This is a genomic window from Bradyrhizobium sp. FW305-F6 (genome assembly GCF_058782905.1).
This window is the reverse complement of record NZ_JBYSYD010000001.1, coordinates 1-224,240: the sequence shown is the minus strand read 5'-3', so window position 1 is coordinate 224,240 and position 224,240 is coordinate 1. Positions and strand designations below refer to the sequence as shown.

Here is a 224,240-nt window from a genome sequence, read left to right as displayed (position 1 = left end):
TGCTCAGGGAATCGTTGCCCCCGCGATCATCTTTTCGAGAAGTGGCACGGCAGCCAGCACCGCCGCCTCGTTGCGACCGGAGACCGCCAGCCTCACGACGTAGGAGTTGCCGTCCTTGTCGCGATCGGCGTAATGCGCGATCACTTCGACCGGCTGGTCCTCCAGTGACGGATCGTCGTAGCGGTTGACGATGACCTTGGGATTGACCGAGGGAAGCTTGGCGATCTTTGCATTCTTGCCGGATGTCGTTGCCCAATCCCGATCACTGGCAGCGACCCATTGAACCAATTTGGTCCGGCCCTCGTTGTAGCGGCCTTCGGCGTAGATGATTGCTTCTGCTTCACCGAAGCTCTTCCCCTTAGGCACGAACATCGACGCGCCGTATTTGAGGCTCGCAGCATCGTCCCTCACCCACCCATCAGGCGCTGTCACGCGTGGCCTGAATTCAGGACACAATCCTCCTTGCCGATCGCAGACATGGATGATCTTGTCGACTTCAGCTCGCGCCGGGAACATTGCGAAGGAAGCGGCAACGAAGGCCAAGCCGAAGATGAAACGGCGCATCGCAGTTGAGCTCCGTGGAATTAGGCAAGAAACAGAATGACAACTAAAACGGGCACGTTCGAGCAATTCACCTCGGAGCCTCCACTCGCCCGATCCGAATGAGCTTGCCGGTCAGGAACCCTCAGCCAGTCCCTTCCCTGTGAATGGCCAATGACGTCAAATACCGCGAGTATCGCTTTAGCGTCGCGCCGCATACGTTAGTTATTGAGTTTCGCCATCGGTTCAATTACTTGGATCGCAAATCCAGACAATTCAGATAGGCTCCAGGCGATTATATGGACAGAGCGCCGCGCATTTCATTCACGTCACTCGGATGCCCCAAGGCATTGGTGGATTCCGAGCGCATCATCACCCGCCTGCGCGCGGAGGGGTACGAGCTCGCCCGCAAGCATGACGGGGCTGACATCGTCATCGTCAACACCTGCGGCTTCCTCGACAGCGCCAAGCAGGAATCGCTCTCGGCGATCGGCGAGGCCATGGCCGAGAACGGCAAGGTGATCGTGACAGGCTGCATGGGCGCGGAACCGGAAGCGATCGAGCAGGCCTATCCGGGCGTGCTCTCCATCACCGGCCCGCAGCAATATGAGAGCGTGCTGGACGCCGTGCACCGCGCGCTGCCGCCGGCGCACAATCCGCATCTCGACCTGGTGCCGCCGCAGGGCATCAAGCTGACGCCGCGCCACTACGCCTATTTGAAGATTTCCGAGGGCTGCAACAACCGCTGCACCTTCTGCATCATCCCGAAGCTGCGCGGCGATCTCGTCTCGCGCCCCGCCAACGACGTGCTGCGCGAGGCCGAGCGCCTGGTCGGCGCCGGCGTCAAGGAATTGCTGGTGATCTCGCAGGACACCTCGGCTTACGGCGTCGACCTCAAATATGCCGAGAGCCCGTGGAAGGATCGCCAAGTCCGCGCCAAATTCCTCGACCTCGCGCGCGAGCTCGGCGAGTTAGGGGCCTGGGTCCGGCTGCAATATGTCTACCCCTACCCGCATGTCGACGAGGTCATCGCGCTGATGAGCGAGGGCAAGGTGCTGCCCTATCTCGACATCCCGTTCCAGCATGCGAGCCCCAACGTGCTCAAGGCGATGAAGCGCCCGGCCGCGCAGGACAAGACGCTGGAGCGGATCAAGCGCTGGCGCGAGCAATGCCCTGATCTCGCCCTGCGCTCGACCTTCATCGTCGGCTTCCCCGGCGAGACCGATTCCGACTTCGCCTATCTGCTCGACTGGCTCGATGAAGCCGAGATCGATCGCCTCGGCTGCTTCAAATACGAGCCGGTTGCCGGCGCCACCTCGAACGCGATCGAGAACCCCGTGCCCGAAGAGGTCAAGCAGGAGCGCTACAACGCCCTGATGGCCCGCCAGCAGAAGATCTCGGCACGACGGCTGAAGCGCAAGGTCGGCACGCGCCAGCAGATCATCATCGACGAGGTCGGGCCCACGGTGGCCAAGGGGCGCTCCAAGGCCGATGCGCCGGAGATCGACGGCGCGGTGTATCTGACGAGCCGCCGCCCCTTGCGCGTAGGCGAGATCGTCACCGCGAAGATCGAGCGCGCGGACGCCTACGACCTGCACGGCAGCGTTGCGGGGTTCTGAGGGCGTTTGCCAACGACCTCAGTCCACTGTCGCCCGATAAACGGCATTCTCGCCGAAGTGATACAAGTGTCTGCCGCGGCCCTGCAATCGGCCGGATGGCCGGCCAGAGCCATCGGGCATCAACAGGCGCGCTCGCCTAACAAGGATAATCCCATCTCGATCCAATCGTCCGATGTAGGCCACGTCGGCTTGATCGTCGTACTGTCCTGAAAACAAAATCTCCGCCTCGGACATTGCGAATGCGTGGCAGCCTCGGAGTTTCGTGCGCTTCGAGGTCAATTGAAAGTCTGCGCCAATCCCGCAGATCTGGAAATGCGGGTAGGCGAAAATGACAGCCTCTGCTCCAGACACGTTGAGTGCATAGCAATCATAGATCGTAGGGCCTGCATCGTTCGGAAATTCCCAGATCTTCTCCCCAAGACCCGAGAAGCAGACCAGCCCGGCCTGCCCAACTGGCGCTGGGCCAGGATGTCCCCATCCATAATTTCCAAAGATACCTTCGTCGAAATACCCCACCCAGATCCGGCCGCGATCATCGATCTGGAGATCGCTAATGCCGTCACCGAAGAGGACTCGGTCCGCTTGCCCAGTATGGGGATCAAGGACGACTCCGTTCAGGTCGTAGTCCGTCGTGCCCCGCCAGTTGCACCTTGTACCGGCCAGCAGGAGGCGTCCATCGGGAAACATGTCCACCTTGGGAAACGCGATATCGAGTGGCGGCAAGTCAATCGATTGGATTGATCCGGAGCTTTCCCTCAGCAGCCGAAATCGCTTCAGACCGTCCATTCTCGCTCGCGGAAACGAGCCGATAGCACCGTGATCGCTCTCGAACACGGCATGACGTGCGGATTCCTCAACGAACAGAAATAGCAGCGACTGATCGCCCGCCACCCCGCTCGCAGCAAGCAGGAAACCGGGAAGCGTCGGCGCCGCGCCAATCTTCTCGAACTGTATTGACCTGATCAACTGAGCCCCTGGTACCAACGAGCTGCCCGAGGCAGCATCACCAAGCACGCGCTGGGCGCAAGCGCAAAGTCGCGATCAGGATGCCGCCAGCCATTTCGGCACCCAGCGCTCCGGCCTTGGTGCGCGGGCGAGATCAGCCTTCGCTTCGGACAGCAGCGCCGGCTCGCCCTCGATGGCCGGACGCACATCGTATTCGAAGCTCGGCATGATGCGGCCGTCGGCATAGAGCCCGAACTTCATCGCATACCAAAGCCCGAGCTCGGGCTGCGCGCGGCGCATCTCCTCGCGCAGGTCGCGCAGCAGGGACTCGATCGAGGCGGCCTCCTCGAACGGCTGCGGCCCGCGCGACAGCACGCGCGCCTCGTATTGCCTGCCGACGATCGCGACCTCGAAATGCGTCCTGTCCCAGGGCTTCTTGCCCTTGGGCAGATGCGCGGCCAGGCGCCAGCCGAGCTCGGCCATCAGGCGATGATTGGCCCAGTAGTCCTCGCGGTCGCGACTCCATTTTTCCACGAAGCCGCGAAAGTCGGGCAGCTGCGATGCGTTGTCGTTCGGCGCCGTCGGCTCGCCATGCAGTCGTCCGGCGAGCCATTGCGCGAGCTCGACCGTCTGGCACTCAACCTCGTCATGCGGCTTGAGATCGCTCCAGGCCTTCTCGAATTGCTGCGACGTCAGTTTGGCAAGGAGGCCACCGAGGCTCGGCGCCAGCAATTCGTAATCGCCCTCCGACCCCAGTCCCACGATCGGCGGATTGTCGCGGTTGAGACCTGCGCCATACCAGCCGCCGACGGCCGAACCATCCGGCAGCCGCATGAACAGCGAAAACCTGTCTCGCAACGGACTGCCGTCGACGATAGGTGCGGAATCGGAGAATTGGCCCTGCAGCGAAAAGCAGCCGACGCTGCCCCACGGCCGCCCGTCGAGCCACGCGGCAAAGCCGACCAGCAGCGGAGGCGCTTCCATGCCAGGCGGAAATGCGCTGCGAATGCTGTCGAGGTCGATTGGATAAGGCGTATCGGACAAGGCTGAAAACTATCTGGTTGGTCCCGTCCCTCTTGGTCTGAGCCGACATGCGTCCGGTTCGAGCCAAGTTGCGTCCTTCGACCACAAACCCGCTCAAGGTGCAATGGTTTCTGGGGCCAAGCGCAGAAACTGGATGAAACAACTGCCATCGTCGGAGGACGGCGCGCACCCACCACCGCTTGATACGCTCTGGCCTGCGCCATCTTCGCGATCGCCGGCAGCACCCTGCACACGCGGACTGCGCACCGAAATGTGACACTATAATGCATTCACGCAGGGGTCACGGACTCGGCCTAACTCTGCCCGCGCTTTCAACGCGAGCGAGGATTTTTGATGAGCCGCCTCTCGGACATGCTGCGCACGCAGCGCTTCGACGATTACCGCTTCTACCACCAGAGCACCGTCAACCAGACGCTGCACCTGATCAGCGCCGTCATCTTCCTGTTCTGCTACGCGTTGCTATTCGTGGACCCCGCGCTGGCCGGCATCGTTGGCTGGCTTGCGATGCTGACGCGGCAGACCGGACATTTCTTCTTCGAGCCGAACGGCTATGACGCCGTCAACGACGTCAGCAACGAGTACAAGGAAGAGATCAAGGTCGGCTACAACCAGACCCGCAAGATCGTGCTGCTGCTGGTCTGGGGCAGTGCGCCGATCGCACTGTACGTGTATCCGGCACTGTTCGGACTTTTCGATCCGCCCGCCGATCGCTTCGACTTTATCCGCCATGTGGGAGCGCTCTGGCTCGGGATCGGAATCGCCGGGGGACTCGCGCGCATGCTGCAGCTGTTCGCCACCCGCGACGTCACGACGGGGCTGGTCTGGGTGTTCAAGTTGCTGACCGACCCCTTCCACAACATCGCCCTGTACTGGAAATCACCGCTCAAGCTGATGCGCGGCGAGCTGATCGACACCGCGATTGCGGACGCCGATTGGGGCGACGAAGACGCCGAGGAAGCCGCTCACCTGACTTGACCGATGCACGCCAGGCGGGTGTTCGGTAAAACGCCCGCTTGACAAGCCCCGCCATTCGCATGTATTGCCGCGCCCCATGATCAACCGGACCCATCAGCGCACCGCAATGCTCCGTCGTCGCTCCCGCGACGATGAGAGGGTGCGCCATGTCCGACGACGCCGCTGAACCACTAAAGTTCAGCCGAGGTTTTCGAGAAGGCCGCACCCGCAAGGTGCGGCCTTCTTGCTTTTTGCGCCCGTTTTCCACCCGCCTCCAGAGGAGTACGACATGACCACGCATCCGTATGACGCGCTGATGGACATCACCGCACGGCCCAAGGCCGTGTTCGTCCGCGGCGCCGGCTCCTACCTCTGGGACGACAGCCGCAAGCGCTATCTCGACTTCGTGCAGGGCTGGGCCGTGAACTGCCTCGGTCACTCCCCACCGGCGGTCGCTGACGCGCTTGGTGCGCAAGCCAGGCGACTGCTGACGCCGAGCCCGGCCTTCTACAACGAGCCGAGCCTCAACCTCGCGCAGGCACTGGTCGCAAACAGCGCGTTCGACCAGGTGTTTTTTGCCAATTCCGGTGGGGAGGCCAATGAAGGCGCGATCAAGCTCGCGCGCAAATTTGGCAGCGTACACAAGGGCGGCGCGTTCGAGATCATCAGCTTCGAGGGCGGCTTCCACGGCCGGACGCTGGCGACGATGTCGGCCTCGGGCAAGAAGGCGTTCGAGCGGCTGTTCGAGCCGAAGGTGTCAGGGTTCAAGAAGGCCAGGCTCAACGACATCACTTCGGTCGAAGCGCTGATCAACGACAACACCGTCGCCGTGATGCTCGAGCCGATCCAGGGTGAATCCGGCGTGTGGCCTGCGACCGATCAGTTCCTGCAGCAGCTGCGCGCGCTCACCGAGGCGCATGGCCTCTTGCTGATCTTCGACGAGATCCAGACCGGCATGGGCCGGACCGGAAAGCTCTTCCATTACGAGCACACCGGAATTGCGCCTGACATCATGACGCTCGGCAAAGGCATCGGCGGCGGGGTCCCGCTCGCCGCCCTGCTCGCGACCGAACGCGCCTCCTGTTTCGAGCACGGCGACCAGGGCGGCACCTTCAACGGCAACCCGATCATGTGCGCGGCAGGCCTCGCTGTGCTCGAGGAGGTCGGCAAGCCGGACTTCCTGAAGGCGGTCACCGAGACAGGCCTTTTGCTCGAAAGCGAGTTGCAGAAAGTCTCGGCGCGGCACGGGCTCGGCGGCGTACGCGGACGTGGGCTCTTGCTCGCGCTCGATCTCAAGCTGCCGATCGCGCCGGGCATCGTTGCACAAGCGTTCGAAGCCGGCGTGCTGCTGAACGCCCCGCAGCTCGACAGCTTGCGCTTCATGCCGGCGCTGAACGTCACGAAGGAGGAGATCGCCGAGATGATCGATTGTCTCGACGGGATCTTGACCAAGGCCGGCGCGGCACGGCGGGTGGCGTAGAGACGCTCTCGTGCCCCGGACGCGGCGCAGCGCTCTCAAGGCGATGCGAAGCATCGTCCGGCGAGCGGTGCGCTGCAGAGCCGGGGCCTATCTCTCCGCAGCGGTCGTGGCAACTGGGTCCCGGCTCGGCGCTGCAATGCTTACGCATTGCAGCTTGTCCGGGATACGAGACGCTACGGCTTCAGGATCGAAGCCCCCGTGGTCTTGCGGCTTTCGAGATCGATGTGCGCCTTGGCGGCGTCTTTCAGCGCGTAGGCGTGATTGATCGGCACGTGCAGCTTACCGCTGATCACGGCGGCGAACAGCGTGTCGGCGCCTTCCAACAGCTCCTTGCGGGTGCCGACATAGTCGTTCAGCTTCGGCCGGGTCGCAAACAGCGAGCCGTGATTGTTGAGCTCGGCGATCGCGAACGGCGGCACCGGACCCGAGGCATTGCCGAACGAGACGAACATGCCGCGCGGCTTCAGGCAGGACAGCGAGCCCGGGAAAGTCGCCTTGCCAACGCCGTCATAGACGACGTCGCACCCCTCGTTGCGGCTGATCTGCTTCACGCGGGCGACGAAATCCTCCTCGTTGTAGAGGATGACGTGATCGCAGCCATTGGCCTCCGCCAGCTCGGCCTTCTCGCGCGAGCCGACGGTGCCGATGACGTGCGCGCCGAGCGCCCTCGCCCATTGGCACGCGAGCAAGCCGATGCCGCCGGCGGCGGCATGGATCAGCACACGATGATGTGGCTCGACCCTGAAGGTCTTGTGCAGCAGGTACCAGACCGTCAGCCCCTTCAGCATCAGCACGGCGCCCTGCTCATAGGTGATGTGGTCGGGCAGCTTGACCAGCTTCTCCCAGGGGATATTGCGCTCGCCGGTATAGGCGCCAAGATTGTGGTAATAGGCGACGCGGTCGCCGGGATGAAAATTGGTGACGCCGGGCCCGACCGCGACCACGTCGCCCGCCGCCTCGTTGCCGGCGATGAAGGGCAGCCCCGGCGCCTTGTAGAGCCCGGTGCGATAATAGACGTCGATGAAGTTGAGGCCCACCGCATGCTGGCGGACGCGCACCTCGCCCGGCCCGGGCGCCGGCACGTCGACGCTCTCATAGACCAGGGCCTCGGGGCCTCCGACCTTGTGCACACGGACGGCTTTGGTCATCAGTCGACCTCCTTGATGCAAAGGGCAGCGAAAGCGATCACGACGGCCTTGTCAACTCGGGCCAGCTGAAACGATTAGCCCCCGGGCTTTTCAGTCTTCCTGCGGTTGCGCCTGGCCAGCACGTTGAAGAGCTCGACAGCCGCCGAGAACGCGATCGCGAAGTAGATGTAGCCGCGCGGAATATGGAACTGGAATCCATCAGCGACCAGCGCGACGCCGATCAGCACCAGGAATGCCAGGGCCAGCATCTTCGTGGTCGGATGCTCCGCGACGAAGCGCGACACCGGTCCTGCCGAAACGTACATGACGGCGCAGGCGATCACGACGGCAGCGATCATGATCCTGATATCTTCGGCCATGCCGATCGCGGTGATGATCGAATCCAGGGAAAACACCAGGTCGATGACGATGATTTGGATGATCACCCAAAAGAAAGCGTTGCCTGCGGATTTCTTCTCGCTCGCATCGTGGGCGGACTCGACCTCGCCGTGAATTTCGTGCGTGGCCTTGGCGATCAGGAAGAGGCCGCCGCCAATCAGGATGAGGTCGCGCCAGGAAAACGAGTATCCCAGCGTCGACAGCACCGGCTCGGTCAGGCCGATCAGCCAGACCAGGAGACTGAGCAGGACGAGGCGGAACACCAGCGCCAGCGCGAGCCCGATCTGCCGGGCGCGGTGCGCCTGCGGCTCGGGAAGGCGCGAGACCAGCACCGAGATGAAGATGACGTTGTCGATGCCGAGCACGATCTCGAGCGCCGTCAGGGTGAGCAGCGCCGCCCACGCTTCGGGGCTGGCCAGAAGCTCCATCATGCGAATGATCTCCCCAGGCGGATCAGGGTGTCGCTGAAGCTGATCCACAGCGCGATGGCGCAGAGCACGATCGTCACGCCGACTCCGACGTGAAAATCCATCCGCAGCGCGTAGAGGGCGAGCACCGCCCAGATCGCGATCAACGACATCGTCAGCCAGCGCAGCCGCACGACGCGCACCGGATGCAGCACGTGGAACGGCACGAAGGTCAGCACGACGAGTGCGGCCACCAGCAGCGTCGACCACAGCGGCGGCCAGTGCAGCAGGAACAGGTAGAACGCCGCCGCATTCCACAGCGCCGGGAAGCCGCGGAAATGATTGTCGTCGGCCTTCATGCGGAGGTCGGCGAAATAGAGCGCGCTGGTGACGATGATGGCAATGCCGAGCAAGGGCGCGGCGACCGGCAGCAGCAGGCCGCTGGCCACGATCGCATAGGCCGGCACGAAGACATAGGTGACGAAGTCGACCACCAGATCGAGCACGTCACCCGACCAGTTCGGCTGCACGTTCTTGACGTCGAGCCGGCGCGCGATCGGCCCGTCGATCGCGTCGATGATCAGGGCGATGCCGAGCCATTGAAACATCGCCGCCCAATGCTCGCGCACGGCCTCCAGCATCGCCAGGAGCGCGAGCGCCGCACCGAACGCCGTGAAGACATGCACCGACAAGGCCGCGGCGCGAATGGCGGTTGTGGGCTTGAGGGAATCCTGCTGGGTATCCATGGCTTCTGCTATCAGAATGGGGGTGATTTGCACATCCGCCATTGCGGCGCTCGGCCGCACAATTGCCCGCGGATCCGGAAAAATAGGTGGGCTTGAATTTGCCGCGGGCCGTGTCAAATGTCATTCCATGACAGACGCATCGACACTCCATGACGCCGCGGTGATCGGCGGCGGACCGGCGGGCCTTGCGGCGGCGATCGCATTGGCGCAAGCGGGTGCACGCACCGCGCTGGTGGCGCGGCGCGTGCCCTACGCGGACAATCGCACCACCGCGCTGCTCGGTGCCTCCATCGACCTCTTGGAGATGCTCGACGTCTGGCCACGCTGCAAGGACAAGGCGGCTGCGCTCGAGGTCATGCGCCTCGTCGACGATACCGGCCGACTGTTCCGTGCGCCGGAGGTCCGCTTCTCCTGTCACGAAATCGGCCTCGACGCCTTCGGCTACAACATCGACAACCGCTCGCTGATGCTGGCTTTGGAAGCGCGCGCGGCCGAGCTGGCCAACCTCGTCCGCTTCGACGACGAGGCTGAAAGCGCCGTCATCGAGGCGGACGACGTCGCGCTGCGCACAGCATCGGGACAGTTCCTCTCGGCCAGGCTCGTGGTTGGCGCCGACGGCCGGCACTCGCTCTGCCGCGAATCCGCCGGCATCGACGTGACGCGGCGCGAGTTGAACCAGAACGCGCTGACCTTCAACGTCGGCCATGCCCGTCCGCATCGCAATGTCTCGACCGAGTTCCACACGCCGCACGGGCCTTGCGTCTTCGTGCCCCTGCCCGGCGACCGATCCAGCATCGTCTGGGTCTCGGCGCCTGCGGACGCCGAGCGACTGCGCGGCCTCAGCGACGAGGAGCTGTCCGCCGCGATCGAAAAGCAATCGCATTCGATCCTGGGACGCATGACGGTCGAGCCCGGTCGCAACCTGTTCCCGCTCGCGATCGAACGTCCCAAATCCTTCGGCCGCCACCGGATCGCGCTGGTCGGGGAAGCGGCCCATGTCGTGCCGCCGATCGGCGCTCAGGGCCTCAATCTCGGCCTGCGCGATGCCGCGGACATCGCAAGGCTCGCGGGCGAAGCTCTCGCCGCCGGCCAGGACCCCGGCTCCGGCGAGGTCCTCAGGCGCTACGACCGCGCGCGGCGTCCGGACATTCTGAGCCGGACCTTCGCGATCGACATCGCCAATCGCTCGCTGCTCAACGACTTCCTCCCGCTCCAGCCGGTCCGCGCCGTCGGCATGCACCTCCTCGGCGCTATCGGCCCGCTCCGACGCTTCGCCATGCGCGAGGGCCTGGCGCCGACCTGGCGGCGCTAAGCCTCGTCACGGAAACGCCAGCCGTCCGGTCTGGATCGCCCACATCACGCTGGTCAGCGTGACCACCGAGGCGAACGTTCCGAGCAGCACCGCGACGGAGGCGGATTCGATCCAGGCCTCGTTCTGGCGGGCGATCACGAACACGTTCAGCGCCGGCGGCAGCGAGGCCATCAGCACGGCGGTCGCGGCCCAGGGCTGCGCGAACGGGCCGAACGCCAGCATCAGGCCGAATGCCATGAGCGGATGGATCAGCAGCTTGACCGCGATCACGGCAGGCACTTCCCACGGCACGCGGTCGAACGGGCGCAGCGCCACGGTCACGCCGAGCACGAACAGCGCGGTCGGAGCGGCGGCGTTCTGCAGGAAGGTGATGGTGCGGTCGAGCGCGACCGGCATCTCGATATGCAGCGCCGCGACCGCCGCGCCGAAGCAGGCGGACATGATCAGCGGATTGAGCACGATCTGCTTCAGCACCAGGCCGAAGGCGTGGACGAGCGAGGGATGGTCGCGGTCGGAGAGCTCGATCAGGAGCGGCACGATCGTGAACAGGAAGATGCTGTCGCAGCAGAAGATCAGCGCGGTCGGCGCCGCCGCCTTCGGCCCGAGCACCGCGAGCGCCAGCCCCGGCCCCATATAGCCGATATTGCCGTAGCCGCCGGAGAGGCCCGCGAGCGTCGCCTCGCGCAGCGTCAGCCGTCCCAGCAGCTTGCCGACCACGAGAGCCAGGGTGAATGCCGCCACCGTCGACAGCGTGGTCGCCACCAGGAACGGCGGGTTGTTCAATTCCGAGAACGGCGTCTTCGACATGATCGCAAACAGCAGCGCCGGCAGCGACACGTAGAGCAGGAAGAAGTTCATCCAGGCGAGGCCCGATTCCGGCAGAGACTTGGTCTTGCCGCACGCAAAACCGACGAAGATCAAGCCGAAATAAGGTAGCGCCAGATTGAGGATATCGACCATTGGTGAAGTGTTTTCTGAAGATCTCGGGGCTATCCGCCACGGAAACGAAGGTTAATTCCCGACAAGCCCACTAGCATCGGCCACAATCCTGGTCTATCGACGGAGAATGATCAAAGCGCGGACCGCCAAATTTCAGATCGGACAGGTCGTTCGCCACCGGATCTTCTCGTTCCGGGGGGTGATCTTCGACATCGATCCGGAATTCAACAACACCGAAGAGTGGTGGCTGTCGATCCCCGAGGAGGTGCGTCCGCACAAGGACCAGCCGTTCTATCACCTGCTCGCGGAGAACGCGGACTCCGAATACGTCGCCTACGTCTCCGAGCAGAATCTCCTGCCCGATGATTCCGGCGAGCCGGTCCGCCACTCCCAGGTCGCCGAGATCTTCATCAAGGACAAGGCCGGCGGCTATCGCCCGCGCAATCCGTCACTGAACTAACCGTCGCGGCTTGCAACCGGAAAGCAAAAAAGGCGCTCGAACCGAGCGCCTTTTTCATGTCGCGGCTCCGGGCCGATTACTTCTGGCCAGCCGGAGGCGTGCCCTGCTGCTGCTCGAGCTTCTTGCGCTGCTCGTCGGCCTTCTTCTGAAGCTCTTCCTGGAGCTTCTTCTGGGTTTCCTCGAACACCTTCGGATCGGTCGGCGGACCGTCATAGGCCTTCTGGAATTCGCCGGCGAGCGGCAGCGGCAGGGTCAGCGGCGCGCCGTTGGCATTGATCGCCTGGACAACGAGATTCTGGCCCTTCTTCATGTTGTTGATGAGCTCGGGCGTAGCCTCGTAATCGGACATGCAACCGTTCTGGAAGCAGATGACATAGGGCTGCTGCAGCGGCGGATTGTTGTCGACGATGATGCGGGTGCCGTGCACGAGCTGCATGCCCAGCGGCAACGTCACGCGCAGGATCTTCTTCGGCTCGCCTTCGGGCTCGATGATCACCGCCGCGATGACCGGCTGACCCGACTCAATGCGGCCGTCCTTGCCGGTGAAGCAGACCTGCTTGGCGTTGGCGTCCTGGCCCTTGAGGCAGAACTTGGTCCAGGGGGCGTAGATCAGCTGGATCTGCTGATCGGCCGGCTGGGCTGCGCCCTGCTGCTGCGCGCCCGGCGCCGGCTGCGCCTGCGGCGACGCGGCGGGTGCGGGAGCCTTGGGGGCGGCGGCTTTCGGAGGAGCCTTGGGAGCCGGAGCCGGGGTCGCCTTGGGCGCGCCAGGCGCCGGTGCGGGAGATTGGGCCTCGGCGGCAAAGGGAACGGCCAACGCCGTCGCCGTCAACAGGGCGAGAAGCCGCCCGCGCGGCCGGACGGACGCGGCCAAGTAACGGAAATTCATTGCGGAAAACCCTTTCTGAACGGGAAGTGCCCGAACCGCTCCGAAGCGCCGAACCTGGCCGCCTTGGGCGCGGCTCTCTTCCCGTCAATTGAGGCGGATAAGTGACGGGCTCGACGCTCTTGCGCGATTGGGTGCCTTCTTAGCGTGGCCGACGAAAAGATCAATGCCGACAAGCGCCTTTGGCCACATCCCTAGCTGCGCTGCGGGAAATTCCCTGTGATAGGATTCCGGCCAGCGGTCCTCGAATCAACGTGTGCCGATGTTCATGTTCCAAGGCCTCGTCGAGGGCCCCCGTCGCCGTCTTGCCCAAGCCGCGGTTGTGGCTCTCGCTCTCGGGCTGTCGGCAGGCGGCAGCGCTAGGGCCGCGGAGGCCCATGCCATTGCCATGCACGGCAGACCGGCGCTGCCCGCCGACTTCACCCATATGCCCTACGCCAATCCGGATGCGCCGAAGGGCGGCCGCATCACCTGGGGCATTCTCGGCACCTTCGACAGTCTCAATCCCTTCATCGTCAGGGGATTGGCGGTGCAGCAGATGCGGGGTTACGTGGTCGAAAGCCTGCTCGCGCGCGGCCAAGACGAGGCGTTCACGCTCTACGGCCTGCTCGCCCGGACCGTCGAAAGCGACGATGACCGCACCTTCGTCACGTTCCACCTCGATCCCCGCGCCCGCTTCTCCGACGGCAAGCCCGTGCTCGCCGAAGACGTGCTGTTCTCCTGGGAGCTGCTGCGCGACCACGGCCGGCCCAACCACCGGCAGTATTACGCCAAGGTCGCGAAGGCCGAGGCACCCGATCCCCTCACCGTCCGTTTCGACCTCACCGGCGCCAACGACCGCGAGCTGCCGCTGATTCTCGGCCTGATGCCGATCCTGCCGAAGCATGCCATCGACGTCGCGACTTTCGAGGAGACGACGCTGACGGCGCCGGTCGGCTCCGGACCCTATCGCGTCACGGCGGTGAAGCCCGGTGCCAGCGTCACCCTCATCCGCAACCCCGACTATTGGGGCCGCGACCTGCCCATCAACCGCGGGCTCTACAATTTCGACGAGATCCGGCTCGATTATTTTCGCGAGGCGAACGGCCAGTTCGAGGCTTTCAAGCGCGGCCTGTACGATTTCCGGATCGAGCACGAGCCGTTGCGATGGCACGACGGCTACGATTTTCCTGCAGTTAAAAGCGGCGAGGTGATCCGCGACAGCGTCAAACCGGGCACGCCGCAGCCGTCCGAATTCCTGGTCTTCAACACCCGCCGCCCGATCTTCGCCGACATCCGCGTGCGGCAGGCGCTGACGCTGCTGTTCGATTTCGAGCTGGTCAACCGCAACTACTTCTTCGGGCTCTACTCGCGCGTTGCAGGCTATTTCGCCGGCTCGGACCTCTCGGCCTATGGGCGGCCTGCGGATGCGCGCGAACGCGAGCTGCTGAAGCCGTTCGCCGCACAGATCCCGCCTGACATCCTCGACGGCCGCTACCGCCTGCCGGCCACCGACGGCTCGGGACGCGACCGCACCACCCTGCGCGCGGCGCTGAAGCTGCTGTCGGAGGCCGGCTACGATCTCGACGGCACCGTGCTGCGCAATCGCGCGACGAAGGCCCCCTTCACCTTCGAGATCATGGTCTCGACCCGCGACCAGGAGCGCATCGCGCTCGCGTTCCAGCGCGACCTCAAGCGCGCCGGCATCGAGCCGACCGTTCGCTCGGTCGATCCCGTGCAGTTCGACCAGCGCCGGCTCGCCTACGAGTTCGACATGATCCAGAACCGCTGGGACCAGTCGCTGTCGCCGGGCAACGAGCAATATTTCTACTGGGGCAGCGCGGCCGCGGACAATCCCGGCACCCGCAATTACATGGGGGCCAGGGATCCCGCCGTCGATGCCATGATCGCCGCCCTGCTCGAAGCCCGTGAACATACGGATTTCGTCCCGGCGGTGCGCGCGCTCGACCGCACCCTGATCGCGGGCTTCTATACAATCCCGCTGTTTAACGTATCGGAGCAATGGATTGCGCGCTGGAATCGGATAGAACGGCCCAAGGTCACCTCGCTCTCGGGCTATTTGCCGGAGACCTGGTGGTCGAAAGGGCAGCCGCAAGCTCATCAAGCAAAGTGACGCCGTGAACCAGCCAGCAGCAATATCGCCGACGCTCGACACGTTGTTTCAGCGCACGCTGATGCGGCAGCCGCACGCCCTCGCGCTGCTCGATCCCCTGAACAAGGCGCGCATCACGGGGCACCAGCCGCGGCGGATGACCTATGCCGAGGCCGACACGGCCATCGAGGCGCTGTCGGCCTTCTTCGTCGAATCGGGCCTGCCGGCCAACTCCGTCATCGCGATTCACTTGCCGAATACCGTCGAGTTCGTGCTTACTGTGCTCGCCGCACATCGTGCCGGCCTCGTCGTCGCCGTGCTGCCGCTGCTCTGGCGCCATGCCGAACTCACCGCCGCCCTCAACCGCACCGCGGCGCGCGCCATCGTCACCATGAGCACGATCGATGGCGTCAGCTACGCCGATCTCGCGATGCATGCGGCCGCCGAAGCCTTCTCGATCCGCCACGTCTGCGGCTTCGGTGGCGACCTGCCCGAGGGCATGGCGGCGCTCGACGACGTCCTGGCTCGCCCGCCGGGCACCACGCGCGCCGTGATCCAGGACGGCCGCAAGGCGGCGATGATCTCCTTCGACGTCACCGCAGAAGGTTTCCGACCGGTGCCGCGGCCGCATTTCAGCCTGATCGCCGGCGGCCTTGCGATGTCGCTCGAAGCCGACATCAAGCAGGGCGCGACCGTGATGGCGGCGTTCACGCCGATGTCGTTCGCAGGACTCGCCTCCTCGCTCGCGGTATGGCTGCTCTCCGGCGGCACGCTGGCGCTGCACCATCCGTTCGAGAACGAGGTGCTGGAGCAGCAGATCAACGAGCATGGGTGCGAGGTTCTGATCGCGCCGGCCCAGCTCGTGCTGCGCCTCGGCGATTCCGACCTCGCGGCGCGAATGCCCGGCTTGCGCAACGTCATCGGCCTGTGGCGCGCGCCCGAGCAGGTCGCCGCGAGCGATGCCTGGATCTCCCCGCATGCGCCGCTGACCGACGTCTATCTGTTCGGCGAGGCCGGCCTGTTCGGCGCCCGTCGCGGCGAGGACGGCATGCCGATGCCTGTGATGCCCGGGCCGCACGGCGCCCCGCGCGAGCAGTCCGGCTCCTCCATTGCCGGCGAGATCCTGCTGACGCCCAAGGGCACGCTCGGCCTGCGCGGCGCGATGGTGCCGATCGCAGCCTATGCCCCGCCGCAACCGGTCGGCGAGACGCTGACCGCGCAGCCGCCGCGCGACTATGTCGATACCGGCTATGCCGCGCGGCTCGACCGCCCCAGCGGGGCGATCTGCATCACTGCGCCCCCCTCGGGCATCATGGCCGTCGGCGGCTACCGCTTCCTCTCCAACGATCTGCAGGAATGGGCCCGCCGGCTCGGCCAGGGCGCCCTCCTCACCGCATTGCCCGATCGCTTGTCCGGCCACAGGCTTGCGGGGCGCGCCCAGGACAATGCCCGCGCTCGCGAGGCGCTCAGCGAACTCGGGCTTAACCCCCTGATGGTCGAGGCCTTTCGCGATCGCGCCGGCCCGATCTAGGCGCAGTTTCGCCACCTCCGTTGACGCAGCATTAAGGCGGCGGAACTAGATTGCGCGACATCTGTTGCGCGATCAGAGTTTGTCGAATGTCCCAGGCGGGCCCGATCCTGTTTGTGTCCGATGCCGAACGCCCCGCTGTCGTGGCGGCGCTGGACGAGGCCAAGCTCTTTCCCGTCGTCGACACCGACTGGGCCAGCGCGGCACGTGCGGTCGCAGAGGTGCAACCAGCCGCGGTCCTCGCTGCGATGCATGGACACGAGCCGCACATGGCTCCGCTCGCGAAGAAGATCGCCAGCCAATCGCCCTACCTGCCCTTCGTGGCCCTGGATGCGGCGGTTATGCTGCCTCACAACGCCCTGCCGTTCTCCTCGCGCGGCAATCCTGATCGCCTGGTCGCGCGGCTCCGTGCTGCGCTCCGCGTCCGCACGCTGCATGCAACGGTTCTGCGCCGGCTGCCGGAAGTGAAGGTCGCGCTGCCGGAAGGCGATCCTGCACGCGATGCCACCGTGCTCCTGATCGGCCGCGGCGCCGCCTATCCCGCGCTCTCCGTCGCGCTCGGCGAGCGCGTCGGCGTGGTCGGCGCGCTCTCGATCGAGGCCGCCGCGAAGCATCTCAACACCCGCGACCTCGATGGCGTCGTGCTCGCCGAAGGCTTCACCGCTCGCGTGACGGATGCCTTCCTCACGGTGCTGGCCGAGGACACCCGCTTCCGCAGCCTGCCCGTGGTCGTCACCGCCCACCAGCTGACGCAGGCCTACGACCTTCCCAATCTCGAGCTGATCCCTGGCGAGCCGGCGAAGGTCGCCGCCAGCGCTCTGCCCTTGATCCGCCAGCACGCCATGGAAGCGCAGTTCAGCCGCACCTTGCGCTCGATCGATGCCGGCGGCTGGCTCGATCCGCGCAGCGGCCTGCTCACGGTGGAAGCCTTCGCCCGCGATTTCGCCAAGGCGGTCGAGCAGACGCTCGCGCGCGGCGGGGGTTTGTCGGTCGCGCGGTTCGCCTTCGACCCCAACAATGCCCGTGCCCAGCTGGACGCTGCGCGCATCCTCAGTCGCCTGATGCGGCAGATGGATTTCGGCACGGCCCAGAAGGACGGCTCGGTCATCGTCGTGTTCTCCGAGACCGACTTCCGCACCGCGCATATGATCGCCCGCCGCTTGTCGGCAGTGATGCGGCATACCTCGAACGGCAAGCACGAGATGCGCAGCGACCCGGTCGTCAGCGTGGATTCACTGTCGCCGTCGGATACGGCACGGTCGCTGCTGGCGCGCCTGTCGGCGGACGCGTCACGGGCGGCGTCGTAGCTGCAACCTCGCTGCTGTAGGGTGGGCAAAGCGAAGCGTGCCCACCTTCTGCATGTGACTGGAGACAATTCGTGGGCACGGCGCAAGAGCGCCTTTGCCCACCCTAGGATATCTCGCCTTTCCTAAGCCGCCTTCTTGCTCTCCGCGAGCTGCGCCAGCTGCCGCATGATCTCCGTGGTGCCGGCGAGGCGCTCCTCCGGCGTTTCCCAGTCCTGCAGGAACACCACCTTCATGTCGGGCCTCACCTTGGCGGCCTGGCCGTAGCTGCGGATGAAGGTCACGAGGCGATCGGGATAGGCGAAGGAATTGTCGCGGAAGACGATGACAGCGCCCTTCGGGCCGGCGTCGATCTTCTCGACATTGGCCCTGCGGCAGAATGCCTTGATCGCGGCGACCTTGAACAGATAGCGCACCTCGTCCGGCAGCACGCCGAAACGGTCGCGCATCTCGGCGCCGAAATTCTCGATCTCCTCCTCGCTGTCGAGATCGGCGAGCCGCCGGTACAGCGACAGCCGCACCGAGAGGTCTCCGACATAGTCCTCCGGAATCAGCACAGGCATGCCGATGGTGATCGACGGCGACCAGCGGTCGGCGGCGGGCTCGGAGACGCCGGCCTTGAGGTTGACGATCGCCTCCTCCAGCATCGACTGATAGAGCTCGAAGCCAACCTCCTTGATGTGGCCGGACTGCTCTTCGCCGAGGAGATTGCCGGCGCCGCGGATGTCGAGGTCGTGCGAGGCGAGCTGGAAGCCGGCGCCCAGCGTCTCCAGCGATTGCAGCACGGTGAGCCGGCGCTCGGCCTGCGCCGTGATCTTCTGCTGCGCCGGCAGCGTGAACAGCGCATAGGCGCGCAGCTTGGAGCGGCCGACGCGGCCGCGCAATTGATAAAGCTGGGCCAGGCCGAACATGTCGGCGCGATGCACGATCAGCGTGTTGGCGTTGGGAATGTCGAGACCGGACTCCACGATCGTGGTCGACAGGAGGATGTCGAACTTGCCGTCGTAGAACGCGGTCATGATGTCCTCGATCACGGCGGGCGGCATCTGGCCGTGCGCGACTGCGACCTTCATCTCCGGCACGTTCTTGTCGAGGAAATCCTTGACCTCGGCGAGATCGTCGATGCGCGGCACCACGTAGAAGGCCTGGCCGCCGCGATAGCGCTCGCGCAAGAGCGCCTCGCGGATCATCAGCGGATCGTGCGGGGCGACGAAGGTGCGCACCGCCAGCCGATCGACCGGAGGCGAAGCGATGATCGAGAGCTCGCGGACGCCGGTCAGCGCCAATTGCAGCGTGCGCGGGATCGGCGTCGCCGACAGCGTCAGCACGTGCACCTCGGCGCGCAACGCCTTCAGCCGCTCCTTATGGCTGACGCCGAAATGCTGCTCCTCGTCGACGATGAGGAGGCCAAGGTCGCGGAACTTGATCGCCTTGCCGAGCAGCGCGTGGGTGCCCACGACGATGTCGACCGAGCCGTCGGTGAGGCCTTTCTTGACCTCGTTGAGCTGCTTGGTCGGGATCAGCCGCGAGGCCTGGGCGACGTTGACCGGGAAGCCCTTGAAGCGCTCGCTGAACGTCCTGTAATGCTGGCGCGCCAGCAGCGTGGTCGGCACCACCACCGCGACCTGCTTGCCGTCCAGCGCCACGGCGAAGGCGGCACGCAGCGCCACCTCGGTCTTGCCGAAGCCGACGTCGCCGCAGATCAGCCGGTCCATCGGCCGCCCCTTTTCGAGGTCCTTCAGCGTGGACTCGATCGCGCCCAGCTGGTCCTCGGTCTCGTCATAGGGGAAGCGCGCGCAGAATTCATCGTAGAGGCCCTGCTGCACCGGCAGCTTCGGCGCCTCGTGCAGCATGCGTTCGGCGGCGATCTTGATCAGCTCGCCCGCGATCTCGCGGATGCGGTTCTTCAGCTTTGCTTTTCGGGTCTGCCAGCCGGAGCCGCCGAGCTTGTCCAGCTCGACCGTCGTTTGGTCGGATCCGTAGCGCGACAGAAGCTCGATGTTCTCGACCGGCAGGAACAGTTTGGTCTCGGCGGCATAATGCAGCTCCAGACAGTCATGCGGCGCGCCGGCAACATCGAGAGTCTGCAGACCGATGAAGCGGCCGATACCGTGGTCGACGTGGACGACGATGTCGCCGGCGGTCAGGCTCGTCACCTCCGAGATGAAATTGTCGAGCTTGCGGCTGGCCTTGCGCGGCCGCACCAGGCGGTCGCCGAGAATATCCTGCTCGCTGATGAGCGCGATCTCGTCGGTCTCGAAGCCGCTTTCGAGGCCGAGTACGGCGAGCATGGTCTCGTTGCGCGGCGTCGCGAGCACGGTGCGCCAGGTGTTGACGCTGGTGGTGTGGGCGAGCTTGTGGTCGCGCAGCATCGAATTCATGCGGTCGCGCGAGCCTTCGGTCCACAGTGCGATCACGACCTTCTTGCGCTGGGCCTGCAAGGCCATCACATGCGCCACGACGGCTTCGAACACGTTGACATTGGTGTCGTTGCGTTCCGGCGCAAAATCGCGGCCCTTGCGCGCACCAGCATCGACGACGCTCGTTCCATCGGTCGGCACCGAGAACGGCGTCAGCCGCGCCAGCGGGACATCGCCGAGCCGCTTGCCCCATTCCTCCTCGGTCAGATAGAGCCGGTCAGGCGGCAGCGGCTTGTAGATGGCGCCCCCGCTGGGATGCTCCATCGCCTCGCGCCGCGCTTCGTAATAGTCGAGGATCTGCTTGAAGCGCTCGCGGACGGCGTCCTCGGCCTGCGGCTCGATTGCGACGGCCGCGCCTTGCAGATAGTCGAACAGCGTGTCCATGCGGTCCTGGAACAGCGGCAGCCAGTGCTCCATGCCCGGATGGCGGCGGCCTTCGCTGACCGCCTCGTACAGCGCATCGTCGCGCTCGGGCGCGCCGAATTCGGCGACATAGCCCATGCGAAAACGGCGGATGGTGTCGGTGACGAGCTGGAACTCGGACACCGGCACGAGGTCGAGCGAACGCATGTCGAGCAGCGTGCGCTGCGTCTCGGCATCGAACGAACGGATCGATTCCAGGCTGTCGCCGAAAAAGTCGAAGCGAACGGGCTGGTCGAGGCCGGCCGGAAACAGGTCGAGGATGCCGCCGCGCACGGCGTATTCGCCGGGCTCGCGCACGGTGGAGGAGCGGTTGTAGCCGTTGTGTTCCAGCCAGGCGACGACGGTGTCCATCGGCACCACGTTGCCGGGGGCGACCGACAGCGCCTGCGCCGCCACGAGTTCGCGCGCGGGCACGCGCTGCACCGCGGCGTTCACCGTCGTCAGCACGATCAGCGGCTTGTCGCTGCCGGTGAGCGAAGCCAGCCGCGCCAGCGTGGTCAGGCGCTGCGCGAGAATGCCCCCATGCGGCGAGACGCGGTCATAGGGCTGGCAATCCCAGGCCGGAAAGGTCAGCACCGGCAGATCGGGCGCGAAGAACCTAAGTGCGCGTTCGAGCGACTGCATGCGCCCGCCGTCGCGGCAGACCACGGCGAGGCTGACCGCCGGCTTCTTCGGCCGCGCCGCGATGGCGCGCGCGAGATCGGAGACCACGAGCCCTTCCGCGCCCTCCGCGACATTGGCAAGCGTCAGCGCGCGGCCGGGCGTGAGCAGCTCCGCCGGCGACTTCATCCCAGGCTTCATAGATTGCCGTCCGTGATCGGAAACGCCTTGATGCGGGCAAACAGCGCGCCGGCGACGTCAGCCGGCAGCACCTTGTCGCCGCTGATGGCGGCATAGAGATCGGGATCGTTGACTTCGAGCAGGCGCTCGAGTTCGTCCAGCTCGGCGTCGGACAGGTTGCCGATCTCGGCATCCGCGAAGCGGCCGAGGATCAAATCCATCTCGCGCGTGCCGCGATGCCAGCAGCGGAACAGAAGCCGCTTGCGGCGGTCGTCCAGCCCTTCGCTCGATCGTGTCGTTCCCGTCATGTCTCAGATCCAGTCAAACGCAGAAAGCCCGGACGTGCCGGGCGGGGCTGATATAGGCCCTGCACCTGCAAATGTCAGCAGCCTTTTGTCGCCGGAAGCACATCGCCTGTGGCTTGCGGCTTCTCGCTTTCGCCGCTATGTGTCTGCCCCGATCCGGCGCCGCTTGGCGCGATCATGAGGGAGAAGGCTCGATGACGTTCATGTCTCGCCGCCCCGTCGAGGGCATCGCCTAAACTGCGCGTGCGTTGGCCGCGCCGTTAGGGAAACCACGCGCCTTGCGCGTGCCGACGACCCCTATCCTCTGAAAGCTTTCAATGGGCACGTTTCCCAACGTGGACGGCCGCGCGCCGATCCACATCTTCGCCTCGTCCAAATCATGGATCGAAGGCAATTCAACACTTCAACTGGAACAGGTCGCCGGCCTCCCCGGCGTCCGCGCGGTCGCCGCCATGCCTGATCTCCATCCAGGCAAATATGGTCCGGTCGGCTGCGCCATACTCTCGGATCGCATTCATCCGCAGCTGGTCGGCTCCGACATCGGCTGCGGCATGGGCCTGTTCGAACTCGACGTCGCCGCCCGCAAGCTGCGGCTCGACCATCTGGCCGAACGCATGCACGCGCTCGACCAGCCCTGGGACGGCAAAGTGGAGAACGCGCTCGCGGACTCAGACCTTGGCACCACCGCCTTTGATGCCGCGCTCGGCAGCATCGGCGGCGGCAACCATTTCTGCGAGCTCCAGGCCATCGACGAGATCCTGGAGCCGGTTGCAGCCGCACGCGCCGGCCTCGAGCGGAACCTGGCCTATGTCCTGGTTCACTCGGGCTCGCGGGGCCTCGGTTTCTCGATCCTGGAGCGGGCCCTGCAGGGCGGACAACCGTCCCTGTCAATCGGCAGCGACGCGGCAAACGCCTACCTGATGGACCACGATCGCGCCGTGAGATGGGCGAAGCTCAATCGCCGCATCATCGCAGAGCGGACCGGAGAAGCCGCACGCGCCGGTGTGCGTCCGGTGAGCGACCTCGCCCACAACATGGTCGAGTGCCGGCCCAGCGCCGCTGGCGATGTGCTGGCGCTGCATCGCAAGGGCGCGGCGGCGGCCGATCGCGGGTTGGTGCCGGTGCCGGGGTCGCGCGGAACACTGTCCTATCTGGTCGAACCTTCGGCGGACATGCAGCCCGAAGCGCTGGCATCGCTCGCGCACGGCGCGGGCCGCAAGTACGACCGAGCGTCCATGCACGGTCGCGTCCGGGTCAAGAAGTCGGACATTGCCAGGCTGGAACGCAACCCGTTCGGCGGTATCGTCGTCTGTGGCGATCGCGGCCTGCTCGCGGAGGAAGCGCCCGACGCCTACAAGAGCATCGAGCGCGTCATCGCCGATCTCGTGGAGTTCGGCCTCGTGCGCGTAGTGGCCACCTTCCGGCCGCTGCTGACCTTCAAGAAGGGTCAGTCGAGCGCCGCGGCGGGCGGCAAGCGCGACAAGAGCTGGCGGGAGGATCGCCGATGATCCGCCTCCTGTTCACCAGCGGACGCGGTCCGGCGGAGTGCCGGATCGCGGTCGCGAATGCCGTTGCAGCGCTCATCGCCGAAGCGACCGCGCTTGGCTTCGATACCGACCATCTCGAAGGCCCCCGCCCCGACAAGCACGGCCCGGCATCGGCGGTCGTCGTCGTCCACGGCGAAGGCGCGGCCGCCTTCGCGCGGCCCTGGATCGGCGCAGTCCAATGGACTGCGCAGAGCCCGCTGAGGCCGCATCACAAGCGCAAGAACTGGTTCATCGGCGTCGTCGAGCTTCCTGCGCTGCCTGAGGCGCCGCAGGCGATCAACGCCGGGGATGTTCGCTTCGAGGCCTTCCGTGCCGGGGGCCCGGGCGGACAGCACCAGAACAAGACCGAAAGCGCCGTGCGGGCGATCCACGTTCCGAGCGGGCTCGCAGTCGTGGCGCGGGAGGAACGATCGCAGCATCGGAACAAGGCGCTGGCATTGCAGCGGCTGGACGCCTTGCTCAGGCTGCAAGGCGAGCTGGCCGCGATCGCCGCCCGCAGCGAGGCGCATGCCGCACACGATCAGTTCGAGCGCGGCCAGCCGGTCAAGCGGTTCAAAGGCACAGCGTTTCGTGCCGCCTAGCGCAAATCGCGGCTGGATCAGCACTCCACCGGTCCAACCGCGCCTCACCGGCCGGACGGAATAAAGCCGTGGACGTCCCGTACAAAACTGGCCATCACGGCAGCGAACGGTTCTAGATTCGAAGAATGCGCCCCAGCCTGCTCAATCCGCTGTTTGCCCCCGTGACCAGCCTGCCCGGCGTTGGTCCGAAGCAGGACAAGCTGCTGCAGTACCTGCTCAGCCGCAGCGACACGCCGCGGCTGGTCGACCTGCTGCTGCATCTGCCGAGCCAGGTCATCGACCGCCGCGCCCGGCCGAAAATCAGCGACGCGGTTCAAGGCACCATGGTGACGCTTGAGGTGACCGTCGACCGTCACCGCCCGCCCCCGCCGCGCAATTCGCGCGCGCCGTATGTGGTCTATGCCAGCGACGACACCGGCGACGTCGTGCTGACCTTCTTCCGCGCCAAGCCGGGCTATGTCGAGAAGCTCCTGCCGGTCGGCGAGAAGCGTTACGTCTCCGGCACGCTGCAGATGTATGACGGCATCCCGCAGATCGTGCATCCCGATCGCGTGCTGGACGAGGAGGCGATTTCGAAGCTGTCGGGCATCGATCCGGTCTATCCGCTGACCGAAGGCCTCGCGCTCGGCTCGCTCCGCCGCGCGATCGCACAGGCGCTGCTGAAGCTACCCGCCTTGCCGGAATGGATCAGCCCGGAGGTGCTGCGTCGCTGCCAGTTCCCGCCAATCGCGGACGCGCTCAATCGCGTGCACCAGCCGGTCGAGCTGACGGACATTCTGCCGGACCAGCCGTTCTGGTCGCGCCTCGCCTTTGACGAGCTGCTGGCCGGCCAGCTCGCGCTCGCCTTGATCCGCGCGCAGCTGCGCCGGCCGGCCGGCGTGCGCAATGCCGGCGACGGACACCTGCGCCACAAGATCATCGACGCCCTTCCGTACGCGCTGACACCGTCCCAGCGCAACGCTGCGGCGGCCATTGCCGAGGACCTGAAGCAGCCGGTGCGCATGCTGCGCCTGCTCCAGGGCGACGTCGGCTCCGGCAAGACCGTGGTCGCGCTGCTGGCTGCCGCGGCGGTGGCCGAAGTCGGCAAGCAGGCCGCGCTGATGGCGCCGACCGAGATCCTGGCGCGCCAGCACATCAAGACCATCGTCCCGCTCGCCGAGCGCGCCGGCATGCGCGTCGCGATCCTCACCGGCCGCGAGAAGGGCAAGGAGCGGCGCGAGATCATCAATCGGCTCGCCGACGGCGAGATTGATCTTCTGGTCGGCACCCATGCGCTGATCCAGGACGATGTGATATTCAAGGATCTGGCGCTCGCCATCGTGGACGAGCAGCATCGCTTCGGCGTGCGCGAACGCCTCGCGCTGACGTCCAAGGGCGAAGCCGTCGACGTGCTGGTGCTCAGCGCCACACCGATCCCGCGCACGCTGGTGCTGACTTACTTCGGCGACATGGACATCTCGGAACTGCGCGAGAAGCCCGCCGGCCGCCAGCCCATCGATACCCGCACGGTGCCGATGAGCCGCATCAGCGAGGTCATGGAAGGTGTCGGCCGCGCGCTCGAAGCCGGCAAGCTGGTCTACTGGATCTGCCCGCTGGTGGATGAATCCGAGGCCGAGGGCACCGAGCACCTCACCAACGCGACCAAGCGTTTCGAGACGCTGCAAAAGCGCTTCGGCCACCGCGTCGGTCTCGTCCACGGCCAGATGAAGGGCACGGAAAAAGATCGCGTCATGGGCGAGTTCGCCGCCCACGAGATCGGGCTGCTGGTGGCGACGACGGTCGTGGAGGTCGGCGTCGACGTGCCCGCCGCCACCATCATGGTGATCGAGAATGCAGAGCGCTTCGGCCTTGCCCAGCTGCATCAGCTGCGCGGCCGCATCGGCCGCGGCTCGGAAGCGTCCACCTGCATCCTGCTCTATGGCGAGCCGCTCGGCGAAATGTCGAAGGCTCGGCTGAAAGTGATCCGCGAGACCGCCGACGGTTTTCGGATCGCCGAGGAAGATCTCAAGCTGCGCGGCGAAGGCGACGTCCTGGGGGTGCGCCAGAGCGGCCTGCCCGGCTACCGCATTGCGCGTCCGGAGGTGCACGGCCAGCTGATCGCCCAGGCCAGAGACGAAGCGCTGCGGATCCTGAAGGACGATCCGAAGCTGAAGGGCGAACGCGGCGAAGCGTTGCGGTGCTTGCTGTATCTTTACGAACGGGACGAAGCGATCCCCTTGATCGGGGCGGGTTAGCCTGCCGCCCGTCGCCGCCCCACTTCGTAAGCCGCCACATGCGCCCGCGCCAGATCCAGCACGGGCGAGTCGATGCCGAGCGCACGGGCGCGGCGGGCCATGTCGCCCAGGATGTGCTCGGATTCGGTGACCGAGCCGCGCTCGATGTCGCGCAGCATCGAGGCCTTCAGCGGCGAATCCAGGGTGGTGAAGAGCTTGCGGTCGAACTCGATGAACGGCGCGCGTGGCTCAAAGCCTGAAGCCGTCGCGACGGCGCAGCACTCAGCAAACAGGCGGAAAATCGACTGCTCGCCCTCGGGCACAGCCAGGATGTCGCCGATGCTCGCGCGCATCAGGCAGGTGATGCCAGCGAGCGTCGAGAGCTGCACGAACTTCTCCCACATGTCCTGCATGATCGCTTCGCTGGCGCGCACGTCGATGCCGGGAACCTGGAGCAGCGCTTCCAGTGCAACGCACGTTCGATCAATTCCCCCTCGATCTCGCCGAAGACGATCGTCTGATTGGCCATGAACTGAACGACACGGCCGTCCGCGTCGAGCCCGGCACTGACATTGGCGAGGCCGCCGAGGACGCGAGCGGCGCCGAACCTGGCGGTGAGAGCGTCGAGATGTTTCAACCCGTTCAGGATCGGCAGGATCATCGTGCCGGGACCGACGGCGGGCGCAAATTGGCTCATTGCGTCGTCGAGCGAGTAGGCCTTCACGCCGACGAGCACGACGTCGAACGGATCCCTGAGATCGCCGGCCAGCAGGATCTTCGGCTGCACCACGAAATCGCCGTGCGGGCTCACGACCTGCAGGTCTTGTTGCCGCAATTGCTTGGCCCGTTTCTCGCGCACCAGAAAGGTCACGTCGCGGTCTGCCCGGACGAGGCAAGCCCCGTAATAGCCTCCGAGCGCCCCTGCGCCGATCACCAGCACTCTCATTCGAACTCCCATGGCATGCGCCGGCCATTCAGCCATTGCCCTCTTGGAACAGCAAGCCGATTGCAAGAGGCCGACAGCTAGACTTTCTTCGTCGCACTCGTTTCTGCGAACGCCTTCATCAGCCCCACATCCACCGCATCCCCCTTGGCATCCTCGGCCAGATGCTCGAACCAGCGCGCAAAGCCCTCGTAGATCTGGCTGGCGGGATGATCGGGCCCGAGGAATCCGGAAATTTCCCGCATCTCCGCAACCCACCGGTAGGCCTTCGGAATCATGTCAGGCAGCGCCACTTCAAGTCGCGCCAGGATCGCGGGCTGGCTCAGCGCGAGCTCGTCGCGGAGCGCATCGGCCGCGCCCGCCTTCGTCGCCGCGATCACCATCGCCGAGCCGATGCCGGCGAGGCCCTTGACGATGCCGGCGTAGGACATTTTCAGCGCGGAGGCCGCGCCGACCGGGCCTTCGACGATCCGCACATCGAGACCGAGCTCCTTCAGCACGGCGACGTTGCTGGCGTGCTCGCCCGACAGGTAGAAGGCCGGGCCCTTGCCGCCCGGCTGCGGCGGAAAGCCGATGATGCCGGCATCGACGAACGGAGCCTGGGCCGAGCCGATGATCTCCTCGATCCGTTGCACCGTGTCGACATTGACCGCGTTGCAATCGACCACGATGGGCTTCTTCGCGCGCTGAACGACCAGCGCCGCCAGCCGCTCGGCGAGCACAACGGCCTCGCCCGGCGGCACGATCGAAAGAATGATGTCGGCGTCCGCGATCGCATCGTCTTCGGCATCGATCATGCCGGCGGCCTCCGCGCGTTTGCGCGTCGCTTCGCTCCTCCCCTGCAGCGACGTCAGCACGCGTGCGCCGTTCTCGGTGAGCCGGCGCGCCACGGCGCTGCCCATCGCTCCGGGCGCGAGGATCGCGACGGTCTTTGACGTCGTTTCGGACATCTTGCACTCCAGGTCGAATTCCGAGCGACGCGCTCGGTCGAGCCGGAGACTAGCAGAGGACGCGAACGCCTGCGTGAAGACGGCCATCCAGCGACGGAATGGCCCTACTCCGCCTTCGCAGGCTCGGGCTTGAGCGTGGAGGCATTGGCGATGCGCGCAGCATTGGCCATGCCCGCAAGCGCGGCCGCCTTCTTCGGATCGGGCGTCGAGCCCGGCTGCACCACGCCCGCCGACATGATCAGCGTCGCAGCCTCCTCGGCGGAAAGATCGACCTCGACGATCTTGCTCTTGGGAACATAGAAGAAGAAGCCTGTCGTCGGGTTGGGCGAGCACGGCAGAAACACCGAGACATGCTCCTCCTGCCCGGGCAGGCTGCGCGCGACGTCCTCGCTCGGCGATTGCGAGATCAGCACGATCGACCACATGCCGGGCGAAGGAAACTCGACCAGGCCGACTTTGCGGAAGCTCGAGCCCTTGCCGGAGAACAGCGTCTCGAACACCTGTTTCAGCCCGCGGTAGATTGCCCGCACGGCGGGGATCCGGCCGAGAAACGTCTCGCCGAGGTCGACCAGCGTCCGGCCAATCAGATTGGCCGCAAGGAATCCGACCAAGGTCAGCGTGAAGAACGCGACAATCAGTCCCCAGCCCGGAATGACGTAGGGCAGATAGGTTTCGGGCCGGTAGGCGAGCGGCACGAACGGCCGCACCACGCCGTCGACCCAGGTGACGAACCACCAGACCAGATAAAGCGTGATCGCAATCGGCCCGGTCACGACGAGGCCGGTCAGGAAATAATTGCGGAAGCGGCCCATCAGGCCGGTATGCGGTTCCGGGACGGGATCAAGAGGCGCAGGCGCGTCGTCGCGGGGGGTCATTCGGGTTCCAGGTCGGTCGCTAGCAACAAGCTAGGGTCTTCTAGCAGGTTTTGGAAGACCACGAAGCGACCGACCGAAGTCCGTTCTGCCTATTCCACGGTCACCGATTTGGCGAGGTTGCGCGGCTGGTCGACGTCGGTGCCCATCACGACAGCGGTGTGATAGGCGAGCAGCTGCACGGGGACGGCGTAGACCATCGGCGTGAACGCCGCCGCCATGTCGGGCATGACGATGGTGACCAGGGACTCGACCGTCGCCTCCGCAGCGCCCTTGGCGTCCGTCATCAGGATGATGTTGCCGCCGCGCGCGGCGACCTCCTGCATGTTGGAGACCGTCTTCTCGAACACGCGGTCGTAGGGCGCGATGACGACGACCGGCATGGTCTCATCGATCAGCGCGATCGGCCCGTGCTTGAGCTCGCCGGCGGCGTAGCCTTCGGCGTGGATGTAGGAGATCTCCTTCAGCTTCAGGGCTCCTTCGAGCGCCAGCGGAAAACTGGTGCCGCGGCCGAGATAGAGCACGTCGCGCGACTTGGCGATGCGGTGCGCGAGCTTCTCGATCTGGGGCTCGATCGTGAGCGCATCCGCCATCAGGCGCGGGACCTCGACGAGACCATGGACCAGCTTGGTCTCGTCCTCGTCCGACAACTCGCTGCGCGCCTTGCCGGCCGCAATTGCAAGGCTCGCCAACACCATGAGCTGGCAGGTGAAAGCCTTGGTCGAGGCGACGCCGATCTCGGGTCCGGCGAGCGTCTGCAGCACGGTCTCGCTCTCGCGCGCGATCGTCGAGGTCGGCACGTTGACGACGGCGATCGTGTGCACGCCTTCCGCCTTGGCGTAGCGCAGCGCCGCCAGCGTGTCGGCGGTCTCGCCGGATTGCGAGATGAAGATGGCCAGGTCGCCCTTGCGCAAGGGCGCCTCGCGGTAGCGGAACTCGGAGGCGACATCCACCTCGACCGGGACGCGCGCAAAGCGCTCGAACCAGTATTTTGCGACGAAGCCGGCATAGCTCGCGGTACCGCACGCCGTGATGTTGATGCGACGGATATCACTGAAGTCGAACGGCAGCTTGACGGGCAGCGAGACCCGCTCCGTCGCCATGTCGACATAGCGCGCCAGCGTGTGGCCGACCACTTCAGGCTGCTCGTGAATCTCCTTGGCCATGAAGTGGCGATAATTGGCCTTGTCGACCAGCGAGGTCGAGGCAGCGTGCCTGATCTTGTCGCGCTGGACGGCGTTTCCGTCCTTGTCGAAGATATCGGCGCTCTTGCGGGTCAGCACGACCCAGTCGCCGTCCTCGAGATAGCTGATCGTGTCGGTGAACGGGCCGAGCGCGATGGCGTCGGACCCGAGATACATCTCGCCGTCGCCGTAGCCGATCGCGAGCGGCGGGCCGTTGCGCGCCCCGATCAGGAGGTCGTCGTCGCCGGCGAAGATGAAGCCGAGCGCGAAGGCGCCGCGCAGGCGGGCCAGCGTCAGCTTGACGGCCTCGACCGGCTTGTTGCCGCGCGCCAGCAGATCGTCGACGAGGTGCAGCACGATCTCGGTGTCGGTCTCGGTGTGGAACACCGTACCCTTCGCCTCGAGTTCCTCGCGCAACTCGCGGAAATTCTCGATGATGCCGTTGTGGACCACGGCGACTCGTTCGGTCGCGTGCGGATGGGCGTTGTTGACGGTCGGTTTGCCGTGGGTGGCCCAGCGCGTGTGACCGATACCGGTAGTGCCCAGAAGCGGCTCGGCTTCCAGCCGCTTCTCCAGATTCTTCAGCTTGCCCTCGGCGCGGCGGCGCTCGAGGCGCGCACCTTCGAGCGTGGCGACGCCCGCGGAATCATAGCCGCGATATTCGAGACGTTTGAGCGAATCCACCAATTGCTCTGCAACCGGCTCGCGCCCGAGAATGCCGACAATCCCGCACATGCGGACCACTATCCCCCAAATCGTCGAAAAATCGCCTAAACGACGCGTTCGGTTTTTAGCGAAATTCGATGGGAACCAGATACTCAATAATTATTGCTGATTGAGACAGCGCTGACTCCCGATCCGAGCTTCGCCTGCGTCGAATTGGCCGATCTTAATCCGCGCGCGTTAACTCGTTGTCAACGGATTTGGCCAACGATTCCGGTCAGGAGAACAAGGCCATGAAAGGCTCTTCCGACCGCAAAGGTCTATCACCGATGTCCGTGCGTGCCAGCGAGACCACGGGCACGCACCTCGCGCATTGGCCGCCGCCCCAGCGCGGCAAGGAAAGCAAGCCCGTCTTCATGAAGCATCCGGAAGGCGAGCCGGTGAAGCGCGCAAAGCCGCGCGGCTGGCGCCTGACCCGCGCGATCTTCTCCGAATTCGCCGACGAATAACAGTGCCGCTCACGTCTGCGGCTTCTTGCCGCCCGTCTTCATCTCGCGATAGCGCGCCGCGCCGCCGTCGCGGATGGTCTGCGGGCTCCGCTCCAGCGCCATCGCGTCGTCGGGCACATCCTTCGTGATTACCGAGCCCGAGCCGATATAGGCGCCGTTGCCGATCGTCACCGGGGCGACCAGCGAGGAATTGGTGCCGACGAAGGCGCCCTGCCCGATCACCGTCTTGTGCTTCTTGAAGCCGTCGTAGTTGCAGGTGATGGTGCCGGCGCCGATGTTGGAATTGGCCCCGACGGTGGCATCGCCGATATAGGAGAGATGGTTGACCTTGACGCCGGCCTCCAGCGTCGCCGCCTTGGTCTCCACGAAATTGCCGATGCGCGCGCCGTCGCCGAGCGAGGTGCCGGGACGCAGCCGCGCATAAGGGCCGATCGAGACCTTCTTGCCGAGCGTGGTCTCGACGATGTGGGAGAACGAGTGGATCACCGCGCCGTCCGCGATCGACACCCCGGGGCCGATCACCACGAACGGCTCGATGGTCACGTCCTTGCCGAACACGGTGTCGGCGGACAGATACACCGTCTCCGGCGCAATCAGCGTCACGCCGGCCTCCATCGCCGCCTTGCGCAAGCGCGCCTGCATCACGCTTTCCGCTTCCGCGAGCTGCGCCTTGGTGTTGATGCCGCGCACCTCGTCCTCGCTGGTCTCGATCACCACCGACTCCCATCCCTGCTTGCGGACGATCTCGACCGCGTCCGTCAGATAATATTCGCCCTTGGAATTCGAATTGCCGATCTTGTCCAGGATCGCAAGCGCACGGCGGCCGTCGATCGCCATCACGCCGGCATTGCACAGGTCGATCTTGCGCTCCGCTTCGCTGGCGTCGGCCTGTTCGCGGATCGCAACCAGGCGGTCGCCTTCGACGATGAAGCGGCCGTAGCCGGTCGGATCGGCCGCGCGGAAGCCGAGCGCCGCGATCGCAGCGCCCTTGGCGAGCGGCGCGCGCAGCCGCGCGAATGTGTCGGCCGAGATCAGCGGCGTGTCGCCGAAGGCAATGAGGAGATCATCCACCCCGCGCGCGATCGCATCGCGCGCGGCGAGCACCGCATGTGCGGTCCCGAGCCGCTCGGATTGCACGAAGGTGAGCGCGTCCGGGCGAATCCGCCGCGCCTCGTCGGCCACGGACTGATGGTCGGGCCCGACGACGACCGCGAGCGAGGTGCCGGCTCCCTTGGGGGACGCCGCCAGCACATGGGCAAGCAGGCTCTGGTGGGCGACCGGATGCAGCACCTTCGGCAGGCTCGATCGCATGCGCGTGCCTTCGCCGGCGGCGAGCACGATCGTGAGGCTGGAACGGGTGGTCATCGAAATCCTGTCAGATGGAGCCGAATCGCGTGGCGCGAGGCGCAGCGCCCCTCGGACGCTACCGCTACCCCCGCAAACGCCCGGAATTCAAGTGCGGTGCGCTTTTCCTGTTAATGTTCCCCGATTGATTCGGGGAAGCCGGACAGGGCTGGGCGCTTAACGTACATGGCAAAGGATTCCGACCCACTGGCGGATGCCTTCGGCACCAAGGAGACCGGCGGGCTGTTCTCCGGACTTTTGGCCGAGGAAGGCACGTTCGACCGGCGCATGATGTGGCGCCTGGGCTCGTGGGGTGTGGCGGCGGTCGGTGCTGTCGTCATTGCGGTGATGGCCAACCAGGCCCAGCTCGGCTGGCGCCGTGACCAGGCCGCGTCCGCTGATCTCGTGCGGCAGGCCGACCGGCTCCAGATGCTGACCAAGGAAAGCCAGAACGAGGCGCGCCGCCTCGCCGCGGCCATCGAGACGCTGAACAGCGACCGCGACCGGCTCTACTCGCGCGTCACCGTGCTGGAGCATGGGCTCGATTCCGTCACCGGCTCCATCGCAAGGCAGACCGCCGCCTCGCTTCAGCCCGCGAAGCCGCAGGACGCAGCGCCGGCGCCTGCAGCTCCCAGCGTCGCGCCGGTCGTCTCGACGCCGGCTCCGCCGAACGAGAAGCCGCGCAGCGAAGCCGCCAAAGAGGCTCAGAAGGACGCTCCGAAGGAAATCTTGAAGGAGGCCCCGAGCCCGCCGCTGCAAACCGCGGCCGCCGCTTCGCTGGTGCAACAGCCGCCGGCGATGAATTCAACGCTGCCGACCATTCCGCTGGTGCCGGCCAAATCTCTGATGGCGCCGCCCGATCCGGCCGCATCGAAGCTGGTTCAACCTGAGTCGGCCGAGAAGAAGGCCGAGCCGCCCGCCGCTGCCGAAATCGTTGCGGCGGCAAAGCCGGCGGACGCAGCCGAGAGCGATTCCCCGGCGATTGCGGTTCAGCAGACGCGCTTTGCGATCGATCTCGGCGGCGCCAACTCCGTGGACGGCCTGCGTGCGCTCTGGCGCGGCCTCGCCAAGTCCAACCCGGAGATCGCAGCGCTGCGCCCGATCATCATGATCAAGGAAGGCACCACGGGCCTTGGCATGCAGCTTCGCCTCGGGGCCGGCCCCCTGGTCAACGCAGCCGCCGCCGCAAAATTCTGCGCGGGCCTCGCCGAGAGCGGCCGCCCCTGCGAGACCACCGTGTTCGACGGCCAGCGCCTCTCGCTGCGTAGCGGTCCGGACAAGGGGCAAGAAAAAACGCAGGACAAGGCGCAAGAGAAAACTCAGGACAGAGTCCCGGAGAAGGGTTCGGAAACGAGCCAAGATTCCGGCCCGCAAGCCGACACTGCGCCCGCGCCGAGCGCGAAGCCCGAGAAGCCGCAGCGCCGCCGCAACACCTCCTCGAAACGCACCAAGCGTGAGGAGCCCGCTCCCGCCGCGCAGCCTGCACCGGCGACGACCGCGAAACCGGAGGCGGCGTCGACGGGATCGACGCTGTCGTCGTTCTTCAGGCGGCAATGACGCCTCGGTCCTGACCGGGCGGGGCCAGCATGCGACCAACGGACGCTTGGACCTCCGCCGCGCCAGGCAGCAAGTTCGCGAATCCATTTCCGACGCGCGCGAAGCGTCGCCCCTCCAGATAAACGCGAGTCTAGATGAACGAACTGGATGATGTGCTGAGGCTCCTGGTCGCGGCCGCAACGGGCCTGCTGATCGGCATCGACCGCGACATGAACGACAAGCCGGTGGGAATGAGGACCCTCGCTTTGGTCTCTCTCGGCTCGGCGCTGGTGTCGATCTCCGTGATCGAGTTCCAGAACATGCGCGACCACCCGGATGCGATCTCGAGGGTCATTCAGGGCGTCGTAACAGGCGTGCTGAGCGGCGTCGGCTTCATCGGTGCTGGCGTCATCCTGCACGACGCCAAGTCGAAGACGGTTCATGGCCTCACCACGGCCGCGACCGTCTGGGTTGCGGCCGGCCTCGGCATCGCCTGCGCATTGGGGGCCTGGCTGCTGGTCGGAGCAGCCATCGGGGTAACGTTGTTCGTGCTGTTCGCCCTGGGCTGGATCGAGCGCCGGCTGGGATTCAAATAGTCCCGCGCCGCAACGACCAAATGATACGATCGAGACCAGCATGAGCCGGCACACTCCGCACCGGACTTGATTCGGAGCGGAGATGACGGACGCAAGGTTTCTGCGGGAGCAACTCGCGTTGGTCCGCGAACTGGCGGACCGGGCGGACCCTTACATCAGGAAGCGGTTGCTCGCACTGGCTGAGAAATACGAGCGGCGGCTCGCGGAGCAGAGCCGAAGTACGCAAGATCGAACCTGATCGTGCAGCAAAGCATCGCGACGGACGGGCAGAAACCTCAGCTGCCCTGTTGCCTGGCCGCGCCATCCCGACCATATTGCCGGCCATGACAAAAAAGCCCTTCCGCCTCACGCCCTACCAGGTGCAGTTCCTGATCGTCGTCGGCTTCGCTACGGTCGGCTATGCGCTCTATCTGCGCTATCTCGCAATCGAACTGTCGCAGACCGCGCTCGCCTGCGACGCCGGCCTTCAGACACTGATCTGCAAGGGACGTTCGGTTGCGACCGTGCTGTTCAAGAATTCGGTGTTCGGCATCGTCGCGCTGGTGGTGGCGACGCTCAATTTGATGCGGCCGTCGATCGTGCTGCTCACCGTCGGCATCGTCGCCGCCGGGCTCGGCATCGTGCTCTACAATGTCGTGCTGTCGGGCCTGGCGATCGGCCTGTTCATCCTGGGCTTTGCTCGGCCCGCGCCCGCCACAGCGTGAGCGCGAACACCAGATAGATCGCGCAGGTCCACAGCGACTGCCAATTGTCGCGGCCCTCGTTGAAGAGCACGAAGACCGCCGACAGCGCCAGCACGCCCGCGAACACCGCTTCGGCGATCGGACGCTGGCCGATCTGCGGCCGGTTCAGCATCAGCAGCGCGAACGGCACCACGGCCATCGTTAGCGAGGCGTAGGGGAAATCCTTGTAGCGGGGGTCGAACACGAAGCCGAGCGCGGTCGCGGAGGCGATCACCGCCGTCACCGCCAGCGTCAGGCCGAGCACCGCAGTGAGCTTCGACCATTTCCGGCCCTCGCGCGGCCCGAGCAGGTCGAGGAAGGTCGGAAGGCTGCGGCCGATCACCATCGCCTGCGCGCAGAAGATCGGCGACAGGATGCCGGCGAGCAGCAGCGCACCCCACAGCAGCCAGCCGCCGATGCCGAAGCTCTCGTAGTACATCTTGTCCGCGCCGATCCCGAGCAGGATGCCGGCCGTCGTCGCCGAGATGCCGACACCGAGCCAGGCCGAGAAGCGCGGCGTCCACGGCCGCCGCCGCAGCGTGATCAGCGCCACGGCGAACACCAGCACGGCCAGGCCCATGCCCGCGCCCATGTACCATTTCCAGTACGGGAAATTGCTGATCGGCTGTCCCGGCGGATATTTCAGGCTGCGGGCAACCGAATCGTACAGGCCCCAATAGCCGCCGACGGTGCCTTCCAGCCGGCGCTTCCACGGCTGGTCGTAGGACTCGATGAGATTGACACGAAACTTCTGCGCCTTCGCAAGACCAAGGATTTCAGAGACGACGCGCGCCTGGTTGGTGCGTGACGGCAGCGCGCCGTCGCGCATGCGGCCCGCGCTCGGCCAGCCGGTTTCGCCGATCAGGATCTCCTTGCCGGGAAACGCCACCGCCATCCGCTCGCGGATCTGCTCGACATGGGCGGCGGCGAATTTCGCCCTGATCGGGACATCCTCCCAATAGGGCAGGATGTGGATCGTGACGAAGTCGACGGCGTCATAGACCTCGCGATTCTTCAGCCAGTATTCCCAGACATCGGCATAGGTCACGGGCACGCTGACCTGCGTCTTCACCAGGCGGATCAGGGCGACGAGATCCGCCGTCGTCATCTCGCCACGCAGCAGCACCTCGTTGCCGACGATGACAGAGGTGATGACGTCAGGGAACTGCTTGATGAGGCGAATGGCGAGCCCGGCCTGCTCGTAATTCTTGGTGCGGTTGCTCGAGAGCCAGATGCCCTGCAGCACCTTCATGCCGCCGACCTTGGCGGCGATCGCCGGCACCTGGTCGAGCCCGTTCTCGAGCGAATAGGTGCGGACGCAGTCGGTGATGTCCCTGAGCTGGCGCAGGTCCTGCTCGATCTGCTCGGCCTCGATATGGGTCCAGGGCTCGAGCGGCGACTGCTCGCCGCGGAACGGAGCGTAGGAGACGCATTGGACCTTGTCGGCGGGATCGATCGGGGCGCGCGCGAGCGTGATCGGCGTGGCAAGCCACCACCACACGGCAGCGATCGCACCCAATGAGACGAGCAGAAGCGCCAGTGGCGTACGAAGAGAAATCGGTTCCATCCTCCGCGAAGGGCCCGTCGAATTACCTGCTCGCACGCCGTCTGCCAAGGGGGTGTCAGGGTGCGGATCGGCGCCCGCCCAAGCGGAACATGGTTGCGGCCGTTCGACCGTCACCTAGCATCGTGACTTTGCTGGACAAAATTCGAAATACAGGTCATGGACTCCGCAAGACTTTTCCGCCGCATTGGAGACCTATTTGGACGCCATCACCGACGCGTCCGCGGGATCCTGACGCGGACGGCCACGAATATATTGGGGAATTCATGCGGCAACGGGTGTTCGAGTCACGAAATGCGGTCCTGCGGCAGTTCGCCGCCACCTTGGCCGTCTCCGCCATGCTCGTCCTGATCGGTGTCGGCGGCGCCTCCGCGCAGAGCGGCGCACCCACCCCCGAGCCGGGCAAGGCGGCCCAGCCCGCCGACGCCGCCAAGGACGCCGCCCAGAACCAGCGCCGCACCGACGAATTCGCCGAAGCCGCCCAGGTCATCGGCGGCCCCGCCGGCAATCCCGAATGCGTCTGGCTCGGCCGCCGCGTGGTGCGCCTGATGTGGCGCGATGACCTCGACACCGCGTTCCGCCATCTCGACCTCTACGACCGATTCGGCTGCCCGGGCGGCCACATCCAGGCCGCGTTCCGCTGCCTGACCCGGTTCGGCGGCCAGATCGACCCCAAGGTGGCCGAGACCCTGGATAGCCGCGTGCACGCGTGCTGGATCAATCCGGCGGCCCAGCCGCAGCAGGCGGCTGCGGCCCAGCCCGCCGCGCCGGCTGCCAACGCTGCACAGCCGCAGCCGGCCGCTAGCCCCTCGCCTGCGGCAAGCCCGTCCCCGGCGCCGCCGAAATAGCCCACGCTTTAACCGCCCGAGATCCTCGACAGCGTTGGCCGTTTCAGCTGCCGTTCAGGAACGATCGGCCATAGACACGGTTGGCACTGCCGCGGGTGGTTCGCGAAGGCCATGCCCTCATTAGGTCATGAGGCCATGACAGTTGAGAAACCGCGCGGCCGAGATATGCTCCCTTTGCCGCGGACTTGGTCGGATCTCGGGGTCGGATCCGCTGCCCTGCCCCCTCAGCCCCTTTTGGTTTAGCCGCGATGCGCGTTGTCGCCGCCGTTCTGTTGCTCGTGTCCGGGCTCCATGCCGGGCTCTGGGGAGTCTTGCGCGACAAGCAACCCGCGCCTGACTTCAAGGGCCTGGTGCCGAGCCTGTCCTATACGCCGTTCGAACCGGGCCATGTCGTCGATCTCAAGGTCGACCCCGAGAAGATTCGCGCGGACATGAAGAAACTCTCGACTCTCACGCGAGCGATCCGGTCCTATTCCGCGACGGAGGGCAACGAGCTGGTGCCACCGATCGCGGCCGAGTTCGGCCTCAAGGTGACGGTCGGCGCGTGGATCGACAAGGACGAGGATCGCAACGAGCGGGAGGTCAAGGCCGCCATCGAGCTCGCCCGCAAGAACAGCAACGTGATCGGTATCGTGGTCGGCAACGAGGTGATCTTCCGCGGCGAGCAGAAGGTCGAGGTCCTCATCGACAAGATCAAGAAGGTCAAGAGCGCGGTCCGCGTTCCCGTGACGACGGGTGAGATCTGGAACATCTGGCGCGATTTTCCGGACCTCGCCTCCAGCGTCGACTTCATCGCCGCGCACGTGCTGCCCTATTGGGAAAACTTCCGTTCGGATCAGGCCGTCGACCAGGCCGTCGACCGCTACAACCTCCTGCGCAATCAGTTCCCGGGCAAGCGCATCGTGATCGCCGAGTTCGGCTGGCCGAGCGCAGGCTACAATTTGCGCAGCGCAGACCCGGGTCCGTTCCAGCAGGCGTTGACCTTGCGCAACTTCGTCGTCCGCGCCGAAGCGCTCGGCATGGACTACAACATCGTCGAAGCCATCGATCAGCCCTGGAAGTTCTTCGAAGGCGGCGTCGGTCCCTATTGGGGCATCCTCAACGCCAGCCGCGAGCCGAAATTCGCCTGGACCGGCCCGGTTGAGAATCCCGATTACTGGAAGCTGATGGGCATCGCACTCTTGGTCGGCGTCCTTCTGTCGCTGCCGATCCTGCGCATCGAGAAAGCGACCGCGAGGCAGGCCTTCCTGCTGTCGGCGACCGCCAATGGCGTCGGCGCCTGGACCGCGACCGTGTTCGCGTTCTGGAACAGCCACTATTTCGTCTTCGGCTCGGCCTTCGCGCTGACGCTCGGCATGATCCTTCTCGTTCCCCTCGTTCTCATTGCGATGGCGCGCATCGAGGAGATCGCCGCGGTCGCCTTCGGCCGGCCGCCGCAGCGGCTTCTCACCAGGAGCAAGCCGGTCGAGAACGTGCCGGAGAGCTATTATCCGAAGGTCTCGATCCACATCCCCGCTTATTTCGAGCCGGTCGACATGCTCAAGCAGACGCTGGATGCGCTGTCGCGGCTGAACTACCCGAACTACGAATGCGTCGTCATCATCAACAACACGCCGGATCCCGCCTTCTGGCAGCCGATCCAGGACCATTGCCGCGCGCTCGGTGAACGCTTCAAGTTCATCAACGCCGAGAAGGTGCAGGGCTTCAAGGCCGGCGCGCTGCGCATCGCGATGGACCGCACCGCCGCCGACGCCGAGATCATCGGCATCCTCGATGCCGACTATGTCGTCGAGCCCGACTGGCTGAAGGACCTCGTGCCGGCCTTCGCCGACCCGCGCGTCGGCCTGGTGCAGGCGCCGCAGGAGCATCGCGACGGCGATCTCTCGATCATGCACTACATCATGAACGGCGAATATGCCGGCTTCTTCGACATCGGCATGGTCCAGCGCAACGAGGCCAACGCCATCATCGTGCACGGCACGATGTGCCTGATCCGCCGCTCCGCGATGGACATGGCCGGCGGCTGGTCATCCGACACCATCTGCGAGGACTCCGATCTCGGCCTCGCGATCCAGGAGCTCGGCTGGACCACCCACTACACCAACACCCGCTACGGCGCCGGGCTCTTGCCCGACACCTACGAGGCCTTCAAGAAGCAGCGGCACCGCTGGGCCTATGGCGGCCTGCAGATCGTCAAGAAGCACTGGCGCCGCTTCTTGCCCGGCGCGAGCCGGCTCACGCCCGACCAGAAGCGCGAATACAGCCTCGGCTGGCTGAACTGGCTGGGCGCCGAGAGCCTCGGCGTCGTCGTGGCGCTGCTCAACCTGATCTGGGTGCCGATCGTCGCCTTCGCCGACATCGCCGTCCCCGACAAGATCCTGACGCTGCCGATCATCGGCGCCTTCATCGTCTCGCTGGTGCACTTCCTGTCGATGTACCGCGCCCGCGTCGCCATCAAGCCCGGCCAGATGCTGGGCGCCATGATCGCCGCGATGAGCGTGCAATGGACGGTGTCGCGCGCGGTGGCGCAGGGCCTGATCACCGAGCACATCGCCTTCGCCCGCACCTCCAAGGGCGGCCTAAGCCGGATGTCGATCGAGTTCCAGGCATTCTGGGAAGCCGTGATCGGCACCCTGCTCCTGGTCGGCGCCGGCGTGCTGATCGCCACCAACAATTACAAGGAGATCACCGAGATCTACATCTTCGCCGGCGTCCTCGTGCTGCAGAGCCTGCCGTTCCTGGCCGCCGTAGCCATCGCCGTCCTCGAGCTCAGCCGCATCAACTCGTTCCAGTTCTGGCGCGACAGCGCCATCCGCACCGCCGAGCTGATCGGCCTCCGCCCGGTCGCACTGCCGCCCGTGGGCGCGCCGCAAGCCGTGCCGAGCGAAGTGCGCCGCGAGGTGAACTGACGGGCGGAGAGCTGGCTGTCCGCGCTTCCTTTGTGACGCCCGCCTGCGGCGGGCTCTGGCGAGGTCGCATCCGCGGCGAGATTAGCGAGACCCTCATGGTGAGGAGCCCGCCAAAGCGGGCGTCTCGAACCATGAAAGGCCCGGCTCTCGCGTAAGGCTCCGCAGTTCGGCGTGGATGGCAAGCCGTCAATCAGGTTGAAAATCCCGACCTAACCAGCGGAATCAGCGGACGAATCGCCGACCCCGCCGCGATCTTCGGCGACCACCCGCACTATTGACCTGCGCAGCCACTCCCCCTACACAGCGCGAGCCGACGGCATGATCCGGAAACAGCCGGTTTTCCCCGCGACGCAAGCTTACAGCGCAGCGGCAAGACATGCTTCTCGAATGTCCGACCAGGATGGCGACCTCTTGTCGTAGCCATCAGCGGCCATGGGAGCGCGTAGCTCAGCCGGTAGAGCACGTGACTTTTAATCACGGGGTCCTGGGTTCGAGCCCCAGCGCGCTCACCAACGAAATCAGTAGGTTAAGTCTTGTTTGCGGTGCCCGACCTAGCGAGGTGGGACGCCGGGGCCACATCGAGGGCCACATCACTCATTAATCGAACCAAAATCAAAATGCGGCATGCTGCGGCAGAATCCGGTATCTGAGACTTATGACCGAGGACACCTTCAGGCTGCGATACGTTGGCGCCCGCTTTCAGAATGCGCGCCTCCCTGTCGATGTGCTGTCCGATCTACCTGCGTTTAGAGACCTGCTCGTGGCCTTCGCGAAAGACGAATGGCGGGACCTCAACTCAGAGCGTCAGCGGGTGCCCAAGGGCTTCGACAAGAGCTTAACTTTCGATTTGGTGGGAATCGCCGATGGAAGTGCAATTCCGGCGTTGAATTGGAACCGCCAAGCAGCACAACAGCTTCTGCCTGGGTTCATCGATGAACTGCAGCTTATCGTGCATTCGTCCTATGACGATATAACAAGACTAATCGATGACGCAGGAGCGGAGAAATACCCAAGGTCGCTGACCTCTGAGCACATTCGGGCGTTAAATCGGTTGGGTACCGGCCTGCGGGATCACGAGCGAATCGAATTTCTCGGCACGAGAGGCGTCGACGGGAATGTCATTTATCTGGACACGATCCGTAGGAAGCGGCTGATCACGCGAGTGAGCGAAACGTATCAAGCTCGTTTCGAGAGCGTCGGATCGCTCGTCTCGAACTCAATTGAAGGCTACGTCATCGTAAGAACTGACGAGCACGGAAACATTCAAATTCCGGTCGACGCCGATCAAATAGTCGAGGAATTCGACGGCAGCCTCGAATCTGATGTGCAGTTTGATCTCCAAGTCGAGTTGGACAACGATGATCGGTTGCGGCGCGTCGTTTCAGTTTACGACATCGCGTTGATTGATGCGCAGATCGGAGCCGAGCTTGTGAAGCGTAGGAACAGGTTATCCGAATTGCGCAGCTTGGAATCGGGTTGGAACGACGGCATGGGTCAAGCAATTTCAGCCGCCGCACTAAGTGCCGCCGAACGCTTTCTTTCGAAGCGACCATCCCTTTGCGCTGTGTACAAAATATTTCCAACGGAAGAAGGTGGCGTACTGTTCGAGTTTGAGAATCGCGATTGGGATTTTTCAATCGAATTCGCAGCCGACGGGTCCGTGGAAATGTATGGCCTTCGGTTGGATCAAAACGAGATCATGGAGCCACGCCAATTTTCCGAAGAAGATGCGTTTATGAAGGAATTTGATTTTCGGGTGGGGCGACAATGACGAAGCGGCTAACCGACGGGAGCGAAGTTCTTCTTCGTCAGATTCATCCAAAGTTTATTGAGAACGGCGAACCATCGAGTGATCGGTTTAGGCCTTCAGCGCAGGACGCTAATATGCTCTCGGTGGATCGTTCTGCGCTGGTCAGCGCCGCAGAAGCGCACGCGAAGTATATCGCAACGGGCAAGCAATCAGCGGCCGTGTTCGGACTCAGTGTGGCTGAATTCGAAAGCGAATCGGTCGCATGTGTTGAAGATCCGATCCCAGCTTCAGAAGACGAACCCGCAAATCCGGCACATTCGCTGGCGGACTATTCACCGCATCCCCTGAAGGATCAGAAACTGATCGGTAAGAAACTCAAGCGGGTTGCTGTAGCTCGCGGGAAGCTGCATCCGCCACCCGAGTAGTCAAATCCGCAGCTCCCACGAACTCGACGTGTGCTGCGGCCCGCTCAGCTCGGTTAGCGCCCACACCAGGGCGTCGACACGATCCGGTGAATAGCCGACCTTGGCGCGATCGAAATCTGACGTGAACGCGCACATCTGATCTTCGAGCACATCAAACCCGCCGACATGATGAACCTTGCGCTGCTCGTATAGCGCCGCGATCGGCTCCGCACGCACCACCTTACCGCGGCTTGCGTGCACCGCCTTGAAGCTCACCCGCGAGTCTAACGCGCGGATCGTCGCCTCGACCATGGCGCCGCCGTTGTTCACTTCGGCGAGGATCCGGTCGGCCTTGTGGCGGCGGAAGGCTGCAATCGCCACCGCTGCCCACTCGTGCGGAGCGAAGCGGCCCGAGCAATCTTCGAGAACGTAGACCATACCATCGCGCCCGACGCCGGCAACGATGATTCCGGTCTCGTCCGAGCCTTCGTTGTTTGACACGGCCGGGTCAATTGCGACGACGATGCGGCGCAGCTCCGGCGTCGCCGTCACGCGATCGCGGTCCAGCCAGTCCAGTTGCCAGAGCGCGCCGGGATTGTCCGACAACAGCTCGGCGTTCAGCTCCTGCCGGCCGAGGCGTGTCCCTTCGTAGCGCTGGCGCACGGCGGCCAGGAACGTAGGCGCCAGGTTGGCTTCGTTCTCGAAGGTCGAGCCGCGCGTCACCACGACGTCCCTGCCCTGACGCGCCAACAGCTCTTTGATCAGCTTGATCGGTCGTGGCGTCGTTGTCACCAGCCAGCGCGGCCGCTTGCCAAGGCGCAGGCCGAACTGCAGCATGTCCCAGGTGCCCTGCACGTCCGTCCACGCTGCCAGCTCGTCGGCCCATGCAGCGTCGTGCTCGGGGCCACGAAGCCGGTCCGCTTCCTCGCTGGAAAATGTCGTCGCGACCGCACCATTCGGCCAGGTGAGCCGGCGCTTGCTGGACTCGTAGATCGGCCTATTCCATGCCGGCGCTGTGGTGAGCAGCCCCGAGACGCCCTCGACCAGCGTATCGCGCGCGTCGGCCGCGGTGGCGGCTACCAGGGCGATGCGGCCCGCCTGCCGGGTCTCGACGAGTTCGTGCACCCACCCTGCCCCGGCTCGAGTCTTGCCCCATCCGCGGCCGGCGAGCGCCAGCCAGCCGTTCCAGTCACCGGGCGGCGGGAGCTGGCTCGGACGGGCCTTGGCGCGCCATCCGCCGTCCTCCAACGCGTCGGCGAGCGCGCCCGCTATGCTGTTCATTGGATGGGCTCCGGAAGCGGTACAGGGCACGGAGACGGAAGCGCTACGGCGTCAATCACCATGGGCGCCCTTCCCGTCTGCCGCTCGTCCGAGCCCTCCGCATCGAGCTTGCGCCAGGCGGCGACCACGGCAGCGCGCGCCTCAGGGAACGGCGCCAGTGCGGCGAGTTGCGCCGCCTGCACCTTGGCAAACTGCGGGCTGTTTACGATCGCGACGTTGTTCTGAATATTGATGGTGCCTTGCGCGATCGTGGCGATCTCGCCTGTGACCTTGCCGATCTTCTCCAGCACACCGACGAGTTGACCGGCTACGATCGCCGCGCCGCGCGCGTCGCCGGCCTCAGTGGTCGCCGCGAGCTGCGACATGAGCATGGTGCGCACCGCTCGGAAATGGTCGAGCACAGAGGCGCCCTCGTCTGCGGCCTTCGCCGCCAGGTCGGCGAGCTGCGCCGGCCCGACGAGATAGGACGTTTTCATTTCGGCGCTGACGTGGTTGTGCCAGTGCCGTCCGATAGCGTCCTTCGACAGGCCGAACTTCGTGGCCAGGCTGTCCAGCGAGGCGCCGCCCGCACGCAACAGTTCGATCCGCCAACGCTCGTCGTGAGCGCAGACGGTGCATTTAGGTCCCGTTTTCATCTGCAAAAATCCGGCGCGAATTGCGCCATGTGGCCCTAGAGTGGCCCCGGAAAGTGAAATTTCCGTATCAGAAGAAATACGTAAGCCAATGCAAGCAGTTGAAAATCAGACCCCGTGACTAAATATCGTGAGCACGAATGAAAGCGGTTGAAACGAAGTGCGACAAGGTCGGAAAGTCAGTGCGGATTGAAGATGGTCCCGCGCGCGCGGCCGGTGAGAATTTCCAGTTCACATCCCAGTTGGCTCGTGTCCTTGGTTCACTGGTTCACCCCTAGGGATATGAGTGAACCGAACCAGACGATGATGGGGCAGAAATGCCCCCCATCGTTTCGTCCTTGGTTCGCACTTTGGTTCGGATGAACCAGATTGAAAACATGAGAGAATTTGACACTCTTGGTTCGGTTTTGGTTCGCCCTTTGGTTCACGCACTAAGCCCCTGGAAAACGCGAGGGCGGAAGCGGTGGTTGGTTCGCCCCTGAACCACGCGAATCCATCGTGTTTAATTCCCGCTGGCCCGCACTGGTCAACGTCCAACCGCTGCGCTCCGACCGGATCAGCTTTTGATGCTCCAGCTTCTGCGCAAGGCGGTACACGCGGCTGTCGTTCATCCCGAGTAGCTTTCCGATGTCGCGCCGGCTCTTGCGCGGGTGCTGATCAATGGTCCGCAGCAACGCGTCCTCATCCCGCTCCGTCGCCCGCTCACGCTCCATTATCCCGACATCCGAGACCGGCCGCGCTACGACGGTCGGAATGGGGCGCCCCTTTGTGTCGCGCAGCCTGGGATGCTGCACAGTGACCAGTTCGAAATGGACCGGCTCGAATGACGGGCCGCGAAACTTGCCGAGCGCTTCGAAGGCGATCACTTGACCGTCCCTGCGCAGGGCGACATTCCCGTCGACTTCGTTGAGGAATGCCCCGCCGCCCTTCGGGATCAGGTCATCGTCGGCCGCGCGCTTGGTTGGATGCGCCAGGGCGAGCACGCACGGTCCGCCGGGGAGTGTTGTCATGGAACGCAGTAATCGGGCGTAATTGCCCATTTGAACGTTGTCATTGTCGTCATCGCCTTCGAAATATGCCGCCACGGTGTCGACCACGATCAGGGAGGGCTTCAGACCCTTGGTTGCGACCTCCGCTTCGATGTTCGCGACATTCTCCGAAATCTTGACCACGCCGTTGATGAAATGCACGTCGATCGTCTGCGGGTCGATGCCCATCTCTTGGGTCACTCCGAGCCAGCGCGCCTGGACGTCGGTCGGGTTCTCGCCGGCCGCATAGATCACCGTACCCTTTTCAACTTGAATGCTCCCGATCGCGCGACCTGTTGCCACGTGCGCAGCCAGGCGCATCGCGGCTGCGGTCTTGCCGCCGCCGGTCTTGGCTGTCATCGAGTAGCAAAAGCGCCGTTGAAAGATCCGGTCGACGACATAGTCAGGTGGCACGAAATCGCGGACGAACTGCGCGGAGGTTTGGATCAGATTTGTGGGCGCAGGTTGCTTCGGAAAAGGAATGACGGGCATCGGGGGAGTCTTCTCCAACAGTTCGCGAAAGCGGCGTTCGGTCCAACGCTCGTATTTGATGCCGTTGATCTCGGGGCGTCCGCCCGCTAGCCATTTCGCGTACCCGGCGTCGTCGAGATCGAAGAACCGATCGAGGCGCTTCAGGCGCCGCGCTTCGCGAGCATCCTCTGCGGCTTTGTTCGCGGCTCGTTTCGCACCAACTTTAGCGGCGAGGTCGTTTAGGATAGCTTCGGTACGTTCCCAGGCGTCGCCGCAGGGCTCGTAGCCGCGTTCTTCTTTTTCATCAGCCAAAACGTCGATGATCAGATGATCCGTCCAATGCTTTTGGCGCTCGTAAGACCCCCACAGTTCGACCAAATACGCCTCGTATCGTTCCGGCGTTGTGGCCTGGCGCGGATCGTGCGGCCCGAGCAGATGTTGTGCGAGCAAAGGCGGCTCGTATGCGAGCATCATGTCTCGCCAGAGCGAGAAACCCTCGTTTGGCCATAAGCGGTGCATGTCCCAGCCAAGACAAAGGGGCGGTGACATTTCCGGTTCGGTGCTGCCGGCCCACCATTCACAAAGATCGTTCAGCGCCTCAAGCGCCAAGGGCGTTGCCAGGCGTTCGGCTTCGTCGAGTTCTAGTAAGCTCACTGGAGACTCCACAATCTGGAGCCCCATGCAACATTTACATTGCGATCATCATCGAAGTATGGTAGCGGTGAACTCGCGACAGTTTTCCGACTACCCTTCGACGCCTCTGCAATGCCCGTTGCAGGGGCGTTTACTTTTTAGACGGTGCGGACGTTCGCCGCTTGCGGTTTACCCGTTCGCGAACTCATCTCAATCTCGAAACCCACGTGCGCGCCGACGTCGAGTGCCTTGGTGCCCAGCGGCAGTGCGCTCACGTGCACGAAGACGTCGTGCCCATCCGTCGCAATGAACCCGAACCCGCGATCCGAATTCCACTTTTTGACTTGTCCGATTTTCATTTCCGTCTTTCCTTCGGTTGTTGCGGCGCTATGCGCAGGCTGTTGAAGGCGACTCGTGCGCGGCCACCCAATCGGCGGCAGCGGCCTCGCTGATACGGGTACACTTCCCGATCTTGAGCACGCGCGGCCCTTTGCCCTCGGTCTGAAGTCGATAGAAGGTTGTGCGGCCGATGCGGTAGCGCTGGCAGAATTCGTCAACAGTCAGCATGTGCACTCCTGTTTTGAACGCAAAAAATCCCGCCGCAGGCAATCAAGCCTTTGGCAGGTTCGTTACGGAGCAGATGATGCGCCGTAATTCCTAAACGTTCGTTACTGTCCGCGGTGGTTCACGAACCGTCCTTGTACAGCCGACGAAAGCCCCACATGTCGAGACGTCCGTGGTCTGGCGTGTTGATGTACTCAATTTCGACGTCGCTTCGTTCAAGGTTTTCGGCCGTTGCAAGGGCCTCTTCGACGGTCTCTTTTTCGACCGTGAAGGACTTCTTATCGTAGTCTCGATAGCGGCAACCGATTGTGAAAGTCATGTATTTCTCTTCCTTGCGATGGTCGCTGGGCGCTACTCTCCCCATACCGCGGACAAGCGAGTGCCGGGGTAACTCGCCAGGACGCGTATCTGATCTGCCGGCACGCCTATCCCGAAAAGAGCGGTCATCAGATCGCTGCGACTGCCGCCGCGGGCGAATGCCTCGATCGCGTCGTCGTATTTATCCATGTCGGCGAGAGTGCGAAGCGCAACGAAGCCAGGCAAGGTAGCGCGGATCGTATCGAGCATGGAGATGCAAGCCCCTGTTGATTCCCAAGGGCATGGAACCACGAATCGATCAAAGACGCAAGCGCTATTTCGGATTTATGGAAATTGTCAACATGCGATGGAGACGTTCGTTGTCCACGCTTGGCTGCAGCCGACGCGAGCGAGTCAACTCTCTTTATCGAGCTTCACCCGATTGACTCAACCGGCGCGGGAAGGTGGAATAGGGCTTTTGCGGGGACCTTTTATGAAGCTAATTTTTTGCCTCGTTGTTGCTCTATTCACACTCACTGCGGAAACGAAAGCCGCGACCCTCTTTCACTACGAAGGAAACGCCTTCACGGACATCTCGGTCCCAGGGTGCTGCGGCACTCGTATCGTCGCGGACGTGTTGTTCAACTTCGACGCTGCCGGAGTTTCCGGTACATTCAGTCCACTCGACGGATCAATCTTGTATTTGTCCTTTGGCGTGGTCAACACCTTGGCCCCTCAGCCCGCTCCCCATTTCTCTAGCCTTCCCGCGCCGGTGCCCCCTTCGGTTTGTTTTTCTTTAGCCGGTTGTCAGCTCAACTTCACGCTGAGCGGCGGCTTAATCGTGGGTTGGAATCTTTCCACAATAGATCCGATCTCCAATCAGATTTGGGGGCTGGTGAGTTACTCGCAAGGGAACACTGCGGAAGATGGTAATGTCTTGTTCAATCCAGCCTGCGATCCCGTCCGTCCATGTAGTGGCGGCCCGTCCGCCACTAACAACAACCTCCCTGGCGCTTGGTCCATCGTGCCTGTGCCCGGCCCCATCGCCGGAGCAGGCCTGCCCGGCTTCGTGATCGCTGTCTTCGCCTTCCTCGGTTGGCGCCGAAAGCGTTCAACCTCCAAAGACGCGTTGACCGCCGCCACTGCCGCCTGACGTGTCCTGCAAGGCAGAAATCCTGACCCCCATCTGATACATCGTCAAAGCCGGACTCTCGGCAGTGAACGCGCCCGAGCTGTTGTTGCGCGTGACCTTGGCAACGGACGGATAAGGCAAGAATGCCCGGTGCGCCGTGTCACCGAAAATGTAGCTGTTCAAGCGGACTTGGCCGGCTCCATCGGCCTTGAACGCGAGCACATAATCAGTGTTTCGCGTGAGTGTAACTTCAGACTCCAACGGGAAGCATTGGAAGGATTGGCCGCTGCTTCCATACAATTGCTCGGCAAGAATGGTGAAGCTCGCCCCCGAGACCGCTGCCGGCGTGCCGGTTGGCGTCGAATACAGCGTCATGGTGAAATCTGCCGTTGCCGCGCTGATGCCGGCATTCGCCCATAGCCCGTCAATCTTGCAGTCCCATGGGACTCGGAAGATGATGCCGCGCTCGTCTGGATTGGTGCTGTCGGAGTAGGCTTCAACCTGGAGCGCCTGAGACAACGGAATCGCCCCGTCGATAATCCCCAGCGTCCCGTCGTCAAACGTAATCACGACATTCGGCTGGCCGATGCTGGAGGTGCGCCAAGCGGACGATTGAAATTCATTGACGACGGGGAATGAGGCAGCAACGTTGCCGCCCAACGTAAGGGCGACACTATCGGAGCCGCCGCGAGCCGTCATGTCCCAAACGACTGCGATAAGGTCGCCGTGCGCAATGCTCTTGGAGCCCGTGCCGCCTGTCATGGCGAACGTTGTCCAGGCGTTCGAATTGATAGTGTCGGTCCCGCCCGTCAGCGTGCGCTTTACGTCGAAAGTCCCATCCGGACGAGCAATGACACCATTCGCCGGATCTACGTCCTGAATACCGAGATCGATCGTCGTGCCAGCATTGGCAAAAGTCACCGTTCCCGTTCGGAACGAGATGGAGCCGCTGCCGGCAGCGCTGATCGTCTTGGCGCTACCGGGCCGCCCATCAATATAGATGCGGCCAATCATCGCCGTTTTGTCTGTCGCCGCGTCCATCGCGGTCCCGTTGGAAGTAGCTTTCGGAACCGTGCCGATATTGTCACATGCAAAGGGGTACAGGAGCCCCGTAGGAATCGAAACAAGCGTCATTGATATTCTTCCTCGTTAACTCAGTGTCTAGCAGCGCCTTCCAGTGGCGCCCCTACCGCATACGCCTTGCGCGCAGCGACCACGTGACCGTAGGCGCCGTGCCGGTGAAGACGGACCGCGCGTTAAGATAAAACGACGTCGTCGAGTTGATGAGCGCCTGTGTGGGTGGAAAAGCAAAATGATCGCTGTGATCCGCAGCCGCGGGCACACGGTGCGTGAACACCATGGGTCCATGGGGGGTTAAGCTTGCCGAGGTCAGCGAGACAGCGCCATTATAGTCTGTGATTGTGGTGCCGCCGCTGGCGTTGAATTGTACGGTAGCGCTAATATCCCAATCCCCGGCCGTCAACGCTATGGAGCCCATTGCAGTAGTCACACCGCTAGACAGCGATCCGGATGTGGCTCCGGCTGTTATGACCTCACCGATCTCCCCTGCCGAAGCCGCTGTGTTGGATGCGATCCCAGGCAAATGCCCATCAGACATGCCGATATTATCGCGCGCCTGCGACTTCTGCGGCGATGTCAGCGATTGCGAACCGCCATAGCGAACCACGCCGAGGTTTGTCGCCGCCGTAGCCACATTCGCTACGTCGGACAGATTGTTCGCACTGGATAGATCGCCGGCCCCAGGCTCGCCGACGACGTTGAAATTCCATGCAGTGCCAGTGCCGCTACCGCTGATCTTGTCACTGGTGATCGTTAGCGACGTGCCGCTATAGGTCACAACGCCTTCGAGCCATCCGGTCGCGCCTGCGGTAGCCGTGGCCCGCACGCGCGCGCCATTGGTGTAGGCGAGACCGGATTGCGTGGTGAACGCCTTCGAGCCTGTGCCAATTGTGAGCGATGTGGTCGACGTGCCGCCGTAAGTCTTGCCGGCCGGAATCGTAAAATCGAGAACCGCAGCAGAAGATGACCCGGAGTTTGCTACTGCCGCAGCACTGCCGCCGGCTCCCGTTGTAACGGTGCCGACTGATATAGTGGCTGCAGCGCCATCTGTTCCCTTGCTCGCCAGCAACTGCCAATAGGTCGTGTTCGGCGGCGTGTGGTTGGTGTGATCCGATACGCAGACGTAGCTCGAACCGCTGAGCGTGACCACGTCGCCGACTGTGTACGCGGTCGCACCGCCCCACGCGCCCGCGAATTTAAGCGCCTTGAAGATACCGAGATAGGTCCAGGTGCCAGCCGACTTGACCCACATCTTGCCGGTCGTCGGCTGCGACGCGTACTGGCCATCGTTGCCGAGCGACGGATCCGGATCGGTCTCGTCAATGTCGACGAAGACGAAAAAGCCGGACGTGTTGAACGCAGCGACAAGTTCGTTCACCGTCGCCATGGCGGTAGCGCCGACAAAGCGCTGCGGAGAGACGTGCCAGATCTTATATGCAACGCCAGTCTGCGCGCCGCCGCCCCACGGCGGGATGGTCAATTCGTCGGTGTCGACAACATCCGAAATGACCGACTGAAAATTGCCGATCTGGAAAATGTCGCCGGGCCGGACATTGACGCCCGACCAGATCGTCCCGGTGCCGGTGACAGTCGTACCGCCCGCCGAGACGGTGGCGGTGCCGGTCGAATAACTTGCAAGTGCGGTCATTTTGTCACCTTGGGCTCGGCCGGCGCAGTCGATTCATCGATCCGCACGTGTTCACCGTTTACCTTCTGCCAAACCTGCACCACATCACTGCCGGCCGGCTTGAAGGTGAAGCCTTCAACGTTGGCTTGCTCCCGCGGAAAATTCTCTTTCGTCATTCTTCACTCCTCACTTGTGGGGTTGCGATCAGGCCACCGCCACGCGCACCATTCGGCATCAGCCTGGTCGAGATCATCAAAATCGGCGTCGATCACATCGCTGGCTAGCGCAGGTGGCACGGGTTTCTCATCGCGCTGTCGGCTCTGCTTTGGCGGGCTCATAGGTCGCGCCTTTTCTTCGCGCTCTGCACGATCCGCACGGTGTCGGCGTAACGAGCGGCGCGATCGCGGGCCAACTCTTCACGGAGCTGCGTCACGGTCTCAGCGGACGCACCTTCTCCGATGCTGATCTGTCGGTTGTCTTGCATGACCACGGCCGGACCGCCGCTGCCGCCCGCTGCCGCCAGGCGCGAGACCAGCCCGTTCGGCGACATGGTGCCGCCGTCGGCGAAGCCGGGGAGGAACGGCTTGGAGATGTGGTTCGGGACGACCGTAACGCCATTGCGGTGGACATTGATCAGTTCGGGGCCACGCTCGCCAACGACGCCCCAGCCGTGGCCGAAGGTGCCACCGTTGGCGGCTGCGAACATCGGGAAAAGCTGGTTGCCGACCTGCATTGTGCCCATGGCGGCGCCGCTACCCGACCCACCGCCACCGAACAGGCTCCCCAGGATGCCGGCGAGACCGCCAGCGCCGCCCGACGAACCGCCGAATGCCGAGGCGAACAGATTGTCGGCTGCCATCTGCATCAGCTTATCGGCGATCCTGGACAACGCGTTCAGGCCGGACTCTTTGAACGCGTCCCAAGCCGACGCACCGCTGCGCAACTGCTGCCCGAACTCGACAAAGAACCCACGGTTGACGTTCATTCCCTCGACCATCAGCGAGTCGAGCTGCTTCCGCGCGTTGCCGGCGTCGTTCAGCGCCTGTTGGAACATGGGTAGCGAAGACCCCGCAACCTTCGCCTGGTCGTTCAGGTCTTCCATTTGCTTCGCTGCAAAGTTCGTCGCCGCGGAGAATTCGTCGAGATTGCTCGGATCGATCAGGCCCCTATCAACTAGCGACTGAAAATTATCGCGCATTGCCTTTGCCGCGTCGGACGTGCGAAAAATGCCAATCTGCGACATGTGTCAGTGCTCCGTCGTGGGCATTCGTTGGCCGATCTGATCTTCCGGCCAGCGGTGAACAATCTGCGTTTCGATGCCGTCGGGGCTCAACGTGGTGATTTCGGCATAACCGCCGACGCGGGAATATCCGTCGTCCGCGGGCACACGGCGCTGCAGCTTGATCAGCTCGCGTAGCCCCTCCACGATTTTCTCGGGCGCGTCGTCAGGCTCCGGCGCAACGAAGGCGGACACCGCGGAAGGATCAGGGCTAATAACCATCGGATTCATTGGGCAAAGAAGATACGGCCGCAGGCCGCCGGCGCTGCTGTCGTTGCCGCCTGGTGTCCGAATGAATAGAATCATTGGGCGTCCGCGGAAGAAGCCGGCCAAGTTCAATTCGAATGGTCGATAAAGCCGGAATTCTTCGACGATCAGCGGCAGTTCGCGCGAAGCGATGCCAACCAGTTCGCCAAAATGTGAAGCGCGGCGGGTCAGCTCGCGCGCTGCCGTGTCCAGACCGCGGGAGTTGCCACGTCCGGTGATCACAGCGGGCCACTCAGGAATGGCGTGGATCTTGGATTTGAACTCGCCGACGAAGCCCGCATTGTCATAGGAAGCTGCGTCCGTCGCAATCCAGATGGAATTGTGCTTTCTCGATGCGATCAGGTTGTTCGCGGTCATTTGCGCGCTGCCTCGATGGCCATGTCCGCCTTAGCTTTGATCTCCAAGACGGCGGCGAAGATCGCTTCGAGCAGTTCGTCGGCGGCGCCTGCCTTCAGCGCGCGCAGCCGGTCGTATGCCTCGTCCGCCGCCCGTTCGATGTCCGACGCGCTGCCGCCGGCCGCCACGGCGCGCAGCACTTCGGTTTCGAAATCGAGGACAATCTTGGCCAGCGCGGTCACCGCACTACTCCGCTGCCGACGCGAGTGAGCCGAGCACGTTCAGCGCCTCGGGCGCCTGGCGCCGGTACAGCTCATCGAAATCGGCGCCAGCATCCACCAGCAGCGGGTCGACCAGGGGCTTTGCCCAAACGCGGAAATCAGTCTCGTGTGCCACTTCCGCGGCCGACCGAATCTCCTTTTCGGCCACGCGGATAAGTTCGTCAGCCAGTTCCATCGCCGCTACGTCCGCGGCGATCTTTGCCAACTCGGCGCCATTTGTCTGCCGAAGCATCGCGTTGACCAGCTCACCGTGAACGCTTTCGGGAACGCCGCTGAGTTCTGCCGGCGCCCTGGCCACGGCTGCGGCGATCTCGGGATGCATACGCTGCGCGCGGTCGCGCTGTTCCTGCGGAAGGCTGCGCACGTAGGCTCTATATTCCTGGTCCTGCAAAACGCCCGCGAGATCGTCCTTTTCGCGTCCCGGCAGCTTCGGCAGCGATGACTTGATTTCCGCCCGCAGCTTTCGCAGCGCAACCCGAGCCTGTGCGTTGGACTGGACGAACGTCGAGATCTCGTCACGCTTTGCGGCTTTCTTGCCGAGATCGTTGAGGTGTTCCCAATTCGATGACTTCGCCGCGCCGGCAGCCTTTTCTTTCGCGCCGTTTTTGATGCCAAGCTGTCCCATCATGATCCCGTGCAACTGCTTCTGCACCGGACGGTTGGTGTCGAGCTGGTTGATGAAGTCGACGAAGAACTTGGACATGTCTTATCCCCTTGAACAGTTGTTGAGCCGTGCGGCGACGCACTTATTCGAAAGCACCGCTCAGAATGAATTCGGCGGAAGCGTCGTCCGAGTTCTTCACCACGAGCACCGAACCGCCCGAATACTGATTGCTGAGCGCGGACGTGCTCGAACGCTTCGTCGCGCCGGATCCCGCGGAAACCGTCACCGTACCCGCGCCCCACATGAGGAATCCGCAGGTGAAGCATTCCGGCAAATCTCGCGGCACTGTGACTGTTACGTTCGAAGCATCATCACAACGCAGTATCTTGCCATTGTCGTCTGCGGACAGCGTGCGGTTGCCAGTAAATGGGATGACGTCGGTGTAGAAGATCGTATAGGTGACATCGCCCGAGACGGCGCGGATGATCGACGAAAGCGTGTCACCGCCGGCAAAGTAGAAGGGCGGATCGTTCGACGTGAGCCGACGTTTGAGTTCGCCGTGTTCGAAAAACGCCTCGCCGTCGGTCGTAACCTTGATCCGTCGCGCATCGGGAATAGCAACCGACGCCGAACTTCCTTGCGTCACCTTCGACATGACTACTACTTCGGCTCGTTCGCGCCAGGCGGAACGATATGAGTCACGCCGTTCACGGTGCTGCTGATGGAAATGGACGGCTGCTCTACCTGCGCGCCGAACGAGCCGGCGGATGTGGAGCGATTCCGCGGCGTCTCGACTTGGTGGCCGAACGAGCCGTCAGAGGTTGAAAGCGGTGTGGACGGAATACGAACAGTAGTCATTTCTGGATTCCTTTCGGTTTGAAGGTGGGGCAGCGGGGCTGGGAGAGTTCAAGGCATCGCCCGCCCCGCGCCACAAACCGCCGATGGCCCACCGGCGGCCGAGCTGGAGATTTCAGGCGGCGATAGGCTGACGACGCGCGGCGATGCGTGCGGCGATCCACTCGTCAATTTCGGATTCGAGCCAGGCAACACGCTGCGCGGAAAGTCTCACGCGCCTGGGAAACTTCCCTGCCCGTTCAAGGCGCCAGATCTGAACTTTGGAGTAGACGATCCCTTTAGGCGAAAGGCCCTCGTAGGCGATCAATTGCTGCGACACGACGTCATCTCCGGACTATCGCTCGCCACAATAAAAAAGGCCGGGCGAGCGCTGTTGCGCTTGTCCCGACCCATCCCGGATCGCTCAGCCCTATTCACTAGCGAGACCATCCCGGTCTCTCGTCGACCATTTAGGTCGGCGATTAAGCTAGTCCCTCGGGCCTAGATGTCATCGAATGCTGACAGACGAAGGTTAACGAAACGTTGCGAATTGCACCGAATTACCCGACCGCTTCAGCGCGCATCGGCACGACGTTGTCCGCGGGCGGGTTCAGAATCATGTCCAGCATGGACGCCAACGCCTCGAACGCCTTCCGCTTCTCGTCCAAATACTCATACCTGTCATAGGTTTCGCGGACGCCGCCGATCACGTGGCCCATGCAGCGCTCCGCGTGGTCAGCATCGACCTTGGCGCGGCTCATTAGGCTGCGGCCTGTGCGACGCAGATCATGAAGCTGCCACTGCTTCATGGGCGCCCTACCCTCCGCCTTGCGGATCTTGGCAACAATCGCGTCCAACTCTTTCTTGGCCTTACTGAACCCGCTGAACGGCTTCGCGCCATCCAACTGGCCGCCCGTTGTAGTGGTCGAGAACACGAACCACGAGTTTCCCTTGCAACCATCAGGCTTCTCGCCGATCAGCTCGTGGAGCGAAGGTGTGATTGGGATGACGTGATCCTGCTTATTCTTGTAACGGGAACCCGGAATGATCCACAGGTCGCTTTCCAGCTCGTCGGTGTGCATCCGCGCGGACTCGTTTCGGCGGGTCATGGCGAGCAACAGAGATTTCACGTAACGCGGATAGCAGGCCGGCTGCTCAATCCGGTCGAGGGCGGCCCAAACGTCCCTGATCTCATCGTCTGCCAGGATACGCTTGCGCGCGCGCTCCTTGGGTTTGGTTTTGGCCATCCCCCGGACGATCGGCGATTTGAAATCGTCGTCTTGGATCATTTGCCAGTTGAAAGCCTTCCGCACGTGCGCGAGCACCCTGTCGGCCATAACCGGCCCGCTCTCGGCTTTGATCTCGTTGAGCATGGCTGTGATGTCGCTGCGCTTCAGCTCGTAAATGGACCTATCGCCAATGCGCGGGCGGACGTGGTTGGCGAAGGCCGCCTTGACCTGATCGCCACTACGAAGCCCCTCGACGTGGTCTTTCTCGAAGGCGTCCAGCACGGCATTGACCGTCGTGGCGCCTTTCCTAATCTGCGCTCGGCGCTGTTCCTCCTCCACGTCAGCCGGGTCCTTGCCCTCGCCGATCAGCTTTAGCCAGTTCCGCGCCTTATCCCGAGCATCGGCCAACTCGATTTCGCCCACCCTGCCGATCTCGCGCCGGCTCGCGTTGGTCTCGCCAGGGTACCGGGTCCGGAGCACAAAGGTTTTCGCCCCTTTGTCGGTCACCCGGACGCCGAAGCCCGGCACGATTGAATCCGCCACCCATAGCCGTCCCGCCGCGGGCGTCTTGAGCCGATCGATCATGGTGACAGTCAGCTCTTTACGGTGCTTCTTGGCAGGCATGGGGCCACTCCGGGGCCACAAGAGTTTGAAATAGCGCGAGCCCCAATGAAATCCATTGTTACGGGATATTCGCCGAAATTGCAATAGTATCAGTTGCTTATGAAACGCATTGAAAGCCGATGCAATCCAATGAAATCCGGAAAACCATAACTTTTAATCACGGGGTCCTGGGTTCGAGCCCCAGCGCGCTCACCAAGTTCTCCCCTTTCCTGAATGGCAAAAGGCCCCCGGGTTTCCGAGGGCCTTCTCATCTCACGCGGGGGTACATCCGCCCCGAATGAAATAATTCCTATCTGGCGCGCAGATATCTCAGTCCTTCGATGGCGAGTTGGTTCTCATCGGTGCTCGGTGAGTCCGAGAGAAATCCCGTGACGTCTGCCCGCAGCGTTTTTTCCTGCGCGAATGTGATGTTCACCATCATGCCGTAAGCCTGCATGACGCGATCGACTACAAATTCCATGAAATCCCTTTGGAGGTGTAACCCTTTCCAGGCATTTTGGTTCCATCACGACGGGGAGAATCGCGGGATATCACCGCCAGCCCCGCCGACAGCTGGGCGACGGCAATCGGTCAGGAATTGAAGCGAGCGCCGCTCGTTGGCATTGATCGCGCCTGCAGTTTTTTCTCACCGCGTGATGCCATGTCGAGCCCCGTCATGAGTCGCAAGAGGAATAGGCAGGCTCAGGATCGATCCTGATCGAACATTGCTGAATCGACGCGAGGCGGTGGAACCACTGCTGCACGTTTTGTGTGTTCATCGTGACCAAACAATCCGAACAACTCCGACAACAAGCGCGGCGAGCCGAGCGCCTCGCCTTGACAGTCAGCAATGATGACGCCGGAAAGGCCCTGAAGGCATTGGCGCGACAGCTTGACGAGGACGCCGACAGGCTCGAAAGGCCCGCCTAGCCTGATCGAGGAAATGAGACCCTGAAAGTCGTCTCGCTCGGCGAGGATTCAGCGGTGATGATGCCGCCATGTGCGCGCGCGATCTCTTGCGAGATATAAAGGCCGAGCCCCAGGCCTTTCTGGTTCGGAAGGACCTCGCCTCGCTGAAACGCCGTGAACAGCAGCGGCAAGGCCTCCTCAGGTATGGGCGCCCCTCGGTTGGTGACACTGATCTCGTAGCCCTCGTCCGTCGTTCTGGCGGCCACGTGAATTGGCTGGGCGGGATCACCGTAGGACGTCGCATTCCCCAGGATGTTGGATAGCAACTGCTCCAGCCGGCCGGCATCCACCTTCACCATCCCCGGCACGTTCACTTGTGAAAGGATCTTCCAGTCCGGATAGACGTTCGCGAACTCCGAGACGACCTGGTTGATGATCGGCTCCAGCTCCGCCTCCCTGAGCTTGAGCTGCATGCCAGCGCCGAGACGCGTACGGGCGAGATCCATGACGTTGTCGATCAGGCCGGCCATGCGATTGACGCTGCCCTGCAGCATCTTGATCCAGCCCTGGCCTTCGGCATCAACCTTCTTGTTCAACAGCCGCAGACCGCCCTGGATCGAGGCCAGCGGATTGCGAAGATCGTGACCCATGACGGCAATGAACTGTTCTCGCAGCTCCGCCTTCTGCTGCTCCAGCAGCAGCTTCGCTTCCGAAATCTCGACCCGGCCCACCGCATCGAGATGCGCCGCAATCAGCTCCGCGAACAACTTGAACATCCCGATGATCTCGGGCGTGCGCAGCTTGCGGGGTTTGGGATCGATCGCGCAGAGCGTACCGAAGAAGGAGCCGTCGGCCAGGATGATGGGAACCGAGATGTAGCTCTGGAAGCCATACATCGCCGGGGTGTGATGAGAGGCGTACGCCACGTCGTCGCTGACGTGGTCGATGATCACCGCTTCGTTCGTCTGCCTAATCTCATGACAAATGGTCGTCTCGACCTTGAGCTCATCCCCTGGCTTCAGGCCGAACGAGAGCTCGTCTCGGGACGCGCATGTGATCCACCTGTCTTCGGTGACCCGAGCGACTGCGGTAAAACCCATGCCGGTCGTCAGGTTGATGACTTCCAGAATGGTGGGAACGGCGGAAATTCCGCCAATTCTCGCGACGTCGCGGTCGATATCCATTACCAAACCTACCCAAGCCCCCTCTCTCCGCTAACAGAAATCCTATCTTCGGGTAAGCGCGTCCTGCGATGCGCTGTCCCGGTTAGCACGTAGCACCGTCGCCCCCAAGCTCGCGCGCCAAATTCCGATAGAGTCCAGTAGTCGCCCCGAGATGAACTCCACGCTTCATGCGCCTAACGTGTGCCCTCCCCCTCCGGCATTTTGGCCATGTTCTGCGCAGCGAAAGACAGCCCGCCCGTTCTGATCTGCTCAAAGTGCCGGCGGCCGATGACGTTCCTGGCAACGCTGCCGGCCATCTTCACGCTTCCCGCGGAGCATGCCTATCAGTGCCGCCCCTGTCTGCGGGTCGCCGCTATCCCGCTGACCTGAAACCGGGGCGGCCGTGACGTTCGACGATTGGAGTTCCATTGCGTCCAATGGCCCGCACTGCCAATGCCTGCGATCTCCGGCCGCTCCAGCAGCCCCCACAAACCCGCTTACATCCCGTCGAAAACGTGTACGCTTTCCCAAAAGCGGAGGAGCGGCATGTTTGAAATCAAGGGTTTCGACACGGCGGGCATCGTCAGCCTGAAGCGGCCTTCACTCGCCGCGGCGCTCAAGAAAGCCAGGGAGCTGGTCGAGGACGGGTGCTGGGACGTTCAGGTCGTTGATCCCGCCGGCCGTATCTACACCTCGTTCGAGGAGGAAGCAGCCTAGATCTCCTGAGAGACGCGGCCGGCCCAACCGCAGACATTACGGATATTGCGGTGGCAGTGCGACGACGTGATGAGGCTCAGGACGTAGGTTAAGTGCACTGTAAGCGTAACGGGTCTTCAACCCTCGCAACAATGAGAGCTACGTCGTTTTGATCGTGGAGCCGCACACTTCGACGCGACGCGAAGATGAACAAAGGGACGTACTAGGACGCGACCCCGATTAGCCAGAAAATTCGTGCCGGCGATTTGATAGAAGTCTCACAGACGAATTGACCGGGTTACAGTGCCGCAGCTCGAAGGATGCTGCAGCTCACGCGAACAGCTTGTCGATGTCGTCCTGGGAAATCGCCACGCCCGGCCGCTTCGGCCCCTCCATCAAGTCCGGTGCACTTGGAACAGCAAGCTCGGCGGCCATCCGCGCCAGCTCCTCCTTTCCCCACATCCGGACCAGCCGGTTGATGTGTTCTTCAATGAACTGCAGCGACTTGACGACCCGCGTGATCCGCTGACCTGTGAGGTCTTGAAACGCGCAGGCCTCGAACACGTTGTTCGTGCTATCGACGATCTCGCCGCATACCGCTGCGACAGTCGGCTCGTCGACGCCCTGCAACTTCGCGACGCTGGCGCTGATCGCCTCCATGCTTTCGAGGATCGCGTTCCCGGCTGCCTCCGTATTCTCGACGATCGCGTCGAGGGTGTCTGCCATCGTCGCGAAACTGCCTTTGCTGTTGCCTTGAAGAGCGGCGAATTCCCGCCGCATGCTGCTAATGTGGCCGAACATCTCGACCAAATGCGTTTTCAGCACCGTCTCTTCTTGCGACGTAATCATCAGAAATCCCCGACGGTGGCGACTTGCCCTTCGTGCGCCACAGCAATCCATGGCGGCTTCGAAAGGAAGCTTCGAATGAGCGGACGCATTTTCGCGCTTTCAACGTTCCTGGACCAGCAAAGCAAGCGATCGTTAAATTAGCGGTAAGGCCGCCCCGTCCGCGAAAGTTCTTCTCGTCTCTGAGGAGCGCCGCGCATCTGGTGCGCCCTAACCACTTGGCAGAGACCTGATCCAGCAGTTAACGGCCTGTTTATGGGCCGATGTTAGTCCTCGGAGCGGACTGACGGGGGCCTCAACAATCTGTCCCGAATGTGCGTTTTCGTTGCGTAGGAGAGCAAGATGGCAGTTGATCTTTCGATGCCTGTCTTGGTGGTGGACGACTACAGCACCATGATCCGTATCATCCGAAATCTCCTCAAGCAGCTCGGTTTCGAGAATGTCGACGACGCCAGCGATGGGTCGGCCGCACTCAACAAGATGCGCGCCAAGAAATACGGCCTGGTCATCTCGGACTGGAACATGGAGCCGATGACCGGCTACGACTTGCTGCGGGAGGTCCGCGCCGACCCCAATCTCGCCACCACGCCGTTCATCATGATCACGGCGGAATCAAAGACTGAGAACGTCATTGCCGCCAAGAAGGCGGGCGTGAACAATTATATCGTCAAGCCGTTCAACGCCGCCACGCTGAAAACCAAGATCGAGGCGGTCTTCCCCGAGATGGCAGGCGCCTAGCACATAGATAGGATGGGCCGAGTTCTTGCGAAACCCATCACTCGCTGCGATCTGCGATTGATTATCGCAACAATCCTCAAGGAATACCGGTGACAAGGAATACGGTGACAGTGCACTTAACTTTTGCCCGGGATGCCTCTGGCCTTCCATCAAAGTACCTCCTGGCTGAGGCCCACCGTCGCCGATTGATTCCCGAATTACGGTGACAGTGCTTGCTGTTCTGACCAGCGCGAGAGCGCCCGAAGCGGCGCAGGGCGTACCAGGATTGCATCGAGTCTGTCGATCAAGACGATCGCCCCATCCCCGCGCCTTCTCTCCTGCGACGCGCTACCGCCGGTTAGCCGGTAGCAACGCTCCTTCCACGCAAGCAAGCCCGCCAAATTCCGATAGAGTCCAGTAGTCGCCCCGAGATGAACTCCACGCGGCCTGCGCCTAATGTGCCCTCTCCCCTCCCGGCAATTTTGGCCATGACTTGCGCAGCGAAGATAGCCCGCCCGTTCTGATCTGCTCCAAGTGCAGGCGGCCGATGACGTTCCTGGCGACGCTGCCGGCCATCTTCACGCTTCCCGCGGAGCATGCCTATCAGTGCCGCCCCTGTCTGCGGGTCGCCGCCATCCCGCTGACCTGAAACCGGGGTGGCCGTGACGTTCGACGATTGAAGTTCCCATGCGTCCAATGGCCCCGCACTGCCAGTGCCTGGCCGCTCCAGGAGCCCCCACAAACCCGCTGACATCCCGTCGAAAACGTGTACGCTTTCCCAAAAGCGGAGGAGCGGCATGTTTGAAATCAAGGGGTTCGACACGGCGGGCATCGTCAGCCTGAAGCGGCCTTCACTCGCCGCGGCGCTCAAGAAAGCCAGGGAGCTGGTCGAGGACGGGTGCTGGGACGTTCAGGTCGTTGATCCCGCCGGCCGGATCTACACCTCGTTCGAGGAGGAAGCAGCCTAGCGCTCCTGTCTTCGACGGGATTAAAGCGCGCCCATGTCCCGACTACCGCGCGACGCGAGGCAGCTCGAAAAAGAGCTGATCGGCCGCAAGGAGCCATGCTCATGCGGCTCGGGCAAGAAGTACAAGAGATGCTGCGAGCTCAACTGAGCAGGCCCGCTATCCTCACCGGATGCCTGCCGTTGTGACCGCCGCGCCGGATGATCGCCTGATCAGCTCTCCGGCGCCGCCGCGGCAGCCGGCACGGTCAACGGCGCCCCCCCGATCGAAACCGGACCCAGGGGCTTCACCGGCCGAACCATCCGCTTGCGCATCGCGGCGGACAGTCCATAGCGGGCATTGGCGCGCCGGACGGAGGACGTGACGTCCGACATCAAGACGTTCTGCGAAAGCGTGTCGACCTTCGCGATCAGCGTGGACAGCTGCGAGGATATCTTCCTGACATCGACCCGCTCCTCGGTGATGCTCTGGCGCAGCGACAGCAGCACCAGCGAATCCTGCTGTAGCAGGGCCGCATTCTGCTGCAAGGCCTGGTTGTTCTCCTGCAGCGAAGCGGTGTGCTGCTGCTGCGCCGACTGGATGTCCTTCAGGGCAGCGACGACGGGATCCGGTTTCGGCGCCGGCGCTTCCCGGCGCGGAAGCAGTTCAGCGAGGCGCGCGACACTGAGCGAAGGCAAGCCGTATGGCAGCGTATAGATCGCCGCCGCGCCGTTGACGGCGATGGCCAGGGCACACGCCGAGAGCAGCACGACTGTTTTGCGGTTTGACCGCTCGACCGGCATTGGAGCGTCGGCGACGGCGGGTTCGTGTGCCCCGGCGGCGGCTGCAAGCGCGACGGCGTCGAGCTCTTCGGCGAAGCTTGGCGTTTCAAAGGACGCGGTCATTTGCACTGACCCCCATGGAGCGAACAAGAGGAAGCCGCCCCCTGGAACGCCTCGCGACGATCCGTTTACGCAGCACCCATACACAACTGCCTAAAATTGTGGGCTTTCTGGATTAATTCCACGTTAGCAGCGCGGCCGGCGGATGGCCCCGCGGATCCCGTTCGACTACGGGCTTCTCCGCGCCGCATTTGTGCGCGACCATTTCGGTCCGCGGCGGCGACATTCACTGCTGCGGATTTTCCGATGATGGCAGAATGCCACTGTTTTGCCCGACGGATCAAAGGGAAATTTGCCGCGAAGGCGAGTCCCGTCGCAGAAGCCCTTGTGCTGCAGGCACTTGGCTACTGTGCATGGGGTTGTTTTCGCAGTTTGCGTTTCGCCACCCTTGCAAGGTCTCGCCCGCCCCTCTCATGTCGGCTCGGCTTCGCATTTGGCGAGCTGGGCCAAGGCGTCGGGCAGGCCCGACATGTCGGCCTGATATTGTCGTCCGGCCACGTCGATGGTCAGCGCGGCCGGGGTCAGCTTCGCGATGAGCTCGGGCGTCTGGCTGCTGTAGGGATCGGCCGAGGCAAACGCGGGACCCGCAACCTGCGTGCGCAGCGTGCCGATGGTTTTCCCCGCCTGGACGAACGACATGTCGCCCGCGCCTGTCGGCGGCTGCGCCTCGTCCACCACCAGCAGCACGTTCTCTGCTCCGCTGCGGACGATGGTCAGTCCGAACGGACGGGGAGCCTGCCCCGCCTTCCCGGTCGAGCAGACCTTGGCGCCGTTCGGATGCACGCGCATCTCGGTGAGCCAGCCGTCCTGCGTTCGCCAGGAATTGACCAGCTGGCCCGCCGCAAGCGCGGGAACGGCGGACAGGGTGATGACTGCGGCCAGAGCCACGGCTCCGCCCGGGACAAGGTTTGGTCTCTTCATGTCAGGAACTCCAATGGAAAGGGATCATCGCACTGCGCCGGCGTCGCGGCGGCGGAAGCCCGCATAGCCGCCATCGGCGTCGTAGAGGACGTCGAAGCCGTTCAGCAGATGGAAGCTGGTGTTGACGAAGGTCCGCTCAGGCGAGACCCTCAGATGAATCTCGTCCGGTGCCAGCGCGGAGCCGCCATCGACGGCGAAGCGGTAGAGCTCGGTGGACGTCTCCGCCGTTCCCACGCGGATGGACACGTTGGTGCCCGCGTCCAGGGACGTCGTCGCGCCGCCCGCCTGTTCGGCCGGCACGGTCATGAACATGACGGACACGCCGGTGTCGACCAGCATGGTGCCGCACGCCGGCGGCGTCCGGCCGTTCAACGAAATGCAGGCTGGTGTCGCCGACCAGTCGGGCCGGTCCTTCTGTCGCACCAGTTTCGTGAAGGAGAACGTCCCGCGGGTATTCGCTGCGGTGAGGCCGACATGCACGCCGTGCGCCGTCAGCACGTAGCCGCGGCGCCGTTCGCCGTGGCCGCCGGTCACACGCAGCAACGGGTTCTTCTCCGGCGTGCTCTGGCTCTGCAGATCGCCCTCGCGCCCGTAACCGATGCCGACCATGGCGATCCCGTGCGGTGCATCCGACGGCGTGCAGTCGCGGGCGTGCTGCAGGCAATCGACGCGCGTCACCGCGAGCACCGGCATCGGCTCGGTCTGCACCGCCGCGCCATCCAGGCCGACCAGAGCAACCGGCGTGACGACCCATTGTCCAACCATGACCCGGCCGGAACTCGAATAGGTCAGCTTGCCCTCGCCCAGCGAAGCGAGCCGGTCGAAATTCGGAATGAAGCTCGCGGCAACCACGATGCCCGTCGAGCCGGAATCCAGCACCGCCCGGATCGGGCGCTCGCCGAACGACAGGCCGATCCGGGGAACCTCGCGCAGGTCGCCCTCCTCGGCATTGAGGTAACGCAGGAACAGGCCTTCGCGGTATCGCGCGTAGTCCGGCGCGCCCTCCTGCGCAGCGGCCGCTGAGGCCAGAGATGCCAGCAGGATGGACAGCAGGGACAAGCGCGCCCGCTTTGGGATGTAAGACTGCATCGTTCGCTTCCGTTGATCGAACGGCAAGCTACGCAGCAGGCGTTACCAAGTCGCTTCAAGATCCGCGCAATTGCAACGTGCTCCGGGTTCCCCGCGGTTTCCTCTGCATCGGCGCACGAGCGAGACCGCGCTTAACCCTCGTCGAGCAACTCGAGCAGCTCCTCCACCCGCTCGAACGGCGCATCGCGCATCGGGCCGTGATGGACGACGCGGTCGCCGTCGCGCTGCAGCGACTTGCCGCGTGACTTGCGCAGGCGTCCCGGCAGGAACGTTGCAGCCGCGGCTTCAGGACCGACATCGAGGCGGATGATGCCCCTGCGCTTGCATTCGATCCTGAGCTTTGCCGCCGCGAAAAAGTCGCGCGCGGCCTTCGGCAAGGGTCCGAAGCGGCGGGCGGTCTCCTCTTCGAGGTCGTCGAGATCGTCTTCGTCATTGCACCGCGCAGCGCGGGCGTACAGTTCGAGCCGCACGGGCTCCGACTGCACATAGCTCTCGGGCAGCATGTCCCCGACCGGCAGGTTGAGGTCGGGCACCCACAGCGCAGCCTGCTGCTCGCCGGTCTTCTCCGAAGCCATCTTCAGGAGGTGGCTGTAGAGAACGGGACCGAACACCTGGACGTGGCCGGATTGCTGTTCCGAGAACAGATCGCCGGCGCCCCTGAGGTCGAGGTCACGCTCGCTGATGGCAAAGCCGGCGCCCGGCCGGCTGAACTCCTCGAGCACGGCGAGGCGCTTCTCGGACTGGCCGGACTCCGTCTCGGTCAGAAGATGGGCGAAGGCGCGGATGCCGCCGCGGCCGACGCGTCCGCGTAGCTGGTGCAATTGGGCGAGGCCGAACTTCTCCGGCCAGCACACCACGATGGTGTTGGCGCGGGGAATGTCGAGGCCGCTCTCGACGATGTTGGTCGCGAGCAGGACGTCGGCGCCGCCTTCGACGAAGCTCATCATGCGGTCGTCGATCGCGTCGGCCGGCAGCTTGCCGTGCAAACAGACGATGCGCAGGTCGGGCGCCACCGCCCGCACCCGCGCCAGCATCGGATCGAGGTCCTGGATGCGCGGGCAGATCAGAAAACTCTGCCCGTGGCGGCGCTGCTCGCGCAGCAGCGCCGAGGCGATCGCGGCATCCGACAGCGGCGCGATCCTTGTCGCCACCGGAAGCCGGTGCACCGGGGGCGAGGCGATCACACTGAGATCGCGGAAGCCGGCAAGGCCGGCGGCCAGTGTCCGCGGGATCGGCGTCGCACTCATCATCAGCACATGCACGTTCTTCGCGAGAGCCGCCAGCTTGGCCTTTTCGGCCGCGCCGAAATGCTGCTCCTCGTCGATGATGACGAGGCCGAGATCCTCGAACCTCACGTCCTTGCCCGTGAGCGCCTGCGTGCCGATCACGACCTTGATCCGGCCGCTGCGTAGTCCTTCCCGCGTCTCCCGCAGCTCCGCACCCGAGGTCGCGCGCGACAAATTACCCACCTCGATGCCGAACGGCGCGAAGCGCTTCTGGAAGGTTGCGACGTGCTGCCGCGCCAGCACCGTCGTCGGCACCGCCACCGCCACCTGCTTGCCGGACAGCACCACCGCAGCCGCCGCCCGCAGCGCGACCTCGGTCTTGCCGAAGCCGACATCGCCGCAGACCACCCGGTCCATGGGATGACCGGAGGCGAGATCGTCCAGCACATCGTCGATCGCCTTGGCCTGATCGCTCGTGGTGAAATAGGGAAAACGCGCGACGAACTTCTCGTAGGCCGACCCCGGCGGCACCAGCTTTTCGCCGCGCCGCCTCCGACGCTGGCTGATGTGCTTGGCGAGCATCCTGCCGGCGGCCTGGATTTCACGCTCGGCCTCGCTGCGGCGTGCCCACCATGTGCTGCCGTCCGCCTTGTCCAGCGCCAGCTTGCCGAGCTCGGCGGCGTAAGGCCACATCATGGCGAGATCGGTCGGCGGCACCAGGACCGCATTGTCGCCGGTGAACTTCAGCCGGATCATCTCGCGCACGGCACCGCCGCCGGTGTTGACCGTCTGCAGGCCGTCGAGCACGGAGAGACCGCGCTGGAGGTGGACCACCACCGTGCCCTGCTCGGGCACGTCGGGATGGTCGAAGGCCGCGCTCCAGGCCCGTGCCATCGGTTGCGGATGATGGGCGCGGCTGCCGAGCACGTCGGACGCCGTCACCACGACCACCGGCTTCTTGCCCGGCACGACGAAGCCGGCATCGAGATCGGCCAGCAGAGCAGCCTCGCTCCGACCGCGCGCGACCTGCTCCCAATCCTCGCACCGCTCCGCCTTGACGCCGCTCATCCGCTCCATCACGCGCAGATCGTCCTCGTGCGCGGCAACCAGGATCAGCCGCGACCCGGCCCGGCGTGTCTCCTCGACGAAGCCGCGCAGCGCCTTCCGGGAGGACGTCAGCTTGGAAAATTCCGGGACGGCCCGGAACGTGGCTGCGCGCGGTAGCACCTTCATGCCCTTGGAGAGCCGCTTCCAGTCACTCCGCCCGAGATATTCGCGCTCCCGCTCGTTGCGAGGGGCGGCTTCCCCGATCGTATCGAACCATCCCTCGGCGTGCGATGGAACGCCGGCATCTGCGATCCATTTGGCGCTGCCGCAATAGTCGAACAGGCTCGCGCGCTTGCTGCCTTTGCCGGAGAGGCCGAGCCGCTCCGACATGGGATCGACGAGCAGCTCCCTGGTCTCGAAGATGATCCTGTGCTCGTTCGGGTCGAACGCCACGATCCGCTCGATCGCACGATCCGAATGCTCGATCCGGAACGGCCCCAGCGCGCCCGCTGGAAAGATCTCGAAGGTCTGGCCGTGAAACAGCGCCCCGCCCGGATAGTCCGGCTCATCGTCGAGATCATAGCCGAGGGATTGCAGGCGCGCCTCGAGCTCCGCCTCGGAGAACGCGCCGCCCACTTTCAAGCTGAGGCTGAGGCGCGCAAGGCTTGCCGGCGGCGGCAGCCGTTCCATCACCGCTTCCGCAGTCGACACCAGAAACACGGGCTTCTTGGATTTTGCGAGACGCCTCAGCACGGATGCTCTGCGTCCCGCGAGCTCGTGTGACGGCTCCAGCTGATCGAACGGCAAAGTGTTCAATCGCGGAAACACCAGCACCTCGCAGGAGGGGTCGAACGCATGAATGACGCTGCCGAGCCGCTCCGCCCTGTTTTCGCTCTCGGCGAGAAAGACGATGCCGCTGCGTCCGGACTGCTTCCATTGCGCAAGCAGATGCAGGGCGAGCACGCCGAGGGGTGACGACGAAGAGATCGCGCCGCGCTGTGCCCCTTTGCTCCTCTTGTTCGAGGTCTTGTTCGGCAACGCCTTCTTCGGCCGCGTCTTGTTCGCGAGCGTCTTGGCCACCCGCGCCTTTTTGGTCTGCCTCACGTGAATCCGTTTCTGGTCGTAAACCGTCGTCAACTGAACGCGCGCCGCCCTCATTCCGATTCGGCGGCGCCGCGCCATGCATATGGGATTTGCCCCGTGAACGCACGCCTGGTGGCAACGTTCGGCGCGGCGCCGCGATCCCGCACCAAGGGCAGTTTGATCGAGCCGTGGATTGGAACTGACGCCGCGCGGGATCTGCGTCTGTCGAAGCGACGCCTGGCGATCATAGACATTCAGCGCGCAAGAAGACACGAAAAAGCCCCAGCGCTTGGAGCCACGCTGGGGCGTTTCGTTCTAAATGAATTGGTCAAGCAATGACGTCTCCATAGCAGGTGTTTCGCCCCGCGTTTGTGAACTGGTTCACACGCCCGGGGGCTTTGGGACGAGCCGAGAGCCAACTCGCTCCACGCGGCGCGCTCCAGCCGCACCGGAACGGGGTACCTCGTCCCATTTGAGCGCGTGCACGCCGCGCGCTAGGATGCGCGTTTTGACGGAGGCTGATTTTGAAACCAATCATTTTCTTTGGCGCCGTCGCGCTGCTTGCGGCCGCTCCTGCCCACGCTCAGGCGCTGGTCGATCCGAACAAGGTTGCGCCCGAATTCCGCGAGGCGGCCGAGAGACGCCGGACCGAGCAGCTGCGCCAGCGGGAATGCGCGCTGAAGGCGGATCTCGCGAAGGTGCTGCCCAGGGATCGCACAGCCTTCCTCAATCAGTGCCTGGAGACGATGGCGGCCAAGCAATAGCGCTGACTGTTCGCGGCCCTGCACGCGATGCAAGAACCAGGTCCACAACGAGATGCGAGAGGACTAGCTCAGCTCGGCCGCCGCTTCCTCGGAAACAGGCGGTCGCGGATGTAGCGCGAGGTCGGCGTCAGGCGGATGCCGCGCGGCTTGTGCCAGGCGGCGCGGTCGATCTCCTTCTTGTCGCCGATCAGCAGCCTGCCCTTGGCGGCCTTGGCAATGAAGATTGCATCGCTCATCCTGCGGCCGGAGCGCTTGTTTATCCCCTTTACTTCCTTCCAGAGGGTGATCCTGCCCAGCTTCAGCTTTGGCAGCTCCTCCTTGATCTCCCGCCGCAGGCAATCCTTGTCCGACTCGCGCGCACGCTTGCGGCCGCCCGGAAACATCCAGAGACCGTCTGACCGGCGTCTGACCAACAAGACCTTGCCGCGCTTGGCGGCGACCAGCTTGGAAGATTTCGCCATCGCTCCCATCGAAAACAGAATCGGCCCGATGGTAACTTGTCTAGTCGAATAGACAAGTTCGCGGCACGCCTTAATCACAGGCCGCGGGTCGTCGCGTCTCGGGCAGCCCGATCGCACCGTTCAAGGTGCCAGCTCAGCCCTTCCCGGCCTCCGCGCGGTCCTCGGTCCTGATCCAGGCCATCATCATTTCCCACGCCACCGACAGGATGATCGGGCCGATGAACAGGCCGACGATGCCGTGGGCCAGCGTGCCGCCGATCACGCCGACGAAGATCACGATGGTCGGGGTGGTCAGGCCGCGCCCCATGACGAGCGGCTTCAGCATGGTGTCGAGGAAGCCGACGATGACGAGAAACACGGTGAGCAGCAGCGCCGTGGTGACGTCCTTGGCGGTCCAGATCCAGATGATGACCGGCAGCAGCACGAGGAAGGCGCCGATCTGCACGATCGACAGCAGCAGCACGATGAAGGCAAGAAGGCCCGCGCTCGGCACCGAAGCGAGCTTGAAGCCGATGCCCGCGAGCAGCGCCTGCACAATCGCGACGCCGATCACGCCCTGCGCCACGGCGCGGATGGTCGCTCCAGCAAGCGAGAGGAAATGCTCGCTCTGCTCCGGCACGATGCGGAACAGGAAGTTGCGGCCGGCGGTGACCAGGCGCGGCCCGTGCGGAAACAGGAAACCGGCCACGAACACGGAGACGAGAAACTGCAGCGTGCCGAGGCCGGCGTCGCCCGCGAGCGAGAGCAGCGGGCCTGCGAGCGGCTGGAGATACGGCGCTACCTCGCGCACAACCGCCCGAATGTTGTTGTAGGCCTGCTCCCAGAGTTCGTAGAGCCATGGCCCGACCAGCGGCCAGGATTTGAGCTGCTCCGGCGCCGATTGCAGCGCCAGGTCACCGGTGCCGAGCTGCTGCGCCAGTTCGCGCACGCCATCCACTGCACTGATGCCGAGCCAGGTCGCCGGGCCGATGACGACGCCGAGCGTGATCAGTGTCAGGATCGCTGCTGCGGTTTTGGGCCGGCCGCCCAGGATCTTCGCGACCCAGCTGAACGCCGGATAGAACGCGACGGCGAGTACGCCGCTCCAGGCCAGGATCGGAACGAACGGGCGGATGATCAGGAAGGTCCAGATGATCAGCAGGGCAAGCAGGCCGAGCCTGATCACGAGCTGGATGACATCGTCTCCCGTCAGGAGCTGGCGGAGGCTTTTCACGGGCACAGCTTTCCTTGCGGCATGAACGCGACCTTCGGCGCTTGCGATGTCCAGCCGTTATTGCCAGCCACGCAACCGGCGTCAAGGCGACTGGAACCGGCGCCCACGCCCGCGAACATGTCGGGCTACGCCGCATTCCGAGGCGGCGCTGTCCGACCGGCATGCGGGGCGGACGACGGCGCTTCATCGCGGCTTGGCTAACGCTCGTTAACCGGATTTCCCCGCGCCGGTTTACGCCGCCGCAAACGCCCCCTGAATAACGTTGAACGAGTCACCCAAAAGCATTGCGTGCAATGGCCAACAGCATCTGGACGATCGAAGAATTCACCTGCACTGGTTGCAGCATGAACTACACGGCCACCCGGGAGGAGCATAGCGAAGCGCATTCCGGCTGCTTCAAGTGCACTATCTGCAGCGGCGTGGTGCACGCCTGGTCCGGCAAGCACCACTTCTTCGGCTGGCAGGCGGTGAAGGCCCGGCCGCCGGTGTTCGGACGGCGCTGGGCCGGCGTCGACGGGTAGGCGGAGGCAAGGGCCCTTCCATCCCGTCATTGCAGCCTGCGTGAACGACGGCTTCAGCTCCTCCGCGGCACCGGTTAGATTGCCCGCCCCCCAGCTGAAGCCGAGAGCCCATGACCGCCCCCTTCGTTCCCCAGATCGCCCTATACCGCAATTGGCTCGCCGAGCAGCGCGATCGCTCCTTCGCCGATTACGAGGAGATGCGGCAATGGTCGGTGGGCGACCTCGACGGTTTCTGGCGCAGCATTTGGGACTATTACGATCTGCAATCGCCGACGCCGTTCCAGGCCGTGCTCACCGAGCGGAAGATGCCCGGCGCGGTCTGGTTTCCGGGCGCGCAAGTCAATTATGCCCGCCAGGTGTTACGGCACGTCGAAGCGGCCGATGCCGCCGGTCTGCCCGCGATCGTCAGCAGCGGCGAGGATGGCAGGATCACCGAGACGAGCTGGCCGGAGCTGCGGCGCAAGACCGCCGCGCTCGCGCTCTATCTCAAGGACCAGGGCGTCAGGCCGGGCGACCGCGTCGCAGCCTATCTTCCCAACGTCGCCGAGACCATCGTCGCATTCCTCGCAAGCGTGAGTATCGGGGCGGTCTGGAGCGTATGTGCCCCCGACATGGCCGCGCCTGCCGTCATCGACCGATTCAAACAGATCGAGCCGAAGGTGCTGATCGCCTGCGACGCCGTCACCTATGCCGGCCGGCGGCACGATCGCAAGGATGTCCTCGCCGAGCTGCGGCGATCGCTGCCGACCGTCGAGCACGTCATCCTGCATAGCGAGGCCGGAACGGGCGCTGCGCCCGATGTCCTGCTCTCGCAGATCACGGCTCGAACCGGCGATGCGGTCGACGCATTCGAGCCGATGTGGCTGCCTTTCGATCATCCGCTCTGGATCGTCTATTCCAGCGGCACCACCGGCCTGCCCAAGCCGATCGTGCACGGCCATGGCGGCATCGTCATCGTGGCGCTGGCGCTGCTCGGACTTCACAACGACGTCGGCTGCTCCTATCACCCCAATTCGTTCGGCGAGCGCTATCACTGGTACTCTTCGACTGGCTGGATCATGTGGAACAGCCAGGTCGGCGGCCTGCTCAGCGGCACCACCTGCTGCATCTTCGATGGCAGCCCCGGCGGTACCAGGGACAAGCCGGACTGGACCACACTGTGGCGCTTCGTCGCGCGCTCGAAGGCGACCTTCTTCGGCGCTGGTGCGGCGTTCTTCGCCAGCTGCGTAAAGGCCGAGGTCGATCTTGCCGCCGCCGGCGATCTGTCACGGCTGCGCTGTCTCGGGTCGACCGGTTCGCCGCTCAGCGCCGACACGCAAGCCTGGTTCAACGACCGCTTCGCGGCGCTGTCGAAGATCAACGGCAGCAAGGCGCAAGCGGACATCTGGTGGGCGAACATTTCCGGCGGCACCGATTTCGCCGGCGCCTTCATCGGCGGCAACCGCGAATTGCCGCAGACGCCCGGCGCAATGCAGTGCCGCTCGCTGGGCGCCGCTGTGGAAGCCTTCGACCAGCAGGGCCGCGCGGTCACGGGCGAGGTCGGCGAACTCGTCTGCACCGAGCCGATGCCCTCGATGCCGCTCTACTTCTGGAACGACAAGGATGGCGCGCGCTATCGCGCCAGCTATTTCGAGACCTATCCGGATAATTTCGACGGCAGCGGCCGCGGGCCGGTGTGGCGGCACGGCGACTGGCTCAAGATCAATCCGGACGGCTCTTGCATCATCTACGGCCGCAGCGATGCCACCATCAACCGGCACGGCCTGCGCATGGGCACCAGCGAGCTCTATTCCGCGATCGAGGCGCTGCCAGAGGTGCTCGATTCCCTCGTCGTCGACCTCGAATATCTCGGTCGCGACAGCTACATGCCGCTGTTCGTGGTGCTCCGCGAGGGCGTAGCGCTCGACGCGGCCATGCAGGCCAGGATCAACAAGGCGATCGAGGCCGGCCTGTCGCGCCGCTTCCTTCCGAATGAGATCTTCGCCGTCGCCGAGATCCCGCGCACGCTGTCGGGCAAGAAGCAGGAGCTGCCGATCAAGAAGCTCCTGCTCGGCCATCCCGTCGAAGAGGTCATCAACAAGGAAGCGATGGCCAACCCGGCCTGCCTCGACTGGTATCTCGCCTTCGCGCGCGACCATTTGGCGCGAAGCGCCGTGTAGCTTCGATCAGCCGCCGCCGAAATTGGAAGGATCGAGATTCCTGTTCTCCGACGGCGGGATCGGCGGCCACCCGGGAAATTTGTACCAGCCGGGCGGCACCGGCGCGTTCTCGGCCGGTTGGACGGCGACGGGATGGGGGTGACGGTGGCGGGCCGGCGCCGCCTCGGCGGCCGCGCCGGCCGACATCAACAGGATCACAATCGTAATAAACCGCATCACATTGGCTCCAGACGTCCACCCGGACCGACATGTGGTGCGGGAACATGCTGGGCCCACCTGAATTCGCCGTCATGACCGCTCACAACGGCGTCACCAACGCGAGGATCGGCCCAATTGCGCCGATGCCGTTTGGAATCCATTCACCGATGGCCGCTAGCTAGATCAGGATAGATCCTCCGCGCCGGATGCCATGGCCGACCTCAACGCCGTCCTGACCAGGCTGAACGACCGTCTGCTCCGCCTCGAGGGAGAGCTGTTCGTGCTGCGCTCGCTGGCGCGCGCGACGCTGACGGCAGGCGACGACCATGCGGCACGCATGCGCAAGCTGGTCGAGGCTGCAAAGGTTGCGCTCGACGACGAGGCGAGACGCCCACTCGACAAGCCGACCCGCAAATATGTCGATGCGGCAACGGCACTGGTGGAGGAGTTGCTGGTCGAGCCGACGCCAGCACGACCGCTGTTCACGGTGATCGACGGCGGCCGGCGCGACTGAGCGGCAAATGCGCCGCCGCGGCGATCGGAGCTGACGCACGTCGTATCGCGCTTCAGGTCGTGGAATTCTCTGCCTTCAGCCGGCTCAGCCCCGCCTCGATGATCGCGATCTCCTCGTCGATCTGGCTGATCGGCAGGCTGAAATCATAGCCGGACTTGCTCTTCAGATCGACCGCGAGCCGCTGCCTGTGCATCATCAGCTCGTCGAGGCCGCGGCGGTTCTTCAGACGCACATAGGCGTCCACGATCTGCTCGATGGCGTTCGGCATGAATATGTTCCGGCGAAAGGGCCCGGCGGCGCCCACGCCGGCGGACGATCTCGGTGTCGCGGTACGCAATACAAATCCGCGACGGACATTTTGATACGCCAATCTGGTTGAGATCGTATTACCGTCCGATGATTTTGTGATGCGGGACATGAATAGGCCGCCGGCGATCACGCCAGCGGCCAAAACCGGGTTCGAAAACGGATGCGGGTTGAAATGTCGCCAGCCCCGGTCAGGCCCACATTATCAGCCCGCCGGAGACATCTCTGTCACAAACGAAACACAGGAACCCGTGACGTGCTCTCGTCGGTGGCGCAGAAATGGCTGCGCGGCCATTTGCCCGGCGCATTGTTGATAACCTCCGCAAACGCTGCGCGGGTGGTGACAGGGCGTCCGAACGTGTTATCGGGGGGATGACGCAGTTGCGAGACGGATCGGACCCCCATGCGCATTACCCTCGTCGGCTCCCGCCATTTCGGCGTGACCACCCTGAATATGCTCCGGGAGCACGGCGTTTCGATCGTCCGGGTCGTGGTGGCCGACGCCGACGACCGCCTTGCCGCAACGGCCAAAGCGGCGGGCATCGAGGTCGTGGTGCAGGCCAATCCCAAGCTGGTCGTGGCCTCCGAGATCGCCCCGGACACCGATCTGATCATTACCGCGCACAGCCATGCCCGGATCGGCAAGGACGCGCTGTCCGCCGCCAGGCTTGGCGGGATCGGCTATCATCCCTCGCTGCTGCCGCGCCACCGCGGCAAGGCCGCGGTGGAATGGACCATCAAGGAAGGCGACCCGATCGCGGGCGGCACCATCTATCATCTCGCCGATCGCATGGACGCCGGCGCGATCGCCGCCCAGGACTGGTGCTTTGTGAAGAAGGGCGAGACCGCGCGCGAGCTTTGGGAGCGCGCGCTGGCGCCGCTCGGGCTCAAGCTGCTGGCCGACGTGATCGACTACGCCAAGGTCCACAAGGCGCTGCCCGCCAAAGCCCAGGACGAGCAGTTCGCAACCTCCGCGCCGAGCTTGTCCTAAGCCCTCACTATTCCTCGACAAGCCACTCATCAGCCACGGCATTCCGGAATCGTCTCCACGTTTACCCTTAACGTGAAGGAGCGTTGATTCCCCTTCGAAAAACGGAACCAAAAACGCGAATAAACCATTGTTCCAGTTTGAACAATATCCGCTTTGGCTGACATCAAATTTCCGTCACATTTCGCCCGAATAAGCTTCGGCATCTCAGACAATTCGAGGACGAATTCATGCGTTTTGGTCGCATTGCGGTGTTTTGTGCCGCGACAGTTTTTGCCGGCACCCTCACTGCTCCCGCCCTTGCCCAGAGCCCGTATGACGGCAATTGGCAGGTCACCATCGTGACCAAGACCGGCTCTTGCGAGCCGACCGCGAGCTCGACGCTGACGGTTGCCGACGGCAAAATCACCGCCCCCGGCGCTAACGTTTCCGGCACCATCGGTAGCGGGGGACTTGTGAAAGTTTCGATCAATGGTGCATATGCCAACGGTCAACTCAACGGCAACGCCGGATCGGGGAAGTGGAATGGAGCATCAGCAGGCATACCGTGCAGCGGGCGGTGGGAAGCATCGCGTCTATAAATCAACGAAGGCTCGCGCCCGGAACCGGCGGCTGCTGATCGCGGCCGCCGTTTTGCTTGCGACTGGAATGGCCGCCTCCGAAAGCAACGCACAATCCGGCCCGTTCGCCCCGATGGCGGGAAGCTGGAGCGGCTCCGGCACCGTCACGCTTGATGACGGCTCGACCGAGCGGATCCGCTGCCGGGCCAAATACGCCCCGATCGGCCCGACCATGGAGATGTCGCTGACCTGCGCCAGCGACGCCTACAAGTTCAACCTCGCAGCCAACGTCAGGGCGGAGGGCAGCGCCATCACCGGCAGCTGGTCCGAGGCCAGCCGCAACATCTCCGGCTCACTCCAGGGCCGCGGCGGCGGCGGGAACTTCGAGGTCGTCGCCTCGACGGCCGGCTTCAACGCCAACATCGGGTTGAGGACGAGCGGCAACAAGCAGACGGTCACGATGCGTGCCGACAGCCAGTTCCGCGGCGCCAACATCTCGATGTCGCGCTAATCTGACCGCAGTCCGGACAAAGCGGCCCGGCGGCTTCGCCGGGTCTTTTTTATGCGCCAGGCACGAATGCCGTGACCTCGATCTCGACCTTGGCCCGGTCATCGACGAGGCCAGCGATATAGAGCAGCGTCGAGGGCGGGAAATTGCGTCCGAGCGTTTCCTTCCAGGCCGCGCCGATGCCGGAACCTGCCGCTTCATACTCACTGCGGCTGGTCAGGTACCAGGTCAGGCGCACGATATGCTCAGGGCCGGCGCCGGCCTCGCCAAGCAGCTTGACGATCCGCTTCAGCGCAGTCGCCACCTGCGCCGCCATTTCCGGCGCGTAATTGCCGGCCTCGTCGCCGCCGGTCTGCCCCGCCAGCACCACCCAGCGGCCCGGCCCCTCGACCACGACGCCGTGAGAAAAGCCGCGCGGTTTCGACCATTCGGCCGGCTGCAGAATACGCATGAGCATCAACTCCCGATGTTCTCGTTGTTCGATCATGGCTTATCACGCCGGGCTGCATCGCTGCATCCACAGATTTGGCCGTTGCAAACCACGGCAATGTCGTCGATACCGGCCGTCCCTTCGGCTTCCCCCTTCAGCAACCCGCCCCGATGAGCACGACACCGTCCAAAACGATGGCTGCACTGTGGATGGCGGGCTGGCTGTCGCTGATGCTGATCATGGCGGTGGCCGGGCGCGAGACCACGCGCGAGCTGAACGTCTTTCAGATCATGGAAGTCAGGTCGCTGGCCGGCTTCGTGCTGCTCGCTCCGTTCATCTATCGCGCCGGCGGCTTCAAGGTGCTCAAGACATCGCGCCTGCCGCAGCATGTCGGGCGCAACCTCGTGCACTACGTTGCGCAGCTCGGCTGGTTCTTTGCGCTGACACTGATCCCGATCGGCCAGGTGGTGGCGATCGAGTTCACCATGCCGATCTGGACCGCCATTCTCGCGGCAAGCTTCTTGTCGGAGCGCATGACGCCATGGAAGATCGCGGCCATCGTGCTCGGCCTCGTCGGGGTAGTCGTCATCGTCCGGCCCGCAACCGGAGAGGTCAATCCGGGGCAGCTGATCGCATTGGGGGCGGCCATGGGATTCGGCGTCTCGATGGCGCTCGTCAAATCGCTGACCCGGACCGAGAGCGCGCTCTCGATCCTGTTCTGGATGTTGGTGGTCCAGTCGGCCGTAGGCTTCGTTCCGACGCTGTTCGTCTGGAGCTGGCCATCGGCCTATGTCTGGGCCTGGGTCGGCGTGATCGCCGTCTGCGGCACGTTCTCACATTATTGCCTCGCCAGCGCGATGCGCTACGCCGATGCGACGATCGTGGTTCCCATGGACTTCCTGAGGGTTCCATTGACCGCGGCGGCAGGCTGGCTGCTGTATTCCGAGCGGCTCGACGCCTGGACGGTGCTCGGCGCGGGTTTGATCCTTTTCGGCAATCTCCTCAATCTGAAGCCCGCGTCACCGGTTCCCGCCCGCGCGCAGTGAACCTGGTGTCGCCTGACGCGACAAAACCAAGTGGCCATGTGATTTGGATCACGTTGGGAAGCACTCCCATCGTGCACATTCGGCCACACAGCAGCGGGTTGAACGCAACGGACCGCCCTTTTGGTGGCGCGAGGTCGGGCACTTCGTGTAGGTTCTTTGCCGATCTGTTGCTGCCTGCAATTCGATTCTGGGGATTTCAGAATGCGCTATCTCACCCTCCTCGCTTCGCTCATGTGCATGGCGCTGTCGGTCAGCGCCGCCAAGGCCGACCGTCGCGTCGCCTTCGTCGTCGGCAACGGCTCCTACAAGAACGTCGCGCAACTGCCGAACCCGCCGATCGACGCGAAGGCGATGGCAGCCACGCTGCGCAATGTCGGCTTCGAGGTGATCGAAGGCTCCAATCTCAGCCGCGACCAGATGACGGAAAAGCTGCTCGATTTCGGCCGCAAGGCGCAGGGCTCCGACATCGCGCTGTTTTATTATGCCGGCCACGGCATCGCCGTCAGCGGCACCAACTATCTTCTCCCGGTCGATGCCGACATCAAGTCGGAGATGGACGTCAAGCTGGGGGCCGCCATCAACATCGACCTGACGCTCGAGCAGACCATGGGCGATGCCAAGGTCAAGCTCGTCTTCCTCGATGCCTGCCGCGACAATCCGTTCGCCGCCAAGATCAAGTCGAACTCGGCGACCCGCAGCGTCAACGTCCAGAGCGGTCTCGCCGAGATGAAGTCCGGCGAAGGCACCCTGATCGCGTTCGCCACCGGTCCCGGCCAGACCGCGCTCGACGGCCAGGAGGGCAACAACAGCCCGTTCACCCGCGCGCTGATCGACAACATCACCAGGCCCGGCATCGAGATCCAGCAGGCGATGACGTCGGTGCGCGCCCAGGTCAATGAAGAGACCCGCAAAGGCCAGCTGCCCTGGGGCCACACCAACCTGACGGGCTCCGTCTATCTCAATCAGGCGCCGATGACCCAGGTCGCCAACGCGGCTCCGACCGCGTCCGGCATCGTGCCGGCGGCGGCCGGCGATGGTGTCGAGCTCGAATATTGGCGCTCGGTCAAGGAGTCCAACAAGCCCGAAGAGCTCAATGCCTACCTCACTGCCTACCCGAACGGCCAGTTCAAGGCGCTGGCGCTGGCACGCCTCGCGGCGATCAAGAGCGGCGCCTCGACCGCGACCCGCACGCTCAACGCCGGCGTCGATCCCGCAACGTTCACCGACGAGGCCAATCTCGTCACCGAGGACCAGATCGGCCTCGACAAGAACAAGCGCCGCGACGTGCAGCGTCGACTGACGGCGCTGGGGTTCGACACCAAGCAGACAGGCGTATTCAACGACGAGACGCGGTCCGTGCTCAAGCGCTGGCAGACCGCGCGCGGCTATCCCTCGTCGGGCTATCTCAACAAGAACCAGCACAAGGCCCTGCTCGCGGAGATCGTCGCTGCCCCGGCGACCGCCAGCGACACCAGCCAGAAGCCGGCCCGGCGCGCCAGCGCTCCGCCTTCCGGCAACGCGCCGGCTCCGCAACACCGCAGCAATCCCGGCGATGCCGCCGGCGCGGCCTTCGTCGGCGGTGTCGTCGGCGGCATGATGGGCGGCATGTTCCGCCGCTGAGCCGAAGCGAGATCGACAATGCAAAAGCCCGGCTCACGCCGGGCTTTTTCGTTGGGGCAACGCGGTCGCTGCATACACCCGTTGTTGCGAGAACTCTTGCGACGGAACAATCCAGGCTGTCACCGAAGAAAGGCTCTGCTTCGCCTTCGCTCGCGGGGGGAGCTTACTTCCCCGCCGCCTTCCGCAAGGCCTCGTTGATGCGCTCCTGCCAGCCGGGACCGCCCTCCTGGAAGAACTCCAGCACGTCCTGGTCGATGCGCAGGGTGACCTGCTCCTTGATGCCGGGAACGGCGCTCGGCTTGGGCGGCGCCGCGGCGACCTTGGCGGTCACCTTCTTGAACGCCGCCTCGGCTTCCGTCCTGGCATCGCCCAGCGTGCGCGGCCGTCTCGGTTGATCCGCCATGGCCTAGATTCCCTCGAACAACGCCGTGGAAAGATACCGCTCGGAGAATGACGGCACGATCGCCAGGATGGTCTTGCCGGCAGCTTCCGGACGCTTGCCGATCTCGAGCGCGGCCGCAATCGCCGCCCCCGAGGAGATGCCGCCCGGAATGCCCTCGTGCCGCGCCAGCGCGCGCGAGGTTTCGATCGCGGTCGTCGAGTTGACCTTCACGATCTCGTCGATCACGGAACGGTCGAGGATGTCGGGGATGAAGCCGGCCCCGATGCCCTGGATCTTGTGCGGCGTATGCTGCCCCCCTGATAGCACCGGGCTCTCCTCCGGCTCGACCGCGACCACCCGCAAGCCTGCTTTGCGCGGCTTCAGCACCTGGCCGACGCCGGTGATGGTGCCGCCGGTGCCGACCCCGGCGACGAAGAAATCGATGCTGCCGCCGGTGTCGTTCCAGATCTCCTCCGCGGTGGTACGGCGATGCACCTCGGGATTTGCCAGGTTCTTGAACTGCTGCGGCATCACCGAGTTCGGCGTCGTTTTCAACAGCTCCTCGGCGGCAGCGATCGCGCCCTTCATGCCTTGCGCCGCCGGCGTCAGCACCAGCTCGGCGCCGAGAAAGGCCAGCATCTTGCGTCGTTCGATCGACATCGACTCCGGCATCACCAGCTTGAGCCGGTAGCCGCGCGAGGCGGCCACGAACGCGAGCGCAATGCCGGTATTGCCGGAGGTCGGCTCGATCAGCACGGTGTCCGGCTTGATGATCCCCGCCTTCTCCATGGCGATGATCATGGCCGCACCGATGCGGTCCTTCACGCTCGCCGCGGGGTTGAAATATTCAAGTTTTGCCAAAATGGTCGCGTCCACGCCGTGCATACCGGGTAACCGGCGCAAGCGCACGACGGGCGTGTTGCCGAAGGTGTCGACGATCGAGTCATAGATCCGGCCGCGGCCGGGTTGGTGCGCTGCACCCGTGGTGGACGATGCGTCCATGATGAACTCCCTGTGACGACGATCTGCACGTGCACTCGCGGCCATTCTCGCAGTTACAGACTGCTTGCCACGACACGCAAGCGACAATGCGGTACATGTTAAATACGCTGCATCGCAAAATCGCGTGAGCTTTAATTAGCAGAAAACCAACGCATTTGTGTTGCGACCTCGTCAAGGTCTTCTGCTTATGTTAGACTTATGTCTCAAAGCAGGGAGGTCACCGCGATGTCAGCATTTGCTGAAGTGTTGCCGACCGTCGCGCCCAGGCGCGATCCGCGTTGCAGCGAGTTGCCCACCTGTCCCGTCTGCGCCGACTCCATGGTCGCTGCTGAAGCCTCCGCCTACGTCTCGGACCACATCATCAGCTATCTCTGGACCTGCGACACTTGCGGCTACGGTTTCGTGACCAAGCACGCCCTCAAGCAGCGGATCGTCTGCAATTGACGTCGCGCAATTGATCAGCGCGGGGCGATGTCGCCCCTCGCCCAATCCTCGCGCGTACGCTGATAGAACTCCTCGAACGTTCCGCCTGCAATCGCGTCCCTGATGCCCTGCATCAGGAACTGGTAGTAAGCGACATTGATCTCCGACAGCAGCATCGCCCCCAGCGTCTCGCCGGCCTTGACGAGATGATGGAGATAGGCGCGCGCGCAGCTGCGCGCGGACGGCCATGAGCTCTCTTCATCGAGCGGACGCGGATCGTCGGCGTGGCGCGCATTGCGCAGATTCACCTGACCGAAGCGCGTGAAGGCGACGCCGTGCCGGCCGTTGCGCGTCGGCATCACGCAGTCGAACATGTCGATGCCGCGCTTCACCGCTTCGAGAATGTCGTCGGGCGTGCCGACGCCCATGAGGTAGCGCGGCCGCTCTCGCGGCAGCAGCGGCGCGGTCTCGTCGATCATCGCCAGCATCACCGCCTGCGGCTCGCCGACGGCAAGGCCGCCGATCGCGTAGCCGTGGAAGCCGATCGCGACCAGACCTTGCGCACTCGCATGACGAAGCTGCGGCACGTCGCCGCCCTGCACGATGCCGAACAGCATGTAGCCGTCCGGAGCGCTGGCGAAAGCGCGCTTGCTTCTCTCGGCCCAGCGAAGCGACAATTGCATCGCGCGCTCGATGTCGGCGCGCTCGGCCGGCAGGCGCACACACTCGTCCATCTGCATCGCGATATCCGAGCCGAGCAGACGCTGCACCTCGATCGAGCGCTCCGGCGACAGCTCGACCTTTGCGCCGTCGATATGCGAGCGGAAAGTGACCGCGTGCTCGCTGACCTTGCGCAAGTCGGCGAGCGACATCACTTGGAAGCCGCCGGAATCTGTCAGCATCGGGCCGTTCCAGCCGGTGAACCGCTGCAGGCCGCCGAGCGCCGCGATCCGCTCGGCGCTCGGGCGAAGCATCAGGTGGTAGGTGTTGCCGAGCACGATGTCAGCGCCGGCATCGCGCACCTCGCGCCAGTGCATGCCCTTCATGGCACCAGCGGTGCCGACCGGCATGAAGGCCGGCGTCCGCACCACGCCGTGCGGCGTGGCCAGCCGTCCGGTGCGCGCCGCCCCATCGGTGGCGAGCAATTCAAAGTGATTGGGTAGGTCATTGTCGGGATTCATAGCGGTGCTTATTGCGTGTCGGAGCAAGCCGATCAACCCGCCCAGACCACGCTGCGGCCGGCGTTGGCTCAGACTGGGACACCCGTCGGTTCCTGCCGGTTCGCCCTTGTTAAACAAAACGATACAGTGTAGTTTTACACTGGGGCTGGACGAGAACGCCGCGGCAGATCTGCCGCCGGCGGGAAAACCTTGATCGCCAGCCATCGCCAATGCCCTTCCCCTCACGATCGACCGCAACGTCCGGCCTCGCGCATGGCCGGACCAGGCGCACAAGCGCCCGCCAGACCGGCATCCTGCTCCTGGCATGCGGCTTGGCGCTCGGCGCCTGCACCTCCCTGCCCCGCACGCCCTACACAGCCGCGGAAGCCAGCGTCTCGCGGGTGCTGAATATCGACGGACTGAGGCGTTACGCCGACGAGCCCGTCACCAAATTCAGCTTCGAGAAGGACACCAGCACCGCGACCAAAAACTATCTGGCGCTCTCGGGCGGCGGGGCTGACGGGGCCTACGGCGTCGGCGTGCTCAACGGCTGGACCGCAGCCCGGACCCGGCCGAGCTTCTCGGTGGTCTCGGGCGTCAGCACCGGCGGCCTGATCGCGCCTTTTGCGTTTCTCGGCTCGCAATATGACGACACCTTGAAGGAGGTCTATACCAGCGGCATCGCAGAGAGCCTTCTGAACGACCCCAGCATCATGCGCGTGTTGTTCGGATCCGGCCTGTTCGGCAACACGCGGCTGCGCGAGCTCGTCGCCCGCTATGTCGGGCCCGAAATCATGGCGCAGGTTGCGCGCGAGCACGTCAAGGGCCGCAAGCTGCTCGTGGTGACCACCGACCTCGACACCCAGCGCACCGCGATCTGGGACATGGGCAAGATCGCCGCAGTGGGGACGCCCGAGGCTCTGAATTTGTTTCGCGACGTAATGGCGGCGTCCGCCAGCATTCCCCTGGTGTTTCCGCCCATCATGATCGATGCCGAAGGCCAGGGCCGCAAGTTCCAGGAGATGCATGTCGACGGCGGCGTCACGGCGCCGGTGCTGACATTGCCGGAAGCCCTGCTGTTCCAGAGCGGCCGCCTGCCCGGTACTGCGAAGATGGACATCTACATCCTCGTCAACAAGAAGATCGAACGCAATTTCGAGCTGGTCTCCAACGGCACCATCGACGTTGCCTCGCGCAGCCTGTCGGCGATCACCCAGTCGCAAACGCGCTCGATCATCTTCTCGACTTACGACTTCGCCAAGCGCAACCGGCTCGGCTTCCATCTCTCCTACATCGCGCGCGACTATCCTGCGCCGCCGTCGGAAGGCTTCGACACCACCTATATGCGAGCGCTGTATCAGTACGGATACGACAAGGCCGCCTCCGGCCAGGCCTGGACCTCGGCGCTGCCGTGATCGCTTCGAGCCGGAACGCAACCTTGCGGAAACCGTTGACGATATGGCCAATTCGGCCAGATTGGCGATGACGCTCCAGCAGCTGCGCGATATAGAGCGAATGATCGATATCGCGACCGCGCAGGAATCATTGGGCATGGGATTGACTGCGACCAAACCGAGACCGGCAGCGCCACGGCGCGGCGTGCCGAAATCGCGCGGCGGCCGGCCGACCAAAACCGCCGCCATCGAGCGCGACCAGCGGCTGATCGAGGTCGCCACCCGCCTGTTCCTCGATCGCGGCTTCGAGGCGACCTCGCTCGACGCCGTTGCGGAAGCCGCCCGGGTCAGCAAGCCCACCGTCTATTCGCGTTATGGCGACAAGCGGGGGCTGTTCGCGGCGGTGCTGAGGCGCGAGATCGCGCGCTGGCTCGCCCCGCTCTCGGCTGCGGCGGAGATGCAGCTCTCCAGCGCCTCCGACATCTCGGTCGAGCAGCGACTTGTCGAGATCGGGCGCGAGATGCTGACCTTCACCTGCGGCCCCGATGCCGTCGCCTTTAGCCGCATGATGACGTCGCAGGCCATCAACTTCCCGGACGTCGCCAAGCTCGGCAAGGAGGAAGGCTGGCTCAAGGCCGTCGCCACCACGGCGCGCTTCTTCGACCATCTGGTGGCGAAAGGCGCGCTCGATGTCGAAGACACCACCATCGCGGCCGAGGTGTTCCTCGACGTCGTGGTCGGCCATACCCACCGGATGGCGACGTTCGGAACGGCGCTGGAGCTGAAGCCTGCCGAAAAGCGCATGCGCGTGGCCATCAAGCTGTTCCTGGCCGGCGCGCTGGGGCCTGCCGACCGGGTCCAGGACGCCTCCAAAGTCACGCCACGGCGCCCCTCCCGCTGACAATTCCGTGAGCTTGTTACCTTTCCCCAGGCGCGCCCGCGCGCCCCGTTGACCGAAATAAAACGATACGGTATGGTTTCATTACAGTTGGTTCGGGCCGCTTTTTCACCAGCCCCAAAGAGGTCTGGACCACTTCGATCGCCGTGGCAGGTTACAGCCTGTCGCGGGCGCTCCGCGGCCGGCCGATGCCCAAGGCCGGCCGCGAATTCTTTACGATCATCCGGCACACTCGCTGGACGAGGTTTCGACATGACCGCATTACGACGACAGTCCCGGACCTTCTTGGCCGCCGCCCTGTCGGCGTTGCTCGTCGCGGCGCCGGCGCAGGCGATCGTCTCGGCAGGAAGCACGCCCACCGCTCTTCACGGCGAGACAGATGGCGACGCGGAGGCCGACCGCCAAGCGGTCAGCCGCGAGATCGAACGATTCCGCAGCTCGTCGATCACAATCAGCCAGGCCATGGCGATCGCGGAAGGACGTCATGCCGGCGCCACAACCGCCGATGTGAGCTTTGACGGAGGCTCAGGTGTCCCGGTCTACCGGGTGAAGACCCTGCACAACGACCGGATCTGGCGCCACATCATCAATGCGTCGACCGGCGAGTTCGTCGGCGGGGAGGCCGCCCTCCCCCTCACCGAGCTCGACCACGAAGATCGCAGCAATCTCGCAGCGTTGGGGGCGATCAGGCTTCGCCTCGCCGACGCCGTGCGCGTCGCCGAGCGTGCGGCCTCGGGCAAGGCCATCAGCGGCGGGCTGGTCCGCGAGCGCGGCCGGCTGAGCTTTTCGATCGTCGTGGTCAGCGGTGACGACCTCAAGGAGGTCACCCTCGAACCGCCGGGTGCCCGAACGAAATAGCGGGTGCCAAATAGCGGCGGGCGCGCCCGGTACCGATCGGGCGAAAAGCCCATTGACGGGTGCAAGACTCTCCCGCATAAGTCGCCGCCATGTTCACGACCACCAAACGCACGACCAAAACCACCACGGCCTCAGGGGCCCGGGGAGGCGTGCGCGCGTAGGTCGTCGACTTCAAACGCATCAGCTCTACGGCAAGCCCCGACCTCGATGGTCCGGGGCTTTTTTGTTGTCTCATTCGCAAATTCAATGGAGGATAAAGTGAGTAACGATCCCGTCGTCGCGATTGTGGGCGTCACCGGTGCGGTGGGCGCCGAATTCATCGCCACCATGGACAAGCGCGGCTTCCGCGTCAGCAAGCTCAAGGCGCTCGCCAGCGCCCGCTCGGCCGGCAAGACGGTGTCGTTCCGCGGCAAGGATGTCGTCATCGAGGAATTGACCGAGCGTTCCTTCGAGGGCGTCGACATCGCCCTGTTCTCCGCCGGCGGGAGCATTTCGAAGAAGTTCGCGCCGATCGCGGTCAGGGCCGGTGCCGTCGTGGTCGACAACTCCTCCGCTTTCCGCATGGACCCGAACGTACCGCTGGTGATCCCCGAGATCAACGCGGGCCGCATCCGCGAGCACAAGGGCATCATCGCCAACCCGAACTGCGCCGCGATCACCGCGCTGGTGCCGCTCTGGCCGATCCACCAGGTGAATCGCATCAAGCGCGTGATCATCTCGACCTACCAGGCGGCCAGCGGCGCGGGCGCCGCCGCGATGGAGGAACTGGTCGAATCCACCCGCGCCAATCTCAACGGGCAGGTCTATACGCCCAAGGTGATGCCGCACCCTTACGCCTTCAACCTGTTCAACCACAACACCGCCATCGACCCCGAGACCGGCTACAACGACGAAGAAACGAAGGTCATCAAGGAGACCCGCAAGATCTTCGAAGACGAGAAGATCGCCGTCGGCGTCACCTGCGTGCGCGTGCCGGTGCTGCGCGCCCATTGCGAGGCCATCACCTTCGAATGCGAGAAGCCGATCAGCGAGGACCAGGTCCGCGCCATCATGGCGCAGGCGCCCGGCGTGAAGGTGGTCGACGACCGCGCCAGGAACTACTTCCCGATGCCGATCGACGCCTCGGGCCAGGACGACGTGCTGGTCGGCCGCATCCGCAAGGACCTCAGCGATCCCACCGGGCACTCGATCTCGATGTTCGTGGCCGCGGATCAACTGCTCAAGGGCGCCGCGCTGAATGCGGTGCAGATCGCGGAGCTGTTGCCGCAGCGGGTGATGGCGTAACAGAGCACGCCTGTCGATCCGTCATCCTGAGGTGCGAACCATGCTGCGCCAGGCGCTGCATGGTGAGCCTCGAAGGATGAGCGGCTGAGACGCAGCAACCGGGCCGTCGCCCTTCGAGGCTCGCCGAAGAGGCAAGCACCTCAGGGTGACGGTGATGCGTTTGCGCGGGTCGCCTACGGCTCCGCCCGAAACAGCAAACACGCATCGCCATACGAATAAAACCGATAGCCGCTGGCGATCGCGTGCGCATAGGCCTGCTTCATCGTCGCCAGCCCGGAGAACGCCGACACCAGCATGAACAGCGTCGACTTCGGCAGATGAAAGTTCGTCATCAACACGTCAACCGCGCGGAAGCGATAGCCGGGGGTGATGAAGATCGAGGTCTCCGCCGCAAAAGGCTGGATCGTGCCGTCCTCACGCGCTGCGCTTTCGAGCAGACGCAATGACGTGGTGCCGACGGCGACGATACGTCCGCCGTTCCTGCGCGCGGCGTTGAGCCGCTCCGCCGTCTCGACCGAGATCGTACCCCACTCGGCATGCATCTTGTGGCCGTCGGTGTCGTCGACCTTCACCGGCAGGAACGTCCCCGCCCCGACATGCAGCGTGACGCGATTGAGGCCGACGCCGCGCGCGCGCAGCGCCTGCTCCAGCGCCGGCGTGAAGTGCAGCCCCGCCGTGGGAGCAGCAACAGCGCCCTCGTTCGCCGCGAACATGGTCTGGTAGTCGGCGAGATCCCGGTCGTCGGGCGTGCGCTTCGAGGCGATGTAGGGCGGCAGCGGCGGGTTGCCGAGATCGGCAATGGCCTGGTCGAGCGCCGGGCCGTGGAACGAGAACGACAGCGTCACCTCGCCCTCGGCGCCCTTGGCCTCGACCTCGGCGTCGAGATGGCCGAGCAGGCAGACCTTGCCCTCGTTGCCGAAGCGGATGCGGTCGCCGGCGGTGAGCTTCTTCGCTGGCTTGACCAACGCCTGCCAGCGCGAGCCGTCGAGCCGCTTGATCAGCGTCGCCTCGATCCTGGGCTCGGTCTCGCGGCCGATGCGGCGCCCCTTCAATTGCGCCGCGATGACCTTGGTGTCGTTGACGACGAGCTGATCGCCAGGCCTCAGCCATTGAGGAAGGTCGGCGATGGTCGCGTCGCGCAGCGCGCCGTTTTCGACGACCAGCATCTTCGCGGAGTCGCGCGGGCTCGCCGGGCGCAACGCGATGCGCTCGGCGGGCAGGTCGAAATCGAAGAGATCGGTGCGCATGAGCGGGCTTGGCGCAACACAGCCAGACCCTCATGGTGAGGAGGCGCGTAGCGCCGTCTCGAACCATGAAGGCCGGGTTGCAGCGGGGCCTTCATCCTTCGAGACGCGCGTTCCGCGCTCCTCAGGATGAGGGTCGGTTGACTATTATTCCTTGTCAGCCGCCATCCGCGCCTTGACGATCTTGTCGGGGTTCTGCACCGGCTCGCCGCGCTTGATCTTGTCGACGTTCTCCATGCCCTCGGTGACCTTGCCCCACACCGTGTACTGGTTGTCGAGGAAGCGGGCGTCGTCGAAGCAGATGAAGAACTGGCTGTCGCCGGAATCGGGACTGGCGGCACGGGCCATCGAAGCGGTACCGCGCACATGCGGCTCCTTGTTGAACTCGGCCTTCAGCTTCTTGCCGGAGCCGCCGGTCCCGGTGCCCTGCGGGCACCCGGTCTGCGCCATGAAGCCCTCGATCACGCGGTGAAAGACGATGCCGTCATAGAAGCCCTCGCGCACGAGCTCCTTAATGCGCGCGACGTGGCCGGGCGCGAGATCCGGCCGCATCTCGATGGTGACGGGGCCCTGCGTGGTCTCGAGGATCAGGGTGTTTTCGGTAACGCTCATGCTCGTCTCTCTTGCGTTAGGGGTGAAGTCTTGTCAGGTGACGTTTTGCGGTTGCGGAACTGGATCGCGAATGGACGTCCCGCGGCGGCGCCGGCCATTGCATCGGTAAATGGCAATGGCGTGCAGCGTTGCAACGCCTCCATCACCGCGATCCGGTATTGCAGCCGGTCATTGTCGGAGGCCTCCGCGGATTCATAAGTAATCCTCGGGTGGCCCAGTATGTTTCCGGCCCGGTTAAAGCTCACGACGACGGTGATGTCGAGTGGGCGCGCCCTGGCCGGGGACGGCGGCCTCCAGCAGGTACGCAAGTGCCGGAAGATGTCCTGGATCGTATTGACCTGCATGTCCTGCGCGGCCGCGCCGGAGGCGCCGAGCACCATCGCGCCAACCAGCAGCAGGCTGCTGCCGCGATGCGCCATCACCCGCGCCTATTTGATGTCGGAGGCGACCTGCACCTTCACCATCTTGTCGGGATCGGTGACGGAGCCGCTGGGCGAGCCGGCAGGCGCCTTCTTCAGCTTGTCGACGACGTCCATGCCCTGCACGACCTCGCCGATGACGGTGTACTGGCCATCGAGGCTGCCGCCGTCGGCGAACATGATGAAGAACTGCGAGTTGGCGCTGTCGACGCTGTCGCCGCGCCGGGCCATGCCGACGATGCCGCGGGCAAAATGCACCTTGGAGAATTCCTGCTTCAGGTTCGGATATTTCGAGCCGCCGGTGCCGTTGCCGTTCTGGCCGTCACCCGTCTGTGCCATGAAGCCGTCCATCACGCGATGAAACGGCACGTTGTTGTAGAAGCCCTCGCGCGCCAGCTGCTTGATGCGCTCGGCATGCTGCGGCGCGATGTCGTTCCTGAGCTTGATGACGATGCGGCCCTTGGTGCTGTCGATGACGATGGCGTTGGCCTTGTCGAGATTGGCCGGCAATGGCTGCGCGATCGCCGGCACCGCGAACAGAACCGCGGCAAGAACTGCGAGAATTCGGATCATGACAACTCCGGTCAGGATGAGAAAGGAAACGGGCCGTTATCCGGCGAATTTAGCCTTGAGCTGTGACGCCACCAGCGGCGGAACAAAGGCCGAGACGTCCCCGCCCATGCCGGCGATCTGGCGCACCAAAGTGGCGGTGATCGGGCGGACCATGGGAGAGGCCGGCAGGAATACCGTATGCACGTCTGGCGCCATCGCCCCGTTCATGCCGGCGAGCTGCATCTCGTAATCGAGGTCGGTGCCGTCACGCAGGCCCCGGATCATGATGGTCGCGCCGTGCTTGCGCGCCGCGGTCACCGAGAGATCATCGAAGGTCACAGCCTCGAGCACGCAGCCGGCCTCGGTCGCGACCGGGCCGCAGACGTCATGAAGCATCTTCAGGCGTTCCTCGGTCGAGAACAGCGGCTTCTTGCCGGGATGGACCCCGATCGCGACCACAAGCCGGTCGCACAGCGACACGCTGTGCCGAACCACGTCCAGATGGCCATTGGTGATGGGGTCGAAGGAACCGGGATAGAAGGCGATGCGCGACATGGTCCCGTCCTACCCCGCCCGGCCCGGTCCGGCAAGCCGGTCGGGTTCCCACCCCGATGCCGGAGGGTCCCCCGGCAACGCCCTCCGATGTCGGTAATGGCGGCTTTGTTTCGTCCTCGGGGCAGCCACGAAACAAAACGAACCGGCAACGAAACCATTTCCGGCTCCGGCGAAGACGTCCGGAAACTGGCCATGGTTACCAATCCAGCCAACGAATGACGGGCCGCTCACGAGGCGCAGGCGGCCGCATCACAGGGGACTGTCATGATCAAGACCATTTCAGCGATCGCTCTGTCTGCGTGTGTTGCCGCAGCCCTCACGCTTTTGCCCGGCTTTGCCCCGACGGTCGAAGCCAGTGTGCCGCAGCCGCTCGCCAAGAGCGACCGCCTCGACATCCGCAGCATCGGCCCCGACTGCTCGCAGCAGGCCTGGCCGAACTTCGAGGCGTCCTGTCTGCGCCGCGCCGGAACCAAGGCCAATGTCCGCGAGGCGCGCCTCGTGACGGCCGACCGGACCCCGTAGTTCGCGGCCGCTCTCGAGGCATGAGCTGAGCGCCAGCCCGTAGACCTGGTCGCTACTCGCCGTTCTCGCCGTTGCCGTTCTCCGCCTCTTCGGTGATGTGCTCGACCGAGACGACGTGCTCGTCCTCGGCGGTATCGAACACGATCACGCCCTGGGTCGAACGGCCGGCGATACGGATGCCCTCGACCGGGCAGCGGATCAGCTGGCCCTTGTCGGTGACCAGCATGATCTGGTCGGCCTCTTCCACCGGGAACGACGCCACGAGGTTCCCGTTGCGATTGTTGACGCTCATGGCGACGATGCCTTTGCCACCGCGGCCCGTGGTGCGGTACTCGTAGGACGAGGTCCGCTTGCCATAGCCGTTGACCGAGACGGTCAGCACGACCTGCTCCTGCGCCGACATCTCGACATAGCGCTCCTGCGGGAGCTGGAAGCTGCCGGAGGTCTCCTCGGCTTCGCCGTCCGCGGCGCTCTCCTCTGTCGCAGCTTCGCCCGCGACCGCACGGCGCATCTTCAAATAGGCCGAGCGCTCGTCCGAGGTGGTGTCGACATGGCGCAGGATCGCCAGCGAGATCACCCGGTCCCCTTCGCTGAGCGCGATGCCGCGCACACCCATCGAGGTTCGCCCGGTGAACACGCGCACGTCGGTGACGGGGAAGCGGATGCACTGGCCGCCGGCGGCCGTCAGCAGAACGTCGTCGCGCTCGGTGCAGATCTGCACGTCGACGATCGCCTCGTTGTCGTCGAGCTTCATCGCGATGATGCCGGAGCGGCGGACATCGACGAAGTCGGACAGCTTGTTGCGCCGGACGTTGCCGCCCGTGGTGGCGAACATCACGTCGAGATTGCCCCAGGTCGATTCGTCCTCCGGCAGCGGCATGATCGTGGTGATGCGCTCGCCCTGCTCGAGGGGGAGGATGTTGATCAGCGCCTTGCCGCGCGCGTTCGGCGCCGCCATCGGCAGCCGCCAGACCTTTTCCTTGTAGACCTGGCCGCGCGAGGAGAAGAACAGCACCGGCGTGTGCGTGGAGGCCACGAACAGGCGCGATACGAAATCCTCGTCGCGGGTCTGCATGCCGGCACGGCCCTTGCCGCCGCGGCGCTGGGCGCGATAGGCCGACAGCGGCACGCGCTTGACGTAGCCGGCGTGGGAGACGGTGACGACCATGTCCTCGCGCTGGATCAGGTCCTCGTCCTCGACCTCGCCTTCCTGCTCCATGATCACGGTGCGGCGCGGCGTGGCAAACTCGGCCTTCACCTCGGCGAGCTCGGTCTTGATGATGTTCAGCACGCGCTCGCGCGAGCGCAGGATGTCGAGATAATCGGCGATCTCGCCGGCGAGCTTGTCGAGCTCATCGCGAATTTCGTCGCGGCCGAGCGCGGTCAGGCGCTGCAGGCGCAGATCGAGAATGGCCCGCGCTTGTTCCATCGACAGCCGGATCGTGCCATCCGCACTGATGCGGTGCCGCGGATCGTCGATCAGCGTCAGCATGTCCTCGACGTCCCGGGCCGGCCAGTCGCGTGACATCAGGGTGTCGCGGGCGGTGGTCGGGTCGGGCGAGTTCCGGATGACGCGGATCATCTCGTCGATATTGGCAACCGCGATCGCAAGACCGACCAAAATATGCGCGCGATCGCGCGCCTTGGCGAGCAGGTATTTGGTGCGCCGCGTGACGACCCGCTCACGGAAGTCGACGAAGATCGCCAGCAGGTCCTTCAGATGCATGATCCGCGGACGGCCGCTGTCGAGCGCTACCATGTTGACGCCGAAGCTGGTCTGCAGCGGCGTGAACCGATACAGCTGGTTCAGCACCACATCCGGCACCGCGTCGCGCTTCAATTCGATGACGACGCGATAGCCCTCGCGGTCGGATTCATCGCGCAGGTCGCCGATACCCTCGATCTTCTTTTCCTTCACCAGCTCGGCGATGCGCTCGACCATCGTCGCCTTGTTCACCTGGTAGGGAATCTCGGTGATGATGAGCGCCTCGCGCTCCTTGCGGATGGTCTCGATCGCGACCTTGCCGCGCATGACGATCGAGCCGCGGCCGAGGTGATAGGCGGAGCGGATGCCCTGACGTCCGAGAATGACGCCGCCGGTCGGGAAATCGGGGCCCGGCACGATGTTGATGAGCTCGTCGATGGTGAGCGCAGGGTTGTCGATCAGCGCGACGCAGGCGTCGATGACCTCGCCGAGATTGTGCGGCGGGATGTTGGTGGCCATGCCGACCGCGATGCCGCCGGCGCCGTTGACGAGAAGGTTCGGGAACTTGGCCGGCAGGACCGACGGCTCGGTCTCGTTGTTGTCGTAGTTCGGCTGGAAGTCGACGGTGTCCTTGTCGATGTCGGCCAGCAGAGCCAGCGCCGCCTTGGTCAGGCGCGCCTCGGTGTAACGATAGGCGGCCGCGGGATCGCCGTCGACCGAGCCGAAATTGCCCTGGCCGTCGATCAGCGGCACCCGCATCGAGAAGTCCTGCGCCATGCGGACCATGGCGTCGTAGATCGACTGGTCGCCGTGCGGGTGATACTTACCGATGACGTCGCCGACCACGCGGGCGGACTTGACGTACTTCTTGTCGGGCGTGTGCCCCTGCTCGTTCATCGAGAACAGGATGCGGCGGTGCACCGGCTTCAGACCGTCCCGGGCATCGGGCAGCGCGCGCGCCACGATCACGCTCATGGCGTAGTCGAGGTACGACTTCTTCATCTCCTCGAAGATGGAGACGGGGCGAATGTCCGAGGGTTGCGCCGGCTGGTCGCCGGGCTTGTCGTCGTCGTCAGCCAAGGGGGAATCCGGTGAGATTTTATCTGGGAATCATATAGCGCATCGCCCCCCTGATAACCACCCTTGCAAGCCCAAGGGAAGCGCTTTTTCCCTTCGTTTTTTCATGGACTTACCGGTTTGCCGGGACGCTCGCATCGACCCCGGTTCCCGACCGCTTTCGCAGCTGTGCGGGAACCGGGATTTGCGTCCTCGCTAGGGGCCGAAAATCACCGCATGCATGATCCGTCCCGGCATGAAGGCAAAGACCCCGGCGATCACGAGCGCACCGAAGAAGACCGAGACCATCGTGATCTTGTGGCGGCGGATATTTTTGGTCCGCGCAGCCATCACGCCCAACACCAGCATCGCCAGCGCGAAAATCGAGAGCAGATGGATCGGGCTCCACGGTCCGACCAGGCGGATCTGGTGGATCCAGAACGAGCTGAGCGCCACGACGAGCATCAGTGCGACCCAGCCCCAGCCCAGAGCCCGGTGGGGCAGCCCGCCTTTGGGAGCTGCGAGCTGAACGATCCCGAGGACGAACGCCGCCATGGCGGCGAAGGCATGCAGCGGGATCGCTGGAGCAGCGTCAATCAGCGGGGCGAGGCTCATAACGCAAAGCTCATCGCGCTAAGGCTCTTTCACTCAGGCAATGCATGAGACAAGCCGAAAAAAACCGAGCTTGCCTTGTCGATTGATAAGGAATCCTGCCGCTTCACGTGAGCACGCAGCTGTGCTGGAGAAGCGCCCCCGGCAAGCCTCAGAACGGGATATCGTCGTCCATGTCGCTGTTGCGTCCCCCGCCGCTGGCAGCCACGGGCCGGCGCGGGGCGCTGCTGACAGGACCGGATGATCCGAAATCGCCGCCCGGCTCATCGCCGAAGCTGCCTCCTCCCGCGCCGCCGCCTCGGCCGTCGAGCATCGTCAGCGTCGAGTTGAATCCCTGCAGCACGACCTCGGTCGAGTACTTCTCGACACCACTCTGGTCGGTCCATTTACGCGTCTGGAGCGCGCCTTCGATGTAAACCTTCGCCCCCTTCTTCAGGTACTGCTCGGCGACCTTGCAGAGCCCTTCGTTGAAGATGACGACGCGGTGCCACTCGGTCTTCTCCTTGCGCTCGCCGGTGTTCTTGTCGCGCCAGGTCTCGGAGGTGGCGATGCTCAAATTCGCGATCGGCCGCCCGTCCTGGGTGCGGCGGATTTCAGGATCCTTGCCGAGATTTCCAACCAGAATGACCTTGTTGACGCTTCCCGCCATCGCCGCTCTCCACTCCGAATGTCACTGAATCTCAAGAGGGCGAGTCCCGCTGCTGCGTTCCTCTGCGCCTCGTCGAGGGGACCCTATACGCTCACGAGCACGGATCGGCCCGTCGCACCGCGTTATCCCCATATATAGCACCAATCCGCCGTGAGTTCTAGTTTTGTTCCGATGCGCACGGGAACAACCAAAAATGGAACTGGAAAAAATTTTGCAATCCGCATGGAACTCGATGGAACTTTCTCGGGTTCCCGTGAAAAGTAAAAACTTGATGAAGATCATCTACTTAGATCAGTCGCGTTGGTGCCGCACTGTTGCATTTGGGAGACGGACTCGCGCGCCAAATCGCGTTAGGGTTGACTCGGACTTGGATCTTATGGGCCTCGCGCCTACCCGCTTCGGGGATATCGCAAGAAGCGGAAAATTTAGGAGGGCAAAGGAAATGAAGAAGAGCTTAGCTATTGCGTTTGGGGCCGCCGCACTGGGCCTCTCGGCTCCGGCAAACGCTGCGGACCTCGCTGCTCGTCCGTACACGAAGGCGCCAATGGCCGCGCCGGCACCGGTCTATACCTGGACTGGTTTCTATGCCGGTATTCAGGGCGGTGGAGGCTGGGGCCGCAGCGACGAGACCTTCTTCGGGGCGGCGAACGCACCAGGCTTCCTTGCGACCCAGGACTACGATACGAGCGGCGGATTCGTCGGCGGCGTGTTCGGCTATAACTGGCAGATGAACAACGTCGTCTTCGGCGTGGAAGGCGACTATCACTGGGCCGACATCAGCGGCCGCTCGGCCGAGATCAATGCCGGCGCTGGCGATTCCTACTTCACCAGGCTGCGCGGCTTCGGCGACATCAAGGGCCGTCTCGGCTGGGCTTCAGGTCCCGCGCTGTTCTTCGTCAGCGGTGGTGCCGCGGTCGGCGACTTCCAGCACCGCTACGATGCAGGCCTGCTGGCGCCGCTCGGTTTCGGAGCTTCGCAGAACGACTGGCGTTGGGGTTGGACCGTCGGTGCCGGTGCAGAGTACATGTTTGCCCCGAACTGGTCGGCCAAGGTCGAGTACAACTATATCGATTTCGGCCGCAGCACGCTCCAGTACAACAATCCGGCTGTCTTCGCGAACCGGTCCGAGTGGAACGACACCATTCACACGGTCAAGGTCGGCTTGAATTATCACTTCAACTGGGCCGGGGTCGCCCCGCGCTACTGAACGCGGCGCATAGCGCATGACGTCTCTGAAAGGCCGGCCTCGCGCCGGCCTTTTTGTTTGTTGCCAAACTCGGGAGGTACTCGGGAGGTAATGGGTCAGTAACCATCACCTTTTGCCCACTGTTGTGGCTTTTCGGAGACACAACTTGCAGCTTTGTTGGTGTAGGGAAAGCGCAGTTGGGCCGTTGCGTCCGCTGCCCTTCCCTCGCGGAAGGCAACAACAGAAACTGGGACTGGGATTAAGTTGAAAATGAAAAAGGTTTTGTTGGCTTCGGCCTGTTTGTTCGCTCTGGCCGCCCCCGCTTCGGCTGCTGATCTGGCGGCTCGGCCGTACACCAAGGCTCCGGTGGCCGTTGCCTCGGTCTACAACTGGACCGGCTTCTATCTCGGTATCGTCGGCGGCGGCGCTTGGGAAGACGCAAATAGCCCCCGTATGCAGGGTGGGTTCGTCGGTGGCACCGCCGGCTACAACTGGCAGACCGGCAACGTCGTATTCGGTATCGAGGCCGATGGTGCCTGGGCTGACGTCAACGCATCGGCGACCGCTCTCGGCATCACCGTGTCGTCCAAGACCGAAGCACTCGGCACCGTTCGCGGCCGCATCGGCTGGGCCGTCAACAACGTGCTGCTGTACGGCACCGGTGGTTACGCCTGGATCGACAACAAGATCAGCGCCACCGCGGCCGGCGTGACCATCTCCGACAGCAAGTGGCACTCCGGCTGGACCGTTGGCGCGGGTGTCGAAGCGTTCATCGCTCCGCAGTGGTCGGTCAAGGGCGAGTATCTCTATCGCAGCCTCGGCGGCGAGACGTACTTCTCGGGCCTCGGCGCTCCCTTCAACACCGGCACGCTCAACTTCCACACCGTGCAGGTCGGCGTGAACTATCACTTCGGCGCCCCGGTCGTCGCGAAGTACTGAGCTCCGTCTCTGGCGCACCCAGCGTTACGAAAGGCCGGCATCGCGCCGGCCTTTTTGTTTTCGCACTTCCCCTCGGCGCGCCGTCTAGGAAGCGTGGGTTGCTGATGCCCATGCCAGCTCGTCGCGGAATTGGGGATAGGACATGAAGATGCGATCGCCGGGCAGCCGAGCGCTGCGGATAGCGGTGCTGGCCGGCACTGGTCTGTTGGCGATCGCGCCCGCCAAGGCTGCCGATCTTCCGCTCTATGGCAAGGCGTCGCCGCTCCCCGTGATCGGCTACGACTGGACCGGCGTCTATGCCGGCATCAACGGTGGTGGTGGCTTCGGTCACACCTGCTGGAGCATCATTCGTGCGCTCGGCGTAGCGGTAGACCCTGCCGTCGGTGAAGGGTGTCACAACGCCGGTGGCGGAACCGTCGGCGGACAAATCGGCTATCGCTGGCAGAAAGCGCGCTGGGTGTTCGGCATCGAGGGCCAGGGCAACTGGGCCGATTTCACAGGAAGCAACGTCAGCCTCGCGCTGGCCCCACAGACCAACCAGACCAGGATCGATGCCTTCGGCTTGTTCACGGGGCAGATGGGCTACGCCGTCAATGGCCTGCTGATTTATGGCAAGGCCGGTACGGGAGTGGCTCGCGCCAGGTACGAGACCTTTGTCCCGGCGAGCCCGCTGGTGTTCAACAGCGTCGAGCGGACCCGCTGGGGCTACACGCTCGGCATCGGTATGGAATGGGGCTTCGCAGAGAACTGGTCTGTTGGCGGTGAGTACAACCACGTGTTCCTTGGCCATCACACCGCGGATTTCGCTACCGTTCCCGCCAACGCGCTGTCGCGCAGCGACCGGATCGGCCAGGACATCGACATGGCACTGATCCGCGTCAACTACCGCTGGGGTGGACCGGTCGTCGTGAAATACTGAGCTTCGCCGATCCGACATTTCGTCACGAAGGCCCGCCTTCGCGTTTTACTCCGGCTTCCGGGGCGGTTCCGAACGCTCCTGCTGCCAGATGCCGCCAGTGCGCCAACAATCCGTTGACGATTCGCAAGTCCCACTGGAAATCCGCCGCCGTTCTTCCTACGTTCGCTGCCATACCCATCGGTGCCGATCCCGGTTCCGGGCGAAGCGCGCCTTGACGTTGGCGCGATCGCGCACCTTTGGGCTTCCTTGAGGGCAACTCGGATGGATGAAGTGATCAAGGCGAAGCGCCAACAACAAAACGCGGCCTCCAGCCTGCGCGCAATTACGATCCGTGGTGCGCGCGAGCACAACCTCAAGAACATCGACGTCGAGATTCCCCGCGACAAGCTTGTGGTGTTCACCGGCCTCTCCGGCTCCGGCAAATCCTCGCTCGCCTTCGACACCATCTACGCCGAGGGCCAGCGCCGCTACGTCGAATCGCTGTCGGCCTATGCCCGCCAGTTCCTGGAGATGATGCAGAAGCCCGACGTCGACCAGATCGACGGCCTGTCGCCGGCGATCTCGATCGAGCAGAAGACGACCTCGAAGAACCCGCGCTCCACCGTCGGCACCGTCACCGAGATCTACGACTACATGCGCCTGCTCTGGGCCCGCGTCGGCGTGCCCTATTCGCCGGCCACGGGCCTGCCGATCGAGAGCCAGACCGTGTCGCAGATGGTTGACCGCGTGCTGGCGCTGCCCGAAGGCACCCGCCTCTATCTGCTCGCCCCGGTCGTGCGCGGCCGCAAGGGCGAGTACCGGAAGGAGCTCGCCGAATGGCTCAAGAAGGGCTTTCAGCGCGTCAAGATCGACGGCACCTTCCATGAGCTCAGCGAGGCGCCGACGCTCGACAAGAAATTCCCGCACGACATCGACGTCGTGGTGGACCGCATCGTGGTGCGCGCCGATATCGGCCAGCGCCTCGCCGAGAGCTTCGAGACCGCCCTGAAGCTCGCCGAAGGCCTTGCCGTCGTCGAGTTCGCCGACGCGCCTGGCGCGGCGCCGGTGGAGGAAAAGAAGAAGACCGCGAAAATTCACGACAAGAGCGGGCCCGAGCGCATCCTGTTCTCGGAGAAGTTCGCCTGCCCGGTGTCCGGCTTCACCATTCCCGAGATCGAGCCGCGGCTGTTCTCGTTCAACAATCCCTATGGGGCCTGCCCCGCCTGCGGTGGCCTCGGCGTCGAACAGCATGTCGACGAGGATCTCGTCATCCCCGAGAAGGACCTGACGCTGCGCAAGGGCGCGATCGCGCCCTGGGCCAAATCGTCGTCGCCCTATTACGTGCAGACGCTGACCGCGCTCGGCAAGCACTACAAGTTCACGCTCGACACCAAGTGGAAGGACCTGCCGAAGAAGACGAGAGACGCACTTCTCTATGGCTCCGGCGAGGACGAGATCAAGTTCTCTTACGAGGACGGTGTCCGCTCCTACGACACCAAGAAGCCGTTCGAGGGCGTCATCACCAACATCAACCGCCGCTATCGCGAGACCGAGAGCGAGTGGGCGCGCGAGGAGCTGGCGAAATACTTCCACGACGTGCCCTGCGAGGCGTGCCACGGCTTTCGCCTCAAGCCCGAGGCTCTCAGCGTCAAGGTCGGCGGCAAGCACATCGGCGAGATCTCGGAGCTCTCGGTCAAGAAGGCCGGCGAATGGTTCGAGACCGTGCCCGATGCGCTGAACAAGCAGCAGAACGAGATCGCCGGCCGTATCCTGAAGGAGATCCGCGAGCGCCTCACCTTCCTGCTCGACGTCGGCCTCAACTATCTCACGCTGTCCCGGTCCTCCGGCACGCTGTCCGGCGGCGAAAGCCAGCGCATCCGCCTGGCCTCGCAGATCGGCTCGGGGCTGACGGGCGTGCTCTACGTTCTGGACGAGCCATCGATCGGCCTGCACCAGCGCGACAACGCCCGCCTGCTGGATACGCTCAAGCGCTTGCGCGACCTCGGCAACACCGTGGTCGTGGTCGAGCATGACGAGGACGCCATCCGCCTCGCCGACTACGTCCTCGACATCGGCCCGGGCGCCGGCATGCATGGCGGCAACATCGTCGCCGAAGGCACCCCCGCCGAGATCATGCGCAACCCGAAATCGCTGACCGGCAAGTACCTCACCGGCGAGCTCGAGGTCGAGGTGCCGGAGCGGCGCCCGCCGAACCATCGCCGCACCATCAAGGTGGTGAACGCGCGCGGCAATAACCTCAAGAGCGTCACGGCGGAGATTCCGCTCGGCCTGTTCACCTGCGTCACCGGCGTCTCCGGCGGCGGCAAGTCGACGCTCTTGATCGACACGCTCTACCGCGCCATCGCCCGCAAGCTGAACAATGCCAGCGAGGGCGCGGCCCCGCACGACCGCATCGAGGGCCTCGAGCACATCGACAAGATCATCGACATCGACCAGTCGCCGATCGGCCGCACCCCGCGCTCGAATCCGGCGACCTACACCGGCGCCTTCACGCCGATCCGCGAATGGTTTGCTGGCCTGCCCGAATCCAAGGCGCGCGGCTACGAGCCGGGCCGCTTCTCCTTCAACGTCAAGGGCGGCCGCTGCGAAGCCTGCCAGGGCGACGGCGTCATCAAGATCGAGATGCACTTCCTGCCCGACGTTTACGTCACCTGCGACGTCTGCAAGGGCAAGCGCTACAACCGCGAAACGCTGGAGGTGCTGTTCAAGGGCAAGAGCATCGCCGACGTGCTCGACATGACCGTCGAGGAAGCCGCCGAGTTCTTCAAGGCGGTGCCGCGCGTGCGCGAGACGTTCCAGACCCTGCACCGCGTCGGCCTCGACTACATCCATGTCGGCCAGCAGGCAACGACGCTCTCGGGCGGCGAAGCCCAGCGCGTGAAGCTGGCCAAGGAATTGTCAAAACGCGCCACCGGCCGCACGCTCTACATCCTGGACGAGCCCACCACCGGTCTTCATTTCCACGACGTCAAGAAGCTCCTGGAGGTGCTGCACGAGCTGGTCGCGCAGGGCAACACCGTCGTCGTGATCGAGCACAATCTCGAAGTCATCAAGACCGCCGACTGGGTCATCGACTTAGGGCCCGAAGGCGGCGACGGCGGCGGCGAGATCGTGGCGTGGGGCCCGCCGGAGGACATCGCGAAGGCGCCGCGGAGCTATACGGGCAAGTTCCTGGCTCCGGTGCTGGAAAAGGCGCGAAAGCCGAAGCGGAGACGGACGAGCGAGGCGGCGGAGTAGGTAACAAAACGCGGTTGGTGTAACTGAACAATGTCGGGAGGCCTGCGCATCGAACAGACCGGGTCCAAGGACACCGGAACTTGCGATTGCTGTGGTCGCACTAGCCGATCGATTTGGGGACTCGTATCGTCCGGGACCGAAGGACTCGCTGCCTACTTCGTACACTGGACACTTGGCCACGTTTCGGACCGAGGTGCAAACATCGACCTCATTACAGGACGATGGGGAAGCGAAACGACGGCAGCAGATCGCTCTGCTGTAGCGTTGGCCTACCGTCTGCTTGATACCGGCCCGGCCATGATGGCTATTGATGCCAGCTCGCGCCCGTTCTCGCGTAGCTCGCTCGTCGGCAGAGTGCTTGACCGTAACGATGTGGTCGGTATCCCTATTGCCCAGCGGGCATTTGCAATTGCGGATGCGGTATTGTCGCAAGATGATCGCGTTGCCGAACTGCTGCTTCCTGAACGATCCGACATCGGCACACATGGGACGGAATGAAGAAGATCAGTCCGCCCTACGCCCTCGCCATCTTCGACCTCGACGGCACCCTCGCCGACAGCTTCCCGTGGTTCCTGCGCACCATCAACGACATCGCCGATCACTTCGATTTTCGCCGCGTCGCGCCTGAGGACATCGAAGAGTTGCGGCATGCCTCGACGCGCGAGATCCTCAGCCACCTCGAGGTGCCCTTGTGGAAGCTGCCGGCGATCGCGCGGCATGCGCGGCGGTTGAAAGCGGAGGCGGCCTCCGAGATATCGCTGTTTGCGGGCGTCGACGCAATGCTGCGGACGCTGACTGATAAAAGCGTGCAGCTCGCGCTGGTGACCTCCGACAGCGAAGCCAATGCCCGCGAGAAGCTGGGAGACGCCGCAGCGCTGTTCTCGCATTTCGACTGCGCGGCGTCGCTGTTCGGCAAGGCCGCGAAATTCCGCCGGGTCGTTCGCCGTGCCGGCGTTGCGCCGACCCAGGTGATTTCGATCGGCGACGAGGTCCGCGACATCGACGCGGCACGGGCCGTCGGGATCGCCTGCGGCGCGGTGTGCTGGGGCTATGCGGCGCCGGCGGCGCTGCGGGCGCTTCGGCCCGACCATGTGTTCGAGCACATCCGCGACATCGCGCCGGCGCTGATCGGCGTCACGGCTCCGATGCAGGCTTAAATCACCGTGCGGCCGTCGGGCTGGTCCATCGGCAGCGCGAGCCGGCCCTCGCTCACTCGCCGGATCGGCCGGCAGCCTTGCGCGAGGACGCCGCTCCGATTTCCCGGTCGAGGCAGGCAAACGCCTCCTTCACGTGGACGGACAGGGGCCGCTTGCCCTGGTCGCGATTCCAATTGTCGATCGCAAGACGCAGCGCTCCGACCGACATCATGGCGACAACGCGCAGCGCCGCCTGCCGTTGCGGCTGCGGCCACATCTGAGAGAGCGCCTCGAACACGGCTGCTTCCTTCTCGACGTACTTTGCCTGCTGCCGGATGCGAAGCGACTCGTTCGCGGACATCAGGCGCTCGATCACCTTGGTTTGCTTGTAATCGACCTGAAAGCGGGCTGTCAGTTCCTGCAAGGCATTCTTGACCGCATCGAGCGGCGACTGCCTGGTCGTTTGCTCGAGCAGGGCGGCACGCAAAGTCTCGTTGAAACCGCCGTCCTGCCACGCCAGGAGGATCTCTTCCTTGGACTTGAAGTAGTAGAAAAACGTCCGCCGCGAGATCCCCGCCGCCTCCGCGATCGCGTCGAGCGTGGTGGCGTCATAGCCCTTGGTCAGAAACAATTTCAGGCCCTGCTCGGCGATACGATGCAACGTTTCGCGACGCTTGCGCTCGCGCAGGCCTTCCTCCTTTCGGGGTAAACTTTTCATGACCCGTTCTGCCATGAAATCGACCAAGTTGCAAAATTACACTAAGTGCAATACGACGATTACACTCGGTGCGAGTTCACGCAAGGGGCCTTCATGGTTTACGGGTTGGGCGGCGACACAGGCGGACCGAAACCCCTGACCCGGCGGCACCTCGGTGCCGCGCTGCTGGCGGTCGCCGTCACGGCCACGCTCGCAGCGCCACCAGCCCGGGCGCAGTCCGCGCCCCCGCCTCCCGCGGTCATCGACTTCGATTGGATCGACGCGGCGCGTTCGCGCCCCGTTCCAGCGCGCCTGCACTGGCCGACGGACGTTGCGCCGGGATCGCGCGTGCCGCTCATCGTGTTCTCCCATGGGCTCGGCGGCTCTCGCCGGGGCTACAGCTATCTCGGGCGATATTGGTCGGCCCGCGGCATCGCCAGCTTGCATGTCCAGCATGCCGGCAGCGATTCCTCGCTCTGGGCGGGCAACCCCCTCGCCGTCGTGGACCGCCTGCAGCGCGCTGGTCACGAGAGCGAGGCGCTGGCGCGCGCCCAGGATCTGCGCTTCGCCCTGGATCGCATGCTGTCGAGTCCCCAAGGCGCCCAGATCGACCGCCGGCGGATCATGGCGGCGGGGCATTCCTATGGGGCGAACACGGCCCTTGTTGCCGTCGGCGCCCGCGTGATGCGCGACGGCAGGTGGGTCGAGGCCCGCGACCCGCGCTTTGGCGCCGCCATCGTCATCTCGGCCCCGCCGTTCTATGGCGAACCCGATCTGGCCGCGGTGTTGAGCAGGATCACCGTTCCAACCCTGCACGTGACGGCGACGAACGACGTCATCCAGATCCCCGGATACTACTCGCCCGCTGCCGACCGGCTAGCGGTCTTCAACGCCATTGCCACACAGCGCAAGCTGCTTGCCGTGTTCGAAGGCGGCTCGCACAGCATCTTCACCGATCGCTCCTTCACAGGTGGTCCGGCGCTCAACCCGAAAGTCAAGCTCGCGACGGCCGAGCTGACCCTAGCCTTTCTCGACCTGGTCTTCGATGGCAACGGCGCAACGCTGGCGCGCTGGAACGTGACCTGGCAGCCCATACTGGCCTCGGCGCCGGGCGCGGCACCTTCTCCCCTGCCCGTCGCACAGTCCCGGCGCGTGGCCCAGGGAGCGGCGACCGGTCTCGTTCCCTCGCCATGAGGTGGCTCGCAGTTGCGGTGTTGAGTTCGATGGCGGCCGGTTGCGCGGCGGCCCCTCTGGAACGCGCGGGATCGCTGGCCTCCTACGACAATCTCACGCCGTCCGATGGTCTCTTGACCAAGTCGCAGCTCCGGATCAGCAAGGCTGATGTTCTCGCCGCGAAGACTGCCCGCATCGAGCCGACGGCGTTCACGGCGACCGCGGCCAGCCAGCCGTTCTCGCCGCAGCAGCGCCGGCTGATCAAGAATGCGGTCAACAGGGCGATGTGCCTGGCGCTCAGCGAGCGCTTCCGGATCGTAGCCCCCACGGAAACCGCGGACTTGAATGTTCGCGCCGTCATCACGCAGATTGCGCCAACGGATGCGGCGGCAGCCGGCGTCTCCAAGGTCGCGAGCGTCGTGCCGTCCATCGTCGCTCCCGGCGTGCCCATTCCCGTGCCGCGTCTTCCGATCGGACTGGGAAGCCTGTCCGTCGAGGCCGAGGCCCGAGACCGCAGCGGCCTCCAACAGGCCGCCATGATCTGGGCGCGCGGAGCGAACTCCTTCACCAGCGCTCCGCGTGTCTCGACCGATGGGGATGCCTATGACCTGGCTGACGCTTTCGGAAGCGATTTCGGAAGGTTTCTCGTGACCGCGGAAAGTCCGTTCGGGAAGGTCCCCGCGCCGCCGTCCGTCGACAGATTGAGCGCCTCTCTCGGTGGTGCGCCCAAGGAAGCGATCTGCGAAACATTCGGCCGGTCGCCGGGATTGGCGGGACTGGCCGGAGAGAGAATCGGCTTGCCGCCGGACTGGACCGACCGAGGTGCGCCGGACAACACGATGTTGGAAACGCAGAACGTCGACTGAGCTCAGGCGGAACGGCCGTTTGCGTTCGGCCTTCCGCCAAGGATCCGCCCCTGATCCGGCAGACTACTCCGTCCTGCGCAGGAACGCCCCGAAAGCCCGTGGGCCGTCGCCGGTTCCGATCTCGCCAATGACCTTGAGCTCGGCCGCATCGATGATGCCAAGCGTGTTGCTCTCCCTGCAGGCGACGATGACGCGCTTGCCGTCTGCGGTCGCCGCGATGCCTTCGGGATAATCGCCGACTTTGATGCGCTTGACCGGCTTCAGGCTCGCAAGGTCGAACACGCTGACGGTGCCGGCATATTGGTCGGTGACGAAACCGCGCCCTTGCGTCAGCGCCACCGCATAGGGCCGCATGCCGACCGGCACGCGGCCGATCTCACGGCCGTCCGCAATGTCTATCACGGAGACGTCGTCGGACCCGACATTGGCGGTGTAGGCGCGCCTGCCGTCGGCATCGATGGTGACGCCGAACGGGCGCGTGCCGACCTTGATGATCGCCCTGCGCTGGCGCGTCGCCGTGTCGACCACCGAGACGCTGTCGTCGTCGCGGTCGGCCGAGAGCAGCAGCCGGCCATCCGGCGTCACTGCAAGACCCGATGGCGAAGCGCCCACCGCGATGCTCGCAGTGACGCTGCGCGAGGCCGCATCGATCACCCGCACCGCGGCGGCGTACCAATCGGCGACATAGACCGTCTTGCCGTCGGGCGCCACGGCAATGCCGAGCGGCCCGCCTCCGACCTCGACACGGCCGACGACCTGCCGGCTCGCGGCATCCACCACCGTCACCGCCTTGGCGTCGGGGCTCGTCACATAGGCAAAGCGGCCGTCGGGACTGACGGCGACGCCGGCCGGCTTGCCGCCGATCGGGATGGTCGCAACCCCGCGCGCGGCGGCGAGGTCCACGACCATCAGATCGTCGCTGAGCTGGTTGGTGACGAAGGCCTCTTCGGCGGCTGCACTGCCGACCGCGAGGCCGCCGACGAGCACCGCCAGAGCCAGCGCGCGCACGATCAGCTGCCGCTCTCGATCTTCTTCTTGAGCGCCTCGAGGCCGGCCTTGTACAGCCCGCTCACCGCAGCCTTCGCAGCCTCGTCGTTCAGCTCCGGCGGTGGATCGTTGTTGGGATAGCCGCGATAGAACGCGCCCGCCCATTCCAGTTTCGCCTTGCCGTCCGGCGCAGGCGACACCGTCAAGGTCGAGGAATAATTGGTCACCGGCAGCACCTTCACGTCGACCTTGGTGATGCGGTACGAATAGCTCTGCATGTCGGGCTCGTATTTGTAGAGCTCCTCCTCCACCGTCGCGCCGCCGGTGAGGGTCAGAATCCGCGTCGCGCCGATCTCGTTGCCCTTCTGGCCTTCCGTCTTGGTGACCGGCGGGAGCCAGCCCATGTCCTGGAAATTGGAGATCGCGGCCCAGACCTTGGCCGGCGGCGCGCTGATCTCGATGGATTCCCGCACCTTCTGCCGGGTCGGCCCGTGGGCCCAGACCGGCTCGACAACGGTCGCCAGAGCCATCCCCGCCAACGCCAGCGCCGCCACACCGGCGAACGCCGTTCCGCTTCTCATCCTCATCTCGTGTTTCCTCATCCTTGAATCTGCGCGGCTTGGGGCGCGCTGGAGATCATCGTAGCGCAATTTTGGACGGTGGGGAGACTTGTTCGTGGCGCGTATGTGGCGGGGACGTCGCCAGTCACCACACAATCCCTTGCGGCGCCCGATGAGCAAAACACCCAGACCGGGGTCAATGCATCGGCCGAAAAACAATTCGCTTTACTAGAATTCGGAATTATCGCATCTTTCGCGCACCCCAACCCGGGCCGAGGGGCGTATCGCGATCGTCACGAACGCGGGTTGGGAAATGTGGTGGACGCAGGCAGCGTCGCGCGCAGGTGAGCTTGCAGGGCGGGTCACTCCGTGAGCAGGCGCCGCGCGCACACGACGGGCGCAGCCTCGCGTACGGCGAAATCGTGTGGTCCTGGCGCCCGGGGTCTGTGCGCCAAGGCTTGCGGTGATGCATAAAGCCCAACCGGGCTCGCGCATCGGTCATCCGCAAGACGACGGGGGCAATAGTGCATCGCTCCCCGGGGAGAGCGCGACATAAGCCGTAAAACCACTGCGCAGGGAAGGCCGGATGTTGAGGCAGCCCTGTATGCCGCTGTGCAGCCTTTTTAAAGAACACGCTTTCGCACAGTGGACCGCGGGTGCCAGCCGGCACCCGGTCTTCCCTGCGCCCTCGGCATCTTTGGGGGCGGCAACGGATGCAAAGCTCGGGCGGAACGCGCCGCGAGGAAGCGAACCTGTGCCAGCCAATCCGACAAAAGGTCTCGTGCCCCGGACGCGGCGCAGCACGAAGTGATGTGCCGCAGAGCCGGGGCCCATGCATCCGCGACATTGCGGCTCGCTGGGTCCCGGCTCTGCGCCGCAACGCTCACGCGTTACGGCTTGTCCGGGACACGAGGGCTGAATGCGTTGGCACCCTCCACTGGGTCCTTGGAAGCGCCGAACAAGCATTCGTTCGACTACTCCCCGAGCGTCGCTTCGACGAACCCGCGCGGGTCATTGCAGAACTCGCGCATCACCCGGTAGTGATCCGTCTCCTCGACCGTCACGGGCTCGAGGCCATACTTCGTCAGCCGCAGCAACCGCGCGTTGGGATACGCCATCAGCATCGGCGAATGGGTTGCCATGATGACCTGGCAATTGCGCGACGAATCCATCCGGTGCAGCAGCTTCAGAAACTCCATCTGCCGTGCCGGCGACAGCGCCGATTCCGGTTCGTCGAAGATGAAGATGCCCTGCTTCTGACATCGCTCCTGGAAGAAGCGGAGGAAGCCCTCACCATGGGAGTACGACAGAAAATCGGGCGGCATGTCCGAAACCTCGTCGAGATATCTTGCGACGGAGAAGAAGGTCTCGGCGCGGAAGAACCAGCCATTCGTGATCTTCGGCACTCAGCCGGCGCGCAGCGCCGACGACAACTCGCCGCCCATGATCTCGCGTGCGTTGGAATGATCAACCGGACGATAGCCCTTGCCCCCACCCGCGTCGTCAAAACCGGCGAGCGCCGCAATACCCTCCAGGATGGTCGATTTCCCGGTGCCGTTCTCGCCGACGATAATGGTAATCGCGTCGTCGAAGCTCAGGTCGAATTCTTCGCGGAAAATCGGAAGACAATAGGGATATGCCTCCCAGTCCGGGACCAGCGCGCGATCGAGCCAGACGCGCCGAAGATAGGGAGCAGGCAGCCTGATGTCGCGCTGTCGCCCTCTCATACCACCACTCCCTCTCCCACCAGAGACCTCGCCTCCAAAGGAACATATCAGGAACGAACATCCCTAGGAAGCGATTTCCCGCGAATGACGCGGTCAGCCCGCATTCTCATCCAGCGCCTCCAGCACCAGCTCCATCGTCATCAGCACGGGATTGTCCCCGCGGACAAGGCGTCCCTCTGCGAGACCTCCGGTGTAGTCGATCAGCGCAACGTCGAGCGCGGCTTCATGGCCCCCGGAAGCTCCCGGCACGATCGTGCCGGCGACTATTGCCAGCTCGGTGGCGAACGGCTCGGTGATCCCGCCATCGGTGAAGCGCGCCCCGATCGTCGAACCGACCCCGCCGTGAATCTTCGCACGCGCAATGCCACGCGTGCGGCAGAACGCTTCGAGGCAAGCTGCAAAGTCCTGGTTCGGCCGCAGCCGCAGCGCGAAGGCACGGCTCGTGGTCCGCGCGCCGGTGCTCTCGGCCGACACAGGCCCGAACAGTTTGAAATTGGTCTCGGGATCCGGCTCGGCCATGAACATCGCGCCGTCGACGCCGAACGCCTCGACCTCGAACGGCTCGGCGACGATGGTCTCGTCCGGCATCATGTGGCCGCCGCTGGCCTTGCCATCCGCCTCCGTCCAAAGCCCGTGGCAGTGAAAGAACGGTGCGCCGTCGCGCATGCCGAGAGTCATGCTGCCGAGCCTCGTGCGAGTCACGCCGGCCGGCCGGAACGTGTCGCTGTAGAACGCGGCGTTGTCGCCGGTCTTCGACAGCGCCGGCATGACATAGGCGAACGGCCCGAGCGCACCCCGGCGAAAATTCAGGACGCCGCCGGCAAAGCCCTCCGCGGCAAAGCCGTGCCGCGCGGCCTCCAGCAACGGCACACCGGCCTGAAGCGTGAACGCGAAGGCACGTCCTCTCGCCTCCACGCATTGAATGCGTTCGGCCGCGGGCGGGCCCGGCTGCTTGATACTCCGCATCTGCCGTGCTCAGCCCGTCCTGGCCTTGTCGAGGTCGAGCAGCCCGCGCGCCTCGAGCTCGTCGCGCACCATACGCTTTGGCACCTTGCCGTAGCCGGATTTCGGCAGCGCATCCCAGAAGAAGAACCGCTTCGGCATCTTGTAGCGCGGCACCTTCGGCGACAGAAACGCCGCCATCTCCGCTTCGCTCACGGCCTTCGCGCCTTCCCGCGCAACGCAGACCGCAACGCCGACCTCGCCCCAGGTCGGATCGGGCACGCCGAGCACGGCGACCTCGCCGATCGCTGGGTGCGTCAGGATCTTCTCCTCGATCTCGCGCGGATAGATGTTGGAGCCGCCGGAGATGAACATGTCGGAGGCCCGTCCGGTGATGTAGACGAAGCCCTCCTCGTCCATGTGGCCGAGATCGCCGGTGCGGAACCAGCCATTGCGAAACGCCTTCGCATTGGCTTCGGGATTGTCGTGATAGCCGGCGAACACGGCTGGCCCGATCACGCAGATCTCGCCGCTCTGGTTGGCTTTGAGCTCGCGGCCCTCGTCATCCTGGATCGAGACCTGCATGCCGGTCCGTTCGAAGCCGCAAGTGCCGATCTTGGCGTGCGGACCGTCCTCGGGATCGTGGAGTGCGGCCGGCAGCACGGTGATGTTGCCGGTGACCTCGCCAAGGCCGAAATACTGCACGATGACCTTGCCGAGCTTCTTCAGCGCCGCCTTCTGGTCCTCGCGGTACATCGGCGCGCCCGCATAGATGACGTGGCGCAGCGACGAGTGATCGTATTTGTCGGCGGCGGGATGCTCGACCATCATCTTCAGGATGGTCGGCACCGTGAAGAGATTGCTGACGCGATGCGCCTCGATCAGGCGGAACGCCTCGTTGATGTCGAACTTCTCGGTCGGCAGCAGCACCGTGCATGCGCCGCGCGCGGTCTGCATCAATTGGTGCACGCCGGCGCCGTGCGACAGCGGCGCCACCACCAGCGAGGCATCCTGCTCCGTCACACCCGGCGTGAGATCGGCAAGGTGATTAGTGACGACAAATCCCATCTGGCCGTGGGTGAGCACGGCCGCCTTGGAACGGCCTGTCGTGCCGGAGGTGAAGAAGAACCAGCAGGGATCGTCGTGCTCGACGGCGACATTCTCCACGGCAGCGCCCGCCTGCGAGGCGATGGCCTCCGCCACCGAGCGTTCGGCGAACGCGGCCTTGCCGTCGATGCTCCAGGTGAATTCCAGCGCGCTGCCCTTCACGGAAGCAGCGTGCTCGGGAAAATCCACGTGGCACAGAAACGCCTTCGCCCCGGAGGCCTCTGCGAGATAGCCGACCTCATCCGGCATCAGGCGGAAATTGGTGGGCACCCAGACCGCGCCGAGGCGGAACGCGGCGAACATCGAGAAGAACATCTCGTCGCCATTCTTGGAATGGACGAGGATGCGGTCGCCCTTCGCAATGCCGCGTGCAGCGAGTGCAGCCGCCAGCGCCGAGACATGCGCATCGATCTCGCGCCAGGTCCAGGACTTGTCACCCCAGACGAAGCCGGGACGCGCGCCATGCCGCCGCGCATTCTGGGTCAGCATATAGGCGAGATTCATGACGCGGCGAGACATGCGCAGGGGCTGCATCGGGCTTCCTCTTCGGCGACGGGCGGCACGCGAGCCGTCCGTTCATTGCGGCCCATTTATCGCCAACGCCAGCGGCCCTGCAAGGCCTGCGGCCGTGGACCTGCCCTACGGCTGCTTGAACGCAAACGGGGTCGCGCTGATGGCCTTGGTCTTCCAGCAGGCTTGCGCACCAAAGCCGCCGCAGAAGCTGCCATGCAGATCGAAGCGAATGGTGCGCGCGGCGCCGCGCTTCACCGGTGGGGCCATGATCCTGTAGCGGAGGACGTAGCCGTCGAACACCTCGCGCACGCTACCATCCGGCAGCGTCACCAGGATCTTCATGACGCATCCGCCGGTTCCGCAATAGGTCGTCTCGCGGTCGCCGCACTTGGTGTCCTGGAAATCGACGATGTAGTCCTCGCGGCCATCGCCGGTCAGGTCGATCCTGCGCACGGTATTGGGAGCGAAGGTCACCTCGCCGCCTTCCTGGCTCTTACATTCCTCATTGGCAAAGCGCACGGCCTTCTGCACGCCGGGCGGATAGTCGGCCGGGTTGAACGGCTTTGCGTCGTCGGCACGCGCGCCGGTCGCGAGCAAGGTCACGAGGAGGATCAGGTATCGCATTGGCGTTGGTCGCAACGACGAGCGCAATCGTTCAGGGAATCTTAAACATGATCGACGCAACCTCGCTCAGTTCTTGCGTATAGAGTGCAGCATCATGGTCAAAGCGCCCGCCCTATTCCTGTTGTCGCTGGCGCTCGCCGGATGTGTCGCTACTCCGCAAGCCCGCCTGGCTCCCGATCCCGCCTTCACGCCGGCGCGCTATGCCTGGGATGGCGCCGGTGAAAATCCCAATCGCCCGCGCGCTGCCTCACAATCGACGCGGACTGCTGCCGGCTCCGAGCGCAGCAGGTCGCAGGCTGGGCTTCAGCCCTATTCAAAGGAATGGTGGCAGGCGCAGGAAGGCACCGAGGCCGAACAGGACGCCAGAGTTAATCGCTCCCTGGTCATTTGCCGGGGATGCCTGCGCCAGCAGCCTCAAGCCGAAGATTCAAGGCTGGCCAGAGCGACTGATTGAAGGTGAATGCACAGGCCCGCCGGGCGAGTTGGCGGACTTGGCGAAATCCACAATCTCTGCGGCTGGCGATCACGACATTCCAAATGTCTTGGCGACCTGCGGCCGCGTTCGGGCGCATGTCATCTCTGGCAGACGGGAACCGAAGTCGCAGCGCGCGCATTTGCGGATATCTCCCCTGCGCCAATCTCCCTCGGTCTCATCTTGGCAAGGGTGGAGTCAGCCTCCTAGATCAGGCGAACTTGCATTGGGAAGGATCTCGCATGGCGGCATCGGTACGCGACAACAAGGACAAGAACCGTTTCGAGCTCGATATCGGCAGCGACATCGCCTTTGCCAATTACCGGCTGACGCCCTCGGCCGTCATCATCACCCACACCGAAACGCCGCCGGCGCTCCGCGGCCGCGGCGTCGGCTCCGAGCTGGTCAAGGGCGCGCTGGATCTGATCCGCCGCGACGGCCGGAAGGTGATCGCCGGCTGCGGCTTCGTTGCCGACTACCTCGACCGGCATCCGGAGGACGCGGATCTGGTCGCCTGAAGCAGAAGGGCCCGCGCGATGGCAGGCCCTTCCGGCACGACTGAGGTTCAGTCAGTGCTTGCGGTCAGTGCTTGATCTCCGGCGGCAGCTTGCCGCCGTTGGCGGCGAGCTTGGACATCACCTGCTTGTGCAGCCAGACGTTCATGCTGGCCGAGTCGTTCATGTCGCCGGTGTAGCCCAGCTCCTTGGCGAGATCCTTACGCGCAGCAAGGCTGGAATCGATGTCGAGCGCTTTCATGAGGTCGACGATCGAGGTGCGCCATTCGAGCTTCTCGCCCTTGTGCGCGGCCACCGCCTTATCGACGATCGCCGCCACGTCGACTGCCGACATGGGCGCGGCGGCCGGCGACGAAGCGCCCGGCGTGCTCCCTGCGGGCGCGCCGGACGAAGTGGCGCCACCCGCAGGCGCGGCGGAGGCCGGCTGGCTGCCGAAGATCGCGCTCATGATTTTCCCGAAAATGCTCATGTCTGCTCCCCGAAAAGGAATCCGTTGGAAGGGCCTTGCGCGGCACTTATAGACGAAGTTGCAGCGTCGCGCCTGCGAAGGTTCTGCGAACGACCAGCAGCATCAGCTTATCTGCGGCGAAATGACGGCCGAATGACATCGTCGTGGTTGCGCCGCGGCATCGAATTTCACCCAAGCGTGAGCGACAGGACGCGGACTTGGGCGTATGCTCGCGGTTCAGCTCGCGATGCCGTCCGAAATTCGCGTCTGGTCAGGATCGCGAAAGTTTCAAGAAGAGCGGCCGCTTGCGCCGTTGCGGGCGCAAAAGCATCCGCGCGCGGCAAGGGAGTTAGCGACCATGGCCACACTCTACCCCGGCAATGTCCCCACAATGGCCCAGCCCTCCGATGCGGCTGGACCGGTGATCCGGACCATCCAGCTGTCCGATCTGCATGACGCGCTCAGGTGCGGCTGGGAAGATTTCAAGGCTGTTCCGAGCCATGCCATCATCCTCTGCGTGATCTATCCGGTGCTCGGCCTCGTGCTCGCCCGCGTCGTCATGGGCTATTCGGTGCTGCCCTTGCTGTTTCCGCTGGCCGCCGGCTTCGCACTGGTCGGGCCCTTCGCGGCGCTTGGACTTTACGAGCTCTCCAGCCGACGCGAGCGCCATGAACCGGCAAGCGCGTGGGATGCCATGGAGGTGGTGCGCTCGCCTTCGTTCGGCGCGATGCTCGGCCTCGGCACGCTACTGCTCGCGCTGTTCGTGACCTGGGTTGCGACCGCGCAGGCGATCTATGTCGCAGCGTTCGGCTACGAGGGCGTGACCGGGCTGTCGGATTTGATGACGCGCGTGCTCACGACCGACCAAGGCCGGTGGCTTGTCGTGGTCGGCTGCGGCACCGGCTTCCTGTTCGCGCTCGCCGCGCTGTGCCTCAGCGTCGTGTCATTCCCCTTGATGCTCGATCGTCATGCCGGCGCGTTCGAGGCGATGAGCACCTCGCTACGCGTTGTCGCCAGAAACCCGGTGCCGATGGCAACCTGGGGCCTGATCGTCTCGGTGCTACTCGCGCTCGGCACGATACCGGCCTTCCTCGGACTCGCGGTAGTGGTCCCCCTGCTCGGACACGCCACTTGGCACCTCTACCGCAAGGTGATCGTGTCCGAGCCCGGAGCACATCCGATGCCACCCGCACCGCATCGTCCGCGCAAGCCGGCCGCCGACTTCCCCGCCAACCTCTTCCCGTGGCGGCATCGGACGGACCTCTGACAATCTCGTGACGTGCGGTCCTGCCCGCGCCGGACAGGGCCGCGCGCCTTGCTTTGGCCGCGGTTACAGCCGAGATTATGCTGCCGGTCAGATCAATTCACAGAATCCATTTCAGCTGATGACTCCGACGATTTCTCGTCTTGCTCTTGCAGCCTTCGCCCTCTCCGCGTTCCTAATCTCAGTCCAGCCGGCTTCCGCCGCGGCCGCCTGCGGCTCTGGCAATTTCGACGCCTGGCTTGCGGATCTCAAAACCGACGCGGCTACCAAAGGTATTTCGCAGCAGGTCATCGCCACCGCGCTCGCCGGCGTGACGCTCGATCCAAACGTGATCAACCGCGACCGCTCCCAGAAAGTCTTCAGCCAGACATTCGAGGAGTTCTCAGGCCGCATGGTGCCGCCGCGCTTGGAGCGTGGCTCGAACCGGATGAAGCAATACGGCTCGGTGCTGTCGCGCATCGAGCAGGCCTATGGCGTTCCCGGCGAAGTGCTGGTCGCGATCTGGGGACTGGAGACCGACTACGGCGTCAACACCGGCAAGTTCGCAACGATCCGCTCGCTGGCGACGCTGGCCTATGACTGCCGTCGATCCGAGCAGTTTCGCGCCGAGCTGCTGGATGCGCTGCGCATCGTCCAGCGCGGAGATCTGGCGCCTGCCGACATGAAGGGCGCCTGGGCCGGCGAGCTCGGCCAGACCCAGTTCATGCCGTCGTCGTGGATGAAGTACGCCGTCGATTTCGACGGCAACGGCAAGCGCGATCTTCTGCATAATGTGCCGGACGTGCTGGCCTCCACCGCCAATTATCTCGCCGGCTATGGCTGGCAGAAGGGTAAGGATTGGCAGCCGGGCAGTCCAAACTTCGACGTGCTCAAGCAGTGGAACAAGAGCGAGGTCTATTCCAAGACCGTGGCCTATTTCGCCACCCAGCTCGCCCGCGCTCCCTAGAGGCCAGCCGGCCGACGACGAATCTTTCACTGTCCCGACGCGCGGCTTCCGACGCAGCACTCTCCTATCCGCGCGGGCATAAAACTGAATTCAAATTCATAAACAAGCATCGGCTCCCATGCGAATCACGCGGGCGTGACTTGGGTTTACAAGCTACTTCTCAAGCTTGCCTACCGTGCTCAGACGAACTATTTCCTAACTAATCGAGGTCAGGCATCGACCTAAACCCGTTATTTTACGGGCGCTTAGCGCTGATCCAAAGCATTCCTGACCAAGCCTTGGGCGGGAGCGCCTACCAGTTAATCGTTCGTTACCTTCGCTATGCGCTCATCGCTTAGCTGCATCGCAACATAGGAACTTTCGCATCGCACCACTCTCATCTATATTCACTTCAACGATGAGGCTCGGGCAAGAGCTGAATCGAACTACAGGAGACTACCAATGCTGCTCTCGCTCATCCGCATGATCCAGGCATTCCGGGACTATCAGCGCAATGTTGCCGAGCTGTCCCAGCTCAGCGATCGCGAACTGGCCGATATCGGCCTCGATCGCTCGGACATCCCGCGCGTTGCCGCCGGCCAGTATCAGGGCTGATATCGCTCAGCCCTAACCGGACGACCCGATAGCGCCCGCCTCGTGCGGGCGTTGTCGTATCCGGTGGCAGAAAACTCGATCTCGGCGATTCCACTCGCCGCAGAAAAGCGCTACCTGTCCGCCCCATGACAGGACCCCAATCCAACATCGTCCACGTTATCGGCGCCGGCCTTGCCGGCTCTGAGGCTGCCTGGCAGGTAGCGAAATCCGGGGTGCCGGTGGTGCTGCACGAGATGCGGCCGACCCGCATGACCGAGGCGCATCGCACCGATGGACTCGCCGAGCTCGTCTGCTCCAATTCGTTCCGCTCGGACGACGCCGCAAACAACGCCGTCGGCCTCCTGCACGCCGAGATGCGGCGGCTCGACTCGCTGATCATGCGCGCCGCCGATGCGAACCAGGTGCCCGCCGGCGGCGCATTGGCTGTCGACCGGGACGGCTTCTCCGCCGCGGTCACCAAGGCGCTCAACGACCATCCCCTGATCGAGATCGCACGCGGCGAGATCGCGGGTCTGCCTCCGGCCGAGTGGGGCAACGTCATCGTTGCCACCGGTCCCCTCACCTCGGCGCCGCTGGCCGATGCCATCCGCGAGCTGACCGACGAGAATGCGCTCGCCTTCTTCGACGCCATCGCTCCAATCGTGCACCGCGAATCCATCGACATGTCGGTGGCCTGGTTCCAGTCGCGCTACGACAAGGTCGGCCCCGGCGGCAACGGTGCCGACTACATCAACTGTCCCATGACCAAGGAGCAGTATGACGGCTTCGTCGCCGCGCTGATGTCAGGCGAGAAGACCGAATTCAAGGAATGGGAGACCAACACTCCCTATTTCGACGGCTGCCTGCCGATCGAGGTGATGGCGGAGCGCGGCCCCGAGACGCTACGCCATGGCCCCATGAAGCCGGTCGGCCTCACCAATCCGCACGATCCCGCCACCAAGGCTTATGCGATCGTGCAGCTCCGCCAGGACAACAAGCTCGGCACGCTCTACAACATCGTCGGCTTCCAGACGAAATTGAAATACGGCGAGCAGCAGCGCATCTTCCGCACCATTCCCGGACTGGAAAAAGCCGAGTTCGCGCGCCTGGGTGGCCTACATCGCAACACCTTCCTGAATTCGCCAAAGCTGCTCGACACCCAATTGCGGCTGCGCGCACAGAAACGGCTGCGCTTTGCCGGCCAGATGACCGGCTGCGAGGGCTACGTGGAATCGGCCAGCGTCGGCCTGATCGCCGGTCTCTATGCCGCGGCCGACGCGCGCGGCGAGGCGCTTGTCAGCCCGCCCAGCACGACCGCGCTCGGATCGCTGCTCGGCCACATCACCGGCGGCCATATCGAGACCATCGAGCCGGGCACGCGCTCGTTCCAGCCCATGAACGTCAACTTCGGCCTGTTCCCGCCGCTCGCGACGGTCCCGACGAAGAAGCCCGACGGCACGCGGCTGCGCGGCAACGAGAAGACGGTGGCCAAGAAGCAGGCGCTGAGCGCGCGGGCGCTCGCCGATCTCGATCGCTGGATCGCAGATCACCTGCGCATTGCCGCCGCCGCATGAGTCTTCGATGAGTCTCCCCAAAGACGACGCCGCAGAGCTGTCGGCGCGCTGGACCGAGGGCGTGCTGCTCAAGCGCGACGTGTTCTCCACCGTCGAGCGCGGTCGCTTCCGCGCCGAGAGCGGCGAGACCGACGCGGTGCTGCGCCGGCTCGACGAAGTGCCCTGGTGGTCGCTTCTGCTGGCACGCCATCTGTTCGCGCGCGAGAAGCACGCGCTGGCGCTTGCCAAGGGTCTCGACGTCGGGCCTGAGCTGCTGTGGGCCGGACGGCGGGCGCTGGTGCGCGGCTTTGTCGATGGCGTCGCGCTGCATCTGGCCAAGCCCCATGGCAATCTCGCCTATTTCCGATCGGCGAAAGCCGTGCTGCGCCGGCTGCGCCGCGCCGGCATCTGCCACAACGATCTGGCCAAGGAACAGAACTGGCTGGTCGGCCGCGACGGCCGCGCCTATGTGACCGACTTCCAGCTCGCGGCCTGCTTCGACCGCCGCGGCCGGCTCTATCGCATCCTGGCCTATGAAGACCTCCGACACCTGCTCAAGCACAAGCGCTCCTACGCGCCGGAGGCCCTGACGCCGCGGGAGCGGAAGATTCTGGCGAAGAAGTCGCTCGCCGCGCGCCTTTGGCTCGCCACCGGCAAGAAGGTCTATCGCGCCATCACCCGCGGGCTGTTCAACTTCACCGACCGCGAGGGCGGCGGCCGCCGGCTCGTCAACGACGCGCCGGTGCTCGCCGAGCTGATCCGCCGCAATCCTGCCGTGCGCGATACCGCCATCGTCGCCTTCGCCGACCGCCGCTCCGGCGTCGGGCTCTATGCCTTCGTCGAAGCCGATCAGGCCGCGCTCGAGGGCCAGCTCCGCAGCGAGCTTGCCGCCGCCAAGGGACCGAAGCCGCCCGAGCACATCCAGGTCGTGCATGCGCTGCCCCGCAATAACAGCGGCGAGCCGCGCACCGAGGTCCTGCAACTGGTCGCCATGAACCAGCTCGATCTGATCGAGCCGATGATGAAGAACGAGCAGGACCGAGCCTTCCTCAAGGACATCCTGGAGCAGCGCAAGAACCTGCGCGACCGCTTCAATTTCGAGGCGGACCTGCCGACGCGCTAGCGCAGAGCCTGTGCCTTGAAGCGTCCACATTGGCGATGGAGAAGCGCTGCGATAACGCAAGGTCGGCACGGATGATGGGCGCTCGGGGGACGGTGATGCATCGTGTGGTTGGCGGCTTGATCGCCGGCCTTCTGCTGTTGGCAGGCGCCCCTGCGCTGGCGGACTCGCCAGCCGAGCTGATCTCGAGCTTCCGTCTCAAGCACGGCGAGCCCCGTGTCGTCCGCGACGCCACGCTCGACCGCATCGCGATGGACCAGGCCCGCGCGATGGCGGCCAAGGACGACCTCAGCCACGACGCACTCGGGCCGTTCAACCGCCGCGTCGCCCCGGCCGGCGCGGGCCGGGCCGCCGAGAACATCGCCTACGGCTACGACAATTTCGAGAAGACACTGGGCCAGTGGATCGACTCCTCCGGGCACCGCAAGAACCTGCTGCTGCGCAACGCTTCCCGCGTCGGCATCGCCAGCGCCAGGAATGCGAGTGGCAAGCGCACCTATTGGGCCATGGTCATCGCCGGCGACTACGCGCCGAAGGGCAAAGGCAAGAAAAACGACAAGGAGCCCGTCGTTGCTGTGAAGCGGGAGGTCGCTCCGGCCAGCAAGCCAAAGTCCAGCAATTGTCACGTCAAGCTGCTGGGGCTTTGCATCTGAGGCGGGCTCATCTTGCTCGCGGTCGGCAACGCGCCTAATTCATGGGTTGCAAGAATGGAGGGCGTCAGTGATCGACCTCGACCGAATACGTGCCGACACGCCAGCGGCCTCCCGGATCGCCTATCTCCACAACGCCGGCGCGGCGCTGATGCCGACCCCCGTCGCCGCTGCCATGAAGCAGCATATCGACCTCGAAAGCGCGATCGGCGGCTATTCCGCCGCCGATCGCGAGGCCGAGCGGCTCGATGCAGTCTATGGCTCAGTCGCGCGTCTGCTCAACGCCGCGCCCGACGAGATCGCGCTGGTTGAGAACGCGACAGTTGCCTGGCAGATGGCGTTCTATTCGCTTCCGTTCCGCAAGGACGATCGGATCCTGACCGCCGAAGCGGAATACGCTGCTAATTATGTTGCGTTTCTTCAGGTCGCGAAACGAACCGGTGCGGTCATCGATGTGGTGCCGAGCGATGCCAGCGGCGAGCTCGATATCGAGGCGCTCGAACGGATGATCGATGACCGGGTGAAGCTGATCGCGATCACCTGGGTGCCGACCAATGGCGGGCTGGTCAATCCAGCCGCGGCGATCGGCAGGATCGCGCGGGCGCATGGCATTCCCTATCTGCTCGACGCCTGCCAAGCGGTCGGGCAGATGGCGGTCGACGTCGAAGCCATCGGCTGCGACATGCTGTCCGCCACGGGCCGCAAGTTCCTGCGCGGCCCGCGCGGCACCGGCTTTCTCTACGTTCGCAGGAACATGCTGCAGCAACTCGAGCCACCGATGATCGACCATTTCGCAGCGCCCTGGGTCTCGCGGGACAGCTATCAATTGCGCGACGATGCCCGCCGCTTCGAGACCTGGGAGAACAACTACGCAGCCCGGTTGGGGTTGGGAGCAGCTGTCGACTACGCCCTTGAAATCGGCATCGCCCCCATCGAACAGCGCTGCCGCATGCTGGCTGGCCGACTTCGCGACGGCCTCGCGGCGCTTCCTGGCATCACCATTTGCGACCTCGGGCGCGCGCCCGGGGCCATCGTCAGCTTCACGATGAAGGGACATGAGGCGGACGCCATCGTTGCCAGCGCCGCTGCAGCCGGGATCACGATCGGCGCGTCCGATCCGTCGAGCACGCGCATCGACGCCGAACGTCGCGCGTTGCCGAATGTGGTGCGGGCATCACCGCATTATTACAACACGGAAGCCGAGGTCGACCGGCTTATCGTGCATCTAAAGGGTCTGCCGTCGCGGTAGTGTCCGCGCCGCTCAGGTGCATCGCGCGCTCAGTCCGGACGCACTGAGCCTGGCCATCACCTGGTCGAGGTGGGCGGCATCGCGGGTCTCGATGACAAGCTGCAGCAGCGTCGCCTTGGCCGGCAGGTCGGAGAAGGTCCGCTGATGCGAGACCTCGATGATGTTCGCACCCGCCTCGGCCAGCAGCGCCGCGACCGCGGCCAGTTGCCCCGGCCGGTCGGGGATATCGAGCGAGAGCTGCGTCAGCCGCCCCTCCCGCGCGAGCTCGCGGGTGAGCACGGAGGCGATCAGCCTGGTATCGATGTTGCCTCCGCTCAGCACCAGGCCGACCTTCTGGCCGGCGAAACGGGACGGATCAGACATCAGCGCGGCGAGGCCCGCGGCGCCGGCCCCCTCGACCACGGTCTTCTCGATCGAGATCAGGGTCGCGACCGCGCGTTCGAGCTCGGCTTCGTTGACGAGCGCTATGTCGTCGACGAGGCTGCGGACGATCTCGGTGGTGATCCGGCCCGGCGATTTCACCGCGATGCCCTCGGCCAGCGTATCGCCGCGCGCCGGCAGATTGCCGCCATGGATGGCGTTGTACATCGAGGGATAGAGCCAGGCCTCGACGCCCAGGATCCGCAGCGACGGCTTGATCGACTTTGCGGCAATGGCAATGCCGCTGATCAGCCCGCCGCCGCCGATCGGGACGACCAGCGTGTCGAGCTCCGGCACCGCCTTGAGCATTTCCAACCCGATCGTGCCCTGCCCCGCGATCACGAGCGGATCGTCGTAAGGGTGGACGAAGATCATGCCGTGCGCTTCGCCGTGGCTCCGCGCAAAGCCGGCCGCCTCTTCCAGTGTCGCGCCCGTGACCACCACCTCGGCGCCGTGATGCCTCGTGTTCTCGATCTTCACCATCGGCGTGCCGATCGGCATCACGATGGTGGCGGGAATGCCGAGCCGCTTGGCGTGGTAGGCGACGCCCTGCGCATGATTGCCCGCGGACATCGCGATCACGCCTCGCGCACGCTCTTCCGGCATCAAAGCGGTGAGCCGGTTGAGCGCGCCGCGCTCCTTGAACGAGGAGGTGAACTGGAGGTTCTCGAATTTGAGCCAGATGTCGCAGCCGCAGATGCCGCTCAGCGTGCGGCTGTAGCTGCAGGGCGTCTGGACGACGGCGCCTTGGATGATCTTGGCGGCCGCGTGAATGTCTTCCGGTGCGACCGGAAAGCCGCTGAGGTCAAGGGACGTGATGTCGGACAAGTCAGCCATGGGACAGCATAGAGCATTGGCCCGGCTCGGGCGATAAGCCAACCGCTATTTGGTAAATTCCCGCGAACGTGAAGCCCGCCACAGTGTCCACAGCGTGCGCAGCCGCGAGGGCGGTTGCGGCGCGAACGGATTGCGCCCGGGCTGCGACAGGCGCTTGAGGTCGGCTCGCGTCTGGCTCAACGACAGAAAGGCAGGACGCACCAATGCCGGCACCTGCGGCAGCAGCGACAGGGCCGTGGTCACGTGCTGCCGCGCCTCGCCGGCAAGCTGCTCCAGGACGGCATGCAGGCTCGGTGTCTCCTCGCCGGCGAAGACGTCCTCCATGCTGCAATCGTGCTTCTCGATCACCTGCTGCGGCAGGAACAATTGCCGGTGTGCGGCATCGCGCGGCAAGTTGGCGATGACCTGCACGATACCCTGCGCCAGGCCGGCATGGCGGGCGAGATGCTCGACCGCCTCCGACCGCGGTCCCAGAACCTGGGCCGCCAGACCGAATAGAGCCGAAGAGGTCGCGGCCAGATAAGCTTCCAGCGCCGCCATGGTCGGCATCGGATCGTTGTAGAGATCGAACTGGTGCTCTTCGGCAAGCAGCGACAGCGGCTCGACCGGCAGGTCGAAATCTCGGATCGCGCGGAGCAGCTCGGCTGCGACCGGATTGCCCTCCGCGCTGCCGTGGACATGGCCCGACAGCATGTCGGTCCACCATTGCAGGCGGATCTCACCGGGCAAGGGCTGGCTCACCTGGTCGCGGACGCGGACGATCTCGACGTTGAAGGCGTACAGCGCCTGCAGTGCGCGCCGCTCGGCGGCCGACACGAACAGGGTCGCGGCGTAGCGGGGAAAGTCATGGCTGCGCACGAGATCGGCGCAGAAGGCGGCGGAGTCGGATGGCGGCGGCGGGCTGCTCATGGCACGGCGATCAGCGCGGCGGCAACCCGCCGCCGCTCGCCGATCATGATGTTGTAGGTGCGCACGGCCGGCCCGGTCTGCATCGTGTCCAGCACGACCCCGACCGCCTTGAGCGCCTGTCGCAGCTCCGGTGGCGGCAGCCACAGCCCGGTGCCGGTGCCGACCAAGAGCGTGTCGATGCTGCTGGCCGCCGTGAACACGCGATCGAGTGAATAGCGGTCGATCTTGTCGGGGGCGGTCACGTCCCAGGCCCAGATCGCGTCGGGCAGGCACAGCAGCGAGCCCCGGTGCGACATGCCGGCGAACGCGAAGCCGCCCTTGCCATAGGCCTCGATCGGCGCCGAGCGCGGGAAATGCGGAGCGTTGGGATCGCCGGCCATGAGCCTCGTCCGAATGGGCTTACTGCCCTCGCAAACGCCTGCGAGGGCATGAGGTTCGGATCATGCCTTGCTTTTCTTCGCCGGCGTCGCCGTATCCGCCGCATCTTCGCGATGCTCGCCGACGCCGAGGTAGATCAGGATCGGCGCCGCGATGAAGATCGAGGTGTAGGTGCCGACCAGCACGACGCCGAACATCATCACCGCCGTGAAGCTGTGGATGGCGTGACCGCCGAACAGCAGCAGCGCCAGCAAGGCCAGCGTCACCGTGACGTGGGTGATGATCGAGCGCGAGAGCGTCGAGTTGATGGACTCGTTGAGCAGCTGCGGCATCGGCATCTTCTTGTAGCGTCGGAGCATTTCGCGGATCCGGTCGTAGATGACGACGGTGTCGTTGAGCGAATAGCCGAGAATCGTCAGCAGCGCCGCGATGCTGGTCAGGTCGAAATCGACCTGGCTGATCGACATGAATCCGATCGTCAGCACGATGTCGTGCACGTTGGCGATCATGGCGCCAAGCGCGAACTGCCATTCGAACCGGAACCAGAGATAGATCAGGATCCCGATGATCGCGAGCATCAGGCCGGCCATGCCCCAACCCAGTAGCTCGCCGGAGACACGCGGACCCACCACCTCGACGCGGCGATACTCGACGGACTCGCCGAGTGCACCGCGGATCTTGTCCACCGCGGCCTGCTGCGCCTTGTCCCCGCCCGGCTGCTCGGCAACACGAAGCAGCACGTCGGCGGGGCCGCCAAATTGCTGCAACTGGACTTCGCCAAGGCCGAGGCCGCCAAGAGTCGTTCGCATCTGCGCAAGATCGGCAGGGCCCGCCTTGGCCCGCACCTCCATCAAGGTGCCGCCCTTGAAGTCGATGCCGAAGTTCAAGCCATGGGTGAAGAACAGCACGATGGCGACGATCGAGAGCGTCGCCGAGATCGGGAACGAGATGCGGCGGAACTGGGTGAAGTCGAAATGCGTATCGTCCGGCACGATGCGCAGCGACGGCAAGAGGCCGAGCACGCTGACAACGGTCAGAACGGCAATCAGGATGCCGAGGGAGATGAGAACGAGTTGAGTAGTGGTCACAGCCGGCCTCGAATTATCAAATCGGCACGGTCTTCGGCCGCTTCCACTGCACCCACCACGCGACGATCAGGCGGGTCATGGTGAAGGCGGTGAACACAGTGGTGATGATGCCGATACCGAGCGTTACAGCGAAGCCGCGCACCGGTCCGGTGCCGATCATGAACAGCACGGCAGCGGCGATGAAGGTGGTGACATTCGAATCGAGAATGGTCGCAAGCGCGCGCTTGAAGCCTGCGTCGATGGCCGAGATCGGGCTTCTCCCGCCGCGCAGCTCCTCGCGGATACGCTCGTAGATCAGCACGTTGGAGTCCACCGCGATGCCGACGGTGAGCACGATGCCGGCGATTCCAGGCAGCGTCAGCGTGGCGCTGAGCAGCGACAACAGGCCGAAGATCATGGCGACGTTGATCGCCACCGCGATGTTGGCGAACACGCCGAACAGCCGATAGGTCAGCAGCATGAAGATGATCACCAAGATCGATCCGACATAGGCCGCAAGCTCGCCCTTGTCGATCGAGTCCTGGCCGAGGCCCGGACCGACGGTGCGTTCCTCGACCACCGTGAGCGGCGCAGGCAGCGCGCCGGCACGCAGCAGGATCGCGAGATCGTTGGCCGATTGCACAGTGAAATTGCCGGAAATCTGGCCTTGGCCGCCGGTGATGGGCTCGCGGATGACGGGCGCCGAGATCACCTTGTTGTCCAGCACGATCGCGAACGGCAGGCCCACATTCTCCTGTGTGGCCTGCGAGAATTTGCGCGCGCCCGAGGTGTTGAACTTGAAGCTGACGACCGGCTCGCCGGTGCGCTGGTCGAAGCTCGCCTGGGCGTCGGTCAGGTCGCCGCCGGCGACCAGCACCTGCTTCTTGACCACGTAGGGCGTGGGCGGCGGCGATGCGCTCATCAGCAGCTCGGAGTCCGGCGGCACCCTGCCCGTTTGCGCCTGATCCGGCGGCACGGAGGTGTCGACCATGCGAAATTCCATCTTCGCGGTCTTGCCGAGCAGCTCCTTCAGGCGCGTCGGATCCTGGAGACCCGGGACCTGCACCAGGATGCGGTCGTTACCCTGACGTTGGATGATAGGCTCGACGGTGCCGAGCTCGTTGACGCGCTTCTCGACGATCTGGATCGACTGCTCGATGGTCTTGCGCAGGCGATCGAGCATCGCGGCCTCAGGGATGGTCAGGCGGATGAGCCCGCCGCCGGCATCGGTCACGTCCAGGTCGCGCTGGCCGCTGGAGCCCATCAGACCGCCCAATGGCTGCGACAGCTCCCGCAGCTTGGATAGCGCAGTTTGCAGATCGGATTCCTTGGTGATGCGTGCCTCGACGGCATCGTTTCGCACAGCAATACCGCCGGTAAATCCGATCCGCGCATCGCGCAGCACCTTCTGTGCATCGCCGCGGATTTGATCGAGCCTCTGCTTCTTCACATAGCCGGCATCGACCTCGAGCTGTAGTGAGGAGCCGCCCTGAAGGTCGAGACCCAACACCAGCCGGCGCTGCGCCCAGGCGGGCCAGGTCTTGACCTGCGACTCCGGGAAGAAGTTCGGGACCGCGCAGAGGCACACGATCAGCGCCGTCAGGATGATCCCGAGCGCCTTCCACCGCGTGAAATACAACATCGACTGGACCTGTCAGATCGGGAGACTTGAGATGCTCGCGGAAGCGCTCACTTCGACGCGGCGTCGTCCTTGGCGGCTTCCTTGCTATCCTTGGATTCCTTGGCCGGCTCACCCTTGGCGCGTACCCCGGAGATCATCTGGCGCATTTGCCGCACGCGCACCCCGTCGGAAATCTCGAACTCGATCTGGTCGTCATCGACGACCTTGGTGACCTTGCCGACGAGGCCGCCCGAGGTCACGACGGTGTCGCCGCGGCGGATGTTCTTCACGAGCTCTGCGTGGTCGCGGACCTTCTTCTGCTGTGGACGCAGAATCAGGAAGTACATGATCACGAAGATCAGGGCGAACGGCAGCAGCGACATCAACATGCTGTTGGTGTCGCCGGCGGCCGCAGCCTGGGCATACGCAGGGGTAATGAACATTCGGACGATCCTCGTGAGAACGGGGGAAAGCCGGTCAGGCCCTCGAAGGCGACCGGTTCGGTCAAATTCGCGCGGACTATAGCGGCCATTGCCCCAATTGCAACGCTGCCAGACCGCCCTTTTGGCCCACCTTGCGGCAGGCCGCGAGGCCCGATAAGGCTGCGTTCTCAGGAACTTCGGACATGCCCAAAAAGCTCAGCAAAAGCCCGGCCGGCAAAGGCCCCCGCACCCCTGCCAGGAAGCTCGCGCGCCTCGCGGCAAAACGCCCCACGGCAGCCTCCAAAGCGATCACCGAGGTCGCCCCGGACCTTGCCCAGGAGCGCATCGTCCGCGCGCTGGAGACCATTGCCGCACACCTCTCCGCCCAGGGCCGCCCAGCCCTTGAGCCCGAATCGTTCGAACGGGCGGATGCTTATGTCTGGCACCCCGACGGCCGCCTTGCTGCGGTGCCGCGGGTCAGCCGCGTCGAACTGTTCCTCCTCAAGGGCGTCGACCGGATGCGCGACATCCTGATGGAGAACACCGAGCGCTTCGCCAATGGCCTGCCCGCCAACAATGCCCTGCTGTGGGGCGCGCGCGGCATGGGCAAGTCGTCGCTGGTAAAGGCCGCGCATGCCAGCATCAATGCCGAGCGCAAGGCCGCCGACAAACTCAAGCTGATCGAGATTCACCGCGAGGACATCGAAACGCTGCCGATGCTGATGGAGAAGCTCCGCGACGCCAGCTTCCGCTTCATCGTGTTCATCGACGACCTCTCCTTCGACGGCAACGACGCGTCCTACAAGTCGCTCAAGGCCGTGCTCGAAGGCGGCATCGAAGGCCGGCCCGACAACGTCATCCTCTACGCGACTTCGAACCGCCGCCATCTGTTGGCGCGGGACATGATCGAGAACGAGCGCTCGACCGCGATCAATCCGGGGGAAGCGGTCGAGGAGAAGGTCTCGCTATCGGATCGCTTCGGCCTCTGGCTCGGCTTCCATCGCTGCAGCCAGGACGAATACCTCGCGATGGTGCGCGGCTATTGCAGCCATTTCGGCATCGAGGTCGACGATGAGGCACTGGAGCGCGAGGCGCTGGAATGGTCGACCACGCGCGGCTCGCGCTCGGGCCGCGTCGCCTGGCAGTTCGTGCAGGAGCTAGCGGGACGGCTCGGCGTGAAGCTGACGGCGAAGTAAGGCGAGCTTTCACCCCACCCACAACCGTCATCGCCCGCGAAGGCGGGCGATTCAGTATTCCAGAGACTGTCGTAATGAATCGAGAGGCCGCGGCGTACTGGGTCGCCCGGTCAAGCCGGGCGACGACAGCTTTCGCGCGGAAGCCCTGTCGGCCTCACGCCCCGTTCAGGAATTGAAGCGGATCAACCGGGCTCGATCCCTTGCGGATCTCGAAGTGGAGCTGCGGCGACGCCACCTCCCCGGATTGACCCGACTTGGCAATGACCTGACCGCGCTTGATGGTATCGCCGCGCTTCACCAACAGCTCACTCGCATGGGCATATGCGGTGACGTAGCCGTTGGAGTGCCGAACCAGGACGAGATTGCCGTAACCCTTCAGCTCGTTGCCGGAATAGGCGACGACACCGTCTTCAGCCGCCTTGACCGGAGTGCCCTCGGGCACCGCCAGATTGATCCCGTCATTGGACTTTCCATTGGTCTTGGCGCCGTAGGTCGTGACCACCTTGCCACGCACCGGCCAACGGAAGGTCGGCAGCGCACCGGTGGCGTCCGCAGCCTTCGCCGGCGTCTCGGCGGGCTTCTCTTCGACATTGGCAGTCGCCTGCGCCAGACGCGCGCTTTGCACCGGCGCGGCGGCAGCCAGTTTGGTGGCGGGCGCGGGAGCGGCCGCGACGGGCTGGAGCGTCGCCACGGGAGCAGCTGCGACCGGAGCCGCTGGCGCCGCGAGGGCAGCGGTCTTGGCACCGGGCACGGTCAGCCTGGTGCCGAGCTTGAGTTTTGCGGACGGATCGATCCCGTTGGCGCGGGCGAGATCAGCTGTCGAGATATGGCTCTTGCGGGCAATACTGGCGAGCGTATCGCCCTTATTGACGAAATGGGTGCTCGCCGGCGCAGCCATGGCCACGACGGGCTTGGCAGCAGGCGCGGCAGCAACGGGAGCCATCGCAGGCGCCGGCACAGCGGCCGTCGCCGCCGACGGGATGATCAACTGCTGGCCGGGCGAGAGCGCCCGCGGGCCCTTGTAGCCATTGGCCGCGAGGATTGCCTGCGGCGTGACGCGGTAACGCTTCGCGAGCACGTCCAGCGTATCGCTGGTGCCGACGATGATCTTGGTACCGCCCGCCGGCTGGGCAGCCGCGACAGAGCGCGGCGGCACCGTGGCCGTGGTCTCCAGGTGCGGCTGCGCCGGCGGCGCATAGGAGCTGACGCCGCGGCCGCCTCCGGATACGCCTCCGCCCGAAGTCACGGGATAGGATTGCGGAGCAGCGACAGCGGGCGGAGGCAGCGGCTGCGACTGGTAATATCCGGGCTGCGTCTGCGGCCGCGCATATTGCGGCAGCTCGCGCGGCTGCTGCGGCGGCGCCTGCTGCACCGAACCGGTTTGTTCGGACGCGAAGGGATTGGAGAAGTTCGACTGGGACAGCCGCGACGACATGTCGGCGCTGCACCCTGCAAAGCTGAAGGAGATCAGCGCCAGCACCGCGACCTGCGGCACGCGGCGCGAGTAAAGCAACTCGGCGACAGCGGACATGGTTACTCACTCGTACGCAACAGAACTGGTGTTTTAAGTAAACACGCGCCGAGTAAATAACGGCTTAACCCTCCGATAAGATGTTGGCCGCACAGCCGATCCGGGATTCTACAATTCCCGCGCCACGCCGGGCAGCGCCGGCACGAAGCGGACCTCGACGAGTTCCCTGCGCTCGAATCCGGTTTCGGTGCGGGTCAGGCGGATCAGCGTCTGTACGCCCTGATGCGGGCCGACGGGGGCGATCAGGATCCCCCCAAGCTCCAGCCGCTCGACCAAGTTCTCCGGGATATGCTCCATCGCGGCGGTGACGATGATGCGATCGAACGGTCGGATATTGGGCGGCAGATCGAGACCGTCGCCGAGCATCACCTCGACATTGTGACAACCAAGCTTCTCGAGCCGGGCGCGTGCCGTGTCGGCGAGCTTGCGATAGCGCTCGACGGTCAGCACCTGGCCGGCGAGCCGCGACAACACGGCGGCCTGGTAGCCCGAACCAGTGCCGATTTCGAGCACCCGGTGCTGCTTCTGGAGCTGGAGTTGCTCGGTCATGTAGGCGACGACGAAGGGCTGGCTGATGGTCTGTCCGCAAGCGATCGGCAGCGCGCTGTCACGATAGGCGCCATCGCGATCGGCCTCCTCCACGAAGAGATCGCGCGGCACCTCCTCCATGGTCCGCAGCACGGCCTGGTCACTGATGCCGCGGCGCCTCAGCGTGAGCTGAAACATCATCTTTTCCGGCGGCGGCTCGTGGGAAGTCATGGCTACTATCGCTCATTTCGTCTGGCGGCTTTGTCTGCACCGCAGGGACCTGAGCTGGGAATCTTGTTCCGGCTCAGGAACTCGTGGTAACCTTTCGACGCGGCATTTGACCACAACAGGCTTTCAAAGCGCTAAGTCATTTGCGAATTTGCCTTCGCTGAAACGCGCATTGCGCCACTTATCGTTATCTGCGAACGTTCGCGAAAATGGGCAAGGACTCACCTATGACTGCGACAGGGCTTTCGGGCCGCTCTGTTTTCCTCGTCGAGGACGAGGTCATGATCAGAATGATGGTCGCGGACATGCTCGAGGAGCTGGGCTACAGGGTTGCCGCCGAGGCCGGCGACATCAATGATGCCATGCGGCTTGCGCAATCGACCGAATTTGACCTCGCCATTCTGGACGTCAACGTCAACGGCAAGGTCATCTCGCCGGTGGCCGATGTCATCATGGCGAAGGGTCGCCCGTTTATTTTCGCTACCGGTTACGGCTCCTCCGGCCTGCCCGAACAGTACCGCGACCGGCCGGCGCTTCAGAAACCGTTCCAGCTCGACGCGCTCAGCAGGACCATCGAGGCCGCGCTTCGCGGCGGCTAGGTCTATTTCAGGGTCGCGCCGAGCTGCTCCGAAAACGCCTCATTGGTGCGGTCCAGCCTGAGCGGGGTGACCGAAACGTAGCGCTCGCGCAGCGCCGCCAGATCGGTGCCGGCGTCCGGCGTGTCGAGCATCGCAGTCCGTTCGAAGCCGATCCAGAAATACGGATTACCGCGGCCGTCCCTGCGCTCATCGATCTTGAGGAAGCCGAGATTGCGCTTGCCCTGCCGCGTGACACGGACGCCCTGCACCTCCTCGGGCGCGCAGGACGGGAAGTTGACGTTGATCACCGTGTCCTTGGGAACGCCGGCGGCAATCACCTTGCGCAGGATGTCGGGCCCGAACTTGCGCGCGGTGTCCCACGGCGGGCGCTCCCGGGTCTCGACGCTGAACTCCTGCGACAATGCAAACGACGGCAGCCCCAGGATGGTCCCCTCCAGCGCGCCGGCAATGGTGCCGGAATAGACCACGTCCTCGGCGACGTTGCGGCCCTTGTTGACGCCGGACAGCACGATGTCAGGCAGCTTGGCACCGAGGATGTGGCGGGCGCCCATGATGACGCAGTCCGTCGGCGTACCGCGCACCGCAAAATGGCGAGGGCCGACTTCGCGCAGGCGCAAGGGGTCGTTCAACGACAGCGAATGCGACACGCCGGACTGGTCGAGCTCGGGCGCCACCACCCAGACGTCATCGGACAAGGCGCGCGCGATCTCCTCCACGACCTTGAGGCCGGGAGCATGAATGCCGTCGTCATTGGTGCAGAGAATGCGCATGCGAAAGGTTCGTTTCCAAAAAAACGGGTCTGAGCCGTCTTATCTGGCCGGGGCCGAACAGGCAAACCGGACGATTGCGGTCGGGCGGCTGGTTCCCGGCCTGATCCCGTTACCCTCGGATGCGCCATTGCGGCAGGAAGCGCGCCAGCCGGCCCTCCGCACGCAGCTTCATCGCCGGCACGGCCGGACTGATGACCGGAGCCTCGATCACGCCGAGCGCTTCCAACTGCGCCACGAGCGGATTCGACTCCGGCGGCTGCGGAAAGCGCTCGCGCGCCACTGCCAGCGCCTTGTCGAAGTCGGCAGCATTGACGCCGGGCTTGGACCGCCGGCTCCGCACGAGATCGTCGTCCCAAAGCCGGGCGATCTCGATGTCTAGCACGCCGCGCAGGCGCTGATCGATGGCCTGGATCCCGGCGCCCGTTACGGCCCATTGTCGGCCGACCCAGAAGATGTCGCGGTGCAAGGCCATGACCGGTGGGTTCGCGTTGGCGGGTGGCCGGCAGGATAGCCGGCCGACCGATCTGCGCAAGCCTACTCGCGGCCGATCACCTTCAGCCCGCCCATATAGGGCTGGAGCACGTCAGGGACCGCGATCGAGCCGTCCTCCTGCTGATAGGTCTCCATCACGGCAATCAGCGCGCGGCCGACGGCGGTGCCGGAGCCGTTCAGCGTGTGCACGAAGCGCGGCTTGCCGTCGGGCCCGCGCGAGCGCGCATCCATGCGGCGGGCCTGGAAGTCGCCGCAGACCGAGCAGCTCGAGATCTCGCGGAACGCCCCGCCCTCGCCCTGCCCGGGCATCCAGACCTCGATGTCATAGGTTTTTTGCGCCGAGAAACCCATATCTCCCGCACAGAGCGTCATCACGCGATAATGCAGGTCGAGCTTCTGCAGCACCTGCTCGGCGCAGGACAGCATCCGTTCCAGTTCGTCCTTGCTCGCTTCCGGCGTCGTGATCGAGACCAGCTCGACCTTGGTGAACTGGTGCTGGCGGATAATCCCGCGCGTGTCGCGGCCCGCGGCGCCCGCCTCGGCACGGAAGCACGGCGTCAGCGCCGTGAGGCGCATCGGCAGCTGCTTCTCATCGAGGATGGATTCGCGCGCGAGATTGGTCAGCGAGACTTCTGCCGTGGGAATCAGGCCGAGGCGCTCGGTCTTCAACCGCTCATGGTCGGGCGAAGCGAGCAGCTCGCCCTTGATCGCCCAGAACTGATCGTCCTCGAATTTCGGCAATTGCCCGGTGCCGAACATCACCTCGTTGCGCACAAGCAGCGGCGGATTGATCTCGGTGTAGCCGTGCTCGGTGGTGTGCAGATCGAGCATGAACTGGCCGATCGCGCGTTCGAGCCGCGCCAGCCCCTTCTTCAACACGACGAAGCGCGCGCCGGAGAGCTTTGCCGCCGCCTCGAAATCCATGTAGCCGAGCGCGGTGCCGAGATCATCATGCAGTTTTGGCGCAAAGCTGTAGTTGCGCTTGTTGCCGTACACGTGGCGCTGCACGTTGCCGTGCTCGTCGACGCCGTCGGGCACGTCGTCGAACGGGATGTTCGGAATTGCCGACAGCTCCTTCGCCAGCTCGTCGTCGGCAGCCTTTGCGGCGGCTTCGAGCTCCGGCATCGAGGTCTTGAGCTCGGCGACTTCCGCCATCAGCTTGGCGGCACGCGCCTCGTCCTTCGCCTTCTTGGCGTCTCCGATTTCCTTCGACGCCGCATTGCGCCGTGCCTGCGCCTGCTCGGAGGCGAGAATCGCCGCACGACGCCTCTCGTCGATCGCCAGCAGCGAGCCCGACATCGGCTTCAAGCCACGCCTCGCGAGGCCGGCATCGAAGGCTTGCGGATTGTCGCGGATCGCTTTGATGTCGTGCATGGCTCTGGTCCTGGCTTGTTGCAAGTCTGCAAATTCTGATTTGCATTCATGCAAATGGCCGCTCCCCCTAGCACAGCTGTCATCATCCGCGAAGGCGGATGATCCAGTATTCCAGAGACGTCAGTGATCCCTTGTGAGGCCGGGGCGTACTGGATTCCCCGCCTTCGCGGGGAATGACAGTGGAGCTAGCCGCCCTACTCCGCCGGATTGGCGGGCGTCGACACGTCGGTGCCGGTCGCGGTCTGCGCGGCTGCCGCCTTCCTCTCCACCATCGCCACCGCGAGGATCGAACCCTCATAGAGTGCCATCAGCGGAAATGCGAGGGAGCACTGGCTGAGCACGTCGGGCGGCGTCAGCACGGCGGCAATCACGAAGGCCAGGACGATGAAATAGCGGCGCTTCTCGCGCAGCATCTTCGAGCTGACGATGCCGATCCGCCCGAGCAGCGTCAGGATCACCGGCAGCTGGAAGGCGATGCCAAAAGCGAAGATCAGCGACATCATCAGCGACAGATATTCGCCGACCTTGGGCAGAAGCTGGATCTGCGCGGTCTCGTCGCCGCCGGCCTGCTGCATGCCGAGCGAGAAGCGCACCAGCATCGGCAGCACGACGAAATAAACCAGCGCGGCGCCCAGCACGAAGAAAAACGGGGTCGCGACCAGATACGGCAGGAAGGCCTGCTTCTCGTGCTTGTAGAGCCCGGGCGCCACGAATTTGTAGATCTGCGTCGCCACGATCGGGAACGAGATGAAGCCGGCCCCGAACAGCGCCAGCTTCAACTGGGTGATGAAATATTCCAGCAGCGCCGTGTAGATGAACTTGGAATTCTCGGGGCCGGCGATCCAGACGAACGGCCAGACCAGCACGTTGTAGATCTGCTTGGCAAAGAAGAAACAGAAGATGAAGGCAATGCCGAAGCCGAGCAACGCCTTGATCAGCCGCGAACGCAGCTCGATCAAATGGTCCATCAGCGGGGCTTTGCTGGCTTCGATGTCGGCGTCGGTCATGACGCTTTGGCGTCCTTGATCGCCTCGGATGGCGCGGTGTCCTGCGCCACGGGTGCCTGCTCGACCTCACGGGTGATCGCGAGCGGCTCGTCGACGGCTGCATGCGCCTCGGCCTCGACGCAGGTTTCCGGTGTCAGCGTTTCCGGAGTCGTGGGTGTGGACGGCGGTTCGACGACGGTCGTCGCCGACGTCTCGGCGGGCTTGTCCAGCGCATCGACGCGGAGCGCGTCGCTGACATCCTTCTGGAGCGAGGTCAGTGGATTGAAGCCGGTCGCGGCTTCCTTGACCTCGTCGAAGCTCTTCTTGAGGTCGGCCATCTCGGCCTCGCGCATCGCTTCCTGGAATTGACCCTGGAATTCGGCGGCCATCTTGCGGGCCTTGCTCATCCATTGCCCGACCATGCGCAGCACGCCCGGCAGCTCTTTCGGGCCGATGGCGATCAGGGCGACGACCCCGACGAGGACCAGTTCACTCCACCCGATGTCGAACATAAAGTCTTCCGTTCACGCCAGCCGGAGCCGGCCCAATCCCTCGCGCGCAGGATCGGGGCCGCTCTACCCGCGTCTCGCGTGCTTCTTCCGGCTCAGACGGCCTTGCTGCCGACGTCGGACCGCGTTGCGGTCGGCGCGCCATTGTGTTCGATGGACTTCGCCGGCTCGGGCTTGTCAGCGGGCTTGTCCTCGTCCTGCATGCCCTTCTTGAACGCCTTGATGCCCTGCGCCACGTCGCCCATCAGATCCGAAATCTTGCCGCGGCCGAACAGCAGCAGGACCACTGCGATCACCAAGATCCAGTGCCAAATGCTGAGTGAACCCATCCTGCAACCCTCCAAACGCGCATGGCCGGGGACCCGGCCGATCTTCACCGAAACCTAGGCTTGGCGGGTGTCAAAAACAAGGACCAAGGCAGCGCCAATTCGCTGCTGGTGCTACGCAATCTTGCTAGTGTTAACCTGTCGCAGGGGCCCAGAGAGACGGTGCCTCAGTCCTCAGCGCCGCCATCGCTGCGACCCTCGCCGCCATTTTCGTGGCCGCCTTCCGGTGCCGCTTCCGCAGTCTCGGGTTCGACCGCAGGCGCGAGCGCAAGATCCAGCTCGTCGCCGGGTTCCAAGGGATCCTCATCCTCCCGCAGGGCCGGGTCATCGGACGGAGTCGGCACGCTGAAGCCGGTCGGCAGGCGCGAATCCAGCAAGCCCGTCCCTTTCAGTTCCTCCAGGCCGGGCAGATCGCCGAGCTGTTCCAGAGTGAACTGCGACAGGAACTCCTCGGTGGTGCCGAAGGTCAGGGGACGGCCGGGCGTCTTGCGCCGGCCACGCGGCTTGATCCAACCGGTCTCCAGCAGAACGTCGAGCGTGCCCTTTGAAGTGACGACGCCGCGGATCTCCTCGATCTCGGCGCGCGTCACCGGCTGGTGATAGGCGATGATCGCCAGCACCTCGATCGCGGCGCGCGACAGGCGGCGGGTCTCGGTGCTCTCGCGCGTCATCAGCCAGGCAAGATCGCCGGCGGTGCGGAAGGTCCATTTGTTGGCAACGCGGACCAGGTTCACGCCGCGCAAGGCGTAGTCGGCCTGGAGCTGCTCGAGCGCGGCCTTGACGTCGACGCCCTCCGGCATGCGCTTGGCGAGCGTCGCGGTATCCAGCGGCTCGCTCGACGCGAACAGCAGCGCTTCCAGCAGCCGCAATTCCTCTGGACGAGCCTGGGTTTCGTTCTCCATCGGCTCGGCCTCTTCTACCCGCATTTCAGCCAGGCTTGCCATGGTAGATTCTCCTTCTTGCACTTAGGCGACCGGCGCATCAGGCGCAGGAGCTGCGTCCGGGACCGGCTTTGGGCGCCCCTTCCGGAAATAGATCGGCGCAAACGCCTCTTTCTGGTTCAGCTCGAGCTGACCTTCCCGCACCAGTTCGAGCGCGGCGGCAAAGCTCGAGGCGAACACCGTTGCGCGCTGCGTCGGATCGGCGACATGTCGGATCAGGAAATCGTCGAGCACGCCCCAATCGTCCTGCTCGTTGAGGCTGCCGACCAGCCGCTCCAGCGTGGCGCGCGCCTCGGCGAGCGACCACACCGTGCGCTTGGCCAGATGCACGCTCGCCAGCACGCGCGACTGGCGCTGGGCGGCATAGGCGGTGAGCAGGTCGTACAGCGTCGCGGTATATTTCGGATGCTTGATCTCGGCTATCTGCTCGGGCTCGCCGCGCGGGAAGATGTCGCGCTGCAATTGCGGCCTGTTCATCAGCCGGTTGGCGGCTTCGCGAATGGCTTCCAGCCGGCGCAGGCGGTTGGCGAGCGCGGTGGCCATCTGCTCGGCGCTCGGGCCTTCCGCACTCGGCGGCTCCGGCAAAAGCAGGCGCGACTTCAGGAAGGCGAGCCACGCCGCCATGACGAGATAGTCGGCGGCCAGCTCCAGCCGGATCTTTCGCGCAGCCTCGATGAAATGGAGATACTGGTCGGCGAGTGCCAGGATCGAGATCTTGGCGAGGTCGACCTTCTGCTGCCGTGCAAGCGCGAGCAAAAGGTCAAGCGGGCCCTCATAGCCCTCGACGTCCACCACCAACGCCGGCTCACCCTCGGCGAGCTCTGCGGGCCGCCCGGTTTCGAACGAAAGGATTTCTGCGGTCATGCCGATGCCGTGTTTGCCCGTGCGATCAATGCGTCCAGTTCCGCGCGCGCGGCCGCGCGGTCGAACGGCTGCGGCGGCTTGCGTGCGGCGAGCGCGGCGTTCGCCCGCTCCAAAGCCCTGCCCGACAATTCAGGCGTCTGGCCGGCGACCTCGCGCATCTCCTCGATGTTGCCGTTGCAATGCAGGGCCACGTCGCAGCCGGCCGCGAAGATGGCGCGGGTCCGCTCGGCGATATTCCCCGACAGCGCGTTCATCGACACGTCATCACTCATTAACAAACCCTGGAACCCGATTGCGCCGCGAATCACGTCAGCGATCATTGTCGCAGATGTCGTCGCCGGATGGGCGGGGTCGAACGCGCTAAACACAACATGTGCAGTCATGGCCATCGGCAGGTGCGCCAGCGGCTTGAACGCGGCGAAGTCGGTGCGTTCCAGCTCGCTCCTCGGCGTATCCACGGTCGGCAGCTTGAAATGGGTGTCCGCGGTGGCCCGGCCGTGGCCGGGGATGTGCTTGAGCACCGGCAGCACCCCGCCCTGCTCGAGGCCCTCGGTGACAGCTCGGGCAATCGCGGCGACCTTGCCCGGCTCGGTGCCGTAGGCCCGGTTCCCGATGACGGCATCGGCGCCCGGCACCGGCACATCGGCGAGCGGCAGGCAATCCACGTTAATGCCGAGATCGGCGAGATCGGCCGCGATGAGGCGGGCGCTCAGGCGGGCCGCGGTGAGCCCGGAAGCCGAATCATTGTCGTACAAGGTCGCGAATACGGCGCCCGGCGGATAGACCGGCCAGTGCGGCGGGCCGAGCCGCTGCACCCGTCCGCCCTCCTGATCGATCAGGACAGGCGCGTCGGGAGCATTGGCGACTGCACGCAATTCCGCAACCAGCGCAGCCACTTGCGCCGGTGTTGCAACATTGCGCTTGAACAGGATGAAGCCCCATGGGCGCTGGTCGCGGATAAACTCCCGCTCGGCGGCGGTCAGTTCCGTTCCGGATACGCCGGTAATGAAGGCCCGCGTGCTCATAACGGCCGATTAACCCTGCCCCGCCGAGGGGTCAAGGAAACGGCCGTTAATTCCTCTGGACGAAGCAGGCGGAGAGGCCTGCGGACTTCAGGCTGTTGCAAGCCTGCGTCGCTTCCTCGGCCGAAGCATAGGGACCAGCGAAGGCGCGGTAGACGATTCCCTTGCCCTTGTCGGTGAGATCGACCCGCTTGATCACCGGCGAACGGGAGCCCAGCACGCTGCCGTACTTGCTCTGAAGCACCCGGTAGGACGCAGCGGCGCTATCCTCGCTCTGCTGCGAGGAGACCTGCACGACGTATCCGCCACCGCTGCTCATGGGCGCAATCTGGGTGGGGTTTGTCGCGGCCATCCGCTGCGGCGGCTCGGCTGTGGGCGCCGATTGCGGCGCGAGCGACATCGGCTGATTGGCGCTGGCATTGGCCGAGGTCGGCGGATTGCGCGGGGCGGCCGGCGCAGCAGGTGCAGCCAGAGGCTTCGGCGCAGCCATGGGCTTGGCGGCAGCGCCTGATTGGGGTGCCGCGCCATCGGTCTGATCGCCCTTCACCGCTACAGTCCTGATCGGGCGCGGCGAGTTGTTCGGCAGCGTGCCGCTGCCCGCCCCCGTGCTCGGCGGCGGCACAGCAGAGGGCGACACGCTCGCCACCGAGGGCGGATTCGCATTCTGGTTCAACGGCGGGAACACCACGCGCGGCCCACCGGTCCTGGCGTTGACGTCGACGGGCGCCTCTTCGCGCGGCACAATTTTTTCCGTGCCGTCGCCGCTGACCATGCGATCTGGCACCTTGGCGGAGGAGTCCGTTGGCGCCGGCACGATCTTGGTCGGCGTGTTGTCGGCCTTGATGATCGGCGGCTCGCCGCTGCGGGGCGAGCCCATGTAGGTCTTGTAAGCGAAGGCAGCACCGGTACCGACTACGGCGAGCGCAAGGATCGCCGCGACCGTCATCATGCCGCCGCGCTTCTTCGGCTCGTCGACTTCTTCCTCGGGATAGTCGCTCTGATAGGCATAGGGGTCGTCAGGGTAGGCCGGTTCGCGCTGATAGTCCTGCTCGCCTGTCTCCAGGCGGCCGTAGAGCGCATCGTCGTAGCGCGCAAGGTCAGGCTGTACGTACGGCTCCTGATACGCCGGCTCGTGGTGAGCCTGGCCGTGCTGCTGGTAGCCCTGTCCGTGATAAGCCTGAGCCTGATAGGACTGATCCTGATCCTGGAAGGCGTGATCCTGATCGACCTGGCCGTGGTCGGCTCGTGGCTGATGAACGACAGGCTCCGGCGCGGCAGGCTTGGCGGAATAGCGGTGCAGCGGATGCACCGGGCTTACGGAAACCGGATAGTCGGGCTCCGGCGCGGGTGCCGGCTGCGGCTGCACGTTGGCGCGCCGCATCCATGAGGGCGGCCCGGGCGGCGTGGCTTGCCCGGCATAATCCTGGTGGCCATCATCGTGGCGGTAGTCGTCTTCCTGATAGCTCGGCGCGGTCGAAGCCGTCCGCCCCTGCCCTGCGAATGGATCGGTCTGTCCGATCAGACGGGCGAGTTCGGCCAAGGGATCGCTATCCGCCTTCCCATGCGGGTCGCTGCCGCGACCATAGTCATCGGAAGGAAACGGTCTGTCCTGATATCGTTCGGCCATCGTGATGATGCGTCCCTTCGGGAAAGCCGCGCGCCCCTCGACCAAGGCGCGGCCTTCGACCCACAAGGCTTTCAACCAAGTCTAAGCGATCCGGCTTCTGCCGGTTACCCCCGAATTCCCCTTAAGTAGTTCGCCCCAAACTACCGCATCTCGTCCGGGGCATGGACGCCGAGGATGGCGAGGCCCGATGCCAAGACTGAGACGACGCCCTGGACCATAGCCAGCCGCGCCTTCGTTAGAACTGCATCATTATTGATAATGAAGCGTAAATAGGGCAAATCCCGCCCCTTCGTCCAAAGTGCATGAAATTCGCTGGCTAAATCATAGAGATAAAAGGCAATTCGGTGCGGCTCGTGGGCCGCGGCGGCAGCCTCCAGCGTGCGCGGATAAATTGCGAGGCGCTTGAGAAGTTCAAGTTCAACGGGGTCGGACAGCCGTTCCAGCGCCGACTCACCGAGCCAGGCGATCCGTTTCCCGGCATCCTCGGGCAGGTCCGGGAACAGTTCGGCCCGTGCGTTCCGGAAGATCGAATGGCCGCGGGCGTGACCGTATTGGACGTAGAACACCGGGTTGTCTCGCGACTGTTCCATGACCTTGGCGAGGTCGAAGTCGAGCACCGCGTCATTCTTCCGGTAGAGCATCATGAAGCGGACGGCGTCCTGGCCGACCTCATCCACAACTTCACGCAAGGTAACGAAGTCCCCGCTCCGCTTGGACATTTTCACCGGCTCGCCGTTGCGCAAGAGCTTCACGAGCTGAACGATCTTGACGTCGAGCGCCCCCTTTCCGGAGGTGGTCGCCTTCACCGCCGCCTGCATCCGCTTGATGTAGCCGCCATGGTCGGCGCCCCAGACGTCGATCATCTCGGCAAAACCACGGTCGAACTTGTTCTTGTGGTAAGCGATGTCGGAGGCGAAGTAGGTGTAGGAACCATCCGACTTGATCAGCGGACGGTCGACGTCGTCGCCGTAGGCGGTCGCCTTGAACAGCAGCTGCTCGCGGTCTTCCCAATCCTCGACCGGCGCGCCCTTCGGCGGCGGCAGGCGGCCTTCGTAGATGTCGCCCTTGGCCTTCAGGAAATCGATGGTCTCGGCGACCTTGTTATTGCCGGTCTCGATCAGCGAGCGCTCGGAGAAGAACACGTCGTGGCGGATGTTGAGGGCGGCGAGATCGTCCTTGATCTCGGCCATCATCATCGCGATCGCCTTGGCGCGCACCGTCGGCAGCCACTCGGCCTCGCTCATCGCGAGCAGCTTCTCGCCTTGTTCCTTTGCGAGCGCCTCGCCGACGGGCTTGAGGTAGTCGCCGGGATAGAGCCCTTCCGGGATCGCGCCGATGTCCTGTCCCAGCGCCTCGCGGTACCGGAGAAACGCGGAGCGTGCGAGCACGTCGACCTGGGCGCCGGCGTCGTTGATGTAATATTCGCGCGTGACGTCGTGGCCAGCGAACTGAAGCAGGCTCGCCAGCGCGTCGCCGAACACCGCGCCGCGGCAATGGCCGACATGCATCGGCCCGGTCGGGTTGGCCGAGACGTATTCGACGTTCACCTTCGAGCCGCCGCTGACACGGCCGTAAGCGGGTCCCTCGCGCAGCACCGTCCGCAGCGCCTCCACCCAGGCGGCCGGCTTGAGCGTCAAATTGATGAAGCCGGGGCCGGCGACATCGACCTTGGCGATCAGCGCGTCGGCGCGCAGCCGCTCGGCGATCTGCTCGGCGAGATCGCGCGGCTTTGCCTTTGCCTCTTTCGCCAGCACCATCGCGGCGTTGGTGGCCATGTCACCGTGGGAGGCATCACGCGGCGGCTCAACCACCACGCGGGAGAAATCGATACCCTCGGGCCAGCTGGACGCCGCCGCAAGCGCGCGGCAGGCGGCGTGCACACGTGCGAGCACATCAGCGAACAGATGCAGCGATGAGGAGGTCTGGGGCATGGCCGCCGCCTAACGCAAATCCGGGGTCGAGTCAAAGAGCCGCTGGTGCTCGGTCAAGGCGAAGCGGTCGGTCATGCCGGCGATGAAATTGCCGATCCGGCGGGCCCGGTCGGCCTCGTCGTCCGCCTCCGCGCCCACGAGCCATTCCGGCGGCAGCTCCGCCGGCACCTGCAGGTATTTCGCGAACAGGTCGAACAGGATCTGCTCGGCTTCCCCCATCACCCGCATCACCCGCTTGTGACGGTACATGTGCTGATACAGAAAGCGCTTGATGGCGGCCTCCTCCTCGGCCACCTCGGCCGGGAACGCGATCAGCGCCCGGTTCTGCTGCCGGACATCCTGGGCCGATTGCGGCTTCACCGCGGCGAGGTTCTTCCGGGCCTCCGCGAACACCGCACCGATCAAGTGCGAGATCAGCTCGCGGACCAGCTCGGCGCCGCGCCTGACGTCTTCGAGATCGGGATAATGCGCCGAGGTCTCGGCGATGATCTCCGCGGTCAGCGGCATCACCTTGAGATCGTCGAGACGGAACAGGCCGGCACGCAGGCCGTCATCGATGTCGTGCGCGTCGTAGGCGATGTCGTCCGCGATGGCGGCGACCTGCGCCTCCAGCGAGGCGAAGCTCCACAATTCGAGGTCGTACGTCTTGATGTAGTCGGCGATCCCAACGGGAATGCCGTGCTCGCGATAGCGCCCGACCGGGGCGCCGGTGCGGTCGGTCAGCGGACCGTTGTGCTTGACGATTCCCTCCAGCGATTCCCAGGTCAGGTTGAGCCCGTCGAACTCGGGATAGCGGTGCTCGAGCGAAGCCACGACACGGAGCGTCTGGGCGTTGTGGTCGAAGCCGCCAAAGTCCTTCAGGCAGGCGTCGAGCGCCCGCTCGCCGGCATGACCGAACGGGGGATGGCCGAGATCATGGGCCAGCGCCAGGGTTTCGGTGAGGTCCTCGTCCAGCCCAAGCTGCCGGGCCAGGGCCCGCGCGATCTGCGCCACCTCCAGCGAATGCGTCAGCCTGGTGCGGTAGTGATCGCCCTCGTGGAACACGAACACCTGGGTCTTGTACTTCAGGCGGCGGAATGCGGTCGAATGAATCACCCGGTCGCAATCCCGCCGGAACGGGCTCCGGGTCCGGCTCGGCGGCTCGGCGACCAGCCGGCCGCGGCTGCGGTCGGGATCGCAGGCATAGGGCGCGCGGGGGGCTGCCATTCCGACGGACACGGCGAATTTAGTCCCTATCCATTTGATTCTGCGTATCCTTGCACTTAACTATGCCGGGCGCGGGATACCAAATGAATTGGATATGACCGCGGGACTATCGGAGACGAGCCATGACGACCGACGTGACCATCAGTGACCGCGCCGCACGCCGTATTGGGGAGATCCTCAAGGGCGAAGGGTCCGGCGCGATGCTGCGCATCTCCGTCGAGGGCGGCGGCTGCTCGGGCTTCCAGTACAAGTTCGATATTGACCGTGCCCGCACTGACGACGATCTCGTGATCGAGCAGGACAATGCGGTGGTGCTGGTCGATTCCGCCTCCCAGCCGTTCCTGGCAGGATCGCAGGTCGATTTCGTCGACGACCTGATCGGCGCCTCGTTCCGCGTCAACAATCCGAATGCCACAGCATCCTGCGGCTGCGGGACCAGCTTCTCGATCTGACGCGCTCACGCGCCGGTCATCTGCCTTTCCTCGTCGGTCCACTCCACGTCGCCGGGCATTAGCCCCGGCTGGAGCGGCGCGTCCTCCGACATCACGTAGCCGTCCAGCGCGCGAAGCAAGGCTCCGATCAGCGCCGGCTTGCGTAGCGGCTTGGCAAGGAAGTCCGACATGCCGGCCTCGCGGCAAGTTCTGACGTCGTCGGGGAAGGCATTGGCGGTGAGCGCGACGATCGGCAAGCTCTCGAAGCGTCCCCCCTGCGCGCGGATCGCGCGGGTCGCGGCGAGCCCGTCGATGTCGGGCATTCGCACGTCCATCAGCACGACATCGTAGTCGACTTCGGAGGCCGCCGCGATCGCCTCGGCGCCGTCGTTGACGACGCGCAGCTCGACGTCAAAGGCTCCCAGCATCTTGCTCACGACCATGCGGTTGACGGCATCATCCTCCGCGACCAGCACCTTGAGCGGCCGATCGAGCCCGGCGATGCGAGCCTTGAGTTCGTCGGCTGCGTCGCGGTCGTCCGCCTGATCGGAAGGCTGCGCCTGGCTCCAGGGCAGCACCAGCGTGAAACGGAAGGTCGAGCCTTCGCCCGGCGTCGAGGTGACGCCGATGGTCCCACCCATCTGCTCGATGATGCGCCTGCTGATCGCAAGGCCAAGACCGGTGCCTCCGAAGCGGCGGCTGATCGAGGCATCGGCCTGGGCGAAGTCGCTGAACAGCTGGCCGAGCTTTTCCGGGGCGATGCCGATGCCGCTGTCGGTCACCGTCCATTCGACGGTCGCCAGCAGATCGCGGCGCGCCTGGCAGGTCGCTGCGATCGTCACCTCGCCCTGATCGGTGAACTTCACCGCGTTGGAGGCGAGATTGAGCAGCACCTGGCGGATGCGAGCGACGTCGCCGCGCAGCGTCGGCGGAAGGTTCGGATCGAGCTCGACCTTGATCGCGAGCCCCCTGCTCCTGGCGCCCGCGCGCACCATGGTCGCAACCGTCTCGACCAGCGCCTGCGGCGCGAAGTCGATCGCCTCGAACTGGAAGCGGCCGGCTTCCAGCTTGGAGAGGTCGAGAATGTCGTTGAGGATGCGCTGGAGATTATCGCCGGACTCGCGGATCGTGGTGACGGCCTCGTGCTGCTCCGGATCGAGCTTCGTCTCAAGCAGCATGCTGGCGAGCCCGAGCACGCCGTTCATGGGCGTGCGGATCTCGTGACTCATCACCGCCAGGAAGTCGGACTTGGCGCGGCTTTCGGCCTCGGCCTTTTCCGCGCGCCAGCGCTCGGTGACGTCGCGGCCGAAGCCGCGATAGCCGAGGAACTGGCCGTCGCGGTCGTAGGCCGGCTTCGCCGTCAGCGACCACAGCCGCGCCTCGCCGCCGGCGACGACCTTGAGGTTCATCTCGTGCAGCGGCTCGGCCTGCTCCATCAGGCCGACGACGTTGTAGGCGGCGCGCTTGTCCTCGGGGCAAAGCATGTCGAGCACGTCGGCGAATTGCGCTCCCTTCAACAGCGGCAGCGGCAATTGCGCGACGTCCGCAAAGCGCTGGGGCACGTCGACCAACTGTCCTTCGGCGTTGGTCTGCCAAAGCCAATCGCTGGCGTTCTCCTGAAAATCCTTCAAGAGCAGCGAGATGATCTCGGTCTGACGCTCGAGCTCGAGCTGGGCCTTAAGATTGCCGAGGAACAGGTTGCCCTGCGAGACGATGTTGCGCGCCATGAAAAACGCGAACAGCAGCAGGAACACTGACGTCGCCAGATAGGGCCCGGTGCCGCACAGCAGCAGCGCGCCGGCGCAGGCGACCGTCATGGTGGCGAGATAGACGAGGCCGGCGCGCGGGAAGGTCGACAGCGTGAACGCGCCGCCCGACATCATGCCGACCATCAGGCAGGCCAGGATCAGCTGGCTGGTCGGCTCGACGCGGCTGAACAGAGCGAGCGGCAGCGCGCCCCAGATCGCGGCGAGGAAAAACGCCTGCCGCAGCATCTGCCGCCCCGCACGGATCGAGGCCTCTTGCGGCGGATTCTGGTGCAACTTGTGCCACGAGCGCACCGCGAGCGAGGCGGTGGCCGCCAGTGTCAGGCCCCAGATCGCGAGGAAGTCGTTCCAGCCCCGGCCCCAGAACAGGATCAGCACGATGGCGACGTTCAGCATCGTCACCGCCATCGTGACCGGGATCAGCCGGGTCACGGCATCGATCTGCTTGGCGCGGATGCGGCGGATCTCCCGCTCGCTGAGATCGGCGATCAGGCCGTCCTCGATCTCGAAGCCGCCGAGCCAATACAGGAACGCGCCGATCACGCCGTCACGCGGCAGAGTTCGCTTCATCGACTTGTCCGGCCATCCCATCTGCGGAACCTTTTGACGATCAATGGCCTGCGGCCCGCTTAAGCCGGGTTAATTTTGTGGGAGATTTTGCCGGCGCCTTGACGGGCGCGTTTGCATTTTGTTCTAACCAAGGCCCCTGCCCGGAGCCTCCCAATGCCCATCAGAGTAGCCACATGGAACGTGAACTCGGTCCGGCAGCGGATCGATTTGCTTCTGACCTGGCTGAAGGAGTGCCAGCCCGACATCGTCTGCCTGCAGGAGATCAAATGCGTCGACGACGCTTTTCCGCGGCTTGAGATCGAGGCGCTGGGCTACAACGTGGTCACGCACGGACAGAAGACATTCAACGGCGTCGCCCTGCTCTCCAAGCTCCGGTTCGACGAGACCAGATCGGGGCTCGCCGGCGATGACGAGGACACCCATGCCCGCTTCCTCGAAGGCGTAGTGACGCTCAAGCGAGGGGTGCTGCGCATCGCCTGCCTCTACCTGCCTAACGGCAATCCCGTCGGGACCGAGAAATATCCCTACAAGCTCAAATGGATGTCGCGGCTTCTTGATTATTCGAGGGAGCGCCTCAAGGAGGAGGTTCCGCTGATCCTTGCAGGCGACTTCAACGTCATCCCGCATGGCCGCGACGTGCACAATCCGGCCGCGTGGACCGAGGACGCCCTGTTCAAGATGGAGACGCGGGAGAGCTTTCAGTCCCTGCTCGGGCTCGGCCTCACCGACGCCTTGCGCGCCGTCACGGACGAAGGCGGGCTCTATACCTTCTGGGACTACCAGGCCGGGGCCTGGCAGAAGAACCAGGGGCTGCGGATCGACCATCTCCTGCTGTCGCCGCAGGCCAGCGACCGGCTCGCCAATGTCGGCATCGACAGCTATGTGCGCGGCTGGGAGAAGCCGTCGGACCACGTGCCGGTATGGGCGGACCTCGATCTCGAGGCGGCGTGAACGGGAGTTGGATGGCGGATTACGCCTTCGGCTAATCCGCCCGACGGGGCCCGCGCCTAATCCCTACGCCCCTGCACCCACTGCTCCAGCATTTGCAGGGCCATGGCGCGGTCGTCGTCGGAGGCCTTGGCGAAGGCGCGGTTGTAGCTTTCCTTGATCCAGACCTCGTCGGCACCGGCGCTGTCCCGCGCCAGCGTCAGCCACATCAGGCCGCGCGCCGCCTGCCGCGGCAGCCGATCGCCGTTGAACAGCATCTGGCCGAGCAGCGCCTGAGCCTGGTGCTGGCCCTTCTGGGCGGCAAGGCCAAGCCAGCGCGCCCCGTAACGGTAGTCCTCGCGCGAGGCGTCCGGGGTCTTCAGATACAGACGGGCGAGATCGTACTGCGCGTCCGCGTTGCCGAAATAGGATGCGGCATAGGAGAACATCTCCCGGGCGCGGTCCGGATCGGCCTTGACCTTCGAGTTCGGAATGCCAGCCAGATAGTAGCGGCCGAGCGCGACGAAGGCGTTGGCCACGATCTGCGCTTGCGGCGCCGAGGGGCTGTCCTCGGCATGGGCGTTGGCGATCCGGCTGAAATATTCGAACGCACGCAGGTCGTCCTGGGCGACGCCGTCGCCATTGGCGTACATGCGGCCGAGCTTCCACTGCGCGATGGGGTGACCGCCCTCGGCGGCATATTGCAGCGCGCTGAGCGAAGTTTCCTGGGTGGCGGCGGCCGGCGGCACCTTGGTGCGGAGCGCCCCCGCAGCACCCGGCAGCGTGGTCACGACCGGAATCGTCGCATCCTTGGGGTTGACCGGCGCGCCGTCGAAGGCGAACGCCGGCGCGGCCAGCGCGGCCGCCCCCAACACAAACGCAACTGTGGCACGCCTAAATGTCCGCATAGCACTGTTTCTCGTGCGCGCCGCCCGGATGGGTCACTGCCCCCCCGACCGCTGGTCCAACCTGCTGAGCATATTTCCAGAGCGCACCCGACGTATGGTTAGTCGCGCGCGCGCTCCATTTGGTTTTGCGCTGGGCGAGCTCGGCGTCGCTCAATTTTACGTTAAGGGTACCGGCGACGGCGTCGATCTCGATGATGTCGCCGTCCTCGAGCAGCCCGATCGGGCCGCCGACCGCCGCCTCCGGCCCGACATGGCCGATGCAGAAGCCACGGGTGGCCCCGGAGAAGCGGCCGTCGGTGATGAGCGCGATCTTGCCGCCCATGCCCTGGCCGGTCAGCGCTGCCGTGGTCTGGAGCATTTCCCGCATGCCGGGACCGCCCTTCGGCCCCTCGTAGCGGATCACGATGACTTCGCCTTCGCGATAGGTGCGCTTCTGGACCGCCTCGAAAGCATCCTCCTCACGGTCGAAGCACCTGGCCGGACCGGTGAACCTGAGGTTGGACATTCCCGCGACTTTCACGATCGCACCTTCTGGCGCCAAATTCCCCTTCAGGCCGACCACACCGCCTGTAACGGTGATGGGCTTGTCTGCCGGGTGCACCACGTCCTGGTGCGGATTCCACTTCACGCTCTTGAGGTTTTCGGCGATCGTGCGGCCCGTGACGGTAAGGCAATCACCGTGCAGGAAGCCGTTGTCGAGCAGCGTCTTCATCAGAAGCGGTATGCCACCTACTTCAAACATGTCTTTGGCGACATAACGGCCACCCGGCTTCAAATCCGCGACATAAGGTGTCTTTTTGAAGATTTCGGCGACGTCGAACAGGTCGAACTTGATGCCGCATTCGTGCGCGATCGCCGGTAGGTGCAGCGCAGCATTGGTCGAGCCGCCGGACGCGGCGACCACGGCCGCCGCATTCTCCAACGCCTTGAGCGTGACGATGTCGCGCGGCCGGATGTTCTGGGCGATCAGGTCCATCACCTTCTCGCCCGCAGTCATGCAGAAGGCGTCGCGGATTTCATACGGTGCAGGGGCACCGGCCGAGTAAGGCAGCGCGAGGCCGATCGCCTCGGACACGGTGGCCATGGTGTTGGCGGTGAACTGCGCACCGCAGGCGCCCGCCGAGGGGCACGCCACGCGCTCGATCTCGTCGAGATCCTCGTCCGACATGGCGCCGACCGAGTGCTTGCCGACGGCCTCGAACATGTCCTGCACCGTGACCTGCTGCCCGCGGAAATTGCCGGGCAGGATCGAGCCGCCATAGATGAAGATCGAGGGCACGTTGAGGCGGACCATCGCCATCATCATGCCCGGCAGCGACTTGTCGCAGCCGGCGAGCCCGACCAACGCGTCATAGGCGTGACCACGCACCGTCAGTTCGACCGAGTCGGCGATGCATTCGCGCGACGGCAGCGACGAGCGCATGCCGTCATGGCCCATGGCGATGCCGTCGGTGACGGTGATGGTGCAGAACTCGCGCGGCGTGCCGCCGGCCGACGCAACGCCCTTCTTCACCGCCTGCGCCTGGCGCATCAGCGCGATGTTGCAGGGAGCGGCTTCATTCCAGCACGAGGCGACGCCGACGAAGGGCTGGTGGATCTGCTCGGTGGTCAGACCCATGGCGTAGAAATAGGACCGGTGCGGCGCGCGCGCAGGGCCTTCCGTCACGTGACGGCTCGGCAGCCTCTGCTTGTCTGTCTTCGCGTCCATCGCAACCAGTTTCCCCGGCCAACCCTTTCAGACCCGAAAAATCAGAGCCAAGATTTGAATCGACCTTGGATTTTCTCGTCGCCTTCGAAGACCGCCGCTGCTCTCAAAACATTAGAGCGATTTTATTCATGGTCGGGTGTGGCTAAAAAGCGGCGGCGACGCGAACCGGCGGTGATAACGGTTAAATCGGCGATAGGTGTTGCGGAGACGGCACAATCGTTACCAGGAAGCCACGCACGGGCTTACCAAGATACCTCACAACCATAACCGTCTACAACTTTTGATTTCACGCCACGGGAGCTGCACCCCGCTGCGGCTCGCACACGGGATGCGCAGGTGAGTCGAGGCGGTGAGTGTATGATGGCGCACGTACAGGACACGCCTTCGCAGCCTCGCGGCGCAATTCGCCCGAGCTTTGCTTCATCCTTCGCCCCTCCAAAACCAAGAGGGCACAGGGAAGGCCGGGTGCTGACAACGCACCCGCGGTCTGCTGCGCAATAGGCACACGCAGGAAAACCGCACAGCAGCATACAGGTGGTGCCGATCACTCGGCCTTCCCTGCGCGATGGTCGGACGGCTTATGCCGCGCTCTCCCGGGAGCCGAGTTCCTTCTGGCCTCCCTCCCCCTCACGGAAGTCACCGTCCCTCACGCCGGTTGACGCGAGAGCCGCCTCCGCAAAAGCTAGACCGTAGCAACGACGGCCAGGACCACACGGTTTTGCCGTACGCACGGCCCGCCATTTCGCCGCAGTTTTCCCTGGCACCGTCGACAGCGCCGGAAACTTACAGACGAGACGAGACCTAGCAGCGCCGTTCGTCCGCGCGCGGCCGCGAGCTCTCCGGGGACTACCCTCCCTGCCCGCACCTTTCGCGCCCGACGCTGCCGCGTCCACCGCAAGCCCGGTTCGCGAACGTGACGACCTCACGATCGCCCCTCAAGAATGAGCCGGGATGGGCGAGACATACGTCAAAACCGAATTTCGGTAAAGCGGAATATTTTCGCGGCGGCAGGTTGACAGAGGGCGAAACAGGCACCGACCAGAGGAGCGTAGCCCGGCCGCTCAGCTCCGCACTCGCGAACGCTGGGCCTGGGCCCAGGCGACGGCGACGTCGCGTGGCGGGACATCGACCCGCCTGACGGGAGTCAACTCGCCGGAGGCCGAGACGATGGCGGTCTCCTCGCGCCGGCAGCGCGTGCAGACGAAGCGGACCTCGTGCGGCGACGGGGACCAGTTCGACCGCTTCACATTGGCCGCCATCGGCCAGGCCTCGCAATGCGAGCACGACACCAGAAATCGACCGGGATCGAGCATACCCATTCCATCGAACTCCGCTTCCTGCCGCTTCCTTCAATAATTAACCCATGTAGATCGTTCCGGTGCCAAGCACCACCGGCCGTCAGCCGCGAACTTTTGGCCGTGGTTTCCTCATGCGCTGTGCAGGCAGCCAAGCTCGTCGAGCTCGGCCTCGGAATGACGGGGATGACTGGATCTCGCGTCCCATGCAAGGCGGAGGCGGTCCCGCTCAGCGGGCGCCCCTCAACGTACAGGAGGTCGTGCAAGTGACCGTCGTGCCGCGGTCGCACGATTTGCAGGCGGCGACGCACTGGTTCATGTCGCGTGGATTGTAGCTGTAGCTGCGCAACGGGCAGGCCGGCATCGTCGAGCCGGTGATGTCCTGCTCCTGGTCGCAGGCCGCCGTCATGAGCGCGAACATGATCACCGCAACGAGGCGCATGGGATTGCCCCTGTCAGGCATGGCAGAACGACTCTCGCGAGACACGCTGCATTGCAGCGAATTCCGGCCTTCCCAGCTGGCGTCGCCGGTCACGACGCCCGCTTGCGCCGAGAATGCGCGCCAAACGTTAAGAACGGATTGTAGTCTAGTTCAGGCCGCAGCCTTGGCCGCGATCGCCTGCCGCATGTCCACGGCCAGCTGACGGTACTCTTCCCCGAGTTTCAGATAAAACTCGCGTTTGCCGCTGTCGGTGGCGAGCTTGGCAATCAGCTCGCATTCGGCGGTGAGCGTCTCGAACCGTTCCAGCCTGTCCTCGAGATGTGTCATCGGCGTGTCCCCATCAGACGCCTCAGGGACGTCGAGCCTAAGCCCGGGAAATAGGTCATGACGAACATCGTTATGGAGTAGAACCACTTTTTCCGTGCCGGGCGGAGAGGCGCGGCTATTTCTGCTCCAGCCGCCAGCCGCCGTCCCAATCGCCAGCCGGCGGATTGGCCTCGAACTCCGCGATGCGGCCAAGCATCGCGCGCGAGGGGCCGTCACCGGGAACCGCTTCCAGCGCCGCGTTGAAGGCGGCGCGGGCTTCGTCGAAGCGCCTTGCGCGATAGGCGGCGAGAGCTTCGGCATAATGCGTACGCAACGTCACTTGCGCATCGCTGAGTGCGCCCGGCCTCGCCATCACCTCGAAGATCGCCTGCGGTGCGCTTTGGCCCGCGACCGCCAGACGATCGACTTCGCGCAGCTCGAGGCCGGATCCAATGGCGTCCGCAGTCGCCTGCGAGACCAGGATGCGGGTGCCGTAGACCTTGTTGACGGCCTCAAGCCGCGAGGCGAGGTTCACCGCATCGCCCATCACGGTGAAACTCATCATCAGCTCGGAGCCGATGCTGCCGGTCAGGACCTCGCCGGTGGCGATGCCGATGCGTAGATCGCAAGGCGCGGGCATGGCGCGAATGCCGAGCAGGTCCGGCAGCTGCTTCTGCAGAGCGGGCACCTGGTCCGCCATTTCGACCGCGGCAAGTCCGGCGAGCAACGCCTGCTCGCCCTCCTCGACGAAAGGCGGGCCCCAATAGGACATGATGGCGTCGCCGATATATTTGTCGATCACGCCACGATTGCGCCTGATCGGCGCGGACATCACGGTGAAATAGTGGTTCATCACCTTGACGAGGCCGCGCGGGGTCATGCCTTCGCTCATCGAGGTGAAACCGCTCATGTCGCAGAACATGATGGTCATCACCCGGCGCTCACCGTCGACGGCGACCTCCGGCCGTTCGATCAGGCCCTGCACCACCTTGGGGTCGATGTAGCGGCCGAAGGTCTCACGGATGCGCTCGTTGGTCCTGAGCTGCTCGATCATGCGGTTGAAGGCCGCCGCGAGTTCGCCGATCTCGTCCTGCGTGGAGACGGTGATGGGCCTGTCGAACCGGCCCGCCTCGACCTCGCGGGTGCCGGCGAGCAGCAGCCGCACCGGGCGCGTGATGCCGCTACTCACCATCAGCGCGAAGACGAACCCGACGATCGCCGCGAGCAGGGTCACGACCCCCGAAACGATGATCGCCTGATGCTGACGGCTGATCACCTGCGCGGTCGAGAAATAGACCTGTGTCAGCATGTCGGCGCGGATCGCGTCGACCTTCTGGTTGAACTGGCTGCGCAAGACGTCGAGATGCTCCAGCGTTCCGCGGGCCTCGGACATCTGCTTGGCCTCGACCTGCTTGAGGAGCTTCACATGCCCTTCGCTCAGGTCGCGGCGCAGCTCGGTGACGGCGGTCTCGATGCGGCTGTCGATCCGCCCCAGCGCGGCGTTGTCGGAATACGTCCTGGGGTCGTCGATGATCAGGTTGATCAGCTTGCGCGCGGCCTCCGCCTCCTCCTCGATCCTGCGGTCCGATGCCTCGAAGTCGCGAAGCCTTGCCGCGTAGGCCTCCTCGTCCGAGGGCGACTCCATCCTGGTCATGACCATCCGCCGCAGCGCCAGCCCCCGCTCCAGCGAACGAATATTGGTACGCGCCAGATGGCTATAGGCCGGGATGTAACGGTTGGTCAGCTCGTCCAGGAGGATGCCGACCTGGCTCGACATCACCATCGACAGGATCGAGGTGACCAGCATGAGGACGATCAGTCCGAGCGCGATCCCTACGATCTTGCGCCGGATCGACTGGTTGAAAATCGGCATAGGTACGGCAAAGGCTGAAGGGATGGAACGGTGGAACTCAATACACGGAATCGACCCTGGGAACACGCGCAATATGGCTGATCTGACGTCCTGGACGGAGTGCGATCGTCGCGCGAGCCCGGATCGTTAACAAACATTGAAGCCGCAGCACTTCGTCGTTTCGGAAGTTCCCCCGTTCCAATCCGCATTTTGCCGCATTGTTGCGGCAGCGTGAGGACGCGACACGATGCCGGTGCATCTCACGGTATTTCGATTCGCAAGCCGCATGTCGCCGCGGACCTTGGTTTGAAGTGGTTTTCGCAGGGGGGACCATCGCATGAACCAGTGCCTACGCTCGCTCGCGTGTGTCGTTGCCGTGGCCGCGATGGCCCTCCTTCCCGCCGAGTTGGCCGCGAAGAGCAGCCACAAATCCTCCGCGCAGAAGAAGACCCATGAGGCGAAAGCCGGCAAGCACCGCCATGCCGCCGCCGGCAAGACGCGGCACGGCAAGCACGTCGAGGCCAAGCGCAAGTCGAAGAAGACGGTCGCCGCGGACAAGCCCGCACCGCCGCCGCTGACCGGCGATTTCGCCGCGCTGAAGGACGTGGTCGATCTCGCGCGCAAAGGCAAGAACGATGATGCGGCCGCCGCACGCGATCGCATCGCCGATCCCGCCGGACAGAAGCTCGCCGACTGGTTCATGCTGCGCCATCCCGACAGCACCGCGAATTTCAAGCGCTACGCTGCCTTCCTCGCCGCCAATCCCGACTGGCCGAGCAGCGCCCTGCTCCGCCGCCGCGCCGAGGCACGGCTGTGGCAGGAGAAGAGCGACGCGGCCACCGTGCATGCATTCACGATGGATCGCCCGACCAGCGCCAAGGGCAAGTTCGCGCTGGCGCGCGTGCTGCTCGCCGAGGGCGATGCCGACCGTGCCGCGCGGCTTGTGCGCGAAGCTTGGCGCACGGAGGAACTGTCCGAACGCAGCGAGCAAGACGCTTACGAGGCGTTCCGCGATCTCCTTGCGGCGGACGATCATCGGGCCCGCATGGACAAGCGCCTCGGCGCCAAGGACTATGCCGGTGCCAGGCGCGCGGCCAAGCGGCTTGGCGAAGACGCGATCGCCATCGTCAAGGCCTGCGCCGCCGTCACCGGCAAGGCGAGCAAGGCCAAGGATCTTCTTGAGGATGTCGTGGCCGAGGAGCGGCGCGATCTCGGCTATGTGCTGTGCCGCGCGCAGTGGCATCTCCAGAACGACCGCATCGACGACGCCGCCGAGGTGATCCTCGCGGCCGCGCCCGAGACCATGGCAGCGCAGGACACCGACGCCTGGTGGCGCGAGCGCCGCATGCTGGCGCGCAAGCTGCTCGATCAGGGCAAGTCCAGGACCGCCTATGACGTGGTGCGCACGGCCGCCGTGCCGGACAAAGAAGTCTATCGCGTCGACTACCATTTCATGTGCGGCTGGATCGCGCTGCGCTTTCTCGACGATCCCAAGACGGCGATGGTGCATTTCGCCTCGATCGATGCCGGTTCGTCCAATCCGATCGCGCTGTCGCGGGCGCATTACTGGCGCGGCCGCGCCGCTGAAGCCATGGGCGCGACGGCCGATGCGCGCATGAGCTACCGGGCGGCGGCGCGCTATCACACCGCCTATTACGGCCAGCTCGCCCGCGCCAGGCTCGGCCTCGAAGGCATCGAGCTGCGGCCGCCCTCGCCCGTGCTGGCCTCGGCCGATGCGCAGCCTGCGGACGAGCGCGTACGCGCCGCCGACATGCTCTACGGCATCGGCGAGCGCGACATGGTGTTCTACTACGCCGAGGATTTCGCCAAGGAGAGCACCGATGCCGCCGCGCTCGAGGCGCTCGCCGAGCTCGCCGGCCGGCGCAACGATGCGCGCGTGATGCTGGTGGTCGGCAAGACCGCGCTGGCGCGCGGGCTCGCGCTCGATCATTACGCCTTCCCGACCATCGGTATTCCCGAGCACAAGCAGGTCGCGCCCGCGATCGAGACCAGTGTGATCTATTCGGTGGCGCGCACCGAAAGCTCGTTCGACCAGCGCGACAAGTCGCACGCCAACGCGGTCGGGCTGATGCAGGTGACGCCGGAAGCGGGACGCGACACCGCAAAACGCTTCGGCCTGACCTACGACTGGGACAGGATGGTGTCCGATCCCGTCTACAACACCCAGATGGGCGCCGCCGAGCTCAGCGCGCTGTTCTCCGAATATCGCGGCAACCAGATCATGACCTTCGCCGGCTACAATGCCGGGCGGGGCCGGGTGCGCGAATGGGTGCAGACGCGCGGCGATCCCCGACATCCCAATGTCGATCCGGTCGACTGGGTCGAACGCATTCCGCTCTCGGAGACGCGCAACTACGTCCAGCGCGTGATGGAGAACGTCCTGGTCTACCGCACGCGATTCGAAGGCAGCGGCGTGATCGCGGGCAAGAGCGATGAGCGTGTCGTGACGAAAGATGCGAGCGCGGCGACGTCGGTGGATTAGGCGCCGGTGGCGGAGCAGCCGTAGGGTGGATTAGGCGCAGCGTAATCCACCAACGTGTTGATCCGCGGATGCGAAGAGGTGGATTACGCTGCGCTAATCCACCCTACCAAGATCAATCCACCTTGATGTTGGCGGCCTTGATCATCGGCCACCATTTCGCGATCTCGGCCTTCTGGCGCGCTCCGAGCGCGTCCGGGGTGAGCTGATCCTTCGGCGTCATCTCCAGGCCCTGGCTTTCGAGCTGCTTCCGCACGGCAGGATCGTTCAGCGCCTCCACGGCTGCGGCATTGAGCTTGGTCACGATCTCCTTCGGCGTGCCCTTCGGCACCCACATGCCCGACCACAGCGTCATGGTGAAGCCTTTCAGGCCGGCCTCTTCCGCGGTCGGGATCTCCGGCGCCGAGGCCAGGCGCTTGTCATCGGTGACGGCGTAGGCGCGGATCGTGCCGGCGCGGACCTGACCGATCGAGTTGGAGGTCTGGTCGACGATGATGTCGATCTGGCCGGCGATCAGGTCGTTCAGCGCCGGCGCGGTGCCGCGATACGGCACGTATTGCAGCTTGATGCCGGAGACGTTCTCGAGATAGACGCCGGCGATGTGGCTTCCCGAGCCGGCGCCGGCGGTGCCTGCGGTCGGCGGCGACGGACGCGATTTCAGCCACTCGAGCAGCTCCTTCAGCGAGGTCGCGGGCACCGCGTTCTTGCTGACGACGATCATCGGATTGCTGGGCAGCAACACCACCGGCTCGAGGTCGGCGACGAGATCGAATTTGAGCTTGTAGACGGCGCCGTTGGCAACGTGGGTGCCGAGATGGCCGAACGAGATGGTGTAGCCGTCCGGCGGCGACTGCACAGCACGGGCAACGCCGATCGAGCCGCCTGCACCGGTGACGTTCTCGACCACGACGGGCTGGCCGAGAGCGGCGCGCATCCGCTCGGCAAGCACGCGTGCCATCGCATCGGACGGTCCGCCGGCGGCGAAGGGCACGATGACGGTGATCGGACGGGTGGGATAGTCATCGGCGCGTGCGGCGCCGACAGCAGCGAGAATAGCAAACAGCGCAGCCCAGACGGCTTTCGTCATTGTTCTCTCCCCAGCGATATCATTGTTGTTTTTTCTTCACCTCGCCCCGCTTGCGGGGAGAGGTCGAATTGCGAATCAATTCTGGTGAGGGGGAGTCTCCGCGAACTCAACTGTCACTGCGTTTGCGGAAACAGCCCCTCACCCCGACCCTCTCCCCGTAAGAACGGGGCGAGGGAGAAGCGAGTTAGAACTGCGAATAGTCGATCGGCTTGTGGCGGTCGAGCGTGCGGGTGACCGGCGGCAGCGGGTACTTCAGGCCGGTCGCGCAGTTGAACAGCATGACGCGGTCGGCCTTCGAGACGCGGCCGTCGGAGAGGCTCTCCTTGTAGGCGGCGTAGGTGGCGGCGCCTTCGGGGCAGAGCAAGAGCCCCTCCTCGCGTGCGACCTCGTTCAGCGCCGATGAAATCTTGTCGTCGTCGACCGCGATCGCAAAGCCCTTGCTCTCGCGCACCGCGCGCAGGATCAGGAAATCGCCGATCGCCTGCGGCACGCGGATCCCCGACGCAATGGTGTGGGCGTCCTCCCAGCGGGTCGCATGCTCGGTACCGGCCTCATAGGCGCGCACCATCGGCGCGCAGCCGGAGGCCTGCACCGCGACCATGCGCGGGCGCTTGCTTCCGATGAAGCCGATCTTCTCGAGCTCGTCGAACGCCTTCCACATGCCGATCAGGCCGGTGCCGCCGCCGGTCGGATAGAAGATTACGTCGGGCACGTCCCAGCCGAGCTGCTCGGCGAGTTCGAGGCCCATCGTCTTCTTGCCTTCGATGCGGTACGGCTCCTTCAGCGTGGAGGTGTCGAACCAGCCGACCTTGGCCTTGCCCTCGCCGACGATCTTGCCGCAATCATCGATATAGCCGTTGACGCGGTAGACGGTCGCGCCCTGCAGCTCGATCTCGCTGACATTCACCTCGGGCGTATCCGCCGGGCAGAAGATCGTGGTCTTGATGCCGCAGCTCGTGGCGTAGGCCGCGAGCGCCGCGCCGGCATTGCCGTTGGTCGGCATCGCCATGTGCTTGATGCCGAGCGCCTTGCCCATCGACACCGCCATCACGAGGCCGCGCGCCTTGAACGAGCCGGTCGGCAGCCGTCCCTCGTCCTTGACGATGATCTCGCCGCCGCCGAGCTTCTTTCCGAGCTTGGGCAGCCGGATCAGCGGCGTCGTGACCTCGCCGAGCGAGACGATGTCCTGGCATTTGCGCACCGGCAGCAGCTCGCGGTAGCGCCACATGTCGCCGGGGCGCTGCGCCAGCGCGTCCTTGGTGAGGGCCTTCTCCACCCCGGCGAGGTCGTAGCGCACCAAGAGCGGCTTGCCGGCCTTGGAGAGGTTGTGGACCTGGTCGGCGGCGTAATGATCGCCCTCCATCGCACACTCGAGATGGGTGACGAAGGTCGGGCGTTCGATGGTGAGGTTGTCGTTGTCGTGCATGGCTCGATTCTTTCTTCTTCCTTGTTGCCAGTTTCTTGCCTCCGTCATTGCCGGGCTTGCCCCGGCAATCCATCTCACGAAGAGCGCTTCGCCAGATGGATGCGCGGGTCAAGCCCGCGCATGACGAGCGGTCAAATATTCAAGACCCTTCCATACGCATCCAGGACGGCTTCCTTCATCATCTCCGACAGGGTCGGATGCGGGAACACCGTGTGCATCAGCTCTTCCTCCGTGGTCTCCAGGTTCATGGCGACGACGTAGCCCTGGATCAGCTCAGTGACCTCGGCACCGACCATGTGGGCCCCGAGCAGCTGGCCGGTCTTCTTGTCGAAGATCACCTTGACCAGACCCTGGTCCTCGCCGAGCGCAATCGCCTTGCCGTTGCCGACGAACGGGAAACGTCCGACGCGGATCTCGCGGCCGCCCTCTTTCGCCTTGGCCTCCGTCAAACCGACCGAGGCGACCTGCGGATGGCAATAGGTGCAGCCCGGGATCAGGTTCTTGTCCATGGGATGCGGATTGAGGCCCTTGATCGCCTCGACGCAGATCACGCCCTCATGCTCGGCCTTGTGCGCGAGCATCGGGGGACCTGCGACATCGCCGATGGCGTAGATGCCGGGGACGTTGGTCTTGCCGTAGCCATCGACCACGATGATGCCGCGGTCGGTCTTCACGCCAAGCTTTTCGAGACCGAGATTCTCGATGTTGCCGACGACGCCGACCGCCGAGATCACGCGCTCGAACTCGGTCGTCACCGGCTTGCCCTTGCCGTCGTCGATGGTGGCGACGACGCTGTCGGCCTTCTTCTCCAGCTTGGTCACCTTGGTCGAGGACATGATCTTGATGCCCTGCTTCTCCAGTCGCTTGCGCGCGAGACCCGCGATCTCGGCATCCTCGACGGGGAGGATCTGCGGCAGCACCTCGACCACGGTGACGTCGCTGCCCATGGTGTGGAAGAACGAGGCGAACTCGATGCCGATCGCGCCGGAGCCGACCACCAGCAGCGACTTCGGCATCCGCTCCGGCACCATCGCCTCGAAATAGGTCCAGACCAGCTTCTTGTCAGGCTCGAGCCCCGGCAGCACGCGCGGCCGCGCGCCAGTTGCGACGATGATGTGCTTGGCCTGATAGGTCCCCTCGCCCAGCGCGCCCTTCGGGCCCTCCACGTCGGACTTCTTCACGGTGACCTTGCCGGGCGCGTCGATCGAGGCCGCGCCCCAGATCACGCTCACCTTGTTCTTCTTCATCAGGAAGCCGACGCCATCGTTGAGGCGCTTGGAGACGCCGCGCGAGCGCTGCACCACGGCCTTCGGATCGAACGAGACCTTCTCCGCCGACAGGCCGTAGTCTTTGGCGTTCTGCATGTAGTGGTAGATCTCGGCCGAGCGCAGCAGCGCCTTGGTCGGGATGCAGCCCCAGTTCAGGCAGATGCCGCCGAGATAGGATTTTTCGACGATCGCGGTCTTGAAGCCGAGCTGCGCGGCGCGGATCGCCGCAACGTAACCGCCCGGGCCGGAGCCGATGATGATGACGTCGATGGATGTGTCGGCCATGGCGGCTCCCGTTCAACTCAAGACGTGATGCCGCGGGCGCGGCGCTTGAAGACAACAAACCTGACCAGCCATTCGATGATCCCGACCAGGACCAGGATGGCCAGCGCGCTCAACACGACCGGCTGAGCGATGTTCCGCGACAGCTGCTCTCCGGAGAAGAAGGCTGACCGAAGAAAATCGAGCCCGATCGGATTGAGCGCGACGACGGCGCCGAGCAGCAGCGATATCCATGGCCAGCGGGTCCGGACCATGCAAGGTTGCCCCCTCTGCCGTCGCGTCAGACCATCATCATCACGGGGTTTTCGATCAGCTGCTTGAACGCGCCGATCAGCTCGGCGCCGAGCGCGCCGTCGATGGCGCGGTGATCGCAGGACAGGGTCACGCTCATCATGTTGGCGACCTCGATCTTGCCGCCGCGCACCACGGGACGCTCCTCGCTGGTGCCGACCGCAAGGATGGTCGCATGCGGCGGGTTGATCACGGCGGTGAAATGGCTGATGCCGTACATGCCGAGGTTGGAAACCGCCGTGGTGCCGCCCTGGTACTCCTCGGGCTTCAATTTGCGGGACCGTGCGCGCGCGGCAAAATCCTTCATCTCGTTGGAGATGGTCGACAGCGTCTTGGTTTCGGCTTTGCGGATGATCGGCGTGATCAGGCCGCCGGGCATCGCGACGGCGACGCCGACGTCGGAATGGTGGTGCTTGACCATGCCGCTTTCGGTCCAGCTGACGTTGCAGTTCGGGATCTTCTGCAGCGCCACCGCCATCGCCTTGATGACGAAGTCGTTGACCGAGATCTTGTAGAGCGGCTTCTTCTCCTTGTCCTTCGGCGCGGCGGCATTGATCTCCTCGCGGGCCGTGAGCAGCTTGCCGATGTCGCAGTCGATGGTGAGGTAGAAGTGCGGGACGTTCTGGATCGAGGCCGTCAGCCGCTGCGCGATGGTGCGGCGCATGCCGTCATGCGGGACGACGTCGTAGGAGCCGGGCTCGAACAGCGACAGGATCTGCTTGTCCGACATGGTCGGCGCGATCGCGGGCGCGCCCGATGGTGCGGCGGTGGGTGCCTTGAGGCCCTTGCCGGATTTGGCCTGCTCGACGTCGCGGGCGACCACGCGGCCGTGCGGACCGGTGCCGGTGACCATCGACACATCGATGCCGGCTTCCTTGGCCAGACGCCGCGCCAGCGGCGACGAGAACACGCGGCCACCATGGCCATTGGCTTGCGCAGCGGGAGCCGCAGCCTGCGGCGCGGGTGCCGCGGCAGGCTGAGCCTTGGGTGCAGCCGATGCAGGCGTTGGAGCCGGCGCAGCGGCGGAAGCCTCGGCGGGCTTCTCTGCTGTCTTCGGCGGTGCGGCCGACGCACTGGGCTTGGCGCTACCAGCCGCCTTCACGTCCTCGCCTTCGCCGGCGAGCACGGCGATCACGTCGTTGACCGGGACGTCCTGCGTGCCCTCCGGCACCAGGATCTTGGCGATCGTGCCCTCGTCGATCGCCTCGACCTCCATGGTCGCCTTGTCGGTCTCGATCTCGGCGATGACGTCGCCGGATTTGACCTTGTCGCCTTCCTTCTTCAGCCACTTGGCGAGGTTGCCCTTCTCCATCGTCGGCGAGAGAGCGGGCATCAGGATGTTGATGGGCATGCTGACCTCAAGACAAACTTTGCAAAACGTCGTCTTTCGACAGCGAAGACGAACGGACCAGGTTTAGTTGCCGATGTCGCCCTGCCACAGGCGCTCATTGGCCGGGATGGAACGCCAATTCTTCATCATCGTGATGGAGCGGTCGTCGGCGAGGTCGATCCAGGGAATGCCGAACTTGTCGAGGATGTCCTTCGAGCCCTCGAAGGTGACGGATTCCCCGATCACCACCAGCTTGACCTTGAACAGCCCGAGCGCACCCGCGCACATCGAGCATGGCGACAGCGTGGTATACATGACGGTGTCGTGAAACGAGATCGCGCCTGCTTCGCGCAGGCAGCTCATCTCGCCGTGCAGGATCGGATTGTTCTCCTGCACGCGGTTGTTGTGGCCGCGCGCGATGATCTTGTTGTCACGCGTCAGCACTGCCCCGATCGGCAGGCCGCCCTGCGCGATCGAGGTTTCCGCCTCGCGGATCGCTTCCAGCATGAAATCGTAGTGATAGGACTCGATCGCCATGGTCAGTGCCCCTTGCCGCGCGGCGTCGTGGTGCCGGTGTCGGTGGGACGCTCGATCTCGGCCTGGAACATCTCGAGGATCCGGTTCAGCGCGTCCTCCTCGGTATATTCGCTCTCGCGCGCATAGGCGCGCGCGGCATGGCGGGCGAGATCGACGAGGAGCAGGCCCCACATGTCGGGCTCCTCGAAGGCGCGCTGGAACGCCATCGACAGCCCGCCGTCCAGCACGAACACGCGCAGGATCTCGACCGCGTCGTCGCGGGCCATGACGTCGGGCGGCAGTGGCTGCTCCTTGGGGCCCGCCATGATCTACCTGTAACAGACGGCTTTGGCGGCCTCGACGACCTCGGCCACCGACGGCAGCGCGAGCTTCTCCAGGTTGGCCGCATAGGGCATCGGCACGTCCTTGCCGGAGACGCGCGTCACCGGCGCGTCCAGATAGTCGAAGGCATTCTCCATGATCCGCGCGGCGATCTCGGCGCCGACGCCGCTCTGGGCCCAGCCCTCTTCCACCGTCACCGCGCGGCCGGTCTTCTTCACCGAGTTGATGATGGTCTCGGTGTCCATCGGGCGCAGCGTACGCAGGTCGATCACTTCGGCCTCGATGCCGTCCTTGGCCAGCTCGTCGGCGGCCTTCAGCGCATAGGTCATGCCGTTCGACCAGGCGACGATGGTGACGTGGCTGCCGGTGCGGACGATACGCGCCTTGCCGATCGGGATGATGAAATCATCCAGCTTGGGGACTTCGCCGGTGTGTCCGTAGAGCACCTCGTTCTCGAGAAAGATCACCGGATTCGGATCGCGGATTGCGGCCTTGAGCAGACCCTTGGCGTCGGCGGCCGAATACGGCGCGACCACCTTCAGGCCAGGAATGTGCGAGTACCAGGACGAGTAGTCCTGGCTGTGCTGGGCGGCGACGCGGGCAGCCGCGCCATTCGGTCCGCGGAACACGATCGAGCAGCCCATCTGGCCGCCGGACATGTAGAGGGTCTTGGCGGCGGAGTTGATGATCTGGTCGATCGCCTGCATGGCGAAGTTGAAGGTCATGAACTCCACGATGGGCTTCAGCCCGGCCATCGCGGCGCCGACCCCGACGCCGGCAAAGCCGTGCTCGGTGATCGGGGTGTCGATCACGCGCTTGGCGCCGAATTCCTGCAGCAGGCCCTGGGTGACCTTGTAGGCGCCCTGATATTCGGCGACCTCCTCGCCCATCACGAACACGTCGGCGTCGCGACGCATCTCTTCGGCCATGGCATCGCGCAACGCTTCGCGGATGGTCTGCGTCACCATCTCGGTGCCGGCAGGCACCTCCGGATCGGGCTCGGCGACCGGCTGCGGCGCCGATGGCGCGGCCTTGGGCTGCGGTGCCTCGGCCTTGGCGGCGTCGGGCTTGGCGGCCGGGGGTGCCGACTCCGCCGCCTTCTCCTGCTTCGCCGGCGCGGACGCCTTGGCGAGATCGGCCGCGCTCTCGCCGTCGGCGAGAATGGTGGCGATCGGCGTGTTCACCGCGACGTCGGCGGTGCCCTCGGGGATCAGGATCTTGCCGAGCGTGCCCTCGTCGGTCGCCTCGACCTCCATGGTCGCCTTGTCGGTCTCGATCTCGGCGATCACGTCACCGGACTTGATCGTCTCGCCCTCTTTCTTCAGCCATTTGGCGAGGTTGCCCTTCTCCATCGTCGGCGACAACGCGGGCATCAGCACTTGAATTGGCATATCTTCTCCAAGGAAAGCTTGCGCGCGTTCAGCGGTAAACGTCGGTCCAGAGCTCGGCGGCATCCGGCTCGGGATCATGCTGGGCGAAATCGGCGGAGGCGTTGACGATGTCGCGCACCTCGGCGTCGATCGCCTTGAGATCGGCCTCGCTGACCTTGGCGGCCAGGAGGCGGTTGCGCACCTGCTCGATCGGATCCTGGTCGTGGCGGACCTTCTCGACCTCCTCGCGTGTGCGATATTTTGCAGGATCGGACATCGAGTGCCCGCGGTAGCGATAGGTCTGCATCTCCAGGATGAAGGGTCCCTTGCCGGCGCGGCACCAGGCCGCCGCCTCCTCACCCGCAGCCTTGACGGCGCGGACGTCCATACCGTCGACCTGCTTGCCGGGGATGTTGAAGGACGCGCCGCGCTTGGAGAAATCCTGCTGCGCCGAGGCGCGCGAGACCGAGGTGCCCATGGCGTAGCGGTTGTTCTCGATGACGTAGATCACCGGCAGCTTCCAGAGCTCCGCCATGTTGAAGCTCTCGTAGACCTGACCCTGGTTGGCCGCGCCGTCGCCGAAATAGGTGACGCTGATATTGTCGTTGCCGCGATAGTGATTGGCAAAGGCGAGACCGGTGCCGAGCGAAACCTGGGCGCCGACGATGCCGTGCCCGCCGTAGAAGTGCTTCTCCTTGCTGAACATGTGCATGGAGCCGCCCTTGCCCTTGGAATAGCCGCCGCGGCGGCCCGTGAGCTCGGCCATGACGCCGTTGGCGTCCATGCCGGTGGCAAGCATGTGGCCGTGATCGCGATAGCCGGTGATGACCTGATCGCCCTGTTTCAAGGCCATCTGCATGCCGACCACGACGGCCTCCTGGCCGATATAGAGGTGGCAGAAGCCGCCGATGGCGCCCATGCCGTAGAGCTGACCGGCCTTTTCCTCGAACCTGCGGATCAGGAGCATGTCGCGGAGCGCCTTGAGCTCCTGCTCCCGGGTGAATTCCGGTGGCGAGCCGCCTTCGGTCTTGTCCTGTGGAGGGCTTGCGGCGGCTTTCTTGGGTGCGGCCATGGGAATTCCGGGTCAGAGAAAACTTTCGCCCTCTCTAACCCAACTCAAACGCCCTTGGAAAGCACCGCGGCGAGATGGCGCGACTTTCATTATGCCGCACTGCAACGTGATCGAAACATTGCAAAATCTTTGGCGCAGATCGGGCAACAAACTTGATCGTGCCTAGCCACCGCATCCTAACGAAGTCTACTACTTCAAGTCGTTTGCTCTGGTAGCCGACGCGACGCCGCCCCGCGGCCGCCCAACAGCCGCGACCACCATGTCGCTTCTCAGACCTTGACCCAAGCGACGTACTCAGCCAACCTTCGCGAGGGGGTAGTAGGCATGCCAGGAAGCAACCTACATAAGCGCGTCCTATTGTTGGGACCAACAGGCGTCGACAAAGCCGCTGCCGTGCAGCGCGTGCTTGGTCGACTCAAGGCAACTCTAGGCCACGAATACCGCTTCATTGATTTCGAGAACGAACATCTGAAGCAGCACCTGAATGTACGAAATTGGACTGTATTTCTCGCACAAGACATTTCCGCTCAAGCAAGCACATGGCGAAAGGGTTGGGAGGAGCTAAGGGCGAGTCTCGATGGAGAAAGCACCATTCTCGCAATGCACGCGACCTACGTGAGCAGTCCTTTAGGACTAAGAAGCCCCATACATATACCGAGCATTTGCGAGGATTTCAAACCAACTCTCATCATCTCTCTGATTGACGACGTCTATCAAATGTGGAGTCGCACCGAAGCAAGGGCGGATGGACAAGAAATCAAAGGGCGCCCCACATTCGAGCAACTACTAGTCGCGCGTCGCGCCGAGCAACTGCTCGGAGACTTAATCTTATCACACACAGGAAATCCAAGAGCTCGACACATTCTCTGCGCCGCGGGCAATAATGTCGATGCGCTCATAAACCTAATGATATTTGATGCTACTGTAACGTACCTTTCGTTTCCAATCAGCGCCCCCAGAGAAATGCTCGACAAGGGTGACAGAACATTCGTCGATGTCATCAACGAGGCCCATCAGCGCGCTGCGACCGAGATGAGCAATAACCGGGAACGCTCATTTATTTCCCCATTGTCGATCGATGAATTGCCACTTGTCTCAAAAATACAATCCGCGGGGGACAATGAATCGATAGAATTTGATTGCGAGAATGATCGGTGGAACTTGAAAGAACTATGGGGAAATGCCGACCTATCAATTCTACCGAGCTTGACTGGCCCGAGGCAATTTCCCAGAAAGCAGCTTGAGGCAGCCTTCGGTACCGTCCGGACAGACGTCGGATGGCGAGATCGGCGGCTTGTGCTGCAATCAAACTCCCTTGCCATCGTGTGTCCCAAGCCACCAAACGAGGACCGAATCACAAGGGGCGTCAACGAAGAAATCCAAACCGCCGTACCGCTTGGGATCATCTGCAACATTTGGCAAAAGCCCGAATGGGATCCTGACGATTTCGTCGGCAAACGTTTTCCGCCGGCCGGATCAATGGGTATTGGACAAACCGAGGCAGCTGTTCAAAAGCTGGAATCTCTCGACGCTCTGATTCGCGCGAAACCATAGAGGCTTTCATGCAACTCGCGGTTACTATTCAGCAGAAGGATCTAAACGAGCTGAAGGGCTTGATCCTCGCGGTGCGAGAAGCCCTAAGCGCGGGGAGTGTGACCGTGCTAGAGGCGCCGGAGGATATGAACTATCCCTACCCGACGCCGATTCTTACAATTCGCGAAGACGCTACTAGGCGGCGTCTTTATGGAACTGAAGCCGTTGAAAAGCTGAAGGACTTGGCTGGCCACCGCTGATTTGAACCGATATTGAAGCACTAACCGTTCCGCGTAGACAGATTGACGAAGGGGGCGGGCCAATATTGCGCCGCCCTCTCCGACCGTCCGATCAGAAGAAGCCGAGCTTCTTCGGGCTATAGCTGACCAGGAGGTTCTTGGTCTGCTGATAGTGATCGAGCATCATCTTGTGGGTCTCGCGCCCGACGCCCGACTGCTTGTAGCCGCCGAAGGCCGCATGCGCGGGATAGGCGTGGTAGCAGTTGGTCCAGACCCGGCCGGCCTGGATCTCCCGGCCGAAGCGGTAGCAGCGGTTGGCATCGCGGCTCCAGACCCCGGCACCCAAGCCGTAAAGCGTGTCGTTGGCGATCTCGAGCGCTTCGTCGTCGGTCTTGAAGGTCGTGACCGAGACCACGGGGCCGAAGATCTCCTCCTGGAAGATCCGCATCTTGTTGTGGCCTTCGAACACGGTCGGCTGCACATAGAAGCCGCCGGCGAGATCGCCGGCGAGTTCGGCACGTCCGCCGCCCGCGAGCACCTTGGCGCCCTCCTGCTTGCCGATGTCGATGTAGGACAGAATCTTCGTCAGCTGCTCGCCAGAGGCCTGAGCTCCGATCATGGTGGTGGCGTCGCGCGGGTCGCCCTGCTTGATCGCCGCGACGCGCTGCAGCGCCCTCTCCATGAAGCGGTCATAGATATCCGCGTGGACCAGCGCCCGGCTCGGACAGGTGCAGACCTCGCCCTGGTTCAGCGCGAACATGACGAAGCCTTCGATTGCCTTGTCGAAGAAATCGTCGTCCTCGGCGGCGACGTCCTTGAAGAAGATGTTCGGCGACTTGCCGCCGAGCTCCAGCGTGACGGGAATGAGGTTCTGGCTGGCGTACTGCATGATCAGCCGGCCTGTCGAAGTCTCGCCGGTGAAGGCGATCTTGGCGATGCGCGGGCTGGAGGCCAGCGGCTTGCCGGCTTCCAGACCGAAGCCGTTGACGATGTTGAGCACGCCCGGCGGCAGGATGTCGGCGATGACCTCGGCCCAGACCATGATCGAGGCCGGAGTCTGCTCGGCGGGCTTGAGCACCACGCAATTGCCGGCGGCCAACGCGGGTGCCAGCTTCCAGCAGGCCATCAGCAGCGGAAAGTTCCAGGGGATGATCTGGCCGACAACGCCGAGGGGCTCGTGGAAATGATAGGCGATGGTGTCGTGGTCGATCTCGCCGATCGAGCCTTCCTGGGCGCGGACGACGCCGGCAAAGTAACGGAAGTGATCGATCGCGAGCGGGAGGTCAGCGGCGCGGGTCTCGCGGATCGGCTTGCCATTGTCCCAGGTCTCGGCAATTGCAAGGCGTTCGAGATTGTCTTCCATGCGGTCGGCGATCCGATTCAGGATCGCGGCGCGCTCGGCGACGCTGGTACGGCCCCACCCGGCCTTGGCGGCATGTGCCGCATCGAGCGCCGCCTCCACATCCTGCGCATCGGACCGCGCGATCTTGCAGACGATCTGGCCGGTCACTGGCGAGGCATTGTCGAAATACTTGCCGGAGATCGGCGGCACGAACTTGCCGCCGATGAAATTATCGTAGCGTTCGGCAAAGGGAACCTTGGTGACGCTGAGGAACTCCACCTTGTTCATTGATCACTCCCGCTGTTTGCTGTTGGCGCAATTCGTCGCGTTGGCGCGACTTGCCCGGACGATGTCGCGGGAGGTGATGTCTGTCAGCCCGTGGGAAAACGATGGCGCGGCCGACCTGTCGCAGTTCTGCGACAGGTTCGTCGCAACAGCGATGCCGCGCGGCGTTCGGGTCACGGGATTGGGGGGTCAGTAACCTGCCCGGCTCAATGGTTCAGACCGAACCGCTTCAGCTTCCTGTGCAGCGTTGCGCGGCTGACGCCGAGCGCCTTGGCAGCCGCCGAGACGTTGCCGCCGGCGCGGAGCAGCGCCCGCTGCACTACCGCGCGTTGACCGCCGGCAAGATGATCGCGTGCGGTATCGTCGCCGAGAAGGTCGGCGGCGGGCACCGGCTGCAACGCCCGGCCGGGTGCCATTCCAAGCGCCATCCGGGCCGAGCGGGTCGCGCCGATCACGAGATCGTCCGCATCGACGGCGATGAGGCCGCTGCAGCTTCCGTCCGCCGCGTGGGTCAGCACGATGCGGGCATTGGCAAAGGCCTTGCGAAACAGGTCGGCTTCGATGCGCCGGGCGGCCTCGCCTGCCGCAAACCCGATCAGGCTGGAAAAGGCGTCGGTCCGGTCGGCGCGGCAGGAGGAGACGTCAAGCACGCCCGCGAGCGCCGCCTCATGGTCGTAGATCGGAACGGTGGTACAGCTCAGCAATGTGTTGCGGGCAAAGAAATGCTGATCACGGTCGATCGTCAGGGGCCGCTGCTCGACGAGGCAGGTGCCGATGCCGTTGGTCCCCTCATGCTCCTCGCTCCAGAGCGCACCGGTCCACAATCCCCAGGACTGAAAGGTCGCATCGTCCGCCGGCGTGCCGCGACGGTCCACGGGCACGCCCTCCCCGTCGGCGAGCAGCACGCAGCAGCCGCTGGCCCCAACGGCCTGGTAGAGCCGGTCCATTGCGCCTTGGGCCGCCGCCAGGAGCGGCGCGACCCTCTCTCGGGCCCGATGCAGCTCGGCTTCGGTCAGGCGCAGCGGCGAGGTGCGGCCACCGGGATCGAGATGATGCAATCTGGACGAACGGCGCCACGAGGCCACGAGCGCGGACCTTGCCGCCTGGCCTGACGCGATGGCGGCCTCGACGCGGGCCGCGTGATGCGCGGGCCTCGACCCATTCATCACAGTTTCCTTCGGATGACAGACTAGAATGGACCGGCGCCATCCGTTTGATCTGCGTCAACTTCGAGAAGCGCCACGGAAAGCCATGCCCCCGCCGCGCCGCTGTCGTCAAGACAGCCGACGGGTTCCGGACTTAAGACCTTCGCGGGAAAAAAACGCTCTTCGGCGGGATTTCGGCGCGGTTGCGCAAGCCCAACGCTACTTAACTGGAATCATCCGAACAAGATCGCGCGGATGGACATAGTCGAGCTGGAAGCGTGCCCGCTCGTCCAGCATGTCCGGGTCGATCTTCTCGGGCCGCAGCAGCGACACCCGCTGCTCGCTCCTGACGCGCTCGCGCTTGAGCTGCGCCAGTTCGCTGGTCAGCGCGATGATCTCCTGGTCGAGTTCCTGGCGGGCGTTGAGGCCGTATTTGCCGGTGTAGGCGTTGACGCCGAAATAGCCGACGATGGCGGCCGCCATCGCGTAGAGGGCAAGGCCGGTCAGGATCGATTTCAGGCGCGCGCGCGAGACCATCTTCGGAAGATGGGACAGGTTGGTTAAGGGAGTGCTAATTCCAGGCCATCGCATACCCAACCTTCGTGGTCAGGAGCGGGTCCGATTGTGACGCAGCAAGACTAACTCAGGCAGCTCTTGCGGTATTCTGCGGGCGTGATGTTGAGCTGCCTGCGGAAGATCCGGTTGAGATGGCTCTGATCGGAAAACCCGCACAAGAGCGCAATCTCCTTCAGAGCGAGCCGGTCCTTGCGCAGGTATTGGCACGCGCGCTGCACCTTGCGGCTCAGCACATAGGCATGCGGCCGCATGCCGTAGTGGACCTGGAACTTGCGCGCAAACTGCACCGGCGTGCAGTTGCAGATGTTGGCGAGTTCCTCCAGCGTGATGTTCCTCGACATGTTCTGCTCGACATAGTCCTCGATCAGCCGCGCGTGGGCCGGCCTGAAGCGTCCCTGGGCACAGGGCATCCTGAATTGCACGGAGGCATATCTTCGCAGGAGGTGCACGCTCGCCTGAAGTGCCAGCGCGTCATAGCACAGCCGCCCGCCCGGAGCGCCTTCGGACACCTCCTGCACCATGCGGTCGCCGATCCAGGTCAGCACAGGATCCTCGATCCTGAGCAGGTCGTGAAGCTCGATGCCTTCCGGATCGCGGTCGAATGCTTCGCTTGCAGTCTTCGCCATCAAGGTCGGGGAAATGTAGAAATGGCTGACCTCGATGTCTTGGCTCCAGCGCCAGTTCGAAGGCTCCGCGCGCGTCAGCAGCGTCGTGACGCCGCGGCCGACATGATCCTGCTTCCAGTGGCCGGTCACGCGGCGGTTCATCGACGTTGCGCCTTCGCGGTACACGACGATCAGGAAGTTCTCGTTTGGCGGCACCCAGATGTCGGACGGCGCATAGCGGAAGACGCGCAACCGAAAGTCGGACTTGCCCACCGCCGAACTGTCCAGCATCAGCTCGCCGGGCGCGTAGCTTGGCAGCTCCTCGACCGTGATGAACTGGCCCATCGCACGAGCCTCCTCCCAGAGATTATGTGGCGCGGTTGACCGCTTCCGCTTCTCATTGGCCGATCGGCAGGAGGGGAGCATAAGCCGGTTTCGCCGTTTGCCAAGCTGGTCGAAGTCCGGCGCCGGGCTTCGTTCAAAGGATTGTCGATTCCGTTCAAGCCCGAAAGCTCGGCCGCCACGTAGCCTGCTCGCGTTCCAGGCAGAGCAGGAGAAGCGGCGGAACAGCCGCGGGCCAAATGAGCCATTCCATCGCGCTGCCGGAAGCGAAATGACGCGATGCACCAGCGTCCGATGATCTCGCGGACGGGGACGATCGCGTGCGCCCTGGAAACGTGAGGAGGAACCAATATGGAAACCGCAAGCAAGACCAATGGAAGCAATGCCGCGCGTGCGACGGCCAGGCTCGATGCGCTCGTGGTGGGAGCCGGCGTTGCCGGGCTCTATCAACTCTATCGCTTGCGCGAGCAGGGATTGAGTGTCAGGGCGATCGACGCGGCGTCCAGCGTCGGCGGCACATGGTACTGGAACCGCTATCCCGGCGCGCGCTTCGACTCGGAAGCCTACATCTACCAGTACCTGTTCTCCGAGGAGCTCTACAAGGGATGGAGCTGGAGCGAGAAATTCCCGGGCCAGCCGGAAATCGAGCGTTGGCTCAACTACGTCGCCGACCGTCTCGATCTTCGCAAGGACATCCAGTTCGGCACAACGGTCAAAAGCGCCCATTTCAACGAAGCAACGCAGCGCTGGCTGGTCACGACCGACAAGGGCGATGTGATCGACACCCAGTTCCTGGTCACCTGCTGCGGCATGCTCTCGGCACCCTACGTGTCGTTTCCGGGCCAGGAGACCTTCAAGGGACAGTTATTCCATACGGCGCGCTGGCCAAAGCAGCCGGTCGACCTCGCGGGCAAGCGCGTCGGCGTCATCGGCAACGGGGCGACCGGCATCCAGGTCATCCAGACGATCGCGGGCGATGTCCGCCATCTCAAGGTCTTCGTCCGCACACCGCAATACATCATCCCGATGAAGAATCCCAAATACAGCGCGGCCGACGCACAGGCCTACAAGTCCAAGTTCGAGCACCTCACGCAGCGATTGCCACACACCTTCACGGGTTTCGAATATGACTTCGAGCATGCGTGGGCCGGCCTGTCGCCCGAGAAACGCCGCGAGGTGATCGAGGATTGCTGGAATGACGGCTCGCTGAAGCTGTGGATCTCGTCCTTCTCCGAGCTGTTCTTCGAGGAGGCCGTCAACGCCGAAATCTCCGAATTCGTCCGTGAGAAGATGCGTGAGCGGCTCAAGGACCCGAAGCTGTGCGACCTCCTGATCCCCGCAGACTATGGTTTCGGGACGCACCGCGTGCCGCTCGAGCAGAACTTCCTCGAGACTTTCCATCAGCCCAATGTCGAGATCGTCAGCGTCAGGAACAATCCGATCGAACGCGTGACGCCGACGGGCATCCAGACCGCCGACGGCACGGTCCATGAGCTCGATATCATCATCCTCGCAACCGGTTTCGACGCCGGCACAGGCGCCCTGACGCGCATCGACATCAGAGGACGGGGCGGACGATCGCTCAGAGAGGATTGGGCCAGGGACATCCGCACGACGATGGGCCTGCAGGTTCACGGCTATCCCAACCTGTTCACGACCGCCGTGCCGCTCGCGCCATCGGCTGCGCTGTGCAACATGACGACGTGCCTGCAGCAACAGGTCGAATGGATCGACAACTGCATCAGGTACATGCGGTCCAAGAACCTGAAGGCGATCGAGCCGACCAAGGACGCGGAAGACGGCTGGGTGGCGCATCACGACGAGATCGCCAACGCGACGCTGATCGCAAAGACCAATTCCTGGTACCTGGGCTCGAACGTCGAAGGCAAGCCGCGCCGCGTTCTCTCCTACTGCGGCGGCGTCGGTGCCTATCGCCAGAAATGCGACGAGGTCGCGGCGAGCGGCTACCAGGGCTTCGCCATGAACTGAGCGCGAAACGCGTCGACCAGATAATTCCAATCCACACGGGAGGACGATCATGATCATGAATTTTGGCGCGACGGCGGACGCCGTTCTCGACGGCGTCGTTACCTCGACGCCGCGCGTGCCGGGCGTCGTCGCGATGGTGACGGACCGCCACCGCAACATCTACGAGGGCGCGGCCGGCAAGCGCCGTCTCGATTCCGCAGCCGACATGACGACCGACAGCATCTTCGCCATCTTCTCCACGACGAAGGCAATCACCGGTACGGCGGTCCTGCAACTCGTCGAGGAAGGCAAGCTCGATCTCGACGCGCCTGCGCAGCGCTATGCACCCGAGCTTGGCAAGCTCCAGGTGATCGATGGCTTTGACGACAGGGGCGAGCCGATCCTGCGTCCGCCAAAGCGCGATATCACCACCCGCATGCTGATGACTCACTCCGCAGGGCTGAGCTACGACTTCATCAACCGCACCTACAATCGGTTGGCCGAGGAAAAGGGGCAGCCGAGCGTGATCACCGCGACCAAAGCCTGCCTGATGACCCCGCTCCTGTTCGATCCGGGCGAGCGGTGGGACTATGGAACCAACATCGATTGGTGCGGCCAGATCGTCGAAGCCATCGCGGACCGACGGCTCGGCGACGTCTTCAAGGCGCGCATCTTCGAGCCGCTCGGCATCAAGGACATGACCTTCGAACTGACCGAGCCGATGCGGCAGCGGCTTGCCGGCATCCACGCGCGAGGCGCCGACGGCTCGCTGACACCGATGGATTTCGAACTGCCCGCCAAGCCCGAAGTCCATATGGGCGGGCACGGGCTCTACGGCACCGTCGGCGACTACATGCGCTTCATCCGCATGTGGTTGAATGACGGAATGGGCGAGCACGGCCGCGTGCTGAAGGCCGAAACCGTGCGCATGGCCGAGAAGAACCATCTCGGCGACAAGAAGGTGACACCGATCACCGGCGTCATTCCCGCGCTATGCAACGACGCGGAGTTCTTCCCGGGCCAGTCCAAGTCGTGGGGACTGACCTTCATGATCAACGACGAGGAAGCCCCGACAGGACGTCCCGCCGGCGCGCTTGGCTGGGCCGGCCTTGCCAACCTGTTCTACTGGATCGACCGGCAGAACGGGTTCGGCGGGTTCTGGGCCACCCAGATTCTCCCGTTCGGTGATGCAACGTCGTTCATCGGTTACATGAAATTCGAGACGGCCTTCTACCAAAGCCTGCGGCAGCGCATGGCAAGCTAGCCTCCGCTTCCGGGCTCGAATCGGACAGGCCGATCATTGATCGGCCTTGTCCTTTGGGGATGCAGACCTGCTGTATGGCCGCAGGGTCGTTCGAACTCAGCCCTGATTCTTCGCCACGTGCGCGGCGAACGCATCGATGTACTGCTGCAGCACCGTCTTGAGGGCGTCCTTGGTCAGGTTGCCGGCCGCGTCGAAGGCATCGCCGACGCCGTTGAGATAGATTTCCGGCTGCTGGAGGATCGGTCCGGAAATGCCCGGCAGGATGGTCTGCAGGTGCTTGGCCGCGCTGACGCCGCCGAGCGGGCCCGGCGAGTTGGAGACGATGCCGACCGGCTTGCCGAGGAACGAGCTCTTGCCGTAGGGGCGCGAGGCAACGTCGATGGCGTTCTTGAGGACGCCGGGGATCGAGCGATTGTACTCGGGCGTCACGAACAGCACCCCGTTCGACTTCTGCAGCTTCTCGCGGAAGGCGAGCCAGTCCGCGGGCGGCGCGCCCTCGAGGTCCTGGTTGAAGAACGAGATGCCCGCCGGCGTGATCACCTCGAGCTGGAGCGAGCCGGGCGCGAGCTTGGCCAGCGCGTTGGCGATCTTCAGCGAAAAGCTTTCCTTGCGCAGGCTGCCGGCGATCGCGACGATGTTGTAGGCCATGGGCTGTCCTTAAATCTCGAGGGGGAGTGCCTGACGGCACTTAAGCGATCCGGACCATTCGATGCAAGTGCATGAACCGGCTCGATTTGGAAACGTAGCGTTTCACGAAAGCAGATGGTCGCCCAAGACAATCGGGCCGCCAACCAGCGGCCCGACCTTCGCGCACTGCCTCATCCAGATCAGATGGTTGGGTTCCACGCCGACGGGATCAGGCGATATTTGGCGCCGTCCTTCGCGACATGGCCGACCGCTGGGAAGATGAAGTGGAAGCCGACCACGGTCGCCTTTTCCGCTGCCGCCATGTCGTAGAACTTGTGGCGCGTCGCTTGCGCGGTGGCCGCGTCCATGTCGAACATCACGTGCCAGTCGGGGTTGCGCAGGAAGAATTCCGGGATGTTGGTGACGTCGGACTGGATCAGCACCTTGGCATCGCCGGATGCAACCGCGAACGAGGTATGGCCGGGCGTATGGCCGGGCGTGGCAATCGAGGTGATGCCGGGCACGACCTCCTTGCCCCACTCGTATTTCGTCACCTTGGACTCCAGCCCGGCGAAAATTTTCTTCACGTTGGCGAAGGCGGCTTTCAGCCCCTGATTGGACTCGGCCTTGGCGGCGTTGTCCTCGCTGGTCCAGAACTCCCACTCCTTGCCCGGCACCATGACCTCCGCGTTCGGGAAGGCCAGCGCGCCGTCGGCAAGCCGAACGCCGTTGATGTGGTCGCCGTGAAAATGCGACAGCAGTACGACGTCGATGTTCTTGGGGTCGACGCCGGCCGCCTGAAGGTTCTGCATGGTGCGGCCGACCGCGCCCTTGCTCGCATCGAGATTCGCAACACCGTTGCCGGTATCGATCAGCACCAGCTTGGAACCGGTATTGATGAGCTGCGGATTGAACGGCACCGTGACCATCCCCTTCGGCATGTAGGCCGCCTCACCCGCCGCCAGCGCCTCTTCCTTCGGAATGTTGGCGACGAACTTCTCCGGCATCGGGAAAGTGCGCGCGCCGTCGTTGATCGAGGTGCATTCGAAGCTGCCGACCTTGTAGCGGTAGAAGCCCGGCGCCTGCGTCCCCGCTTGCGGCGTTGCGGCGTTGGCAACGGTCGGGCGAAGCCCGGTAACGGCGGCCGCGCCCATGGCGGCGGCGCCTGCGAGCAGGTGACGGCGATTGAGATTGGTCATGGAGGTCCTCTTCTGAGCCCTTGCGGTTTTCCGCTTTGCAAACAGCGGCGGAATAATCCGCCGCTGGGCTCAGAAGGCAAGACCTTCCTGCGGTGTCCTGCCGTCGCAGATCAGGTTTATTTATTCGGGTTGATCAGGAATTTTTCACCGGTGGCGCGTTTGGCGTACACCGCCATGTTGGCGGGATCGAGCGCCTCGGCGAGCGAGACGACCCTGGTGTAGTGGCTGGCGAAGGTGGTCTTCAGCTCCGACGCCACGCGCTGGCGCAGGCGGCCGATCTCGGCCGGGCCGATCTTCTGGAGGAACGGCGTCAGCAGCCAGCCGCCGACGCCCCAGCTGAGGCCGAACGAGCGGTTCAATTCGGTCGGACGATTGTCCAGGCTGCCGTAGATGTAGACCTGCTTGTACACGTTGGAGCCGTAGCGGCTGTATTCCTTCGCGGTCTTGTTGGCCGCGATTTCCATGGCCGTGAGGATCTGGCTCGCCAGCTTGCCGCCGCCGATCGCGTCGAAGGCGATGGTGGCGCCGGTCTCGACCAGCGCGTTGGTGAGGTCGTCCATGAAGCTCGGCGCAGTCGAATCCACCACGTACTTGGCGCCGATCTTGTGCAGGATGTCGGCCTGCTCCTTGTTTCTGACGATGTTGACGAGGGGAATGCCGTCCTTGATGCAGATCTTGTTGAGCATCTGGCCGAGATTGGACGCGGCCGCGGTGTGCACCAGCGCCTTGTGGTTCTCGCGGCGCATCGTCTCGGTCATGCCGAGCGCGGTCAGCGGATTGACGAACCAGGACGCGCCATCGGCAGCGGTGGTGCCGGGCGGCAGTTCCATGACGTCGCGGACCTTGAGCACGCGGTACTGCGAATACATGGCGCCACCGATCATGGACACGGTCTTGCCCATCAACGCCTTTGCCGCGTCCGACGAGCCGGTCGCGATCACCGTGCCGGCGCCCTCGTTGCCGACCGGCAGCGACTGATCGAGCCGGGCGCCCATCATCCGCACCGCAGCTTCCGGCATCGTCGCCGTGATGACCGGCATTTCCTTGGTGCCGGAGGCCTTGGCGGCCGACATGTCGGCCGGCCCGATCAGGAGCCCGAGGTCGGAGGGGTTGATCGGTGTCGCCTCGACGCGGACCACGACCTCGTCGTCGGCGGGCTCGGGAGTCGGGATATCGACGAGAGACAATTCGAGTTCGCCGCTCTTCTTCAACAGCGAACGCAGTTGCAGTCCGGTCTTGCCGTCGCTCATGTCGATCCTCCCCTGTCCGTCTTTTCGCGGCTCGAGCCGCCGGCTTATGCCAACGCCTTCAATGCCGCCTTGCCGCCGTACAGCGCCTGCTTGCCGAGCTGCTGCTCGATGCGCAGGAGCTGGTTGTATTTGGCGGTGCGATCTGAACGTGCAAGGGAGCCGGTCTTGATCTGGCCGCAATTGGTGGCGACCGCGAGGTCGGCGATGGTGGAATCCTCGGTCTCGCCGGAGCGGTGCGACATCACAGAGGTGTAGCCGGCCTTGTGCGCCATCTCGACGGCCGCCAGAGTCTCGGTCAGCGTGCCGATCTGGTTGACCTTGATCAGGATCGAGTTGGCGCGGCCGGTCTTGATGCCGTCGGCGAGGCGCTTGACGTTGGTGACGAAGAGGTCGTCGCCGACCAGCTGGCACTTCTTGCCGATGAGATCGGTGAGCTCCTTCCAGCCGTCCATGTCGTCTTCCGACATGCCGTCCTCGATGGTCACGATCGGATACCTGCCGACGAGATCTGCAAGGTACTTGGCCTGCTCTGAGATCGAGCGGGTCTTGCCCTCGCCTTCATAGACGTATTTACCGTCCTTGAAGAACTCGGTCGAGGCGCAGTCGAGGCCGAGCACGATGTCGGTGCCCGCCTTGAAGCCGGCCTTGCCGATCGCGTTCATGACGAAGTCGAGCGCGGCGTCGGCCGACGGCAGGTTCGGGGCGAAGCCGCCCTCGTCGCCGACATTGGTGTTGTGGCCGGCCTTCTTCAGTTCCGACTTCAGCGTGTGGAACACCTCCGCCCCATAGCGCAGGCCTTCGGCGAAAGAGGATGCGCCGACCGGCAGGATCATGAACTCCTGGAAGTCGATCGGGTTGTCGGCGTGCACGCCGCCATTGATGATGTTCATCATCGGCACCGGCAGGAGCCGCGCCGAGGTGCCGCCGACATAGCGGTAGAGCGGCATGTCGAGCGAGTTCGCGGCGGCCTTGGCGCAGGCCAGCGAGACGCCGAGGATGGCGTTGGCCCCGAGTCGGCTCTTGTTCGGCGTGCCGTCGAGGTCGATCATGATCTGGTCGATCTGCACCTGCTGCTCGGCATCGAGGCCGCTGAGCGCCTCGAAGATCTCGCCGTTGACGGCGCCGACCGCCTTGGTGACGCCTTTGCCGAGATAGCGGGCTTTGTCGCCGTCGCGCAGTTCCACCGCCTCATGGGCGCCGGTGGAGGCGCCCGACGGCACCGCGGCGCGGCCGAGCGCACCGTCCTCCAGCACGACATCGACCTCGACGGTGGGATTGCCCCGGCTGTCGAGGATTTCGCGTCCGATGATGTCGATGATGGCGGTCATGAGGGCCTCTTTTCCGGGAACGAAGGGGGCAGTTGGCGGTGCTTCTACCGCAATGCGTCGAAGCGGAAAAGGCCGGGTGACGGCCGGGCGATGATTGGCTAAGAGGGCCGCCACGGAGGCGGCCTCATGTCGAAAAAACCCGGTAAATCGAACAACTCCCCTGCCAACCCGGCGTCCTTGCAGCTCGGCCGCGCCGTGGAATGGCCGGATGCGCCAGAGAAGGCCAGGCTCGACCGCGTGCCCAATCCGCAAAACGGGACCGATTACCTGGTGCGTTTCACCGTGCCGGAATTCACCTCGCTCTGCCCGGTCACCGGCCAGCCGGATTTCGCCCATCTGATGATCGACTACGCTCCGGGTGCGTGGCTGCTGGAATCGAAATCGCTCAAGCTCTATATCGCCAGCTTCCGCAACCACGGCGCCTTCCACGAGGACTGCACCGTGATGATCGGCAAGCGCATCGCTTCCGAGATCAAGCCGAAATGGCTGCGCATCGGCGGCTATTGGTATCCGCGCGGCGGCATTCCGATCGACGTGTTCTGGCAGACCGGCCGCGTGCCGAAGGGCGTGTGGGTGCCGGAGCAAGGCGTCGCGCCGTATCGCGGACGGGGCTAATAGGCACTCAGCAGATCCACCTTTGCATTCGCCGCGACCAGCCGCCGCGTCAGGATGGCGGCCAGGTTGCGCATGATCTTCAGCGCCGTTTGCGGGTGCAGGCGGCGGTAATCCGCGAAGCTGTCCAACGGCAGTTCGAGGCAGGTGACGGGCGTGTCTGCAACGACGTCGGCACTGCGGCTCCGCTCCAGGATCGCCATCTCGCCGAACTCCATGCCGGGGCCGAGAGAAGCGAGCCGAACGCCGCTCGGCAGCTTCACGCTGACCATCCCGCTCTGGAGAAAGAACAGCGAATTGGCGGGCTCGCCGCTCGAGATGATGCGCTGGCCGGCCGCGTAATGCCGGGTGCTCGACAGCTCGACGATCGCAGCGATCTCCTCCGCGTCGAGATCGGCAAGCAACGCCTGCTCGCTCAGACGCGCGCTCTCCTTCACGTCGGTGAAGCCGCCGAAGCGGTAGATCACCTGGTCCTCGGCCCATTCGATGGCATCGTCGAGCAGCGCGAAGCGGCGCAGCCGGCGCGGCTCGGCGGTGCGCGCGGAGATCGCGCTCCACACCGGGGAGGTGCCCTCGAATCCGGAAAGAATGGTGGTGACGCCGGCATTGCCGAGCGCGGTCAGAGTATCGCCGAGCAGCTCGGCACCGGCCGCGGTAATGTCGGGGACACGGCGGAAGTCGATGATCAGAAGCGGCGCGCTCGGCGGCTCGCTGCTCAGCCGCCTGGTGACGTAGTCGATGGTGCCGAAATTCATCGCGCCGACCAGCTCGAGCACACGGATGTCGCTGTGGCGCTCGTCGAGGATCTGCTGCTCGTGCGGCTGACGGCTGCGGCGCGATGAAATGCCGTAGATGTCGTAATCCGCCATGATGCTGGTGCGGACATCGGCGTTGCGGTTGAGCATGTGCAGGTCGAACCGCGCCGAGAGCGCCTCGCAGACCTTCAGGCCGCGCACGCTGTTGAAATGGTTGTCGAGCAGCGGCGAGAAGGTACCGAGGCCGAGCTGCGAGGGCAGCGCCGCGACGATGCCGCCGCCGACGCCGCTCTTGGCGGGAATGCCGACGCGATAGGTCCACTCGCCGGCATAGTCGTACATGCCCGAGCTCGTCATCACCGACAGCGTGCGCGCGACGATGTTGGGCGTGATCACCTGCACGCCCGTCACCGGATTGATGCCGCGATTGGCGAGCGTTGCCGCCATCACCGCGAGGTCGCGCGCGGTGACCAGGATCGCGCATTGACGGAAATAGACGTCGAGCACGGCATCGACGTCATCAGGCAGCACCGCGTAATTCCGCAGCAGCCAGGCGATGGCCCGGTTGCGATTGCCGGTCGCCGTCTCCGAGGCATGAACGGCCTCGTCCACCCCAAGCTCGCGGCCGGCGAACTGGCTGAGCTTGGCGCGGACGCACTCGAAGGCGCCCTTCCCGTCCACCTCGTAGATCAGTCCCGAGCAGGCGATCGCACCGGCATTGACCATCGGGTTGAACGGACGGTTGTCATTTGTGAGCCGGATCGAGTTGAAGGCTTCCCCGCTGGGCTCGACGCCGATGGTGGCCGCAACGCGCGCCTCGCCCACCATCTCCAGCGCCAATGCGAAGACGAACGCCTTCGACACCGACTGGATCGTGAACGGCACGTTGCTGTCCCCGACCTCGTAGACATGCCCGTCGATTGTCACGAGCGCGATGCCGAAATGGTCGGGGTTGGCACGCTTCAGTTCGGGAATATAGTCGGCGAGCTCGCCGGAATGATCGACCCTGAACTCGTCGTGGCAATCGGTGAGAAAGCGCCGCAGCGGCGGCCGGGTCGGATACCCGGTAGATCGGGCCGCCCCTGCTGTTTCGGGCAAACGGTCGGGCTGGGCGTCCACGGTTCTCGCACCTCGATTTGCTCAGAATCGAAGCAATTCGTGTGCCATGTATACGGGGCGGACGGTCGTGGTGGGGAGCGATCCGCGCCCAAGTGACTTCATGGACGTCATCCTATGGACGTCTCCTCGCGAACGTCAGCGCGCATCCGCCGGTGCCCGCTGCTTGAGCAGCCGGGCGCAGACGAAGCCCAGCACCACCATGATCGCAGCGCTCGCGAACAGGGTCGGCATCTTGCCGGCGTGATGCAGTCCGAAGCCGTAGGCGAGCGGTCCCACGGTCTGGCCCATGAAGAAGAAGAACGAATGCAGCGACAGCGCGGTGGCGCGCGCCTCGACCGAGAGCTCGCTGGCGAAGACCTGGAGGCAGCCATGGGCGATGTAGAAGCCCCACCCCATCACGACGAGGTTGAGTGCCTGCACCTCCCAGCGCGGGCCGAAGGCGACGGCAATGAGCTGCGAGGCGACCAGGGTCATTCCTGCGATCATCATGCCCTTGACGCCGAGCCACGGCAGCAGCCGCGACACCGTCAGCGTGTAGAACAGCCCGCCGACCGCAAAGCCGGCGATGACGAGGCCCGCGATCGAGAGCGAGGTCTGGCCGAGTTCGAACAGGAACGAGGCGATGTAGGGAAACAGGCCGAGCACGCAGCAGCCTTCGATGAACACCGCCGAGTAGCAGATATAGGCATTCGGATTGGTGAAGATGGTGCGATAGCCGGCCCTCAGCGCCGACAGGCTCGTCTTCGGCGGATGCTGGACCTTGGCGCCACGAAAGCCGGCCGCGACCGCGATCGACGCCACGATCACGAGCGCCCCGAGCACCGCCAGCACGCCGCGCCAGCCGAGGAAATCGCCGATCAGGCCGGAGGCCGAGGCGCCGAGCAGATTGCCTGTCATCGCCCCGGCAAGCGTGCGGCTGATCGCGACCTGGCGCTTCTCCGGCCCGACGAGATCGCTGGTGAGGCTCAGCGCCACCGGAAAAACGCCGCCCGAGCCGATGCCAGCGAGGATGCGGGTCGCGAACAGCACCGAAAACGAGGTCGAGAATGCGCCGAGGATGTTGGCGAGACCGAGCAGCGCGAGGCAGCCGATCATCAGCCGCGTCTTGCCGAACAGGTCGGCAGCGGCACCGATGATGGGCTGGATGATCGAGAAGGTGAAGGCGAACACCGCGGCAAAGCCCGCGGCTGTGGCGATGCTGACGCCAAAATCCTCGGCGACGTGCGGCAGCACCGGATCGAGCGCGCGTGCCGACAAGGCTGCGGCAAAGCTTGCGCCTGATATGACGTAGAGTGCTGTCGGCAAGCCGTGATCGTGCGGCCGCGCCTCGCCTTCCTGCATCAGCGCGGGTTCTTTGCGAGCGCGTCGAATGCCATCAGCCTGGCGATCAGCCCCTCGAACTCGCGCAGCGGCACCATATTGGGTCCATCCGAGGGCGCGCGGTCCGGATCAGGATGGGTCTCGATGAAGACGCCGGCGACGCCGACCGCCACGGCCGCGCGTGCCAGCACCGGCACGAATTCACGCTCGCCGCCCGAGGAGGTCCCCTTCCCGCCCGGCTGCTGCACCGAATGGGTGGCGTCGAAGATCACGGGCGCGCCGGTGGTGCGCGCCAGGATCGGCAGCGCGCGCATGTCCGAGACCAGCGTGTTGTACCCGAACGATGCCCCGCGCTCGGTGACGAGCACGTTGGCATTGCCGGCGCCGGTGATCTTGGTCACGACATTGGCCATGTCCCACGGCGCCAGGAACTGTCCCTTCTTGACGTTGACGACCTTGCCGGTCGCGGCCGCCGCGAGCAGGAGATCGGTCTGGCGGCACAGGAAGGCGGGGATTTGCAGGACGTCCACGGCCTGCGCCACCTCGGCGCATTGTGCGGCGTCGTGCACGTCGGTCAGGACCGGCAGGCCGAGCGAGGAGCGGATTTCGGCGAAGATCGGCAGCGACTGCGCAAGCCCCAGCCCGCGCTGCGCTGACGCGCTGGTGCGGTTGGCCTTGTCGAACGAGGTCTTGTAGACGAGGCCGATGTTCAGCCGCGCGGCGATCTCCTTCAGCGCGGAGGCCACCTCCAGCGCATGCTGGCGGCTTTCGAGCTGGCAGGGTCCGGCAATGATCGAAATCGGCAGATCATTGCCGAACCGGACCTTGCCGATCGTGACGACCGGCGCCGCTGACGTCGAAGAGCTCAAGGCAAATCCCTCGTTTCGGCGCGACCATAGCCCTGATGAGGGTCGGATCAACCCTCTTCCGCCCGGGTCGTTCGAATATCAGGGTTGCACTGATGTTCCTCGCCGCGACAGGGAGCGCTACTTCACCGCCGAGAAGGCGGTCGGCGTCAGGATCTGGCTGACGATGTTGGCGACGATCTGGCCGTCGGCCTCGCTCTCGGCGCGCGCTTTCATCCAGTCCGGATCGGTCATGAACGCGCCCCACTTCTTCTCGCGCTCGGCGAGCGAGTCCCAGGCCAGGAAATAGGTCAGCTCCTGATTGGATTCGCCGATCAGCGTGGTGAAGAAGCCGGCCTGCTTGATGCCGTGCTTCTCCCAGATCTTCAGCGTGGCGGTCTCGAAACGCTTCAACAGCGCCGGCAGACGGCCGGGCACGCAGCGATAGACGCGCATTTCGTAGATCATTGCAGTTCACTCCCTGCGTTGTTGCTCTTGCGGCGGGAGTTGTCGCAACAAATCACACGATCGTCAAAGGCGAAGAAGCGCTACACCAGCCGGCTCTGCACCATCGCCGCCTGAATGAACGAGGCGAACAGCGGATGCGGCTCGAACGGCCGCGACTTCAGCTCGGGGTGAAACTGCACGCCGATGAACCAGGGGTGATCCTCGTACTCGACGATTTCAGGCAGCACGCCGTCGGGCGAGAGCCCGGAGAATTTCAGGCCGTGCTGCTCGAGCCGGTCCTTGTAGGCGGTGTTGACCTCGTAGCGGTGGCGGTGGCGCTCGGAAATCTCGGTCGCGCCGCCATAGACCTGCGAGACGCGGCTGCCGCGGTTGAGCGCCGCCGGATAGGCGCCCAGCCGCATCGTGCCGCCGAGGTCACCGGCTTGCGTGCGCTTCTCAAGTTCGTTGCCGCGCAGCCATTCCGTCATCAGGCCGACCAGCGGCTCCTTGGTCGGACCGAACTCGGTCGAATTGGCGTCCTCGATGCCGACCAGGTTACGCGCAGCCTCGATCACCGCCATCTGCATGCCGAAGCAGATGCCGAAATACGGCACGTCGCGCTCGCGCGCGAATTGCGCCGCCTTGATCTTGCCCTCCGCCCCGCGCTGGCCGAAGCCGCCGGGCACCAGGATGCCGTTGACGTGTTCGAGGAACGGCGCCGGATCCTCTTTCTCGAAGATTTCGCTCTCGATCCAGTCGAGATTGACCTTCACCTTGTTGGCGATGCCGCCATGCGAGAGCGCCTCGATCAGCGACTTATACGCATCCTTCATGCCGGTATATTTTCCGACGATGGCGATGGTGACGTGGCCCTCGGGGTTGCGGATGCGCTCGTTGATCTGTTGCCAGCTGCGCAGCTCCGGCGGAATCCGCGAGCCGATGCCGAAGGCGGCGAGCACCTCGTCGTCGAGGCCCGCATTGTGATAGGCCTCCGGCACCGCATAGATGTTGTCGACGTCGCGCGCCTCGATCACGGCGCTTTCGCGCACGTTGCAGAACAGCCCGAGCTTGCGCCGCTCCTCCTTCGGGATCTCGCGGTCGGTGCGGCAGAGCAGGATGTCCGGCTGGATGCCGATCGAGCGCAGCTCCTTCACCGAGTGCTGCGTCGGCTTCGTCTTCAATTCGCCGGCGCTCGGAATGTAGGGCAGCAGCGTCAGATGGATGTAGACGGCGTGGTCGCGCGGCAGCTCGTTCTTGAGCTGGCGGATCGCCTCGAAGAACGGCAGGCCCTCGATGTCGCCGACGGTGCCGCCGATCTCGACCAGCACGAAATCGTAATCGTCATTGCCGTCGAGGACGAATTCCTTGATGGCGTTGGTGACGTGCGGAACCACCTGGATGGTCGCGCCGAGATAATCGCCGCGACGCTCCTTGGAGATGATGTCCTGGTAGATGCGGCCCGTGGTGATGTTGTCGGCCTTGGTCGCGGGACGGCCGGTGAAGCGCTCGTAATGACCGAGATCGAGATCGGTCTCCGCTCCGTCATCGGTCACGAACACTTCGCCGTGCTGATACGGCGACATCGTTCCGGGATCGAGGTTGAGATAGGGGTCGAGCTTGCGGAGGCGGACCTTGTAGCCCCGGGCCTGCAACAGGGCACCCAGTGCCGCCGAAGCCAGACCCTTGCCGAGCGAAGAAACCACGCCGCCGGTGATGAATATATACCGCGCCATGGGACTTAACCTCTAATCCCCTAAATACGATTCGCCAAAGCGATTCGTATTCCGCCCCAAAGATTTTGCGGGCCTGTGGGTGAGCCAAAACGAAGAGTGATGACAGTGCCTTGATGGGGATTGTTGATGCAGGATGGTAGCAGCCGTCCTGCATGGCCCCCCTGCTTTATTGCGAGCGCGGCACCTGCGGACCCGCCGGCGCCTGGTTCTGCTGCTCGTCGACTTTCTTCAGCGAATCCAGGATGCCGCCCGAAGTCGGCGGGGCGATCGGCGATCCGCCGGACGGCTGGGTCTGCGACGGCTGGCCGATGATCGACGACGGCTTGCGGTCGTATCCGGCGTACCAGGAGAGAAACAGGCTGGTGAGGAAGAAGCCGACGGCCAGGATCGCGGTAGTCCGAGTCAGAAGGTTCGCAGTGCCGCGGCTCGACATGAAGCCCGCGCCTCCGCCCATGCCGAGGCCGCCGCCTTCCGACTTCTGGAGCAGGACGGCCCCGATCATGACGGTAACGATCATGAGGTGGATGACGATGACAACGGTCTGCATAATATCCTTCCGTCACAAGCGGGCGGCGCCTGACGGCGGCCGATCGCGCTTCGCGGGTTTTCCTGAAGTTGCGCGGTGTTACACGATCGGAAGGGGTATTGCCACCCCCGATCGGGTCGGGATCAAAGCTTTGGGTTAGCTAGGGGCAGCCTTTGGCGATCGCAAGGAAGTCGGCCGCCTTCAGGCTGGCGCCGCCGACCAGCGCGCCGTTGACGTGCTTCACGGCCATCAGCTCCGCCGCGTTCGAGGGCTTGACCGACCCGCCATAGAGAATGCGCATCCTGGCCCCCTCGGCTTTGAACCGGGAGATCAGGAGTTCCCGGATAAAGCCATGAAGTTGCTCGACATCCCCGGCCGTAGGTGTCAGCCCGGTGCCGATCGCCCAGACCGGCTCATAGGCCACGACCAGATTGGCCGCGGTCGAGCCATCGGGCAGCGAACCATCGAGCTGGCCACGCAGGATATCCCGCGTCTGGCCGGCGTCGCGCTGGGCCTGCGTCTCGCCGATGCAGACGATCGCGGTCCCCCCGGCGCGCCAGGCGGCTTCGGCCTTCTGTCTCACGAGAGCGTCGCTCTCGCCATGATCGGCGCGGCGCTCGGAATGGCCGACGATGATGGCGGTCGCGCCGGCATCCACCAGCATTTCGGCGGAGACATCGCCGGTATGGGCGCCGGAGGCCTTCGGATGGCAGTCCTGGGCACCGACCGCGACCCTTTTGCCGCGCGCCTTCTCGGCGAACGCGGCAATCAGGGTCGCGGGCGGGCAGACCAGCAGGTCAGCCCTGCCAGCCACGTCTGCCGCACCGTTGAGCATGGCGTCGAATTCGGCAGCCTGGGCCTTCAGGCCGTTCATCTTCCAATTGCCGGCGATCAGCGGTCGGATGGCATCGGTCATGTCGTTGTCCAGCAAGATGAGGTTTGGGCATGCGCTAGCAGAGGACCTGCTGCAGTTCCAGACACCAGAGGCGTTTAACCGCAGCTTCGAAGCGCCGCCCGAGGCGAGGTTGCGGGGGGAAAGCCGCCACTTTATGATGAAGGATCAATTTGGTGACGCGCTTTTGCGGAAACTGCATTAAGACGCGCTCCGTTCCCCTCCTTTACCAAACAAGTTGGACCAAATGCTTCGAGGAATACGCAAGGCCTCATCAAACTGGCTCGGCAAGACCATTATGGCCGTGGTGATGGGCGTGTTGATCATCAGTTTCGGCATTTGGGGCATCGCCGACATCTTCAAGGGTTTTGGGCAGTCCACGGTCGCCAAGATTGGCAGCACGGAGATCTCGCTGAACGAGTTCCGCCAGATCTACACCGACCGCCTGCAGCAGATCAGCCGCCAGGTCGGCCGGCCGCTGACGCCCGATCAGGCGCGCGCTTTCGGCCTCGACCGCCAGGTCCTGCAGCAGACCATCGCGGAAGCCGCTCTCGACGAAGAGGCGCGCCGGCTCAGGCTTGGCCAGTCCGACGAGCAGATCCGGCAGTTCATCATGAACGACCCGAATTTCCGGGGCGTCGACGGCAAGTTCGATGCGAACCGCTTCCAGGCGGTGATCCGGAATTTCGGCTACACCGAGCAGCGCTACGTCGCGGAGCAGCGCAAGGTATCGCTGCGCCGGCAGATCACCGGCACGATCGGTGCCGGCATCGAGCCGCCGAAGACCATGATCGACGTGCTAACGCGCTACCAGAACGAACAACGCTCCATCGAGTTCGCCAGGCTCGACGCCGCGCAGGCCGGCACCATCGAGGCGCCCTCTCCCGAAGCCCTCGCCGCTTACTTCGAGGATAACAAGGTCCAGTTCCGCGCGCCCGAATACCGCAAGATTTCCTTCGTCGTGGTCTCGCCGGAGGACATCGGCAAATGGACCGATGTCTCGGACGAGGACGCCAGGAAGGTGTTCGAGCAGCGCAAGGACCGGCTTGGCACGCCGGAGAAGCGACAGATCCAGCAGATCGTGTTTCCGAACGTCGCCGAAGCGCAAGCCGCACGCGAGCGCCTCGTAGGCGGGATGTCGTTCGAGGATCTCGGCAAGGAGCGCGGGCTGAGCGCCTCCGACGTCGACCTCGGGCTCGTGACCAAGTCTTCGCTCACCCCTGCCGTCGGCGACGCCGCCTTCGCGCTTCCTGCCGGCGAGATCAGCCAACCGATCCAGAGCGGGCTCGGCGTCGCGATCGTCAGGGTCGACAAGATCGAGCCGGGCGTCGAGGCCGACTACGCCAAGCTGGCCGGCGACATCAAGCGCGAGATCGCGACTGAGCGGGCGCGCATCAAGGTCGCCGAGCTCCGCGACAAGATGGAGGACGAACGCGGGGGCGGCTCCAGCGTGATCGACGCGGCGCAGAAGCTCGGCCTCACCGCCGTGACCATCGAGGCCGTCGACCGCTCCGGCCGCGCCCCGAACGGCCAGCCGGTCGCCAACATCCCGCAGGGCCTCGATGTGGTGTCGCAGGCCTTCAATACCGATGTCGGCGTCGACAACGACTCGATCTCGTTCAAGGACGGCTATGTCTGGTACGACGTACTCGGCATCACGCCCTCGCGCGACCGCAATCTCGACGAGGTCCGCGACCAGGTCGCGGCGCGCTGGCGCCAGGATCAGATCGCGTCCAAGCTGAAGGCCAAGGCGACGGAAATGGTGCAGAAGCTCGAAGCGGGCGGCAAGCTCGCGGACGAAGCCGCCGCTGTTGGCGCCAAGGTCGAGACGGCCACCGGCTTCAAGCGCGACGATTCGCCCGCCGGCGTGCCCGGCACCGTCGTCGCGGCCGCCTTCCGCACCGCCAAGGACGGCGTCGGACAGACCGCCGTGAGCGGCGGCAGCGAGGTGATCGTTTTCCGCGTCACCGACATCGTCGATCCCGCGGTCGACGTTGCCTCCGACGCGGTCAAGAAGCTGAAGGAGACGCTCGACCGGGCCCAGACCGAGGAGCAGCTCGCCTCTTACGTCAACAAGCTCGAAGCCGACATCGGGACCACCATTAATCAGGCCGCCTTCGCGCAAGTGACCGGCGCGAACCAGCAGTAAGTCGAAAGCACGCGATGGACGACCTGAAATCGATCATTGGAAAAGTGGCGACCGGCGCCAGCCTGTCGCGTGACGAAGCCGCTTCCGCCTTCGACGCCATGATGAGCGGCGAGGCCACGCCCTCGCAGATGGGCGGCCTGCTGATGGCGCTCAGGGTGCGCGGCGAGACCGTGGACGAGATCACCGGCGCTGTCGCGGCGATGCGCTCCAAGATGCTGACCGTAACTGCGCCGCCCGACGCCGTCGACATCGTCGGCACCGGCGGCGACGGCTCCGGCTCGGTCAACGTCTCGACCTGCGCGTCCTTCATCGTTGCGGGGGCCGGCGTGCCGGTTGCCAAGCACGGTAACCGCGCGCTGTCGTCGCGCTCGGGCGCCGCCGACGTGCTGGCCTCGCTCGGGGTGAAGATCGATCTGAAGCCGGATCAGGTCGGCCGCTGCGTGCGCGAATGCGGCATCGGCTTCATGTTTGCCCCGGCCCACCATCCCGCCATGAAGAACGTCGGCCCGACCCGGGTCGAGCTCGCCACGCGCACGATCTTCAACCTGCTCGGCCCGCTTTCCAACCCGGCCGGCGTCAAGCGGCAGATGGTCGGCGTGTTCTCCAGGCAATGGGTGCAGCCGCTGGCGCAGGTGCTGAAGAACCTCGGCTCGGAATCCGCCTGGGTGGTGCACGGCTCCGACGGTCTCGACGAGATCACCCTCACCGGCCCGACCTTCGTCTCCGCGCTCCACAACGGCGAGATCCGGAATTTCGAGGTGACGCCGGAAGAAGCCGGGCTGCCGCGCTGCGAGGCCGGTGCGCTGAAGGGCGGCGATGCCGACGCCAACGCCATCGCGCTGCAGAGCGTGCTCGACGGCAGGCCGAGCCCCTATCGCGACGTCGCGCTGATGAACGCGGCCGCCGCGCTGATCGTGGCCGGGCGCGCCAAGGACCTGAGGGAAGGCGTTGCGATCGGCACCAAGTCGATCGACAGCGGCGCGGCAAACGCGAAGCTGAAGCACCTGGTCGCGGTCTCCAACAGCTGAGCCTGACATGTCGGACATTCTGACCAAGATCGAGACCTACAAGCGCGAGGAGATCGCCGCCGCCAAGCGCGCGCAGCCGCTGTCGGCGGTCGAGGCCAAGGCCAAGGCGCAAGCCGCGCCGCGCGGCTTCGTGCGGGCGATCAAGGCCAAGCACGCCCGTGGCGATTTCGCGCTGATTGCCGAGATCAAGAAGGCCTCACCGTCCAAGGGCCTCATTCGCGCCGATTTCGATCCGCCGGCGCTCGCCAGAGCCTACGAGGCCGGCGGTGCCGCCTGTCTTTCGGTGCTGACCGACACGCCGTCTTTCCAGGGCCACCTCGACTTCATGGTGGCGGCGCGGGCGGCGACCTCGCTGCCGGTGCTGCGCAAGGATTTCATGTTCGACACCTATCAGGTGGCCGAGGCCCGCGCGCACGGCGCCGACTGCATCCTGATCATCATGGCCGCGCTCGACGATGCCGCCGCCAGGGACATCGAAGACGCCACCATCGCCTACGGCATGGACGTGCTGATCGAAATCCACGATCGCGCCGAGCTCGACCGGGCGCTGCGGCTTCGTTCGCCCATGATCGGGGTCAACAATCGCAATCTGCGGACCTTCGAGACCACGCTTGCGACCAGCGAGGCCCTCGCGCCGCTGATCCCTACGGATCGGCTGATGGTCGGCGAGAGCGGCATCTTCACGCCCGAGGATCTCGCCCGGCTCGAGCGCGTCGGCATGTCGACCTTCCTGGTCGGCGAGAGCCTGATGCGGCAGGCCGACGTCACCGCGGCGACGCGGACGCTGCTCGCGCGCACGACCCCGGCGCGTGCGACGGGCACGCGCTGACATGCCGCGCTCCACGACCAGGCCGTCGAAGACCAAGCTCTTGAAAACCAAGACCGGTCCCGCCCTGACCCATATCGGCGCCTCCGGCGAGGCGCGAATGGTCGATGTCTCGGACAAGCCCGCGACGGAGCGACTTGCGGTCGCGGAAGGCCGCGTCGTCATGAGCAGGGCAACGCTCGACCTGATCGTATCCGGCAACGCCAAGAAGGGCGACGTGCTCGGCACGGCGCGCATCGCCGGAATCATGGCCGCCAAGCGCACCTCCGAGCTGATCCCGCTCTGCCACCCGCTCGCGCTGTCGAAGGTGACGGTCGACATCGAGCCGGACGCAAGATTGCCGGGCTGCCTCGTCCGCGCCAGCGTGAAGGTCACGGGCCCGACCGGCGTCGAGATGGAGGCACTCACGGCCGTCTCGGTCGCCTGTCTCACCATCTACGACATGATCAAGGCGGTCGAGCGCGGCGTTCGTATCGAGGGCATCCATCTGGTCGAGAAGCTCGGCGGCAAGTCCGGCCATTATCGCGCCTGAAGCGCGCTTGCCTTCCGACCCACTTGCGCGCGGCGCACATAGATTGCTTTTTCGCGCAACCATTCATGCATCGTTAACCGCCCTTCCTAACTTTACCTCCACACCGTCACCGTAAACCAACGGATGTTCTCAGGCTCATGAATTGATCCTGACGTGTGCGCGGCAATGATCCAGCATGAAGATGAAATTAGGCAGTCGTCTGTTTGACCAGGCCTTCGTGCGCAGCGGACCGATCCGCTGGCTGGTGGTGGGCGGCACCCTGCTGATCGCGGCCATCGCCATCGGCTCGGTCCTGATGGCGCAGAACTTCCGGGAGCGGGCACTGCGCAACTCCGGCCGCGAGCTCGAAAACGCCGTACTGCTGCTCGCCCATCATTTCGATCAGCAATTGCAGGATTTTGCGGTCATCCAGAAGGACTTCGTCGACCATGTCCGCACCGCCGGAATCACGAGCGGCGGGGATTACCGCAAGCACCTCTCGGGCGAGGACGTCCACCGGATGCTGCGATCGAAGATCGACGCGCTGCCCTATATGGGCGGCGTCAACATCATCGATGCCGATGGCAATCTGATCAATTCATCGACGGCATGGCCCGCCCCAAGGGTGAACGTTGCCGATCGCGCCTATTTCCGCACCTTCAAATACGATCCCTATGCGCCCGACGTCCTGATCGAGCCGCTGCACAGCCGCGTCTCCGGCGCATGGACCATTCTGGTGGCCCGGAGGATCGTGGCACCAAGCGGCGAGTTCCTCGGCGTCGTCGGACGCGGGATCGAGCCGGCCAGCTTCGAGAAATTCTTCGCCTCCGTCGTGCTCGGCGAAGGCGCGACGATCTCGATGCTGCATCGCGACGGCACGTTGCTCGCCCGCTATCCGCATTCCCAAGAATTGATGGGACGAAACTTCAAGTCCGGCCCGTTCGAGCATCAGAGGGTGTTCGGGCTGGATCATTTTGCCGGCCGTTTCACCAGCCCCGTCGATGGCGAAGACCGGCTGGTTTCCTCGCGAGCCCTGCCCCACTTCCCGATCCTGGTGATGGCCTCCACGCCCCGCGCGGCGGCCCTGGCCGACTGGCGGGAGCAGATCGGCATGCTGATCTCGATCGCCGCCTCGTCCGCACTCGCCATCGCCGGCGTGCTGATTGCGGTGGTGCGCAAGCTGCTGGAGCAGCACCGTCTTTCACGCGAGCGGCTGACGCTGGAAAAGCAGCGGCTCGACCGCGCCGTCAACAACATGACTCAGGGCCTGTTGCTGTTCGACGCCGAGCGGCGACTCGTGGTCTGCAACCAGCGCTACATCGAGATGTATGGACTGTCGCCCGAGATCGTAAAGCCCGGCTCCAGCTTCCACAACATCATCAGCCATCGCAAAGCAAGCGGCTCGTTCACGGGCGACGTCGACGCTTACGTCGAACTGGTGCTGAAGAACATCCATGTCCGCAATTCCATGGTGGTGGATACCACGGACGGCCGTTCGATCCACATCCTCAACGAGCCGCTCGCGGACGGCGGCTGGGTCGCGACCCATGAGGACATCACGGAACGCCGCCGCATCGAGGAGCGCATCACCCACCTCGCCCATTACGACGCACTGACGGACCTGCCCAACCGCGCCATGTTCCATGAGCACCTGCGGCAAGAGCTTGCCGCGGTCGGCGACGGCGAGCAGATTGCGGTGCACTACATCGACATCGACGAGTTCAAGGGCGTCAACGACGCGCTCGGCCATCTCGTCGGCGACGAGCTACTGAAATCGGTCGCCGCGAACCTGCGCCGCTGTGCGGGTCCGGCGGACTTCGTGGCGCGGCTCGGCGGCGACGAGTTCGCCATCGTGCAGAGCGCGGTGAGGTCGTCGGACCAGGTCGACGAGCTCGTCGCGCGGGTCTTCGCGACGATCCGCACACCGTTCGACTGCATGGGCCATCATCTCACCACCGACGCCAGCATCGGCATCGCGCTCGCGCCGGAACACGGCACGGCGCTGGACCAGATCCTGAAGAACGCTGACATGGCGATGTACGCGGCCAAGTCCGCCGGGCGCCGCACCTACCGTTTCTTCCAGCCCGAGATGGACGCCAAGGTCCGCGAACGGCGGCAGCTCGAGATCGACCTGCGCCAAGCCATCGCCCAAAGGGCGCTCGAAGTCTACTACCAGCCCTGCATCGGGCTGAAGGACGACCGCATCACCGGCTGCGAGGCGCTGGTGCGCTGGCGCCATCCCGAGCGCGGCTGGGTCTCGCCTGCCGAATTCATCCCGATTGCCGAAGACACCGGCCTGATCAACGAGATCGGCGAATGGGTGCTGGCGACCGCGTGCCGGGACGCAGCAGGCTGGCCCGACGACATCCGCCTCGCCGTCAACGTCTCGCCCGTGCAGTTCAAGAGCGGCACGCTGGCACTGAAGATCATGGCGGTGCTGGCCGCCTCGAACCTGCCGGCAAGCCGGCTCGAGCTCGAGATCACCGAGGCGGTCCTGATCCGCGACGACGATGCCGCGCTCGCGATCCTGCACCAGCTCCGCGCCATCGGCGTGCGCATTGCGCTGGACGATTTCGGCACCGGCTACTCGTCGCTGAGCTACCTGCACCGCTTCCCGTTCGACAAGATCAAGATCGACCGCTGTTTCGTCGACGACATCGCCCGCCCCGACGGCTCCGCCAGCATCGTTCAGGCCGTCGTCAATCTGGCGACCGCCCGCCGCATGACCACCACGGCCGAGGGCGTCGAGACCGAGGAGCAGCAGCGCCTGCTTCGCACGCTCGGTTGCTCCGAGATGCAGGGTTATCTGTTCAGCGCCGCCAAGCCCGCCGACAAGGTGCTGGAGCTGTTCGCGCTGCATCGCAGCCGGCTGGCCCGGCGCGAGGGCAGCGAGGGCCGCCGCCGCGAAGCCGGTTAGGATCTTCGGACAAGCCTCAAACGAAATCGCCCGGAAGCATCCTCACTTCCGGGCGATCCATATCTGGAGCCTCGTAAGATCTAGTTCGGCACCGCAGCCTTCGTCGCAGACTTGGCGGCAACCTCGTTCGCAGGCGCACCGCGCAGGAAGTCGAATGCCGCGTGCAGGGCCTTGTCGTCCTCCTCCTTCGGCGGAACATACGACTGCGATCCGGTCTGCTCGCCGCCCTCGCCGGCCGAAAGATGTCCGCGCATCTGGGATTCTGCCATGGTGTCCATCCGGCCCTTCAACTCCGGTGGCACGTCCTGGAGGATCTCGATGTCGGGCGCGATGCCCTGCGCCTGGATCGAGCGGCCCGACGGCGTGTAGTAGCGTGCCGTCGTCAGAGCCAGGGCGCCGTTACCGGAGCCGAGCGGAATGATGGTCTGGACCGAGCCCTTGCCGAACGAGCGCGTGCCGATGATCGTCGCGCGCTTGTGGTCGTGCAGCGCGCCGGCGACGATCTCCGAGGCCGAGGCCGAACCGCCGTTGATCAGCACCACGATCGGCTTGCCCCTGGTGAGATCGCCGCCATGCGCGGTGAAGCGCTGGGTCTCTTCCGGACTGCGTCCGCGGGTCGAAACGACCTCGCCACGCTGCAGGAACGCGCTCGACACCGACACGGCCTGGTCGAGCAGGCCGCCCGGATTGTTGCGCAGGTCGACCACGTAGCCCGCAAGCTTCTCCGACGGGACCTGCTTGGTGATCGAGGCGATCGCCTTCTTCAGGGCGTCGGTGGTCTGCTCGTTGAACGAGGTGATACGGATATAGCCGATATCGCTGTTTTCGACGCGGAAGCGCACGGGGCGCACATGGATGATCTCGCGCGTGATCGCCACTTCGAGCGGCGCGTCTGCGCCCTTGCGCACGATGGTCAGCTTGGTCTTGGTGTCGACCGGTCCCTTCATCTTGTTGACCGCCTGCTCGAGCGTCATGCCCTGCACGGCCTCGCCGTCGATCTTGCTGATGAGGTCGCCGGACATGATGCCGGCCTTCGAGGCCGGCGTGTCGTCGATCGGCGAGACCACCTTGACGAGGCCATCCTCCATCGTGACCTCGATCCCGAGCCCGCCGAATTCGCCGGAGGTGGTCTCCTGCATCTCGGTCCAGGACTTGGCGTTCATGTAGCGCGAATGCGGATCAAGCGAGGTCACCATGCCGGTGATGGCGCCTTCGATCAGCTTGGCGTTGTCCGGCTTCTCGACATAGCTCGCCTTGACGCGCTCGAACACGGCCCCGAACAGATTGAGCTGAGAATAGACGTCGTCCGCGCCCACTGCCGCCCGCGCCGCCCACACGCCGCCCTGCGGGCTGGCTACCAGAAGGGTGAGACACGCTCCGGTGAGCGCGCCGAGGGGGAACAGCAGGGATTTCCGCATGGATGGGTGCCTTTTGCTTGGCGGTTCTCTTCAGGCTGACAGGCGCCATGCAAATGGCGATCCGGCGCCCGTCTCACAATACCATTCCGGTTTCTTCAAGGCCGGGATGCCACGTCGGCGGGCATACCGAAAAATCCCTTCGCCTTGGACTAAACTTTTGGCAACGTTCCGAAACCGCTTCGCGCGACGCAGTAACCGGTGCCCGCTGCCGTCTCACAGCTATGCGATTTAAGGATGGTTTTGGAGGGCCGGACGCGATAGGCGATGACGGATAAGAGTTCAAATTCTCGGGAGGACGACAATGAACGAAGCGCCCCGCATCCTGCCGGAGCGGAACGTCGAGCTCGGCGCCAGCGACGAGCCGTTCCAGAACCTGCACGAGTTCATCCGGAAGGCGCGCGCCAATCTGAATCAGAATGCCTGGGACTACATCATCGGCGCGGCCGAGACCGAGACGACGATGCGCCGCAACCGCATGGCGCTGGACGAGATCGCCTTCCGACCGCGCGTGCTGCGCGACGTGCGCAAGATCGATGCAAGCGTCGAGCAGTTCGGCCGCAAGATGCGCCTGCCGGTGGTGCTGGCCCCGGTCGGCGCGCTCGAGGTCTTCGATCCCGATGGCGCGGCGAGCGTCGTGCGCGCTGCCGGGACCTTCGGTGCGGCGCACATGCTGAGCTCGGTGTCCGAGCCTGGCCTCGAGCAGACCGCCGAGGCGGCCCCCGAGGCGCTGCGGCTCTACCAACTCTATGTCCGCGGGGACGATGCCTTCGTCGCCGATGTCGTCAGCCGGGCCGAGAAGAACGCCTATGCCGCGTTCTGCCTGACCGTCGACACCGCCCATTACAGCCGTCGTGAACGTGACATCGCCAAACGCTACGTTCGCGAGAGCCGCCTGCGCGCCACCGGCGGCGATTTCCAGAAGGGCCTGGACTGGCGGACCGTGAAGATGATCAAGGACAGGTTCAGGATTCCGCTGATTCTCAAGGGCATCGCCACCGCCGAGGACGCGCAGATCGCGCTCGAGCACGGCGTCGAGTGGATCTACGTCTCCAACCATGGCGGCCGCCAGCTCGACCATGGCCGCGGTGCCATGCATGTGCTGCCCGAGATCGTCGAGGCCGTGAAAGGCCGCGCCAAGATCATGGTCGACGGCGGCATCTGCCGCGGCACCGACATCGTAAAGGCGATCGCGGCGGGCGCGGACCTCGTCGGCATCGGCCGGCTGCAATGCTGGGCGCTGGCCGCGGCCGGCGAAGCCGGCGTCGCGCGCATGCTGGAGCTGCTGGAGGACGAGGTGCTGCGCTGCCTCGGCCTGCTCGGCGCCACCTCGTTTGCCGAGGTCGACAAATCCTGCCTGCATCCGGCGACCGCCACCAACGCGCCCAGCGTATTCAGCGCGTTCCCGCTGTTCGACCACGAGCCCTATCGTTACTGACGCCATGTGAAAAGGACGCAATGACATCGCTCTCTCCCGGCAGCGCGGATGCGCTCCTGTTCGACCTCGGGCGCGTGGTGCTCGACATCGACTTTTCCAAGGCGATCGCCTGCTGGGCGGGACATGCGGGCTGCCAGCCCGAGGCCATCGTCGCGCGCTATGTGCGCGACGAGGCATATCGGCTGCACGAGATGGGAAAGATCAGCGACGAGGATTATTTCGCCTCGCTGCGATCCTCGCTCGGGATTGGCATTTCGGACGCGCAGTTCCTGGAAGGCTGGAACGCAATCTTCGCCGGCGAGATGCCTGACATCGCCGAGTTGCTGCCGCGCGCGGCGAGGCAGATGCCGCTCTACGCCTTCTCCAACACCAATCAGCCGCACGTCGCCTATTTCTCGAAGCAATATGCCGATCTGCTCGGTCACTTCCGCGAGCTATATTTGTCGTCCAGCATCGGCCTGCGCAAACCGGATGCGGAGGCTTTCGACCATGTCGTCGCGGCGATCGGCGTGCCGGCGGAGCGCATCGTATTCTTCGATGACCTCGCCGAGAACATCGAGGGGGCCCGGGCGCGTGGCTTGATGGCGGTGCATGTCACCTCGCCGCGCGATGTCGGGAACGCACTGAAGGCCTTGGGCATCTAAGGCGACGCAAGAGCCGGAGAACCCTCTTTTCCGCGACTAAATTACGTCGCGATGTGGAACCCAATCGCTTTGTGCATTTTTACACAGAGTTCCCGGAACGGAATACCACCCTTCGGACTCATGAATCCGTTGGGGACTTCTACATTGGACTGACGACGTGCTGGGCAAAACCTACCTTACAAAGCAAGCCTCTCTCCTGCTTGAATTCGCCAGAACCACCTCGGATTCGGACCTATCTGCCAAGCTCATCAGCAAGGCGGCCGACCTGAAATCCCAGGCCGATCCGCTGCCCGACAAGGATCAAGGCCCCAGGGCGCCGGACGTCGAGCGGGACCGGCGGAGCGGGAGTTGACCGATGCCGGCCGTGGCGCTCGTCCTTCTTGTCCTCGTCATGGCGATCCTCGTGCCGGTCTTTCTCGCCTGCCGGATCCTGCCGCGACGGACGTGAGCTGCATTCCACACGAGCGAGATCACGCACGACATTCCGCGGGCGGCTTTGCCTCACGCGCCTCCTCGGCTAGAACACTGCGGCCCCATAGCCGATGTGCTCAGCAGGAGTTCACCCGTGGCCTTGATGCCGGTTTCTGACGCGCTCGCGGCGGTGCTGGCCGATGCCGAGCCGCTGGCCGAAGAGACGGTTGCCCTCGACCAGGCCTACCATCGCGTGCTCGCGCGCGACCTCGCGGCGCGGCGCACGCAACCGCCCGAAGCGATGTCGGCGATGGACGGCTACGCGGTGCGCGCGGCCGACGCAGCCACGATCAATTCCAGGCTTAATGTGACCGGCGAGGTCGCAGCCGGCCGTCCGTTCGCCGGAACAGTCGGCCCCGGCGAAGCCGTGCGAATCTTCACCGGGGGCGTCATTCCCGACGGCGCCGACGCGGTGGTGATCCAGGAGGACACCGTCGCGGACGGCAGCGGCGTCACGATCAAGGAGGCCGCGATTCCCGGGAGGCACATCCGCCCCGCCGGCGTCGACTTTGCTGAAGGCGACGTGCTGCTGCGCAAGGGAACTCGTCTCACCGAGCGCGATCTCGCGCTCGCCGCCGCAATGAACCACCCGCACCTTGCCGTCTGCCGTCGTCCGAAGGTCGCGATCCTCGCCACCGGAGACGAACTCGTGACGCCCGGCACCAGGCCGGGACCCGGCCAGATCGTCTATTCCAACGGCTATGCCCTGCATGCGCTGGCGCGCAGCGAGGGCGCCGAGACCATCGACCTCGGCATTGCCGCCGACACGCTGGAATCCACGTCCGCGGGCATCCGCCGGGCCCGCGAGCGCGGTGCCGACATCCTGGTCACGACCGGCGGTGCGTCGGTCGGCGACCACGACCTGGTCCAGCAGGCGCTGAGAGACGAAGGCATCGCGATGGCGTTCTGGAAGATCGCGATTCGGCCGGGCAAGCCGATGATGCACGGACGGCTCGACGCCATGCGCGTGATCGGCCTGCCGGGCAATCCCGTCTCATCCTACGTGTGCGCCTTCCTGTTCATGGTGCCGCTGATTCGTGCGCTGTCGGGCCGCTCCAACATTCGTCATCAAAGAGAGCGCGCCGTGCTGGGCCGCGACCTCGGTGCCAACGACCAGCGCGAGGATTACCTGCGCGCACGCCTGGAGCTGCGCGAGGACGGCACACCCGTCGCCGTCCCCGTCAATCATCAGGACTCTTCGCTGCTTGCGAATCTCGCTGCGGCACAGGTACTTCTCGTGCGCGCACCATTCGCGCCGAAGGCTGAGGCCGGCACGCCTTGCGAGGTGCTGCGGCTTCCGGTCTGAGCTCCGGGCCCGCACGTATTCCGCGAGCCTCGCCCCGTTCACCGTAAATTAAGCAGTTGCGGAACACATATCGAACATATAGGGTCCGTTCATGATTTGTTTCGAGGATGTAGCGGCTTATTGCCGAATTCATCGTCTCGGAATCGAACGACATCAACCGGGGGACTTAGGTCGAGATGTTGACGCGCAAACAATACGAGCTTCTGCGGTTCATCAGCGAGCGTCTGAAGGAAAGCGGCGTGCCGCCGTCCTTCGACGAGATGAAGGATGCGCTCGACCTGCGCTCGAAGTCGGGCATTCATCGCCTGATCACGGCGCTCGAGGAGCGCGGCTTCATCCGCCGCCTCCCCAACCGCGCCCGTGCCATCGAGGTGATCAAGCTGCCCGAGCTCCAGGCCGCCGCCGGCAATCGCCGCGGCTTCACCCCGAGCGTCATCGAGGGCAATCTCGGCAAGGTGCGCGCGAGCTCCAGCCCGCCCGCGGACGAGGGTGAACGGCCCGTAGCGGTGCCGGTGATGGGTCGCATCGCGGCCGGCACGCCCATCGAGGCGTTGCAGACCCGCAGCCACACCATCAGCGTGCCGCCCGACATGCTCGGCTCGGGCGAGCATTATGCGCTCGAGGTGCGCGGCGATTCGATGGTCGAGGCCGGCATCCTCGACGGCGACATGGCGCTGATCCAGCGCAACGAGAGCGCCGATACCGGCGACATCGTGGTCGCGCTGATCGACGACGAGGAGGCCACGCTCAAGCGCTTCCGCCGCCGCGGCGCCTCGATCGCGCTCGAGCCTGCCAATGCCGCCTACGAGGTGCGCATCCTGCCGCCGAACCGCGTGAAGATTCAGGGCAAGCTGATCGGGCTCTATCGAAAGTACTGAGCTTATCGAGCACGCCGCGCGCTTTCGACCGGCACCCTCGCTCCAAGATTGGAGCGGACGCTTCGTCCGCTTCGGCTGGATGGTCCCTCTGGTTCTGCGCTGACTGTCCGGCCCCTCCTTCTGCGCGACTTCCTGGTTCGCAAGCGCAGGCGTGCAGTCATTTCGCGCCAACCATCCGAGTTGATGCCGGCCGTCGCTGATCCGCGCTGCCGAATGCATCGACGCGCAGTTTGTTCCTAATCGCGCCGAGAAAGATAATGTGATCGCGTGCTGCGGACGCGAGCCGCAGATTTGCCCATAACCAAGCAGAGCGTCGCAGGCTCACTCTGAGAGAGGCCTGCGCCTCGAAGAGACGCGGGTCGCCATCTTCGCATGAGGAGCACCCGATGTGTGACTATAGCCTGCATGCCGTCGCGACACGCCCCGCCGAAGTCGGCGAGACGATCGTCACGACAACCTTCCGCGGCACCTCGACGCGCGGCTTCGCCTCCGCAGCCGATCTCTCCGTCGCGGTCTGCCTGCTGCCGGGAACGGAGCTCGCCTTCGCCGACAACGTCCGCTACGACAATCGCTGGATCTGGACGCGCACCGTCAACTCACGCGTCGGCAAGTTCGGCAAGATCGACCCGCACATTCCCGATCGGCATCACGATGCGATCGAATTCCCCGACGGCAGATACGTGCTGGTGACACAGCTCGTCGAAGGCCAGCGCGCAACCGTGCTGCAACTGCCAGTGACCCAGGCGGTGGGCGAACGCGAGCACAAGCCGCAGATCGTCGCCGACACGCGGTCCCCGATCGCACGCCAGCCGATCGGCTGATCGGTCGAGGCCCCCGGCGGATCGGTCGAGGGCCGGAAGTTGAAATGCCATCGCCGGCCGAGGCCGGCGAGATGGTATGGTTTGCGTCCTGCGCAGTCTCGCCGGACCGCCGCCCCGCATCGATCCTCAATCGTCAGCCTGCAAGTCGGTCTCCGATGGCGTTGCATCCCGGCTGCGCGGCGCGACCGTCCTCGGCGCAAGGTTGCCGTCGAAATCGCCTTCGCCGGCGCCTGCCGGCAGCCAGGGGCGACTGGCGCCTCTCGCCCTCACCGCCTGAACGGCAAAGCCGTCGCCACGCTGCGTCAACGCCAGCGCGCCTTGGCTCGCAAGACGCGGCCTGTCGACGACCATCGCCGCGCAATCGGGCGGCGCGGGACGCGCCGTCACCACCAGCGCCGCGCGGCTGCAATCGTCGGCCAGCGCGTCGATGCGCAGGGACAGCGCGACCAGCCGTCCGTCCGCGAGCGGCGTCACGCAGCCGGCCTCGTCACACGACACACCGTCGGCCAACGAGGTGCTGCCGGCATCGCGCGGATCGGCATCGGCCGCCAGCCACTGCTTGAGCAGGAAGCTGTCCTTGCTCGCGCGGATCACATGCAGTCGGCCGTCCCTGCCCCGCACGGCGACGCTGGCACCGTCCCCGGCAATCAGGACGTCTGGCTGCCGAACCGACAAGCCCCAGGCGATGGACACCAGCAGCACCAGGGCACCGCACCAGCGCAGGGGCGTTCGCAACAGCCCCATCACGATGATGCCGAGGCTCGCCGCGATCAGCGGCGCGATCCCGAACGTGGGGATGCGGCCGACCGCGCCCGGCAACGCCGCCACCCAGCGCGAGACCGCGACCATCCACTCGATGCCGATCCCCATCAGCCACCAGAACACGCCGTCGAGCCCGAAGGGCGCGGCGAGCAGTCCCAAAAGCCCGGCCGGCATCACCAGCGCCGAGACCACCGGCATCGCGCCGAGATTGGCGAGCACGCCGTAGGGCGTCACGCGATGGAAGTGGAAGGCGGCGTAGGGCGTGGTCGCAAGCCCCGCGATCAAGGAGGCCAGGAACAGCACCGCGATCTCGCGGCCGCCCCACAGCGCGATCCGCGCCGTCGCGGAATGATCGGGCGATGCGAGCAGATTCGGCATGCCGATCTGCACCAGGGCAACGAGACCGAGCGTGGCCGCAAACGACATCTGGAAGCTCGGGTGAACCAGCGCTTCGGGCGCGACCGCGAGCACGACAAGCGCGGCCACTGCCAGGGTGCGGAACGTGATGGCGCGGCGGTCGACCATCACCGCGATCAGCACCACGGCCGTCATGAAGAACGACCTTTGCGTCGCGACTTCCGCGCCAGACAGCAATAGGTAGAACGCAGCCGCCACCAGCGCCGCGGCCGCCGACCATTTCTTGATGGCGAAGCCGGCCGCCAGCCCCGGGATCAAGGCCAGCAGTGCGCGCACCGCGAAGAACACGACGCCGGCAACGACCGCCATGTGATAACCGGAAATCGAGAGCACGTGGCCGAGACCCGAGACGAACATCGCATCGTTGACGGGCGCGGTGATGGCATCGCGCCGGCCGGTGAGCAGCGCGGTCGCGATCGCGCGATTGTCGCCTTCGAGCGTTGCGCGGATGCGCGCGTCGATCGCATCGCGCAGGCCCTGCATGAAGGCGGTGTAGCGCAGCCGCAATCCGCCGGCATCCGGCGGCGTGGACGCCGTGATCGACCCCAGCACGAAGCCGGAGGCGCCGATGCCCTGGAAGAACATGTCGCGCGAGAAATCGTAGCTGCCGGGGCGCACCGGCGAGATCGGCGGCAGCAGCCGCGCCTTGAGCTGCACGAAGCTGCCGACCTCGGGCGCCGTGCCCTTGCGCACCGACAGGCGCACGCGCTCCAGCTTGACGTCGCTGCGCTGCGCCTCCATCGCGCTGACGCGCAGCACGAAGCGATCGGTGCGCTCGCGGATGTCGCGCGCTTCCACGAAGCCCGACAGCGACACCGCATAGAGCGGTTTTGCCAGCACGGGATGAGCGATGCGCGCCGTCTTCCAGGTCGCGACGGCAAAGCCGGCGGCGACCGCCGCGATCATGATGGCGGGCGCGAACAGCCGAGTCCGCCGCAACAAGGCTGCGCCGAGCAGAAGCGCGAGGGCGGTCGCGGCGACGACCCACAGCACCGGCTCGTGATCGGCGGCGAAGTAAAGCGCAATGCCGCTGCCGAAGGCGACCGGCACCCACGGCAGCAGGCGCCCGGGCCCGGCCTCGGCGCGGGCCCATTCGCGCAGCGCCTCGACAATTGTCGGCCAGACGCCGAGGCCGCTGGGCGCGAAGCCGCCCGCCGGTGCGGCGCGGCCGACCGGCCACGTCCCTGCAACTCCCTGGGAGCGCACTGGCCGCCCCGGCTCCGCCATTCCTCAACAACCTTACGCGACGCGACTGGCGCCAAGGCTACCGGAACGTGCGGCCGGGCGAATAGCGGTACGGATCGGGAACGAAGAGAGAGCGCCCTACTTTTCCTCCTCCATGGTCACGGCCACCGCCGCGTTGGCGGACAGCCGCACCTTGTTGCCTTCGATGCCCGCAACGAGGCCTTTGTCGATGAAATGATGATGGCCCTTGTGGCTGCCCTCGCCGCTGTCCTTCTTGGTCAGCTTGATGCGGTTGCCCTCGACCTTGTCGACGGTACCGACATGGACGCCGTCGGCGCCGATGACTTCCATATGCTCTGCGATGTTCTGCATGGTGGATTCCTTGTTTGGAGCCACCTCAACGCTCGGAGCGATATTCGGTTCGCATTTTCTGTCATTCCGGGGCGCGCCACTTGGCGCGAGCCCGGAATGACGACACCACGGGAATCGCGCGACCGTTAAATCAGCGGCGCCTTCGAAGAGGCGTGGTGATTGACGATCCGCCAATCACCGTCCTCGCGAATGATGACCCAGCTCATCTTGACGACGAGATCATCGCGCTCGCCGGCGAGATCGAAGGTGATGGTCGCGGCCATGTTGATCAGGTCAGGGCCGGCCTGTGTTGCGTGCACGTCGGAGAACACCGCGCTCGGTTTGCGAAAGCGTGGCAGGCCATTGAAATAATCGGCGACGCCGTCCCGGCCGCGATAGAGCTTCGGGTTGGAGCCGAAGAAGAACGCGTTCGTCGCGTACAGCGACGACAGCGCCACGGCGTCGAGCTTGGCAAACCCGGCGCACCATTTCGCGATGACGTCGGAAACGATCGCGTCCGCCTCACTGCTCATTGCGCATCAACCCTTGGCGACTTCCTTCGCGAACGTGTCGCGCAGGCCGATGGTGCGGGAAAACACCGGCTTGCCCGGCGTCGAGTCCTTGTCGCGTACGAAATAGCCCTGCCGCTCGAACTGCATCGGCTCGGTCGAATTGCTCTCGGCCACCGAGGCCTCGACCCGCGCATCGGAGAGAATCTCCAGCGAATTCGGATTGAGATCGGCTGCGAAGTTCGAGGCGTCCGGGCTCGGATTGGCGAACAGCTGGTTGTAGACGCGGATCTCCGCGGGCCTGGATGCCGCCGCCGGCAGCCAGTGCATGGTCGCCTTGACCTTGCGGCCGTCGGGCGCGTTGCCGCCCTTGGTCGCGGGGTCGTAGGTGCAGCGCAGCTCCACCACCTCGCCCTTGTCGTTCTTGATCACGCCGGTGCACTTGACGAAATAGGCATAGCGCAGCCGCACCTCATTGCCCGGCGACAGACGGAAGAACTTCTTCGGCGGGTTCTCCATGAAGTCGTCCTGCTCGATATAGAGCTCGCGGCCAAACGTGATCTTCCGCGTGCCCGCGCTGGGATCATCCGGGTGGTTGATCGCCTCGAGCTCCTCGGTCTGCCCTTCCGGATAGTTCTCGATCACGACCTTGAGCGGCTTCAAGACCGCCATGCGCCGCTGCGCGGTGCGGTTCAGCTCCTCGCGAATGCAGAACTCCAGCATGCCGACATCGACCACGCTGTTGGCTTTGGCCACGCCGATGCGCTTGACGAATTCGCGCAAGGCCGCCGGCGGCACGCCGCGGCGGCGCATCCCTGCCATGGTCGGCATGCGCGGATCGTCCCAGCCCGCGACATGGCCGTCGCGGACGAGCTGGGTCAGCACGCGCTTGGACAGCAGCGTATAGGTCAGGTTGAGGCGCGCGAATTCGTACTGATGCGGCTGCGACGGCACCGGCAGCTTCTCGATGAACCAGTCGTAGAGCGGCCGGTGGTCCTCGAACTCCAGCGTGCAGATCGAATGCGTGATGCCTTCGATCGCGTCCGACTGCCCGTGCGCGTAGTCGTAGCTCGGATAGATGCTCCACTTGGTGCCGGTGCGCGGATGGTGCGCATGCAGGATGCGGTACAGCACCGGATCGCGCAGGTTGATATTGCCCGCGGCCATGTCGATCTTGGCCCGCAACACGCGCGCGCCGTTGGGGAATTCGCCTGATTTCATGCGGCGGAACAGGTCGAGGTTCTCATCGACGCTGCGGTCGCGGAACGGCGAGTTCTTGCCGGGCTCGGTCAGCGTGCCGCGCGTAAGGCGGATCTCCTCCTGGCTCTGGTCGTCGACATAGGCGAGCCCGTCGCGGATCAGCTGCTCCGCCCATTCATACAGGCGGTCGAAATAGTCGGAGGCGAAGAACAGGTTCTTGCCCCAGTCGAAGCCGAGCCAGCGCACGTCGGCCTGGATGGAATCGATATATTCCTGCTCTTCCTTGACCGGATTGGTGTCGTCGAAGCGCAAATGGCAGCGGCCCGGAAACTCCTGGGCGATGCCGAAATTGAGGGCGATCGACTTGGCGTGGCCGATATGCAGGTAGCCGTTCGGCTCCGGCGGGAACCGGGTCACGATCTCCCTGTACTTGCCCTGGTCGAGGTCGGCCTGGATGATGTCACGAATGAAATCGCGCCCAACCTCAGCTGCCACCGGTTCTGTCATCACCAAAATCCTGTCGGGAAATCAGCGGTCCTTCTGCCAAATTCGCGTGGCCGCGCCAAGAGCTTAAGCTAGGCACACCAGGTCCGCCGCCGCCCTTTAGTTATGTCCCGTTCCTGCTATACACCACCGCCTCCAATGCATAGGCCCTACCAAGAATGACCGATTCCGTCGTCACCCGCTTTGCCCCCTCGCCGACCGGCTTCCTCCATATCGGGGGCGCCCGCACGGCGCTGTTCAACTGGCTCTATGCGAAGAAGCACGGCGGCAAGATGCTGCTGCGGATCGAGGACACCGACCGGGAGCGCTCCACGGAGGCGGCCATCGGCGCCATCCTGGACGGGTTGAAGTGGCTCGAGCTCGGCTGGGACGGCGAGGTCATCTACCAGTTCGCCCGCGCCGCCCGCCACCGCGAGGTCGCCGAGCAGCTGCTGGCCGAAGGCAAGGCCTACCGCTGTTACGCCACGGCCGAGGAGCTCGCCGCCATGCGCGAGAAGGCGCGCAGCGAGGGCCGTACCCGCCTCTATGACGGCCTGTGGCGCGACCGCGATCCCGCGACGGCTCCGAGCGACGTCAAGCCCACCATCCGCCTGCGCGCGCCGCAGACCGGCGAGACCGTGATCGAGGACCAGGTCCAGGGCCGCGTGGTCTGGCAGAACGAGAACCTCGACGACCTCGTGCTGCTGCGCGGCGACGGCAACCCGACCTATATGCTCGCCGTGGTCGTCGACGACCACGACATGGGCGTCACCCACGTGATCCGCGGCGACGACCACCTGATCAACGCCGCGCGCCAGAAGCAGATCTACGATGCGATGGGCTGGGCGCTGCCGAGCATGTCCCACATCCCCCTCATTCACGGTCCGGACGGCTCGAAGCTGTCCAAGCGGCACGGCGCGCTCGGCGTCGATGCCTACCGCGCCATGGGCTATCTGCCGGCTGCGCTGCGCAACTACCTCGTCCGGCTCGGCTGGAGCCACGGCGACCAGGAAATCTTCTCGACAGAGGAGATGATCGACGCGTTCGACCTTGCCAGCGTCGGCCGCGCCGCCGCCCGCTTCGATTTCGCCAAGCTTGAAAACCTCAACGGCCACTACATCCGCCACGCCGACGATCAATCCCTCGTGAGGATGTTCGAGGACGTGCTCGACCACATCGTGCCGAGCCGCGACGAGATCAAGGCCAAGCTGGACGACACCACGCGCGCGCAGCTCCTCAAGGCCATGCCGGCCCTGAAGGAGCGCGCCAAGACGTTGATCGAGCTGATCGACGGCGCCCATTTCATCTTCGCGGACCGGCCGCTGGCGCTCGATCCCAAGGCGCAGGCGCTGCTGACGCCCGAGAACCGCAAGCTGATCGGCCAGCTTCATTCCGCGCTGGAGAAAGTCGAGACGTGGAGCGGTGCAACCACCGAGGCGGCGCTCCGCGCCTTTGCCGAGGAAAACAGTCTCAAGCTCGGCGCCGTGGCCCAGCCGCTCAGGGTGGCGCTCACCGGACGGACGACGTCGCCTGGTATATTTGAGGTTTTGGACGTGCTGGGACGCCAGGAGAGCCTTGGCCGGCTTAAGGATCAGTCTACGACGTAAGTCGATCATGCGTGCGGCGATCTTGCAGCGCACACAGCAATAATATACCCATCTCCCCGTACATTCTGGAACTTCCGGCCTGCCCCCATGATCTTCCCAGGGGCCTCCGGCTCCCGCCCGTTTCACCACACATCGGGGACCTACGATGGACGCAAAACCAAACAATAAGACCGCCACGCTGACGGTTGGAAACAAGACCTACGATCTTCCGATCCTCAGTGGCAGCGTCGGACCTGATGTCATCGATATCGGCAAGCTCTACGGCCAGTCCGGCCTGTTCACCTACGATCCGGGCTTCACCTCGACCGCGAGCTGCCAGTCCAAGATCACCTATATCGACGGCGACGCGGGCGTGCTGGAATACCGCGGCTACCCGATCGAGCAGCTCGCCGAGCACGGCGACTTCCTGGAGACCTGCTATCTCCTGCTCTACGGGGATCTGCCGACCCCTGCGCAGAAGAAGGACTTCGACCACCGCGTCACCCATCACACGATGGTGCACGAGCAGATGGCCCGCTTCTTCCAGGGCTTCCGCCGCGACGCCCATCCGATGGCGATCATGGTTGCGGCCGTCGGCGCGCTCGCCGCGTTCTATCACGATAGCACCGACATCAACGATCCGAAGCAGCGCATGATCGCCTCCATGCGCATGATCGCGAAGATCCCGACGCTGGCTGCGATGGCCTACAAGTACACCGTCGGCCAGCCCTTCGTTTATCCGAAGAACTCGCTCGGCTTTGCCGAGAACTTCCTGAACATGTGCTTCGCAGTGCCTTGCGAGGACTACAAGGTCAGCCCGGTGCTCGCCGATGCATTGGAGAAGATCTTCATCCTGCACGCCGACCACGAGCAGAACGCCTCGACCTCGACGGTCCGCATCGCCGGCTCCTCCGGCGCCAACCCGTTCGCCTGCATCGCGGCCGGCATCGCCTGCCTCTGGGGCCCGGCCCATGGCGGCGCCAACGAGGCCGCGCTGAACATGCTTTATCAGATCGGCACGGTCGACAAGATCCCCGAGTTCATCGCCAAGGTGAAGGACAAGAATTCCGAGGTCCGCCTGATGGGCTTTGGTCACCGCGTCTACAAGAACTACGATCCGCGCGCCAAGATCATGCAGAAGATGTGTCACGCCGTGCTCAAGGAGACCGGCCATGGCGACGATCCGATGCTGAAGGTGGCAATGGAGCTCGAGAAGATCGCGCTCAGCGACCAGTACTTCATCGACCGCAAGCTCTACCCGAACGTCGACTTCTATTCGGGCATCACGCTGAAGGCGATGGGCTTCCCGGTCTCGATGTTCACCGTGCTGTTCGCGGTCGCCCGCACCGTCGGCTGGATCAGCCAGTGGAGCGAGATGATCGAGGATCCGCAGCAGAAGATCGGCCGTCCGCGCCAGCTCTACACCGGCGTCGTCAAGCGCGACTACGTGCCGATCAACGAGCGCAAGTAAGTTCGGCCGTCACGGCCTTCGAAACGGCGCCATCGCACGATGGCGCCGTTTTCGTTTGTGGCGATGTCGTTGGGCAGGCAACCTACAAAATCTTCGCTTACGGCCCGACCTTGCGCATCGTCGCGAGCACGATGTCGGCCGCGAGGACGCTTGGCGATTTGGTGCCCGTCGACATGATCTGATCGAGCCGGGTGAACGCCTCCACCTGCCGCTGGCGCAGCGGCGAATCCGTCAGCAACTGCGATAGCGCCGGTGTCAGCTTCTCCGGTGTGCAGTCTTCCTGCAAATACTCGGGAATGACATCCTCGCCGATCACGAGATTGGCGAGGATCACCGAGGAGACGCGGATCGCGCGGCGCAGGATGAAGGCTTCGATCGCACCGACGCGATAGGCCGTCACCATCGGAATGCCCGACAGCGCGAGCTCGAGTGTTACCGTGCCGGATTTGGCCAGCGCGGCGTGCGCGATCCGGAAGGCGGCGCGCTTCTCGTTCTCGCCGATCACGATCTGCGGCTTGACCGGCCAGCTCGCGAGACCGTCGCGAATGGTCGCTTCGAGATGCGGCATGGTCGGCAGCATCAGCTTGAACGCGCGTCCCTCCGCCTGCAGGCGGCCGAGTGCCGCGCCGAACACATCGAGGTGATGCCGGACCTCGCTGCGGCGGCTGCCGGGCAGCACCAGGAGCACGGGCGGCTCACTGTTGCGGCGCGCCTGCTCCTCCGCGTTCGGCCGCAGAGAGGGCAGTTGCTCGATCAGGGGATGGCCGACATAGCTGCAAGGCGGGCCGCCGAGCTTGCGATATTCCTCCGGCTCGAACGGTAGCAGCCCGAGCACGTGGTCGACATAGCCGAGCATGGTCCGCGCCCGTCCCGGCCGCCAGGCCCAGAGCTGCGGCGAAACGTAGTCGACGATCGGAATCGCAGGGCTTCGCGAACGCACGCGGCGGGCGACACGGTGGGTGAAATCGGGACTGTCGATGATGACGAGGGCATCCGGCATCGCGTCAATCACGGCATCGGCCGTCTGCCGGATCAGCCGCAGGATCTTCGGCAATTGCTGCACCACCGCGGCAAAGCCGACGATCGACAGCTCCTCGATCGGAAACAGCGATTCCAGGCCCTCGCGCGCCATGGTGCGGCCGCCGACGCCTGAGAACTCGACGCCGTCGCCGAGCCGCTGGCGCAGCACCTTCATCAAGGCACTGCCGAGCCGGTCGCCGGATTCCTCCGTCGCGACCAGGAAGATCTTGCGCTTGGGATCACGCGACATCAAGCGGGCAGACCGATGACGAAGAGATACTTGGCATCCGCAAGCGCGATCATGGCCTGCGGCTCTGCTGCAATCGTGTTGCCGGCAATGACGGCGATACCGGCGAGGCCGGCAGCCGCGACGCCCTCGATCGTGCGCGGGCCGATCGTCGGCAGGTCGAAGCGCAGATCCTGGCCGCTCTTGGGCGCCTTCACCAGCACGCCGCGTCCGGTGGCGGCGCGGATGCGCCCCTCCTCGCGCAGCCGCGCGACGCGGGCAAGCAGCGCATCGGTGCCCTCGATGTCCTCGACCGCCACCACATGGCCGTCGATCACGACGACAGCCTGGCCGATGTCGAACGGACCCAGCGCGGCCAGCACCGCTTGGCCGCGCGCGATATCGGCCTTGCTGTTGTCGCTCGGCCAGGCGCGGCTGATGCAGCCCTCGGGCATCAAGAGATCGGGCGCGACGTCCTTGATGCCGACCATGCGAAAGCCGTCCTGCTCGAGGATGCGGCCGACGCCGGACAAGAGATGATCGTCACCGCCGCGGAAGGCGCGAATGACATGGCCGAGCAAACGCAGCGTCGTGACGTCGAAACGGATCTCCGACAGCGAGGGCCGCACCAATGTGCCGATGAAGATCAGGTCGCGGCAGCCTTCCTGGCGAAACAGCCGCATCGCGCGGCCGAGCTGGCCGACCGAGATCCAGCGGTGGCGGAAGGGCTCCACCCGCTGCGGATCGCAGGCGCCGCGCAGCGCAAACAGCACCGGCGTGATGCCGCGCGCGGCGAGCGACTCGGCCACCGCGAACGGCATGGCGCCACCGCCGGCGACGATGCCGACCGGAGACGAAACCTGCGAAGCCGCCGATGTCATGCCTGCGGCCATCACAGGTTCACTTCGCGATGGCGGGAAGACAGAGCGGGCGCTTGCCCTTGCCGATGAAGCCGAGAATTTCGGCGATCGCCGGATCTTCCCCCGCGAGCGGCCGCACCGCCTCCAGCCGCTCGGCGAAGGTGCCAGGAGCCTGGAAGAGCTTTTGGTAGAACCCCCGCACGGCCGCGAGCCGCTCCTTGGTGAACTTGCGACGCTTCATGCCGATCAGGTTGAGGCCTTCGAGGACGGCATACTGGCCGTTGACCAAACCGTACGGAATGATGTCGTCGCGAACGCCACATACGCCGCCGACCATGACCTGCGGTCCGATGCGGGTGAACTGGTGCACCGCGGACAGGCCGCCGATGAAAACGAAATCGCCGATCTCGCAGTGGCCGCCAAGCGTTGCCGAGGTCGCGAAGATCACGTCATTGCCGACATGGCAGTCATGGCCGACATGGCTGCAGTTCATGAAATAGCCGCGGTCGCCAACGGAGGTAATCCCGCCGCCTCCGACCGTACCGGCATTCATGGTTACGGATTCGCGAATGGTGCAGCCCGAGCCGATCTTGAGCTGCGTTAGCTCGCCACGATAGCTGAGCGATTGAGGCGGCGTGCCGAGTGATGCGAACGGGTAGATGGTGCAATCGTCGCCGATCGTGGTCTGCGCGGTGACATGCACATGCCCGATCAGCTTGCAGTTCGCGCCGATCACGACGTTCGGGCCGATGATGCAATAGGGTCCGATCTCGGTGCCCTCGCCGATCACGGCGCCGTCCGCGACCCGTGCGGTGGGATCAATCTTGCTCATCAAGCCAATCTTACTCGTCAAGAAGGTCTGGTTATGTATTGAAGTCGCTCGGTTTTCGGCTGGTTAGCGCGACTATGCCCGATCTGTCCAGTGACGTATCATCTCGCCGTGTTTCAAGGATTGGATGAGGCGGCCCTTCCGGCTCGTCCGCATCTTCATGTGGAGCTTGAACGATCGTGGTCAGGGCCCTGGTTCTTCTGCTTGCACAGCTGACGGCTACGCCGATCGTCCCCGAGACGGTCGAGACCGGCGAGCACGGCATCGTCGACCTCGGCTCGTTCGAATGCCGGGACATCACCCGCAGCACTTTGCTGCAGCGGGTCTGCTACGATCACGTGCGGCAGGATCTGATTGTCGCGAGCAACGGCGCCTACGACCGCTATTGCGGCGTGACGGCGGAGACGGTCGAGCATCTCCTGGGCGCGCCTTCGATGGGACGTTTCTTCAACCAGAACATCAGGCCGGAGGCGACCAGCGGGCGCTACGCATGCAGGACGGGCGAGCCGGTCCGGAGCGGATGAGGCCGCTCAGTCCGTCAGCATGGCCCCGACATCGGCCTCCGCGACGACAACGCCGTTGACCTTGGCGTCGCCGTGAAACCACCACATGGCCTTGCGGCGCCCGAGCGAGCGCATGTGATACTCGATCGTGTCGCCCGGCAGCACCGGCTTGCGAAACTTGCACTTGTCGATGGTGAGAAAATAGACCGCCCGCGGCTTCTCGGTGCCCTCGACCGACTTGATGCCGATGACCCCCGCGGTCTGCGCCATCGCCTCGATCATCATGACGCCGGGATAGACCGGGCGCTCCGGGAAATGCCCCTGGAACGCCGGCTCGTTGAAGGTGACGTTCTTGATGCCGATGCCGCTGTAATCGGCGCGGATGTTGATCACGCGGTCGATCAGCAGCATCGGAAAGCGATGCGGCAGCGTTTGCAGGATGGCGTTGATATCCACCAGCTCGAACTTAACAGGTGATTCCGCCGTCATTCCCGTCCCTCGTCCTTCGGCTCGGCCTTGCTGTCGCGTACCAGGCGCTCCACCGCGATGATCTCCTTGAACCATTGCTTGGTCGGCTTGGCGAAATGCCCGCCCCAGCGGCCGCCCGGCGGGATGTCGTCCTTGACCGCGCTCATGGCCGTCACCTGGGCCCCGTCGCCGATCTTGAGGTGATTGTTGATGCCAACCTTCGCTCCAAGCGCCACGTTGTCGCCAATGGTCAGGCTGCCCGCGAGGCCGATCTGGGCCGCCAGCAGGCAGTGCCGGCCGATCGTGACATTGTGGCCGATCTGGACCTGATTGTCGATTTTGGTCCCCTCGCCGATCACGGTGTCCCGCAGAGACCCGCGGTCGATCGTGGTGTTGGCACCGACCTCGACATCGTTCTGGATGAGCACGCGTCCGGTCTGCGGCACCTTCAGATGGCCCTCGGGCCCGAAGAAGATGAAGCCGTAGCCGTCCTGGCCGATCGAGCAGCCGGGATGGATCAGCACATTGTTGCCGATCAGGGCGCACTGGATCGCCGTGCGGGCGCCGACATTGCAGTCCCGGCCGATCTTGACGCCGGGGCCGATCACCGCTCCGACGCCGATGACGGTGCCGCTGCCGACCTCGACGTCCGGGCCGATCACGGCCAGGGGATCGACGATCACCCCGTCCTCGAGCCGGGCCGAGGGATCGATGACGGCGGACGGCGCGATGCCGTCATTGCCAACCCAGGATTGCGGCCGCAGCGCGTCACCGTGCCATTCCCGCGCGATCCTGACGAAGGCGCGGAACGGCTGCGCCACCCGCAGCACGGCCACATGCGCGGGCACCTCGGCCTCGAAGCGCGGGCTGACCAGACAGGCCCCCGCCCGGGTCGCCCTGAGCTGATCGGCGTATTTGAGGTTGTCGAAGAACGCCAGATGCATCGGGCCTGCTTCGTCGAGCGAAGCAAGGCCCGTGATGAAATGGCCTCCCCTCTCGGGGTCGACCAGCTCCGCCTTGGTCAGCGCGGCAATCTCGGCCAAGGCTGTGGCAGGCGGCTTTGTGAAGAAGATCGGCTGCGCCATTCCACCTCGTCGCGGTCCGACTTCGGCATGAAGCGGTCAGGCCGCATCATGCCTCATGTCTTGAATAGGCGCGATCCCTTCGGAAACCGGCTCCTGTGATCCGGATCGCGCCGTGCTGATCGGACTAGAACGTGGTGCCGCCGCCGAACCGGAACTCCTGCGTGCGGTCGTACCTGCCCTTGGTGAGCGGCACGGCGTAGTCGAAGCGCAGCGGACCGAACGGCGACTGCCAGATCAAGCCGACACCGACCGAGGTGCGAACGACCTTGCTGTCGTCGAAGACGAGACCGGTACAGGTTCCGGCGCTCGACGGATTGACCGTCGACGGGATACAGCCGGGCGCATTGACCTCGTTGGTCGTGGTCCAGCTCGTCGGTCCCTTGTAATCGTAGAGGCCGCCGGCGTCGGCATAGACCGCGCCCTTCAGGCCCACTTCCTTGGGCAGGAACCAGAACGGCATCTGCAGTTCGAGCGAAGCGCCCCAGTACTTGGTGCCGCCGAGCGCGTCCTGCGAGCCAAAGGGATTCAGGTCGCGCGGGCCGATGCCGTTCGGGGCAAAGCCGCGGACGAGGTTCGGGCCCATCTGGAAGTGGTCGAGCATGCGCAGATCGCTGCCGATCTTGTTCAGCATGCCGCTCTGCAGGCGGACGAGGCCGACGATGTCGGACACCAGCGGCGTGTAATATTTCGCGTCGATGACCGACTTCAGGTAGGAGACGTCGCCGCCGACGCCGGCAAAATCCTGCCGGAAGTCGACGAGCAGACCGTCGGTGGGGTTCTTGTTGTTGTCCAGCGTGTTGTAGGTCAGCGTATAGCCGAGCGCCGAGGTCAGGGTCTTGCCGCTGGCAAGCTCCTTGCGCACCGGCAGCGAGGCTTCGCCGTCGCTGTAGCAGCCGAGACCATTGGTCGAGCTCAGGTCGATCGGCGGCGTCTGCGCCGCGGCGAAAGCCGGGCTCGGATTGAAGTTTGGTCCTGGAACGTTGTTACAGTTCGCCAGGTAATACGGCAGCGTGATTTCCTGCTGGTAGATCGAGTAGCGCACTTGCAGCGCCAGATCTTCGCGCAAGGAGAAACCGAGGCGCGGCGAGAAGCCGAGCGTCTTGGTGCCGTAGGAGATGTAGCTGTTGGACAGCTGCTCGCGCTGATAGAGGTCGAGACCAAGCGCGACGCGGTAGTCGAGCAGATACGGCTCGACGAACGACAGCGAGTAGCCGCGGGCGTACTGGCCATAGGTCACAGACGCCTTGGCGAACAGGCCGCGGCCGAGCAGGTTGCGCTCGGAGACCGAGACTTCGGCCAGCGCGCCGTCGGTGGTGGAGTAGCCGCCCGAGATCGAGAAGTCGCCGGTCGATTTCTCTTCCATGTCGACGATCAGGATGACGCGGTCGCTCGAAGAGCCCGGCTCGGTCGTGATCTTCACGCTCTTGAAGTAGTCGAGGTTCTTCAGGCGCCGCTCGGCGCGGTCGACCAGCGCACGGTTGTAGGCGTCGCCTTCCGAGATGTCGAACTCGCGGCGGATCACGTAGTCGCGCGTGCGGGTGTTGCCGCGCAGGTTGATGCGCTCGATATAGGTACGCGGGCCCTCGTCGATGTTGAACACGACGGAGACGGTGTGCGCTTCGAAGTTACGGTCGCCGCCGGGCCGGACCACCGCGAAGGCGTAGCCGCGGCGCGAGGCCTCGATCTGCATCTCCTCGACCGATTTCTCGACCTGTTCGACGTTGTAGAGCGAGCCGACATTGACGCGCGAATAGGCGCGCATCGACGTGGGATCGAAGTTCGGAATGCTGGAGCGGAAGTTGACCGCACCGACGCGGTATTGTGAGCCTTCCTCGATCTTGAAGGTGACGTTGAAGCCCTTCTTGTCGGGATCGTATTCGGTGAGCGCAGCCACCACCTGGACGTCGGCGAAGCCGTTCTTCAAATAGAAGCGGCGGATCAGGTCGCGGTCGGCTTCGACGCGGTCCGGATCGTAGATGTCGCCGCTGGCGAGGAAGCTCAACAGGTTCGATTCGCGCGTCTTGATGACGTCGCGCAGGCGGTAGGACGAGAACGCATTGTTGCCGACGAACTCGATCGACTTGACGCCGGTCTTGGCACCCTCCTCGATCGTGAAGATGAGATCGACGCGGTTGTTCGGCTGCTCAATGACTTCCGGCGTGACGCGCACGTCGTAGCGGCCGGACCGGCGATAGATCTCGGCGATTCGCAGCGTGTCGGACTGCACCACGGCCCGGGAGAAGGTGCCGCGCGCCTTGGACTGAACTTCGGCGGAGAGCTGTTCGTCCTTGATCTTCTTGTTGCCCTCGAAGGCAAGGCGCCCGATCACGGGGTTTTCGACCACGGAGACGATGATCTGGCCGCCGGAACCGCGGTTGATCCTGACGTCCTGGAACAGGCCGGTCTCGATCAGGGCCTTGAGGCCGTCGTCGATGGCAGCCTGATCCAGGCGGCCGCCCGGACCCGGCTTGAAGTAGGAGCGGATCGTCTCCACCTCGACGCGGCGATTGCCTTCAACGGCAATCGACTGGACGCTCTGGGCGAACGCAGCCGAAGACACCAAAACAGCCCCAACCGGGGCAACCGCCGGCGCGCCGAACAAGATCAGGGTTGCGAGCAAGCCCCCCCGGAGTCGCAGTCCAAACTTCATCGCGCAACGCGCCCTTATCATTCCGTGCCAGACCCAACCCCAACGCCGGTCCGGAGATTCCCCAAGTTCAGGCCGCTTGTAGCCAATTTCGCCGACGCCGCAAACGGCAGAAAGCGCCGTAATTTCAATTTCATTGCAGGACGTTGCCCAACAGCAACGCCACAAAAAAGCCCCTATCAGGAGGCCGCCATTCTGAGGATGTCGTTGTAGGTCGCAAACACCATCAGCATCAGCACAAGCCCGAGTCCGATTCGGAACCCCATCTCCTGAGTCCGCTCGGAGAGCGGCCGGCCCCGCAACACCTCGGCCGCGTAGAACATAAGGTGACCTCCATCGAGCAGCGGGATCGGGAACAGGTTGAGCAGGCCGATCGAGACCGACAGCACCGCGCAGAGATTGATCACAAACTGGAAGCCCGCGCTCGCCGCCTGCCCCGACATCTTCGCGATTCCCAGCACGCCGCTGACGTCGTTCGGATTGCCGTGTCCGACGAACAGGGAACCCAGGAACTTGAAGGTGCTGGTGATGATGAACCAGACCTGCTCGACGCCGATCTTGAGCGCTTCAGCAACGCCGACCGGCGCGGTCGAGGCCTCCCCGGCCTGGGATTTGTGCTCGATCCCGAGCACGCCGAGACGGTGGCTGTTGCCGAACGGATCCTTGCGCTCGAGCAGGGCCGGAGTTGCGGTCAGCGAAACGACGGCGCCGTCCCGCTTCACCTGGAAGGTAAGCGCCGAACCGGCGTTCATCGCAACGATTCGCTGCATGTCGGCGAAGCTCTCGATAGGTTTGCCGTCGATCTGGAGGACCACGTCCCCGATCTTGAAGCCGGCCGCAGCCGCCGCGCCATCGGCGACGACACCATCGACGCGCGCGATCGTGCTCGGCTTGCCGTAGTAGAGGGCCATGCCGGCGAAGATCAGCGCGCCCAGAATGAAATTTGCGATCGGTCCGGCCGCGACGATGGCTGCACGCGGGCCGACCTTCTTGTGGTGGAAGCTGCCGGAACGCTCCTCGGCCGTCATGGCCGCGAGCGTCTGGGTTGACGGCGTAGAGGCCTCGCTCTCGTCGCCAAAGAACTTGACGTAGCCGCCGAGCGGGATCGCCGAGATCTTCCAGCGGGTGCCGTGGCGGTCGTTGAAACCCACCAGTTCGGGCCCGAAGCCGAGCGAGAAAGTTAAGACGCGCACCCCTGCCCAGCGCGCGACCAGGAAATGGCCGAGCTCGTGGAAGAACACGACGATCGTCAGGACGAACAGAAAGGGAACGGCGTAGCCGAGGAGCCCATGGCTCAACGTATTGAAACTATGGACGAAAAAGTCGATCATCGATGTCCCTTAACCCAGCGCGCAGGGCGCCGGCCCCGAACCAACTAGGATGCCTTTAAGGCAATTTGAGGCAATAGGGCGGCGGCCCTTTTTCTCGCAACATGGTCAACAGAGATTGCATCATCGGCCGACGTCAGCGGTGCCTGGTTGCCGCCTTTGATCCAATCGTCGAGGGTGGCCTCGACCAGGCGGGCAATCGCACCGAACCGGATCTTGCCGGCGATGAAGGCGGCGACCGCGACCTCGTTGGCGGCGTTGTAAACGGTGGTCGCGCCCTTCCCGGTCCGGAGCGAATCGTAGGCCAGCCGCAGTCCGGGGAAGCGCTCGAAGTCGGGCGCTTCGAAAGTCAGCTGGCCGATCTTGGCGAGGTCGAGCTTCGCCGCCGGCCCCTTGATGCGATCGGGCCAGCCGAGGCAATGCGCAATCGGGATACGCATGTCGGGCGCGCCGAGCTGGGCCACCACCGAGCAATCCGAGAACTCGACCATGCCATGGATGATCGACTGCGGATGAACCAGCACGTCGATCTCGTCCGGCGCGAGCGCGAACAGATAGGACGCCTCGATCACCTCGAGGCCCTTGTTCATCATCGAGGCGGAATCGATCGTGATCTTCTGGCCCATGCTCCAGTTCGGGTGTTTCAGGGCCTGCTCGAGCGTCGCCTGCTCGATGTCGGCGGGCTTCCAGGTCCGGAACGGGCCGCCGGAGGCCGTGATGATGACGCGGACGAGTTCGTCGCGATTGCCCGAGCTGAGCGCCTGGAACAGCGCGTTGTGTTCGGAATCGGCCGGCAGGATGCAGGCGCCCGCCTTTGCCGCGCGCTGCATGAAGAAATCACCGGCGCAGACCAGGCACTCCTTGTTGGCGAGCGCGACATGTGCGCCGCGATCGACGGCCGCCAGCGCCGGCTTCAATCCGGCCGCGCCGCTCACCGCCGCCATGACCCAATCGGCCGGGCGCGCTCCGGCCTCGATCACCGCACTTTCGCCGGCACCGCATTCGGTGCTGGTGCCCGCCAGCGCATCCTTGAGCTCTGCGAGCTTGGACGTATCGGCAATCGCGACGTAACGCGCCGAGAATTCCCTCGCCAGCTTGGCCAGCGCCGCGACATTGCCGTTCGCCGTCAGCGCCTCGACGCGATAGCGCTCGGGCGAGGCGCGCAAGAGGTCCATCGTGCTGTCGCCGATCGAGCCGGTGGCGCCGAGAACCGTGACGCTGCGGACGTCGGACGCCGCAAGCCTGTTGTTACGCAATGGGACCGCGCTCATAGCCTCACCAAACCATAAGACCGCTTCCGGCGCTATGCACACCATGGCGGAGAAAGCCGATTATCCATGCCGCCAGGATGGCGGCGACAAAACCGTCCAGGCGGTCCATAAGCCCGCCATGCCCGGGAATTAAGTGACTGGAATCCTTGACTCCGAAGCGCCGCTTCACGGCGGATTCGAACAGATCGCCCAAGGCGGACACCACGGACAGCACAGCTGCGACGAGCAGCAGTGGAACCGCCTTTCCGATGCCGAAAGCCGCAAAGCCGGCCGCAACCGCAAGACTTGCCGCAAAGCCGCCGAGCGCTCCGGACCAGGTCTTCTTCGGGCTCACCCGCGGCCACAGCTTCGGTCCTCCGATGCTGCGGCCGGCGAAATAGCCGCCGATATCGGTCGCCCACACCACCAGCAGCACGAACATCAGCGCGGAGAAGCCGTTGACGAGATCCTTCCGCACCAGGATCGAGGCCAGCAGCGCCGCCGCGGCATAGGCAAAACCCGTAGCCGCCCACAGGAACTTGCCCCGCGCCATCAGCGTCACGATCGCACCGCCGATCAGACCGGTGACAATCGAGGTCTTGAGTGCGCCGAACGCGACCGAGGCCCCCATCATGGCGATGACGATCGTCCCTACCCCGGTCAGCGCGGCCGATCCCGCGCCAACCACCATCAGCCATTCCGCGAACAGCCCGATCGAGACCAGGGTGACGAGAAGCGCCCACAGCCAGCCGCCGGCATAGGCGATCGCAATGGTCAGCGGCGCCAGCACCAACGCTGCGAGGATTCGCAGCATCAGGTTGCTCTGGGCCGGCTTGGTGGGCGCCGGTGCGGCGTCGTGTTCGCTCACGAGGCGGTTTTCGCGACCAGGCCGCCGAACCGGCGCTCGCGCCTGGCAAATTCGGCGATCGCATCCTCGAGCGCCGCCTTGTCGAAATCGGGCCAGTGGATCGGCACGAAGACGAGCTCGCTATAGGCCGCCTGCCACATCAGGAAGTTGGAGAGGCGCTGCTCGCCGCTGGTGCGGATGATGAGATCGGGGTCGGGGATGTCGGGCGCATCGAGATGCGCGCCGAGCGTCTCGGCGTCGATCGTGGCAGGGTCCCGCCTTCCCTCCGCGACCTCGCGGGCCAGCTTCTGCGCCGCCTTCGCGATCTCCTGCCGCGAGCCGTAGTTGAAGGCGACGACGAGCGTCAGGCGCGTGTTGTCGCGCGTCAGCTCCTCGGCCTCGTTGAGCAGCGCGCAGATGTCGCCATCGAGCCCCTCGCGCTCGCCGATGATACGGACCTTGACGCCGTCGCGATGCAGGCTCGCCAGATCGTTGCGGATGAAGCGCCGCAGCAGGCCGAACAGGTCGCCGATCTCGCTCGCCGGGCGCGACCAGTTCTCCGAAGAGAACGAGAAGATGGTGAGATAGCGGATGCCGAGCTCGTGCGAGGCGCGTACGACGCGGCGCAGCGCGTCCACCCCGCGGCGATGGCCTTCGGCACGCGGCAAGCCGCGCGCGGCCGCCCAACGCCCGTTGCCGTCCATGATGATGGCGACATGCGCAGGCGCCTCGGACCGGTCGGATCGTTCCGTTGCTGGCGCGGCGGCGTTGGACATGAAGGCGGTGCCTCAAAGCATGATCCGGAAAAGTGCGAAGCGGTTTTCCGACAAGATCATGCGCGAACGATACTCTAAAGCGCGATGATGGTCCTCATCGCGCCTCAGACGGTGAGGATCTCTTTTTCCTTGACGGCCAGCAGCTGGTCGATCTCGGCGATGGTCGCGTCGGTCGCCTTCTGCACCTCGTCGGAGTGACGCTTCTGATCGTCCTCCGACATCTCGTGATTCTTCTCGAGCTTCTTGAGCACGTCGAGGCCGTCGCGGCGGACATGGCGCGCGGCGACCTTGGCCGCTTCGGCATATTTGTGCGCGACCTTCACCAGCTCCTTGCGGCGTTCCTCGTTGAGCTCGGGGATGCGCAGGCGCAGCACCTGGCCTTCGGTCGCAGGCGACAGGCCGAGATTGGAATCGACGATCGCCTTCTCCACGGCCTTGACCATCGACTTGTCCCAGACCTGCACCGAGATCAGCCGCGGCTCCGGCACGCTGACGGTGGCGAGCTGGTTCAGCGGCATGTGACTGCCATAGGCCTCGACCTGGACCGGATCGAGCATCGAGGCGGAGGCGCGCCCCGTGCGCAGGCCACCGAGCTCGTGCTTGAGAGACTGGACCGCGCCCTGCATGCGGCGCTTCACTTCGTTGAGGTCGAAATTACCCGTGGCCATCACGTTTCTCCTTCAAAATCCCGACGACCGCTCGGCGCCCTTCCCTTTCGGGCCCGCCAGACCGTCGTCAGCCGGCGACGATGGTTCCGTGGCCGACACCCCGCAGAATCGCGCCGATCGACCCCGGCTCCGCGATCGAGAATACGATGATAGGCAGCGATGTCTCGCGGGCAAGCGCGAAGGCGGTCGCATCCATCACCTTGTAGCCGCCTTCGATCGCCTGCGAATGGGACAGGCGGTCGAACCGCGTGGCGGTTGGGTCCTTCTTCGGGTCGGCCGAGTAGACCCCGTCGACATTGGTGGCCTTCAGGACCGCCTGCGCGCCGATCTCGGCGGCACGCAGCACCGCGGTCGTGTCGGTGGTGAAGAACGGATTGCCGGTCCCGCCGCCGAGCAGCACGATCCGGCCCTCGGCCAGGTACTTGTGTGCCGCAGTGCGGGTGAACAGCTCGGAAATCTCCGGCATGACGAAGGCCGACAGCGTCCGTGCCGGCGTGCCCTTGCGCTCGATCGCCGCTTCCAGCGCGAGGCAGTTCATCATGGTGGCGAGCATGCCCATGGTGTCGCCGGTGGTGCGCGACACCCCACGGGAGGAAACCTCGACGCCGCGGACCATGTTGCCGCCGCCGATCACGACCGCGACCTCGGTGCCGAGATGGCGGGCCGCGATCAGATCGTCCGCAACCCGGTCGACGGTCGGCTGATCGATGCCAAAGCCCTGCTGTCCCGCGAGATATTCGCCGGACAGCTTGATCACGACGCGACGATAGACCGGATCAGTCATGAGCATTTTCCTTGTCCGGGCGCCGCTCCCGGCGGCGCGCCGGAAGGATTCCGGCGCTTATTTCTTGCCGCTGGCCGCCGCGACCTCGGCCGCGAAGTCGCTTTCCTGCTTCTCGATGCCCTCGCCGAGAGCATAACGGACGAAGCCCGCGACCTTGACGGGACCGCCGACCTTGCCTTCAGCTTCCTTCACTGCCTGAGCCACCGACTTGCCGGTGTCGTGGATGAAGGCCTGCTCGAGCAGGCAGACTTCCTTGTAGTAGGTCTTGAGGCCGGACTCGACGATCTTCTCGATCACGTTCTCCGGCTTGCCCTGCTGGCGGTACTTGTCCGCGAGCACGTCCTTCTCGCGCTTGACCACGGCCGGATCGAGGCCGGACGGATCGAGCGCCAGCGGGTTGGCGGCCGCGACATGCATCGCGATCTGACGGCCGAGCGCGGCGAGCTCGTCGGCCTTGCCCGGCGATTCCAGCGCCACGATCACGCCCATCTTGCCGGCGCCGTCGATCACGGCGCCGTGGACATAGTGCGAGACCACGCCCTGGCTCACTTCCAGCTGGGCCGCGCGGCGCAGTGTCATGTTCTCGCCGATGGTGGCGATGGCGTCATTGATCGCGGTCTCGATCGTGACGTCGCCGACCTTGGCGGCCTTGATCTTCTCGACGTCGGCGCCGACGTCGAACGCAACCTGGGCGATCATCTTGACGAGGCCCTGGAACTGGCCGTTACGCGCGACGAAGTCGGTCTCGGAGTTGACCTCGACAACGACGCCCTTGGTGCCCTTGGTGAGCGCACCGATCAGGCCCTCGGCCGCGACGCGGCCCGACTTTTTGGCCGCCTTGGACAGCCCCTTCTTGCGCAGCCAGTCCTGCGCCGCTTCCATGTTGCCGTCGTTCTCGGTCAGCGCGGCCTTGCAGTCCATCATGCCCGCGCCGGTCGATTCGCGCAGGTCCTTGACCATCGCAGCTGTGATCGTTGCCATCGTTGAAAATCCTTTGTGCCTGCCGGTTTGCCGCAGCGCGGCCTTGAGGCGCCCCGCCGCGGTCCATCTCAGGAATTCTGGTCAACTGAAATGGTGGCCGGATCCTATCCGGCCAACCCATCGCTCTTTTTGACTATTCCGCTTCCGCGGTCAGCGCCTTGGCCTTAGCCACCCAGGCGTCCGCGCGGCTCGGCAGACCGACTTCTTCGCCGATCGTGTGCGCGGTGTCGTGATCGAGCTCGGCGAGCTGCCAATAGTGGAAGATGCCGAGGTCGTTGAACTTCTTCTCGATCGCACCCGACACGCCCGGGAGCTTCTTGAGGTCGTCGGCGGCGCCGCGAGGACCCGCAAGGCCCTGGAAACCGCTCGACGACGCAGCCGGCAGTTCCTCGGCGAGCGGCTTGGCGGAGGCACCGATGTCGATGCCCGAATCGCCCTGCGCACGCGAGATGCCGTCGATCGCCGCACGCGCGATCAGGTCGCAATACAGCGAGATCGCGCGGCCGGCGTCGTCATTGCCCGGCACCACATAGGTGATGCCCTTCGGGTCCGAATTGGTGTCGACGATCGCGGCGACCGGGATGTTGAGCCGCTGGGCCTCCTGGATCGCGATGTCTTCCTTGTTGGTGTCGATCACGAAGATCAGGTCGGGCAGACCGCCCATGTCCTTGATGCCGCCGAGCGAACGGTCGAGCTTATCGCGCTCGCGCTGCAGCGTCAGGCGCTCCTTCTTCGTGTAGGAATTGGCTTCGCCGCCCGAGAGCACGTCGTCGAGGTGACGCAGGCGCTTGATCGAGGCCGAGATCGTCTTCCAGTTGGTCAGCGTGCCGCCGAGCCAGCGCGAATTGACGAAATACTGCGCGCAGCGCTTGGCCGCGTCCGCAACGCCGTCCTGCGCCTGGCGCTTGGTGCCGACGAACAGGATGCGGCCGCCCTTGGCGACCGTGTCGCTGACGGCCTGAAGGGCCTGGTGCAGCATCGGCACGGTCTGGGCGAGATCGACGATGTGGATGTTGTTGCGTGTGCCGAAAATGAACGGAGCCATTTTCGGATTCCAGCGGTGAGACTGGTGACCAAAGTGCACGCCAGCTTCGAGCAGCTGACGCATGGTGAAATCGGGTAGCGCCATCGTTCTAATTCTCCGGTTGGTTCCTCCGGAAACGTGTGAGCAAAACGGAGCGTTCTCGCCCCGGTTGCCACCGGACGGCCTTGCGAGCCATGTTTCCGTGTGAGATGGCGCGCTATATAGCGCCATTTCGGCCAGAAGCAAGGAAATAAGGGCCCCGTTCGAGGCCCCGTAAGGCTTTCGTCGCCTCCCGGCGCCATCGGTTGCCTAACACCTGGGCTGGCCGGGCGGGCAAGACTTCGGCGGCGGCCCGGCGGGCCGCGGCGGCGGGTGTGCTGTTGGCGCCGGACGCGGCGGCGCGGCTGCCATGGGAGGCGGCGCTGCTCGCGCGACCGGAGGTGGCGGCGGCGCGGGACGCGCCATCGCAGGCGGAGGCGGCGCCGGTCGCGCCATTGGAGGCGGAGGTGGCGCGGGGCGCGCGACCTGAGGCGGCGGTGCCGGCCGGGCGACGGCCACGGGCGGTGGCGC

Annotated in this window: 215 protein-coding genes, 1 tRNA gene and 3 pseudogenes; 84 read left to right on the top strand and 135 right to left on the bottom strand. The window is 64.7% G+C overall.

The genetic code is table 11. The annotated features are described in order from the left end of the window. Positions 1 to 3: 3 nt before the first annotated feature. On the bottom strand, positions 4 to 564 hold the full coding sequence (locus AC3WLX_RS01095; protein ID WP_492335890.1) for a hypothetical protein: 561 nt from the start codon (positions 562 to 564) through the stop codon (positions 4 to 6). 275 nt (positions 565 to 839) lie between these two features. On the opposite strand from AC3WLX_RS01095, the gene rimO reads away from it, so the two are divergent. Continuing rightward, complete coding sequence (gene rimO, locus AC3WLX_RS01090) at positions 840 to 2,159, top strand: 30S ribosomal protein S12 methylthiotransferase RimO (RefSeq protein WP_492334400.1); 1,320 nt, start codon at positions 840 to 842, stop codon at positions 2,157 to 2,159. 18 nt (positions 2,160 to 2,177) lie between these two features. Here the strand turns inward: rimO and AC3WLX_RS01085 are convergent, their stop codons facing one another. Further along, positions 2,178 to 3,125, bottom strand: a complete 948-nt coding sequence (locus AC3WLX_RS01085; RefSeq protein WP_492334399.1) for a hypothetical protein — start codon at positions 3,123 to 3,125, stop codon at positions 2,178 to 2,180. A 75-nt stretch (positions 3,126 to 3,200) separates the two neighbouring features. After that, entirely contained in the window at positions 3,201 to 4,148 is a 948-nt protein-coding gene (locus AC3WLX_RS01080; RefSeq protein WP_492334398.1) for a hypothetical protein, read from the bottom strand. 333 nt (positions 4,149 to 4,481) lie between these two features. Here AC3WLX_RS01080 and AC3WLX_RS01075 point away from each other — a divergent pair, with 333 nt between their 5' ends. Both AC3WLX_RS01075 and AC3WLX_RS01070 read left to right on the top strand, forming a co-directional pair. Further along, on the top strand, positions 4,482 to 5,123 hold the full coding sequence (locus AC3WLX_RS01075; protein WP_492334397.1) for a hypothetical protein: 642 nt from the start codon (positions 4,482 to 4,484) through the stop codon (positions 5,121 to 5,123). A gap of 268 nt (positions 5,124 to 5,391) precedes the next feature. Beyond that, positions 5,392 to 6,582 (top strand): acetylornithine transaminase, encoded by a 1,191-nt coding sequence (locus tag AC3WLX_RS01070; RefSeq protein WP_492334396.1) that lies wholly within the window; start codon positions 5,392 to 5,394, stop codon positions 6,580 to 6,582. Positions 6,583 to 6,755: 173 nt separating this feature from the next. On the opposite strand, the gene AC3WLX_RS01065 is transcribed toward AC3WLX_RS01070, so the two are convergent. From AC3WLX_RS01065 to pcsA, 3 genes are all read right to left on the bottom strand, one after another. Further along, complete coding sequence (locus AC3WLX_RS01065) at positions 6,756 to 7,730, bottom strand: quinone oxidoreductase family protein (RefSeq protein ID WP_492334395.1); 975 nt, start codon at positions 7,728 to 7,730, stop codon at positions 6,756 to 6,758. 74 nt (positions 7,731 to 7,804) lie between these two features. Next, positions 7,805 to 8,539, bottom strand: coding sequence for a TerC family protein (locus tag AC3WLX_RS01060; RefSeq protein WP_291623620.1), 735 nt, complete (start codon positions 8,537 to 8,539; stop codon positions 7,805 to 7,807). Beyond that, on the bottom strand, positions 8,536 to 9,303 hold the full coding sequence (pcsA, locus tag AC3WLX_RS01055; protein WP_492334394.1) for a phosphatidylcholine synthase: 768 nt from the start codon (positions 9,301 to 9,303) through the stop codon (positions 8,536 to 8,538). The genes AC3WLX_RS01060 and pcsA overlap by 4 nt, the downstream gene beginning before the upstream one ends. 85 nt (positions 9,304 to 9,388) lie before the next feature. On the opposite strand from pcsA, the gene AC3WLX_RS01050 reads away from it, so the two are divergent. Beyond that, entirely contained in the window at positions 9,389 to 10,573 is a 1,185-nt protein-coding gene (locus AC3WLX_RS01050) for a UbiH/UbiF family hydroxylase (protein ID WP_291631853.1), read from the top strand. A gap of 6 nt (positions 10,574 to 10,579) precedes the next feature. On the opposite strand, the gene AC3WLX_RS01045 is transcribed toward AC3WLX_RS01050, so the two are convergent. Then, positions 10,580 to 11,533, bottom strand: coding sequence for an AEC family transporter (locus AC3WLX_RS01045; RefSeq protein ID WP_492334393.1), 954 nt, complete (start codon positions 11,531 to 11,533; stop codon positions 10,580 to 10,582). A 106-nt stretch (positions 11,534 to 11,639) separates the two neighbouring features. On the opposite strand from AC3WLX_RS01045, the gene hspQ reads away from it, so the two are divergent. After that, positions 11,640 to 11,972 (top strand): heat shock protein HspQ, encoded by a 333-nt coding sequence (gene hspQ / locus AC3WLX_RS01040; RefSeq protein ID WP_492334392.1) that lies wholly within the window; start codon positions 11,640 to 11,642, stop codon positions 11,970 to 11,972. 76 nt (positions 11,973 to 12,048) lie between these two features. On the opposite strand, the gene AC3WLX_RS01035 is transcribed toward hspQ, so the two are convergent. Continuing rightward, positions 12,049 to 12,858 carry an invasion associated locus B family protein gene (locus tag AC3WLX_RS01035; RefSeq protein WP_492334391.1) on the bottom strand — a complete coding sequence of 270 codons (810 nt, stop codon included), beginning with the start codon at positions 12,856 to 12,858 and terminating at the stop codon, positions 12,049 to 12,051. Positions 12,859 to 13,117: 259 nt separating this feature from the next. Between AC3WLX_RS01035 and AC3WLX_RS01030 the strand changes: the two genes are divergently transcribed. The 3 genes from AC3WLX_RS01030 to AC3WLX_RS01020 all read left to right on the top strand — a co-directional run bounded on the left by AC3WLX_RS01030 (position 13,118) and on the right by AC3WLX_RS01020 (position 17,782). After that, positions 13,118 to 14,968: an extracellular solute-binding protein gene (locus tag AC3WLX_RS01030; RefSeq protein WP_492334390.1), complete on the top strand. Its 1,851-nt coding sequence runs from the start codon at positions 13,118 to 13,120 to the stop codon at positions 14,966 to 14,968. Positions 14,969 to 14,972: 4 nt separating this feature from the next. Beyond that, positions 14,973 to 16,478: an AMP-binding protein gene (locus AC3WLX_RS01025; protein WP_492334389.1), complete on the top strand. Its 1,506-nt coding sequence runs from the start codon at positions 14,973 to 14,975 to the stop codon at positions 16,476 to 16,478. A gap of 86 nt (positions 16,479 to 16,564) precedes the next feature. After that, entirely contained in the window at positions 16,565 to 17,782 is a 1,218-nt protein-coding gene (locus AC3WLX_RS01020) for a GGDEF domain-containing protein (protein ID WP_492334388.1), read from the top strand. 122 nt (positions 17,783 to 17,904) lie between these two features. Here AC3WLX_RS01020 and mfd read toward each other — a convergent pair whose 3' ends face one another. Then, positions 17,905 to 21,423: a transcription-repair coupling factor gene (gene mfd, locus AC3WLX_RS01015; protein ID WP_492334387.1), complete on the bottom strand. Its 3,519-nt coding sequence runs from the start codon at positions 21,421 to 21,423 to the stop codon at positions 17,905 to 17,907. Next, positions 21,420 to 21,710, bottom strand: coding sequence for an FAD assembly factor SdhE (locus AC3WLX_RS01010; protein WP_492334386.1), 291 nt, complete (start codon positions 21,708 to 21,710; stop codon positions 21,420 to 21,422). The genes mfd and AC3WLX_RS01010 overlap by 4 nt, the downstream gene beginning before the upstream one ends. 332 nt (positions 21,711 to 22,042) lie before the next feature. On the opposite strand from AC3WLX_RS01010, the gene AC3WLX_RS01005 reads away from it, so the two are divergent. From AC3WLX_RS01005 to recG, 3 genes are all read left to right on the top strand, one after another. Continuing rightward, complete coding sequence (locus AC3WLX_RS01005) at positions 22,043 to 23,215, top strand: RNA ligase RtcB family protein (protein WP_492334385.1); 1,173 nt, start codon at positions 22,043 to 22,045, stop codon at positions 23,213 to 23,215. Then, complete coding sequence (gene prfH / locus AC3WLX_RS01000; protein WP_492334384.1) at positions 23,212 to 23,835, top strand: peptide chain release factor H; 624 nt, start codon at positions 23,212 to 23,214, stop codon at positions 23,833 to 23,835. The genes AC3WLX_RS01005 and prfH overlap by 4 nt, the downstream gene beginning before the upstream one ends. Positions 23,836 to 23,960: 125 nt before the next feature. Next, a complete protein-coding gene (recG, locus tag AC3WLX_RS00995) occupies positions 23,961 to 26,069 on the top strand; it encodes an ATP-dependent DNA helicase RecG (protein WP_492334383.1) in 2,109 nt (702 codons plus the stop codon). Here the strand turns inward: recG and panE are convergent. The 4 genes and pseudogenes from panE to glmS form a co-directional block, all read right to left on the bottom strand. Continuing rightward, positions 26,066 to 26,994, bottom strand: a pseudogene (gene panE / locus AC3WLX_RS00990) (2-dehydropantoate 2-reductase). The gene recG and the pseudogene panE sit on opposite strands and share 4 nt — an antisense overlap. Before the next feature lie 77 nt (positions 26,995 to 27,071). After that, entirely contained in the window at positions 27,072 to 28,028 is a 957-nt protein-coding gene (locus tag AC3WLX_RS00985) for an NAD(P)-dependent oxidoreductase (protein ID WP_492334382.1), read from the bottom strand. A gap of 17 nt (positions 28,029 to 28,045) precedes the next feature. Beyond that, a complete protein-coding gene (locus tag AC3WLX_RS00980; protein WP_492334381.1) occupies positions 28,046 to 28,816 on the bottom strand; it encodes a DUF502 domain-containing protein in 771 nt (256 codons plus the stop codon). 89 nt (positions 28,817 to 28,905) lie between these two features. Beyond that, complete coding sequence (glmS, locus tag AC3WLX_RS00975) at positions 28,906 to 30,732, bottom strand: glutamine--fructose-6-phosphate transaminase (isomerizing) (protein ID WP_492334380.1); 1,827 nt, start codon at positions 30,730 to 30,732, stop codon at positions 28,906 to 28,908. A 221-nt stretch (positions 30,733 to 30,953) separates the two neighbouring features. Between glmS and AC3WLX_RS00970 the strand changes: the two genes are divergently transcribed. Beyond that, on the top strand, positions 30,954 to 31,169 hold the full coding sequence (locus AC3WLX_RS00970; protein WP_291629606.1) for a hypothetical protein: 216 nt from the start codon (positions 30,954 to 30,956) through the stop codon (positions 31,167 to 31,169). A 9-nt stretch (positions 31,170 to 31,178) separates the two neighbouring features. On the opposite strand, the gene glmU is transcribed toward AC3WLX_RS00970, so the two are convergent. Beyond that, positions 31,179 to 32,534 (bottom strand): bifunctional UDP-N-acetylglucosamine diphosphorylase/glucosamine-1-phosphate N-acetyltransferase GlmU, encoded by a 1,356-nt coding sequence (glmU, locus tag AC3WLX_RS00965; RefSeq protein ID WP_492334379.1) that lies wholly within the window; start codon positions 32,532 to 32,534, stop codon positions 31,179 to 31,181. 165 nt (positions 32,535 to 32,699) lie between these two features. Here glmU and AC3WLX_RS00960 point away from each other — a divergent pair, with 165 nt between their 5' ends. From AC3WLX_RS00960 to AC3WLX_RS00950, 3 genes are all read left to right on the top strand, one after another. Continuing rightward, the gene (locus AC3WLX_RS00960; protein WP_492334378.1) at positions 32,700 to 34,070 is read left to right on the top strand and encodes a hypothetical protein; all 1,371 of its coding nucleotides are present in this window, start codon (positions 32,700 to 32,702) and stop codon (positions 34,068 to 34,070) included. Between the two features lie 134 nt (positions 34,071 to 34,204). Further along, the gene (locus AC3WLX_RS00955) at positions 34,205 to 34,645 is read left to right on the top strand and encodes an MgtC/SapB family protein (RefSeq protein ID WP_492334377.1); all 441 of its coding nucleotides are present in this window, start codon (positions 34,205 to 34,207) and stop codon (positions 34,643 to 34,645) included. A 323-nt stretch (positions 34,646 to 34,968) separates the two neighbouring features. Beyond that, positions 34,969 to 35,349, top strand: a complete 381-nt coding sequence (locus AC3WLX_RS00950; RefSeq protein ID WP_492334376.1) for a hypothetical protein — start codon at positions 34,969 to 34,971, stop codon at positions 35,347 to 35,349. Here AC3WLX_RS00950 and AC3WLX_RS00945 read toward each other — a convergent pair. Continuing rightward, complete coding sequence (locus AC3WLX_RS00945) at positions 35,309 to 36,934, bottom strand: glycoside hydrolase family 17 protein (protein WP_492334375.1); 1,626 nt, start codon at positions 36,932 to 36,934, stop codon at positions 35,309 to 35,311. The genes AC3WLX_RS00950 and AC3WLX_RS00945 overlap by 41 nt on opposite strands. A gap of 263 nt (positions 36,935 to 37,197) precedes the next feature. On the opposite strand from AC3WLX_RS00945, the gene AC3WLX_RS00940 reads away from it, so the two are divergent. From AC3WLX_RS00940 to AC3WLX_RS00920, 5 genes are all read left to right on the top strand, one after another. Next, a complete protein-coding gene (locus AC3WLX_RS00940) occupies positions 37,198 to 37,779 on the top strand; it encodes a beta-1-3, beta-1-6-glucan biosynthesis protein (RefSeq protein WP_492334374.1) in 582 nt (193 codons plus the stop codon). A 248-nt stretch (positions 37,780 to 38,027) separates the two neighbouring features. Then, positions 38,028 to 40,688, top strand: coding sequence for a glycosyltransferase family 2 protein (locus AC3WLX_RS00935; RefSeq protein ID WP_492334373.1), 2,661 nt, complete (start codon positions 38,028 to 38,030; stop codon positions 40,686 to 40,688). Positions 40,689 to 41,124: 436 nt separating this feature from the next. Beyond that, positions 41,125 to 41,200 (top strand) — tRNA-Lys (locus tag AC3WLX_RS00930). A 143-nt stretch (positions 41,201 to 41,343) separates the two neighbouring features. Continuing rightward, the gene (locus AC3WLX_RS00925; protein WP_492334372.1) at positions 41,344 to 42,459 is read left to right on the top strand and encodes a hypothetical protein; all 1,116 of its coding nucleotides are present in this window, start codon (positions 41,344 to 41,346) and stop codon (positions 42,457 to 42,459) included. Then, positions 42,456 to 42,863 carry a hypothetical protein gene (locus AC3WLX_RS00920; RefSeq protein WP_492334371.1) on the top strand — a complete coding sequence of 136 codons (408 nt, stop codon included), beginning with the start codon at positions 42,456 to 42,458 and terminating at the stop codon, positions 42,861 to 42,863. Before AC3WLX_RS00925 ends, AC3WLX_RS00920 begins: the two co-directional genes overlap by 4 nt. On the opposite strand, the gene AC3WLX_RS00915 is transcribed toward AC3WLX_RS00920, so the two are convergent. From AC3WLX_RS00915 to AC3WLX_RS00885, 7 genes are all read right to left on the bottom strand, one after another. Then, positions 42,864 to 44,123, bottom strand: a complete 1,260-nt coding sequence (locus AC3WLX_RS00915; RefSeq protein WP_492334370.1) for a DNA-packaging protein — start codon at positions 44,121 to 44,123, stop codon at positions 42,864 to 42,866. Then, positions 44,120 to 44,764, bottom strand: a complete 645-nt coding sequence (locus AC3WLX_RS00910; RefSeq protein WP_492334369.1) for a hypothetical protein — start codon at positions 44,762 to 44,764, stop codon at positions 44,120 to 44,122. The genes AC3WLX_RS00915 and AC3WLX_RS00910 overlap by 4 nt, the downstream gene beginning before the upstream one ends. A gap of 422 nt (positions 44,765 to 45,186) precedes the next feature. Then, positions 45,187 to 46,908 (bottom strand): AAA family ATPase, encoded by a 1,722-nt coding sequence (locus tag AC3WLX_RS00905; RefSeq protein WP_492334368.1) that lies wholly within the window; start codon positions 46,906 to 46,908, stop codon positions 45,187 to 45,189. Positions 46,909 to 47,045: 137 nt separating this feature from the next. Further along, positions 47,046 to 47,246 carry a cold-shock protein gene (locus AC3WLX_RS00900; protein ID WP_492334367.1) on the bottom strand — a complete coding sequence of 67 codons (201 nt, stop codon included), beginning with the start codon at positions 47,244 to 47,246 and terminating at the stop codon, positions 47,046 to 47,048. A gap of 28 nt (positions 47,247 to 47,274) precedes the next feature. Continuing rightward, on the bottom strand, positions 47,275 to 47,454 hold the full coding sequence (locus tag AC3WLX_RS00895; RefSeq protein ID WP_492334366.1) for a helix-turn-helix transcriptional regulator: 180 nt from the start codon (positions 47,452 to 47,454) through the stop codon (positions 47,275 to 47,277). A 118-nt stretch (positions 47,455 to 47,572) separates the two neighbouring features. Next, entirely contained in the window at positions 47,573 to 47,770 is a 198-nt protein-coding gene (locus AC3WLX_RS00890) for a hypothetical protein (RefSeq protein ID WP_492334365.1), read from the bottom strand. Between the two features lie 32 nt (positions 47,771 to 47,802). Beyond that, complete coding sequence (locus AC3WLX_RS00885; RefSeq protein WP_492334364.1) at positions 47,803 to 48,018, bottom strand: hypothetical protein; 216 nt, start codon at positions 48,016 to 48,018, stop codon at positions 47,803 to 47,805. Between the two features lie 223 nt (positions 48,019 to 48,241). Between AC3WLX_RS00885 and AC3WLX_RS00880 the strand changes: the two genes are divergently transcribed. Continuing rightward, positions 48,242 to 48,901 carry a hypothetical protein gene (locus AC3WLX_RS00880; protein WP_492334363.1) on the top strand — a complete coding sequence of 220 codons (660 nt, stop codon included), beginning with the start codon at positions 48,242 to 48,244 and terminating at the stop codon, positions 48,899 to 48,901. Here AC3WLX_RS00880 and AC3WLX_RS00875 read toward each other — a convergent pair. The 13 genes from AC3WLX_RS00875 to AC3WLX_RS00815 form a co-directional block, all read right to left on the bottom strand. Further along, on the bottom strand, positions 48,860 to 50,014 hold the full coding sequence (locus AC3WLX_RS00875) for a hypothetical protein (protein ID WP_492334362.1): 1,155 nt from the start codon (positions 50,012 to 50,014) through the stop codon (positions 48,860 to 48,862). The two genes, AC3WLX_RS00880 and AC3WLX_RS00875, sit on opposite strands and share 42 nt — an antisense overlap. Before the next feature lie 52 nt (positions 50,015 to 50,066). Continuing rightward, the gene (locus tag AC3WLX_RS00870; RefSeq protein WP_492334361.1) at positions 50,067 to 51,608 is read right to left on the bottom strand and encodes a hypothetical protein; all 1,542 of its coding nucleotides are present in this window, start codon (positions 51,606 to 51,608) and stop codon (positions 50,067 to 50,069) included. Next, complete coding sequence (locus AC3WLX_RS00865) at positions 51,605 to 51,763, bottom strand: hypothetical protein (protein ID WP_492334360.1); 159 nt, start codon at positions 51,761 to 51,763, stop codon at positions 51,605 to 51,607. Before AC3WLX_RS00865 ends, AC3WLX_RS00870 begins: the two co-directional genes overlap by 4 nt. 158 nt (positions 51,764 to 51,921) lie before the next feature. Continuing rightward, positions 51,922 to 52,830, bottom strand: a complete 909-nt coding sequence (locus tag AC3WLX_RS00860; RefSeq protein WP_492334359.1) for a hypothetical protein — start codon at positions 52,828 to 52,830, stop codon at positions 51,922 to 51,924. A gap of 3 nt (positions 52,831 to 52,833) precedes the next feature. Next, the gene (locus AC3WLX_RS00855) at positions 52,834 to 53,490 is read right to left on the bottom strand and encodes a hypothetical protein (protein ID WP_492334358.1); all 657 of its coding nucleotides are present in this window, start codon (positions 53,488 to 53,490) and stop codon (positions 52,834 to 52,836) included. Further along, the gene (locus AC3WLX_RS00850; RefSeq protein WP_492334357.1) at positions 53,487 to 53,711 is read right to left on the bottom strand and encodes a hypothetical protein; all 225 of its coding nucleotides are present in this window, start codon (positions 53,709 to 53,711) and stop codon (positions 53,487 to 53,489) included. Before AC3WLX_RS00850 ends, AC3WLX_RS00855 begins: the two co-directional genes overlap by 4 nt. A 4-nt stretch (positions 53,712 to 53,715) precedes the next feature. Further along, positions 53,716 to 54,453, bottom strand: a complete 738-nt coding sequence (locus AC3WLX_RS00845) for a hypothetical protein (RefSeq protein ID WP_492334356.1) — start codon at positions 54,451 to 54,453, stop codon at positions 53,716 to 53,718. Positions 54,454 to 54,496: 43 nt separating this feature from the next. Beyond that, positions 54,497 to 55,009: a hypothetical protein gene (locus AC3WLX_RS00840; protein ID WP_492334355.1), complete on the bottom strand. Its 513-nt coding sequence runs from the start codon at positions 55,007 to 55,009 to the stop codon at positions 54,497 to 54,499. A gap of 5 nt (positions 55,010 to 55,014) precedes the next feature. Next, positions 55,015 to 55,212: a hypothetical protein gene (locus AC3WLX_RS00835; protein ID WP_492334354.1), complete on the bottom strand. Its 198-nt coding sequence runs from the start codon at positions 55,210 to 55,212 to the stop codon at positions 55,015 to 55,017. A gap of 112 nt (positions 55,213 to 55,324) precedes the next feature. Then, positions 55,325 to 55,528, bottom strand: a complete 204-nt coding sequence (locus AC3WLX_RS00830; RefSeq protein ID WP_492334353.1) for a helix-turn-helix transcriptional regulator — start codon at positions 55,526 to 55,528, stop codon at positions 55,325 to 55,327. 220 nt (positions 55,529 to 55,748) lie between these two features. Continuing rightward, a complete protein-coding gene (locus AC3WLX_RS00825) occupies positions 55,749 to 57,041 on the bottom strand; it encodes a tyrosine-type recombinase/integrase (RefSeq protein WP_492334352.1) in 1,293 nt (430 codons plus the stop codon). 289 nt (positions 57,042 to 57,330) lie between these two features. After that, a complete protein-coding gene (locus tag AC3WLX_RS00820; protein ID WP_492334351.1) occupies positions 57,331 to 57,501 on the bottom strand; it encodes a hypothetical protein in 171 nt (56 codons plus the stop codon). Positions 57,502 to 57,946: 445 nt separating this feature from the next. Further along, a complete protein-coding gene (locus AC3WLX_RS00815; RefSeq protein ID WP_492334350.1) occupies positions 57,947 to 59,113 on the bottom strand; it encodes a GAF domain-containing sensor histidine kinase in 1,167 nt (388 codons plus the stop codon). Positions 59,114 to 59,638: 525 nt separating this feature from the next. Between AC3WLX_RS00815 and AC3WLX_RS00810 the strand changes: the two genes are divergently transcribed. Next, positions 59,639 to 59,809, top strand: coding sequence for a hypothetical protein (locus AC3WLX_RS00810; RefSeq protein WP_291630630.1), 171 nt, complete (start codon positions 59,639 to 59,641; stop codon positions 59,807 to 59,809). A 309-nt stretch (positions 59,810 to 60,118) separates the two neighbouring features. On the opposite strand, the gene AC3WLX_RS00805 is transcribed toward AC3WLX_RS00810, so the two are convergent. Beyond that, positions 60,119 to 60,637: a protein phosphatase CheZ gene (locus AC3WLX_RS00805; RefSeq protein ID WP_492334349.1), complete on the bottom strand. Its 519-nt coding sequence runs from the start codon at positions 60,635 to 60,637 to the stop codon at positions 60,119 to 60,121. Positions 60,638 to 60,976: 339 nt separating this feature from the next. Here AC3WLX_RS00805 and AC3WLX_RS00800 point away from each other — a divergent pair, with 339 nt between their 5' ends. The 3 genes from AC3WLX_RS00800 (at position 60,977) to AC3WLX_RS00790 (ending at position 62,466) form a co-directional block, all read left to right on the top strand. Beyond that, the gene (locus AC3WLX_RS00800) at positions 60,977 to 61,372 is read left to right on the top strand and encodes a response regulator (protein WP_492334348.1); all 396 of its coding nucleotides are present in this window, start codon (positions 60,977 to 60,979) and stop codon (positions 61,370 to 61,372) included. Positions 61,373 to 62,148: 776 nt separating this feature from the next. Beyond that, complete coding sequence (locus AC3WLX_RS00795) at positions 62,149 to 62,319, top strand: hypothetical protein (protein ID WP_291630630.1); 171 nt, start codon at positions 62,149 to 62,151, stop codon at positions 62,317 to 62,319. Positions 62,320 to 62,352: 33 nt separating this feature from the next. Continuing rightward, on the top strand, positions 62,353 to 62,466 hold the full coding sequence (locus AC3WLX_RS00790; RefSeq protein ID WP_492334347.1) for an SEC-C metal-binding domain-containing protein: 114 nt from the start codon (positions 62,353 to 62,355) through the stop codon (positions 62,464 to 62,466). A gap of 62 nt (positions 62,467 to 62,528) precedes the next feature. Here the strand turns inward: AC3WLX_RS00790 and AC3WLX_RS00785 are convergent, their stop codons facing one another. The 4 genes from AC3WLX_RS00785 to AC3WLX_RS00770 all read right to left on the bottom strand — a co-directional run bounded on the left by AC3WLX_RS00785 (position 62,529) and on the right by AC3WLX_RS00770 (position 68,443). Beyond that, entirely contained in the window at positions 62,529 to 63,200 is a 672-nt protein-coding gene (locus tag AC3WLX_RS00785; RefSeq protein ID WP_492334346.1) for a hypothetical protein, read from the bottom strand. 408 nt (positions 63,201 to 63,608) lie between these two features. Further along, entirely contained in the window at positions 63,609 to 64,118 is a 510-nt protein-coding gene (locus tag AC3WLX_RS00780; protein WP_492334345.1) for a hypothetical protein, read from the bottom strand. Positions 64,119 to 64,142: 24 nt separating this feature from the next. Next, positions 64,143 to 65,207: a hypothetical protein gene (locus tag AC3WLX_RS00775; protein WP_492334344.1), complete on the bottom strand. Its 1,065-nt coding sequence runs from the start codon at positions 65,205 to 65,207 to the stop codon at positions 64,143 to 64,145. A gap of 131 nt (positions 65,208 to 65,338) precedes the next feature. Then, positions 65,339 to 68,443, bottom strand: coding sequence for a DEAD/DEAH box helicase (locus AC3WLX_RS00770; RefSeq protein ID WP_492335889.1), 3,105 nt, complete (start codon positions 68,441 to 68,443; stop codon positions 65,339 to 65,341). Positions 68,444 to 68,680: 237 nt separating this feature from the next. Between AC3WLX_RS00770 and AC3WLX_RS00765 the strand changes: the two genes are divergently transcribed. Continuing rightward, on the top strand, positions 68,681 to 68,902 hold the full coding sequence (locus AC3WLX_RS00765) for a hypothetical protein (RefSeq protein WP_492334343.1): 222 nt from the start codon (positions 68,681 to 68,683) through the stop codon (positions 68,900 to 68,902). Positions 68,903 to 69,087: 185 nt separating this feature from the next. Continuing rightward, positions 69,088 to 69,327 (top strand): hypothetical protein, encoded by a 240-nt coding sequence (locus AC3WLX_RS00760; protein ID WP_492334342.1) that lies wholly within the window; start codon positions 69,088 to 69,090, stop codon positions 69,325 to 69,327. Between the two features lie 68 nt (positions 69,328 to 69,395). Here AC3WLX_RS00760 and AC3WLX_RS00755 read toward each other — a convergent pair whose 3' ends face one another. Both AC3WLX_RS00755 and AC3WLX_RS00750 read right to left on the bottom strand, forming a co-directional pair. Then, complete coding sequence (locus AC3WLX_RS00755) at positions 69,396 to 69,788, bottom strand: NUDIX hydrolase (protein ID WP_492334341.1); 393 nt, start codon at positions 69,786 to 69,788, stop codon at positions 69,396 to 69,398. Positions 69,789 to 69,921: 133 nt separating this feature from the next. Next, complete coding sequence (locus tag AC3WLX_RS00750) at positions 69,922 to 71,001, bottom strand: AI-2E family transporter (RefSeq protein WP_492334340.1); 1,080 nt, start codon at positions 70,999 to 71,001, stop codon at positions 69,922 to 69,924. Positions 71,002 to 71,294: 293 nt separating this feature from the next. Between AC3WLX_RS00750 and AC3WLX_RS00745 the strand changes: the two genes are divergently transcribed. Beyond that, complete coding sequence (locus AC3WLX_RS00745; RefSeq protein ID WP_291627334.1) at positions 71,295 to 71,522, top strand: hypothetical protein; 228 nt, start codon at positions 71,295 to 71,297, stop codon at positions 71,520 to 71,522. A 110-nt stretch (positions 71,523 to 71,632) separates the two neighbouring features. Next, complete coding sequence (locus AC3WLX_RS00740; protein ID WP_492334339.1) at positions 71,633 to 73,681, top strand: acetoacetate--CoA ligase; 2,049 nt, start codon at positions 71,633 to 71,635, stop codon at positions 73,679 to 73,681. Between the two features lie 6 nt (positions 73,682 to 73,687). On the opposite strand, the gene AC3WLX_RS00735 is transcribed toward AC3WLX_RS00740, so the two are convergent. Beyond that, positions 73,688 to 73,897, bottom strand: coding sequence for a hypothetical protein (locus AC3WLX_RS00735; RefSeq protein ID WP_291630180.1), 210 nt, complete (start codon positions 73,895 to 73,897; stop codon positions 73,688 to 73,690). Positions 73,898 to 74,090: 193 nt separating this feature from the next. Between AC3WLX_RS00735 and AC3WLX_RS00730 the strand changes: the two genes are divergently transcribed. Beyond that, on the top strand, positions 74,091 to 74,393 hold the full coding sequence (locus AC3WLX_RS00730) for a hypothetical protein (RefSeq protein ID WP_028136298.1): 303 nt from the start codon (positions 74,091 to 74,093) through the stop codon (positions 74,391 to 74,393). 52 nt (positions 74,394 to 74,445) lie between these two features. On the opposite strand, the gene AC3WLX_RS00725 is transcribed toward AC3WLX_RS00730, so the two are convergent. Then, on the bottom strand, positions 74,446 to 74,661 hold the full coding sequence (locus tag AC3WLX_RS00725; RefSeq protein ID WP_492334338.1) for a hypothetical protein: 216 nt from the start codon (positions 74,659 to 74,661) through the stop codon (positions 74,446 to 74,448). A 441-nt stretch (positions 74,662 to 75,102) separates the two neighbouring features. Here AC3WLX_RS00725 and AC3WLX_RS00720 point away from each other — a divergent pair, with 441 nt between their 5' ends. From AC3WLX_RS00720 to AC3WLX_RS00710, 3 genes are all read left to right on the top strand, one after another. Next, entirely contained in the window at positions 75,103 to 75,690 is a 588-nt protein-coding gene (locus AC3WLX_RS00720; protein ID WP_291630177.1) for a formyltransferase family protein, read from the top strand. Between the two features lie 227 nt (positions 75,691 to 75,917). Beyond that, positions 75,918 to 76,268: a hypothetical protein gene (locus AC3WLX_RS00715; RefSeq protein ID WP_492334337.1), complete on the top strand. Its 351-nt coding sequence runs from the start codon at positions 75,918 to 75,920 to the stop codon at positions 76,266 to 76,268. Then, positions 76,213 to 76,758: a hypothetical protein gene (locus tag AC3WLX_RS00710; protein WP_291630170.1), complete on the top strand. Its 546-nt coding sequence runs from the start codon at positions 76,213 to 76,215 to the stop codon at positions 76,756 to 76,758. The genes AC3WLX_RS00715 and AC3WLX_RS00710 overlap by 56 nt, the downstream gene beginning before the upstream one ends. Positions 76,759 to 76,807: 49 nt before the next feature. On the opposite strand, the gene AC3WLX_RS00705 is transcribed toward AC3WLX_RS00710, so the two are convergent. Next, the gene (locus AC3WLX_RS00705) at positions 76,808 to 77,206 is read right to left on the bottom strand and encodes a RidA family protein (RefSeq protein ID WP_492334336.1); all 399 of its coding nucleotides are present in this window, start codon (positions 77,204 to 77,206) and stop codon (positions 76,808 to 76,810) included. Positions 77,207 to 77,355: 149 nt separating this feature from the next. On the opposite strand from AC3WLX_RS00705, the gene AC3WLX_RS00700 reads away from it, so the two are divergent. Together AC3WLX_RS00700 and AC3WLX_RS00695 are read left to right on the top strand one after the other, a co-directional pair. Then, the gene (locus AC3WLX_RS00700; protein WP_492334335.1) at positions 77,356 to 78,231 is read left to right on the top strand and encodes a DMT family transporter; all 876 of its coding nucleotides are present in this window, start codon (positions 77,356 to 77,358) and stop codon (positions 78,229 to 78,231) included. Between the two features lie 201 nt (positions 78,232 to 78,432). Continuing rightward, on the top strand, positions 78,433 to 79,851 hold the full coding sequence (locus AC3WLX_RS00695) for a caspase family protein (RefSeq protein ID WP_492334334.1): 1,419 nt from the start codon (positions 78,433 to 78,435) through the stop codon (positions 79,849 to 79,851). 163 nt (positions 79,852 to 80,014) lie between these two features. On the opposite strand, the gene AC3WLX_RS00690 is transcribed toward AC3WLX_RS00695, so the two are convergent. Both AC3WLX_RS00690 and cysK read right to left on the bottom strand, forming a co-directional pair. After that, a complete protein-coding gene (locus AC3WLX_RS00690) occupies positions 80,015 to 80,254 on the bottom strand; it encodes a BrnA antitoxin family protein (RefSeq protein WP_291631339.1) in 240 nt (79 codons plus the stop codon). Positions 80,255 to 80,257: 3 nt separating this feature from the next. Beyond that, on the bottom strand, positions 80,258 to 81,235 hold the full coding sequence (gene cysK / locus AC3WLX_RS00685; protein ID WP_492334333.1) for a cysteine synthase A: 978 nt from the start codon (positions 81,233 to 81,235) through the stop codon (positions 80,258 to 80,260). Between the two features lie 225 nt (positions 81,236 to 81,460). Here cysK and AC3WLX_RS00680 point away from each other — a divergent pair, with 225 nt between their 5' ends. After that, complete coding sequence (locus AC3WLX_RS00680; RefSeq protein ID WP_492334332.1) at positions 81,461 to 81,679, top strand: hypothetical protein; 219 nt, start codon at positions 81,461 to 81,463, stop codon at positions 81,677 to 81,679. A gap of 14 nt (positions 81,680 to 81,693) precedes the next feature. On the opposite strand, the gene tgt is transcribed toward AC3WLX_RS00680, so the two are convergent. Beyond that, positions 81,694 to 82,839, bottom strand: a complete 1,146-nt coding sequence (tgt, locus tag AC3WLX_RS00675) for a tRNA guanosine(34) transglycosylase Tgt (RefSeq protein WP_492334331.1) — start codon at positions 82,837 to 82,839, stop codon at positions 81,694 to 81,696. 209 nt (positions 82,840 to 83,048) lie between these two features. Between tgt and AC3WLX_RS00670 the strand changes: the two genes are divergently transcribed. The 4 genes from AC3WLX_RS00670 to AC3WLX_RS00655 all read left to right on the top strand — a co-directional run bounded on the left by AC3WLX_RS00670 (position 83,049) and on the right by AC3WLX_RS00655 (position 87,252). Beyond that, entirely contained in the window at positions 83,049 to 84,233 is a 1,185-nt protein-coding gene (locus AC3WLX_RS00670) for a patatin-like phospholipase family protein (RefSeq protein WP_492334330.1), read from the top strand. A gap of 136 nt (positions 84,234 to 84,369) precedes the next feature. Then, complete coding sequence (locus AC3WLX_RS00665; RefSeq protein WP_291625669.1) at positions 84,370 to 85,113, top strand: TetR/AcrR family transcriptional regulator; 744 nt, start codon at positions 84,370 to 84,372, stop codon at positions 85,111 to 85,113. Positions 85,114 to 85,362: 249 nt separating this feature from the next. Continuing rightward, positions 85,363 to 85,968 (top strand): PepSY domain-containing protein, encoded by a 606-nt coding sequence (locus AC3WLX_RS00660; RefSeq protein WP_492334329.1) that lies wholly within the window; start codon positions 85,363 to 85,365, stop codon positions 85,966 to 85,968. A 246-nt stretch (positions 85,969 to 86,214) separates the two neighbouring features. After that, positions 86,215 to 87,252 (top strand): aspartate-semialdehyde dehydrogenase, encoded by a 1,038-nt coding sequence (locus tag AC3WLX_RS00655; protein WP_291625656.1) that lies wholly within the window; start codon positions 86,215 to 86,217, stop codon positions 87,250 to 87,252. Between the two features lie 173 nt (positions 87,253 to 87,425). On the opposite strand, the gene queA is transcribed toward AC3WLX_RS00655, so the two are convergent. The 5 genes from queA to coaD all read right to left on the bottom strand — a co-directional run bounded on the left by queA (position 87,426) and on the right by coaD (position 90,634). Further along, complete coding sequence (gene queA / locus AC3WLX_RS00650; protein WP_492334328.1) at positions 87,426 to 88,499, bottom strand: tRNA preQ1(34) S-adenosylmethionine ribosyltransferase-isomerase QueA; 1,074 nt, start codon at positions 88,497 to 88,499, stop codon at positions 87,426 to 87,428. Positions 88,500 to 88,643: 144 nt separating this feature from the next. Continuing rightward, positions 88,644 to 89,108: a peptidylprolyl isomerase gene (locus AC3WLX_RS00645; protein ID WP_291625661.1), complete on the bottom strand. Its 465-nt coding sequence runs from the start codon at positions 89,106 to 89,108 to the stop codon at positions 88,644 to 88,646. After that, positions 89,105 to 89,527, bottom strand: coding sequence for a UCP034077 family protein (locus tag AC3WLX_RS00640; protein WP_492334327.1), 423 nt, complete (start codon positions 89,525 to 89,527; stop codon positions 89,105 to 89,107). Before AC3WLX_RS00640 ends, AC3WLX_RS00645 begins: the two co-directional genes overlap by 4 nt. A gap of 9 nt (positions 89,528 to 89,536) precedes the next feature. Next, a complete protein-coding gene (locus AC3WLX_RS00635) occupies positions 89,537 to 90,100 on the bottom strand; it encodes a peptidylprolyl isomerase (protein ID WP_492334326.1) in 564 nt (187 codons plus the stop codon). A 36-nt stretch (positions 90,101 to 90,136) separates the two neighbouring features. Next, positions 90,137 to 90,634: a pantetheine-phosphate adenylyltransferase gene (gene coaD, locus AC3WLX_RS00630; RefSeq protein ID WP_492334325.1), complete on the bottom strand. Its 498-nt coding sequence runs from the start codon at positions 90,632 to 90,634 to the stop codon at positions 90,137 to 90,139. Between the two features lie 264 nt (positions 90,635 to 90,898). Between coaD and AC3WLX_RS00625 the strand changes: the two genes are divergently transcribed. Then, the gene (locus tag AC3WLX_RS00625; RefSeq protein WP_492334324.1) at positions 90,899 to 91,156 is read left to right on the top strand and encodes a hypothetical protein; all 258 of its coding nucleotides are present in this window, start codon (positions 90,899 to 90,901) and stop codon (positions 91,154 to 91,156) included. Between the two features lie 52 nt (positions 91,157 to 91,208). Here the strand turns inward: AC3WLX_RS00625 and gyrA are convergent, their stop codons facing one another. The 3 genes from gyrA to AC3WLX_RS00610 all read right to left on the bottom strand — a co-directional run bounded on the left by gyrA (position 91,209) and on the right by AC3WLX_RS00610 (position 95,178). After that, positions 91,209 to 93,941, bottom strand: a complete 2,733-nt coding sequence (gene gyrA / locus AC3WLX_RS00620; RefSeq protein ID WP_492334323.1) for a DNA gyrase subunit A — start codon at positions 93,939 to 93,941, stop codon at positions 91,209 to 91,211. 192 nt (positions 93,942 to 94,133) lie between these two features. Next, positions 94,134 to 94,532: a DUF2306 domain-containing protein gene (locus tag AC3WLX_RS00615; RefSeq protein ID WP_492334322.1), complete on the bottom strand. Its 399-nt coding sequence runs from the start codon at positions 94,530 to 94,532 to the stop codon at positions 94,134 to 94,136. A gap of 148 nt (positions 94,533 to 94,680) precedes the next feature. Further along, the gene (locus AC3WLX_RS00610) at positions 94,681 to 95,178 is read right to left on the bottom strand and encodes a single-stranded DNA-binding protein (protein ID WP_492334321.1); all 498 of its coding nucleotides are present in this window, start codon (positions 95,176 to 95,178) and stop codon (positions 94,681 to 94,683) included. Positions 95,179 to 95,620: 442 nt separating this feature from the next. Between AC3WLX_RS00610 and AC3WLX_RS00605 the strand changes: the two genes are divergently transcribed. From AC3WLX_RS00605 to AC3WLX_RS00580, 6 genes are all read left to right on the top strand, one after another. Further along, positions 95,621 to 96,385, top strand: coding sequence for an outer membrane protein (locus AC3WLX_RS00605; protein ID WP_492334320.1), 765 nt, complete (start codon positions 95,621 to 95,623; stop codon positions 96,383 to 96,385). A 249-nt stretch (positions 96,386 to 96,634) separates the two neighbouring features. Beyond that, positions 96,635 to 97,303 (top strand): outer membrane protein, encoded by a 669-nt coding sequence (locus AC3WLX_RS00600; protein WP_291624615.1) that lies wholly within the window; start codon positions 96,635 to 96,637, stop codon positions 97,301 to 97,303. Between the two features lie 142 nt (positions 97,304 to 97,445). Next, positions 97,446 to 98,222: an outer membrane protein gene (locus AC3WLX_RS00595; RefSeq protein ID WP_492334319.1), complete on the top strand. Its 777-nt coding sequence runs from the start codon at positions 97,446 to 97,448 to the stop codon at positions 98,220 to 98,222. Between the two features lie 261 nt (positions 98,223 to 98,483). Beyond that, positions 98,484 to 101,459: an excinuclease ABC subunit UvrA gene (uvrA, locus tag AC3WLX_RS00590; protein WP_492334318.1), complete on the top strand. Its 2,976-nt coding sequence runs from the start codon at positions 98,484 to 98,486 to the stop codon at positions 101,457 to 101,459. Between the two features lie 264 nt (positions 101,460 to 101,723). Beyond that, positions 101,724 to 101,957, top strand: a complete 234-nt coding sequence (locus tag AC3WLX_RS00585) for a hypothetical protein (RefSeq protein ID WP_492334317.1) — start codon at positions 101,724 to 101,726, stop codon at positions 101,955 to 101,957. Continuing rightward, positions 101,954 to 102,616 carry an HAD-IA family hydrolase gene (locus tag AC3WLX_RS00580; protein WP_492334316.1) on the top strand — a complete coding sequence of 221 codons (663 nt, stop codon included), beginning with the start codon at positions 101,954 to 101,956 and terminating at the stop codon, positions 102,614 to 102,616. Before AC3WLX_RS00585 ends, AC3WLX_RS00580 begins: the two co-directional genes overlap by 4 nt. 52 nt (positions 102,617 to 102,668) lie before the next feature. Here AC3WLX_RS00580 and AC3WLX_RS00575 read toward each other — a convergent pair whose 3' ends face one another. Next, positions 102,669 to 103,313, bottom strand: a complete 645-nt coding sequence (locus AC3WLX_RS00575; protein WP_492334315.1) for a TetR/AcrR family transcriptional regulator — start codon at positions 103,311 to 103,313, stop codon at positions 102,669 to 102,671. Between the two features lie 93 nt (positions 103,314 to 103,406). On the opposite strand from AC3WLX_RS00575, the gene AC3WLX_RS00570 reads away from it, so the two are divergent. Next, positions 103,407 to 104,486 carry an alpha/beta hydrolase family protein gene (locus tag AC3WLX_RS00570; protein ID WP_492334314.1) on the top strand — a complete coding sequence of 360 codons (1,080 nt, stop codon included), beginning with the start codon at positions 103,407 to 103,409 and terminating at the stop codon, positions 104,484 to 104,486. After that, positions 104,483 to 105,331: a DUF3313 domain-containing protein gene (locus AC3WLX_RS00565; protein WP_492334313.1), complete on the top strand. Its 849-nt coding sequence runs from the start codon at positions 104,483 to 104,485 to the stop codon at positions 105,329 to 105,331. Before AC3WLX_RS00570 ends, AC3WLX_RS00565 begins: the two co-directional genes overlap by 4 nt. 63 nt (positions 105,332 to 105,394) lie before the next feature. On the opposite strand, the gene AC3WLX_RS00560 is transcribed toward AC3WLX_RS00565, so the two are convergent. The 6 genes and pseudogenes from AC3WLX_RS00560 to AC3WLX_RS00535 form a co-directional block, all read right to left on the bottom strand. Next, a complete protein-coding gene (locus AC3WLX_RS00560) occupies positions 105,395 to 106,339 on the bottom strand; it encodes a YVTN family beta-propeller repeat protein (RefSeq protein WP_492334312.1) in 945 nt (314 codons plus the stop codon). 2 nt (positions 106,340 to 106,341) lie between these two features. Further along, entirely contained in the window at positions 106,342 to 106,905 is a 564-nt protein-coding gene (locus AC3WLX_RS00555) for an SRPBCC family protein (protein WP_291626826.1), read from the bottom strand. Positions 106,906 to 107,852: 947 nt separating this feature from the next. Next, positions 107,853 to 108,605, bottom strand: a pseudogene (locus tag AC3WLX_RS00550) (AAA family ATPase). A 93-nt stretch (positions 108,606 to 108,698) separates the two neighbouring features. Continuing rightward, positions 108,699 to 109,571, bottom strand: coding sequence for a PCC domain-containing protein (locus AC3WLX_RS00545; protein WP_492334311.1), 873 nt, complete (start codon positions 109,569 to 109,571; stop codon positions 108,699 to 108,701). Between the two features lie 9 nt (positions 109,572 to 109,580). Beyond that, positions 109,581 to 111,188, bottom strand: a complete 1,608-nt coding sequence (locus AC3WLX_RS00540) for an acyl-CoA synthetase (RefSeq protein ID WP_492334310.1) — start codon at positions 111,186 to 111,188, stop codon at positions 109,581 to 109,583. Between the two features lie 105 nt (positions 111,189 to 111,293). Further along, a complete protein-coding gene (locus AC3WLX_RS00535) occupies positions 111,294 to 111,791 on the bottom strand; it encodes a hypothetical protein (RefSeq protein ID WP_492334309.1) in 498 nt (165 codons plus the stop codon). Between the two features lie 94 nt (positions 111,792 to 111,885). On the opposite strand from AC3WLX_RS00535, the gene AC3WLX_RS00530 reads away from it, so the two are divergent. Together AC3WLX_RS00530 and AC3WLX_RS00525 are read left to right on the top strand one after the other, a co-directional pair. After that, the gene (locus AC3WLX_RS00530; protein WP_492334308.1) at positions 111,886 to 112,245 is read left to right on the top strand and encodes a hypothetical protein; all 360 of its coding nucleotides are present in this window, start codon (positions 111,886 to 111,888) and stop codon (positions 112,243 to 112,245) included. Between the two features lie 260 nt (positions 112,246 to 112,505). Then, positions 112,506 to 112,781 (top strand): GNAT family N-acetyltransferase, encoded by a 276-nt coding sequence (locus tag AC3WLX_RS00525; RefSeq protein WP_291628616.1) that lies wholly within the window; start codon positions 112,506 to 112,508, stop codon positions 112,779 to 112,781. Between the two features lie 64 nt (positions 112,782 to 112,845). Here the strand turns inward: AC3WLX_RS00525 and AC3WLX_RS00520 are convergent, their stop codons facing one another. Beyond that, positions 112,846 to 113,247: a DUF3597 domain-containing protein gene (locus AC3WLX_RS00520; protein ID WP_492334307.1), complete on the bottom strand. Its 402-nt coding sequence runs from the start codon at positions 113,245 to 113,247 to the stop codon at positions 112,846 to 112,848. 337 nt (positions 113,248 to 113,584) lie between these two features. Here AC3WLX_RS00520 and AC3WLX_RS00515 point away from each other — a divergent pair, with 337 nt between their 5' ends. The 7 genes from AC3WLX_RS00515 to AC3WLX_RS00485 all read left to right on the top strand — a co-directional run bounded on the left by AC3WLX_RS00515 (position 113,585) and on the right by AC3WLX_RS00485 (position 120,581). Continuing rightward, complete coding sequence (locus tag AC3WLX_RS00515) at positions 113,585 to 114,493, top strand: DUF2189 domain-containing protein (RefSeq protein ID WP_492334306.1); 909 nt, start codon at positions 113,585 to 113,587, stop codon at positions 114,491 to 114,493. 118 nt (positions 114,494 to 114,611) lie between these two features. Next, the gene (locus AC3WLX_RS00510; protein ID WP_291628620.1) at positions 114,612 to 115,436 is read left to right on the top strand and encodes a lytic murein transglycosylase; all 825 of its coding nucleotides are present in this window, start codon (positions 114,612 to 114,614) and stop codon (positions 115,434 to 115,436) included. A 441-nt stretch (positions 115,437 to 115,877) separates the two neighbouring features. Then, positions 115,878 to 116,030: a DUF1127 domain-containing protein gene (locus tag AC3WLX_RS00505; RefSeq protein ID WP_007590701.1), complete on the top strand. Its 153-nt coding sequence runs from the start codon at positions 115,878 to 115,880 to the stop codon at positions 116,028 to 116,030. Positions 116,031 to 116,155: 125 nt separating this feature from the next. After that, positions 116,156 to 117,583: a methylenetetrahydrofolate--tRNA-(uracil(54)-C(5))-methyltransferase (FADH(2)-oxidizing) TrmFO gene (gene trmFO / locus AC3WLX_RS00500; RefSeq protein WP_492334305.1), complete on the top strand. Its 1,428-nt coding sequence runs from the start codon at positions 116,156 to 116,158 to the stop codon at positions 117,581 to 117,583. 7 nt (positions 117,584 to 117,590) lie between these two features. Beyond that, a complete protein-coding gene (locus tag AC3WLX_RS00495; protein WP_492334304.1) occupies positions 117,591 to 118,685 on the top strand; it encodes a serine/threonine protein kinase in 1,095 nt (364 codons plus the stop codon). 95 nt (positions 118,686 to 118,780) lie between these two features. Continuing rightward, entirely contained in the window at positions 118,781 to 119,335 is a 555-nt protein-coding gene (locus AC3WLX_RS00490; RefSeq protein ID WP_492334303.1) for a CAP domain-containing protein, read from the top strand. A gap of 67 nt (positions 119,336 to 119,402) precedes the next feature. Then, positions 119,403 to 120,581: an aminotransferase class V-fold PLP-dependent enzyme gene (locus tag AC3WLX_RS00485; RefSeq protein WP_492334302.1), complete on the top strand. Its 1,179-nt coding sequence runs from the start codon at positions 119,403 to 119,405 to the stop codon at positions 120,579 to 120,581. A 12-nt stretch (positions 120,582 to 120,593) separates the two neighbouring features. Here AC3WLX_RS00485 and AC3WLX_RS00480 read toward each other — a convergent pair whose 3' ends face one another. The 6 genes from AC3WLX_RS00480 to yajC are packed head-to-tail and all read right to left on the bottom strand — an operon-like array spanning position 120,594 to position 126,256. Then, positions 120,594 to 121,838 (bottom strand): threonine ammonia-lyase, encoded by a 1,245-nt coding sequence (locus tag AC3WLX_RS00480; RefSeq protein WP_492334301.1) that lies wholly within the window; start codon positions 121,836 to 121,838, stop codon positions 120,594 to 120,596. A 45-nt stretch (positions 121,839 to 121,883) separates the two neighbouring features. Beyond that, the gene (locus AC3WLX_RS00475; protein WP_492334300.1) at positions 121,884 to 122,747 is read right to left on the bottom strand and encodes a phytoene/squalene synthase family protein; all 864 of its coding nucleotides are present in this window, start codon (positions 122,745 to 122,747) and stop codon (positions 121,884 to 121,886) included. Further along, the gene (locus AC3WLX_RS00470) at positions 122,744 to 123,127 is read right to left on the bottom strand and encodes an Mth938-like domain-containing protein (RefSeq protein WP_492334299.1); all 384 of its coding nucleotides are present in this window, start codon (positions 123,125 to 123,127) and stop codon (positions 122,744 to 122,746) included. Before AC3WLX_RS00470 ends, AC3WLX_RS00475 begins: the two co-directional genes overlap by 4 nt. Before the next feature lie 60 nt (positions 123,128 to 123,187). Further along, positions 123,188 to 124,213: a protein translocase subunit SecF gene (gene secF / locus AC3WLX_RS00465; RefSeq protein ID WP_291626542.1), complete on the bottom strand. Its 1,026-nt coding sequence runs from the start codon at positions 124,211 to 124,213 to the stop codon at positions 123,188 to 123,190. Positions 124,214 to 124,229: 16 nt separating this feature from the next. Continuing rightward, positions 124,230 to 125,834 carry a protein translocase subunit SecD gene (gene secD, locus AC3WLX_RS00460; protein ID WP_492334298.1) on the bottom strand — a complete coding sequence of 535 codons (1,605 nt, stop codon included), beginning with the start codon at positions 125,832 to 125,834 and terminating at the stop codon, positions 124,230 to 124,232. A 47-nt stretch (positions 125,835 to 125,881) separates the two neighbouring features. Further along, complete coding sequence (yajC, locus tag AC3WLX_RS00455; protein WP_492334297.1) at positions 125,882 to 126,256, bottom strand: preprotein translocase subunit YajC; 375 nt, start codon at positions 126,254 to 126,256, stop codon at positions 125,882 to 125,884. A 182-nt stretch (positions 126,257 to 126,438) separates the two neighbouring features. On the opposite strand from yajC, the gene AC3WLX_RS00450 reads away from it, so the two are divergent. Continuing rightward, positions 126,439 to 127,431, top strand: a complete 993-nt coding sequence (locus tag AC3WLX_RS00450) for an ATP-binding protein (protein WP_492334296.1) — start codon at positions 126,439 to 126,441, stop codon at positions 127,429 to 127,431. 154 nt (positions 127,432 to 127,585) lie between these two features. Here the strand turns inward: AC3WLX_RS00450 and AC3WLX_RS00445 are convergent, their stop codons facing one another. Next, positions 127,586 to 128,962 (bottom strand): peptidoglycan DD-metalloendopeptidase family protein, encoded by a 1,377-nt coding sequence (locus AC3WLX_RS00445; protein WP_492334295.1) that lies wholly within the window; start codon positions 128,960 to 128,962, stop codon positions 127,586 to 127,588. Between the two features lie 108 nt (positions 128,963 to 129,070). Beyond that, positions 129,071 to 129,721, bottom strand: coding sequence for a protein-L-isoaspartate(D-aspartate) O-methyltransferase (locus tag AC3WLX_RS00440; RefSeq protein WP_492334294.1), 651 nt, complete (start codon positions 129,719 to 129,721; stop codon positions 129,071 to 129,073). 224 nt (positions 129,722 to 129,945) lie between these two features. Here AC3WLX_RS00440 and AC3WLX_RS00435 point away from each other — a divergent pair, with 224 nt between their 5' ends. Further along, positions 129,946 to 130,317 (top strand): response regulator, encoded by a 372-nt coding sequence (locus AC3WLX_RS00435; RefSeq protein WP_492334293.1) that lies wholly within the window; start codon positions 129,946 to 129,948, stop codon positions 130,315 to 130,317. 2 nt (positions 130,318 to 130,319) lie between these two features. On the opposite strand, the gene surE is transcribed toward AC3WLX_RS00435, so the two are convergent. The 12 genes from surE to AC3WLX_RS00375 form a co-directional block, all read right to left on the bottom strand. Further along, positions 130,320 to 131,087 (bottom strand): 5'/3'-nucleotidase SurE, encoded by a 768-nt coding sequence (gene surE / locus AC3WLX_RS00430; protein WP_492334292.1) that lies wholly within the window; start codon positions 131,085 to 131,087, stop codon positions 130,320 to 130,322. 109 nt (positions 131,088 to 131,196) lie between these two features. Further along, the gene (locus AC3WLX_RS00425; protein ID WP_492334291.1) at positions 131,197 to 131,559 is read right to left on the bottom strand and encodes a hypothetical protein; all 363 of its coding nucleotides are present in this window, start codon (positions 131,557 to 131,559) and stop codon (positions 131,197 to 131,199) included. A 62-nt stretch (positions 131,560 to 131,621) separates the two neighbouring features. Beyond that, positions 131,622 to 132,953 (bottom strand): serine--tRNA ligase, encoded by a 1,332-nt coding sequence (serS, locus tag AC3WLX_RS00420; protein ID WP_492334290.1) that lies wholly within the window; start codon positions 132,951 to 132,953, stop codon positions 131,622 to 131,624. A 194-nt stretch (positions 132,954 to 133,147) separates the two neighbouring features. Continuing rightward, positions 133,148 to 133,960, bottom strand: a complete 813-nt coding sequence (gene tatC / locus AC3WLX_RS00415; RefSeq protein ID WP_291626909.1) for a twin-arginine translocase subunit TatC — start codon at positions 133,958 to 133,960, stop codon at positions 133,148 to 133,150. Then, on the bottom strand, positions 133,957 to 134,451 hold the full coding sequence (gene tatB, locus AC3WLX_RS00410; protein ID WP_492334289.1) for a Sec-independent protein translocase protein TatB: 495 nt from the start codon (positions 134,449 to 134,451) through the stop codon (positions 133,957 to 133,959). The genes tatC and tatB overlap by 4 nt, the downstream gene beginning before the upstream one ends. Positions 134,452 to 134,543: 92 nt before the next feature. Beyond that, positions 134,544 to 134,777, bottom strand: a complete 234-nt coding sequence (locus AC3WLX_RS00405; RefSeq protein WP_291626904.1) for a twin-arginine translocase TatA/TatE family subunit — start codon at positions 134,775 to 134,777, stop codon at positions 134,544 to 134,546. A gap of 164 nt (positions 134,778 to 134,941) precedes the next feature. Beyond that, the gene (gene scpB / locus AC3WLX_RS00400; protein ID WP_291626902.1) at positions 134,942 to 135,718 is read right to left on the bottom strand and encodes an SMC-Scp complex subunit ScpB; all 777 of its coding nucleotides are present in this window, start codon (positions 135,716 to 135,718) and stop codon (positions 134,942 to 134,944) included. Between the two features lie 21 nt (positions 135,719 to 135,739). After that, positions 135,740 to 136,579 (bottom strand): segregation and condensation protein A, encoded by an 840-nt coding sequence (locus AC3WLX_RS00395; RefSeq protein WP_028179491.1) that lies wholly within the window; start codon positions 136,577 to 136,579, stop codon positions 135,740 to 135,742. Then, on the bottom strand, positions 136,576 to 137,604 hold the full coding sequence (nagZ, locus tag AC3WLX_RS00390; protein ID WP_492334288.1) for a beta-N-acetylhexosaminidase: 1,029 nt from the start codon (positions 137,602 to 137,604) through the stop codon (positions 136,576 to 136,578). Before nagZ ends, AC3WLX_RS00395 begins: the two co-directional genes overlap by 4 nt. Positions 137,605 to 137,650: 46 nt before the next feature. Further along, positions 137,651 to 139,228: an SPOR domain-containing protein gene (locus AC3WLX_RS00385; protein ID WP_492334287.1), complete on the bottom strand. Its 1,578-nt coding sequence runs from the start codon at positions 139,226 to 139,228 to the stop codon at positions 137,651 to 137,653. A gap of 140 nt (positions 139,229 to 139,368) precedes the next feature. Then, positions 139,369 to 141,159 (bottom strand): arginine--tRNA ligase, encoded by a 1,791-nt coding sequence (gene argS, locus AC3WLX_RS00380; protein ID WP_492334286.1) that lies wholly within the window; start codon positions 141,157 to 141,159, stop codon positions 139,369 to 139,371. 9 nt (positions 141,160 to 141,168) lie between these two features. After that, entirely contained in the window at positions 141,169 to 142,377 is a 1,209-nt protein-coding gene (locus tag AC3WLX_RS00375) for a deoxyguanosinetriphosphate triphosphohydrolase (RefSeq protein WP_492334285.1), read from the bottom strand. 110 nt (positions 142,378 to 142,487) lie between these two features. On the opposite strand from AC3WLX_RS00375, the gene erpA reads away from it, so the two are divergent. Further along, complete coding sequence (gene erpA, locus AC3WLX_RS00370; RefSeq protein ID WP_128919415.1) at positions 142,488 to 142,817, top strand: iron-sulfur cluster insertion protein ErpA; 330 nt, start codon at positions 142,488 to 142,490, stop codon at positions 142,815 to 142,817. Positions 142,818 to 142,822: 5 nt separating this feature from the next. On the opposite strand, the gene AC3WLX_RS00365 is transcribed toward erpA, so the two are convergent. Further along, positions 142,823 to 145,153 (bottom strand): hybrid sensor histidine kinase/response regulator, encoded by a 2,331-nt coding sequence (locus tag AC3WLX_RS00365; RefSeq protein ID WP_492334284.1) that lies wholly within the window; start codon positions 145,151 to 145,153, stop codon positions 142,823 to 142,825. Between the two features lie 132 nt (positions 145,154 to 145,285). Between AC3WLX_RS00365 and xth the strand changes: the two genes are divergently transcribed. Then, positions 145,286 to 146,083: an exodeoxyribonuclease III gene (gene xth, locus AC3WLX_RS00360; protein ID WP_492334283.1), complete on the top strand. Its 798-nt coding sequence runs from the start codon at positions 145,286 to 145,288 to the stop codon at positions 146,081 to 146,083. 56 nt (positions 146,084 to 146,139) lie between these two features. Here xth and AC3WLX_RS00355 read toward each other — a convergent pair whose 3' ends face one another. The 6 genes from AC3WLX_RS00355 to AC3WLX_RS00330 all read right to left on the bottom strand — a co-directional run bounded on the left by AC3WLX_RS00355 (position 146,140) and on the right by AC3WLX_RS00330 (position 152,591). After that, positions 146,140 to 146,967, bottom strand: coding sequence for a tetratricopeptide repeat protein (locus AC3WLX_RS00355; RefSeq protein ID WP_291624580.1), 828 nt, complete (start codon positions 146,965 to 146,967; stop codon positions 146,140 to 146,142). Beyond that, positions 146,954 to 148,675, bottom strand: coding sequence for a dihydroxy-acid dehydratase (gene ilvD / locus AC3WLX_RS00350; protein WP_492334282.1), 1,722 nt, complete (start codon positions 148,673 to 148,675; stop codon positions 146,954 to 146,956). Before ilvD ends, AC3WLX_RS00355 begins: the two co-directional genes overlap by 14 nt. Positions 148,676 to 149,736: 1,061 nt before the next feature. Beyond that, positions 149,737 to 149,994, bottom strand: coding sequence for a hypothetical protein (locus tag AC3WLX_RS00345; protein ID WP_291624853.1), 258 nt, complete (start codon positions 149,992 to 149,994; stop codon positions 149,737 to 149,739). A 205-nt stretch (positions 149,995 to 150,199) separates the two neighbouring features. Beyond that, entirely contained in the window at positions 150,200 to 150,412 is a 213-nt protein-coding gene (locus tag AC3WLX_RS00340; RefSeq protein ID WP_492335888.1) for a hypothetical protein, read from the bottom strand. Between the two features lie 150 nt (positions 150,413 to 150,562). Further along, positions 150,563 to 150,739 carry a hypothetical protein gene (locus tag AC3WLX_RS00335; protein ID WP_291624855.1) on the bottom strand — a complete coding sequence of 59 codons (177 nt, stop codon included), beginning with the start codon at positions 150,737 to 150,739 and terminating at the stop codon, positions 150,563 to 150,565. Between the two features lie 115 nt (positions 150,740 to 150,854). Further along, positions 150,855 to 152,591: an adenylate/guanylate cyclase domain-containing protein gene (locus AC3WLX_RS00330; RefSeq protein WP_492334281.1), complete on the bottom strand. Its 1,737-nt coding sequence runs from the start codon at positions 152,589 to 152,591 to the stop codon at positions 150,855 to 150,857. Between the two features lie 316 nt (positions 152,592 to 152,907). Between AC3WLX_RS00330 and AC3WLX_RS00325 the strand changes: the two genes are divergently transcribed. Further along, positions 152,908 to 155,073, top strand: a complete 2,166-nt coding sequence (locus tag AC3WLX_RS00325; RefSeq protein ID WP_492334280.1) for a lytic transglycosylase domain-containing protein — start codon at positions 152,908 to 152,910, stop codon at positions 155,071 to 155,073. 112 nt (positions 155,074 to 155,185) lie between these two features. Here AC3WLX_RS00325 and AC3WLX_RS00320 read toward each other — a convergent pair whose 3' ends face one another. The 9 genes from AC3WLX_RS00320 to pdhA all read right to left on the bottom strand — a co-directional run bounded on the left by AC3WLX_RS00320 (position 155,186) and on the right by pdhA (position 164,054). Next, the gene (locus AC3WLX_RS00320) at positions 155,186 to 156,157 is read right to left on the bottom strand and encodes a tripartite tricarboxylate transporter substrate binding protein BugD (protein WP_291624866.1); all 972 of its coding nucleotides are present in this window, start codon (positions 156,155 to 156,157) and stop codon (positions 155,186 to 155,188) included. 184 nt (positions 156,158 to 156,341) lie between these two features. After that, positions 156,342 to 157,583, bottom strand: a complete 1,242-nt coding sequence (locus AC3WLX_RS00315) for a threonine synthase (protein WP_492334279.1) — start codon at positions 157,581 to 157,583, stop codon at positions 156,342 to 156,344. Positions 157,584 to 157,714: 131 nt separating this feature from the next. After that, positions 157,715 to 159,136 (bottom strand): dihydrolipoyl dehydrogenase, encoded by a 1,422-nt coding sequence (gene lpdA / locus AC3WLX_RS00310; protein WP_492334278.1) that lies wholly within the window; start codon positions 159,134 to 159,136, stop codon positions 157,715 to 157,717. 17 nt (positions 159,137 to 159,153) lie between these two features. Then, positions 159,154 to 159,387, bottom strand: coding sequence for a hypothetical protein (locus AC3WLX_RS00305; RefSeq protein WP_492334277.1), 234 nt, complete (start codon positions 159,385 to 159,387; stop codon positions 159,154 to 159,156). Between the two features lie 26 nt (positions 159,388 to 159,413). Continuing rightward, entirely contained in the window at positions 159,414 to 160,775 is a 1,362-nt protein-coding gene (locus AC3WLX_RS00300; protein ID WP_492334276.1) for a pyruvate dehydrogenase complex dihydrolipoamide acetyltransferase, read from the bottom strand. 63 nt (positions 160,776 to 160,838) lie between these two features. Next, on the bottom strand, positions 160,839 to 161,291 hold the full coding sequence (locus tag AC3WLX_RS00295) for a nucleoside deaminase (protein WP_061881818.1): 453 nt from the start codon (positions 161,289 to 161,291) through the stop codon (positions 160,839 to 160,841). A 2-nt stretch (positions 161,292 to 161,293) separates the two neighbouring features. After that, positions 161,294 to 161,596 (bottom strand): DUF5076 domain-containing protein, encoded by a 303-nt coding sequence (locus AC3WLX_RS00290; protein WP_028136212.1) that lies wholly within the window; start codon positions 161,594 to 161,596, stop codon positions 161,294 to 161,296. Positions 161,597 to 161,599: 3 nt separating this feature from the next. Then, entirely contained in the window at positions 161,600 to 163,003 is a 1,404-nt protein-coding gene (locus AC3WLX_RS00285) for a pyruvate dehydrogenase complex E1 component subunit beta (protein WP_492334275.1), read from the bottom strand. 28 nt (positions 163,004 to 163,031) lie between these two features. Continuing rightward, positions 163,032 to 164,054 carry a pyruvate dehydrogenase (acetyl-transferring) E1 component subunit alpha gene (gene pdhA / locus AC3WLX_RS00280; RefSeq protein WP_492334274.1) on the bottom strand — a complete coding sequence of 341 codons (1,023 nt, stop codon included), beginning with the start codon at positions 164,052 to 164,054 and terminating at the stop codon, positions 163,032 to 163,034. Positions 164,055 to 164,378: 324 nt separating this feature from the next. On the opposite strand from pdhA, the gene AC3WLX_RS00275 reads away from it, so the two are divergent. Next, positions 164,379 to 165,608, top strand: coding sequence for a hypothetical protein (locus AC3WLX_RS00275; RefSeq protein ID WP_492334273.1), 1,230 nt, complete (start codon positions 164,379 to 164,381; stop codon positions 165,606 to 165,608). Positions 165,609 to 165,616: 8 nt separating this feature from the next. Then, complete coding sequence (locus AC3WLX_RS00270; RefSeq protein ID WP_492334272.1) at positions 165,617 to 165,847, top strand: hypothetical protein; 231 nt, start codon at positions 165,617 to 165,619, stop codon at positions 165,845 to 165,847. Positions 165,848 to 165,938: 91 nt separating this feature from the next. Here the strand turns inward: AC3WLX_RS00270 and adh are convergent, their stop codons facing one another. Continuing rightward, on the bottom strand, positions 165,939 to 167,456 hold the full coding sequence (gene adh / locus AC3WLX_RS00265) for an aldehyde dehydrogenase (RefSeq protein WP_492334271.1): 1,518 nt from the start codon (positions 167,454 to 167,456) through the stop codon (positions 165,939 to 165,941). Between adh and AC3WLX_RS00260 the strand changes: the two genes are divergently transcribed. Beyond that, the gene (locus tag AC3WLX_RS00260; protein ID WP_492334270.1) at positions 167,449 to 167,649 is read left to right on the top strand and encodes a hypothetical protein; all 201 of its coding nucleotides are present in this window, start codon (positions 167,449 to 167,451) and stop codon (positions 167,647 to 167,649) included. The two genes, adh and AC3WLX_RS00260, sit on opposite strands and share 8 nt — an antisense overlap. A 10-nt stretch (positions 167,650 to 167,659) precedes the next feature. On the opposite strand, the gene AC3WLX_RS00255 is transcribed toward AC3WLX_RS00260, so the two are convergent. The 3 genes from AC3WLX_RS00255 to AC3WLX_RS00245 form a co-directional block, all read right to left on the bottom strand. After that, positions 167,660 to 168,619: a helix-turn-helix domain-containing protein gene (locus AC3WLX_RS00255; protein WP_492334269.1), complete on the bottom strand. Its 960-nt coding sequence runs from the start codon at positions 168,617 to 168,619 to the stop codon at positions 167,660 to 167,662. 198 nt (positions 168,620 to 168,817) lie between these two features. Then, the gene (locus AC3WLX_RS00250) at positions 168,818 to 169,135 is read right to left on the bottom strand and encodes an FtsB family cell division protein (RefSeq protein ID WP_492334268.1); all 318 of its coding nucleotides are present in this window, start codon (positions 169,133 to 169,135) and stop codon (positions 168,818 to 168,820) included. A gap of 101 nt (positions 169,136 to 169,236) precedes the next feature. Next, positions 169,237 to 170,124: a helix-turn-helix domain-containing protein gene (locus AC3WLX_RS00245; protein WP_291626468.1), complete on the bottom strand. Its 888-nt coding sequence runs from the start codon at positions 170,122 to 170,124 to the stop codon at positions 169,237 to 169,239. 348 nt (positions 170,125 to 170,472) lie between these two features. Between AC3WLX_RS00245 and AC3WLX_RS00240 the strand changes: the two genes are divergently transcribed. Continuing rightward, a complete protein-coding gene (locus AC3WLX_RS00240) occupies positions 170,473 to 172,110 on the top strand; it encodes a flavin-containing monooxygenase (RefSeq protein ID WP_492334267.1) in 1,638 nt (545 codons plus the stop codon). 49 nt (positions 172,111 to 172,159) lie between these two features. Beyond that, positions 172,160 to 173,353: a methyl acetate hydrolase AcmB gene (gene acmB / locus AC3WLX_RS00235; RefSeq protein ID WP_492334266.1), complete on the top strand. Its 1,194-nt coding sequence runs from the start codon at positions 172,160 to 172,162 to the stop codon at positions 173,351 to 173,353. 96 nt (positions 173,354 to 173,449) lie between these two features. On the opposite strand, the gene AC3WLX_RS00230 is transcribed toward acmB, so the two are convergent. The 4 genes from AC3WLX_RS00230 to eno form a co-directional block, all read right to left on the bottom strand. Then, positions 173,450 to 174,001, bottom strand: a complete 552-nt coding sequence (locus AC3WLX_RS00230; RefSeq protein WP_291626471.1) for an NADPH-dependent FMN reductase — start codon at positions 173,999 to 174,001, stop codon at positions 173,450 to 173,452. 179 nt (positions 174,002 to 174,180) lie between these two features. Then, positions 174,181 to 175,179 carry an MBL fold metallo-hydrolase gene (locus tag AC3WLX_RS00225; RefSeq protein WP_492334265.1) on the bottom strand — a complete coding sequence of 333 codons (999 nt, stop codon included), beginning with the start codon at positions 175,177 to 175,179 and terminating at the stop codon, positions 174,181 to 174,183. Positions 175,180 to 175,295: 116 nt separating this feature from the next. Then, entirely contained in the window at positions 175,296 to 176,429 is a 1,134-nt protein-coding gene (locus tag AC3WLX_RS00220) for a zinc-binding dehydrogenase (protein WP_492334264.1), read from the bottom strand. Positions 176,430 to 176,473: 44 nt separating this feature from the next. Beyond that, complete coding sequence (eno, locus tag AC3WLX_RS00215) at positions 176,474 to 177,757, bottom strand: phosphopyruvate hydratase (protein ID WP_492334263.1); 1,284 nt, start codon at positions 177,755 to 177,757, stop codon at positions 176,474 to 176,476. Positions 177,758 to 177,883: 126 nt separating this feature from the next. Between eno and queF the strand changes: the two genes are divergently transcribed. Continuing rightward, positions 177,884 to 178,372, top strand: coding sequence for a preQ(1) synthase (queF, locus tag AC3WLX_RS00210; RefSeq protein WP_492334262.1), 489 nt, complete (start codon positions 177,884 to 177,886; stop codon positions 178,370 to 178,372). Here the strand turns inward: queF and glsA are convergent. From glsA to tpiA, 7 genes are all read right to left on the bottom strand, one after another. After that, positions 178,369 to 180,243 carry a glutaminase A gene (gene glsA, locus AC3WLX_RS00205; RefSeq protein ID WP_492334261.1) on the bottom strand — a complete coding sequence of 625 codons (1,875 nt, stop codon included), beginning with the start codon at positions 180,241 to 180,243 and terminating at the stop codon, positions 178,369 to 178,371. The two genes, queF and glsA, sit on opposite strands and share 4 nt — an antisense overlap. A 135-nt stretch (positions 180,244 to 180,378) precedes the next feature. Then, positions 180,379 to 181,584, bottom strand: a complete 1,206-nt coding sequence (locus AC3WLX_RS00200; RefSeq protein ID WP_492334260.1) for an MFS transporter — start codon at positions 181,582 to 181,584, stop codon at positions 180,379 to 180,381. Next, the gene (gene kdsA, locus AC3WLX_RS00195; protein WP_492334259.1) at positions 181,584 to 182,432 is read right to left on the bottom strand and encodes a 3-deoxy-8-phosphooctulonate synthase; all 849 of its coding nucleotides are present in this window, start codon (positions 182,430 to 182,432) and stop codon (positions 181,584 to 181,586) included. Before kdsA ends, AC3WLX_RS00200 begins: the two co-directional genes overlap by 1 nt. Before the next feature lie 117 nt (positions 182,433 to 182,549). After that, positions 182,550 to 182,876 (bottom strand): NIPSNAP family protein, encoded by a 327-nt coding sequence (locus AC3WLX_RS00190; protein WP_225125229.1) that lies wholly within the window; start codon positions 182,874 to 182,876, stop codon positions 182,550 to 182,552. A gap of 80 nt (positions 182,877 to 182,956) precedes the next feature. Beyond that, positions 182,957 to 184,588, bottom strand: a complete 1,632-nt coding sequence (pyrG, locus tag AC3WLX_RS00185) for a CTP synthase (protein WP_492334258.1) — start codon at positions 184,586 to 184,588, stop codon at positions 182,957 to 182,959. A 166-nt stretch (positions 184,589 to 184,754) separates the two neighbouring features. Then, positions 184,755 to 185,135, bottom strand: a complete 381-nt coding sequence (secG, locus tag AC3WLX_RS00180; protein ID WP_291631509.1) for a preprotein translocase subunit SecG — start codon at positions 185,133 to 185,135, stop codon at positions 184,755 to 184,757. 139 nt (positions 185,136 to 185,274) lie between these two features. Beyond that, on the bottom strand, positions 185,275 to 186,030 hold the full coding sequence (tpiA, locus tag AC3WLX_RS00175) for a triose-phosphate isomerase (RefSeq protein WP_492334257.1): 756 nt from the start codon (positions 186,028 to 186,030) through the stop codon (positions 185,275 to 185,277). A 223-nt stretch (positions 186,031 to 186,253) separates the two neighbouring features. Here tpiA and AC3WLX_RS00170 point away from each other — a divergent pair, with 223 nt between their 5' ends. From AC3WLX_RS00170 to AC3WLX_RS00150, 5 genes are all read left to right on the top strand, one after another. Then, the gene (locus AC3WLX_RS00170) at positions 186,254 to 188,155 is read left to right on the top strand and encodes a SurA N-terminal domain-containing protein (RefSeq protein WP_492334256.1); all 1,902 of its coding nucleotides are present in this window, start codon (positions 186,254 to 186,256) and stop codon (positions 188,153 to 188,155) included. Between the two features lie 14 nt (positions 188,156 to 188,169). Further along, entirely contained in the window at positions 188,170 to 189,183 is a 1,014-nt protein-coding gene (gene trpD / locus AC3WLX_RS00165; protein ID WP_492334255.1) for an anthranilate phosphoribosyltransferase, read from the top strand. Between the two features lie 7 nt (positions 189,184 to 189,190). Further along, positions 189,191 to 190,012 carry an indole-3-glycerol phosphate synthase TrpC gene (gene trpC, locus AC3WLX_RS00160; RefSeq protein ID WP_492334254.1) on the top strand — a complete coding sequence of 274 codons (822 nt, stop codon included), beginning with the start codon at positions 189,191 to 189,193 and terminating at the stop codon, positions 190,010 to 190,012. A 1-nt stretch (position 190,013) separates the two neighbouring features. Continuing rightward, positions 190,014 to 190,541: a cyclic pyranopterin monophosphate synthase MoaC gene (moaC, locus tag AC3WLX_RS00155; RefSeq protein WP_291624341.1), complete on the top strand. Its 528-nt coding sequence runs from the start codon at positions 190,014 to 190,016 to the stop codon at positions 190,539 to 190,541. Between the two features lie 175 nt (positions 190,542 to 190,716). Beyond that, entirely contained in the window at positions 190,717 to 193,437 is a 2,721-nt protein-coding gene (locus AC3WLX_RS00150) for a bifunctional diguanylate cyclase/phosphodiesterase (RefSeq protein WP_492334253.1), read from the top strand. An 80-nt stretch (positions 193,438 to 193,517) separates the two neighbouring features. Here the strand turns inward: AC3WLX_RS00150 and AC3WLX_RS00145 are convergent, their stop codons facing one another. Next, a complete protein-coding gene (locus AC3WLX_RS00145) occupies positions 193,518 to 194,855 on the bottom strand; it encodes a S41 family peptidase (RefSeq protein ID WP_291624348.1) in 1,338 nt (445 codons plus the stop codon). A gap of 301 nt (positions 194,856 to 195,156) precedes the next feature. On the opposite strand from AC3WLX_RS00145, the gene AC3WLX_RS00140 reads away from it, so the two are divergent. The 6 genes from AC3WLX_RS00140 to AC3WLX_RS00115 all read left to right on the top strand — a co-directional run bounded on the left by AC3WLX_RS00140 (position 195,157) and on the right by AC3WLX_RS00115 (position 200,410). Next, complete coding sequence (locus AC3WLX_RS00140; protein ID WP_492334252.1) at positions 195,157 to 196,290, top strand: alpha-hydroxy acid oxidase; 1,134 nt, start codon at positions 195,157 to 195,159, stop codon at positions 196,288 to 196,290. A gap of 20 nt (positions 196,291 to 196,310) precedes the next feature. After that, entirely contained in the window at positions 196,311 to 196,934 is a 624-nt protein-coding gene (locus AC3WLX_RS00135) for an HAD family hydrolase (RefSeq protein ID WP_492334251.1), read from the top strand. 157 nt (positions 196,935 to 197,091) lie between these two features. Continuing rightward, positions 197,092 to 197,286: a hypothetical protein gene (locus AC3WLX_RS00130; RefSeq protein ID WP_291624354.1), complete on the top strand. Its 195-nt coding sequence runs from the start codon at positions 197,092 to 197,094 to the stop codon at positions 197,284 to 197,286. Between the two features lie 213 nt (positions 197,287 to 197,499). Beyond that, the gene (locus AC3WLX_RS00125; protein WP_492334250.1) at positions 197,500 to 198,711 is read left to right on the top strand and encodes a molybdopterin molybdotransferase MoeA; all 1,212 of its coding nucleotides are present in this window, start codon (positions 197,500 to 197,502) and stop codon (positions 198,709 to 198,711) included. Between the two features lie 176 nt (positions 198,712 to 198,887). Continuing rightward, the gene (gene lexA / locus AC3WLX_RS00120) at positions 198,888 to 199,589 is read left to right on the top strand and encodes a transcriptional repressor LexA (protein WP_091886069.1); all 702 of its coding nucleotides are present in this window, start codon (positions 198,888 to 198,890) and stop codon (positions 199,587 to 199,589) included. A 386-nt stretch (positions 199,590 to 199,975) separates the two neighbouring features. Continuing rightward, entirely contained in the window at positions 199,976 to 200,410 is a 435-nt protein-coding gene (locus AC3WLX_RS00115; protein WP_492334249.1) for a hypothetical protein, read from the top strand. 126 nt (positions 200,411 to 200,536) lie between these two features. Here AC3WLX_RS00115 and AC3WLX_RS00110 read toward each other — a convergent pair whose 3' ends face one another. The 4 genes from AC3WLX_RS00110 to AC3WLX_RS00095 form a co-directional block, all read right to left on the bottom strand. After that, positions 200,537 to 202,816, bottom strand: a complete 2,280-nt coding sequence (locus tag AC3WLX_RS00110; RefSeq protein WP_492334248.1) for a ComEC/Rec2 family competence protein — start codon at positions 202,814 to 202,816, stop codon at positions 200,537 to 200,539. Between the two features lie 96 nt (positions 202,817 to 202,912). Further along, complete coding sequence (locus AC3WLX_RS00105; RefSeq protein ID WP_291620312.1) at positions 202,913 to 203,146, bottom strand: DUF2171 domain-containing protein; 234 nt, start codon at positions 203,144 to 203,146, stop codon at positions 202,913 to 202,915. 125 nt (positions 203,147 to 203,271) lie between these two features. Further along, on the bottom strand, positions 203,272 to 203,658 hold the full coding sequence (locus tag AC3WLX_RS00100; RefSeq protein WP_291620314.1) for a YybH family protein: 387 nt from the start codon (positions 203,656 to 203,658) through the stop codon (positions 203,272 to 203,274). 6 nt (positions 203,659 to 203,664) lie between these two features. Further along, on the bottom strand, positions 203,665 to 205,341 hold the full coding sequence (locus tag AC3WLX_RS00095) for a glutamine--tRNA ligase/YqeY domain fusion protein (RefSeq protein ID WP_291620316.1): 1,677 nt from the start codon (positions 205,339 to 205,341) through the stop codon (positions 203,665 to 203,667). A 155-nt stretch (positions 205,342 to 205,496) separates the two neighbouring features. Here AC3WLX_RS00095 and gltX point away from each other — a divergent pair, with 155 nt between their 5' ends. Both gltX and gltA read left to right on the top strand, forming a co-directional pair. Further along, on the top strand, positions 205,497 to 206,924 hold the full coding sequence (gltX, locus tag AC3WLX_RS00090) for a glutamate--tRNA ligase (protein ID WP_492334247.1): 1,428 nt from the start codon (positions 205,497 to 205,499) through the stop codon (positions 206,922 to 206,924). 145 nt (positions 206,925 to 207,069) lie between these two features. Then, positions 207,070 to 208,374: a citrate synthase gene (gene gltA / locus AC3WLX_RS00085; RefSeq protein WP_291620320.1), complete on the top strand. Its 1,305-nt coding sequence runs from the start codon at positions 207,070 to 207,072 to the stop codon at positions 208,372 to 208,374. Between the two features lie 97 nt (positions 208,375 to 208,471). Here the strand turns inward: gltA and lpxB are convergent, their stop codons facing one another. From lpxB to lpxA, 3 genes are read right to left on the bottom strand one after another with little or no spacing between them, the layout of a single operon-like run. Beyond that, positions 208,472 to 209,644: a lipid-A-disaccharide synthase gene (lpxB, locus tag AC3WLX_RS00080; protein WP_492334246.1), complete on the bottom strand. Its 1,173-nt coding sequence runs from the start codon at positions 209,642 to 209,644 to the stop codon at positions 208,472 to 208,474. After that, entirely contained in the window at positions 209,644 to 210,501 is an 858-nt protein-coding gene (locus AC3WLX_RS00075) for an LpxI family protein (protein WP_492335887.1), read from the bottom strand. The genes lpxB and AC3WLX_RS00075 overlap by 1 nt, the downstream gene beginning before the upstream one ends. A 19-nt stretch (positions 210,502 to 210,520) precedes the next feature. Beyond that, the gene (gene lpxA, locus AC3WLX_RS00070) at positions 210,521 to 211,312 is read right to left on the bottom strand and encodes an acyl-ACP--UDP-N-acetylglucosamine O-acyltransferase (protein WP_492334245.1); all 792 of its coding nucleotides are present in this window, start codon (positions 211,310 to 211,312) and stop codon (positions 210,521 to 210,523) included. Positions 211,313 to 211,488: 176 nt separating this feature from the next. On the opposite strand from lpxA, the gene AC3WLX_RS00065 reads away from it, so the two are divergent. Next, positions 211,489 to 211,833: a KTSC domain-containing protein gene (locus tag AC3WLX_RS00065; protein WP_291620328.1), complete on the top strand. Its 345-nt coding sequence runs from the start codon at positions 211,489 to 211,491 to the stop codon at positions 211,831 to 211,833. Positions 211,834 to 211,839: 6 nt separating this feature from the next. Here AC3WLX_RS00065 and fabZ read toward each other — a convergent pair whose 3' ends face one another. From fabZ to AC3WLX_RS00010, 11 genes are all read right to left on the bottom strand, one after another. Next, positions 211,840 to 212,301: a 3-hydroxyacyl-ACP dehydratase FabZ gene (fabZ, locus tag AC3WLX_RS00060; protein ID WP_028136118.1), complete on the bottom strand. Its 462-nt coding sequence runs from the start codon at positions 212,299 to 212,301 to the stop codon at positions 211,840 to 211,842. Beyond that, positions 212,298 to 213,365, bottom strand: coding sequence for a UDP-3-O-(3-hydroxymyristoyl)glucosamine N-acyltransferase (gene lpxD / locus AC3WLX_RS00055; RefSeq protein ID WP_492334244.1), 1,068 nt, complete (start codon positions 213,363 to 213,365; stop codon positions 212,298 to 212,300). The genes fabZ and lpxD overlap by 4 nt, the downstream gene beginning before the upstream one ends. A gap of 124 nt (positions 213,366 to 213,489) precedes the next feature. Beyond that, positions 213,490 to 216,015: an outer membrane protein assembly factor BamA gene (gene bamA / locus AC3WLX_RS00050; RefSeq protein ID WP_291620334.1), complete on the bottom strand. Its 2,526-nt coding sequence runs from the start codon at positions 216,013 to 216,015 to the stop codon at positions 213,490 to 213,492. 176 nt (positions 216,016 to 216,191) lie between these two features. After that, positions 216,192 to 217,343: an RIP metalloprotease RseP gene (rseP, locus tag AC3WLX_RS00045; protein ID WP_492334243.1), complete on the bottom strand. Its 1,152-nt coding sequence runs from the start codon at positions 217,341 to 217,343 to the stop codon at positions 216,192 to 216,194. A gap of 44 nt (positions 217,344 to 217,387) precedes the next feature. Next, entirely contained in the window at positions 217,388 to 218,611 is a 1,224-nt protein-coding gene (gene dxr / locus AC3WLX_RS00040) for a 1-deoxy-D-xylulose-5-phosphate reductoisomerase (protein ID WP_492334242.1), read from the bottom strand. Positions 218,612 to 218,615: 4 nt separating this feature from the next. Next, positions 218,616 to 219,458: a phosphatidate cytidylyltransferase gene (locus AC3WLX_RS00035; protein WP_492334241.1), complete on the bottom strand. Its 843-nt coding sequence runs from the start codon at positions 219,456 to 219,458 to the stop codon at positions 218,616 to 218,618. Then, entirely contained in the window at positions 219,455 to 220,213 is a 759-nt protein-coding gene (locus tag AC3WLX_RS00030) for an isoprenyl transferase (protein WP_492334240.1), read from the bottom strand. The genes AC3WLX_RS00035 and AC3WLX_RS00030 overlap by 4 nt, the downstream gene beginning before the upstream one ends. 104 nt (positions 220,214 to 220,317) lie before the next feature. Continuing rightward, complete coding sequence (frr, locus tag AC3WLX_RS00025) at positions 220,318 to 220,881, bottom strand: ribosome recycling factor (RefSeq protein WP_492334239.1); 564 nt, start codon at positions 220,879 to 220,881, stop codon at positions 220,318 to 220,320. 67 nt (positions 220,882 to 220,948) lie between these two features. Then, positions 220,949 to 221,665: a UMP kinase gene (pyrH, locus tag AC3WLX_RS00020; protein WP_492334238.1), complete on the bottom strand. Its 717-nt coding sequence runs from the start codon at positions 221,663 to 221,665 to the stop codon at positions 220,949 to 220,951. 57 nt (positions 221,666 to 221,722) lie between these two features. After that, positions 221,723 to 222,646, bottom strand: a complete 924-nt coding sequence (gene tsf, locus AC3WLX_RS00015) for a translation elongation factor Ts (protein WP_492334237.1) — start codon at positions 222,644 to 222,646, stop codon at positions 221,723 to 221,725. A 133-nt stretch (positions 222,647 to 222,779) separates the two neighbouring features. After that, the gene (locus tag AC3WLX_RS00010; protein WP_291630529.1) at positions 222,780 to 223,775 is read right to left on the bottom strand and encodes a 30S ribosomal protein S2; all 996 of its coding nucleotides are present in this window, start codon (positions 223,773 to 223,775) and stop codon (positions 222,780 to 222,782) included. A 275-nt stretch (positions 223,776 to 224,050) separates the two neighbouring features. On the opposite strand from AC3WLX_RS00010, the pseudogene AC3WLX_RS00005 reads away from it, so the two are divergent. Next, positions 224,051 to 224,240: pseudogene (locus tag AC3WLX_RS00005) on the top strand (hypothetical protein); the annotation flags it as partial.

Coding starts and splice junctions, on each gene's coding strand:
- AC3WLX_RS01095 (WP_492335890.1), bottom strand. CDS start 564: ATGCGCCGTTTCATCTTCGGCTTGGCCTTCGTTGCCGCTTCCTTCGCA.
- rimO (WP_492334400.1), top strand. CDS start 840: ATGGACAGAGCGCCGCGCATTTCATTCACGTCACTCGGATGCCCCAAG.
- AC3WLX_RS01075 (WP_492334397.1), top strand. CDS start 4,482: ATGAGCCGCCTCTCGGACATGCTGCGCACGCAGCGCTTCGACGATTAC.
- AC3WLX_RS01070 (WP_492334396.1), top strand. CDS start 5,392: ATGACCACGCATCCGTATGACGCGCTGATGGACATCACCGCACGGCCC.
- AC3WLX_RS01065 (WP_492334395.1), bottom strand. CDS start 7,730: ATGACCAAAGCCGTCCGTGTGCACAAGGTCGGAGGCCCCGAGGCCCTG.
- AC3WLX_RS01060 (WP_291623620.1), bottom strand. CDS start 8,539: ATGATGGAGCTTCTGGCCAGCCCCGAAGCGTGGGCGGCGCTGCTCACC.
- pcsA (WP_492334394.1), bottom strand. CDS start 9,303: ATGGCGGATGTGCAAATCACCCCCATTCTGATAGCAGAAGCCATGGAT.
- AC3WLX_RS01050 (WP_291631853.1), top strand. CDS start 9,389: ATGACAGACGCATCGACACTCCATGACGCCGCGGTGATCGGCGGCGGA.
- AC3WLX_RS01045 (WP_492334393.1), bottom strand. CDS start 11,533: ATGGTCGATATCCTCAATCTGGCGCTACCTTATTTCGGCTTGATCTTC.
- hspQ (WP_492334392.1), top strand. CDS start 11,640: ATGATCAAAGCGCGGACCGCCAAATTTCAGATCGGACAGGTCGTTCGC.
- AC3WLX_RS01035 (WP_492334391.1), bottom strand. CDS start 12,858: ATGAATTTCCGTTACTTGGCCGCGTCCGTCCGGCCGCGCGGGCGGCTT.
- AC3WLX_RS01030 (WP_492334390.1), top strand. CDS start 13,118: ATGTTCATGTTCCAAGGCCTCGTCGAGGGCCCCCGTCGCCGTCTTGCC.
- AC3WLX_RS01020 (WP_492334388.1), top strand. CDS start 16,565: ATGTCCCAGGCGGGCCCGATCCTGTTTGTGTCCGATGCCGAACGCCCC.
- mfd (WP_492334387.1), bottom strand. CDS start 21,423: ATGAAGCCTGGGATGAAGTCGCCGGCGGAGCTGCTCACGCCCGGCCGC.
- AC3WLX_RS01010 (WP_492334386.1), bottom strand. CDS start 21,710: ATGACGGGAACGACACGATCGAGCGAAGGGCTGGACGACCGCCGCAAG.
- prfH (WP_492334384.1), top strand. CDS start 23,212: ATGATCCGCCTCCTGTTCACCAGCGGACGCGGTCCGGCGGAGTGCCGG.
- recG (WP_492334383.1), top strand. CDS start 23,961: ATGCGCCCCAGCCTGCTCAATCCGCTGTTTGCCCCCGTGACCAGCCTG.
- AC3WLX_RS00985 (WP_492334382.1), bottom strand. CDS start 28,028: ATGGCCGTCTTCACGCAGGCGTTCGCGTCCTCTGCTAGTCTCCGGCTC.
- AC3WLX_RS00980 (WP_492334381.1), bottom strand. CDS start 28,816: ATGACCCCCCGCGACGACGCGCCTGCGCCTCTTGATCCCGTCCCGGAA.
- glmS (WP_492334380.1), bottom strand. CDS start 30,732: ATGTGCGGGATTGTCGGCATTCTCGGGCGCGAGCCGGTTGCAGAGCAA.
- AC3WLX_RS00970 (WP_291629606.1), top strand. CDS start 30,954: ATGAAAGGCTCTTCCGACCGCAAAGGTCTATCACCGATGTCCGTGCGT.
- glmU (WP_492334379.1), bottom strand. CDS start 32,534: ATGACCACCCGTTCCAGCCTCACGATCGTGCTCGCCGCCGGCGAAGGC.
- AC3WLX_RS00960 (WP_492334378.1), top strand. CDS start 32,700: ATGGCAAAGGATTCCGACCCACTGGCGGATGCCTTCGGCACCAAGGAG.
- AC3WLX_RS00955 (WP_492334377.1), top strand. CDS start 34,205: ATGAACGAACTGGATGATGTGCTGAGGCTCCTGGTCGCGGCCGCAACG.
- AC3WLX_RS00950 (WP_492334376.1), top strand. CDS start 34,969: ATGACAAAAAAGCCCTTCCGCCTCACGCCCTACCAGGTGCAGTTCCTG.
- AC3WLX_RS00945 (WP_492334375.1), bottom strand. CDS start 36,934: ATGGAACCGATTTCTCTTCGTACGCCACTGGCGCTTCTGCTCGTCTCA.
- AC3WLX_RS00940 (WP_492334374.1), top strand. CDS start 37,198: ATGCGGCAACGGGTGTTCGAGTCACGAAATGCGGTCCTGCGGCAGTTC.
- AC3WLX_RS00935 (WP_492334373.1), top strand. CDS start 38,028: ATGCGCGTTGTCGCCGCCGTTCTGTTGCTCGTGTCCGGGCTCCATGCC.
- AC3WLX_RS00925 (WP_492334372.1), top strand. CDS start 41,344: ATGACCGAGGACACCTTCAGGCTGCGATACGTTGGCGCCCGCTTTCAG.
- AC3WLX_RS00920 (WP_492334371.1), top strand. CDS start 42,456: ATGACGAAGCGGCTAACCGACGGGAGCGAAGTTCTTCTTCGTCAGATT.
- AC3WLX_RS00915 (WP_492334370.1), bottom strand. CDS start 44,123: ATGAACAGCATAGCGGGCGCGCTCGCCGACGCGTTGGAGGACGGCGGA.
- AC3WLX_RS00900 (WP_492334367.1), bottom strand. CDS start 47,246: ATGAAAATCGGACAAGTCAAAAAGTGGAATTCGGATCGCGGGTTCGGG.
- AC3WLX_RS00895 (WP_492334366.1), bottom strand. CDS start 47,454: ATGCTGACTGTTGACGAATTCTGCCAGCGCTACCGCATCGGCCGCACA.
- AC3WLX_RS00890 (WP_492334365.1), bottom strand. CDS start 47,770: ATGACTTTCACAATCGGTTGCCGCTATCGAGACTACGATAAGAAGTCC.
- AC3WLX_RS00885 (WP_492334364.1), bottom strand. CDS start 48,018: ATGCTCGATACGATCCGCGCTACCTTGCCTGGCTTCGTTGCGCTTCGC.
- AC3WLX_RS00880 (WP_492334363.1), top strand. CDS start 48,242: ATGAAGCTAATTTTTTGCCTCGTTGTTGCTCTATTCACACTCACTGCG.
- AC3WLX_RS00875 (WP_492334362.1), bottom strand. CDS start 50,014: ATGACGCTTGTTTCGATTCCTACGGGGCTCCTGTACCCCTTTGCATGT.
- AC3WLX_RS00870 (WP_492334361.1), bottom strand. CDS start 51,608: ATGACCGCACTTGCAAGTTATTCGACCGGCACCGCCACCGTCTCGGCG.
- AC3WLX_RS00865 (WP_492334360.1), bottom strand. CDS start 51,763: ATGACGAAAGAGAATTTTCCGCGGGAGCAAGCCAACGTTGAAGGCTTC.
- AC3WLX_RS00860 (WP_492334359.1), bottom strand. CDS start 52,830: ATGTCGCAGATTGGCATTTTTCGCACGTCCGACGCGGCAAAGGCAATG.
- AC3WLX_RS00855 (WP_492334358.1), bottom strand. CDS start 53,490: ATGACCGCGAACAACCTGATCGCATCGAGAAAGCACAATTCCATCTGG.
- AC3WLX_RS00845 (WP_492334356.1), bottom strand. CDS start 54,453: ATGTCCAAGTTCTTCGTCGACTTCATCAACCAGCTCGACACCAACCGT.
- AC3WLX_RS00840 (WP_492334355.1), bottom strand. CDS start 55,009: ATGTCGAAGGTGACGCAAGGAAGTTCGGCGTCGGTTGCTATTCCCGAT.
- AC3WLX_RS00835 (WP_492334354.1), bottom strand. CDS start 55,212: ATGACTACTGTTCGTATTCCGTCCACACCGCTTTCAACCTCTGACGGC.
- AC3WLX_RS00825 (WP_492334352.1), bottom strand. CDS start 57,041: ATGCCTGCCAAGAAGCACCGTAAAGAGCTGACTGTCACCATGATCGAT.
- AC3WLX_RS00820 (WP_492334351.1), bottom strand. CDS start 57,501: ATGGAATTTGTAGTCGATCGCGTCATGCAGGCTTACGGCATGATGGTG.
- AC3WLX_RS00815 (WP_492334350.1), bottom strand. CDS start 59,113: ATGGATATCGACCGCGACGTCGCGAGAATTGGCGGAATTTCCGCCGTT.
- AC3WLX_RS00810 (WP_291630630.1), top strand. CDS start 59,639: ATGTTTGAAATCAAGGGTTTCGACACGGCGGGCATCGTCAGCCTGAAG.
- AC3WLX_RS00805 (WP_492334349.1), bottom strand. CDS start 60,637: ATGATTACGTCGCAAGAAGAGACGGTGCTGAAAACGCATTTGGTCGAG.
- AC3WLX_RS00800 (WP_492334348.1), top strand. CDS start 60,977: ATGGCAGTTGATCTTTCGATGCCTGTCTTGGTGGTGGACGACTACAGC.
- AC3WLX_RS00795 (WP_291630630.1), top strand. CDS start 62,149: ATGTTTGAAATCAAGGGGTTCGACACGGCGGGCATCGTCAGCCTGAAG.
- AC3WLX_RS00790 (WP_492334347.1), top strand. CDS start 62,353: ATGTCCCGACTACCGCGCGACGCGAGGCAGCTCGAAAAAGAGCTGATC.
- AC3WLX_RS00785 (WP_492334346.1), bottom strand. CDS start 63,200: ATGACCGCGTCCTTTGAAACGCCAAGCTTCGCCGAAGAGCTCGACGCC.
- AC3WLX_RS00780 (WP_492334345.1), bottom strand. CDS start 64,118: ATGAAGAGACCAAACCTTGTCCCGGGCGGAGCCGTGGCTCTGGCCGCA.
- AC3WLX_RS00775 (WP_492334344.1), bottom strand. CDS start 65,207: ATGCAGTCTTACATCCCAAAGCGGGCGCGCTTGTCCCTGCTGTCCATC.
- AC3WLX_RS00755 (WP_492334341.1), bottom strand. CDS start 69,788: ATGGCGAAATCTTCCAAGCTGGTCGCCGCCAAGCGCGGCAAGGTCTTG.
- AC3WLX_RS00745 (WP_291627334.1), top strand. CDS start 71,295: ATGGCCAACAGCATCTGGACGATCGAAGAATTCACCTGCACTGGTTGC.
- AC3WLX_RS00740 (WP_492334339.1), top strand. CDS start 71,633: ATGACCGCCCCCTTCGTTCCCCAGATCGCCCTATACCGCAATTGGCTC.
- AC3WLX_RS00735 (WP_291630180.1), bottom strand. CDS start 73,897: ATGCGGTTTATTACGATTGTGATCCTGTTGATGTCGGCCGGCGCGGCC.
- AC3WLX_RS00730 (WP_028136298.1), top strand. CDS start 74,091: ATGGCCGACCTCAACGCCGTCCTGACCAGGCTGAACGACCGTCTGCTC.
- AC3WLX_RS00725 (WP_492334338.1), bottom strand. CDS start 74,661: ATGCCGAACGCCATCGAGCAGATCGTGGACGCCTATGTGCGTCTGAAG.
- AC3WLX_RS00720 (WP_291630177.1), top strand. CDS start 75,103: ATGCGCATTACCCTCGTCGGCTCCCGCCATTTCGGCGTGACCACCCTG.
- AC3WLX_RS00715 (WP_492334337.1), top strand. CDS start 75,918: ATGCGTTTTGGTCGCATTGCGGTGTTTTGTGCCGCGACAGTTTTTGCC.
- AC3WLX_RS00710 (WP_291630170.1), top strand. CDS start 76,213: ATGGAGCATCAGCAGGCATACCGTGCAGCGGGCGGTGGGAAGCATCGC.
- AC3WLX_RS00705 (WP_492334336.1), bottom strand. CDS start 77,206: ATGCGTATTCTGCAGCCGGCCGAATGGTCGAAACCGCGCGGCTTTTCT.
- AC3WLX_RS00700 (WP_492334335.1), top strand. CDS start 77,356: ATGAGCACGACACCGTCCAAAACGATGGCTGCACTGTGGATGGCGGGC.
- AC3WLX_RS00695 (WP_492334334.1), top strand. CDS start 78,433: ATGCGCTATCTCACCCTCCTCGCTTCGCTCATGTGCATGGCGCTGTCG.
- AC3WLX_RS00690 (WP_291631339.1), bottom strand. CDS start 80,254: ATGGCGGATCAACCGAGACGGCCGCGCACGCTGGGCGATGCCAGGACG.
- cysK (WP_492334333.1), bottom strand. CDS start 81,235: ATGGACGCATCGTCCACCACGGGTGCAGCGCACCAACCCGGCCGCGGC.
- AC3WLX_RS00680 (WP_492334332.1), top strand. CDS start 81,461: ATGTCAGCATTTGCTGAAGTGTTGCCGACCGTCGCGCCCAGGCGCGAT.
- tgt (WP_492334331.1), bottom strand. CDS start 82,839: ATGAATCCCGACAATGACCTACCCAATCACTTTGAATTGCTCGCCACC.
- AC3WLX_RS00670 (WP_492334330.1), top strand. CDS start 83,049: ATGCCCTTCCCCTCACGATCGACCGCAACGTCCGGCCTCGCGCATGGC.
- AC3WLX_RS00665 (WP_291625669.1), top strand. CDS start 84,370: ATGGGATTGACTGCGACCAAACCGAGACCGGCAGCGCCACGGCGCGGC.
- AC3WLX_RS00660 (WP_492334329.1), top strand. CDS start 85,363: ATGACCGCATTACGACGACAGTCCCGGACCTTCTTGGCCGCCGCCCTG.
- AC3WLX_RS00655 (WP_291625656.1), top strand. CDS start 86,215: ATGGAGGATAAAGTGAGTAACGATCCCGTCGTCGCGATTGTGGGCGTC.
- queA (WP_492334328.1), bottom strand. CDS start 88,499: ATGCGCACCGATCTCTTCGATTTCGACCTGCCCGCCGAGCGCATCGCG.
- AC3WLX_RS00645 (WP_291625661.1), bottom strand. CDS start 89,108: ATGAGCGTTACCGAAAACACCCTGATCCTCGAGACCACGCAGGGCCCC.
- AC3WLX_RS00640 (WP_492334327.1), bottom strand. CDS start 89,527: ATGGCGCATCGCGGCAGCAGCCTGCTGCTGGTTGGCGCGATGGTGCTC.
- AC3WLX_RS00635 (WP_492334326.1), bottom strand. CDS start 90,100: ATGATCCGAATTCTCGCAGTTCTTGCCGCGGTTCTGTTCGCGGTGCCG.
- coaD (WP_492334325.1), bottom strand. CDS start 90,634: ATGTCGCGCATCGCCTTCTATCCCGGTTCCTTCGACCCCATCACCAAT.
- AC3WLX_RS00625 (WP_492334324.1), top strand. CDS start 90,899: ATGATCAAGACCATTTCAGCGATCGCTCTGTCTGCGTGTGTTGCCGCA.
- AC3WLX_RS00615 (WP_492334322.1), bottom strand. CDS start 94,532: ATGAGCCTCGCCCCGCTGATTGACGCTGCTCCAGCGATCCCGCTGCAT.
- AC3WLX_RS00610 (WP_492334321.1), bottom strand. CDS start 95,178: ATGGCGGGAAGCGTCAACAAGGTCATTCTGGTTGGAAATCTCGGCAAG.
- AC3WLX_RS00605 (WP_492334320.1), top strand. CDS start 95,621: ATGAAGAAGAGCTTAGCTATTGCGTTTGGGGCCGCCGCACTGGGCCTC.
- AC3WLX_RS00600 (WP_291624615.1), top strand. CDS start 96,635: ATGAAAAAGGTTTTGTTGGCTTCGGCCTGTTTGTTCGCTCTGGCCGCC.
- AC3WLX_RS00595 (WP_492334319.1), top strand. CDS start 97,446: ATGAAGATGCGATCGCCGGGCAGCCGAGCGCTGCGGATAGCGGTGCTG.
- uvrA (WP_492334318.1), top strand. CDS start 98,484: ATGGATGAAGTGATCAAGGCGAAGCGCCAACAACAAAACGCGGCCTCC.
- AC3WLX_RS00580 (WP_492334316.1), top strand. CDS start 101,954: ATGAAGAAGATCAGTCCGCCCTACGCCCTCGCCATCTTCGACCTCGAC.
- AC3WLX_RS00575 (WP_492334315.1), bottom strand. CDS start 103,313: ATGAAAAGTTTACCCCGAAAGGAGGAAGGCCTGCGCGAGCGCAAGCGT.
- AC3WLX_RS00570 (WP_492334314.1), top strand. CDS start 103,407: ATGGTTTACGGGTTGGGCGGCGACACAGGCGGACCGAAACCCCTGACC.
- AC3WLX_RS00565 (WP_492334313.1), top strand. CDS start 104,483: ATGAGGTGGCTCGCAGTTGCGGTGTTGAGTTCGATGGCGGCCGGTTGC.
- AC3WLX_RS00555 (WP_291626826.1), bottom strand. CDS start 106,905: ATGAGGATGAGAAGCGGAACGGCGTTCGCCGGTGTGGCGGCGCTGGCG.
- AC3WLX_RS00545 (WP_492334311.1), bottom strand. CDS start 109,571: ATGCGGAGTATCAAGCAGCCGGGCCCGCCCGCGGCCGAACGCATTCAA.
- AC3WLX_RS00540 (WP_492334310.1), bottom strand. CDS start 111,188: ATGCAGCCCCTGCGCATGTCTCGCCGCGTCATGAATCTCGCCTATATG.
- AC3WLX_RS00535 (WP_492334309.1), bottom strand. CDS start 111,791: ATGCGATACCTGATCCTCCTCGTGACCTTGCTCGCGACCGGCGCGCGT.
- AC3WLX_RS00530 (WP_492334308.1), top strand. CDS start 111,886: ATGGTCAAAGCGCCCGCCCTATTCCTGTTGTCGCTGGCGCTCGCCGGA.
- AC3WLX_RS00525 (WP_291628616.1), top strand. CDS start 112,506: ATGGCGGCATCGGTACGCGACAACAAGGACAAGAACCGTTTCGAGCTC.
- AC3WLX_RS00520 (WP_492334307.1), bottom strand. CDS start 113,247: ATGAGCATTTTCGGGAAAATCATGAGCGCGATCTTCGGCAGCCAGCCG.
- AC3WLX_RS00515 (WP_492334306.1), top strand. CDS start 113,585: ATGGCCACACTCTACCCCGGCAATGTCCCCACAATGGCCCAGCCCTCC.
- AC3WLX_RS00510 (WP_291628620.1), top strand. CDS start 114,612: ATGACTCCGACGATTTCTCGTCTTGCTCTTGCAGCCTTCGCCCTCTCC.
- AC3WLX_RS00505 (WP_007590701.1), top strand. CDS start 115,878: ATGCTGCTCTCGCTCATCCGCATGATCCAGGCATTCCGGGACTATCAG.
- trmFO (WP_492334305.1), top strand. CDS start 116,156: ATGACAGGACCCCAATCCAACATCGTCCACGTTATCGGCGCCGGCCTT.
- AC3WLX_RS00495 (WP_492334304.1), top strand. CDS start 117,591: ATGAGTCTCCCCAAAGACGACGCCGCAGAGCTGTCGGCGCGCTGGACC.
- AC3WLX_RS00490 (WP_492334303.1), top strand. CDS start 118,781: ATGCATCGTGTGGTTGGCGGCTTGATCGCCGGCCTTCTGCTGTTGGCA.
- AC3WLX_RS00480 (WP_492334301.1), bottom strand. CDS start 121,838: ATGGCTGACTTGTCCGACATCACGTCCCTTGACCTCAGCGGCTTTCCG.
- AC3WLX_RS00475 (WP_492334300.1), bottom strand. CDS start 122,747: ATGAGCAGCCCGCCGCCGCCATCCGACTCCGCCGCCTTCTGCGCCGAT.
- AC3WLX_RS00470 (WP_492334299.1), bottom strand. CDS start 123,127: ATGGCCGGCGATCCCAACGCTCCGCATTTCCCGCGCTCGGCGCCGATC.
- secD (WP_492334298.1), bottom strand. CDS start 125,834: ATGTTGTATTTCACGCGGTGGAAGGCGCTCGGGATCATCCTGACGGCG.
- yajC (WP_492334297.1), bottom strand. CDS start 126,256: ATGTTCATTACCCCTGCGTATGCCCAGGCTGCGGCCGCCGGCGACACC.
- AC3WLX_RS00450 (WP_492334296.1), top strand. CDS start 126,439: ATGCCCAAAAAGCTCAGCAAAAGCCCGGCCGGCAAAGGCCCCCGCACC.
- AC3WLX_RS00445 (WP_492334295.1), bottom strand. CDS start 128,962: ATGTCCGCTGTCGCCGAGTTGCTTTACTCGCGCCGCGTGCCGCAGGTC.
- AC3WLX_RS00440 (WP_492334294.1), bottom strand. CDS start 129,721: ATGACTTCCCACGAGCCGCCGCCGGAAAAGATGATGTTTCAGCTCACG.
- AC3WLX_RS00435 (WP_492334293.1), top strand. CDS start 129,946: ATGACTGCGACAGGGCTTTCGGGCCGCTCTGTTTTCCTCGTCGAGGAC.
- surE (WP_492334292.1), bottom strand. CDS start 131,087: ATGCGCATTCTCTGCACCAATGACGACGGCATTCATGCTCCCGGCCTC.
- AC3WLX_RS00425 (WP_492334291.1), bottom strand. CDS start 131,559: ATGGCCTTGCACCGCGACATCTTCTGGGTCGGCCGACAATGGGCCGTA.
- serS (WP_492334290.1), bottom strand. CDS start 132,953: ATGCACGACATCAAAGCGATCCGCGACAATCCGCAAGCCTTCGATGCC.
- tatC (WP_291626909.1), bottom strand. CDS start 133,960: ATGACCGACGCCGACATCGAAGCCAGCAAAGCCCCGCTGATGGACCAT.
- tatB (WP_492334289.1), bottom strand. CDS start 134,451: ATGTTCGACATCGGGTGGAGTGAACTGGTCCTCGTCGGGGTCGTCGCC.
- AC3WLX_RS00405 (WP_291626904.1), bottom strand. CDS start 134,777: ATGGGTTCACTCAGCATTTGGCACTGGATCTTGGTGATCGCAGTGGTC.
- scpB (WP_291626902.1), bottom strand. CDS start 135,718: ATGGCAAGCCTGGCTGAAATGCGGGTAGAAGAGGCCGAGCCGATGGAG.
- AC3WLX_RS00395 (WP_028179491.1), bottom strand. CDS start 136,579: ATGACCGCAGAAATCCTTTCGTTCGAAACCGGGCGGCCCGCAGAGCTC.
- nagZ (WP_492334288.1), bottom strand. CDS start 137,604: ATGAGCACGCGGGCCTTCATTACCGGCGTATCCGGAACGGAACTGACC.
- AC3WLX_RS00385 (WP_492334287.1), bottom strand. CDS start 139,228: ATGGCCGAACGATATCAGGACAGACCGTTTCCTTCCGATGACTATGGT.
- argS (WP_492334286.1), bottom strand. CDS start 141,159: ATGCCCCAGACCTCCTCATCGCTGCATCTGTTCGCTGATGTGCTCGCA.
- erpA (WP_128919415.1), top strand. CDS start 142,488: ATGACGACCGACGTGACCATCAGTGACCGCGCCGCACGCCGTATTGGG.
- AC3WLX_RS00365 (WP_492334284.1), bottom strand. CDS start 145,153: ATGGGATGGCCGGACAAGTCGATGAAGCGAACTCTGCCGCGTGACGGC.
- xth (WP_492334283.1), top strand. CDS start 145,286: ATGCCCATCAGAGTAGCCACATGGAACGTGAACTCGGTCCGGCAGCGG.
- AC3WLX_RS00355 (WP_291624580.1), bottom strand. CDS start 146,967: ATGCGGACATTTAGGCGTGCCACAGTTGCGTTTGTGTTGGGGGCGGCC.
- ilvD (WP_492334282.1), bottom strand. CDS start 148,675: ATGGACGCGAAGACAGACAAGCAGAGGCTGCCGAGCCGTCACGTGACG.
- AC3WLX_RS00345 (WP_291624853.1), bottom strand. CDS start 149,994: ATGGGTATGCTCGATCCCGGTCGATTTCTGGTGTCGTGCTCGCATTGC.
- AC3WLX_RS00340 (WP_492335888.1), bottom strand. CDS start 150,412: ATGCGCCTCGTTGCGGTGATCATGTTCGCGCTCATGACGGCGGCCTGC.
- AC3WLX_RS00335 (WP_291624855.1), bottom strand. CDS start 150,739: ATGACACATCTCGAGGACAGGCTGGAACGGTTCGAGACGCTCACCGCC.
- AC3WLX_RS00330 (WP_492334281.1), bottom strand. CDS start 152,591: ATGCCGATTTTCAACCAGTCGATCCGGCGCAAGATCGTAGGGATCGCG.
- AC3WLX_RS00325 (WP_492334280.1), top strand. CDS start 152,908: ATGAACCAGTGCCTACGCTCGCTCGCGTGTGTCGTTGCCGTGGCCGCG.
- AC3WLX_RS00320 (WP_291624866.1), bottom strand. CDS start 156,157: ATGACGAAAGCCGTCTGGGCTGCGCTGTTTGCTATTCTCGCTGCTGTC.
- AC3WLX_RS00315 (WP_492334279.1), bottom strand. CDS start 157,583: ATGCACGACAACGACAACCTCACCATCGAACGCCCGACCTTCGTCACC.
- lpdA (WP_492334278.1), bottom strand. CDS start 159,136: ATGGCCGACACATCCATCGACGTCATCATCATCGGCTCCGGCCCGGGC.
- AC3WLX_RS00305 (WP_492334277.1), bottom strand. CDS start 159,387: ATGGTCCGGACCCGCTGGCCATGGATATCGCTGCTGCTCGGCGCCGTC.
- AC3WLX_RS00300 (WP_492334276.1), bottom strand. CDS start 160,775: ATGCCCATCAACATCCTGATGCCCGCTCTCTCGCCGACGATGGAGAAG.
- AC3WLX_RS00295 (WP_061881818.1), bottom strand. CDS start 161,291: ATGGCGATCGAGTCCTATCACTACGATTTCATGCTGGAAGCGATCCGC.
- AC3WLX_RS00290 (WP_028136212.1), bottom strand. CDS start 161,596: ATGGCGGGCCCCAAGGAGCAGCCACTGCCGCCCGACGTCATGGCCCGC.
- AC3WLX_RS00285 (WP_492334275.1), bottom strand. CDS start 163,003: ATGCCAATTCAAGTGCTGATGCCCGCGTTGTCGCCGACGATGGAGAAG.
- pdhA (WP_492334274.1), bottom strand. CDS start 164,054: ATGGCCGCACCCAAGAAAGCCGCCGCAAGCCCTCCACAGGACAAGACC.
- AC3WLX_RS00275 (WP_492334273.1), top strand. CDS start 164,379: ATGCCAGGAAGCAACCTACATAAGCGCGTCCTATTGTTGGGACCAACA.
- AC3WLX_RS00270 (WP_492334272.1), top strand. CDS start 165,617: ATGCAACTCGCGGTTACTATTCAGCAGAAGGATCTAAACGAGCTGAAG.
- adh (WP_492334271.1), bottom strand. CDS start 167,456: ATGAACAAGGTGGAGTTCCTCAGCGTCACCAAGGTTCCCTTTGCCGAA.
- AC3WLX_RS00255 (WP_492334269.1), bottom strand. CDS start 168,619: ATGAATGGGTCGAGGCCCGCGCATCACGCGGCCCGCGTCGAGGCCGCC.
- AC3WLX_RS00250 (WP_492334268.1), bottom strand. CDS start 169,135: ATGGTCTCGCGCGCGCGCCTGAAATCGATCCTGACCGGCCTTGCCCTC.
- AC3WLX_RS00245 (WP_291626468.1), bottom strand. CDS start 170,124: ATGGGCCAGTTCATCACGGTCGAGGAGCTGCCAAGCTACGCGCCCGGC.
- AC3WLX_RS00240 (WP_492334267.1), top strand. CDS start 170,473: ATGGAAACCGCAAGCAAGACCAATGGAAGCAATGCCGCGCGTGCGACG.
- acmB (WP_492334266.1), top strand. CDS start 172,160: ATGATCATGAATTTTGGCGCGACGGCGGACGCCGTTCTCGACGGCGTC.
- AC3WLX_RS00230 (WP_291626471.1), bottom strand. CDS start 174,001: ATGGCCTACAACATCGTCGCGATCGCCGGCAGCCTGCGCAAGGAAAGC.
- AC3WLX_RS00225 (WP_492334265.1), bottom strand. CDS start 175,179: ATGACCAATCTCAATCGCCGTCACCTGCTCGCAGGCGCCGCCGCCATG.
- AC3WLX_RS00220 (WP_492334264.1), bottom strand. CDS start 176,429: ATGAGCGACGGCAAGACCGGACTGCAACTGCGTTCGCTGTTGAAGAAG.
- eno (WP_492334263.1), bottom strand. CDS start 177,757: ATGACCGCCATCATCGACATCATCGGACGCGAAATCCTCGACAGCCGG.
- queF (WP_492334262.1), top strand. CDS start 177,884: ATGTCGAAAAAACCCGGTAAATCGAACAACTCCCCTGCCAACCCGGCG.
- AC3WLX_RS00200 (WP_492334260.1), bottom strand. CDS start 181,584: ATGCAGGAAGGCGAGGCGCGGCCGCACGATCACGGCTTGCCGACAGCA.
- AC3WLX_RS00190 (WP_225125229.1), bottom strand. CDS start 182,876: ATGATCTACGAAATGCGCGTCTATCGCTGCGTGCCCGGCCGTCTGCCG.
- pyrG (WP_492334258.1), bottom strand. CDS start 184,588: ATGGCGCGGTATATATTCATCACCGGCGGCGTGGTTTCTTCGCTCGGC.
- secG (WP_291631509.1), bottom strand. CDS start 185,135: ATGCAGACCGTTGTCATCGTCATCCACCTCATGATCGTTACCGTCATG.
- tpiA (WP_492334257.1), bottom strand. CDS start 186,030: ATGACCGATGCCATCCGACCGCTGATCGCCGGCAATTGGAAGATGAAC.
- AC3WLX_RS00170 (WP_492334256.1), top strand. CDS start 186,254: ATGCTTCGAGGAATACGCAAGGCCTCATCAAACTGGCTCGGCAAGACC.
- trpD (WP_492334255.1), top strand. CDS start 188,170: ATGGACGACCTGAAATCGATCATTGGAAAAGTGGCGACCGGCGCCAGC.
- trpC (WP_492334254.1), top strand. CDS start 189,191: ATGTCGGACATTCTGACCAAGATCGAGACCTACAAGCGCGAGGAGATC.
- moaC (WP_291624341.1), top strand. CDS start 190,014: ATGCCGCGCTCCACGACCAGGCCGTCGAAGACCAAGCTCTTGAAAACC.
- AC3WLX_RS00150 (WP_492334253.1), top strand. CDS start 190,717: ATGAAGATGAAATTAGGCAGTCGTCTGTTTGACCAGGCCTTCGTGCGC.
- AC3WLX_RS00145 (WP_291624348.1), bottom strand. CDS start 194,855: ATGCGGAAATCCCTGCTGTTCCCCCTCGGCGCGCTCACCGGAGCGTGT.
- AC3WLX_RS00140 (WP_492334252.1), top strand. CDS start 195,157: ATGAACGAAGCGCCCCGCATCCTGCCGGAGCGGAACGTCGAGCTCGGC.
- AC3WLX_RS00135 (WP_492334251.1), top strand. CDS start 196,311: ATGACATCGCTCTCTCCCGGCAGCGCGGATGCGCTCCTGTTCGACCTC.
- lexA (WP_091886069.1), top strand. CDS start 198,888: ATGTTGACGCGCAAACAATACGAGCTTCTGCGGTTCATCAGCGAGCGT.
- AC3WLX_RS00115 (WP_492334249.1), top strand. CDS start 199,976: ATGTGTGACTATAGCCTGCATGCCGTCGCGACACGCCCCGCCGAAGTC.
- AC3WLX_RS00110 (WP_492334248.1), bottom strand. CDS start 202,816: ATGGCGGAGCCGGGGCGGCCAGTGCGCTCCCAGGGAGTTGCAGGGACG.
- AC3WLX_RS00105 (WP_291620312.1), bottom strand. CDS start 203,146: ATGCAGAACATCGCAGAGCATATGGAAGTCATCGGCGCCGACGGCGTC.
- AC3WLX_RS00100 (WP_291620314.1), bottom strand. CDS start 203,658: ATGAGCAGTGAGGCGGACGCGATCGTTTCCGACGTCATCGCGAAATGG.
- AC3WLX_RS00095 (WP_291620316.1), bottom strand. CDS start 205,341: ATGACAGAACCGGTGGCAGCTGAGGTTGGGCGCGATTTCATTCGTGAC.
- gltX (WP_492334247.1), top strand. CDS start 205,497: ATGACCGATTCCGTCGTCACCCGCTTTGCCCCCTCGCCGACCGGCTTC.
- gltA (WP_291620320.1), top strand. CDS start 207,070: ATGGACGCAAAACCAAACAATAAGACCGCCACGCTGACGGTTGGAAAC.
- lpxB (WP_492334246.1), bottom strand. CDS start 209,644: ATGTCGCGTGATCCCAAGCGCAAGATCTTCCTGGTCGCGACGGAGGAA.
- AC3WLX_RS00075 (WP_492335887.1), bottom strand. CDS start 210,501: ATGACATCGGCGGCTTCGCAGGTTTCGTCTCCGGTCGGCATCGTCGCC.
- lpxA (WP_492334245.1), bottom strand. CDS start 211,312: ATGAGCAAGATTGATCCCACCGCACGGGTCGCGGACGGCGCCGTGATC.
- fabZ (WP_028136118.1), bottom strand. CDS start 212,301: ATGACGGCGGAATCACCTGTTAAGTTCGAGCTGGTGGATATCAACGCC.
- lpxD (WP_492334244.1), bottom strand. CDS start 213,365: ATGGCGCAGCCGATCTTCTTCACAAAGCCGCCTGCCACAGCCTTGGCC.
- bamA (WP_291620334.1), bottom strand. CDS start 216,015: ATGAAGTTTGGACTGCGACTCCGGGGGGGCTTGCTCGCAACCCTGATC.
- rseP (WP_492334243.1), bottom strand. CDS start 217,343: ATGATCGACTTTTTCGTCCATAGTTTCAATACGTTGAGCCATGGGCTC.
- dxr (WP_492334242.1), bottom strand. CDS start 218,611: ATGAGCGCGGTCCCATTGCGTAACAACAGGCTTGCGGCGTCCGACGTC.
- AC3WLX_RS00030 (WP_492334240.1), bottom strand. CDS start 220,213: ATGTCCAACGCCGCCGCGCCAGCAACGGAACGATCCGACCGGTCCGAG.
- frr (WP_492334239.1), bottom strand. CDS start 220,881: ATGGCCACGGGTAATTTCGACCTCAACGAAGTGAAGCGCCGCATGCAG.
- pyrH (WP_492334238.1), bottom strand. CDS start 221,665: ATGACTGATCCGGTCTATCGTCGCGTCGTGATCAAGCTGTCCGGCGAA.
- tsf (WP_492334237.1), bottom strand. CDS start 222,646: ATGGCAACGATCACAGCTGCGATGGTCAAGGACCTGCGCGAATCGACC.
- AC3WLX_RS00010 (WP_291630529.1), bottom strand. CDS start 223,775: ATGGCGCTACCCGATTTCACCATGCGTCAGCTGCTCGAAGCTGGCGTG.